Below are 230,686 nucleotides of genomic sequence, written 5' to 3'. Positions count from 1 at the left end.
CAAGAGGTACCGCCACTGCCCGTCAACCAGTTTCACACGATTACGAAGTCAACCTAAGGTAAACGCTTCGAGCTATGCAGTTATCATGGAAGCTACTCCTGAGCGTCGGAGCCGCTCTTTTGGTGCTTGTTGCTTTGGTCTTCCTCAATTGGAGGACGGCAAAAATAGAACAAGAAACAACGCAGCTGCGGGAACTGCTAAGTGCTAAGAACGTCGCACTTGGCTATCTAGAAGCGGATCAGCCGGACAAGACTTTCACGGCTTGGAGCCAGCTGGCAGAAGCATTTCCAGACGAGCCCCTGGGCCCGCAAAATCAGGTCGTGGCTTATCTCATGGCGATCCAAAATGCTGGGGGCCCGCCGAGTACGGAGGCACTGCAACAACTTTCGCTGGCGATAGAACGTCTTAAGGAAATCGCACCCAATTCCGCGACTACCTATAGCCTTTTAGCCCGCGCAGATAAGGCCCACGGCGAGACTCCGGCAGCGCTGAAAGCCTGGCAAAGGGCAGGCGAATTAGATCCCACCAATGCCGCAATCTGGTTCGAGGCCTACTTAACGGCCAAGGAAGCTGGGCCTGAACAGACAAACGCAAGTGAAGAGCTGCTTGCCAAGGCGGCGCAGCTGGCACCTGACAACCTGGCCGTGCTGCTCGAACAGCTACCAAGCTTGGCTCAACAGCAATCGCCGCAGATTGTCGCCGTACTAGACCGAGCCGAAAAAGTGTTTGCCCCGCTCGAAGCTTCGGTTCAACGCTTGGTGAATGTTTCGTTAGCAGACATGATCGCCAAAACCCGTGAGGCGGCCCAACAAGGTGATTGGCCGTCGGTGCGGCGGTCGGTTCAGATGATGCGAAACGCAACTCGAGCTGAAGAAGCGGTTCAGAGTGATCGCTTAATTGTGGAGCGGAGCCCGCTGGAATTTGTCGTGACCGATTTTTCGCCACAGTTTTATCTTGCCCATGCCGGCGAACTAACCACACCTGAGCCCCCCATCGACGTGAAGTTTGCTGCTGGCCAACAAACCAAGCTGGGCGAAGCCACAAACACCCGCGACTTGGTCCTGGTCGACGTCGATCGCAACGACACGCTAGACCTTGTTGTCTTAACGAACGATGCGTTGCTGGTCTTCTTGCAGGAGAAAAACAGCGAGGGGTATTCACCACCGATTCGGATTCCAATCGCCGGAGATTTCACGAACATTCTGGCTGCCGATCTAGATGGCGATTCGGAAATAACCGACGGAGAAGTTCGTCAGACGGCAGACATCGATTTTATCTTGTACGGCCCGAGCGGTATCGCGGTTGTAGAGAACCAACAGGCAAACCCGCTGACATTGGCAATTGTCGAACAAGAATCAGCGGTGCCAGAGGTTCAAACGGCAGTTCTGGCTGATCTCGATCACGACGGTGACCTCGATCTCTTCCTCGGCACGCCGGGAAAGCCGATGGTTTGGAGCAACGTTGATGGACTGCACTTTAAGCCTTGGGCAGACGACGCGATTTCAGGAATGGAAAATAGTGGACCGATGGTCCAAGCAATCGCGGTCGATTGGGATCGTGATACCGATATCGATATCTTGGTTGCTTATGAAGGGGCCCCCGGCTTTGGTATATTCGAGAACCTCCGGCATCGTCGAATGCGGTGGTGTTCGTTGAATGAAGACTTCCCCGGAATCGACCGAGCAACCGTTTTTGATATCGTCGATATCGATTCGAACGCCAGTTGGGATATCTTGTTTGCCGATTCAAATTCCTTAAATCTGGCACGCACCCGGACAGTGGAAGCAGGGAAGGTAGTTCCACTGGATACAACGCGGATCGCCGCTGGAAAGTTTCCCAAACATTGGCGAATACTCGACTACGATAACGATGGCCGGGAAGATTTGTTAGCGTATGAAGATGCACAACTTCAACTGCTACGAGGGACCGCCGACGGAAAGCTTGTCCCAACAAAAGGCGTGCTTTCTGCACAGGAAGCAAATATCGTAGCCGCTCGAACAGCCGATCTCGATCAGGATGGTGATCTTGATCTTGTCTTGTTGTTGCCAGAGGCAATCTTGCCCGTATTCAACGAAGGCGGAAATCAAAACAACTGGATCAACGTTCGCTTGTTGGCAGCCCAAGTTAAGGGAGGCGCAGCGAGTCCGAGTGGACGCGTCAATCAATACGGGCTCGGTTCGTTGTTAGAACTGCGTAGCGACATCAGCTACCAGGCACAAGTCGTTCGTGCGGAGACCACGCATTTCGGCCTTGGTAAACGGACGCAAGCCGACGCCCTCCGCGTGATCTGGACCAACGGCATTCCCCAAAGCATCCTTCAGCCAAAGGTCAACACGCTGATAACCGAACGGCAGACGCTGAAAGGCTCTTGTCCCTATTTGTACGCTTGGAACGGTGATCGATTCGAGTTTGTGACCGACTTGCTCTGGGCGGCACCCATTGGTTTGCAAACGGCAGAAGGCCAGATCGCGCCTGATCGCCCGTGGGAATACATTAAAGTGCCCGGCCATCTGTTGGCAGAAGCGAATGGCCAATACAAACTGCGGATTACGGAAGAGCTATGGGAAGCCGCTTATTTCGACCAGGTCGAACTGTTCGCGGTCGATCATCCGGCGGAAGTCGAGGTCTATACGAACGAGAAAGTCGGTCCCCCCAGCATCGCCGAACCAAAGCTGCACGTTGTCGGCCAAAAGATTGCGCCAACGATTGCCCTCGACTCGCAGGGACGGGATGTTCTCGACTTGTTGGCGAAGCAAGACGATCAGTACGTGAAGGGATTCGAACGAAAGTTCTTACAAGGTGTTACCGAACCACACTACATCGAACTTCTTTTCGATCTTCCGCAAGATGCTTCCCAAATCACGCTCTTTCTGACCGGTTGGATCTATCCCGCAGATACTTCGATTAACGTTGGCTTGGCCGAGAATCAGGCCATGCCAGGGCCGCGTCCTCCTTTTCTCGAAACACTGGATAACGAAGGGAAGTGGGTTGAAACGATTCCGTTTACCGGTTTTCCTGGCGGCAAGACCAAGACAATTGCGATAGACATCTCGCACGCTTTCGCGGGTGACTCGCGGCGGCTACGAGTGGTAACCAGCAATGAGATCTATTGGGACGAAGCGTTTGTTACTGTGGTTACGCCAGCGGTTGAGGTGCGGGAAACTCTATTGAACTTACGCACAGCGGAACTCGCTTACCGAGGTTTCTCAGAACCGATCGTCCATCCTGGCTTCGGCCCTGAACGTTACGACTACGAAAATGTCTCGACCTTACCTAAGTGGTCGGCCATGAGTGGTCAGTTTACTCGCTACGGAGATGTGCTCCCTCTCTTGCAAAAGGTTGACGATCAGTTGGTTGTCATGGGATCGGGTGATGAAATGGCCCTGACCTTCGACATTCCTGCCCAACCCCTTCCGCCTGGTTGGAAGCGAGATTTTGTGCTTCATTCCGTCGGATGGGATAAAGATGCCGATCTCAACACAATCTACGGAACTTCCTCCGAGCCGCTCCCCTATCAAAATATGGGAAGCTATCCTGCGCAATCGTACCGGGACGATTCAGCGTATCGCGACTATCTCGAAGCGTACCAAACACGGCAACAGCAAAGTGCCCGTTTTCGAAATCAATGGCTTGCACCCTAGCGTTGTGGGCTCGCCATTATGATTTATCAACGGCTGTGTAACGGTAGAGGTTATTCACCGTGGTGTCGCAAAGCCCAGCGATGTTAAAGGGGGCGATTGCCTCGGCCACCACTTGAAAGAATCGACCGTATCGTTGGCCGTCGGGTGGCGTTTGCAACGCTTGTATTAGTTGTTGGTGAACCTTTGATACCATCGTACGAAACGCAGGGTCGGCAGCGCAAAGCATTGCCTGGTTGGGTTGGAACCCTGTCGCAAGACGCTCTGTTTCGTAATTGGTCGCCGCAGCAAAGTAAAGCATCGAATAGGGAACGAAGAGGTCGAAACGGCTCATGGCTGCGTAACTTCCCGAGATCAACTCGTCTAGCAAATCGAGTTCCGCTTCCATTGCTTGAGAATACTGCTGAAGTCTTGCGGGCATGTCTTCGCGCTGCCAGCTTCTTTCCAGCAGGGAACAGAGCCGCTCGACACCGCACACCGTTTGGGCGATTCCGCTGCTGTAGAGAGGATCGACGAAACCTGCTGTGTGGGGCAATAGGGCCCAGTTGTCTCCGCAGAATCGAGACCATTGCCGTTGCAGGCGTGATGTTTGACAAACCTCGTTCCCCGGAGCAACAACACGAGCCGTGGCGAACTGCTGGGCCAGGGAAGGGTAACGCTGCAGAGTTGTTTCCCACTGCTGCTGGGCAGAGGAGGTTCGCTTGTTGCCATGGGGCGGTATGCTGGAGGCAATACCGACACTGGTCACGCCGTTGTCGAAACGTAATTGCCACATCCAGGCATCTTGCAGCAAATGATGGAGCGCTGCAGCATCGCAAGGAAAAGGATAGTCATCGAGCGAACCGTGCTGCTGATTGAGTAGGGTCTCCCAAGGAGTCACTCCTTCCATGTGTGCAAAAATGGCCTGCGAGTGCGTTCGCATACGATCGCCAATTGGGGTTAAGCCAAGCGTCTGGGGAAGGAAAGCCGCCTTGCCGGTGGCATCGATTAAAAACTCGGCGGCAATCGTTATCGACGAAGCGCCTTCACGCAGGCCGGTTAGCTGCCAACTTGGCTTGTCGCTTTGAATGGTGACTTGCGTATGATCAAAGTAAGGAATTCCCGCCGACTCGACTTGGCGAACAAATAGCGTATCGACATCGCTACGGAGCCAGTGCGTATCGGCATGAACTTCATCCTGACTTGCTGCAACGTACAGTTCGTTGCGATGGTCAGCATACGAAACGAACTCCTCCTCTGGCCGATGATAGAAGTAAGAGAAACCTCGCTTCGGACCACGCACTACGTCAGGAAACGCTTGTTGCCACTCGCCATAACGCGAAATCGTGCCGAGAAAGGGCAAGTCGTATTGTCGGGCCAAATCACGCAGGACAAGATCGGCCGTGGGGGTCGATGATTCCCCCAAAGCAAACCGTGGGTGACTTCCTCGTTCGAGCAGTACCACGCGAAAGCCGATACGATGGAGCAACAGGGCTGCTAAGCTGCCACCAAAACCTGCCCCAATCACCGCGATGTCTACCGAAAGTTTCTCACTCACAAAATCAACTCTCGGCACGAACACGAAACCTGCGGAAGTATACGCTGATTCAGGTTCATCTGACTAAGTCGGTCTCGTCGGCTTCTTACACAGAGGGGACAAACCGCAAACTGTTCGAGATCCCACAGGTCGACAAAGACTCGCCCGCGGCCTTCTGCCAGCTTCAATCCCTCGTCCATTACGATTTCTAAGGAAGACAACGTTGGTTGAGAGAAGTAGCCGTCGGCTTGCAGTTTCTCCATGATTCCGTTTCCTGCTCGCGTGGGAATCACGGCACAGCAACCAGCCCCTAGCCCCAGAGCGTATTCGATGGACCGGATCGCCCACTCCACGCCTTGCGTTTCATTTTGAAAGGGGGCTTTCAGCAAAATAAAAGTACGCACGACAATATCTGCCGCAAGTAACGTTTCGACTCCCCTGGCGAAATCGTCGAGCGTCATCTGTTTGTTCAGCAACGGCAACACGGCTGGATCGATGGTCTCGAGTCCGAGAGCGATTTCCAAGGTGGTATTGCCAAGTTGTTCGCGAAACTGGCTACAAACGCGATTACAAAGACGAGGATGATTTTCGACGATCACGTGATCGAACGCTTGAGCCCGCTGGGCAATGTGCGTGAAATCGTCCCGAGCAATCGCCTGGGCATCGAAGAAGTTGCCGCTGTTGTACAGCTTGAGATGCTTCGCTGGCGGCAGTTCGCTTAGGGCGAAATCGATTTGCTGGGGGATAGACCCAACGGGAATGCTTGTGTCGGTGGTGTTCTTCCATAAATCGCACATCAAACAACGAAAGGGGCATTCTCGATTGGTGAGAAAAAGCGTCGCCACGTCTACAATCTGCCCATTTGCCGCGCGCTCTTGCTCAACAAGGTGGGCGTAAGGTCGATCTGGCGTAACGTTATTCTTCGGCGGACGATGCTTTACGATCTCAACGTCGTTCAGGCGATAAGGGGGCTTACTCATATCGTTGAGCGAACGCACGCCGGTATTCGATTTCATGGGTGGGGAAGAGTTCGGCGAATTGTTCGCTGGAAACCGTTCCATGTTGGAAGCGTTGTTTCTCGAAGATCGGCATGGTCAGCCCGGTAATCTGCTGCACACCACGGCGTACGATCTCGCCCTTTAGTTGATAAAGCGCGTCATGATTCCAATCGGTCAACTCAATGAAAGGAATTCCTTCGGCGGCCTCGATCACATTGGGCAATGCGTACGGGCTAAAGCCATGGAAGCCGAGCGACTTGGCAGGCGCGTGGGAGCGAACGTGCCCGCGGCTTTGTCCGCCAGAATAGGTGAGCGAATGCTTAACGGCGTTCACCCCCCAACCTTCCTGGTATAGCATCTGGTTGTTCAGCACACTGCGAATCGTAAGTTCCGGGTTTTCTTCAATGGGATAGTCTTTGAGGTTCTCGTCTCCTCCATCGCCATCGATCAAATACTTCCAATCCGGATATCGGCGGCGAATACCACGACAAAGCGCCAGTCCCATGGTGGCGGCTTGGACATCGAGTGGTTTGTAGTCTTCGATGATGCGAATCGCTTCACGGAAGTCGAGATCAGACCGGGGGGCAGAAATTGGCTCCCAAAATAGACCTAAATCAAGCTCTGCTAAAAACTGTTCGGCCTGGGCCGCATCGGTTCCCCCATCCTCGACGGTCAGTGTGAACGCTTTTAGACGAGCCGGTGATTGGCCACGCTTGAGCAGTAGATCGTATAAAACCAGAAAAACCGACCCACTATCGATCCCCCCAGAAAACATCACTCCGAGCGGTTCTTCGCTGGGGATTGTATCGAGCCAGTGATTGATTTCGGCAGCAAGTTTGCTGATGTACCTGTGGCCAATTTCATCTAAATCGGTGCTGAACTGATTCGGTTGCGGATCGAAATAACGCGTGGTTGTGGGATTCGGGTCAGGGCAACCGACAAGGGCCAATTCCAGAATATGATGCGCAGGCACCATGCGTGTGTAGGAAGGGTGAAACTGCCCATGCAGTCCTTCGCTTTTCAGAAAGGTGTAGATCTCGTCGATCCGCTCGGCCACAACCAGGCAAGGCCCTTCGGAACGCTTCGCCAGGAAGTATCGCATCGGTCGTCCCAGCGAACGCGCCATGCGAATGATGGTGCCGTTTTTCGAGAGTAACGCGAAATGACCATCGATCTCTCGCACCTGGTTCGGATCGCCAGACGCAACGCGGGCAACGGCTTCTTCCACCGTCATATTGAAAATGGAGTTGCCCTGAGGATCGAGCAGATTTACTAGGCGTTCAATCGGAACAACGTTAGACATTGGCATCTCGGATTTGGCATGAAGAGGTCGAGCAGTTCAACCTCAAATTATGCCAAACCGAATATGCTTCAACAACAGATGTCACGCTCGGAAACAGCCGTGCGTCCTAGTTGGACTGACTTAGTTGGTTAGCTCCTCGAAAGTTTCGTTACCGATACGATACTTGTTCCAGTCTTGATAATCGAAGTGCCACCACTCTAAGGGGTAGATCGTGAACTTCTCTGCTTCCATCGTTTCGCGTAGAAACTGACGATACCAACGTTGGCGGGTTGTTCCCCCTGGGTAGAGTGGGAATGAACGAGGAGAGAATTCGTCGTAGGTTGCGACCATTTCAACCGGCTCGCCGGTAGCCAAGTCGTACAGGGTAAGATCGACCGCACAACCTCGATTATGCCGCGATCCATTTGCTGGATTGGCGACAAAGTCTTGCATGGAAGCAGGGGTGGCATCCCAGAACATCTTGGTAACGAACCAGGGGCGATAGGCGTCGTGGATCAGCAATCCGAGGCCACGTTCTTTCAAGCGATGATGTGCCCGCACTAAAGCTTCGGCGGCAGGGCGCTGCATGAACGCTTTCGGTTGCTTGTACATCACCGCGCCCATGAAGTTGTTCGTGGTGGCGTAGCGAATGTCTAGCTTGATCGTCGGATCGAGCGACGTTAGCTCTACGAGATCGGACTCGACGAAGTCGCCTGACTCAGCCGGAGGCGTTGCCGCCATGGCTTCAGGACGGATCTCTTCAATCGGCCTTACAGGCTTGATTTTGAAGGTATCGCCATGCGGTGTGCCGACCGGACGCCGTTTGAACAACACCTCAGCAGCCGTAACTTCCGTGGCGGAATCCCTTTCGTCGCGAGCAAAGAACAGTTTCTCGCCGTGGTACAGACCATAATCTGGAAACGCAAACTCGTTGGGGCCAAGCTCGGTTAAAGGATAGTCGTAAAACCATTCGATCAATGCATGCAGTTGGCCATCTTTTTCCAAGATATAGAGCGTATTGTGATCCCAGCCATATTCGCCGATTAACCCTTGCCAGCGTTCCGGAATGCCAGCAGGAGGCTCGTGCGGAAGGCGTTCGTAAATTGCATCAGCAAATTTAATTCCCTGGGAACCGCTAGGCGCAACTGGGGTACCAAATCCAAAGGGATCGTCGGTCACTATGGCTCCCTGTTTAGACGTGGCTCGCAATTGTCGACGGAAAACACCTTGAGCGAGAAAGACATCGCCGTTGAGTTCCGAGATCTTGAGGATGTCGGTTCCACCTTGTTTCTGGTACGTGCCGATCAATGCTTTGGCCCGCTCGGTTGCCAGCGTAGCGGTTGTGGGGTATTCCGGCAGCGGCTGCCCATCTTGCGTAGCGATCATCAAGCGTAACGCGTAGTTGGTCAGCTGGCGTACAATATCGTTGGTGCCATCTAAAGAAGCCGCCGCCGCTACGCCCAGTTTTCGTTCTGGCAACGCTTCAAACTGAGTCGAGAACCCATAGATTGCTCCACCATGTCCAACCTTGGTGTGGTTGTCTAGCTTCTGAATGTGGAAACCAATTCCAAAGTCACGATTTTCGGCCCCATGTTCATCCTTGGTCGGGGTGATCATCTGCTGCAACGTTTCGGACTTTAAGATCGGTCCATTGGGTGTGGCACCCTCTTGAAACAAGCAAATCAACAACTGCGAAAGATCTGCGACGCTGGAATAGAAGTTGCCAGCGGGCCCAGTGCCAAGCGGAAATGTGGGGGCTTCGAAACGACGCTCGTCGTAAGTCCACATCCAACCCGTGGCCAGTAGCTCGGTTTTGTCACTAGGACGATCGAAACTGCTATTGGGCATCTGCAGAGGTTGGAGCAGCGTTTGTTCGATCTGTTGTTCGAAAGGCATGCCTGTTTTGGCAGCAAGGGCCTCGCCTACGACCGAAACCGCCGCATTGGAATATTTGGTCTTGGTGTTGGGGGGATAGACGAGCTTGGTTTGATTCAAGCTGGCGATGGTCTCGGCCAGCGTTGGTTCAGTGGGATCAAAGTAGTTGCCGACCGGAGGTTCACGGACCAGGCCAGATCGATGCGACATCAACTGGTGTAAAGTGATCGGGGTATCGTAAGGATTCTCAGGGGTGAAGTCGGGAAGAATCTCTTGGACTGGGGCGTCGATGTCGAGCTTGCCTTGTTCAACCAACTGCATCACGGCGATGTCTGTGAATAACTTCGAGACCGAGCCTACGCGATAAATGGTTTGGGATGTGGCAGGCACCTTCTTGTCGGCATCTTGATAACCAAACCCATCCGCCCAAACGATCTGCTTATTGTCGACCAACGAAATCGAAAACGCAGGCAAGTCGTGCTGAGAGACCTCGTACTGGACAGCCGCTTTTAGCTTAGCGATCGCTGGGCCGTAATCGACCGCCGCATGGTTGGAGGTGCTGTCTGGCGCTTGTGCTTTACTGGACGAGTTGGTCATGATTGCGAACCCCAGCAGTGTGAAAGTCAGCAAGCTTAACAACAAACAAACATGCTTCGACATAGGGAGAATTCCTTGGCCGTTCTATGGAATCAGCTGGAAGAACGAACTGGTTGGGTGGGGCTGCGGTGGTGGTTACGGAGCGGACTCAAACAGGTTGGTATCAGGCCACGCTTGAATCGAATCGATGGCGGCTTTTACTCGATTGTTGACAATGCCGATCAATTGATTGTTCTTGCCAGAAGTGCGTGCGTTAAGCAGGATCACTATGTTCGTACCATCTGATCGGCGAGCCAGCAACGTATTTGTGCCGGGCAACGATCCGTTGTGCCCGATGCTCTTCAGGCCGTTGTTATCGGTGCTTACGCTCCAGCCGGCAACATAGTGACGTGCGGTAGCGTTTTTCTCGTTCGGGGCTGGCGTGTGCATTAACTCGATCGAAGCGGCACTCAAGATCGGGCAGTTCTCAGGCTCGTCGAATGCTGCCCCGAACTTGGCGAGATCAATCGCCGAAGAAATCCAGGCACCATGCGCATCCATCGATTCCAAGTACCAGGCGCCGTAAGCATTCGGAACTTTCTGGCCAAGGGTTTCCGCGAATACCGAGCGGCCGAAACCAGGATCGTAGTAGCGAACTTCGCCTTCGGCTCGACCCGACAAATGGGTCGCCCCGAGCCGCATTCCCTCAGCGCCAATCGGACGCAAGACATGGTCCAAGACGTACTGCTCGTATGGTTCGCCGGTCAGCTTCTCAATGACGCGTCCTAAAATGCAATAGCCAAGGTTCGAATACGCATATCGCTCACCTGGACTAAAATCGAGTGGTTTGCCAAGCATCACCCGAATGATCGCATCGCAATCCGCCGGAGGAGGCATTTGAGCTAGATTGGCGAAGTCGACCGAACGGAACATGGCATCGAACGACTTATCACGATCCCAGCCGCCACGATGCTGCAGCAAATGCCGGATAGTAATCTCATTCAACCGCAGATCAAATTTGGCTTCGCCTTCTAAGATCGGTTCGTATTCGAGAATCTCAAACACTTTGTCGTCCAGCGAAAGTTTACCTTGCTCGATCAACTGCATAATCGCCACGGCGGTAATTGGCTTCGAGATGCTGGCCAGACGAAACAAGCTATCTGGTTCTACCGGTTGCCGGGCACCAATATCGGCGTAACCGAATCCACGAGCGTACACCAGCCGCCCCTGATGGGTAATTGCGATGGCGGCACCGGGGATGGCGAACTCTTGCATGGCCGATTGAACGGCGGCGTCGATGGCTTTCGTTTCTTCGAAGCCTTTGCCGGTGACGATCGCGTAGGGCGCTTTCGCTTTTTGGTAGCCAGGGCCACGCAATACGCGACCAGGCCGCGCACCGGTGAACTTGCCGTCGTCGAGCACGACCTCGCCGTTGACGATCACGAATTTCATGCCGGTCGATAGCTCGTGCGGCTGCGCAAAGGTCGCGTTTTCGGTCAGGTTCTCGAAGTCGAACACAATGATGTCGGCTGCCAGACCTTCTGAAATGCGGCCTCGGTCGTAGGCCATGACATGGTTGGCTGCCGCAGCACTGGCTTTGGCAACGGCTTGTTCCAGCGAGATCACCCCCAGGTCACGCACGTATCGAGAAAGCATCCGCGGAAAGGCACCAAAGCCACGTGGGTGAGAAGCCCCACCACGATCATGCACAGGGCCGACATCGGTGCAGAACGAGATAAAGTCTTGCTGCATTTTGACGATAAGGTTGGCATCGGTCATGCTTTGTGGCATCACGAACGCGCCGCTATCGACCAGATTAAAGAACGTATCCCAAGGATCTTCCCCTTGCTGCTGGGCAATTGCCGCGATGCTGCTACCGGCGAACTCGGAATAGGCTCCTTTACCGGGAGTACCTACAATTACTTTGGTCCAATCGTGACCAACATGCCGAAACCAGTTTTCCCAACCGTCGGTAGTGAGCATCTCTTGCTTGATCTCTTCGCGCAATGCCTGATCGGTTTTTAGTTTTTGATAAAGCGTTTCTCGCCCCATGGCAAAGTGGCGAGGGTGAATCAGTGCGGCGATACCTAAGCCGTTGTTGATGTAGGGATAGATATCAGCGGTGACCTCTTTTCCTGCGGCACGAGCCGCTTGGATGCGGGCGATCGCCAATTGCATTTTGCCCCAGTTCTGACGTCCAGCTGCTTTCAGATGGAAAATATGAACCGGTACATTCCCTTCGTCGCCGATGGCAATCGCCTCGTCGATCGCTTCGAGCAGCATGTCTCCTTCGTTTCGCATGTGGGTGTAATAGCGGCCGCCATGTTTGCCTGCGACGGCAGCCAACGCGGCGATCTCTTTGGTTGGGGCGTACGTTGCAGGCGGATAGATCAACGCCGTGGAAAGCCCAATCGCACCGGCATCCATGGCCTCGTCGACGTAGGCTTTCATCTGCGCGAGTTCTTCCTCGTTCGGGCGACGATCGACTTCACCCAAGACAAGCCTGCGAATTTGGGTGTGCCCAACGGTTTGGACGACATTGACTGGCAAGCCTTTCATGTCCAACAGTTGAAAATACTCGGCCATTGTCGTCCAGCCACGAGTTTCAAGCGATTCTTCCCCTAAGGGGGCCTCCGACGCGCCTTCGCCGCAGTTGATGGTCGTGATTCCTTGGGTTAGCAGATTGATTCCGGAATTCGGATTTTCCAACAGAGGTGTTGCCGATTGTCCCATCATGTCGATGAAGCCAGGGGCCACCACCAGCCCTTCGGCTTCGATGACTCGCTTGGCCGCCTCTGGTTGGATATGACCAATCTCAATGATTTTGCCGTCGTCGATTAGAATATCGGCTTGGTACCAGGGCGCCCCGGTACCATCGACAACGCGCCCACCACGTAGCAACAGGTCTGCTGGCTCGGCGGCAAGTTGCGAACTAATAGAAGTGAGAAGCATCAGACTGAAGGATGCGAAAGATGTCGCGCGGAAAAGATTGCCGTTCATGATGTTTCTCAGAAAGGGGCTTTGCTCAAAGCGTGGTGGGGGAGGGAGTCACGACATCCGTTTTCCAACTGCTGCCAGAGCCCGGCCCAGCCGCAAGTTGAATCTGGCCTTGCTCGATGCGGACACCTGTGGCTGGCTCTTCTCGCAGCAGCACGGCGCCATCGAGATCGGCATAGTCCAACAGCGGAGCCAAATGGGCGGCCGCGCTGATACCGATAGAACTTTCAATCATGCAACCAAGCATCGTTTTCAGACCGAGCTGTTTGGCGTGCGTGAGCATTTGTTTGGCCGGGGTAAGTCCGCCACATTTGCAGATCTTGACGTTCACCCCATGAAACTGGCCGTGGCATTTATCCACGTCTGCTGTGACTTGGCAGTTCTCGTCGGCAATGATCGGTAATGCGGAATTCGTGAAAACCTTTCGTCGGTCCGCATCGGAGGCGTTGGGCGAGAGAGGTTGTTCGATGAATTCGACCCCTAACTCGGCCATTTCGTACGAGTTTTTGATCGTCTGCTCAACCGTCCAAGCACAGTTGGCGTCGACCCGGAAGCGCGCCTGGGTATGCTTCCGCAATTCGGTTACGATTTCAAGATCGTGGGGCGTGCCCAGCTTGATCTTGTAAATGTCCCAGCCAGGCATCTCTTGGAGTTTCGCCACCATCGTATCGATGCTATCGATGCCAATCGTGTAGCTCGATCGAGGAATGTCTTGCCAAGCCAGCCCCCAGGCTTCAAAAAGTCGCTGGCCCTTGCGGCGAGCCCACAAATCGTGGGCGGCCATATCGAGGGCAGAAAGGGCGAAACGCTCGTTTAAAGCCTCGTTGGCAGCTGGCCAAACTGTTTCCGGGCACTCCGCGACGTATCGCGACAGCCAGGGCTTGGCCGAGAGCAACGCCGCTTCCATCGCATCGAGCGTGTGTCCGTAGTAGGCATTTTCAGTGACTTCGCCCAATCCAAGGAAGCCGTCGTGCTCTAGCACAACGACCAAGCTAGGCTGCACATCCAGTGATTCACGAGAGATGGTAAAGGTACGTTTGAGCGGTAGCTCGATTCGATGCAGGCTTAATTTCATGTGTTGACTTGGGCCTCTCGTAACTTATGCACGGCAGCGACCAATGGTTGGGCACCGGTTCGATAGACATCGCAGACCGGCAGTTCAAACTCGTCACGCATCCGCGCCAATTCAGCCTCTGCTTCTTGGGCTGATAAATTGCGTGTGTTTGCCGCGATTCCAATGATCTGACAAGGGGCACGGAGATTGCCTGCGACTTCATACGCTTGAAGTAGTTTTCGATGCGATGGGATCGGAATTCCCGAGAGCCCTTTCACTTCGTGGCGACCGGCTTCGTAGCAGTAGATTAAGCCTTGCGGTGCTGCCCCATGAAGCAGACCCAAAGTGACCGCCGAGAAGGATGGATGCGACAAGCTTCCTTGCCCTTCAATCAACTGGATATCGTGCTGCTCGTTTTCTCGGACAAATGTTTCTACGGCCCCGTTCACAAAATCGGAGACAACACAGTCGACCGGAATACCATGGCCAGAAATCATAATGCCTGTTTGCCCAGTAGCCAGAAAAGCTGCATCAAGGCCTTCTTCCCGCAGAGCCCGTTCGACTTCTAACGAGACGACCATCTTGCCGACGCTGCAATCGTGACCGACCGTCAGAATACGAAGGCATTCGTGCCGGAACGGTTGCCCCGTGGCCACCGATTTAAAGCGGTTCTTCCGGACATCCCACAAACTGGCGCCGCTGGTGGCAGCCGCAGTGCGGTACTCGGAATCTTCGGTCACAAAATCGTGCAGACCAGAGATGATGTCGATGCCTCGCCCAATCGCTTCGAGCAAAAGGGGCCGCCAAGCCTCTGGTAGCTTTCCGCCTGGAGGGGCAATACCGACATAAATGGCATCTGGTTCATTAACTTCTTGTAAGCTCGCCACCACAGGGATGTCACCGCCAGCCCCAAGTAGCTCTTGTGCGGTTTTCTCGGCGGTCTTGCCCCCGAGAACCGCGACAATATCGGCAGTGCGGTACCGGAGCAAGCTGATTGCGGTTTTGGCTACAAACGGATTGGAATAGCCATCGGTCAATACAACAATTCGCCGATGTTTTTCATAGCTGGTGGTGGTTGTCTCCGACGGAGCATGCGCGACGTCAGAAGGGGCCGATTGCGAGCTAAGGGGAGAGGACATGCAAGATCCGCGGAAAGGATGAAGGGCTATTGCTGAATACATGTTCGATCTTAAGGCCTTTAGGTCGCTAGGCCAATGCGCAGATGCGCATAATTGTTTAGGATATGCGCACGACCGGTTTACAATGGAATTTAAGCCCACGGATCAAAGCTGCGGGGGCGACTTTATCAGCAAGCAAAGCAGTTCAGAGCCATGTCGAGCCAAGCAATACGGCGCGTCGCCGTCCTGATCGAAACGGATGATACCTGGGGCCGAACCGTCGTCCGGGCCATTGGCAAGTACGCAGCGGAGAATCATTGGCGGCTGCTGATTGCTCCTCGCGATGCCCAGCAGCGACTTCGCTTGCCGCGCAACTGGCAAGGCGATGGCGTGATCGCCCATATGCGCACGCGAACGCTGGTTAACCATTTGCGCCGCGCAGGGCTTCCAACGGTTGATGTTTCGATTATGTACCCTGACGAGCAGTGGGTTGGGCGAGTGATTACCGACGACACCGTCCGTTCCGAGATGGCATTGAATCATTTTCGTGAGCGAGGGATCGAACACTTTGCTTGTTATGCTCCGCAAATGGGACGCTATTCGCCGCAACGAGAAATGCTCTTTGTGCAGGCCGTGCGCGAAGCTGGCTATGCGTGTGAAACCTTTCGTGCCAAGGGAGTGCGTGAAGGGTGGTCGATCGATCCAGGGCCTGTTTTAAACTGGTTATCCCAGTTGAAGCGGCCGCTGGGGCTGTTCGCTTCCGACCCGTATCCGGCGCGACAGATCGCCGATATTTGTGAATCGGCGGGACTACGCATACCCGATGAAATTGCAATCCTGGCTGGCGACGATGACGACTTGATCTGCAATCTGGGCTTTCCGAGTTTGTCAGCCGTGCAGTTGGCCTGCGGCGCGTTGGGTAGATCGGCGGCGGCTTTGTTGTCAAAGCTGATGGAGGGCGAACCAATCCCCAAACAGCCCACGAAGATTAGCCCCCTGCAAGTCTGTGCGCGACATTCGACCGACCTGCTGGCAATTAACGATTCCGAGCTTCAAGCCATCTTGCGTTACATTCACGAGAACATCGCTCAGGGGATTCAGGTCAAACAAGTTCTGCGCGAGTTTGCCATATCACGACGTCATTTAGAACAGCGTTTTCGCTCTGAGCTAGGACGTTCTCCGGCAGAGTTGATTCGAGGTCTGCGACTGGACATGGCCAAGCGAGTTCTTATCGAAACCGATCTTTCGATCGCGGAAGCTAGTCATCTGTGTGGCTTTACATCCACGGCGCATTTCTCCGTTGCTTTCCAACAACAGTTTGGCGCGCCGCCCAGTGTCTGGCGATCACGTTTCGCTCAAAGATAGGGGAACCTGGGCCTGGGGCGAGAAAGGCAAGTTTGGCTTTAAGCCCGCTTACAGAGCATACGCTGGCCGTCTTCGGTGGTTTGTTTCGGCCAAGGCAGACGTTGGTGCGTGTGGCTAGGCTTATTCACCGGTCAGCAGATTTCGCTTCTTGGGGTTGTGTTTGCATTTGCTGCACGTGTTGTGAAAGCTCGGCGAATCGCGCGTCTGGGGGAGGAGGCCGTTTGACGATTGTTTGGTACGCTTCCCGGTACCAAATGTACATCTCTACAAAGTCAAACCAAGGATAGTCAGGCGATTCCGGCGAGGTTTTCATCGAAGACAGCCAACGATCGATCGATTTTTCCGCCACGGCGAGTTCCTGAATCGCATCTTCGGTTCGGCCTTGTTGATGATAGGCCAACGCAAGCAGAGGGGAGGCCATGTGACCAAAGGGTGATCGCTCGTCCCCCCGGCGGACACCGGTTAGCAGTTCAATGGTCCGTTGCGAGTCCCCGGCACGGTAGTTCGCGACGCCGGTTGCATATTGCATATTATCTCGACGGATATCAGGACCAACGGAGGGAGGTGGTCTTCGATGGCCCGGTAATTCGAGCCGAACACGATCTGGCTGACCATCTAGCCTGCCTGGGCCACGTTCAGGACGAAGTTGCCCGAATCTCCTGTGTTCGAATTCTTCAAACAGGTAAGCTTCCATCCGAAATGCTAGAGCTTTCATGTTTTCGATCTCACGCGATTGGACACAAAGGCCCCGGGTGATCATCGAAACCTGGGCCGGATCATCGGTCGTGGCCAGTTGTTCTTCCATCCGCTGGCAGACTTGCGCGTAGGCAGTTGTCTGATTGGCATAGAAGCAAAGCTGTGGCACTCCCCACCAAGCCGGATTGTTGGCGGGCGCGCCGAGTTGAATGGCCGTGGCATAGTCGGCGGCCGCTTGGGGCCAGTCGCCTAATCTCGCCAGCAATGCGCCGCGACCTGACCAAGCCAAGTAATGATTCGGTTGCAGTTTGGTGGCTTCCGTGTATTGCTGTAAGGCGGTCTGCCAGTGCCACTCGTCGGCATTGGCACGAGCACTATCAAGTAGAACGTTCGCGCGTTTTAAATTCTCTACGGAATCGACTGCCTCTTGCCGCAAGAGTTCGGTTTCTTCTTGCGCCAGCGTAGCCCGAACTGCTTGCCAGGTGCTGAAGATCGTCCCTGAAACCAACGCCAGCAGCACGATCACAGTCGAAATGAACACCGTCCGATTACGGCGGGCAAAACGGGTGAAGCGATACCAATTCGACGGGGGCCGGGCGACAACCGGTTGCTGATCGAGAAAACGTTGGACGTCGCGAGCCAAATCGGCAGCCGTTTCGTAACGCCGCCGCCGATCCTTTTCGAGGGCCTTCATCACGATCCAATCCAGGTCTCCCTTCAGTTCACTGGCGAGGCTCCGTTCACCCACCGCACGGTTGGCTTCACAGGTGGTGATCAAATGGGTAGTCGAGGTTAAACGAGCACTGGGACGAGGAGGGTCTTCTTCTCGAATCATTCGCCGCATTTCGTCAAACGAAGCCGTTTGCAGGCGATGTTGATCGAACGGCGTTTGCTCGGTTAGCAGTTCGTACAACAGCACGCCCAGCGAATAAATATCGCTCCGCGTGTCGACATCCAAGGAATTCATTTCCGCTTGTTCAGGACTCATGTACATCGGCGTCCCAATCATCTGGGCGAACCGCGTATAGATCGTCTGGTCGGTTAATGGTTCGTTCAAGGCCTTGGCCACGCCAAAGTCGATTACTTTGACCACGGCGTCGGCATCGTGCAGCGTGATCAGCACGTTCGATGGTTTCAAATCGCGGTGGATAATCCCTTTCTGATGGGCGTGCTGCACGGCGTGGCAGACATCGAGAAATAGTTTCAGACGCCGCGTTACGGGCAACTGGTGGTTGCGACAAAACGCAGTGATATGAACACCACGGACAAGTTCCATCACAAAATAGGGCTGCCCGGTCGCGGTTGTGCCAGCGTCGAAGATCTGGGCGATGTTTGGGTGATCCATCATGGCCAACGCTTGACGTTCCGCTTCAAAACGGGCCACCGCATCCGGAGTGCTCGCGGTCGCTTTCAAGAGTTTAATGGCCACACGACGCCGGACCGGCTGTCGCTGGTCGGCAACGTATACCTGGCCGAAACCTCCCTCACCCAGTTTTTCTAGCAGAACATAGTTGCCAATAAACGCGTCCCCTTCGCCGATCGGCGGTGTGACAACCCCATCGCTTCCATGCGCCCAGGTGGCATTCATGGCAATCGCCTCGGCTGCGGATTTCACTTGACCTTGTAGCGCAACTCTTTGTGAGGTGGGTCGGTCAAGCACGTTAAGCGATCGATCGTGCGCCGCAAGCAATTCTGCTACGGCCGCCCGCAATTCCGTATTTTCGCCGCACTGCTGCTCGACGTAGGCATCGCGTTCGGCTCCGTAAGGCAATTCGAGCGCGGAGAGAAAAATCGATTTTTCACGATCAAACGACATACAAGCAGCAAGGGAAGAGGTTAAAAGGGGACCGAATCCGTGTGGGGGGAACACGTTTCACCCCACACGGAGAAGCGCGACGGTCCTCATTCTAAAGATATGCGAAATTAGAGCGGCGAATGTGCCAAAAATTTCGATGAGCTTATTGTCGTTCGATTTCTCGTTGTAGCCAGGCTCGGGCGAAGCTCCAATATCGTTTGGCGGTACGCGAGGAGATTCCTAGCGATTGGGCTGCCTCGTCGACCGTTAAGCCGCTGAAGTAACGTAACATCACGAGTTTGTAAGAATCGGAATCTTGTTTCTCAAGCCGAGTGAGTGCTTCGTCGAGCGCTAAGAGCGATTCGTTTTCGTCTTTCGACTTCGTTATCAATTCGTCTGGCAGCGCGACGATGGTGTGATTGCCACCCCGTTTAAGGCTAGCTCGGCGACGTGCTTCTTCGATCAGTATCCGCCGCATGGCTTCCGCCGCCGCAGCAAAAAAGTGGCCTCGGTTCTCCCAGCCGCCTCCATTTCCCACCAAACGCATATAAGCTTCGTGGACAAGGGCCGTCGGTTGCAGGGTATGCTCGACTTTCTCGTGGGCCAGTTTGGCAGTGGCCAGTTTACGCAGCTCTTCGTAAACCAGCGGCAGAAGGTGCTCGGTCGCATGTTCTTCGCCCCGCTGCAGAGCACCCAAGATTTGCGTTACGTCCGAATTGGTCACAACGAATTCACTTCGCTAAATGATGGGGATAAGTGCTTTGCCAGCAGGAAGAGACGATTGCAGGCAATTCCTTAATTCTAGCAGAAGTCACTTCGCTTGGCCGGTTTCCAGGGAACGGTATCTCGTTATCGCCCCAATTCCAAAGCGGCGTGCTTTCTCGTTAGAACGTCGATTTTCATCGATCCGAAAATTCGTGGCACCATCTGCGAGCTGACCTCGCAGGGAAGACAAGTAACATCGTTTCACACGCTGTTCACGCGTTCGTCACTAGCAGGCTGGCCAGACTCGCTGGTTTTTACCGAGCCGACTTTCGCGGTATCCCGCAATAGCAATCCAAAGGCAAATTAAACCAGGTTGACATCTCGTGATGTCACGATATAAATGAATAGAGGTAAGGAGAGGCAAGCTTTCCTAGGCCCATAACGCTGAGTAGCGGTGCGTTCACTCGGTTAACCTGGTCTGAAAGAAGCGCGCAGTTTTTTTTACCATAAAGGCTCGTCACCTTGTGAGGTAACGAGCATAAAGGCTCAGGCGAACCTCGCCACCCAGTAGGGGAGAGAAGGGCTGCATCATGGAAGCTTCCTTGGCAATCTTGTTTGGCTGCATTGTGGGATTTGCCTTGGGGTTAACCGGAGGTGGTGGAGGGGTGTTTGCGGTGCCACTGTTGGTTTACGGGCTGGGGATCGCACCGCGTGAAGCGGTCGGTATTTCGTTAGCAGCAGTCGGTGGCACAGCCATCTCAGGCGCATTGCCCCGTCTGCTGCGAAACGAAGTCGAGCTTCGCACGGGACTCTTTTTTGCCATCGCAGGCATGCTGGGCGCTCCGGTTGGATCGTATCTGTCGAAGTTTTTGCCAGGGAACGTGCTGCTGGCCTGTTTTGCTGTGCTGATGTTCATCGTGGCCTATCGCATGTGGCAGAAGTCGAAAGGGACAGCGCCTGCGCAAGTGGCGTGCCAACCTGCTATCGAGCAAGACCATTCTTCTTGTCAGCGCGATGAGAATGGCGAGTTGATTCTGACCTCGAAGTGTGCCCGGTTGTTACTGTTAACTGGCTTGGCAACCGGTGTGCTTTCTGGCTTGTTTGGCGTGGGTGGTGGATTCGTGATTGTGCCGGCGCTGGTCCTTTTCAGTGGCATGCATATTCACCGTGCCATTGCGACGTCGCTGTTTGTGATTGTGTTGATCAGTGCTAGTGGTGTGGCCTCTCACTTTGTCGGTGGGAAAGAGTTTCCTCTGGCACTGACACTCGAATTCCTAGTTGGCGGCTTTACCGGTATGTGGCTGGGAGGCCTTCTGGCGAAACGTCTCAACGGGCCCACGCTGCAAAAAATATTCGCAACCGCCGTGGTATTGGTGGCTGCGTTCGTCATTGTGAAATCAACGCTGCTGTAAAGATAAGGAGCTTGGCGATGTTGCTGAAATACTTTTACGACAAGACACTCTCTCACGCGTCGTACCTGGTGGGCTGCCAACGGGCAAAGGTGGCGGTCGTGATTGACCCAGGCCGCGATATTCAACCTTATTTGGATGTTGCCAAGCAGGAAGGCTTACAGCTAACCGACATCGCAGAAACGCACATTCATGCTGACTATGTTTCCGGCGCACGCGAACTGGCGGAACGCGTTGGAGCAACGCTGCATGTTTCCGATGAAGGGCCTGCCGAGTGGAAGTATGAGTACGCCACTGCTTACCCGCATCAGCTGCTGCACGATGGCGACCACTTTCTGGTGGGCAACATTCGTTTCGAGGTAATCCATACCCCTGGGCACACGCCGGAAAGCCTTTCGTTTGTCCTGACCGACCAGGGAGGCGGAGCCAACAAGCCGATGGGCATTTTTACCGGCGACTTCGTCTTTGTGAATGCCGTCGGTAGGCCTGATTTGTTAGAGCAAGCCGCCGGAATTATGAACACGGCGGAAGCAGGGGCCAAGGACTTGTTCCACTCGCTGGAAAAGTTTAAGCGGTTGCCCGATTACCTCCAAGTTTGGCCGGCCCATGGTGCCGGTAGTGCCTGTGGCAAGGGACTCGGTGCCGTTCCTTCGTCGACCGTTGGCTACGAAAAGCTCTTTAATCCTGGCCTGCAATATTCCGACGAAGCAGAATTTGTGGCTTATGTGTTAGCCGATCAGCCGGAAGTGCCTCCCTATTTCGCCGTGATGAAACGGGTGAATAAAGAGGGACCACGTATCTTGGGTGAAGACGCGTTGGTTTCTCGCGAGGAAGTAAAGAATCTGGCAAGCCGTGTTGAAACAGGAACCGTGATCGATTTGGCCCCCGCCAACATCTTTGCTCAAGGGCACCTGCCTGGGACGATCAACATTCCTGCCAACATGCTAGGGGCGTGGGCCGGTTGGCTGGTCGATTACGATCGGCCAGCTTATCTCATCGGCGAGCAAGCTCAGATCGATCAAGCGGCCATGATGTTGGCCAAGATCGGGGTCGAGGACATTCGCGCCTACTACCTGCGAGACGAAGCCAAAGCGAACGGCCTGCTCACCGAGACCTACGAGACGATCACTGCGGCGGAGCTTGCCGAAGCCTTAGCAGGCGAGAGCGTCGAGTTAATCGATGTTCGCACCGACGCCGAATGGAACGCGGGACATATCGCCAAGGCAACGCATCACTTTCTGGGGCGGCTGAATAAGACCTCCGAGTTGGTCCCGCACGATCGTAAGGTGGTTGTCCAGTGCCGCAGTGGTGCTCGATCGGCGATTGGGGTCAGTGTGCTGCAGGCGGCCGGGGTTAAGCAGGCAATCAACTTGCACGGGGGCTACCTAGCATGGACGTCCGCCGGCTTGCCAACTGAGCAAGCCGACACCGTCAAGGCATAGAGATCGAGGGTTACCAATGAACGTCGATGAAAGTGAGGACTCTATGAGCGGTGGGCAAACAAGCGAACATGCTTTGACGGTCGCCGAGCGATTGAACCAACCAGAGACGCAGGAGATGTTACATCGCCTGCTCGACCGCGCGGAAAGTCTTGACAAAATGCTGGAAATGGCCAGCGAAGTTCCGAACTTAGTAGCAATCGCCACCGATGTGTTCGACAGCTTTGCTCGCCAAGCAGCCGCTGAAGGGATCGACTTGCAGCAGCGAGCCGCTGATTTGCTTTCGATCGTCAAGCAGGTGACCGAACCACGCAACATGCAGGCCCTAAAAGTCCTGGCCGATCATCTGCCTCAAATTCAGCAAGCTGCTGAAATGGCCGATGAACTGCCGAATTTGGTGGCAATTGCGACCGACGTAATTGACGAGTGGGCCAAGAATTTGAAGAAGGATGGCGTCGATTTAGAGCAAAGCCTAAAGAATGGCTTGCATGCGGCACTTTACCTGGGGGGGCAAATTCAACGGGACGAACTTGATCGGCTGGGCTATCTGTTGCGGTCGGATGTGCTTAGTGAATTCTCTGTCGAAACGGTTGGGCTGGCAGGCAGCGCCCTTTCAAGTTGTCGTCAGGGAAGTTGCGAACATCCGGTGCCCGAACGGATGGGGCTGTTGGGCCTGCTAAGTGCTTCGCGCGATCCCAGCACCCAGCGAGCGTTGGCGTTCGCGGTTCAATTCAGCAAGTGCTTTGGCACACTTCTCGAACAGCGCCATCCTGGCAGTAGTCCGACAACCACTCCCTCGAACTCGTAAGGAGCGAAACTCATGAGCCATCATCAAATTCTAATCGTGGGTGGGGGAACCGCCGGAATTACCGTTGCCGCTCGGCTGCATAATGCCGATCCCAAGCTCGATATCGCCGTGATCGAGCCTTCCGATAAACATTACTACCAACCGCTGTGGACCCTGGTTGGTGGTGGCATCTTCCGCCCTGAGGAATCGGCGAGAGAGGAAGCAGACGTGATTCCTTACGGTGTGAAGTGGATTAAAGATGCCGTCGCTACCTTTCAGCCCAACGAGAACCAACTCACGACCCGCGATGGCACCACGATCTCCTACGAGTATCTCGTCGTCGCACCGGGGATTCAAATCAATTGGGACAAGGTGAAAGGGCTTAAGGAAGCTGTGGGAAAGGAGGGCGTCTGTAGCAATTACTCGATTAACACCGTGGGCAGCACTTGGAAGTTTATCCAGGAACTCAAAGAAGGAACGGCCCTGTTCACACAGCCTGCCGGTGCAGTTAAGTGTGGCGGCGCCCCGCAAAAGATCTGTTACCTTGCTGAAGACCATTTCCGACGGGCTGGAGTGCGAGACAAGATTCACGTCATGTTCACATCGGCGAGCCCGCGTCTGTTTGCCGTGGATAAGTACCGTGAAGTGCTGGAAAAGGTTGCGGCGCGAAAAGGAGTAGAGACTCGCTTTCGGCATAATTTAACCGAAGTTCGAGCTGCCACGAAGGAAGCCATCTATCGTCATATGGATACTGACGAAGAGATCGTCATCAAGTACGACATGATTCACGTGACGCCGCCGATGGGCGCCCCTGATTTTGTCGCCAACAGCGAGTTGAAAAGTGAGGCAGGCTGGGTGGATGTCGATAAGTACACGCTGCAGCATACCCGCTTTGCCAATGTATTTGGTTTAGGAGATGCCTCAAGCTTGCCAACCTCGAAGACCGGAGCGGCAATTCGTAAGCAAGCACCTGTGGTGGTTAAAAACCTGCTTGCCGCGATGCAGCACGAACCACTTGCGGCAACCTACGACGGGTATACCTCATGCCCGGTCGTGACCGGATATGATAGTTTGGTCTTAGCTGAGTTCGACTACGACGGTCAACCGGCTGAAACGTTTCCGTTCAACCAGGCTCAAGAACGCTTTAGCATGCTGATGTTAAAGAAGTTTGGCCTGCCTGCTTTGTATTGGCACGGCATGCTGAAAGGGCGAGCTTAAGCCTGGCGCTTGCGGAAACGTCCAACAACACCACAAATTGTAAGGAGAATCAATCATGTCAAAGTCCAAATCAATCGAGAACCTGCAACAGGCCCTTTCGATGGAACTTACTGCTTGCCATCAATATCAGCTTCATGCCGCTGTGATGGACGATTGGGGGCTCGATTTGTTGGCCAGCCGGATGCGGGAAGAAATGACCGAGGAACTTGGCCATTCCGAGAAGTACCTGGAACGCATCTTGTTCCTCAAAGGGGAACCGAAGATGGTCCTGCAAAAGACGCCAGTCCGGGCCGAATCGCTAACAGCGGTCTTCGAGTCCGATTTAGCAGACGAAAAAGAAGCGATTGAGTTCTATACTAAAGCCTCGCAGCAAGCTGCTACCGATTCCGACATCGGAACGCGGTCGCTTTTTGAAGGCATTGTCATGGATGAAGAAGGGCACATGGCTTGGCTAGAACTACAGCTTGACCTGATCAAACGAATGGGAGAATCGGCCTATATCGCGAAGCACATGTCTTCGCCCACCTCAGGCTGATACGAACGACAACCACAAAGGTTTTGAGGCGGCACACCAAGGTTAATCTGGTCAGACTTTCTAACCCTCCGTGCCGAGGCTGCCATGGGTTGCCTCGGCTAGATTGGCAGTGCTTTCCTCATCAAGAAAGGGCTAGGACAATGTTTCGGCTATTGATCGCTGCAATCGTGATAGGTTCGGTCGGTTGGTCTTCTTCTGTGGAAGCGCAAGGCTTCCGAGGAGGACGCGGAGGTGGCCCAGGCAGAGGTCAAGGGCCTGGCCCAGATTCTCGCCAGGCAGCTGACATGGAAGTGTTTCACTATCTCCTAGAGAACCACACGAAGATCGAGCGGACGGTGAAAGACTTACCCAACGGGGTCGAAACATTGACCGAGTCGGACGACCCAGAGGTCGCAGCGAAGATCCAAGAGCACGTGCATTGGATGGAGGTTCGAATCGAAAAGACGAACCCCATCCGGCGCCGTGACCCTTTGTTCAACGAACTCTTCCGTCATACCGATAAGATCAAGATGAACGTTGTGAAAACGGACAAGGGGGTTCAGGTGACCGAGACTTCCGACGATCCGTACGTGGCTAAGCTACTCCAGGCCCACGCGATGGTTGTTTCCAAATTCGTGGAGCACGGCTTTCAAGAGGCGATGAAGAACCATCCGGTTCCAGGCAAAGATGTCGCGGTGAAAACCGAGGTTATTTATCCTGCCATTCAAGGGCATGGGGGCGTTTATCAACTGCCTGAGGCTCCTCAACAGCCACGTCCGAATACTAAGATTCTGATCGATATTACCGCAGCGAGTGAGCCCGATAAGTTAAATCCCGCAATCGAGAAGGTCGCACGCTATGTTAATATCTACGCTGGCGCCGGCAAAGAAAAAGTCGATGCGGAGATCGCGCTGGTGTTTCATGGCGGGGCCACATTGGCTGTGCTGAACGAAGCCGCTTACCAGTCTGAATTCAAAACCGATAGCAATCCGAATTTAGAATTGCTTCGTGATTTGCACCATGCTGGGGTTGCGATGTTTGTTTGCGGGCAAACATTAAGGGCTAAAGGAAAAAGCCCAGAGGATGTCGTAGTATTTGTGGACACGGCAGTCTCGGCTTTTACGACAAGTGTCAATTTGCAAGCGGACGGTTTCGCTTATGTCCCGCTGGCGAAATAAAGAGTGGATTGCTGATTCAACTTTGAATTGCACCGTGTGAGTGTGACCAATCAGGATGAAATAAGGGGGAACATCATGAAGATCGTGATCATTGGTGGCGTTGCCGGCGGGGCTTCTGCGGCTGCAAGGGCACGGCGGCTGGGCGAAGATGCCGAGATTGTCGTGCTGGAAAAAGGGGACTATCCTTCGTTCGCCAATTGTGGCTTACCCTACTATGTCGGTGGAGAGATTGAGAAGCGGGATAGCCTGTTGGTTGCCCCCATCAAGATGCTCAAAGAGCGACATCGTCTCGACGTGCGTGTGCGTGCCGAAGCGACCAAGATTGATCGGGACGCCAAAGCGGTAACCGTGAAAAATCTGGAAACCGGCGAGCAGTATGTCGAGTCGTACGACAAGCTCATCATCGCCACCGGGGCATCTCCCTTTCGCCCTCCCATTCCAGGCATCAACAGCGATCGGATTGTTGCTCTGCGAGATTTAAATGATGCCGACCGAATGCGCAAGCTGGCGACTTCGGACGCGAAGCGGGCTGTGATTGTGGGAGCTGGGTTTATTGGCATTGAAGTCGCCGAAAACCTCGTTCGTCGCGGCCTGAAAGTTACGCTGGTCGAACTAGCCGAGCAAATTCTGCCCCCCTGGGACCACGAAATGGTCTTACCGCTGGAAAAGCATGTTCAGGCAGACGGAGTCGAACTGCGGTTGGGAAGTTCGGCCACAAAGTTCGATTCCGATGAAAACGGATTGCATGTCACACTCAGCGATGGCGAAGTCGTCGAAGCCGATTTCGGCGTCGTTTGCATTGGCGTTCGTCCCGATAGCAAACTGGCCACCGAGGCTGGCATCGAATGTGGAGCACGGGGAGGCATCCTGACCAGCAGTCACATGCAAACCAACGACCCAGATATCTACGCCGTAGGGGACGTGGTCGAAACCGTTTGTGCCGTGACCGGCGACCCGACGCAAATTCCTTTGGCAGGGCCTGCCAACCGCCAGGGACGCATTGCTGCCGATCACATCTTCGGACGCGATTCCCAATATCGTGGCACGCAGGGAACCGCCGTCGTGGGCGTATTTGGCAAAACAGCAGCGATGACCGGGCTAAGTGAAAAGGTCTTGCGGGCGAAGAAGATCAGCTATCAAAAGGTCTATCTGCACCCAACCGATCATGCGGGATACTATCCTGGTGCTCAGCAAATGCTGATGAAGTTGTTGTTTGCGCCTGATACCGGAAAGATTTTGGGGGCGGAAGCGGTAGGTACCGACGGCATCGACAAGCGAATTGATGTGATCGCCATGGCCATCCAAGCCAATCTGACCGTCTTCGATTTGGAAGAGGCCGAATTGTGCTACGCTCCGCAGTACGGACACGCCAAGGATCCGGTTAACATGGCTGGCTTTATTGCCTCCGGCGTGTTGCGTGGCGATCAGCCGATTGTCTACACCGAGACTCTGGCCCAAGACAAGGACTTGTTTGTCCTCGATGTTCGTACGGAAGGGGAGTTCGCCAAAGGACATATCCCTGGGGCAACGAACATTCCGGTCGAACAGCTTCGCGAACGCTTGGCCGAGCTCCCGCGCGATCGAAAGATCGCCGCCTATTGCCAAGTCGGCCAACGTGGCTATCTGGCCACCCGGATCTTGCTGCAAAACGATTACAATGCTGCCAATGTCAGTGGAGGCTATCGGTTGTGGGCAATTGAAAACGGTAACCTCTAATCGCCTTCTAAACCACCGTTTGCGGCATGCTTGGTTCGCTCTTTTGTTTTTCTGCGAACCAAGCTGGTGGGGAAACACTTCTTGTCTCACGGCGTTTTGCGTGAGAGAATCGGGCGGCTTGCCTTGTAAGACTAAGGCTGGCCGTAACCATAACGCCAGGAAAGCGAACCAAGATGGTGGCCGACTCGCCGAAAAACCCCCCAGGCAACGACCGCTTAGAAGATGTTAAACAGCCAGCCATTTTGTCGCTGATCGCTTTAGGGGTCGTCTATGGCGATATCGGGACCAGCCCACTTTATGCCCTGCGGGAATGCTTTCACGCACAGCATGGGTTGGATGTTTCGACTGCCAATATTCTGGGGCTGTTATCTCTTGTCTTCTGGGCGTTAATCTTGATCATCTCGATCAAGTATCTGATCTTCATCCTACAAGCGGACAACGACGGGGAAGGGGGGATCCTGGCGTTAACTTCCCTGGTAACTTCGCTCAAGCGGACCGATGGGAAGGGGAACGGGCTCATCCTGGCGATGGGACTGTTAGGGGCCGCGTTGTTGTACGCAGACGGCATGATTACCCCTTCGATCTCAGTGCTTAGCGCAATCGAAGGGATCGAGGTCGCGACGCCCGCCTTCAAGCCCTATATACAAGTGATCACGATTGGAATCTTGGTCGGGCTGTTCTTCTTTCAATCACGTGGGACGGCCGGGGTAGGCTTAATTTTTGGACCGATCATGTTGGTTTGGTTCGGCACCTTGGCCGGGTTAGGGATTGCGCATATTGTTCAAACTCCGGAAGTGCTTCAAGCCTTGAATCCGATGCACGGGATGCGTTTTCTGTTGGGTAACGGCTTTGGCGGTTTCCTGGCCCTCGGAACCGTGTTTTTGGTGGTGACCGGTGGCGAGGCACTGTATGCCGATATCGGGCACTTCGGCACACTCCCGATTCGGCTGGGCTGGTACTCGCTTGTGCTACCTTCGCTACTGTTGAACTATTTTGGCCAAGGAGCGTTGCTGCTTGAGCATCCCGCCGACGTTATCAATCCGTTCTACCGCATGGCTCCAAGTTGGGCGCTTTATCCGTTAGTGATCTTGGCGGCCGCTGCCACTGTGATCGCTTCTCAGGCGGTGATAACCGGAGCGTTTTCTTTAACTCTGCAAGCGATGCAGTTTGGACTTTGTCCCCGTTTAACTATTCGTCATACATCCCACGAACAAGCAGGCCAGGTTTATCTTCCGGCCGTGAATTGGGTGTTGATGCTGGCTTGCATTGGCCTGGTCTTAGGTTTTCAGACATCAAGTAACCTTGCTGCCGCGTATGGTGTGGCGATAACCATCACGATGGTGATTACGTCGATCCTGTTTTTCTTTCTGGTTCGCCAACGCTGGAATTGGTCGCTACCGTTGGCTTTGCTAGTCTCAGGGCTGTTTCTCTTGGTCGATCTTTCGTTCCTGGGAGCAAACTTGCCGAAGATCACCCACGGTGGTTGGTTTCCGCTGGTTGTGGCAGGGGTGACTTATGTGCTGATGTCGACCTGGATGGCCGGCCGCCGTTTGCTAGAGGATCGCATGAATGAAAACAGCATCCCCATCAAAAAGTTCCTGGCTGAGTTGATGGATGCTACTCCGATTCGTGTTCCCGGTATGGCCATCTTTTTAACGGGGAATCCGTGGGGAACACCTCCCGCTTTGCGGCATAATGTGGTCCACAATAAAGTTCTGCACGAAACGGTCGTCTTGCTGACGGTGACCACCGCCGACAAGCCACACGTGCGGGTTGCCCATCGCAGTGAGATCGAAGAAATTGGGGACGGCGTGTACCGTATATGCTTGACCTATGGCTTTATGGACACCCCCAACATTCCTTTGGCGCTGCTGACGATCCATGATGATCGTTTGGATTTCTCGCGGCTCGATGTTAGCTACTTCGTCGGGCGAGAAGATTTGCTGGCGACCGATCGCCCTGGCATCGGCATCTGGCGCGAACGCTTATTTGCTTTGATGACCAGAAACTCGCAGCGGGCGACCGACTATTTTCATCTTCCGCCTGGCCAAGTGGTGGAGGTCGGCGGTCAGATCGAATTGTAGTGGCGGTGTGATGGCCAGAAGAACTTTCCTCTGGCCAGAAATCGCTGGCGCCTTTATCTTGCTGAAGGTGATCGCCAACAAATGAATATTTGGTGAAACCTGGTTGGCAGTCGAAAGGTACCACTAGGAACGATGTCCCTAGCATGGAATACGGAGGAAATAGGATGAGCGAGGTAACTTCCCCCATTCAGCCAGAAGCAACAACCGCTGCTCCGCGAGCTAAAAAAGGGAAGCGAGGGCTCATCGTTCCCTTTCTGCAAACGATTTTGCCGTGGTTTGCGGGAATCGTCGCGATTTGTGGCCTGGTAGCTGCCGTAGATTGGGTGCTTGATTTGCAGTTGATGATTGTCAAGCGAGGCCCGGCGATCTTTGGCGTGGTCTATGTCACGAACTTGATCCGCTATCTTCTGTTCGCTGGCGGGACTTTTTTAGCTTTCTATGTCGTGCTGCGTCGCACGGGCTGGTTCGCCCAAATTCAGAAGTCTTTAGCTAGTTGGGCGGACATTCGTCGGGAAGTAACGTACAGCCTGGCTTCCCTGGCAATCTTTGCGATGGTGGGGGTCTTAGTCTACTTGGGCGAACTGGCCGGAGTGATTCACTTCTACTACGACGGCATTCCCACGGCTCAGCCCTTCTTTTGGTTTTCGGTAGTGACGATGATTTTGGTCCACGATGCCTGGTTCTATTGGACGCATCGGCTATTGCATACCAAGTATCTATACGCCAAGGTGCACCGCATTCATCACCAAAGCCACAACCCAACGCCTTGGGCTGCGTTTGCCTTTCATCCGGTCGAGGCCTTCGTACAGGCAATCATTTTGCCAATCGTTGGCCTGTTCATGCCGCTCCATCCCATCATGATCGTGATTTGGATGCTGTACATGACCGGCATGAACGTGTTTGGGCATCTGGGGTTCGAGTTGTTCCCTCGTAATTTTCTGCGGTATTGGCCCTTCTATTGGCACAACACCGGGGTTCACCACAATATGCACCATCGCTGCGTCAACTACAACTTTGGGCTCTATTTCAACTACTGGGATTTGTTGTTCAAAACAAACCATCCCGAATATCAGGCGGAGTTCGAGCGTGTCACCTCGCGCGAGGACAAAGCAATGACCGACACGCACGACGACTAACCGGCAAGATTATTTTCGGGTGAAGCGGAGGAAGTAGTTTTCCTGAAACTCCGAGAGTTTGACTTCTTCCACGAACTCGAAACCGGCATCTTCGATCTCTTGGCGGAAGACCTCTTTCCCGGCACGGACGTGACTGAGGGTCCAATCACGCGACTTGCCGGGAATACGGTTGAAGTCGATCACGACCAACTGCCCGCCAGGAACTAAGGCCTTGTGAATTGAGGCCAAAGAAGCTTGCGGGTATTCAAAGTGGTGGTAGACATCGCAGATAAAAGCGACGTCAATCGACTGCGGTGCCAAACGAATGTCGTCCTCGCCACCGACAACCGGGGTGACATTGTCTAAGTGCAGCTCTTTGGCCAGCTTGCCAACCCGCTCGACAAATTTCGGAGCGATATCAATCGCGTAAACCCAACCCTCTTTGCCGACCGCTTTCGCAAACGGTTCAACGAAGAGACCGGTGCCTGTGCCGATATCGGCGATGCGATCACCCGGTTTAAGTTTCAACTGCTTCACGATCTCGTCACGGGCATGGAAGATCTCGCGGCTTTCGACTTCAAAACGTTGGACCCATTCTTCCACCTTCAAATCAGGATCGAGAAATTTATCGTTGATGCCTGGTTTAACGCTTTGCGGCGAACTGGGAGCCGCTGTTTCTTGAGCAAAAGCCGGGGCAGAAAGTGCGGCGACAACAAAAAGGATGGCGGAAGCAAAAAGACGCATGGTGGGATTCCTAACGAGGACAGCCAAAGTTTTAAGAAGATCAACGATAGGGGGCGCAACAACGCAAGTCAATTCGGTCGCGGCCCACGAAAGAATGTTTTAAAGGATCCAACACCGGCATCAGTGAGAAGCTTCACACAACCGGGGTCGTGTCGAAAGATTCGCAGTCTATGTCGAATGGAGCGACATAGACATGCTGGCGAACGATGCCTCCCAAAGAGGGCCCGATAAAGCGTAGTATTTGCTGGAAGGTACAAGTCTGTTTCTTTGCGGGCTGTTTTCAGGGGATTCAATTCTCTTTGTGTCTTTTTTAAGCCCTAGATCACGCAGGCTGAAAAGACTGTCTCTGAAACTGGTATCTAAAATGCATAGGGTTGATGGTTTCAGCACGCCGAGTGGGTTGGGGAATAGAATTTCTGCAGCGTTCAAGATTCCGCAGTAAGCCAGCCAGCCTCGAATCCTCTCAAGAAATTTCATCCCATCCATGGGAAGTCGCGTTGTCTTGAATGCCTCTTAGAATGAATCGACAGCATCGTATTTCGTCACAGGGAAACCACGGTTTTATATCAGCGACAACGGTAGGGATGAGGCGTAAAGCCAGTTTGGGCTTTACATTCTCAATGATGGGGCCGGCATCTGGCGTTCTATTGTCGATTTGCACCAGTACGACAACATCTTGTTCCGCCAAATGCACGCCCATGAGATATTCTTCCCAATGGGAGGGCATGGCCCAGCGATTGAAATGGGAGACGACGAACTGCCTGAGAAGGTAGACGCTAAGTTAGAAGCGATCGCGACCGATCGCTCTGGAAATCAGGAGCTGCTGCCCCATCAATTTGGGGATCGTACAACTGTGCACATGCATCACCCGGCAACCCCGCATGCACCTGGTGCGGCAGCCGCCAAGATGCACGCCCATTGATAGTGGTCGAACGACTTGCGTGAAAACGGCCCTCGGCAGGGCGAACCTTGTCAATGCAACAACGTCTGGCTTGGTATGATTTCAATCCGTCTCGCCAACAACTCGGATGCGCCTAAGTTGCAGGAACTGTTTCGACAATTTATCGTCGAAGCGGATTGGCTGCCCGAGTCTTCCAAGCAGGCAACCGATTTCGCGGCTGTCTCGCAAGGAGAGCAAGTTTTCGTGGCCGAAACCAGATCTGGGGAGATTGCCGGGCTGATAAGCGTTTGGGAGCCCGAGAGTTTTGTGCATACGCTTTACGTTGTCCCCAACCACCAACGAAAGGGGGTTGGGAGCATGTTGCTTGACTCGCTCGAAGATTGGCTTCCTCGGCCCTGGCGTTTGAAGTGCGTGGCCGCCAATCGGCAAGCCGTTTCTTTCTATCAAGGGCGAGGCTGGAAGCTAATTGAAACCAGCACCAGTCAGGATGGGCCCTACTTCTTATTGGAAAAATAATCGGAGCGAACCAAGTGTCCAATGCCGTGGCAAATTAACGCTCAAGAAGTGTTACGAATCCGGAGTCGCGTGGGAACGAGTATCTCTGTCGTTTCTTCCGGCGTATCAGATTGAATCGCGTTGATCGCTGCTTTCAGAATGCCTGGCAAATCATGCTCGACGGTAGTCAGCGGCGGGTCTAGCAGCGAAGAAAACTGCAGATCTCCCCAGCCCACCACGGCAACTTGCTCGCCAATCGCAATATTCAAGCGACGAAGCGAACGGCAGATCGCCACAGCGTTGAAATCGGTATCGCAGATGATCGCGTCCGCCTTGATCTCTTCCAAAAAATATCGGCAGATCTTGTCAAACTTAGGGAAGGTCGTGGGATCGTTGACAAGCCACCCTTTGGTATCGACCACGATCTTGTCGTTGCCAAAGTCGATACCATGTTTGGCCAATTCCTGACGATACACCTCAATGCGCCGCTGGATCGCAATGGTGTCACTTTCTTCCGTAATCAGGCAAATTTGCTTGCGACCGGTTGAAATCAGGTGTTCGATCGTTTCTGCTGCCCCAGTTGTCACGTCGCTGCTGACATGCCCCGTGCCCGGGATACCGGGATCGTTTAGTACCGTCAGAACGCGTTTCCGCGTTTGAAACTGGCGACCAACTTCGCTCCATTGCTCTTCGTTTTCGTAGGCCAGATAGATCACCCCATCGACCCAGCCGGCGTCGAGGTCTTGCATAGAGCGATTGAACCCATCCAGTTTGGGATAGGAACCCACCGATAAAAGCCGCAGGCCATGCTCTTCGGCTTCACGCTGCAACTCGGCGGTTACTTTCTGGGTGAGGAAGTTCCGCGTATCTCGAACCACTAAGGCAACCACGTTGCTTCGCTTGCCGGCAAGCTGTTGGGCTGCAATGTTGGGACGATACCCCAAATCAGAGGCAGCTTTGCGAATGGCCTCGGCTGTTTCCTCTGAAACACGGATACGACCGTTGCCTGTTCCCATCAAGACGGCAGAAGCAGCCATGCGAGAAACGCCGGCGACATCGGCGACATCTTTCATGCGAACGGCTGTTCGTCCAGTTTTTTTTGTCATGGCAATAATTGCTTGTTATACTGACGCGTGATATAAAAATAATGCAGTATCTGCCGGTACTATCCCGCGATATTTGGTATTATTATCCGGATTTAACTCGCTCGGCAAGGAAATAACACAAAAAAGTTCTTCATCCCTTTAGGGCAGGGGAGAAAAGCGAAAGTGGTTGCCGGCCCAAGAGCGACACCGACGTAGATCCGCAGAGCTTTATTCCGGAATTTCATGCGATGTTCCCAACAATCGATTGAGGGCTTATTGCTAAGCTTAACTTGGCCGAACATGGCGAGGCACACCGCCAGTGGAATCCGCTTGGTTACCCTTCTTAAGTAACGATTGACTATTCCACTCTCTGGCTAGAATTGCCCTCAAGGCTTTTCCCGGGCATGTGGTGCTTGGGCACAGCCAGAAAACGGGGCAACTTACTTGGCCAGCCAACACCAGAACCAAGTGCCGGTATCGTATCACTTTTTATCATTGAACTTAGCTTTTTGAGCAAAATCGTTCGAACCGGTAGTTTTGAAATAGACGATTAGGTTGGCACGTTGTACGCTAATGCGTTTTTATTGCGGAAGAATTCTTAATTGATGGTTTCTGCAATCTCGAAACTAAAGTAGGTCCCACGTTTTCATCAATCAGTGGTCAGGCTCCCCGAGTAAGGATGCGGGGTACCCAAAGATGAATCCCTCCATGGCAGTTTCTGGCAGGACCTCGCAGCTCCTTCCGAGCAGGTTATCGCACATCCCACTTTCGGCAGGAACAGACCGATTGTCGGCGCATCGCGAACGCTTCCTCCATTCTCGGAAATCTGTTCCTTGCTGGGCTTGCATGTCCCTTCCATCCCTGACTTCCCCTGGGAAAATCGCTTAAGCTATTAAGTATTAGAGGCATCACGTAGAAAATGATCTCAGATAGCACCCCAAGGTCCGCGCCAGCCGCTCCGGCGGAAGATATCGACCTGGCATGTTACAATGCCACGTACGTTGAGCGGTTGTTGCAAAAATACCTCGACGACCGAAACGCAGTTCCCGAGAACTGGCGGGCGTTCTTCGATCGAGAGGCGGAGGAAAATGGAGTTTCTGCCGCAGAACTCGGCTCCCGCCCACCCTCGTTTCAGCCACGTAGCATTTTCGGTGAATCGGGGGGATCTGCTGGACCTGCTTCATCGGGGGGCGGAACTGTCGGAAACGTCAAGCTGCAAAAAGTGCAGTACGCGTCCGACCAGCTGGTCAACGGCTATCGCACCCGAGGGCATTACAACGCGAAGCTCGATCCCCTCAAGATTAAGAACAAGAAACAGACCAATCTTTCGCTGGAAGCATTCGGCCTGTCTCGCTCCGACCTGGATCAGCAGGTTTATTACAGCAGTGGCGAAAAGATCGAACAGATCATTCTCGAAGACCTAATCAAACGGCTCGACGATCTGTACTGCAAACATATCGGCTACCAGTTTACGCACATCGACGAAATCGAAGTGCAGCAGTGGCTTATCGATCGGATCGAGCACCAGTCCCATATCAAGGAACTGCCCAACTCGGTCCAACGTCAGATCCTGCAACGTTTGACCGAAGCGACCGTCTTTGAAGAATTCGTGCGAAAAAAGTACGTCGGGGCCAAGACGTTCTCGTTGTTCGGATCTGAGATGCTGATTGCCATGCTCGATCTGCTGATCGACCGGGCGGCCAGCCATCATGTGCGGGAAGTCGTGCTCGGCATGCCTCACCGTGGCCGGTTGAACGTGTTGACCAACATCATCGGACAGCCTGCTCGCGAACTGTTCGCCCAATTTAATGACGTCGACTTCCATCAGTTCATTGGTGGTGGCGACGTGAAGTATCACCTCGGTAACAGCGTCGACAAGATGACTACCTCGGGTAACGAGGTTCACCTTTCGTTGTGCTTCAACCCAAGCCACTTGGAATTCATCAACCCGGTTGCTTTAGGCCGTTTGCGTGCCAAGCAAGACCGGACCGGCGACGTCCAGCGACGCCGGGGCATGGCTGTGTTGATCCATGGCGATGCGGCGTTTATCGGGGAAGGCGTCGTGCAAGAGACGCTGAACCTGAGCCAGTTGGAAGGATATAAAGTCGGTGGAACGGTTCACATTATTGTGAACAACCAGATCGGCTTTACCACTTCTTACGACGATTCTCGCAGCACGCGGTATTGCACCGACATTGCTCGCATGCTGCAAATTCCGGTTTTCCACGTGAACGGCGACGACCCTGAAGCGGTGGCCGACGTGGTTTCGATGGCGATGGACTTCCGCGAGACGTTCCAACGCGACGTGATTATCGACTTGGTTTGCTATCGTCGTCTGGGGCATAACGAAGCAGACGAGCCGAGCTTCACCCAGCCGATGATGTACAAGGCAATCGACAAGCAGATGCCGATTCGCGACAGCTACTTGAATCGCTTGGTCGAGCAAGGGCGGATTTCCAGCGAAGAAGCGAACGCGATGTCGGACGAGTATCAGGAATTCCTCAAGAAGGAATACGATATCGCCCAAGAGATGAAGGAACGTTCGCTCCGTCGTCCGGAAGGCGTTTGGGAAGAATTCGCTGGCGGTTTGGAGCCAACCAACGAAGACCCCCAACACGATCCAGCGGACGAATGTCCTGAAACTCGGATTCCGATCGATCGTTCGGCCGAGATCTTACGGATGTTGGCGACGGTGCCGGAAGATTTTCATCGCAACCGTAAGCTAACCCGGATCGCCGATCAACGCTGCGAGATGGCGGACGGTCATCGTTCGCTAGACTGGGCCGCTGCCGAAGCTCTGGCTTTTGCGACCCTTTCGATGGAAGGGCACCGCATTCGGCTTTCTGGTCAGGACAGCCAACGTGGTACGTTCAACCAGCGTCATTCCGTGCTGCACGATATTAACGACGGGCACGAACATAGCATCTTTACGAGTCTGTCTCAGAAGCAGGCCCCCGTCGAGATCGTCAACAGCCCCTTGAGCGAAGCGGGCGTGTTGGGATTTGATTACGGCTATAGTCTCGACTATCCCAATGCTTTGGTTGCTTGGGAGGCTCAGTTTGGTGACTTCAGCAACGCCGCTCAGGTGATCATCGATCAGTTCATGGCCAGTGCCGAAGACAAATGGCGCCGGTTGAGTGGGCTCGTTTTGATGTTGCCCCATGGCTACGAAGGGCAAGGGCCTGAGCACTCCAGTGCTCGCTTGGAACGCTTCTTGTGGCTGGCGGCGGAAGACAACATTCAAGTCGCTATTCCCACGACCCCAGCGCAATATTTCCACATTCTGCGTCGTCAGATGAAGCGAACTTGGAAGAAGCCGCTGATTCTGTTCACGCCGAAAAGCTTGCTTCGCCATCCGGCGGCGGTTTCCACTTTGGAAGAACTCGCGAACAACAAGTTCGAGCGAATCATTCACGATACTCGCGAAAACCCGGAACAGACTTCGCGGGTGATCATGTGTAGCGGTAAGGTTTACTACGATTTGGCTCACTATCGCGACGAACATCAACGCAACGATGTAGCGATTATTCGGGTTGAACAGCCTTACCCACTAAAGAACCACACCGTGCAAGCGGTTCTGGACCAGTATCAAGACGGCGTCCCCTTGTACTGGGTCCAGGAAGAACCTGACAATATGGGTGTCTGGCCCTATTGGAAATTACGTTACGGGCATCGAATGTTCGAGCGATTCCCGCTTTCAGTTATCGCCCGGGAGACATCTTCCAGCCCGGCAACCGGATCCAAAGCGGCTCACGAGTACGAGCAGCAACAACTACTCGAACGAGCCTTCAACACCTAGAAAGGACAGCTGCGGAAGATGACCATCGAATTGAAAGTCCCAGAGTCTGGCGAGTCTATTCAGGAAGTGCAAATCCTGAAGTGGCTGAAGAGCGAAGGGGATAACGTCCAAGAAGACGAGGACGTGGTGGAACTGGAGACAGATAAAGCCTCCATGGACTTGGCCGCTCCGGCGAACTGCACCTTGCATAAAATCTTGAAGCAAGAAGGCGAGATTGTTGCGGTTGGAGAAGTCATTGCCTTGTTTGAAGAAGGAGGCGGCAAAGCGAAAGCTGCCACCAAGAGCACCAAGGCAGCGAAAAAAGCTGAAGAGCCCAAAGCAGCCGCCAAAACAACCGAAGCGAAAAGCGACGGCAATGCCTCTTCGGGTGACGTGCAAGCGACCCCCTCGGGCCGCCGCGAACTGCTCAAGCATGGCCTAAACGCCTCTGACGTCTCTCCTTCGGGCAAGACGGTTCGTCGTGAAGACGTCGAAAAGTACGTCGAATCGATCGCTAATCGCAAGACGGGCGCTGGCTCCTCTAGCAAGAACGAATCGGAACTGGAAGAAGTCATCCCGATGAGCCTGATTCGCCGGCGCATTGCCCAGCGACTGGTTCAAGCTCAGCAGCAAGCTGCTTTGCTCACCACGTTTAATCAGGTCGACATGTCGTATGTCATGGACCTGCGTAAACGTCACGGCGAGTCGTTCCAGAAGCGATACGGCGTGAAACTCGGTTTCATGTCCTTCTTTACCAAGGCATTGATCGACGCCCTGAAGGCCCATCCCGAGCTGAACGCTGAAATTCGCGATGGAACGAATATCGTCTATCGCAATTACTTCCACATTGGTATCGCGGTCGGTTCCGGTAAGGGCTTGGTCGTGCCGGTGCTGAAGTTCGCCGAACGGATGAGCTTTGCCGAGATCGAACAAGCGATTCAGGAATTCGCTGGTCGGGCCAAGAGCAACCAACTAAAGCCGGAAGAGCTTTCCGGCGGTACATTCACCGTCAGCAACGGCGGTGTGTATGGTTCGATGCTCTCGACACCGATCGTCAACCCGCCGCAAAGTGGTGTGTTGGGAATGCATGCGATCGAAGAACGACCGATTGCCTTGAACGGCCAGGTTGTGATTCGCCCGATGATGTACCTGGCGTTGACTTACGATCATCGAATTGTCGATGGACGGGAAGCCGTTACGTTCCTCCGTCGTGTGAAAGAAGCGATCGAAGAACCATCGCGTATGCTGATCGAGGCCTAATCAGTAGGTTTCGGAAAACAAACTCAAAAAGAGCCAAGCCTCAAAGTGGCTTGGCTCTTTGTTTGCGCATAAGGAGGAATCTGACCAGCAGTGCCGGGCATAACTAAGGATTCACTTCGTCGGCACTCTCATGCGCGTAGAGCGATACTTTTTTCGCTTCGGTCTTATCCAGGATCTGCTTGGCGTAATCGACTTCGTAAGGATCGCCATTGGCCACAACGATACAGGCCCCTTTTTTGACTTCTTCTTCGTAGTCTTTGACGTGGTTCTCGTGAACCCCCCAGCCGTTGAGGGCCCCGAGAAAGCCCCCCACAATCGCCCCTGCGAGTCCAGCAGAAACAGGACCGGCAATCAGCAATAGGCCAATCCCCGGAATGGTGAGCAGTGGAGCGGCGGCGAAGAAACCTAACAGCCCGCCGACCCCAGCACCAAACGCGGCATCGTGGCCAGCTTCGTCCCCATATTGGATCGGAGTGGTTGATTTTAGATCTTGGTGGACACTATTTGCCACCAACGAAACCTGATCCGACGGAAACTTGCTCTCGTCGAGGGTATGCACCGCTTTTCGGGCGGCTTCCACTGATTCGTAAACGGCCACAACACACTGACGAGACATAACATTGCTCCTTTTTCATCCATTCTATCGAAGTTGCGATCCGAGCGACAAGAAGTCTCTTGGATATTCCTAACCGCTGCAACCACCGTGCCTTACGGCTGCAAAGGGTTGAACCAAGAGACCAAATTACGAAAATATAGCACTGGAAAAAAGAAATCCCTGGCGAATTGGCATATCAGTTGCGAACACGATCGAGCAACAAACGCAACCATCATCACCGAGATAAAATGGAGTTACCATGAGCTCGATCGCATGCCCAGAAGCCCCGGTTCAAGTTTCAGAAACTTCGATCTCTCGCCGAGATATCTCCGCCGCTTGCAAGGCCATTCGCCAAGGTTGGTCTGACCAAGATCGTGAGTGTCGCAAGGCGCTTGCAGACATGAAGCAAATCAGTTTGTTGTTGAACACAATGGATCTATCAGGTTTTTTCCAAAAGAACGCGGCTTAATCGCCCCGCCCAAATAATTAAGAGCCGCCTTTGGGCGGCTCTCTTTGTTTACGTTGCCGGGAATCGTAAACGCTTAGATTTCATCTTCTCGCGACTGCGCGACCGAGCATTGGCGCGAGAATGAATCTTCCATTTCGGTCAAACTTCGGAAGAAGTCTCGGATCTTCTCGCTGGAAACCTGATCGGAAATCGTTTCTAGCAGTTGCGTTACCGTTTGATGAAACTCAAGCAGCAAGTGCGGTTTTTCTTCGCCATCGGCGTTTTCCAGTTTCTTTAACGCCTCGTCGATCGGTTCCATCGGCACATACTGAATCCAGGCTTCTAAGATCTCGATCGGAGTCGATTCGTAATCTTGTTCCAGCTGTAGGAAGGCATTCGCTTCAAACGCTTCGTAGTGGTCTAACAGCATCTTCGTACGCGGAGAGGGTTCCACGATGCCCTGTTTTCCCCGACATGCTTCGCTGGCAGCCAAGTGCTTTCGTGATAGATCGTGGATGATTGTTCTTACTTGTTCGTAAGCCATGGCCAGGCTCCTTCTCTGTATTAAGTCGAATTTCTAACTCTTGAAACGTGGGGCCTTCAATCGAGAGGACCAAACGTGTGAGGCGGCGGAAGTTTGATTGGGGACGATTGAAAGCAGCAGAAGTAATAGCCCCGTCATCATGATGTTTTCGCCTGCTGGTGGAACGTGTGGCGTCAGCGCAATGCCTGGCCCAAAGATCATGACGGCGGAGAGCAATAAAGTGCCAACGTGGGAAAATCGAGGCCATTGCCGGAACGAAAGCGAGGCAAACCCGATAACTAGCAATCCGATAACGAAATCCCCAATCGCAGGCATATCGCCCCGGTCGGCACCCCGGAAAATAAAGGGGCTACCTAATAACCAGCAGCCAAGCATGATCTCTGTCACCCGTGCCCACATCAGCGAGGCTCCTTCTGTTTGGTTTGGTGTTCAATTCCAAACCAACGAAGACGCAACACGTATGCCGAGAAGGCAACGAAAACAGAAAAAGGTTTTCGCCACCGGCGTTCGCAGCGTGAATTTTGCTTGCAGGATAAAGAATTTGGTTCTTAAAGGCGGATTGCCGTTCTGGCAAAGCTTTACCAAACCCCCACTTTGATGGACCTGAATGGGGGAGGTGAACTGCTTACGGCCTGTTTGACCACTCTGATTCCACCTTGAATGGGCCGTATCTCCCGCAAAAAAGGCTGTTAAATCGCTTGGCAGCAACAAACCGCTTCTAAAGAGACATGGTTTGTAAAGACAATTGTTAAGATTCCCTGCGAGTAGGCGCTATTGGGTTGTGGACGATCCCTCTTCCCCGTAGATTTTGTGACTAAGCGGCCATCATGCTGCCAGCTTGGGGGATCTGCCAGCACTTGGTGCCGATTCCCAGAGTTTAGAGCATGTTTTACCGACAGGCTGATCTTCTCATTAGAGGGGGTTTTTCTGTGGGGTAACGAAGATGATGCGACCTGAACACCACCTCTTGCTTACAAATATCGTAGGGAATTGAACGAGTTATGAAAAACACTCTCTTCAAGCTAGGCACCTATGTCGCGCTCGCGGCGGTTATCGTAGCGACGACCGGTTGCGGTAGTGGTTCTGGCACCAAACTGCAAGGTGCAGGCGCTAGTTTCCCTGCTCCGCTTTATACCTCCTGGTTCAAAGAATTCTCGAAGTCCCACAAGGGCGTTCAAATCGACTATCAATCGGTGGGCAGCGGTACTGGTGTCTCCTCAGTCATCGACGGCACGGTCGATTTCGGTGCCAGCGATGCGGCCATGAAAGAAGACGAAATGGCCAAGGTGGAACGGGGCGTTCAACTTCTGCCCATGACTGCCGGTGCCATCGTGCTGGCCTATAACCTGGATGGGGTCGACCAGCTAAAGCTCTCGCGAGAGGCTTACGTTGATATCTTCCTCGGTAAGATCGAGAAGTGGAACGATCCTAAGATTGCCGCCACCAACGAAGGGGTAAATCTGCCTGACCTCGATATCAACGTGGTTGTGCGTTCCGATTCGAGTGGAACCACGTACGTCTTCACGCAGCATCTAAGCACGATTAGCAAAGAATTTGCCGAGAGCCCTGGCACCAACAAAGCCCCCAACTGGCCTGTCGGGACTAAGTCAAAGGGGAACGAAGGGGTGACGACTTCGTTGGCCCAAAACCCGGGCTCGATTGGCTATGTTGAATTTGGCTATGCCATGAAAGCCAAGTTGGCGATGGTTACGCTGGAAAACAAGTCTGGCGAGTTCATCAAGCCATCGATTGCTTCCGCCCAAGCGGCCTTGGCGGGTGTGGAAATGCCAGCCGACTTGATTGCCTGGCTGCCTGATCCAGAAGGCAAGGAATCGTACCCGATTGTCACTTACACCTGGATCATCGCTTACAAGAAGTACGAAAGCGAAGAAAAATTGAAGGTGTTCAAAGAGCTCATTCAATACTGCCTGACTGAAGGCCAGAAATCGAGCGAATCGCTGGGATACATTCCGCTGCCGGAAACGGTGGTCGAAAAAGTCTCGGCGGCTCTCGACAATATCACGGTAGGTAAATAGCACAGCCTGTGCCGGGCTTGGTGAAATCAAGCACCAGGCCTGGTGCCCAATTGGGTGCTTTGGCGCTATATCATGGATCAATACAAGAAGTCGCCGATCTCGAGGCCTCCGACACTACGAGAGATCGTCACCGATTTGGTATTTCGCTACACCTGTTTGGCGTTTGCCTGGCTGACCATCGCCGTGATGTGTTACATCGTCTTCGAGATTACTTGGAAGGCTGGCCCGGCGATTCAAGAGTATGGGTTTGGCTTTCTGACCAGCCAAACCTGGGATCCCAATACCAAAGAGTTTGGGATTTTGCCCGAGATCTGGGGCACACTATATAGTTCTACGTTAGCCCTGCTGATCGGTTCTTTGTTTGGCGTTTCGGTTGCTGTCTTCCTTAGCGAAGGGTATCTCGGCAACTTTGTTTTTCAGGTGTTAAAGCTGTTCGGTGTTCAATTTCACCGCTTCTGGGGAAAAATGCCTGCCGCTGCGGAAACGGCCCTGAAAAACCTGGTTGAGTTGCTCGCTGCAATTCCGAGCGTGGTTTACGGATTGTGGGGGATCTTTGTCGTCATTCCCTTGATGCGAGATTCGTGCAATTGGCTGTACGAGAACATGGGCTGGTTTCCTCTGTTTGGAACTCGCTTTGAAGGCACTGGGATGCTGCCAGCCTCGTTTGTCTTGGCCATTATGATCCTGCCCACGATTTCGGCGATCAGCCGAGATGCCTTAGTCGCTGTCCCCCCGAAACTGCGCGAAGCATCGTACGGGCTCGGGGCGACTCGCTGGGAAACGATTCTCTCGGTGATTTTACCTACGGCTTCTGGTGGCATCTTCGGCGGGGTGGTTCTGGCTTTCGGGCGAGCCCTCGGAGAAACAATGGCCCTGGCCATGCTGGTAGGAAATGTGAACACCATCAAAGTTTCGCTATTTTCCCCTGCGAATACCTTGGCTGCTTTGCTGGCGAATAACTTTCAAGAGGCTGGCAGCGACGAGATGAAAGTCGGCGTGCTAATGTACGCCGGGTTGGTTCTGATGGCGATTACGCTGGGCGTGAACGTTATCGGAGCGTTGATCCTGCAACGGGCTACGGCAGGCCTGAAAGGATTGAACTGATGGCCACCTCACCGAACCAACCCCCTCAGCTTCCTGAAGTCGATATTAGCCGTTTAGAACGATCGCTAAGAAAACCCCGCGCCCTGCTAAGCATTCTTCTTAGCGGTACCGTGACGATTATGACGTTCATGGCCTTGGTACCGTTGATCTCGGTGATCTTTATGCTTTTCTATCGAGGAGCATCCAAGCTGACCTGGGAAAACTTCACCGCACTCCCTCCGACGGTTTCCGAGGATGGGGGGGGCTTTGGAAATGCCTTGATCGGTACGATCGTCATGGTGGGCATCGCCGGGTTGATTAGTGTCCCCTTTGGAATCATGTCCGCAATCTTTTTGTCCGAATTGGGCCCTACCAGCAAGATAGCAAAAGTAGTGCGGTTTTGTGCAAAAGTTTTAAGTGGGTTCCCCTCGATCTTGGCGGGGGTCTTTACTTATGGGGCCGTGGTGCTCGTTACAGGCGGTTTCTCGGCTTATGCCGGGGGAGTAGCTCTTTCCATTTTGATGCTTCCTGTGGTCATGCTGACGGCGGAGGAGGCCATTCGGATGGTGCCTCGCAAAATGAAGGAGGCATCCATCGGAATGGGGGCAACCCAAACCCAGACCTTGTGGCATGTGACGCTGCCTACTGCATTGCCGGGGATCCTAACGGGCGTTATGCTATCAGTGGCTCGCGCTGCCGGAGAGACGGCTCCCTTGTTGTTTACCGCCTTGTTCAGCAATTACTGGCTGTACAGCGAATTTAACGGTTTACAACTCAACGACGCGACGGCGTCGATGGCAGTTTTGATTTACAACTTCTCCAGCTCTCCCATAGATAACCAGAAGGAAATGGCTTGGTCCGCTTCTCTGGTTTTAGTGCTGGGGGTTTTAGTGACGAACTTGATTGGTAAAAGCCTCTCGCGGGGCGGGCCCACACGTTAGAAGCATTGCATAAGGCTTTAGCAAAGCATGATTGCCAACGACGAAGCCGGTAAGACTGTTATCGACTGCGATGTGAAAGAGCTCTATTACGGCAATTTCAAGGCCGTACGAGACACACGCATCCCGATTCAACAGGGTGAAATTACCGCTTTTATTGGTCCTTCCGGTTGCGGTAAAAGCACCGTTCTTCGCTGCTTGAATCGCATGAACGACCTGATTCGAGGCTTTCGCTTCGAGGGGCACGTTCAGTTCCGTGGGCAGAACATCTACAGCCCAACAATCGACCCGGTTGCCGTTCGCCGCCACATTGGCATGGTGTTTCAGCAACCAAACCCGTTCGCGATGAGTATCTATAAGAACATCACCTACGGGCTACGCATCAACGGCTATCGGGGCAACTACGACGAAGTTGTCGAACGAGCCTTACGGGGCGCTGCCCTGTGGGACGAAGTCAAAGACAAGCTGAAGCAAAGCGGCTTGTCGCTTTCAGGTGGTCAGCAGCAGCGTTTGTGCATTGCCCGGGCAATTGCGGTTGAACCAGAAGTGTTGTTGATGGACGAGCCTTGCTCGGCTCTCGATCCGATCGCTACGCGTAAGATCGAAGAGCTCATGAAAGAGCTCAAGAAGAAGTACACCATCGCCATCGTCACGCACAACATGCAGCAAGCTCAGCGTGTGGCGGACAAGACGGCGTTCCTGTACGTCGATACGACCCAAGGTGGGCGGACCGGTTACTTGGTCGAGCATAACGAGACCAAGGAACTGTTCGAGCAGCCCAAGCAAGAGTACACGCGGCAATACATCCGCGGCGAGTTCAGCTAGTTCGATTCTCGCCAGCCAGTAATCGTTATCGAATCGTTTCGATAACGAACGCGTTGGCGTTTTCTCCCGTGTGCAGCGGAAGTTCGGAAACAACAATCATCCGGTCGCCTGGGGCTACCAGCCCGATCTGTTTGGCGATCGAAGTTGTGGAAGAAAGCATCTCAGCCGTGTTCGACGGCGCTTTCATTTGCCGAGACACCACACCGTGGTAGATGCCCATCTTGCGGACCGTCTCAGGCACATCTGATAAAGCCAGAATAGGACAGTCGATCCAGTTCTTGGCGATCACGCCGGCGGTGGAAGTCGTATGAGAATAAACCCCAACCGCAGCAATCTCTTGCATTTTCAAGATATGCCGAATCGAGTACGCCAGCGCTGCGGTGTTCGGGGGTTGTCCAAAGCCAACCTTGATCGGGCGGTCGGTGATTTCCATCAGGCTTTCCGTCGCGATTACCGTCTTGGAAACAACTTCCACCGCTTCGGTCGGATGATTGCCGGTCGCTGTTTCATCCCCGAGGAGAATTGCGTCGGCATGATCGAAGACAATGTTCGCGATATCAAAGACTTCGCCATCGGTCGGTTCCAGGGCATGCTGCATCGAGCTTAAAACACCTCGCTGCACCACGCACGGCTTGGCCCCAATCTGGCACTGCCGGGCTACCATTTTCTGCATGACCGGGATCGACCATTTTTCAAGTTCCGATAGCCCGGTCGAAGTTACAATCACCCCATCGGACGATTGAATGATGCTGTCGATGTCGCGGTAGTTGCTGCCATGATCGAGCCGGGCCAAGATGGCGGCCTTGCTGCCTGCGTGGTCGAGTGCTTCGCGCACTTGTTGAATCGACCGCGATCCTTCGGCGACCGACGTGGTGACGTACTCGATCTCTTGTTGAGCGAGCCAGGCAATCACGCCAGAGCTGATTGCATTGGCAAGCGAGAACTGGCCATCTGCACTGTTAATGCGGGCCAAAATTGCTACCGGCTGTTTGGCTAACCCTTCCACTTCGCGGACGACATCGTAACTTGCTTGCCAGTCCGTACGTTTACCCTGGGTCAGATCAAGCAAACAGGCATCCGCCCCAGCGCGCACCACGTTCTCGAGCGTATCGGTCTCGCTGCAACTCGGACCGATGGTGGCGGCGACTTTGGTACGCTTCAACATGCCGGTTACGGCAAAACCTGGGGTGGGAAATGGTTCAACCACGTAACTTTCTTCCTCCTTGGTGAAAGCCTCATCGTAACATGAATGGGGGGCGGCGAATATCGTATATGCCGCTACCGAATCTTAGCATCCGGTAATTCCTGGCCAATTCCCTCGTCCAGTGGCATTTTATCGGTTGCCTCCGTAAGCCCTACGTTGGCCATCACCTCGGTAAGTTCCTTGCGGAGTTGGCTTACCCGTGAGGCATGTTCTGGCTTCTCGGCCAAGTTAATCGTTTCGCCGGGGTCGTTCTTCAAGTCGTACAGTTCGGCCATGTGTCGATCTGGCGAGCCGTCGCCATGGGGATAACGAATATATTTCCAACGATCGGTTCGCAAAGCGCGGACATTGGGCGTGTAAGGGAACTGTTTTTCGTAATTGTAGTAATACATCCAGGCCGTCCGCCAATCGTCGTCCCCGGTTTTCGCCAGCTTTGCCCAAGACTTGCCGTGGATATCTTCCATTGGCTTGGCCCCGGCCAGTTCGATCAAGGTGGGGGCCATGTCGACGGTAAGAATCTGCTGGTCCACCGACTTGCCTTTACCCAACTGCGGATAACGAACCACCAGCGGCACACGGATACTCATCTCGTGCGCCGTCCGCTTGTCAACCATTCCATCTTCCCCTTCCAGCAAGCCGTTATCCCCCATGAAAACGATGACCGTGTTATCGAGCTGGCCACTCTTTTCCAGGTAGTCATAAAGCTGGCCCATGCTGTCATCGACACTCAAGATGGTTCCCCAATAGGCATGAACCATATCTTCAAAGGCCTGAACCCCTTCCGGGCTATCGTCCGGAAAATCTTTCCGCCAGTCGAACAGCGGTCCATAGATTCCGTGCCAAGTGTAAAGCCGTTCCTTAATCCATTTCGGCTTGTCATCGAGTTGAAATGCCGTTGCCGGGTACTTCACTTCGACCTCGTCGAACGCATGCTCGTACTTGGGCTCCGGAAAATAAAAGCTGTGGGGCGCCTTCTGGCCGATCATCAAACACCACGGCTTATCGCCGTGATCTTTCTTCAGCCAGTCTAACGCCATGTCGGTGACGACGTGCGTATAGTATCCCTTCATCAACTGGCTTCCTTGGCCATTGATGTTGAACTCGGTATCGAAATACTTGCCTTGTCCTTTGTGGGTAACAAACCAATCGAAACCAGCCCGAGGCTGATCGTTGTCTTCACCCATGTGATACTTCCCGATGTAAGCCGTTTCGTACCCGGCATCTTGCAAACGCTTCGGGAACGTCGCCGTCTCGTCCGGAAACTCGGTAAAGTTATTCGTGACGCCATGCGTGTGAGCATAAAGCCCCGTCAAAATCGAAGCCCGGCTCGGTGAACAAAGAGAAGTCGTGCAGAACGAATTGTGGAACAGAATCCCTTCCTCCGCCAAACGATCGATGTTCGGCGTTTTCACATGCTCGCTCCCCAGGCAGCCCACCGCATCAGGACGCAGGTCATCGCACAACACAAACAAGATATTCGGCCGCTGCGAGTCACCAGCTTTTTCGGCCGCCCATACCATTTGGCCAGATAAGATCAACAGAGTGGTCAGCAACCCAAGCAGATGTGTTCGGCAATAAAAACTCATATCGACTAGTCCTATGGGGCAGGGCAGTGATGGGGATGGCGATCTGTTACTAATTTGCGTCAAATCGTTAGAAAATTCCAGACGCACATGGCCAAAGCGTAGTAAAACGAACAGAAATCGGTCCCAAGACAGAAAAGCTCGACGAATTCAGGGTTCTGCTACCGCAGCGAGAACCAGCGTAACAGACGAACCAGTTAGGAACAGAAACTTGGAACGGGCGGGCGAATAAACAATAACGGCCAACCGACCAGAAAGAAAAGTCGCCAGATGATCGTAAGAGACTAAAACCCGCAGAAGTTAGGAGGGGTGTTCGAATGCAATCACCGTGGCGGTGAAACCAGGATGCCACTGGCAACTCGACGTAACGTTCGGCGCAGAACAACGCCGTATCCGCAAAGGACACGCCACCGTCCACTTCACGGACTCTGTCACCACCGACTTTCGGTAAGTTTCTTCCGAACTTTTTCGCTCCCCGATTGTCTTTCGGTGAACAAGTACAACTAAGGCAATTGGCTTTTAGAGAATTAATCATGCAGCTACCAATCGATAATTTGGGCGAACAGCGGGGCCATTTCTGATGGCGTGAACTGAGATTATCGGATTTGGTGACTGCAATTTCCCAAGGCCCGCTCGGTTCAAAGACCATTGAGCGGGCCTTTTTCGTTGGAATCGAGGGTAATAGAGCAATGGAAGCGATTCTGTTCATCGGCCTGCCGGGTTCGGGGAAGTCCTCGTTCTACAAAGAACGGTTCTTCAACTCGCACGTCCGAATCAGCCTCGATCTCCTCAAGACCCGACATCGAGAGAATCGGCTGCTTGAGACGTGTCTCGACACAGAGCAACGGTTTGTGATCGACAACACCAATCCGACCAAGGCAGAAAGGTCTCGGTTCATCGAGCGACTTGCATCCGTTCAAGTTCGATACAAGCTGATTGGGTACTACTTTGAGTCAAAGGTTGAAGATTGTCTGAATCGGAATGCCCAACGAAGTGAACGAGTTCCCGACGTCGCAATTTTATCCGCCGCTAAAAAGCTAGAGCTTCCGTCGATGAATGAAGGATTCGACGAGCTATTTTATGTCCGACTTACCGAAACTGGGTTTGTAGTCGAGGAATGGAAGAATGAAATTTGACGAACTCGACACGAAGATGCGGGTCTTTGAAACCTCCGCTGACTTTTGCGTACTACCGGGCATTTACATGGTTGCCCGACTAGATGGCCGCAACTTCACTCGGCTGACGAAGGAACACCGCCAATTTCAAGTTCCATTCGACGAGCGATTCCGAGATTTGATGGTGGCGACAGTGAAGTCTTTGATGACTTGCGGTTTTCGAGTCGTTTATGCCTATACCGAGAGTGAAGAGATTTCGCTCCTATTCCATCCTGAAGAACCGTCGTTCGGCAGAAAACTAAGGAAGTACAACTCGACGCTCGCCGGTGAAGCCAGTTCTCAATTCTCACTGAAATTGGGACAGGCAGCTACGTTTGATTGCCGCATCTCACAGTTGCCCAACCGTGAGCTTGTGGTGGATTATTTTCGTTGGCGAAACGAAGATGCTGCCCGGAATGCCTTGAATGCGTGGTGCTATTGGACGCTTCGCGAAGACGGCCAGAGTGAACAAGAGGCCACGAAGCGTCTGCTGGGCTTATCCGTGAGCCAAAAGAGCGAACTGTTACTTCAGTACGGAATCCACTTCAACGATCTACCGAACTGGCAGAAGCGAGGCATCGGCCTCTATTGGGAAGAGTTTGACAAGCCAGCGGTTAACCCAATGACCAGGCAGGAAGTGACCGCACGGCGGCGACGGGTTAAGGCAGAATACAATTTGCCGATGAAAGAAGCGTATAGTCAGTTCCTATACGAGATCGTCGAAAGAACATCCACCAAGCAATAGAGACAAGGATGAGTACGACAGAAAAACCTTTGTTGATTCTCGACGTCGATGAGACCTTGTTGTTTGCAACGGAAGAACCGCTCGCATGGCAACACGATTTCAGAGTTGGGCCGTACTACGTCTACCTGAGACCCTACCTAACTCAGTTCTGGGAAAAAAGTCGGCACGAATTTGAGTTGGCAGTCTGGTCGTCGTCTGGTGAAGATTACTTGTCCGCAGTCCTTGAGGTAATCGTTCCCGCTTACATCGAACTGTTGTTTGCTTGGAGTCGAGACCATTGTGTCCAACGTCTTGACCCTGAGACCAAGCAGCGATACTTCGTGAAGGATTTGAAAAAGGTTAAACGGAAGGGCTTCAATTTGGACCGAGTACTCATTGTCGATGATACGCCAAGAAAGGTGGAGCGAAATTTCGGAAATGCTGTGTATGTCAATTCGTTCTTTGGAGACCGAAACGACGATGAGTTAGTTAAACTCGCAGCCTACTTAACTTCGCTTCGTAGGCATTCCAACTTTCGGAACATTGAGAAACGACGTTGGCAAAATCAGGTTTGAGGTAAATCAATGACCACACTATTAATGTCTTCTCGCCCCACAGAAGACAACCAAGCTCTTTGGCGAGCCGCAATCAGCCGAGACTGGACGGTCGCCCGTGCCAAGGGAATTCGACTCCCTGAAATAGATGACGACGAAATCGTGCTCTATATCGAGTCGTTGTATGCACCGGCAATCGCTCAGGCAGTAGGTCGGCACTTGCTCAATGTCCCGGAGGATTGGCTGACGCAACTTCCTGAAGAACACCGAAAGCGAAACGTCTCTTTGACGACGTTAGGCGATGCTCGCACTGTTAAAAGACCTGTTTTTGTTAAGCCGCCCAACGATAAATCGTTTGCCGCTGAAATTTATGACTCAGGGCGATCACTTCCGAAAGAGTTCGATGACGACATGGCCGTGCTTGTGGCTGACCCTGTAACCTGGAAAGACGAATTTCGCTGTTTTTGTCTCGAAGAAAGAGTAAGAACGCTTTCCCCTTATCTACGGTCAGGGCAACATGCCAAGCTTTCCCAATACAAGGCAACCGAAGCCGAACGAACAGAAGTGACAGTACTTGTCGAGAACGTTTTGAAAATCACTAGTGAGCGAACACCTCGCTCGGTTGTCATCGATGTAGGGCAGATCCAAGGCAAAGGTTGGGCTGTCGTTGAGGCGAATGCCGCTTGGGGTTCAGGCATTTATGGTTGTGATCCTAACATCGTGTTGGATGTGCTACGTTGCGCTACGATTCAGCCTGAAATGGGAAACTGACTTCCTTTCGGTACAACACTTGTATCAGAAAGAATTACCTTATGCTTCTGTCGATTACCACAAACCATCAGCCTGCTACCGATCTTGGATTCCTCCTGCACAAGCACCCCGATCGGCTGCAAACGTTTGATCTCAGCTTTGGCAAGGCGCATGTGTTTTATCCCGAAGCTGCGGAAGATCAATGCACGGCCTGCTTGCTGCTGGATGTCGATCCTGTAGGAATGGCCCGAAGTAAAAACCGGAGCCGGGGGGACTTGCTCGGACATTACGTCAATGACCGTCCCTATGTCGCGTCCTCCTTCATGAGCGTAGCGATCTCGCAAGTTCTGGGAACGGCACTCGCAGGTCGCTGTAAGGATCGACCAGATATGGCGAATACGCCGCTACCCTTGGAGACCCGAATCGATGTCCTTCCGGTACGTGGAGGCGAGCGGTTTCTGCATCAATTGTTTGAGCCTCTGGGATACACCGTGGAAGCCGAGCCGTATCCGCTCGACGAGCAATTTCCTGAGTGGGGAAGCAGCCCTTACTATTCCGTGACCATTCGAGGCACAGTCACGCTCTCGAACCTGCTGACCCACCTGTACGTTCTAATCCCGGTGTTCGACAACGAAAAGCACTACTTCGTGGGCGAAGACGAATTAGAGAAACTTCTCGCCAAGGGAGACGGGTGGCTGGCTTCGCATCCCGAGAAGGAGCAGATCACTCGGCGATATCTGAAACATCGCTTCGGGCTTTATCGTCAAGCATTGTCTCGCTTGATTGATGTGGAGGAAGTCGAAACAACCGCTGAAGAACATGATGCTCCAGCCAAGGAAGAGTTGCTGGAACGCACGATGAGCCTGAACGATCAGCGCCACGGTGCGGTACTGGCTGCCCTCAAGGCGAGTGGCGCTCGAACAGTGCTCGACCTTGGCTGCGGGGAGGGAAAGCTGCTGCGAGATTTGCTCAATGAGCAGCAATTTGAGCAAATTGTCGGGATGGACGTGTCGATCCGTTCGCTGGAAATTGCACAGAAACGTCTGAAGTTGGACCGCCTGCCAGAGCGACAAGCGGATCGGTTGAAGCTCATGCATGGATCGTTGATCTATCGAGATCGGCGACTGGAAGGATTCGATGCGGCAGCCCTGGTCGAAGTGATCGAACATCTCGATCCGCCTCGGCTTTCCGCCTTGGAACGTGTCGTGTTTGAATTCGCCCGGCCCAAGACGATTGTACTGACGACTCCCAACCAAGAATACAACGCAATGTGGGAGACGTTGCCAGCAGGTCAGTTTCGCCACTCCGATCATCGTTTCGAATGGACGCGGCCAGAGTTCCAAAACTGGGCGAACCGGGTCGCTGAAGAACACGGCTACGCAGTGCGGTTTCTGCCCATTGGACCAGAAGACGAGAAGGTGGGGTCGCCGACACAGATGGGCGTGTTCGCGAGGAAGAGCGAGTGATCGTTTCTTACGAACGCTTCACTACCGTGTTTCCGGCAGACAACCAATTGGTAACCTAACATCTCAACACTCGCTATTCAGTCGCTCGCCAGATGAAAATCAAGATCCCCAAATTATCCCTCGTCGTTCTCATTGGCCCTAGCGGTTCCGGTAAGAGCACATTTGCGCGCAAGCATTTCTTACCTACCGAGGTGCTTTCGTCCGACTACTGCCGTGGACTTGTCAGCGATGACGAAAACAATCAAGAGGCAACCACCGATGCGTTTGAGGTGTTACATTACGTCGCCGCCAAGCGCCTCGCTCGTGGGATGCTGACGGTGGTGGATGCCACCAATGTGCAGCCCGAGGCTCGTCGTCCGTTGGTGCAGCTTGCCCGGCAATTTCATGTTCTCCCCGTTGCCGTTGTATTGAACATGCCGGAGCAGGTCTGCCATGAGCGGAACCGAGATCGAGACGACCGTACCTTCGGCCCGCACGTCATTCGGCAGCAGCGATCCCAACTGCGCCGCAGCGTGAAAGCTCTCAAGCGGGAAGGATTTCGCCACATCTTTGTGATGGACTCCGCCGAGCAGGTTGAAGCGGCATCCATCGAGCGTGTCCCGCTTTGGAATGATCGCAAGGATGAGCATGGCCCGTTCGATATTGTCGGCGACATTCACGGCTGCTGCGATGAACTGGAAGCCTTGCTACAGGAACTCGGCTACCGTGAAAGCTGCGTAGTTCCCGGTGGCTCGTCTCTGGTCAGCGGTACGGTTCTCGCACATCCAGAGGGCCGTAAGGCTGTCTTCGTTGGTGATTTGGTGGATCGAGGGCCTCGAGTTTTGGACACGGTGCGACTCGTCGCAAGAATGGTTGCATTTGGCAGCGGAATCTGCGTTCCGGGCAACCACGACATGAAGCTGCTACGGAAACTGAATGGTAAAAACGTTCAGATCACCCACGGGCTGGCGGAAACTATGTCCGAGATCGAGGCGTTGCCCGAAGATGTCCAGCAGCCGTTTCGTAAAGAGCTGGCTCAGTTCCTCGACGGCCTGGTCAGTCATTATGTTCTCGATGATGGCAAACTGGTGGTGGCCCACGCTGGAATGAAGGAGGAGTACCAAGGCCGAGGTTCCGGCAAGGTGCGGGAGTTTGCCCTTTATGGAGAAACGACCGGTGAAACGGACGAATTCGGTTTGCCGGTTCGATCCAACTGGGCCGCCGAATATCGAGGTTCGGCGATGGTAGTCTACGGGCATACGCCGGTACCGGAACCGGAGTGGTTGAACCGTACTGTCAACGTCGATACGGGTTGCGTCTTCGGTGGCAAGCTGACGGCGCTGCGTTATCCCGAACAGGAGTTCGTTTCCATCCCGGCGAAGCAAACCTACTGCGAACCGGCCCGCCCCTTTTTGCCGCAAGATCAATCCCCATCTGCCTTGTCCGCACAGCAAATCCACGATGACATTCTGGATGCCGAGGACCTATTGGGAAAGCGGATTGTCTCGACCCGGCTTCAACACAATGTCACCATCCGAGAGGAGAATTCCACAGCCGCCTTGGAAGTAATGAGCCGCTTTGCTGCCAATCCCAAATGGCTGATTTACTTGCCGCCTACCATGTCCCCTTGTGAAACATCGCAGGAACCGGGGCTCTTGGAACATCCGGCGGAAGCATTTACCTATTTCCGTAGTCAGGGTGTTCCGCAAGTTGTGTGCGAAGAGAAGCACATGGGTTCCCGAGCCGTTGTTGTGATTTGCCGGGATGAAGAGGCTGCTCAACAACGATTCGGTGTCACCGATGGCGAGACAGGTATTGTCTATACTCGAACGGGACGCCGATTTTTCAACGATACCGAGTTGGAATCACGACTGATCGACCGACTGCGCTCGGCGATGACTTCCGCTGGATTCTGGGAAGAATTCGATACCTCGTGGGCATGTTTCGATTGTGAATTGATGCCGTGGTCAGCGAAGGCTCAGGAATTGCTGCGTTCGCAGTATGCAGCCGTAGGAGCGGCGGGTAGCGCCGCTTTGCCCCGAGCTATATCCGCCTTGGAAACGACATTCCAGCGACTTGGGAACGAAGACGGGAAGCAGAATCACCCCGAGTTGGCCCAATACAAGGATCGGCTCGATAATGCTACCGCCTTCGTTGCTGCCTATCGCCAATACTGCTGGCCAGTGCAATCCCTTGACGACCTCAAGTTGGCACCTTTTCATTTGCTGGCAACCGAAGGACGTGTTCATATCAATCAAAATCACGTTTGGCATATGCAGACGCTGGCCAAGATTTGCCAAGAAGACAATAAAATGCTCCTTGCGACCAACTTCAAGGTGGTTGATGTGACCGATCCTCTTGAGGTGAACGAGGGCGTAACTTGGTGGGAATCTCGTACCCGTCAAGGAGGTGAAGGCATGGTCGTGAAACCACTTGACTGGATCGTTCGAGGCAAAAAAGGGTTGGTCCAGCCTGCTGTGAAATGTCGTGGCAAGGAGTACCTGCGAATCATTTATAGCCCTGACTACGATTCAGACGTCAACCTCGCTCGTCTGCGAAGTCGCAGTTTGGGACGCAAGCGTTCTTTGGCCCTTCGTGAATTTGCACTGGGCATTGAATCGCTGGAACGTTTTGTACGTAGGGAACCGCTTCGACGAGTTCACGAGTGTGTATTCGGCGTGCTCGCATTGGAAAGCGAACCTGTCGATCCGAGATTGTAAACGGGCTTGTTGAAAGTGAATGTATAAAAAGGAAACACGGGGCATGGATATCCATACCTTTGCGACTGACGGCAACCAAGAAGGTGTTCTCGCAGAACTCGAAAAGGGTATCTTTGTCGATAGCCGTAACGAGAAGGGATACACGCCGTTGGCCTGTGCCGCCAAAAGCCCACATGCCAGCGTGGACTTGCTTCGTTTACTGATCGACGCAGGAGCAAACATCCATGCGAAGGTTGGAGAATCCCAACGGCAACCACTTGCCCTAGCTGCATGTTCTGGAAGTCTAGAAAAAGTTCAGGTTCTTCTCGATGCTGGGGCCGACATCAACGCTGAGTCTCCCAGTGGGTACACGGCTCTCCTCCATATCATGTTCCGTCTTCATGATAACGAAATGCTGCTCCCAATGGCCGAGTTCTTGGTGCAGCATGGAGCCGTCATGGACTGTGAATCCCAATATCGGGAGTCGCCCCTTAGCGCCGCTTACCTACGACGACGTTGGGATGTAGTCCGATTTCTGCTGGATGCCGGTGCTGATCCTAGCCCACTTCGCTGGTCGAAATTATTGGAAGCGGTCGCTCTGGGAAGTTGCCATGACGTCAAAGAACTCTTGCGAGTCCCTGGTGCACTCCAGCAGCGAGATCGGTTTTCTCGAACACCTTGGTTATTGGCTGCGTTTGTTGGCCACCTCGACAAGGCTCGCCTAATTCATGCAGCGGGGATCGATGTGAACGAGATTGGCCAATGCGGAGAGACAGCGTTGATGACATCTGCCTCCATTGGCAATCCCGAAATGATCAAGTGGCTCATCGGTGTTAAAGTCGATTTGGAATTGGCTGACGAATTTGGCCAAACAGCTTTGACGCAAGCGGTACAGTTCGGCCACGCCGATTGCGTCGAGATATTGCTGGCGGCAGGGGCCGACCCGTCTATCACGAACGAGTACGGAGACAAGCCTATTACATTAACGACGAGTGAGGAAGTTGTCCGTGTACTCGTGGAAGCAGGTGAAGACATTGGCGACGTAAGCACGGAAATGCGGCGAATTCTGATCGGACTTGAGGGGAGTTCCACGCTAAGAGTCAGCAAGTCTGAGTATCAGGAAGGCTGCCAACGAAGGTTCGGAAGCTCAAACCCCGAAACAATGGATGTTCCCTTTTGGCAGGAAATGATACGAACTGGTATCCCCGCCTATGAGAGTAAGTCCCAATTCGGTGATCTCTATGAAATGACCTGCGTGTGGTGCTTCAACCGCTTTGGCGCATCCTTCACTGCCTTGCCTGATGGTCGCTATGTGCAGATCGGAGGAGAACACGAAGATTACTACGACCCCGACTTCTGTATCTACAACGACGTGGTGGTCTTTCAGGGAGATGGAAACTTCACCATTTATGGATATCCGCAGGAAGTGTTTCCTCCCACCGATTTCCATTCGGCCACACTTGTTGGAAGCGACATCTACATTATTGGCGGATTGGGGTATCACGGATCACGCCGATTCGGGACTACGCCCGTCTATCGACTGAACTGCCACACATGGCATATGGAACCTGTTACCTCAACCGGTGCGTGTCCGGGGTGGATTTACAAGCACAAGGCAACTCTTTCAGAGGCAGGGAACATCACAATCCGAGGAGGGACAATCGCCATTGCACAAGATGGCGTCGAAGACCATGTAGAGAATAATGAGGTGTTCCAGCTAGACCTAACCTGCATGACTTGGACTCGGTTTGCAGCAGAACCATAGCTCTTATTGATGTCTCCGCAGGTAATCCAACATGGCTACGGACCGATTGGCCACGAATCTGGGGCTTCCGTTGGTCGCCCCTGTTGGATTGATGGCGCAGACCTCAATAATTGCCCGCAGACAGACGGCATATTGCCGCCCCTGCGATTTCCGGGTGCGCAAAGTCCCACTAGGGCAAATCGATGTGCATGAAGCGCGTTTGGCGTATGGTGACTTGAAGGTCGATACCAAGCTCGGGCCGATGAAGAAAATTGCGCGGACGATTCAATCGTGCTTAACAAACGTGGTCCACTACTGCCCGCACAGCATCACCCCTGCGGTGGGTTGAAATTGCCTCCATGAAAATGCCGGATGGACGTTAACTTTACCATGGAACCGTCCTCCCCCTTTTCTCGATTGCTATTCGACCGTTGTGTTCGGTATCGCTTTCTTAAGTTCCTCGATGCCCTCGGGGGTTATTTTCGTGTCGCTAATCATTAGACGCTGCAATTGAGGCATTTTTGACAAGTGAGTGATGGCCTTGTCTGAGATAGGACAGTCGCATACCGATAATGATTTAAGACTCCTTATGTCGATGAGATGCTGCAAAGCCTCATCCGAAACCGTTGTTGCGGTGAGCGAGAGATGTTGCAACGGAGAAGATTGTCCAAGGTATTTGAGTCCATCCCCTTGAATTGGAGTTCCATTGAGGTGCAGGCGACGTAGGCGTCTCAAACGGCCAATCTCTTGCAAGCCAGTGTCGCTGACCTCGCTATCCAATACCAGTAGCGATTCAATCGGTAGTTTCCTTAGATGCTTGAATCCGTCACCTTCAATCCGGGTAGAGCACAACGTTAACAAATGCAGTTTCTTCAGATTTTGAAGATGACGCAAACCTTCGTCGGTAACGCGTGAATAATCCAATCGCAATATCTCGAGCGCCGTGTTGGTTGAAAGGCACTTAAGCGCCTCGTCGCTTACCTCAATCGGCTGGTCCGGCACCAAAGATAATCGGCGAAGATTCTTAAATTGCGCCAGCTGACAGACCTGTGTATCGGTAATGCTCGACGAAATACCAATATCCAAGTGTGATAAACGCCTCAATAAGTCGATTCGCCGAGTGAGCTCATTGATTAATTCCGAATCGAAACCGTCGAGTGCAAGAGATACTTCCCCCTTTTCCAATGCCTTCGGCAAGACATTCAAAAGTGCCTTTAAATCATCCTCCGTCTGGTCATAACATTTAATGTCAATGGTGCCATCTTTTTCCATCACCGCTAAAGCACCCGCATTGGCTAATGCATTCTGCAAGATCGGAGAAATACCTTCTTGAGCGTATGAGATGTTCGCCAACGCACCTTCAAGAAGGAATGCAATGACACAAAGTCGATAAGCAGTAGGGGGCATGGCATCGATCCTTTTATTGATGTCTGCGCTCGTAATCCAACATACAACAGGCCGATTTGCCGCGAATTCGGGGCTTACGCTGGTCGCCCCTATTGGATTGATGTCGCAGACCTCAATAGTATCGGGGGTAAAACGCAACCGCTTATGCGAAGATAAAATTCCTACGTAACAATTCAACGTTACTTGCGGCACTCGTCAACGCGCATCTTATTCCGCTCTGCCGCAAATGTGGCGAATCCTCTGGAAGCCAGCGAACCAGCACTCAGACTCGCCTGTATTTATGGTTTGCCCCAGATAATTCGTAATAGGGTCGCCGTCGGAAGCTTTGCCTGATGATTTCGACCGCTGATTGGCGCGAATGGCTCCTTTGAACGAAAGTCCACAGGGCGAAGTTGGGACAAATGGCTCACCCGCCTTACTGTACTCTAATTATTCCACTGCTTGCAATTTGTGATTTCATGAGAGCCTCCCAAGAAGTTGGAGTTCTGTTGTCCTTAATAATGCCTAGCCACAGCTTTTTCTGAAGTGTCCCCCATTTGTCGGTGCGATTGCCGTGAGTGTCACCAGTCGTCCATCGTCAATCTGCCCTGGTCAGGGTAAAGTGCAAAATGACCATGCCGACGAGCATGGAGGAGTGTGTTTCTGGGAAAAAAGCTCCGCTATCTCGTTAGTCATCCGTGGCAAACGGCAAGGGAGATCGGCCAAATCAACTCGGCTAGAACATCCATACAAATGAGCGGAGGCGACAAGACACCGTTAGAACGTTTTTGCACAGGTCTTTCCGACCGGCTAACATCAGATCCCGCGGTTTTTGCGGGCTACCGACCCTGCTCGGACTGAATCGTAAACAGCTGAAGTGATTCGCTAGCCGACTTTCATGGCAAGGCGGAAAGCGGTTCACACAACAGGTTTCAAAGCCCTCGCCAAACGAAGTTTGATTAGCGGTTCCGTCGCTGGCACAATCACGCATAGTCGCTATCAGAGGCTATCGGTTTGATCGCCCTGTTGTGTTTCTGGCTGCCCTTACACAAAGGCGTTTCGGCGTGGCTTTCTCAAGCGTTTCAGTTGGAGACCCAAGCCCATGACTACTTCACTTATTCCATGAGATGGCCCGAAGGAAAAAAAAGGAGAAGTTGAAGACCAACTCGATACAAGCGAGCAGCAACTCTTGATGATCTAATTAAGCAACAACAGCATCGCCAGGAATACCTACGTCAGTTCCGGCTCCGGTCGTGTCCCGGTTGTGGTGAGACCGATCCATTCTAGCCTGTCGGCTGAGCGAACCCCATTTTCCATCAGCGACGAACAATGATATGCGATGCCATCGGTCGGTCAGCCTTGCCGTTCGTTTGCCCACCGACTCGGCGGTCGAAATCGGAAGAGTTTGTTCGGTCCCGGCGCCGCTTCGACACGCAAGGGGTGCGTTCGGAGCCTCGTGCTGAAACGCAGGCTGTCATTCACAACCTGACCAAGGACACGCCCGCGAATGGCACGTAGTTCTGATGTAACGTGCTGCTCTGAATCGACATAGATCAAAAAAGCCTCGCTTGCGTAGACGGAGTTGTCACACACCCATCTTTGGCAAGGAGGTCTCAGAACGTCATTTTATAGCGATGGACGGTTTCGTCAGCAAGTGCGGTTTCCGCGTCAACAGTTTGCGCAAGACGGTAAGTTGCCTTCCACCGATGTGCTGTCTGAGGCAACGATATCACATGCTTTGGAAGCACTGGAATTTGCTTGGCTGGATCGGATCTACACTCCGCTTGTGATTCTTTGGGGTTTTCTCGGCCAGGCATTGAGCCATGATCATTATTGTCGGGCGGCCGTCGCTCGGAAGACAGGCCAAAGTTGGATGACCATGCCGATCAGGGTTGGCTTTGGAAGGATCGCCGCGTCCTGGCCTACTATGCATCGACCGTCTCGATGCCTAATACGGTCGACAATCAACAGCCTATCCACAACCTCATTCGAACCATCATCGCTCAGGCGGCATCAAGAAAGAAGATCGAGCTACGCACGATCAGCTTCAAAAGAACCGTCCAAACCCTGGAAGCATTTAAGCAGGTAATGGCTACGAAATGCCAGCAAAGCATTCATCCATCTCACTTTTTCGAACAGTTGCTCGAAGCGGTCGCTACGCACCGTGTGGCCGACCGTCCCGGTCGCTTCGAGCCCAGGCAAAGACTATGACGACAGAAGAAATACGACTGTGCGACGAAGCCAAGACACGAAGTCAAACGTGAAATCCTGAAACGACTTGTGTAGAACTTCGTGCCATTCGACACGCCCACCTTACGCACTTTCGGTCCGCCGGAACTAGGCCTCGAACGCAAGGGACGTTCAGTAGTCGGTTTGATCGCGCGAGTTCAGTTCTAGGCTTCAACGCTCGCGGTTTGTTCCTAGGAAGGCGAATCGCAGCGATCTCGAGCGGTTCTAGCGGAATCTACTCGAGCAGTAGCCGCACAGCGGTCAGTCAACTCGTAAATTAGGGTCGACGAGAAACAACCACTCAGCCGTCTTTCTTCTCGTGACGGTACCGGCTGAGGTCGGACGACTTCCGACGAACTTCGTGATTGCGGCCCGTGCAGATCAATCTGGCAGACTCCGGGACATCGCCGTAGCGAGTTGAGATTCTCCTCGATGGCGACCAGCGAATCCGCGTGGGACCGAGCTTAAGGAACAGTCTTTGAGGGACGTAGTGGTGGCGTGAATCAGCATCATTGCTGGGGCGGAGCCTTCCGTTCCAACCGTCTTCTGCGTACTGCCCACGGGCAAGCGGCACGAGTTCGACGGGGTGATGCGAATGGCCCAAAATCATGTCTCGCAGAATATACCGAGAGTTCTTGTTGCACGAGCATGCTAGCCGCCATATCATATGTCATCCCTTTAGGGGGATGCGTGGTGTCCGTACGGGGTGCATGCAACAGTTGATAGGGATAGCGAAGTGGGTGTAGAAAATCAAATTAGAGCGGAATCGGAATGCCTGTCATCCAGCGAAATCGATGAACTGTGGAAACTATTCAGTGCGATCCACACCATCTGGGGCAACGACACGGCTTGCCGAGTGGAAGACATGGCAAGTCGATGGCGAGAATTCATTGAGCTAAAGGTTTCTGAAACGCCGTCGTACCTCAAGCGATATACAGCAGCCTGCGATCTACTCTCGGATTTGCGAGCTTCGCATGGGGATGGACTCTATCAGTACTTGCTCGTCGATGGCGAGCTACATCGCCAATCCGATCCCGGCTTGGTCAATCTCAAACGGAATGTAATTGATGAGTTCATTCTTGTTTATGTGAGTTCCGGCGGTTTCCGCAGCTTTGGCGGCAAAAACTACACCGGGTTCGTTTCCGGTTCGCGCTTCCGTTCCCAGCGTACTTATCGAACTTACGAGGACGCATGATGACCAAGAACGGGAATGAGTTTGACTACGTCATCATTGGCTCCGGTGTTGCAGGCGCGATTGTCGCCATGCGTTTGCTTGAGGCTAATCCCAAAGCGTCCGTTGCGGTCGTCGAGGCCGGCAAACGCGTTCCTTTGAAAGACCGTCGCAAATGGTGGGACTTCGTGTCAACGGGCGTGAACCCATACGACGACTACCACGATCTGCCGATTGAATCTGAGAACCAGTCTGTCGGCAAAGAACCGTGGACGTTTCAAGAATCACGGCTGATGGGGCGTGGCGGATCGACCGTACACTGGGGCGGTTGGGCGTTGCGGTTCAAAGAAGAAGACTTCGAAACTTGCTCGCGCACCGGACGCGGTGCAGATTGGCCGATCGCTTATCAAGACCTGGAATCCTATTATGACAAAGCCGAGCACCTGCTTGGCGTCTCGGGACAGGCGAGCGATTCCCGTGGCAACGTAGTGCCTCCGAGAAAGAGTGACTACCCGCTCGATCCGTTCCCTTTTGTTGAAGCCGACCGTCCATTGATTCATGCGATGGAACGTTTAGAAATCGGCTACGGACATATGCCGATGGCACGCTTTCGCATGTGCATGACTACCGGCACCTGTCGTTACTGTCCGTTCGGAGCCAGATTCACCGCAGCCTACCTGTTAGACGAAATCGAATCGAATCCTCAATACACAAACTTCAGGTACTTCGATCAATCGCCGTGCGAACGACTTCTAACCGAGAAGAAAAACCGCGTTCACGCGGCCGAGGTTTTCTCCACCAAATCCGGTAAACGCATAACGCTCGAAGGTAGCCATTTCATCGTCGCCTCGGGAGCCTACGAATCCCCCAAACTTCTTCAGCGATCAATCGCAGATAATTGGCCTAAAGGAATCGGTAACGATCGAGACCTCGTTGGCCGCTTCCTCATTTCGCATCCGTTTCTACACGTCCGAGCCGAACTGCCATCGAACGCGAACCGTTGGAATCAGGAACTCGACTTTCCAACTTTGATGTCACGGCACTTCGACACGCCCGAGCAACAAGCCTATGGCAAGCTTTTTTTATTCAAGGACCGCAGTCGCCCCAAAGTCGATCTTGCTGGCATGATGATCACGGGAAAAACAAGAGCCCAGATCGAACGTGCAACCATGGGCCCAATGGAAATTGAATTGCAAGGATTCATGGAGGAGTTTTCGATCCTTGATAACCGCGTCAGTCTTGGTGCCAACTGTAATCGAATCGGCCTGCCGCAGACGAAAGTCGACTTTTCTCGTGAATTTGACTTTACCGATCGAGCCGCAACACGCCTAGATATTATGCAGCGCATCGTCCGCGAGACCGGCGCAAAGATTACGAAAGCCGCCGTGCGAGCCCAGCGTGGCGACCATTCTGCGAGTACCTGTCGCATGGGCGATAGCCCCGCGACCAGCGTTGTCGACCGCGACCTGCGAGTCCACGATGTCGAGAACTTGTGGGTCTGTTCCAATGCCGTCTTCCCAAGCGGCGCCGCCGTCAACCCGACGCTCACGCTATCCGCACTCTCGCTGCGTCTTGCCGACAAACTGATTCACGACGGAGACGTAGCATGAGCGATAATCGCATCACAGAGCTTGCCCAAACGAATATAGGTGACTGTGACCTTGAGTGGCTCAAGCAGGCCTTGCAGTCCGCCATCGAACTCGAATTCTTCACCATCCCGCCATACCTGATGGCGTTTTGGTCTGTGAAGGATCATCGCCATCCGGTCGCCGTCGCCATTCGCGAAGTGCTTGTCGAAGAGATGCTGCACATGTCGTTAGCGTGCAACATGCTGGCGTCAATCGGCGGCACTCCCCGCATTTTCGATTCCAAGGTGATTCCTCGATATCCATCCCCGATGCCTGGCGGCGTGAAGCCGTTGTTGAGTGTTTCGCTACAGGGACTTTCAAAACAAGCGCTCGGCGTGTTCATGAAGATCGAAGAGCCTGAAACAGATATCGCTCACCTTGAAACTGTCCGACAAAAAGAAAACTTTGCTCGGATTGGAGAGTTTTACGACAAAATCAAGCTAGTCTTCGAGAACGTTGATCCCCCGTTCAATCGCGAGGGGCAAATCGAAGCCTACTTTGGCGAGTCGCAACAGCCTAACGGCAAGTACATTCCCAAGAACATTGGCTCCATCGAAGATGTCGAAGCCGCCATCGACCTGATCAAGGATCAAGGCGAAGGCACATCTGAATCCGTCAAGGATGACGAGACCGATGAACTGGCTCACTACTATCGCTTCAAGGAAGTCGCAGTCGGTCGCAAACTGATCCAAGCCGACGACGGAAGATGGGTTCATCAAGGTCCCGAAGTCCACCTGCCCGACTGCTGGCCCGTCGCAGAAATCCCGCCTGGCGGCTATCAGCAAGATGAGGTTCCCGCCGAAATTTGGGACAAGATGCTCCAATTTGATCTTGCGTACACTCGAATGCTCAAGCATCTGGCGCTAGCTTGGTCGACAAGCAGCCACGCCTCACTCAACCAAGCAATCGCCACCATGATGGCCGACCTGCCTCGATTGGCAATCGAGATTATGCAGGTCCCAATCCACAATCAACCGTTCAACTATGGCCCGTGTTTCCGCTTAGTCGACGAGGAGTCAGACTGATGGGCTTCCATGTCGAAATCAACTCCATCCTTCGCAGCGACGAATACACTGGCCTCGCTATTGGTGAAATCCGTGCGTTTCGCAAGTCCGGCAGTCGTGTGTTCTTTGACGATATTCCAATCTGGCTAACAAAATCCGATTGGACAGCATTGGCTGAAATCCAAGTCATCAGTCAATCGCGAACTCCCACCGAAGTAAAAGGCGAGTTTCAAGTCCTACACGTTTACGGCGGTAAAGAACAAGTGCGAGTCACCGAGATGTTTCGCCGTATGTACGCTGACGGAGGTGATCCGTTCATCTACGTCCTGATGTCGCCCGAAGTCCTGAAGAAATCGGCAGTCCAGGGAGTCTACGCACCAAAATCACTGGATACCGAGGATTTCATACACGCATCACCGATAGGTCAGATCACGCGACTTGCCAATAAATACTACTGCGACAACGACACCATCCACGTCGCGGTCGTCCGCAAAAGTCGTGTCACCGCACCTATCAAATGGGAACCAGCCACCGGAGGTTTGTACCCACACATTTACGGCAAACTCAACATGGACGCCGTCGAACAAACCTTCACATTCTTTAAAAACGAAGAAGGTAAGTACCAAGTCGACATTTGAAATGCAGCTATTTTCAAAACTATCCGTTCACCACAAAGGCACGCTATCTCATGGAGAAAACCATCACGCCCGACGAGCATGCAAAACGTTTGCTCCAGTACGTGAATTCCATCGCCGGCGATACGCCGATGGAGGAATTTGTCGACTTCATCGCTGACGACGATGGTCTTGAAGGAGTGAGTACGAAGCGAATCAAGAAGGCAGAAGAAGCGGCCATGCGCGCCGTACAGGGCAAGTCGGTCTCCGCCGAAGGCCTTTACCACCTCGAAGCCATCGTGCATCGCAAGAACCGCCCCTCGCACCGAATTTATGGCAAAAAGTTTGATCCGTTTCCTGGCGAATTCAATTTCATTACCAAGGATCCCAGGACGCTGAAGCGAATCCGGAACACGTTTCCGGCCGTTGGGCGAATCGACATCACCGATCTTTCGACTTACGCCGGCACCGGATTCGTTGTCGGCCAAAACCTCGTGATGACAAACCGTCATGTCGCGATGGAATTCACGATGGGGGTTGGCAGAGGCAAACGAGTCAAGATCTTTGACCTTCGAGCGGAAGTCGATTTTGACGACGAGCCAAGCTTTGAACAGGAAGATGGATTCGTTCTACACGAGTGCGTCATGGTCCATCCATATTGGGACATGGCGTTGTTCAAGGCCGACCTGCCCGACATCGAACCGCTTCGGTTGTCAACGACCACTTATCCAACGCTCCGCAAACGCAAACAAGCAATCGTCGCGGTCGGTTACCCCGCCTTTGATGATCGAAACGGGGTAAAAGCCCAAAAAGAAATCTTTGGCGACCAGTACGAAGTCAAACGAATCGCTCCTGGACGCGTATCGAATCAGAAACGCCAAGTAAGCTCGAAATGGCTCTCAAGCCCTGTCGCGGCGCTCACGCACGACGCATCAACACTCGGCGGCAACTCGGGCTCTGCCATCATCGATGTCGAAAGCGGGACCGTCGCCGCTCTCCACTTTGGCGGCAAATATCTTATCGAAAACTATGGCGTTCCCGGATACGAACTCGCTCGTGATCCCCGCGTCGTTGACGCCGGAGTCTTGTTCGCGCCCGGGGTCCCTGACCCGAATCTGGACCTCGAACCCTATTGGGAAAACACCGAATCGCCATCCGACGACCAAAGCGAATCCGACTACCGACAGTATCAACGCAACCCTGCCCGGAGCCACCAGATGAAAACCAACCCGAAAGACGTAACCTTCGAGGTTCCCTTACACATCACCATTTCGCTCGGCCGCCCCGGAACCGGCAATGTCTATCACATTGGGCCAGTTCATGACCCTGGCGACGGAAATGGAGCGACAGACGTTGTCGGCCAAGGTGGCGACGACGAATTCGATATCGGCGAAAGCAAGGGGGGCGGATACGACCATAAATTTCTCTCCGAAACCGTTCCAACGCCCAAGCTGTCAAAGAAGTTCGCCAAGGACGCATTTAAGCACAATGGCTCGCATCTGATTCACTACACACATTTCTCGGTTTGCCAAAGCAAGTCGCGATCCTTGCCACGTTTTGTCGCTTGGAATATCGATGGCAGCAATATGAAACAGCTTTCACGCAAAGGCATCCGATTTATCCGTGATTCCCGCGTACCTGCGGAATATCAGGCGGGCAATGAACTCTACAAAAACAACGCATACGATCGAGGCCACGTCGCCCGCCGCGCCGATCTCAACTGGGGACCACTCAAAGAAGCCAAGGCTGCCAACCGCGACTCATTCTTTTTTACCAATATGACCCCGCAACACGAAGCGTTCAATCAGTCCGCCAAAGGCGGTCTTTGGGGTGAACTCGAAAACGCCGTCTTCGAGGACTTGAATGTTGACAAGCTAAAAGTCTCCGTCATGGCCGGGCCCATTTTTCGAGACACCGACAAAACTTACCGAGATGTCAAAATTCCCGATGACTTTTGGAAGCTAATCGCCTTCCACGACGAAGACGATGACGAATTCAAAGTCGCCGCCTACATTATCAGCCAGGGGGACTTGGTTTTTACTGAAGGTCGAGTTGATGACGAATTCCATCTTTATCAAGTGTCGCTTAGCAAGCTTGCCGAAGAGACTGGCCTCGACTTCGACGAACTTACGCAACACGATTCGTTTGATTCTTCGACTGAAGCGGTCTTTGGGAGCGGATTGCGAGAGGTGGGATCCCGAAGTCAATTAGTCTCGCAAACCGAAAAATAGTTGAGTTCGCGTACTAGAACCGGCGGAGGAATACCAAAATGGAAATTCACGTTGTCCTAGCAATCGCAGATTCTGACCTGCGTTCCAAATGGAAAGAACTTTGCAAGTCACGAGTTACGACGCCACACTATGACATTACACTACTTCAAGCATTCAGTTCGCTAGCTGACGCCGTTAATGCTGTGCAACAACAAGTGTCCGGCTTTACGACAGTAGGAGTCATCATCGTTTCAGATCAACTTACGCCATCGGACGCAGCAAATCAAAGTGAAGTCAACGAAGTGATCTCAGAACATCTCGATGACCTTCCTGTAGCAACATTGGGACTTGGCGAAAGGGAACTTTGGATCACGGACATTGACCAGGTAATTTCACGAACAGCCACTTATAGTGTCTGCGTAGAAACCTTGAAGCGACTTTTCCAAAAACTCGAGTATCTCCTTCCGCCAACAAATCGCAAAACCGATACGCTTAGTCACTACGAAGTTCGTCCACTACAGACGTTAGATGAGTTTCGCAAGGCGCTTAAACTTCGCCATGAAGTATATGACATCATGGGCTACCTCAGCGAAGCGTACTACAGAACGGGATCGAAGCTCGAACTCAATTGGTGTGACAGTTTCTCACAACACTACGGAGTTTTTACGGAAAGCAAGGCTGGAGGTTCGGAATTAATCGCGACTGGCCGGGTCGTACTCACGGACGACAACCCCGAGCTATCTGTCGGTTGGGTGAACTCACTAATAAAAACCAACCGCTTGCTCCGCAGATATATTGAGAGCCAGCAAGATGCTCTTGCGCGGTTTCGGTTGCCAGCGTTTGAGGCGTTTTCATTACAAGAAGAACTCGGGAAGGCATTTGACACCCAAGTGTGGGGCGAACTCAGTCGCATCATCGTAAGAAGAGAATGGCGAGGTTATGGCGTGTCTAAGAATCTTATCAGATTCATTATGGATGACATGGCTTCGAGGAAAGTAAATGGCTGCTTACTTGAATGTCTCGGTCTGCACATGCCACTTTACAAACAACATGGGTATCGATCCATCGGGCAACGAGGTGAGAGCTTTGGAATTGGAAAAACGATGGTTGGAATGCGGGCGGATGCACCTTTCCAATCCGCGTGCAAGAAAGGAATATTGAGGGCGCAGTAAAATGACCGAGTTAAAAAAACCGACCATGTTTATTGGCTCCACTGTCGAAGCATTGGCGATCGCTCGAGAGATACAGGAAGGGCTTGATTATGTGTGCAGGGGTCGATGCTGGGATCAAGGCATTTTTGGTCCATCCGAGTTTTCGCTTCAGGCTCTTACAGAACATGCAGAAGAATTTGACTTCGCAGTATTGGTATTGTCAGCCGACGATGTCGTTAACAGCCGGGGTGAGAACCAGCGTGCCCCCCGTGACAACATTGTTTTCGAGCTTGGCCTATTTACTGGAGTGCTTGGGCGAGAACGAACCTTCATGCTCTGTGAGAGAGGAGATAAAGTAAAGATACCCAGTGATCTTGCTGGCGTAACTCCGATTACGTTTGAAAAAGATGAGGACAATCTGACGGCATCGCTAGGGGCTGCATGCCATCAGTTGATTAAGGCGATAAAAAAGCACGGGAGCCGAGATGCCAAATATCAGATTGCGAATGCGGACGCTCCCACGTCGTCAAGTGAAACAGACATAGATAGATTAGTCGAAGAGCATTATGAAATCACCGGCATGAATGCTCCTAAGGCAGGATTGGACAGTTGGCATAAAACTATTGTTCCGGTTCTTCGACAAAGTACATATTATACAACGCCGACATATTACCTGAACGGAGACTTGAATATCGTCGGTTGGAATATTGCGTTTGAACTATTATTCGAGGAGATCGCGCACCATATTTTGTATCGCCATGTAAACTATTTTATTGCTCGACTTGCAAATCAAGATGATGTATTTGCACATGCAAAACAATTTTCGGAGCGTGTACGGGCAGGCGACCTGCCATTTAATGACGATGAACTCCTTGTCTATCGTTCAAACCGATATGGAATCGCCCATTTTCACAAAGTCGCAACTCAGCTCCACGGTATAGATGGAGAGCGTCGGGGCTGGGCTGCAGCCCTTTTCGTTAAATCCCTAAACTGGGATGTATTTCAATCGGATCTACGGGAACGCATTTGGCAGGACAAATTATGGGGAGTGTACGCTACAGCCTATGATAAAGTACTCAAAGGCTATCCTCCCTACCAAAAACTTCTTGCCGATGTTACGTCTATTGTAGGCGACAATTGCTCTAGTGTCGTCGATATTGGTGCTGGCACGGGAAACTCCACCGAAGTTCTCTTGGAAAGAAACATTCGAGTAACGTCTGTCGAATCGAGCGCGGAAATGATTGATCGGATGCGTTCAAAGGGCTTTGATCCAAACATGCATCGAATCGTCAAAGCGCGTGCAGAATATCTCGCTGACGTTTTTCAAGAAGAAAAATTTGACGCCGCGGTGCTCGTTAATGTGCTGTATAGCAGTCAAGACCCGTTTAAATGCCTCTGCAACGTGCGGGATATTCTGCGTCCGGGTGGCGTGATTGGCTTGTCGACGACACATGCAGATATATCTCTCACTCCGTTACTTGATGGTATTGAATCGCATCTCAAGGATACGGGACAGATGGACGCCGTGGCTTCTGAGTATTCTCTCATAAGGGAAATCAACGAGGACATAGAGCGCAGAATCGCGAAGCGAACGTCTTCGAGCGAGTATCTTGAGATGGTTAGTGAAGCTGGATTCGTTGTCGTTAAATCTGACGAGTTTACCTATGACGGGGCTGTAATGCTAATTCATGCGCGGCTTCGGAATTGAGGGGCGGTCATTGGTTTCGCACGCTTCTTTGCCAATGGCAGATGTATGCAGTTTTGTGGTTAGCGATTCTGAAGAGCGAAAAGTGAGGCGTTACGGTGGGAATGCGACAACACGGAGAAAGGTGCAATTCAGACGAAGAAGATAGAACTTCAATTCGGTGTATCTACATTCACGGCATCGGTTCGCATTCGCCTGCGGACGTGTGGAAGTCGCAGTGGGACTTGGCGTTGTTTGGTCGACCAATGGGTGAGCAGACCTGCGGTGCGTACTGGGCGGATATCCTGCATGGTGATCATGAAGAAAACGTGTTGTCACAAGCAACGACTATTGGGGATCGCGATGTGACGTCGGTGCTTGAACATGCTGGACTCGATCCCGATAACGAGCGTGCTGCGGCATTCGTCAGACGCCTTTCGGCTCAGTTGGATTTGGAAAGAGATGATGATACTGAGTCGATTTCCTCTCGCGCCATACCAGCATCGAGAAGTTGGCACGGCCGTATTGCCGATGCTTTTTTGCGGCGGTTCATTAAGGATACGGCGGCGTATTTTTTTGACCCTGATGTTCGTCGTCGGATCAAGAAGCGATTGCAGCGGCAAATTACCAAGGCTAAACAGTCTTTCGTCTTGGTCTCCCACTGCATGGGCACGATCATCGCCTATGAAGTGCTTTGCGAAATGACCCGCGAACAGCGAAAGCTTGTTTCGTTGTTTGTCACTCTTGGCGCGCCACTGGGGATTCGCGAAATCCAAGATCAACTCACTGAAGACGGTTTGCCGATTGAAGTTCCGAGCGGAATTGGATTTTGGCACAATTTTTCGGACCGGCTGGATCCCGTCTCGTTGGATACTCAACTGGCAAATGATTTTGCTGTCTCTGCTTCAGCATTCGGTGAGATTCAGGATCATCGAATCATCAAACGAAGTCTTTGGAGCGTTGCCAATGCCAATCCCCACGACTCGGCTGGCTATCTTTCGCACGCGGAGGTCCGCGCTGTCGTCCATCAAGTGATGCGGTTCGACTCCACCAGGCGTTTCGTGATTGCGCGTGACGTGGCTCACGGCTTTGCCGCCCGCGAAATGCGCCAGCCCGTTCTGATCGAGGTATTGGCGTGGAAGTTCCCCGCCGTCGACGAGACGTACGATGAGATGGAAAATCGAGAAAAAAGACAGCGAGAACAGAACAAGCGATTAAAAAGCCTGGCCGGACGAATCAAGCATTTGGCCCAACATGTTGAGGCAGTCGTAAAAGCCTACTGCGGCGAGAACGATCCTGATGAGGCGCTAATAGCGGCTCGTGTCCAGCGATTACGAAAGTACGTTGCTGCGCATTTAACGCCAACGGAAATTCATGCACTCGCTATGGACCACGCCAATTTGAACATTTACGCGGTGTGGCGAAGTTCGGCCAAGAAGAAACTTACTTTCCGCTCTCATCGCGCGATCGGCGGTGACGCCGCTCGCGCGAGTTTCAAATCAAGTGGACAGGGGATTACCTGGGCGGTGCTTGATACTGGGTGTCGATTTGATCATCCCCATTTTCTGAGACGAAGGAACAGTGATAAAACGGGCTACGACAACTCCCTCATCATCGAGGTCCTTGACTGTACGACTGCGTCTCACGAACCAATATTGATTGAAGACCCGTTAATGGGTGATCCCGATGGCCACGGTACGCATGTCTGCGGCATCATTGCTGGTCGAGGAAAAGAAAGATCGTTGAAGCACAGCGGCATCGCTCCCAGGACGAAACTGTTGGTGTACAAGGTTCTAGACGATCATGGCTTTGGTGAGGATGCCTCGATTATTAAGGCGATCGACGATATCTTCCGACGTAATGAAAACAATTCGGAATTGGCCGTTCATGGTGTGAATCTAAGTCTTGGAGGTTCCTTTGACCCAACTGTCTACGGATGTGGATTCTCGCCAATTTGCAAAGAGCTTCGTGACCTCTGGCGTCAGGGAACGTTGGTTTGTGTTGCCGCGGGCAACGATGGTCAAATCCAGGTCTCCACACAGGACGGGCCATTTGATCTCAACACGTCACTGTCGATTGGCGATCCAGCGAATCTCGAGGACTGTATCGCGGTGGGGTCGGTCAATACAGACAAACCGTACCTATACGGCGTCTCGCACTTCTCTTCACGTGGCCCAACGATGGATGGACGAATCAAGCCCGATGTCGTTGCTCCAGGCGAACGAATCAGCTCGTGTAGCAACGATTTCAATGGCCGCCTATATCGCGAGTCCAGCGGGACCAGCATGGCGTGCCCTCACGTCTCTGGGCTGCTTGCAGCGTTTCTCTCAGTCCGCCGCGAATTCATCGGCCGGCCCGACGAAGTAAAGAAGATTCTTTTAAGCAACTGCAACGACGTCGGACGCGACCGCAACCATCAAGGAAACGGAATTCCCAACCTACTCAAAATGTTGACTGAGACCTGATTCGAGAAGTCAAATCAAGACCAAGGCAGAATGTGAACACTGTCATTTGCGTAGCGATCCAAGCCGCGATTCCCGTCGACCTAGATTCCGCCTGCATGTCGACGCAGTGACAGCGAAAGGGCCTGAGTGAGTTTCTATTGATTTTGTCCCGCTTTTTCCGAACTTGCGGTGGAAGTATCACCGTTGGATTACCTCGGTGCCGCTCGATAACGTTATGAATAGTGCGCACAATTTGAGAGCCAGCCGTGGCTCTGGTATGGAATTGATTTCCAACATCAACGACCCGGAACCGAGGACTGACGATGACGAATTTACCAGAAGATCGCTGCAGCGAAGAGATCCGGGTTGCGATTCAGATTAACGGAGAGGCCGTGCGGGGCGAAGCGTTACGAGCGGTAGCGTGATCGCTTCGACTCCAGAGCTGACTCGTATTTTCGCAAGCTGCAGACCAAGGCGGGCGAAGTCGAATTGAAGGTGCCCCGGCTGCGGAGCCTGCCGTTCGAGACGCAGATCATCGAACGCTTCAAGCGGCGTGAATCGAGCGTCGAAGAAGCATTAGTCGAGATGTACCTGGCAGGCGTTTCGGTACGTCGTATCGAAGATATCACCGAAGCCCTGTGGGAGCATGCCGATGCGTCGTCGGCGACCACTTATTTCAAAAACTGGTATCGCCGCGTGATCCACATCAAGCTCGCTCCGACGAAGAAGGCAACTCGAACGATCAAGGAGCGATTGACCAACGTAGTCTGCTACTGTACGCACGGAATCACCAACGCGGTAGCGGAAGGCATGAACAGCAACATCATGACCAGAAAACGCCGAGTCGGTGGCTGCCGTAACCGAGAAAACTTCAAAACGGCCATCATCTTCCACTGCGGAGGGTTGAAATCGCATCTATGAAGAAAGACGGATGGACCACTCGGGGTATATCGTTGGATCGGCCACTGTCGGAAAGTCTTGGGCTATCGCAGAATTAGCCTCGCGAAATTCTCAAACGGCAAGGGAGATCGGCCAATTCAACTCGGCTAGAACATCCATACAAATGAGCGGAAGGCATGGGATTTGAACCCACATGCCCCAAAAAGGACGCACGGTTTAGCAAACCGGCCCGACAAACCGTATTCGGCTACCTTCCGTAAATTTTGTGGTCAGTGATCAGGATGGGAGTCGAACCCACAAAGTCACCACGCCCTCAACGTGGCCGCTTTTCCAAGTTTGCGTACCTGATCGCAGGATGAAGCAACCTCCACCAAGTGGCCCAGGCGGGATTCGAACCCGCAGCGTCCTCGAAGTTTAAGTTCGAGCGGTCAACCAGTTGCCACTGAGCCTTTTCATTTCCCCGTGAAGAGGAATAGCTCGGGTGGGATTCGAACCCACAGCATCCCTGTGTCTGAAACAAGGTGGTCTGCCAGTTGCCTACCGAGCCGTTCAAAAATCGAAAGCGGAAGCCGTGGGACTCGAACCCACAAGCGGCGTTTAGCCGCCAGCTGTTTTCAAGACAGTTTCCTCATCCAGCCGGATGACTTCCGAAATAGTGACCCGTGTGGGATTCGAACCCTACCTGCTCGGCTTGAAAGACCGATGACCTCACCAGAAGTCGAACGGGCCAAATGGCGATTGGCTGGCGTGCTTACTGAAGGCGCGCAAGTGGACCGGGAGGCGCTCGAATCCTCGTCTGCGGTTCTTCAAACCGCCGCTATGCCGTCTCAGCTACCAGTCCAGGGTGATATCAGGGCATGAAAAAAGCCCGATGTCTGGGGGACGTCGGGCCTGGGTAGATGTTTAAGATCTGACCAGGGAAACGTCACCAGAGAACACGTTCGAGGAATAGGGATAGAAACCGCGATTCCTGCCGCGCTTGTTCCTCGCGTGAACTTAAAAGCAGGTTGAGACTGTGGCGCGACATGGAAATCAACTCCTCAATAGATAGATCAAGCGATTACCTTAACCGCCAGTGAAAGGTAATTCGTCCTTCACGAGATAAGAGGAACAGAGGGCGGATAGGTTCGCTTGATTCAGCAAAAATTGAGGAAGTTGAACACAACCAGACAGAGACACGAAGCTCCAAAGAACAAGCGCGTTTGCAGCCGCATATCTCATTGCTCGGTTGTTGGCCCCACCGCAAAACGTTGGGAAAACTTACATGACTTGTCTGCCTGAATACCCTGGTCTGGCGAGAAATCGCTGCGAAAAAATTCTCAATATGGTTACGCGGCAACTCATTCGCTTTTCGTCCGTTCTGTGAGACAATATAGGGAGATACCCCCGGCAAGAGATTATTGCCTGATCATGCAATTGGAGATGGAAAGATGAACTACTTGGATGTGTGCCGCCCGAAGGTCGCTTGGGCGTTGTTGCTGGCTTTCGTAGCCGTTCCGCTGACGGCGCTTGCAGAAGACGCTGATCCAGATGCGTTTGATGGGCCTTGGAAATACACCTTTCAACAGCCCAGCGAAGGCTGGCAGAAGGTTGATTTCGACGATCAAGCGTGGGCAGAAGGGTACGGTGGATTTGGAACACGGGGGACACCAGGATCGCGCATTGGAACTGAGTGGAACACGTCCGATATCTGGCTGCGTCGCACGATCGAGCTCGAAGCGATTCCCGAAAAGGCGGCTTTGCTGATTCATCACGACGACGAGACCGAGGTGTTTCTCAACGGTATTGAAGTCGCGAAGTTTACCAAGTGGAAAAATAAATACGATGTCGTCCCACTTTCCAAAGAAGGCCGCGAGGCATTAAAGGTGGGAAGCAACGTGCTGGCCGTTCACACGCATCAAGATGCTGGCGGCCAGTACATCGATGTGCATGTGGTCGATGCGGATAACGTTCCTAAGCTTCCTCCGGCCCGAATTCCGTTGCGTCCGTATGATTCCCCTTTGATTACCCAATGGGGCGAACAGGTTACCGAAGACAACGTCTGGCAAGAGTATCCACGTCCGCAGATGACGCGTGAAAATTGGCAGAACCTGAACGGACTATGGAACTACGCGATTACTTCAGAAAACCAAAACGATATTCCCGCAAAGTGGGATGGTCAGATTTTGGTGCCCTTTGCCCTCGAATCGAAGTTATCTGGCGTCGAGCGTAATCTGCGCCCAACCGAAGCCCTGTGGTATCAGAGCAGTATCGAGATCAATCCGAGCGAAGGGAAACGGACGCTATTGAACTTTGAAGCGGTGGACTATGCTTGCCGCGTTTTTGTCAACGGCGAAGAAGCAGGCAGCCATATCGGCGGCAACGTACCATTTTCAATCGATATCACAAAGAACGCCAAGCAAGGGCTGAACGATATCGTGGTACGGGTCGAAGACAATACCGGCGATGCACAACTACGCGGTAAGCAAACGCTCGATCCGCATGGTATCTGGTACACGCAGGTTTCCGGGATTTGGCAAACGGTGTGGCTCGAGCAAGTTCCGGAAACGTACATTGCCGATCTGAAGATTTCGACCGACCCGAAAACAGGCAGCATTCAAATCACGCCAGAAGTTGTCGGAGACGGAGCTGCCCAGTTTGCCCTCACGGCGACCGTCTTTGAAGAAGGGGAGCCGATCGCCGATATGACCTCAGAAGCTAAGGACATCGTTCTGGAAATTGCGGATGCCAAATTATGGTCGCCAAGCAATCCGAACCTGTACGACGTCCGTGTGGCCGTTTTGGATGAAGAGGGGAACATTCTCGACTCAGTCGGAACCTACGCTGGAATCCGCTCGGTGGGAACGGTTCGTGACGACGCTGGCCATCTGCGATTCACGCTCAACGGGGAAGTGATTTTTCACTGGGGGCCGCTCGATCAAGGGTGGTGGCCAGATGGACTGTTAACACCACCTTCCGACGAAGCGATGAAGTTCGACATCGAATACCTAAAGGCGGCCGGGTTTAACATGATTCGGAAGCACATCAAAGTCGAACCGCGTCGTTACTACTACTATTGCGACCAAATGGGGATGATGGTTTGGCAAGACCAGGTCAGCGGCGGTCAGGGGCCTGCTTGGACACGGATGCGTCCGAATCCGTCGGATGCCGAGTGGTCGGATGAAGATCATGCTCAGTTCATGCAAGAGTTCGAAGAGATGGTCGATACGCTGGAAAACCATCCCTGTATCGTGGTCTGGGTTCCGTTTAACGAAGCCTGGGGGCAGCATCGTACGGTTGAAACCGGCAAATGGATCTTGCAACGCGATCCCTCTCGCTTGGTTAACATCGCCAGCGGTGGCAATTACTGGGACGTCGGTCACATTGCCGATCATCACAGTTATCCTCATCCCTCCTTCCCGCTGCAGCAAGAGCGGTTGGACAGCAAGGTGAAAGTCGTGGGCGAGTTTGGCGGGCACGGCTGGCCGGTCGAAGACCACCTCTGGAAAAAGACTCAAGCCAACTGGGGCTACGGTGGTTTGCCAAAATCCGAAAAGGAATACGTCGCCCGCTACCAGGAATCGATCGATATCCTGCATGATTTAATCGGTAAAGGTATCGCAGGTGCCGTTTATACGCAGACGACCGACGTAGAAAGTGAGATCAACGGGCTAATGACCTACGATCGTAAGGTGATTAAGATCCCGGCGAAAACGTTGCAAGAGATCCACGCCCCACTAACCAAATAGTGGGCAAGGATTCATACGACAAGCAAACATGAAAGGTTCCGGCGCTCGATCGTCGGAATCTTTTTTACGTTACGAGCCTTCATCGTGCGAAGTGTTGGTGCGGCCAGTTTTCTCTAAGACCTCGCTAAGCATAAGCGACGCACCGGCGATAAAGATGGCCACGATAATCACAATGGTCGCATCTTCGATTCCGCCTGGCGTTTCCATCTGATCGTAAACATAAAGAGGCATCGTTTGGGTTTTGCCTGGGATGTTGCCAGAGATCATGATCGTAGCGCCGAACTCGCCAAAACCACGCGCGAACGACAGCACGCAGCCCGCGATAATCCCCGGGCGGGCCAGGGGAACGGTGACCGTCCAGAAGGCATCCCACGGAGTAGCACCAAGCGTTTGGGCTGCCATTTCCAAAGTGGGGTCAACGCTGGAGATGCCTAGTCGAATCGAGCGGACCATCAGCGGAAATGAAACGACCGCAGCCGCCACCGCAGCACCTTTCCAATCGAACAACAGCGAAACGCCGGAAATCGATTCCAACAAGATGCCGAGTGTTCCTTGGTGACCGAAGGCAACCAGCAAGAGATAGCCTGTAACCACCGGAGGAAGCACCAACGGCAAGTAGACGATCGTCTCTAGGATGGTTTTGCCCCAAAAGTTCTTCCGAGCCAACAACCAACCACATGCCAAACCTGGCGGCAGACCAAGAAGCACGCCAATCGTGGAAACCTGCAAGCTAAGCAGGATCGCTGAGGTTTGCGCGGCATCCACTTACTTGGTATCTCCTAGAGGTTTTTCAAGCGACACAAAGCCATACTTTTCCCCAATCTGAAGGGCTTCAGCCGATTGCAGGAACTTAAAAACATGGTCGGCTGCTGGATTAGGTGAGAGCGACTTGATGCGAACTAAAGGGTACACAATTGGTTCATGCGAAGCAGTGTCAAAGCGGGCCACCACGCGGACCTTATCAGTCAACAAGGCATCGGTCGCATAGACAACGGCCGCATCCACTTCCCCGCGCTCGGCATAGGTCAACGTGCTGCGGACGTCATGACCTCGAACTAGGAGGTCTTGGGTCGAGAGGGTAGTCCACAGCTTGTAATGTTTCAGTGCTTCTTCCGCATAAATACCTGCCGGAACATTCTGGCCGGCGACGGCAATGCGTTTTACTTCCGGCGACGTCAGATCTTCCAGGCCATTTATGGTTATGGGCGAGTTTGTGGGGACTACTAAAACCAGGGAATTGCCTAGCCAATCGACGGTTTGCTCGGCCAAGCCCGCCTCAGCGATTTTATCTGCCCAACGCCGATTCGCAGAAATATAGATATCGGCAGGAGCGCCAGAAAGGATCTGCTGCGCCAAAGCGTGGGATGGACCTGTGCTGATTTCAATCTGCAACTCCCCAGGCTTCGACTTCTGTAGGACGTTGGCCATCTCTTGCAAAGCATCTTTGGTGCTCGCCGCACCTAAGATAAGCACTTGGGCAGAAGGCTTGGCATCGGTTGACTTGCCACAACCCAAGATGACCCCAAGGCCGCACAAAAGCAGCCAGGGATAGCACCACAAGTTTGATTGGAGTTGAAGGTTCATCGTTCGAGTCTCGGAGGGGAGGACTCGAACCATTGTAGGTCAAACGCTTCAACGCAGGAAAGGTGTGCTTAGTTGTTCGGTAGCACGTGCAGCAGCACCGGAGGCGTCGCGTGCCCACCATCGGCCCCGGTTTGCAGATGAAACAACCGCGAAGTTGGCTGGGCGACTTCGTCCACCGTGATAAAGAACTCACGCTCGTCCTGACCTTCCATAATCATTAGGCCGCTTAGCCCCAAGTCTGCCACATTCACAGCAAATGGGAGGTTTCGGCCTGCTCCTTCTTTGCCAAAGTCGATATTCCCTGCCAGGTCGTTCCGCTGGGCAACCACCTTCAGCATGATCGTTTCGCCAGGATGCACGTCGAATTCCCAGGGGGCTTCCCCGCTACGTGACCGTGGCTGCGCCCCTGTCGAGGTGGGTTCGATGTGGATGGCCAGCTTGGGGGCTTGGCGAACTTCGATCTTGTTAAATCCGGCCACGTCGTGACTTGTTTCTTTGCCTTCGGGGGTTGCGGTGGCACGAATGGTGATTTGCTTGATCGCTTCTTCGCTCAAGGTAGCGGCTTCGTTGCTGGCTTGAATCACGCCGGTCGCTTCGATTTGGCCTGGCTCAATCGTAATCGGGGTGGTCGCGGTGAACCCAGCCGGCAGGCCGCTAATTTCAATCCGGATTTCTCCGTCGAAGTTGTCGAGCCGCGTGCCGCGAAAAAGAATCTCCCGCGCGCTGCCAGCGGCGATATTTAGATCTCTGGTGGCTAAATCGACACGAAAATCTTCCTGACGAGGCCGGGCGGTCAGTTCGTAGGTGAAGTTATCCCCTTCAAAGTCACGAACATCGCGAAGCTTCACCAAGTAGTCGCCGTCGGCTGGGGCGGTAAAGAACAGCCGCGAGTCGTCTCCTAAAGTCCGTCGCGACTCGTCGTCGTTCTCGTAATACAGCGTAAAAATCGGCAGCCCATTCGGCAAAGCTTCCTGACCGACAGCGAGCGGCTCGACAATGTAACAAGGTTCGCCTAGGGCGTGCGCTAATGGGGTGGTATCGAAGTAGCCCCAACGCTTGCCCTGACCAGGATAAACGCGGAAACCGCTGTCAGGCCCGCGTGGATGCAGCCATAGCCGGGCGACCTCACCGTTTGAGTAAAGATACTCGTTTAGCTTCATCTCTTCCCAAATGAAAACTCGAAAGTCGTCCGGGATCGAATCGTCTTTGCCGCGAAAAGTAAAATACGATTCACGTGTCGCTTGCAGCTTAACCCGCTCAACCGGGCTACCATCAGCATGGTAGATCGAAAGGTGGGAATCGAGCGGGCTCTTTGCCCGGGCCGCGTTGATTTCTAAGACCCAGACTTGGCCAGCTTGGGCATGAAATCGATAGAAATCGACATCGGGCCCCGGCGTATCACCAAAGATCTTTCCGCTGATCTTAGCGGGAAATGAAACATCCTGAGCGTCTACGACGGTATCGTTGGGCTCTTGCTCTGCAAGTGAAGTCACCTCGCTTGCGGCAATCGGTACCGGCTTGGTATTGGTCGATGCCGCCAAGTTTTCTTGGGTTAAATCATCAGTGGACCAAGTTAACCGATCGACCTTGCCATCGAGACGTCCTAAATAGAGCGAACGTGTCGCTGGCGAATAGCCCGCAGCCATCGCAATTTCAGGGCGGTCGGCCCATAGCTTGAGTTCGGTATAGTTGGCTGTATCCCACAGTTTCACCGTAAGGTCGTTTCCTACGGTAAACAGCTTGGTGCCATCTTCATTAAAGACAATCCGCTGCACCGGGCCTTCGTGGGCGAAGCGGGCATAGAGCATTGGATTGATCTGCGGACCATCTTGCGCCACGAACTGCCAGACACGCAGGTTATTGTCGGCCCCACCGCAGACAATCGTTTTGCCATCGGGTGAAAACGCACAGGAGTACACTTCTTTGAGAGGCTGGGGAAGCGTGTCTAAACGCATCGCATCGGCAACCCGCCACACCTTACAAGTATCGTCCGCACTGGCCGAAACCAGGAAACGGCTATCGGGACTAAACCCGACATCGTACACCGCGCCGTTGTGCCCTTTTAGTTCGTGCAGCTTGTGCCCCGAGGCAAGATCCCACAAGATGATCAGCCGGTCGTAACCGCAAGTCGCTAGTAATTTGCCATCCGGAGAGATTTCGGCGTCGTAAAGAATATCGGCGTGTCCTTGGAACGAGCCCATCACTTTGCCCGTTGCTCGCGAGACAATCACGGCATCCCCTACCAATCCGGTTACGCCAGAGGCAATCGCGATTTGTTTCCCATCGGCAGAGTAGTGAATGGCCGTGACCTTGCCAGGCAAGTCGGAAATCACTTGCAACGGCTGGGCCCGATCGAACGATCCATCTTCTGCCAAAGCTAGGAGTTCGACTTGGCCGTACGTGCCCAGGGCGAGTTCGTTGCCGTGGGGAGAAATCGCCAAAGCGGAAACCGGTCGCACTTCCGATTGCGATTCAATCGGTGGAATGTCGAGCTTCCAGGGCGATTCTGGTTGCTCGGCGCGTTTCATCCCCGTGGTCAGCCAGGCTTGGAGGATGGCCACTTCTTTTTCGCTGGGGGCCGGTTCGTCTTCCGGCGGCATGCGGGGCTCGGTTTGGCCTTGGATGACCGTTAAAAGACGACTCTTCTCAGGGTGCTGCTTATCGATGAGCGGCACTTCGCTGGTGCGCTGCTGTAAGGCTTCGAAACTATGCAGCGATTGCTCTGCTTCGGGTTCGACTTCGCCGTGACAACCCACACAGTATTTTCGCAGAATTGGTGCGACATCGTGTTCGTAAGTCGGTGCTTCTGCCGCAGGCGAATCGGGGGCAATACTCAGCAGGCACAGCAGTGAAAGGAGAATTGTCAGGCGAGGTGTGTTCATGGGGATTTCAATGATTGAAAAGAAACTCGCGGGTACTCATCAGTCCCCAGAAAAGATCTTCGAGCGAAGCACGTTCGTCAGCCGACCCTACCGGTGTAAGGAATTGGAGCAACTCTTTCCGCTTTTCTGCCGTAGGGTAACGCGAGAAACAACTCAAGTAGATCTCGTCCACGATTGCTTCATCCGATTGTCCGTTATGCCGTAGCTGCAAAAGCGTCTCCACGCGGCTCTCAGGGGATTCCAGCTTTTCGTTGATCGTGTTGCCGTTGGAAATGTGCAGTACCTGAACCATGGTTGGCTCGGCAGAGCGTTCACACTCGCACACGATGTTACGGGGATTTCGCCCAAACGCGTCGAGGAAATAATTTTCGACCGCAGAGTCGTATAATTGAATGGCCTTGGTTCCGATCGGGTAGTTATCGGTCTTTTGCTTGTCGTTGCCAGGAAACGCAACCGTATCGAACGTCGTGGGGACGGCGGTGACTTGAACGACAGCATCGTGCAGCACTTCGGCCATTAGACGTCGAGGATAATAGCGGCTGTAAAACCGGTTCTCGGCTTGATTGCCTGCCAACGTCTTGCTGGTGCGCTGATAGGCGTTCGATTGCAAAATAGCACGCATCAGTGTCTTCAGGTCGAACTTGTTGTCGATCACATGCTGCGTCGCGGCATCGAATAGCGTTCCGTTACTGGCCGGATTCGAGATACGCAGGTCGTCGACTTGTTCTACCAGCCCAACACCAAAGAAGTTCGCCCAGACTCGGTTGGTGATCGCCTTCGCAAAGTAAGGGTTCTCGGGCGAGGTCAGCCAGTAGGCGAACTGCACGCGGCGATCTTCCGGGGCGTCGAAGGCCATCGCTTCACCATCAAGCGGTGTGGGAGGCTGCGGCTTGCCGGTACGTGGTTGAACCAACTCGCCAGACGTTGTCACGTACAACGTTCGCGCCCCATCGCCGTTGCGGCTTTCCCCGCCCCAGCCTTTCGCTTTCACGCGGGAGAAAATATTCGCCATGGCGTAATACTGATCGTTGGTCCATTTTTCGAGCGGGTGGTTGTGGCACTTGGCACATCCAATCGACAAGCCCATGAACGATTGCGACGCGTTCTCGGTCATTTCTTCCGGGGTTTGATGGAGCGCGAAGAAGTTGGTCGCCCCGTTCTGCGTGCTTTCGCCGGTGGCGGTCACGATCTCGCGAACCATCACATCCCAGGGGGTGTTCTGCGCGACGTGGCCGTGAATCCACTCGTAATACGCTTTAATCGGTGCTGGCCGGAGCAACGTTCCGTTGAGCATCAGTACATCCGACCATTTGTACGTCCAATAGTCGACGAATTCCTCGCTGGCCAACAGACGTTCGATGAGCTGGTCCCGTTTGTCGAGGCTGGTATCGGCCAGAAATTGTCGTGTCTCTTCCACCGTCGGCAGCCGCCCAATCGTGTCGAGGGTAGCCCTGCGGAGGAATTCGGCGTCGGTACAATTGGGAGAAGCAATCAGGTTCAAACGCTTCAACTGGGTATCGATTTGCTCGTCAATGAAGTTGCGTGGTTTCCGCTGGTCGGCTTGAGCAAGTTCTTTGGCGGTTGCTTCGTTTACGTAGGGTACCGTCGTGCGGGCAATCGCCAGTTTGCTGGCAAACCAAGCCACGATTGCCCCTTCGCCAGGCCCCATAATCGTTGCTTGGCCTTCCCCATTGACCTGCGAAACGGCATCGTTGGTCGAGGACCAGATCGTCCAACGAGTGACATCGCGCGAAGTGCCGTCGCTGTAAAAGGCCTGGACGACAAAGTTCTGCTGGGCACCAACCTTTTGTAGCGAAGCAGCCGGATAAACTTCAATCCGCTCGACTACCGCATCGGATGGCTCTGGCGGGGCGGCGCCTCGCGAAATCCAATCGGCCACGATCTGAAAGTCTTCGCTCTCGCTGGGAAGTTTTAGGCCTCCTTTATGCGGAATAACCGTTGAAGGTTTCGTCAGCAGCAAACTCCTCTCAGGAGCGGCCAGCTCGATTCGGCGGCCTTGATCTTGCTTCACGAGATTGAAATAGTCCGATTCCGGATCATAGCCTCGCAAAGAAAGCCGAAAGCCACCTTTGCCTGCCAAAGCACCATGGCAACCGCCAGAGTTGCATTCTCGCTTGGCAAAGATAGGTAAGACATCGTTGCGAAAGCTACGGTGGTGTGGTTGATCGATGCCACTCACGACGACGTTTGCTGTGGCTAGAGATTCGTTCCACTTGGCCGAGACACTCGCCGTGCCGTTAGAAACCGGGACGAGCATGCCGTCTTCGACCTGTACCACCTCGGGGTTGCTAGAAGACCAGGCAACACCTTCCCGTAATTGTTCTCCCAGTTCGTCCCCCATAGCCCGTTGGACAACGAATGCCTGGCGGGCATAGGGAGCATTCAGTTCGACCTGACTGGGCAAGATGGTGATGGCCCCTTCTTCCGCAGCAAATCCAACCGTAGGAAGCAGCGCGCATAACGCGAGCACAAGCACGGAAAAACGGCCGCTTTGCCAAATAGTCATGCCAAGATTACCGAGATGAAAACTAGAACAGTTCATGGATGGGGTTGTGGCCAGAATCGACAATGGGGAAGGGACGGCCACCGGGGCCAGGCAGGGTCGCGTGTACATCGAAGCCGAGACTATGGAAGATGGTGGCGGCGACATCGGCTGGTTGCACAGGACGATCAGCAGGCACAGCTCCGATGGGGTCGCTCGCCCCGACGATTCTTCCCCCTTGGACGCCTCCCCCGGCAAAGCCACACGTGAAACATTGCGGCCAATGATCGCGCCCGCCGGCTGGGTTCACACGCGGTGTCCGGCCAAATTCTGCCAGGTTGCAAACCAGGGTTGAATCGAGCAGCCCACGTTGGTCGAGATCTTCGATCAACGCCGAGTACCCTTGATCGTACAGGGGACAAACAATGTCACGCATGCCGGTAATCGAGGTAAACGGCTTCGAGCCGTGAATGTCCCACGTGATCTCGTCAAACACGGTGAGAAAGGTGTTGATCGTGACGAAGCGAACACCGTTTTCAATCAAACGGCGAGACAACAAGCAGCATTGCCCGAAGCGGTTCATGCCGTAACGCTCGCGAACTTTGGTAGGTTCTTTCGTCAGGTCGAACGCTTCCCGGGCCTTGGGACTGGTCATCAAGCGGAACGCAGACTCGAAGTTGCTCCCGAGCAAGTCGGCGTTTTCGCTCGCTTCGAAATTTGCCGCAGCCTGGTCAACTAAGTCGCGAATTCGTCGGCGCCGCGCAAGACGACTGGAATCGATTTCGATGGGGGGAAGCAAATCAGGAACTTTAAAGTTCTCTTGTGATGGATCGGCGTTCAAAGCAAACGGATCGTGGGCTTTGCCCAGGAAACCGCCTGCCTGGCCGTTGGGCATGTTGCCACCTCCACGCCCCATCAATTGCGGCAGCACCGCGAAGGCAGGCAGATCGGTCTTGCGTCCCCGCTCGAAGCTTACCACCGAGCCAATATGAGGCGTGTTCACACCGCCCGTAAAAAGACGCCCCGTCTGCATCATCTGCCATCCGGCATCATGCACGGCGGCCCCGGTATGATGTACCGAGCGCACCAGCGAGAACTTATCGGCAATCTTGGCATGCTGCGGCAGGATCTCCGAAATTTGCAGATCTGGGTTCACCGTCGAAATGGGTTTAAATGGGCCACGAACCTCTGCCGGAGCATCTGGTTTCATATCCCACAGATCGAGCTGGCTGGGAGCACCAAGATTAAAAATCATGATGCAGTTTCGGTCGTCAGAATCAGGCGGAACGGCGCCTTGGGCTTTCGCGGCAAACCAATGCGGCAGGCTCAACCCCAGCGCCCCCAGCGTGCCGACTTGCAGGAAGTCGCGCCGCGTCTGTCCGTTGCAGGTAACCGATTTTCCGCGTCCTTGAAACGTAAACATAGCGCGAACTCGATCGTAGGGTTGCCGAGAAGATGAAGTTTCGGCAAAGGGCGGGATATTGTCAGGAAAAAAATGAAGTGTGGCCTCAATTTACTTCGCCCAATACGAGTCACGCTAGGGAATTTTCCGCAATGTGTGGTATTATCTGCGCATGAGCAATTCAACTTCAGCCACATCTTGCCCAGCCGTCATTGGGGCGGAACTCGCCCTTGGTGGCCTATTTGAATACCTTCCGGACGTTTACTTGTACGTTAAGGATCTAGACGGACGTTTCGTTAAGGTAAGCGAAAGTTTGTGGCGAATGCGCGGATTCGATTCGGAAGAACAAATGCTCGGTAAGACCGATCTCGATTTGCATCCGCGCTATTTAGCCGAGCGTTACGTCGCGGAAGATCTTCTGGTGATGCAAGCGAAAACGCCACTACCCAATCAAATTTGGCTGGTTCCAGCGGAACAGCCTGGGGAATTGAAGTGGTTTGTTTCTAGCAAGATTCCTTTGCTCAGTGCCGAGGGAAACGTAATAGGCGTGGCCGGCGTGATGCGTGATTTGGAAAAAGCCAAGTCGGTCGCCATTCAGTTCAACGAGTTCGAGCAGATCGTTAGTTTTGTCCTGCGAAACTACGATAAACCGATTCGCGTGACACAGTTGGCCGAGATGATCCATCTGTCGGTTAGCCAGTTCGATCGTCGCTTCAAGGCCATCTATCAGATGACACCGCAGCAGTATATTTTGCGCGTGCGGCTACACGCTTCGTCCCACGAATTGTTAGCTTCGTCCGCCTCGATTGCCCAAATTGCGACCGCCTGTGGGTTTTACGATCAGAGCTATTTCACGAAACAATTCCGCAAACACCTAGGCGTTTCCCCCAGCGAGTACCGGCTAAGATATCAAGCCTCCCCGACACAGCTTTCTGAGTCGTTGGGGCTTCCTTCACCCCTGCAATCCTCTTAAATCGTGACCACGCCGATGAGCAAAACTGCGGGAGAACTCCGTCGAGAATTAGGGATTCCCGGGGCTGTTGTCACAGGGCTAGGTTCCATTTTGGGGACAGGTGTCTTTGTTAGTATTGGCATTGCCGCAGGCGTCGCGGGAAACGGAGTGGTGGCCGCTGTTGTCGCGGCGGCGGTCGTGGCAATTTGCAATGGGCTAAGCAGTGCGCAACTGGCTGCCAACCATCCCGTTAGTGGTGGTACGTATGAGTACGGCTATCGTTGGCTCTCTCCTACGTGGGGGTTTTTGGCGGGATGGATGTTTCTGTGGGCTAAATCGTCTTCCGCAGCGACGGCCGCTTTGGGGTTTGCCGGCTATTTGCTCTTGCTAGGTGGAAGTGAGCAACGTTACCTGTTGGTTCCCTGGGCCTTAATAGGAATCGGCCTGTTGACGGTTGTCACGTTGCTAGGCATTCGGCGCACAGCCCAGGTCAACGCGACAATTGTGGTGATGACCTGTCTATCCCTGATCGTTTTCATTGGCTTGGGGGTAGGAGCCCAAGGGAAAGCTGGAAGCCCATTTTCATTCATCCCCCGTGATGTCGGCTGGGCTTCGTTTGCTCAAGCGACCGGCCTCATGTTTGTGGCTTACACCGGCTATGGGCGAATTGCCACGCTCGGCGAAGAAGTCAAAGACCCTCGCCGGACAATCCCCGTGGCGGTGATTGTTACCCTGTTGATTTCGATGATGCTGTACGCAGGCGTGGCGTTTGTGGGGGTACGCGTAGTCGGGGCCGAACGTTTCTCGGAATTAACTCAGCAGAAGGTCGCTCCCTTGGAATCGATCGCCGCGCAAATGGAGATATCCGGCTTACCGCTCCTAATGTCCGTCGGAGCGATCACCGCGATGCTTGGTGTCTTGTTGAATCTGCTGCTGGGCCTTTCGCGTGTCGTGCTGGCGATGGGGCGGCGAGGCGATATGCCAGCTGGGTTGGCGATCGTGCAGACAACAACCGGGGTTCCTTGGGCCGCGACGCTGTTGGTGGCAGCAATCATCGCGGGAATCGCGGCAGTCGGCAGCGTACGGCTAGCCTGGTCGTTCAGCGCGTTTACGGTGTTGATTTACTATGCGATCACCAACGCCTGCGCACTTCGGCTTCGCCCCGACGAACGCCTTTATCCGGTATGGATTCCGGTGTTGGGATTGATCTCTTGCTTGCTACTAGCCTTCTGGGTGGAACGCGAGATTTGGCTTGCTGGCATCTCGCTGCTGTTGTTGGGGCTTGCTTGGCACTGGGCAGCAGGCCAACTCAGTCGGCCAAAGTTAGAACCCAACGATACACATTAGCTTGCTTGAGTCGACAAGCGATCTCTGCTGAAAGAGTGGCAGGGGAGGGAACTGCTCGCTTTTTTTGCCTGGCTAGCTTTGGGCGTGGTACGGACTTTGCTTTTTGCAGAGGCGAGGCGAACGGGGAGGTCCCTCAGGTTGCGGTCTTGCTGGTGCGATTTCTAGTTGGCTCTTGCACTGGCAGCGATCGTGGGCAGCATTTCACCCCTCGACAACGGAGTATCGTTATGAAAAGTTTGCGAACATTGGCGGTTGGTTTGCTTAGTGTGGCAATTATTGGCATGTCCGCTCATCTGGCGACAGCGCAGAACAAGGACAAACCGAAGGGAAAAGATCCCGCAAGCGGAAACGAGGCGAAAGCAACCAAACACGACGACCATGCTAAGAAAGGAAAGGATCAGAGCGAAACGAAACAGACTACCTATCTCGGCGTAACGGTCAGCCCGCTACATGAAGGTATCTTCGCGCATTTCCGCGACGATATAGAACATCGCCAAGGTCTGATGGTTCAAGACGTTGCGGCTGGTTCTCCTGCCGAGAAAGCAGGGCTCAAGCCGAAAGATATCTTAATGACGTACGGCGATCAAAAACTGTATTCCACCAGCCAACTGTTCGCGCTCGTCCGCGAAGCGAAGCCTGATAGCAAGGTAATGCTTGGCTACAAACGCGATTCCAAAATGCAAGATACCACGGCAACCCTGGCCCAACATGCCATGCCGGTGGCCCGAATGTCTGATAAATCGAGCAAGGGAAAGGGAGACTCAACGGCAGCGAAGAAAGATCAATCGCAGTGGGAATCGTTCGATTCGCTCACAATCAACTCGCTAGGCGATAATCGTTACCAGGCACAGGTAAGCTATTTAGATAAATTAGGCAAAGTCGAGTCGCTCAAATTCGAGGGAACACGTGATGAGATTCGCCAGGATATCACAAGCCGGAGCGATCTTCCCCAAAATGAACGCGGGCATTTGCTACGAGCCTTGAATATGTCGAGCGAACGGATCGAATTCGACGCTCCACGCGTCTTCCGAACGGACGACGGTCGTGTCATTTGGGAATTCTCGGAGCCCGTGTTTCCCTTTTAGAAATTAGTGTGGAACGAGTCGTAAGCCGGTGGTTATCAGCCACGTTCGATGACTTGCAGAAGATCAACAAAACGAGCCTGACCGCGAGCACTTTGCGGTCAGGCTCTTTGCTTGGGTACGGATGAGAAAGAGTGGCCAAAGTTTGGCAGGTCTGGGCAGTAACTGGCCGGGCCGATGTGTTGAAACAACCCCTTTGTTTATCTGCGCGAACATCGCACAAAAAATTTCGGCGTCGGATCAAGACGCAACGATGACTGCTACCGGCATCGTAAACAGATCGATCCGTTCCTGCTTATCGGGCTTGAAGCCTGCTTTCTGGACAAACTTTTCCAGCGGAATCGGCTGGCAATCGACAATGTGCGGAAAATGCGTGTGCATCCAGACATAGGTCTTTTCGAGGCTGCTCGACTTGTCCCCCTCTTCGACGGTGGCCATGCTGACCACGCCTAGGCGTCCGCCTGGTTTCAGGACGCGGCGGCACTCGGCCAGCACGGTGGGAATGGTATCTAATGGAAACAGTTCCAAGGTGAAACTCATGGTCACGACATCAAACGAGTCGTCCTCGAACGGCAGAGGGGGGACCGCCCCGATTAGCAAAGAAACGGTATCTTTGAAGCCAGCTTCCTTGACTTTCTTACGAGCAACGTTCTGCATCCCCTTTGAGATATCGATACCAAGCACCTGACCGGAAGGACCGACGCTTTTGGCAAGTTCCAGCACCGAGTTACCGGTACCGTAGCCAATTTCCAGCACCGTTTCCCCTTCTTGGACAGCGAGCCTGCTCAGTCCTAGTTCCCGGGCTTTGTGTTCACCACCATCGGCGATCAAGTCGTAGACATGACTGATGCGATCGTAAAACTTCTTGGCTGGGTTGGTCGACATCAGGTGCTTTCCTTACCTTTTTGTTATTCCCTAAGCAGCAAAAATTGGCGACGATAGTATGTTTGTAAAATGACAATCCACGTATCGTGCGAAGAGATTCACACGATACCATATTCGCACCACAAGATGCCACGACGGTGAAGAAATGATCATCCTTTCAATAGACGTGGGGGGAAGTAACGTCAAATTTCTCCTCTCCAATTCTGAAGAGAAACGCAAGTTCGCCTCAGGCCCGGAATTAACTGGGCAGCAAATGGTTGACCAAGTCAAACAGAACACCGCCGATTGGAAATTCGATGCCATCTCGATTGGTATTCCTGCCCCGGTGATCCATGGCAAAGTCATTCACGATCCCCATAACCTCGGCAGCGGCTGGTCCGGCTTCGATTTCTCGGATGCTTTCGGCCTGCCGACAAAGGTGGTCAACGATGCCGCCATGCAGGCCCTAGGCGACTACAAAGGAGGCCGAATGTTGTTTCTGGGCCTCGGCACGGGGCTTGGTTCGGCCATGATCGTGGAAGGCGTTTTGCAGCCGATGGAGCTTGCTCACCTGCCGTTCAAAAAGGGAAAGACCTTCGAGGAATATGTCGGCCAACAAGGGCGGGAACGGCTGGGCAAGAAACGGTGGCGTCTGGAAGTCATCGAAGCCATCACCATGCTGACGGCTGCACTCGAACCAGAGTACGTTGTTTTGGGGGGCGGCAATGCCAAGTTGATGGACGAACTGCCCGAAAACGTCACCGTTTGCGCGAACGGTAACGCTTTCTTAGGTGGTTTCCGCATGTGGGACGAAGCGTCGCCAATCAAGATTTAGCGATCGCTTGTCGGTAACACTAACGGCAGGCTTTACGAAACCGTCAGGTGGAAGTCGGTTCCTTCCCACTCATCGTTGTCGGTCCATAGCAGCGTGAAAACGATGTTGGTGCCGGCGCGATGATTTTCCAGCGGCAGATCGACGTAGTACAGATCCAGGGCATTCTGGTTCGTTTGTATGTCCTGACGAGTTTGCCAGTCGTCTTGGCTCCAATGAACCATCGCTGGCCGCTCGGTAATGATCCGCAGTTTTTTACCTGCGGTCAGTTTCTGAATCTGATGGGCAAACGTCCAAATGTCGTATTCGCTGGGTGTCTTATTGATGGTGTACCGCTGATAAACGGGCTCGATCCGGTCGAAGCAAACGCCATCGTGGGCACTACGCACCAAGCAGATGTATTCGGCATGAGCCCAGCAAAGGGGCATGGCCGAACCACTTGGTTTGCCAAACTTCATGCTGCCGTCTGGCAGGTCGTCGGCATCCCACAGTTGTTCCGTAAGCATGCCTCCTTCGTTGGCGAAACCTTCGATGGCTTGGATCAACGGAACCGGGTCGCGCCCGGCAGCCAGTTCATAGTGCCCCCGTTCTCCGGTCAATAGCGGCCACGAACGACCTTCTCCTGAGCCATCAAACGCTCTGCCGTCGGGATATTGCCCATAGCCGTCGTGGTTGTATCGCCGCCAACAGGGGCCTTGAGGCAAGTCTCGCTTGAGGATCGCATCGACAACGGCCACCGAATCGACAATCAACGGATCGTCTGCGGCACAAATGCCCAAGCGAACCAGGTCAAGGAACCCAGCATCCACCACATTGCGGGCCGGATGCGTTCCCCCTCCATTCTTGAGATCTACCATTGCTGTATTCGGATCGGCATCGACCGAGCCAGGACACGTGTCTTCAGGCGTGATGCGGACGAAATGGCGTGGTTTGTCTGGGACCAGTTCGCCACACGTGGTCACCGTCCATGCTTCCAAGTTCGCGACCAACCAGTCGGCATACTCTCGCAGGAACGAGGCCGAATTGTCATGGTCGCAGGCTTCCGAGAAATCCGCCGCGCAAATCACGGCGGCGATTGTCGCGGCCAGGGTGGAAGGAGAGTAGCCACCGTTTTCCTCCCAACGTTCCTGGGCGGTAACCGGTCCATTGAGAATCAGGAAACGAACCGCTCGGCGGATCACAATCCAAGGATCAAACTCTTGCAACGCATCGGCCTGTTTCAAACGCCAGGCCAACAAAATCGGCGCGGCAATTTCGTCAAGCTGCACGCCGTGCCAGTACGGTTCGCCGTCGATCTCGCTGTTTTGGGGCATCCCTCCATCTTCAGCTTGGACACACGAGAGCCAAATTAGCGCTCGCAGTGGCGACTCTTCTTCATGACAAGCCAGTAGCGCGGTCGCCGTATGAACCATGTCCCGCGCCCAAACCAGGTGATAACCACCTCGGTTGTCATCGTCTTGGGTTTCTCCCCACGGAATACTCATCGAAGCCACACTGGCACCAAGGAACGTCTTGTCCTCGTGAGCTTGCAGGATGCACTTGCTCAGGCGAAACAGATTCTTGGTGGCGGGATTATCGAGGCTCACTCCGTTGGGCTTAATCGTCCGTTTCCACTGATCGATAAACTTTTGTCGTGAAACATCGAAGGGTAAGACGAATGATTGCAGCAACTGCGTCGCGGCGCTTTGGCAACTGAAGCCCATACCGACGCCCAGTGTGAATTCGTTCCCTTTCGACAAATCGACTTCTCCCATCAACGCGACGTTGCCATCGCGGGCGATGTGATATTGCCAATCCATTTGGAAGTTATCCATCAGGTCGCGCCAACCGTCGCTCGTGCCGACGTAACCAACCGAGCGTTTGGTGAAATCGCAATCACAACCCAGCGCCAAGTGAATGTTATCCCGCTCGGCACACAGCAGATGGTAACCGCCGATGTGTTTACAGCCGGCAAAATTATGTTCGCCGGTGTTCTTAATATGCGGGGCCAGCAACGCGTACAGCTTTAGCTTGTCGGTCAGCGATTCGTCGAGTATCTCTAGCCGAACGTGCATAAGCACGACCGACGAGTGAGGTTCGCCCAGCACTTCCTTGACCAGGCGGTAACGTCCATCCCGATCGGTATTGGTGAGCCGGAACAGCAACGCATCGGGCTCGGGGCGTTCGACCGTATGATGAAGATCACGTCGCTCTTCATGACAAAACGTTTCGCCGTCGGTGATTAGAAACTGCAAGTCTCGCGTGTTCGGCGAGTCGACATGGGGAAAATAGATTTCGTTGATAATCCCGTGACTCACCGTGTACCAAACTTGTGAACTGGTGTGGTAGGCGGTTCCGATGCCTTCTTTGGCACTGGTTGTCCAACGGGGCTCGATTCCAGGGGCGCCGGGCGCGATCTTGTTACTCAAGGTGATGTTCCCAATCGGAAGGTGATGCGGGGCAAATTGGCAGAGTATAAGGTTCTCAAACGATCTAATAGCTGGTAGCTACACTTTTGCTGTCCTCTGGCAGACGAATTTTCCTGAGTCGGCGGTGCCTGAGGAAAGTTGACCCGCAACACGAGTTGGCCGATACTAGGACCACTGTTGCGTCTCACTGGCGTAATGCCTCTCCTTAAGCACCCCCCTCCTAGAGAATTACGTATGCTCCTGTCTCGTTGTCGGCCTCACTTGGGCACTTGGGATACCCTGTGCCGTACCTACTGCCGCTTTGGATGTGTCGGACTGATTGTTTTATTGTTCGTTCTGGCCGGATTATTTCCACTAGAAGCTTACGCCGAAGATGGTAAACGTGCGCCGAATGTTGTTTTCATTTTGATCGACGACATGCGGTACGATGCTGCAGCTTGCTTGGGGCATCCATTTCTGAAGACGCCTCACATCGATGCCATGGCGAAAAATGGCACCAATTTTACCAATGCTTTTGTGACCACATCGTTGTGCTCTCCGAGCCGGGCTTCGATTTTAACCGGTCAATACATGCACAAGCATCACGTGGTCGACAATAACAATACCGATCTTTCGAAGTTGGTGTTCTTCCCCCAGTATTTGCAAAAGGCTGGCTACAAGACGGGGTTCTTTGGTAAGTGGCACATGGGGGGCGGAACCGATGATCCTCGACCTGGGTGCGATCAGTGGGTTAGCTTCCGAGGTCAAGGACATTACTATCCGCCAGGGCCAAAGTGGACACTTAACGTCAACGGCAAATCGGTTCCGCAAAAAGGTTACATCACCGACGAACTTACCGACTACGCGATTGATTGGTTAGATTCCCTAAACAAAGATGATCCGTTCTTTCTCTATCTTTCGCACAAAGCGGTCCACGCTCAGTTTCACCCTGCCGAGCGCCATAAGGACTTGTATACCGACACCAAAATCGAACCCCCAGCTTCCCAAGCAAACACGAAGGAAAACTACGAAGGGAAGCCAATGTGGGTAAAAAACCAACGCAACAGCTGGCATGGGGTCGATTTCCCTTATCACTCGTCGCTTGACATTGCCGAGTACTATCGCGATTACTGCCGCTGCATTAACGCCGTCGACGACAGTGTCGGGCGGGTTCGTCAGTACCTGAAAGACCACGACCTCGATGACAACACCGTTGTCATGCTGATGGGGGACAATGGTTTTCTGTTTGGCGAACATGGACTGATCGATAAGCGGAACGCCTATGAAGAGTCGATGCGTGTGCCGTTAGTCATCGAGGGGCCGGGCTACTTTCCGCAAGACAAGACCGAAACCGCCGTAGTGGCCAATGTCGACATCGGACCCACTGTTCTCGACTTAGCTGGCTTAGACACGCCAGAGCAAATGGACGGGATGAGCTTTGTGAAGGTTGCCAACGGTCAGACCCCCAAAGATAAGTGGCGCAAGAATCTGCTGTACGAGTATTACTGGGAATGGAATTTCCCCCACACGCCCACCATGTTTGCTTTGCGAGGCGACCGGTACAAGTTCATTCAGTATCACGGCATCTGGGACACGGACGAACTTTACGACCTGGAAAACGATCCGCACGAGATGCACAACTTGATCAACGAGCCAGGCTTGCAAAGCACGGTGCGAGATATGCGAAACGCTTTAAACAAAGAATTAGCCGAGCGAAACGCGATGCAAGTTCCCTTTGGTCCCAAGCGGGGCAACGGAGCAAACCTCCGCCGCGAATCAGGCTCTGAGGCTGCCGAATTTCCAGAAAGCGTGATCCGTCAGCGAGACGCCAAGAACTAACTTGCTACCCACCAGAAACGAATAGTGTTCGCCCCTCGGCGTCCATTTCAAATCACACTTCCCATTCCTCTGCAGGGACAATTTATGATACGTAATCTGATGATCGCTTTGGCCGTGATTTGCGGCATCGTGGCCGCCGATCGCCCGCTGTTAGCCGCCGATCAACCAAATGTTGTGATCTTACTTTCCGACGATCAACGCTGGGATGATTACTCGTTCCAAGGGCACGAAGCGATCAAAACCCCTAACATCGATCGCCTGGCATCGCAGTCGTTGGTTTACCAGCGTGGCTACGTGCCGACATCGCTGTGCCGGCCATCGTTGGCGAGTTTGTTCACGGGGCTTTATCCGCACCAAAACGGCATCACCGGTAACGACCCTCGCGAAGATAAACGGACCAACAAAGGCCGCTCCGTGTTGGTCAAGCGATTCCGGCAAAACCCCCGCCTGGCGGAAATCTTAGGACAACATGGTTATGTCAGTTTTCAATCGGGCAAGTGGTGGGAAGGCAATCCCAAAAGTGGTGGTTTCACCCAGGGCATGACCCACGGCGATGTCACCAAGGGAGGTCGGCATGGCGATGTTGGCTTGAACATCGGTCGCAAGACGATGGAACCGGTGATGAAATTCATCGACGAAAGCGTAGCAGCCGACAAGCCGTTCTTTCTGTGGTATGCCCCTATGATGCCGCACTTGCCGCACAATCCACCGGAACGCTTGTTGGAAAAGTACCAAGCGGAAGGACGCCCTCTGGCGGTGGCCAAATACTTTGCCATGTGCGATTGGTGGGATGAAACTTGTGGGCAAGTGCTCGACCATTTGGCAGAGAAGGGGGTTGCCGACAATACGATCGTGATTTACTTGTGCGATAACGGTTGGACGCAACTTGCGGACATGGGAGGGGGCGCCGTCGGCGGACCGCGTGGCAAGCGTTCGGTCTACGATGGAGGAACGCGAACACCGATCATGATTCGCTACCCAGGCCACGTTACCCCTGCCGAGAACACCACTGCCCTAGCAAGCAGCATCGACGTGGTCCCAACCATCCTAGCGGCTGCGGGAATAAAAACCGACGAGAAATTCCCCGGGATCAATCTGCTCGATCCTGAAGCGGTTGGTAAGCGGCAAGCGATCTTCGGGGAGATCTTTGCCCACGATATTCCGGACTATAACCATCCGGAACAAGGGCTCTTCTATCGCTGGGTAATTGATGGCGAATGGAAGCTGATTGTGCCCACCGGCAAGGATGAAGAAGAGTTCGGTCCGAAGGAGCCAGTGCTCTTCAATCTGAAGTCAGACCCCGAGGAACAGCACAACGTGATCGAGCAGCATCCGGAAATCGCCAAGCAGCTTCATGAAAAGCTCGATGCTTGGTGGTCGCCCAAAGTTTAACGTTCGGCTTTGGATGACGAGGTAGTTGTCTTTATCAGGCGGACGGTAATCGCGTCCGCTTGATCGTGGTCGACGCTCAGTTTCCACTGGCCGTTGACGTCGAAGGTCCACGTTTGCTCGTTGTCTTCGCGCGGTCCCGCTGTCAACTTGTCTCCGATCACCAGCTTGGCATCGGCCAGGGGGGCAAGATGGGTCACTTCCGCCACATGCCCTTTACGCAGCAAACTGGCATGGATTTCTTCCCCTGGCACCAAGTGCAAGAAGTCTTCCGGAATTTCTTGCCCATGCGGATCGGTAATCGGGTGTCCGAGCCTATCGTCCAGGTAATCGACGGCTGCTTCGTCGTTGACGTGTTCTAACAGGTCCGCTTTGTCGTGGATCTCGTCGCTCGGCGTTCCGAGACGAGCCAGATAGGCTTCCCAAATACGATGGGCACGCATCAAACGTCGCGCTTCCAGTTGCCCCGCTTCGGTCAGCAGAAAGTTGTCGTTCTCTAGCGGTTGAATCCAACCGTTGGCGATCATCCGCTGTAAACTTCGCCGCAAGCTTTGTCCATCTGTCCGGACATTCGCAATCATGGTTGCCAGCGAAGTCGCATGCTCGGGATCGCGACGCATGCAACCTAAGATGTCTTCCGATAAGGTATGCGGAATCGCAGCCCGGCGACGAAGCCAATTGGAAAGCAGCCCAAACTTCGGCGAGAAGATCAATACCATCATGAACTGAAACGTGCTGAACAGCACAATCGGTGAGCTCGTCGCCACATTGAACCACACCGAAATGTAAACCCCGCAAACCACGCTGCTAATTCCAAACAGGACAGCCAAGATCATCATGTGGCTGAGTCGATTGGTCAGCAAATAGGCCGTAGCTGCTGGCGTAATCAACAAGCCAACCACCAAGATCACACCGACAATCTGCACTGCACTGACAACAACCAACGAGGTACACGTGGTCATCAGAATGTGTATCAAGAGCACCGGTAGACCAATTGAGGCGGCCATGATCGGATCGAACGCGGTAAGCAGCAATTGCCGATACCAAAGGATGATCACAAACAAGACAATCGCCGTAACACCGGCCATCATCCATAAACGCTCGGCATCGACGGCCAAGACGTCCCCCATCACGAAGTGAAACAAATCGAGATGGATATAGTGCGAAAACAAACTGGCCAAGGCTCCGCCGAAAGCGAAGATACCGGTATACATAATCCCGATGGCCGTATCTTCTTTGATGCGGGAGACACGCGAAACAAAGCTCACGAGCATCACCGTCGTAAACCCAGCGATCAGGGCTCCCAAGATCATCGCGGCAAAATGCGCTTCGCGGCCGTACAGCACTTTCATCAACAAGTAGCCACCGGTCACGCCTGCCAGCATCGAATGCGAGATCGCGTCCCCGAGAAAAGCCATCCGCCGAAGGATGATCAAACAGCCAATCACGCCGGAAGAGACCGCCACCAAACAGCCAGCGAAAATCGCTCGCAGCAGGTAGCTATTTCCTACAAAGGGTTCCACGAACAAGTGATAAAGGGTGTCCACTACTTCGCCTTCTCCCGAACCACACGGTTCAAATGTTCGAAGGCGCGGACATGGCCGTCATACACTTCGCTTAACAGTTCCGGCAACAATACTTGGGCCGGAGTACCAAACGCGAACAGCCGTTGCTTCAAGAGAATCAGCGAATCGAAGAACTCTGCCGCCGTGGCCAGGTCGTGATGCACCACCACCAAGGTTCGTCCCGATTGCTTGGCACTTTCCAGCACATTCAAAATGGCTCGCTCGGTTGCCGCATCGACCCCGGCAAACGGTTCGTCCAGCAGGACCACCCGGGCCCCTTGAGCCAAAGCACGCGCCATGAAGACACGTTGTTGTTGCCCACCAGAGAGTTCCCCAATTTGCCGTTTACGAAAGTCCGACATGCGAACGATCGAGAGGGCTTCTTCGACGATCTCGCGATCTTGCTTCGAGGCACCCCATTGCCACCAGGGGATGTTTCCGTAACGCCCCATCATCGCGACTTCTTCGACCGTCACCGGAAAGTCCCAATCAATGCTGCCCCGCTGGGGGACGTACGCAACCAGACGACGGGTTCGTTCCGCCGGGATGCCAAAGATGCGGACGTTGCCGATATCAGGACGAAGGAAGCCAAGTATCGCTTTCACCAACGTCGACTTGCCCGAACCGTTCGGTCCGATGATGCCGACCAGTTGCCCCTGGGGAATGGTGAACGATACGTCAAGCAAAGCAGGGACCGCGCCGTAACTTACCGTCAGATGCTCGACTTCAATCGCAGGGGTCGTCGGCGTGATTGATTCGGGAAGTTGTTGTGTGGTTATCATGAAGGATCGTGGGGTTACTCGGGAACGGCCGATTCGGGAACCTCAAAGGGAACGCGTCCCACGACCAAGCTATCATTCGCACCGGCCCAAATCGTGCGGCTTTCGAGCGGTTGGTCGAACCCGCGGCGAAACAGTTCGACTTGAACGGCTTTAGGGATGGCCTCGGCTGCGTTGGCGGGGCTCATCTGGACGAGGAACTCATTCTTGCCCGGCGGGATTTCTAGTTCCAGGTCGCACTCGATCACCTTGCCGGCCGGAATGGCTTGGTTCTCGGTAAAGATCGCTTTTCCTTCGTAGGAAATGGAAAGCGAGGCTGCCTCGGATACGTCTTCGGCAAACGGATCGAGCCCAGCGTCAAAGGTGGCCGTAATCCGCAGATGGTAGCTCTCGGCGATAAGTTCGCTTACCGAATCGCGTTCGGGAAGTTGGTTTTCGGCCAGCGTTTGCTGATACAGCCACGTGAAGCCCAAGATAAACAAGGCACAGAAAGTGGCAACGACGATTCGCATGTTCAGACCGCTTGGGCATCCTTTCTATTGAAGTGCTTGGACAATGATGATCACGTTTTCTCGCATCATTCCAATATAAGTTTCTCCCGCTGTTCCTTCAGCCCCCATCGAATCGGAGTAGAGTTCGCCGCCAATCTCGACGTGGGCCTCGCGGGCAATTTCACGAACCTTGGTCGGGTTAACCGAGGTTTCGACGAAGATTGCTTTAACGTGATGCTGACGAATCGAATCGATCGTCTCTTGCTGCCGCTCGGGAGTGATGCCGGCACCGATTTCGTTGCCGGTGGACCATCCTACCGGAGTGGCCGCTGTCATTCCGTAGGCCTGACAAAAATAGTTGAATGCGTCGTGGCTGGTGACCAGAACCCGCTGCTCGACCGGTATCTTGTTGATCTCACGCAAAATCCAATTGTGCAGTGCCCGTAATTGATCGAGATAGAGTGCGGCCCGGCTCTTATATTCTTCCGCATGTTCCGGATCGATTTTTATGACGGCGTCGCGTATATTCCGCACGTAGGTTGCTGCGTTGGTGCAAGAGAACCAAGCATGCGGGTCGTGCATCGCTTGCTTGCCCCCTGGGACTTCCAGCGACTTACATCCCTCGGTACACGTGACCAGCGGCCGGCCCGACTGCTCGGCCAGCTTTCGCATCCAGTCGTTCCCTTCCAAGTGCCAACCATTTTCAAGGCACAAGTCCGCATTCGCCACCAACTGGGCATCGCCAGGCTTCTTCTCGTAAAGATGGGGATCTTGTCCCGCAGCGAGAACCGACTTTACCACCATTCGGTCGCCAACCACCTGACGGGCAAAATCGGCAATCTGGGTCGTCGAGCAGACAATAACCGGCTTTCGGTCCTCAGCAAAAAGTGCCCCGCCGAGGGTTAGGCTAAGAAAAAGAGCGAAAATTGATCGGGGAAACATAACTGTTTTGCGTATTCAAATATCGGGTTTTGGATTGCCAAAACAATCATAGGAGTTCAAGTATTAAAAGACAAGGGGAATTAATCTTACCATAATGAACTTCACGAACTTGCGCAAGCTGTGAAATCGACGAAACTTCGCCCCGTCTGGCGGGTTTCATTGGGTACGTTCCTCGATTCACTTTGTCTCGCTCCAACAAGGAAGAAACCGCTTATGAAATCTTCGTCCCTGATCGCCATCGGCGGGCTGCTCTCTCTAGCGTTTTGTTTCCAACCCGTTGTGGCGGCAGACACTTCTCCCGAAAACTGGGCGAATTGGCGGGGGCCGAACGTGAACGGAACCTCACTCAGCGCCAAGCCACCTACCAACTGGAGCGAAGAAGAAAACATTCGCTGGAAAGTCCCCGTCCCTGGCAGCGGCAGTTCGTCTCCGATTATCTGGGGAGAGAAGTTGTTTCTGTTAACGGCTGTTCCGGTCGCTGGGGAAGAGAAGCCAGCCGAAGCTACGCCTGAGCAACCCCCGCAACCAGCCGCCGCGCCTCGTCGCGGGCCAGGGGGAAGAGGAGGCCGCGGAGGTGGCGGTTTCGGGCGGGGGGAAGCACCTACGACACCGGTCGATTTCACCGTGGTTTGCTTGAACAAAACAACCGGCGAAAAAATCTGGTCGAAGGTCGCCACCCAGCAAGTGCCTCACGAAGCAGGCCATGGAACCAATACGTTTGCTTCGTCTTCGGTCGTGACCGATGGCAACCTCTTGATCGCGTTCTTCGGCTCGCGGGGGATTTTCTGCTACGACTTGGATGGCAACTTGCTCTGGGAGCGTGATCTCGGCAAACAGCAAACGCGTAATGCATTCGGCGAAGGCAGTACCCCAGCGCTTTACCAAGATACGGTGATTGTGCCGTGGGATCACGAAGGGGATTCGTTCGTGCTGGCACTCGATGCGAAAACGGGCAAAGACCTCTGGAAGAAGGACCGAGACGAAGTGACCGGCTGGGCAACTCCGGTAGTCACCCAGTACAACGGCCAAACCCAGGTTATCTTGAACGGGACAACGCGGGTGCGAAGTTACGATCTGAAATCGGGCGAACTCCTGTGGGAATGCGGCGGACAAGCCACCAATCCAATTCCCACCCCCATCATCTACAACGATATGGCGATCTGCATGACCGGGTATCGTGGTTACGCTATCTATGCGATCAAGCTGAGTGCCCAAGGAGACGTGACCAAAAGCGACGACGCAATCGTTTGGAGCCGCAACGACGTCGGCCCCTACATTGCCTCGGCGACTCTTTACAATGACAAGCTTTATGTCACAAAGGACCGTAACGGGATCGTCTATTGTTTAGATGCCAAGACCGGCGAAACCATTTACGGACCACAACGGTTGCCGGAAGCATCGACGCTTTATTCTTCGCTGGTTGCCGCCGACGGCAAGGTTTACGTCTCGGATCGAGATGGAACCACCATCGTGCTAGATGCCGGGCCGGAATTCAAAGTATTGGCCACCAATCAAATCGACGAAGGAATCGATGCCTCTCTGGCCTTCAGTGGCGATCAGCTTTTCCTGCGCGGCGCGAAGCACCTGTACTGCATCGAGCAAAAATACGCCAAATAAAGCCTCTGCTAATAACGAGCACGCCTCAAGGAAGCCCATGTCCTTGAGGCGTTTTTCGTGGATGCTTTAAGCCAATCGCTTTAGTTTGGTGATGCGACCAGTGGAAACCCATTCAGCCACAAAGATGTCGCCTGCTGGGGTAAAGCAAGCGTCGTGCGGATGAACAAACTTGCCTTCGTGCCACTGTTTTGGTTGGGCCCGTAATTGTTGAATGCTGCTCAGCCGGGCGACATCATCACCCAACTGCGCAACGACGTTGTAATCTTGGTCAACAATCGACAAGCGGGCCTTCAGTTCCGGCACCAGCATCAAGTCGTTCCAAGTATCCAGATTAGCCGGCAGCCCGAAGCCGCTGATTGTCTTCTGGTAGTTCCAATCCTTATCGAAGACCTGCAGCGTATCGTGGGCTCGGTCGCAGACAACATGCTTAGGGTTGGCCGAATCGCGGCGATCGATCCATAGCCCGTGCGGCGTATTGAAAGTGCCTTGCCCATCGCCCGGACCGCCGAACTTCGCTTTCCAGTTGGCATCGGCATCGTACTGATGAATGAAGAACGATCCATAGCCGTCCGCCAGTAGGAAGCCACCGTCGTCGAGAAAAGCGAAGTTGGTCGGCATGAAACGATCTCGTCCCCAAACTTTTTTCGGGTCGGTCGCTTCGCCTTCCGCATAAATGCCTGATTCCATGGGGGCATACTTCTGCCAGACGGTTTCCCCCGTTTTGGTGAGCTTGGCGAACGATTTGACCTGTTGGTAGGCGCACACGTAAAGAAACTCGTCGTTGCCTTCCTGGCGAACTTCGATTCCGTGTCCTCCGCCTTGAAATTGTTGGCCGAACGCGCGGATGAACTTGCCGTCGCTATCGAAAACGAAGATCGAGGGGTGGTCTTTTTGTGTCGGATCTCCTTCGTGAATCACGTATAAATTGTGGTCGCGGTCGACGGCAACGTTGTGGGTTGTTTGCCAGGTATACTTACTTGGCAGTTGGGGAAAGTCGTGGGTCACCTCGAACTGATAGCCTTCCGGGCCTATCTGTTTTCGGTTGCCCGATTTGTCAGAGGCATGGACCGCAGGGGAAGGAAAAAGCCCAGCAGTGGCAGCCAAGGCAAGCGACGAGCCCGCCAAAATTACTTCGCGTCTTGTAGGCATTGGGGTAAACTCGATAAGAGAAGGGTAGGAAGTGCCTTGCCCCAGGGGGCAAAGATGGGGGCCGTCCGGACGATTCCGAAGACGGGAAATGACGATATTTCAAGTTCTATGCCCAATTTGCGCCTCAAGCAAACACTTTCCTCCGATCTCATTGCGCGGAATGATTGCATTCAGCGGTCTTCCCAATTATCCTAAACTCCTCAAACGGGAATCTAGGAAAACTTGTCATGCAAGACTTGCTGCTACTTCTACTCTCGATGGTCGCTTTCGCCGGTGGGTTCCCCGGTGCTTGGTGGGTTGCGGAAAAGCAACGACCAGATAACGCCATTCCCATTTTCTTCGGCACGCTTGGCATGCTGATTGTGGGGGGAGCTGGCCTATTTGGCGTCGTGATCCTGGCTGCCAAACAATTCTAAGCGGGCCATTGCACGCCAATCTGGGGGGCCAAGCTCGCGATTTGCTTGAATCGGCGAGAGAAGGATGCTAGGCTGATGCTTCCTGCCCGATTTGCCATTTGTTTAATGGTAGATCCCTTCTATTCTCCTTCCGCGGCAAACGATGCTCAGCCAACGATTTCCTTCGCGAACGCTTTTGGTGCTGGTCTTGATGACACTTCTGACGCATGGTCTTCGTGCGGAAGAACCCATCGATTTCGCCACGCAAATTCGCCCTTTGCTATCCGATCGCTGTTTTCATTGCCACGGCCCCGATGCCGATGGACGTGAGGCCGATTTGCGGCTTGATGAGGAAGAGAGCGCACACGAAGCTTCGATTGTGCCCGGTGATCCTGCCAACAGCGAACTGTTTGCCCGCATCAGTTCGACCGATCCCAGTGATCGAATGCCCCCTGCCGACTCGAATCGAAGTCTTTCTGCGGAAGAGATCGAGTTAATTCGGCAGTGGATTGCCCAAGGGGCGAAGTACGATCAACATTGGGCGTTCCGCCCCATCACCAAGCCAGCGGTTCCTCAGCTCGAGGATGACGACTGGTCGCGAAACGAGATCGATAAGTTCGTTCTCGCCAAGTTGCGGCAAGAGGGGGTCAGCCCGAGCCCGCCTGCCCAGCCGTGGCGTCAATTACGCCGGCTCTCCTTCGATCTCAATGGGCTGCCTCCCACGTTGGAAGAACTCGATGCCTTTCTGGCCGATCCCAGCGAAGAAAACTACCAGGCCAACGTGACCCGTTTGTTGGCTTCGCCTCGCTATGGCGAACGGCTGGCCGCCGAGTGGTTAGACGCGGCCCGCTACAGTGATACCTATGGCTACCAGGTCGATCGGGGCCGGTTTGTATGGCCGTGGCGCGACTGGGTGATTCGCTCGCTCAATGCGAACATGCCGTACGACCAGTTTCTCACGCAGCAGATCGCCGGTGATTTGCTGCCCGACGCCAACCAAGATTCCATCCTCGCCACAACCTTCTGTCGACTTCATCCGCAGAAAGTCGAAGGGGGAAGCGTCCCGGAAGAGTTCCGGGTGGAATACGTTGCCGACCGGGCACAAACCGTGGCTACCGCGTTTCTCGGCCTGACCATGGAGTGTGCTCGTTGCCACGACCATAAGTACGACCCGCTCAGCCAGCGGGAATATTATCAATTGTTTGCTTACTTCAACAACGTCGACGAGGCGGGGCTTTACTCGTATTTCACTTCCTCGATTCCCACGCCAACGCTCCTGCTGACCGACGAAGAGCAACAAGCGAATCTCGACGAGCTTGATGCAGAAGTCGCCTCCCTAGAGGCCGAGCAAGCGGCGTTGTACAAACATCTGGTCGCCACGACCCATGCCGCTGGCATGACCATTCCGCACCCTAAGCCGGCCGAGGCGTTATCGTTCGACGAAGGAAACGTCGGGGGAAATCGAGCAACGCTCGGCCCGAAAGGGCAAGCGATTGAGTTGACCGGCGACGATGCAATCAACTTGAAGTCAGGCAACTTCCTGCGAAATCAACCGTTCTCGGTCGATCTGTGGATTAAGACCCCGGACGTCAAAGAGCGGGCCGTCATTTTCCACCGCTCGCGGGCCTGGACCGATGCGGCCAGCCGGGGCTATGAACTGCTGCTGGAAGATGGGCGATTGAAATGGTCGCTTATTCACTTCTGGCCTGGCAATGCGATCAGCATCAAAGCGACCGATCAAGTCCCGCTTAATAAGTGGCAGCATGTGACGGTCACCTACGATGGTTCCAGCCGAGCCGATGGCCTGCGGATTTTTGTCGATGGCAAGCCTGCCAAAGTCGGGATCATTCGCGACAAGCTCACCAAGCAAATCACCGGAGGTGGGCAAGATAATATTGCGATTGGCGAACGATTCCGCGACCGTGGCTTTACCGATGGCCAAGTTGATGAGTTCGCGGTTTACGATTACGAACTGACCCCCGCCGAAATTGCTTTGCTCAATAACAAGCAGTCGAGCCCAGAGGTACGGCAAGACTATTGGATACGCCGCGTGCGGAACGAATGGACCCAGGCAGCAGCCAACTTGGCAGAAGCTCGTAAAGAACGAAACGACGCCTACGACCGGGCTCAGGAAATCATGGTCATGCGGGAACTCGACCAACCGCGGCCAACCTACTTGCTGGCGCGCGGCGCGTACGATGCCCCGACCGACGAGGTCTTACCGAAAACCCCAGAGGCATTGCCCGGTTTTGCCCAGCAGTGGCCCAACAATCGGCTGGGGCTGGCCAAATGGATGGTGGACGCCAAAAATCCCCTAACCGCGCGGGTGGCCGTAAATCGCTATTGGCAATTGCTCATGGGCGAAGGGCTGGTTCGTACGCCGGAAGATTTCGGAAACCAAGGATCACCGCCAACTCACCCCCAATTATTGGATTGGCTGGCTGCCGACTTTATCGAACATGGCTGGGATGTGAAGCGTTTGATGAGGCAGATTGTCACTTCGTCCACCTATCGCCAGGCATCGGAGGTCAGTTCCGAGATGCTCAACCGCGATCCCGAGAACAAGCTGCTTGCGCGGGCGGGCAAGTTCCGCATGTCTGCCGAGATGGTACGCGATAACACTCTTTTCGCCAGCGGGTTGCTGGTTGAAAAAATCGGCGGCCCGCCAGCGAAGCCGTACGAAGTTGCCAGCAGCTTTAAACCGATTCCGCACGATCACGGCAAAGGCCTGTATCGTCGCTCGTTGTACACCTACTGGCAGCGAACCAGCCCGGCGCCAGCGCTGATGACTTTCGATGCCTCGAAGCGGGACGTCTGTCAGTTGAAACGCGAACGAACGTCGTCTCCACTTCAAGCGTTGGTACTGCTGAATGGTCCCCAGTATGTGGAAGCCGCCAAAATGCTGGCCGCTCGGCTTCTGGAGCAGGCGGAAGAAGGGGATACCGACGAAACACGCGTGAAGCGGCTCTTTAGGATGCTGACCAGTCGCCAGCCAACCGAACAGGAACTGGCCATCTTGCTTCAGCTTCATCAAGAGCAGTTGGCCCACTTTCAAGAAATGCCTGACGATGCTGGTAAGCTGCTGACGGTTGGCGAGGCTAAAGTGCCAGAGAAGCTTCCCTCGGCCGAGTTGGCGGCGTTAACCGTGGTGGCCAATATGGTGATGAATTTCGACGGCTGTGTGACGCGTCGGTAACAAGGAATGAAGTCATGATGGTAACACGTCGGCAATTGCTGCAATCGTCTGCTTGGGGATTAGGTGGCTTAGCGCTGGGACAACTGCTTTCCGCCGAAAGCGAAGCAGCTTCCGGGGTGCTGACTAATCTGCACCATACGCCCAAGGCGAAACGGGTGATCTTCCTGTTTCAAGCTGGCGGTCCGTCGCAGCTTGATTTGTTTGACTACAAGCCGGTTCTCAATCAAAAGCATGGCCAGCAATTGCCGCCCTCGGTCCGAGGCGAGCAGCGCCTGACCGGGATGAGTGGTAATCAATCGAGCTTGCCGCTGGTCGGCTCGCCGTTTAAGTTCGCTCGGCATGGTCAAGCTGGTACCTGGATGAGCGAACTGTTACCGCACACCGCCAAGGTTGCCGACGAAATCAGCGTGATTCGCTCGGTCAATACCGAGGCCATCAATCATGGGCCAGGCGTAACCTACGTGCAAACCGGCTCGCAAATCCCTGGCCGACCTTGCATTGGTTCGTGGTTGAGCTACGGGCTCGGCACCGAGAACGACAATCTCCCGGCGTTTGTGGTACTGGTCACCGCCAACAAGGGAGGCCAACCTTTGGCTGCGCGGTTGTGGGGCAACGGTTTTCTACCTTCCCACCATCAAGGTGTCCAATTCCGTAGCGGCGACGACCCGGTGTTGTATTTAAATAGCCCCGCCGGGGTCGATCGGGCCAGCCGCGAGAAAGCCTTGGCTAGATTAGATGCGCTGCATCGGCTACAACCGGCCGATGCGCTGGTCGATACCCGCATTCGCCAATACGAGTTGGCCTTCCGGATGCAGGCCTCGATTCCTGAAGTGACCGATTTAACTACCGAGCCAGAGCATGTACTGGAAATGTACGGGCCCGATTCCCGCAAGCCAGGATCGTTCGCCGCGAACTGTCTGCTGGCGCGGCGTCTGGCGGAAAAGAACGTCCGCTTCATCCAACTCTATCATCAAGGTTGGGATCATCACGGTGGCTTGCCCAGCAGCATAAAAACACAGTGCAGCGAGACCGATCAACCAGCCGCAGCATTGATTCAAGACCTGAAGCAACGCGGCCTCTTAGACGAAACGTTGGTGGTTTGGGGAGGCGAATTTGGACGCACCAACTACTGCCAAGGCAAACTCGGCCCCAACAATTTCGGTCGTGATCACCACGGCCGCTGCTTCAGCGTATGGATGGCTGGCGGCGGAATTAAGGGGGGAGTCACACTGGGAACAACCGACGAATACGGCTTCAATATTGTCGACCAGCCGGTGCATATTCATGATCTGCAAGCTACCATAATGCATGTAATGGGGATCGATCACGAACGACTCACCTTCCGCCACCAAGGCCGGGCCTTCCGCCTGACCGATGTCCACGGGAAGGTCGTCCAGCCGATTCTGGCTTGAACAACGAGATCGTTTCGGTAGTGATTGCGAACGGGAACACGACGCCTAGAAAGTCTCTTGTTCAGAACCTAGGTATTGAAAGTTCGAGAGAATGAAAATCGGCATTCTTCAAGCAGGCTATGTGCCAGAGCCGCTTGTGGAAAAGTATGGGCAATACCCAGAGATGTTCCAGCGACTATTGGCCGGACATGGTTTCGAGTTTCAAACTTATGTGGTGGCCGCCGGAGAGTTCCCTGAAAGTGTTCAGGCGTGCGATGGTTGGTTAATCACCGGTTCCGCCGACGGCGCTTATGAATCGCACGCCTATATTCCACCGCTGGAAAATCTGATCCGTGAAATCTACGCGGCAGAGATCCCTTTGGCCGGCATTTGTTTCGGCCATCAGATCATGGCCCAAGCCCTCGGCGGAAAAGTGGCCAAGCACGCAGCCGGCTGGAGCATCGGCCAAACTCGATACCAACTCGGAACGGACAAGATCGATTGTCTCGCCATGCACCAAGACCAAGTCGTTACCAAGCCTGCCGCAGCGGAAGTGATCGCTTCCTCTGCTTTCTGCGCCAACGCAGGCTTTGCGTACCCAGGTAGTCACGGGGTAAAAGCGATGAGCTTTCAGTTTCACCCAGAGTTTTCCCCGGAGTATACTCGCGATTCGATCGCCATTAAGGCTGGCAACGCGCTTACGGAGGAGCAAGCCGCAGCAGCAATTACAACGGTCCGCGAGCAAAACGATTCCGCTCGAATCGGGCAGCAATTAGCCGAGTTCTTTCTTACGGCCAAGCCGGCGGAACATTAATCGCCGTTTGGGCGATCCGTGTAGAAACGCAACGGCCACACGATAGCGGCTTCAATAATAGGAAACCGCCTGTTTACCTTGCCGTGTGACGATTCAAGAACGGCTGCCGATCTTGTAGAAATCGATAGGCAGCAAGAGACGAACAAGGACGATTACTCGTCGTCAGCACGCATCCAAGGAGTCAGCGTTGGCTTGTAATCCAGCACTTCTTCAGGCTGGAAGTAGAGCTCGATTTCACGCTTGGCGGCTTCAGGCCCATCGGAAGCATGAACCAGATTCATCTGGCGGCTGCTGCTGAAATCGCCACGGATGGTACCCGCTTCGGCCTTCAACCCGCTGGTCGCACCCAAAATGCCGCGAACAACGCTGATCGCTTCCAAACCTTCCAGCACCAAAGCCACGACAGGGGCGGCAGTGATGAACGATTCTAGGCCTGGGTAGAACGGCTTGCTGACGTGTTCGGCGTAGTGCTGCTTGGCCAGATCCGGTGTAATGCGGATCAGCTTCATAGCGATGATATTCAGCCCTTTGTCCTCGAAACGGCCCAAGATGCGGCCAATCAAGCGACGTTCAACACAATCAGGCTTCAGAAGAACTAGCGTACGTTCCATTGCGATAACTCCAAGGGTCAGGTTGAGAAGGCGGATTCTAGCGAATTCGCCGTATCCCCTCAACCAGGAGTCGCCTGGTACCGTGTGAATTAACGGTGACTACTTGCTGGGTACGCCACGAATTACCGGTGGGTACTCGATAATGGGAGTCGAAATGGTTTCTTCCATCGGCATCCCCGGCGCGGGCAATGCCTGGGTTGGTTGCGGCATCACCGGATAATACGGCTGATAGGCAGGAACTCGAGGAGGGTGGTGGGGGGGCTGATTCCAGTAATCCCCTGGGGAATGGTACCCGTCACTCCAGAATTCGCCGAAGAATCGCATGGCACGATTCCAGCCACTCCCGGCCTCAGCGGCAGCCGGAGCCAAGATCAAACATAGCAATAAGACGACCGCTGTCAGTTGAATGGTACGCAACACCGTCGACACTCCCTTTCATCCATGACACCTCAACAACATCCTTCATCGACCGCTTGCCGTCACTGACAGCACGCAATTCGGTCAATCTAGGCTGAAGCAAAGAAAGGAGGCATCGGTTTGGTTGGGCCGTAATGGCCAAACCAACTAGGGAATCTGTAGCGACGTCAGCGGACCGACCGCCGTGGTCGACGTCTGGCGAAGATCGTACTTTTGCAGCAATTGGCCAATATCGTCCAGGTTGACGCGGCGATACGCATCGACTGTTTCCTTCACGGTGCGCAAACTGCGACGCTGGGTCCAGCTCGAGCCGACCGAGAATAGCCGACTGGAAGGGCGTTCGCTGCGTAATACGACGTGGGAACAAGCTTTATTTTTGGCTAGTTCCAGTTCGTGGGCAGTCACGCCTTCGGCCATTAGTTTCTCGATCTCGTGCGAAACGACATCAAGCACTCGCTGCGTGTCTTGCGGGGCACAGCACAGGTAATTCATCATCACACCGCAGCCTTGAAACTCATACGATTCCATGGCCGCAAACTCGGCCAGGCCTGGATCGACAAGTTCCCAGAAGAAGCGACTACCGACGTCGTCTCCCATGATCGTACCCAACAAGCGAGCGGCGTGACGATCATCATCTTCCGAAGCAGGCGACTCGGCCAGTTGTATCACGTACTCTTGAATCGAGTTCTCTTTGGTGAAGAACTGAAAATTACTTTGCCCCCGTGGTCGGGCCGTGTTGCGGGTAACTTCGTATTTTTGCCAGCTACCACAAAGCTGATTGGCTTGTTCGACCAGGGCATCGAAGTCGACATTGCCGGTGGCTACTAGGGCAATGTTGCTAGGACTGTAATGCTGCTCGAAGTAGGCCATCATTTGGTCGCGCGTTAGTGCGCCAACCGACTCTTGCGTGCCGAGTACGCTGTTGCCCAGCGGATGCTCGCCGAAATAGGCCGCCATGCTCTTTTCGTGACCACCGTAAGGAGGCTGGTCGTCGTACTTCATGATCTCTTCGAGGATCACTTTTTTCTCGGTGTCGAAATCCTCTTGCCGCAGCGTAGGCCGCATGATATCGGCCAACAGATCGACGACCTGGTTTTGCAGTTCTGGCAGCACAACCGCGTAGTAGACCGTTTTTTCTTCGCTGGTGAACGCATTGGACTGCGCGCCGAGTTCGTCTAACTGGCGGTTGACATCTTCAGCCGAACGGCGGGCCGTCCCTTTGAAGACCATGTGTTCCAGGAAGTGGCTCACCCCGGCAACTTCGGCCGTTTCGTCGCGCGAACCGGTCTTCACAAAGAAGGCCGTCGCCAAGGAATAGGCGTTAGGATTGACTTCCGCGACAATATCCAAGCCGTTATCAAGCGTCGCTTGACGAAATTCCACGCGGAACCTCCAATTTCTTTGCACCGATGGTCGTAACTCGATAGTGACTGGGGGGGCTTTTCTGCAGATAAGCGTTGATCGTATCGACAGTAATTTCATCGACCGTCTTGGCAAGTTCGTCCATCGTACGAATGCGTCCTAAGTGGTACCAATCGCCCGCCATGGACGAAGCCCGCGAAGAACTCGATTCTTGTTGCATGACGATGCCGCTTTTGAACCGCGCCTTGAGCCGTGTGAGCTCGTCTTGCTGAACTCCCTGCGGTAGCTCGTTGAATTGTTCGAGCATGACATCAAGCGTTTCTTGAGCACGCTCGGTGCTGGTCCCAGCGTAGGCAAGTACCGAGCCCTGGGTTCGCAGCGAATGGCAAGAAGCATACACCGTGTAGCACAGCCCTCGCTTTTCGCGGACTTCGCTAAACAAACGCGAACTCATGCCATCGCTCATGATGCCGATGGCGGCCCGCGCCTGGTAAAAATCAGGATCGGAAACCGGCACGCTGTCGAAACCGAGGGCGACGTGCGTTTGGCTTGAATCGAACGGAATGTGAACGTAATCAGGCAGCTTCGAGCCCAGATAGCTCTTCTGGCCTGGCTTTGCTTTCCAGCCGCCGTACAACGCTTCGACGTGGTCGCGCAACTGATTCCAATCGAAGTTGCCAGCGACCGAAATGATCGTTTCGTCTGGGCGCATCCAGTTATCGTAAAACTGATGGGCCATCTCGGGCGTTAACGCTTCGACGGTCGCCGGAGAGCCTGTCGGATGCCAGCCCCAAGGATCTGGGTATATTTGCCGACGTAGCGTGATCATTGTTTGCTGATGGAGGTCGTCTTCCAGGGCGCGAAGCTCTTGAAAACAAACCTGCTTGGCGTCGTCGAACTCGTCGGCCAGAAAGTGGGGCCGTTGAACGAGATCGGCATAGATTCCCAGCGTAGGGCCCAGGTGTTCGGCCAGCAGGGCACCACTAAACGTAATGTGACTGGAAGAAACGCCCCCGCCGCGAGCCACCCCTAAATTATCAAGGGCCTCGACGAATTGGCGACTATCATACGGGCCGCAGCCTCGCTGGACCCAGTCGCAGAGGAGGTTGGCGACGCCACGATTCGACTCTTCTTCGCGCTGAACGCCAGCCGGAATGACGACCGCAAAGGCCGCCGATTGCAGCCAAGGCATCGACTCCGCAAGGAGGGTCAATCCGTTGTCAAAGCTCTCGGAGTGGATTGTCGAACGCACGTTCTTGCCGTCGCTTCCCGTCGCAAACAAAGGATAAATGGTTGTACCGTAGCGTTGGTTCAACCCGAAGTTAACGCAAGCTTGTTCCGCTTTGTTAATTCACGCGGAGGTGAACTCTAGCCCAGATTAAAACGGGAGAAAGATTTCCCTACAAGCCCCAGTCCTGGCCAGCTTAGGCTTGAGTCGTTGTCTGCACGGCTCCCATCTCGACCGCCTTGTAGACGGTTGAGGCGATCCGGAAGCCGAGCCGCTCGTACAAGCGAATCGCTCCGATATTTTGCGAGGTCACCTCTAACGAGGCCCGTGGGAGCCCATTCTCTTGGAATCCGTGCAATGCTTTCAATAGCAGCAGCGAGCCAATGCCAACGCCTCGGAAGCCTGGGACGACGCCCAAGTTCTGAATCGAGCCGTTCCCGTCTCGGTCCCGAACTCCTTGAATGGTAGCCACCGCCTGCCAAGTGCCGGTGACTTGCTCTTCGTGTTCAATCAACCAGGTTGCGGCGGGAATAAATCCGTCTCGCATCGAAATTTCTCGCATCAGCCGAAAACAACCTTCGGCATCTCCCAGGCAGGGAAAGACATTCGCGTCGACCTCGAAGCGGAAACTTTGGTATTTCACTTCCGCATGCCGCTTCAAGATTTCTGCATTCCAAGGACGAAAGCGAAACCCAGCAGGCAGGGGGGGCACCTCGGGTAAGGTGCTCAGAGGAATCTCCATGCGGAATCGTTTAAAGTAGGTCAACGCCACCGGTCGTCATCCCAGAAAGGCAAGCGCGAGCATCATCGCTATCATGCTTCAGTGTAGCTCTTTACGACAAATAATGCGACTCAATTCTTGCCGTATCTTGTGGCTCGTATCGACCGATCAAGGCTCAGGAAGTCGCTTTAACTGGCTCGGTTTGCGAGAAAACCTGCGCTGCGTTATCTCTTTCCCAATCATTCCGATCGTAACTAATAACCGAGGTGTCAGTTTCCTGGACATCTAGTCGCACAAGCTCGAACCCCATTTGGGTGATCTCGGTAAAAAGCTGGTGGGCCAGGTTCTCGACCGAAGTCGGCCCTTGAAACTCGCGGAGTTTCAGGTCTTCGCCGTGAACCTCCATGTGGTTCTTGAGTGTGGCATAAAGCGGATCGCTGACGTTGATCAGCATTCCATGGTCGTAATATTCTTTGAGGAAAGGCCCAATTTTGTCGTCGAAATCAGAAAACAAGGTCGAATACGAGCCGGTCCGCTGTACCTGGAAGTGACAGACGATCCCATACCGATGGCCATGCAGATTCCGGCACTTGTCCTGCAGCTCTTCATTGCGATGGGCCGCGTAAAACTTGTACTGTTTCTGAATGATCATCCTGAACTCCGGCTGCAGTAACGTGGTCTCTTAACTGGCTGCTAAGCACGATTGTTTCCCTTCGACGGCGAAAGTACAAGCAAGCCACCCAAAACAATCTCGCACCCAAAAAATCGACCGTAGTCGTTGCCAGTCGTTAACTTCGGATACCACCATCGTTGACAATCGCCCAGTGCTACCCCTAATATACGAAGCAATCCCGTCCCCGTAGCTCAACTGGATAGAGCGTTGGCCTCCGAAGCCAGAGGTTGCTGGTTCGACCCCAGCCGGGGACGCTGAAGGAAAGTCGTTTGCCAGTAATGGTTTACGGCTTTTTTTGTGCGCTGGCGTGACCGCCTGGATGACCCACTAAAACCCGTAGAATGGTCTAATTTAGGCTGGGTTTGTGCACACCATGTGCGCAAGATTTCTAGGCAGTTCCTTTTCGGGCTTCCTCGATGCTGATAACGTCCCGCTTCTCGGGGGTGGTTACCGTGGCGAAGGGCAGGGCGCCGACTGCAGTACGCTTCGATTCGCTGCGAGCCCGGTTGTAGACCTTCATGGTCATATCGAGCGTGGAGTGTCCGAGGATCTCTTGCACTGCCTTTGGGGTTCCCCCTGACTCAAGGGCCAGCGTTGCGAACGAAACTCGCATACCGTGTATATCCACTGCCGCGCCAGGGACCGCGTCGGCTATATCCGCTTTTTTGCAAACGGTATAGAACCGGTTGAGAAGATTGTTCTTCATCGGCGTGTTGGCCCGGGTCGCAAAGACGTGATCCTTGCTGAAGTTCTCGTGTTGGCGGCGTGTTTGCTCTGGCCAGTAGCCGTCGACCGGATGTCGAAACGAGGCTTCCTGGTGCTTTTGGCAGATGATGGCCATGACTTCGTCACACAATGGAACCTCACGTTCCTTGCCCGTCTTCCAGGTTCTCCAAGGGAGATAAGCCGGCGATCGGATTGAAACCGATTCGCCCCCACTTCACCCCTTTGTTGAGCATCGATCGCAAGGTGGAGACGTTGCTGTTAATGGTCCGCACGCTCACATTCTGCTGAGACTTCGGCGTCTTCTTCTGGCTGCTCGCCAGTCACGGAAACCAAACACGAAATCGTGAATAATAGCCCGGATTCTCTTGACCGGTCGGTAGGTCTCGAAGTAACCCAGCGTCCGCTTGTAGTCGTCGTCCATGGTTTTTTCCTGGCGAGCCCATCGCAGGAATTCGGCTTTCAGGTCGTCCCATGGGTAATCGTTATCGATGATGCCGGCGCCGGCCTTGTCGGCTCGTGCGCGAAGATCGTTTAACATCTCGCAAGCGGCTTTGAAGTTCGTCGAAAGCTTCTTTCGAATCAAGCGGCCATTCGTACGAAAACGGGCATAGTAGGCCGTTCCGCGCTGGTGCATTCCGGCAGGCAGTTTTCGGGGGCGTCCCATTGTGTCGTGTCCTGCATCTTTTAAGCCTGCCATCCTGGCGAAACAATGCTCGGCATCATACCGGACAATTTAATACATTACACTGAGTTACACTCGATCACGTGATTGCCCACGGTACCGGTCCTGTCGCATCCCACACTGTCGTCGCATCCGTGTTTCGATTAACGATCTTTCCCTGATAACCGAGCGAGGCAAGAATTGCTTGCTGCAAAACCGTTTGAGCCAATTTCCAAATGTCCATGATTTCTTCGCTCGATCTTTCACGCGAAAATAGGGCAAGGCTCCTACTTGGTTCGGCATGAACTAGAATGTTGCGAATGCTGACCATCGCTGCCGGGATATCGGCAGCGTATGTTGGGTCCGAATTTTTCTTTTCCTGTGCGAAGTTCGCGATTGCATCAAACTTACTCGGAATATCTATGCCGATATTCCAACTGGTCAGCAATTCCCGAATCTTGTCCGCAGCAGGAATGTCTTTGAACCTCGATTTTGAGTGACGATTTTGCACCTCAATAAGCTCGTGCCAGGACAGGCACTCCAGGGCTGCTTGTTGGAGTATCAGAGAACCCTCGACGCCACCAGCGCACAAGCTGCTTTCAACCGACCAGTGCTGGGCAGTGAGAAGTGCTTGATATCTTCCTTCGTCGGAGCGAGTTGCGTGAATCATCGGAGCAAGCTGCGAGAGCGCGTCTCTGATATCTTCGTAAAACCAAGACACTGAATCCCCGTAGTGGCTTACCTTTGTGTTTCGATAGGCGATGTCAACTAACTGGTCGTTCTCATCAAAACACCAAGGGCCTACTAGCCCAACCCAGCGTCCCTTCATGAAGCTTAGCGACCGGAAGATGGTGTCCAGAATATCAGTAACGTCACTTCCTAATTGGTCGGGCATTAATTCGACCAAATGGGTGAACCGATATGCAGCATTGTCCTTATCCTTAGACTTGTTCTTCAGGGAAGGGATTTGGTCAATTGTTATCGAACAATCCGCTACTCTAGCCCTGACTCTCCCAGCCGTGGAGACGTCACCGAAGTCGATAGGATCTCCATGGAACCGTGGTCCGTTGATCACCAGCAGTCGCATTCTTGATGAAGATAGCGGAACCGATTCACCGCTAACGGTTCCGGAAATTGTGGTACCTACGCGTAAAGGCGTGACTTCTATTGTCTTTGAATTGGGGCACAAAAGTTCCAGGTCTGTGTTATCCCATGGCGAATCCCTGTGAAGATCTAATAATCCATAAGGCGATTGAGGTGAGAACTCGAACCGGGTTTTGGGACGGGGAAAGAAGTCCAAGGTAATGGTCACTTCCCCTTCGCGCCCACCGTAGTTCGCCGGACCGGCGTACAGCACGGATGAGTCAGTTTGAGCAAAAATATCAATCGGTGCGACGATCGCTTTGGGGCACTCGAATTTTTCTGCAGCCATGATATGAGCCTTGTGGTTATTTGGTTTCATCAGCGCCCAGCCAATGCGGGGCGCTCTGATTGTCGCTTCGGTTAGTTTAGACTCACCGCCCGCCCCATACGAAGCAATTTCTCTTCCTAGATGGTCGGGGAGATGAAATGGAACGCTGCGCCGATCATGGCCTCAAGGGTTCCGCCCTCGCCCTGCAACCAGACGGCTTTAATGCTAGGTACCGAAGACGAATGCAACTCCGCTTTGATGCCGACACTTATCGAAAACGAAGCGAAGTCGAAACGGCAATGAGCATGATCAAACGTCGCCAAGGCAACGTCTTCCGAGGCAAAACTGACCCAAGCCGCCACAAAGAATCACACCTGATGTTGCTGACGCACAATGTTATGATTCTCTGGTGAACTTGAGTTTTCTACAGAGCCTCCCCGTCCCCTTTTATTCCCGCTACCCGATCCAGAGGTACGCCGAATGTCAACAGAATCCGATTTTTACTGCGACCCTAACAAAACCATTTGGGAACCGCTCCCGCGCAGCCAATGTCCCAAACTTGCATCGGCCGTGGCGATGTTCGCAGGCTTCTTGATGGTTGGTCTGCTCTTCGGCGGGCTGTTTTTGTCGATAGTCCTCTGCGCGATGGTGCTGGACCGCCCAGCCCCCTTGTTCAAAGATCCGGTTTGGTGGGTCATGGCCCCCATGATGACCTTGGGGCCGCCGATTCTCTTGGAGTGGTACTTGAGGAACCGACACCGCGGCAAGCGACTGTCGATTGATCAAGACGAGGTTTGTTTCGGTAGCTCCAGCGTCAGACTGACCGATTTAAAGAGTATTTCAAAGGGACAGTTTCAAGGTTTCATGGAACGCAACTTTTCGACCTTAGAAAAGGCGGCCGTCATCGCTTCAAACCCGTTAACGGCCTCGCATACAATCAAAGGGGCCCAAGCTGGCAGACAGAAACTACGAGACTACAGCCTGACCCTGACCAAACAGGACGGCAAGCAGATCCACTGGATCGGCGTACTGGCCTACTTCAAGGAAGAAGACATCAAAGCCTTCTTTCAAACGCTGGTGGAGCGAAAGCCTGATCTCGAACTGCAGGCAAAACCAAGCGACGCTTGATGACCTCAGTCTCCATTTCTTTCCGACGGCTGTCCTCAGCTTGTTGCGGGTGAGACGGCCAAAGGCCTAGTGAAAGCCTTGTCCATTGAACCCGCTCGCGAGATCGAACCGCTAGGATCGACCTCCCTATGCAGGCTTTGCCCTATGAGATAAACAGGACATCGAGTTTTACGTTTACAGGCTAAAAATCGTCGCCACACACGGCTCAATGCATTGTTCTGCGGCGATTCCTATTATTTTTGTCTCGGAAGTGATACGCGTACCCCCAGAAATAGAAATGAGTTGCAGAATTCACTTTGAAAGTCGAATCCAACCTGGTTGTATCTAGCTTGGTTACTGCCTTGCCTGGAAGTAGCGATCAGGATCGGAGCGGCTACTTGCTCTTTCTGGCTTGTTCGATTCCGCGGTTGCTGCTGATCAGAAAAGAGAGCAGCTCCTGGACTTCTGGGCAGGGGTGGTTTTGCAAGCGAGCCGTGATTTCTTGGCGCGAGAGGGCTTCGCGAAAGATGACTCGATAGGCGCTCTTGAGTTCCGAAATCGTGAATTGCGAAAAGCCACGTCTGGCTAGACCGATCTTGTTCAAGCCTACGATGCCTCCGCTACGTCCATCCACGAGTACGAAGGGGACTATATCGCGCGAGACATAGGCCGTTGCGCCGACCATGGCCAGGCGGCCAATTCGGCAGTGTTGGTGGATGGTAGCTCCGAGGCCAAGAACCACTTCATCTTCGATCGTAACGTGTCCGCACAGCGAGGCCTTATTGGTCAGCGTTACTTTGTTTCCGACGCGAGAGTCATGTCCGATCTGGACGTTCGGCATGATGTAGTTGGTATTACCAATGCAAGTAACGCCATCTTCGTCTGTGCCAACTTGGATGGTAGCGAACTCTCGAATCACATTTCTATCGCCAATGCATAATCTGCCCGGCAATGCAATTCGCCCCGAAATCAACGGAGGACCGCCTAGAACGCAATATTCAGCAATCTGGTTCCCGCTTCCCAGTTGGGTACCCGATTTGATGACCGTCCCGACACCAATCACGTTGTTCTCGCCTAAACTCACCTCTGGTTCAAGTTTCACGCCATCAGCCAGCTGCGTGCCTGCGCCAATAACGACTCCCGACTCAATGCGACATCCTTCGCCGATGACTACGTCGTCTGCAATCTGAGCATAGGGGCTAATCAAGGTAGTTTCGGAAAAGGGCATCTCGTGTTGTCCGGATCAAAAAGCTATAAGAGTTATGCATCTTCCTCTTATCCCTTAAAGTGTTTATAAACGTCAACCTGAGTTTAAGCCGGCAAGGTATTCGGTGGGTGCGAGGTCAAAGGCAGAGAAAGCATGGATAGCGAAAGCGTGCTAGCGGAAACTGGTCGCCCCACGGGGATGGTTTTCGCCCATCCGGCTCACGAATGGTTTGCTTTTGCGGCTCTGCTGCGGCTTCAACCGAATTTGTACTACCTTTCGCCTGGCATCTATGCTACGGAGGGATTTGAAAACGCATTTCGGGAAAAGCTGGCGGCAATTGGCTTTCAAGGGACTGTTACCTTTGGGGCCATTTCGGAATCAGAAATCTATGAACGTTATCTTGCCCACGATAACGACTGGTTCGTGACACAGCGCAATGCGATTGCCGCTTGGCTAAAGCAGTTTCAACCTGGCCTCGTGTGTACGGACCCTTTCGAGTGGTACAACTCGGCTCACGATCTTGTGCCTCTGCTGGTGGCCTCAGCGGTGCAGTGTCAGTCTTCCCAAACGCAACGCATTTCGTTAGCAGAGCATGGCCTTGGACTTCAAACGATCGCCTGGCAGCAGCGTAAAACCGACGATTGGCCGTCTGTGCAACTCACCGCTGACGAGGTCGATTGTAAGCGTCAGTTTCTTAGGGACATGCAAGGTTTTGTCAGCGGCATTCTCCAAGGTGTTAACGATGAACTGCAAGATGTCACGAAAGACTGGCGCGAGAGAGAATTTTATACCGAATATTATCGCTGGGCTCCTGCAACACGAGTCTTTACGGTCCCACCCGACGTAGGTGGTTGGCCGACATACGATCAGCGTGGGTATTGGCGAGTGGCGTCTGGCAGGGCGCAGCAAGCAATCACATTTCAGGAGCATTTTGTTCCCCTCGCTGAAAAACTGCTAAGGCAAAGTTCCATGCCAGCAATCGGTTGAGTTAGGATTGCTGTGGGCGTGAAGGTGAGAATGAACGGACTCAAAGTACTCATTACTAATATTCGAATGAGTAGGCGGTCGGGGACGGAAATGTACGTCCACGATCTGGCGCGCGCGTTAATCCGCAGGGGCCACTCTCCGGTTGTGTATAGTCCCGATCAAGGTCCGCTAGCGAAAGAGCTGGCTGAGAATTCTGTTCCCATAGTGGCCCGGCTCGATAAGATTCGTGAAACGCCGGACATCATTCACGGCCATCACACGCTTCAAACGTTAGCGGCCATGCTCCATTTTCCCACGACGCCAGGCGTTTTTCTTTGCCACGATTTTGAAGCCTGGCACGATACGCCTCCGAAACTGCCCCGGATTGGACGTTACGTGGCAGTCGATCAAACTTGCGCAGAGCGATTGGTTTTGGCGGAAGGAGTTGATCGTAGTCAAGTCAACATTTTGACGAACCCGGTCGACCTGCAGCTTTTTCAGAGCCGCCCTCGTTTGCCTGAAAAGCCGCGAAAAGCGATCATTTTTAGTAGCTATGGCAATCACGAATCAATCCAACCTATCCAACATGCGTGCGATCAGCTAGGAATCGAATTAGATGCCGTTGGCGAACGTTTGGGGTCTGTATGTCATGAACCGCAAAAGCTACTACCGGAATACGACCTGGTTTTTGCCAAAGGTCGGTGTGCCCGAGAAGCGATGGCCGTAGGATGCGCCGTGATTTACTGTGATGTATTTGGAATGAGTTATCTCGTTACCTCGGACAACGTCGCCCACATGAACCAATGGGGCCGGCGTGCCCTTTCGTTTACTGTCACTGAAGAACGTTTGGTTCAAGAAATCGAACGCTATGACGCCGAGGATGCCGCGAAGGTCTCTTCCTATATCCGAACGTACAACAACACCGATGTCATTTACGATCAGTTGCTGCAGATTTACGAAGAAGTCATTCAGCAACACCGCACAAGCGATCGTAACGACTACCACGAAGAACTTCGTGCCGTGGCGAAAATGACAGAGTGGTGGAACGTGATGCACCACGTCGCCCAGACTCCGCCAGCAAACGCAACTTCTCCCTCCATTCAGAATGCCAAGTTGTGGTTGGCCAGTAAGTTCACTTGGTTGCAACGCAAGGGAAACAACTCGGACATTGCCAAAGCGGCCTAATTTTTCGCGGCTTATGAACGCGCTGCAGATTTCTTTGAGTGAGCGACAAAAAAAGAAGTGCGGTGAATGCTGACTAGGCGTTTTTTGCGATCGGGTATCTGTCGGCAGGGGGCTACTTCGATTCAATCCGATAGAGGGCTTTTTCGGTTCGCAAAAGAATGGCGTTGCCGGTGATTCCAAAGCTGGCCAGGCTACGCTCTTGCAGGTCGTTCTGAGCGACTTCTTCGAATGGTTCGCCAGACTTGAAGACCGTCGTAAGCCCTTTTTCATCCAACAGGTAGACCAATCCGTTGGCATACAACGGCGAGGCTGAAAAATTTCCGCCGATGCGTTCTTTCCAGCGAAGTTCGCCCATTTGGCCGTCGAGGCAAGAGAGGACGCCGTTATCCGAGATCATATAAACGGCGTCGTCAACTGCCAGCAGCGAAGGGTTATAGGGAACACCCTTGTCAACGGTGAAAACGACATGCGTGTCGGTCAGGTCGCCTTGTCCGTTAGGGCGAATAGCGATCATCGTCGCACGGTCGTAGCCAGTGCAGATATAGAGCAGACCGTGGGCATAAACCGGGCGAGGTACCACGGAGTAGCCTTTGCCGTAGCGAACCCGCCAGATTTCTTTGCCGCTCGCAGGCTCAAGAGCCATGACCACACCGCTGCCTGGCGAGATGAGTTGCTGCTGACCATCCACTTCGATCACAAGCGGCGTACAGAACGAGAAACGTTTGCTTAGATCAGCGATACCCCGCTCGGTCTCCCAGGCGATCTTGCCACTGGCCTTATCAAGGGCAACCACTTCCTGCTTGTCGCTGCCGTCGATGCTGAAGATTAGTTTGTCACCCACGATCACCGGAGACCCGCCGTTGCCGTGGGTGGGTTTGTATGGCAACGCTTGCGTTGCCCATACCTGAGAGCCATCGCTGGTGTTTAAACAAGCGGTCCCTAGATGCCCAAAGTGGACATACACCTTGTCGTCTTCGACAATCGGCGTTGGGCTGGCATGGCTATTCTTCGGATGGATTCGCGGCGCCGTCTGGCCATTCTCTGGAAAGACTTCGACGTTCCACAAAATCTCGCCTGAGTTCACGTCGAGACAGAGTGCCCGCAGTGATTGATCTGGCTTGGCGTCATCGCTCAAGGGAACGGCGGTGGTAAGGTAGACGCGTCCGCCCACGATCACCGGCGAAGACCAACCAACCCCAGGAATTTCGGTCCGCCAGGTAATGTTCTTTTCCGAGTCCCACTCTGTCGGCAAAACGGCTTGATCCGCATGTCCTTGACCCGTCGGGCCGCGAAACTCGGGCCAATCTCCCTCACGTGCCGGACTTTGTCCGAATGCCACTTCAGTGGAACAGGTCAAAGCAACGGACAAAACGAACAGACCCACGCTGAAAAGTCGCGACATAGATGCGGAATCCTGGCGAGGTAGAACGGAGCCAATGGAAAAGTAAGTAGCCGTTGGCCGAAATGGAGAACGATTGCGAGCGGCGCGAAAGTCAATCGTCGTATGAACGTCGACCAGAAGCAAGAGTTATTGTTTATCCAATCGCATAATGCCCCAGAGACTACGATTCGTGTGACAAGGATCAGAATCAAAACGGTACTGGCGTTGATCTCCACTTACGCCAGATTTTTTAGCGGTTCGGTACTATCGCCGAACGCTTCGATTTCGACGCCCATTCGGTCGAGCATCGCGTGATAGAGATTGCAGAGCGGAACCTGGCCTTCGGCGGCCAGGTGACGGCCGGTGTTCAGCGTGCGGCAACCGCGGCCCCCTAGCAAAATTGGCAGGTTGTCTGGATCGTGGCGGTTGCCGTCCGACATGCTGGAACCGAACAAGATCATGCAGTTGTCAAGCAGGGTTCCGTCTCCTTCTTTCACGGCTTGCAGCTTGCCCAGCATCTGGGCGAACTGCTCAACGTGCCAGCGATTGATGCGTTGGTACTGCTCGATTTTTTCCTGCTTGTTTTCGTGGTGCGACATCTCGTGGTGACCACCTCGGACACCGTCGAGGAACGAGAAGTTACGGCCAGACACGTCGTTGGCGAACATCAGTGAGGCCACCCGCGTCGAATCGGTTTGGAAGGACAACACGACCAAGTCGAGCATGATGCCGATATGCTCGCGGAAGTCACCGGGGATGCCTGGCTTGGCGATTGCCAACGCGTGCTCGTCGATCTCTGGCTGCCAGTCTCGCTGCCCCTTGGTGGCGAATTCGATGCGTTTCTCCACGGCGCGGACCGAATCGAGGTACTCGTCCATCTTGAACTGGTCGTCACGCCCCAAGCGAGGCCGCAAACGCCGGGCATCTTCCAGCACGAAGTCGAGCAAGTTCTGGTACGATTCCGCTTTTTCGGATGCAGAAGAAAGGGCTTTGCCGAACAAGCGTTCGTAGACCAAGCGCGGATTAATTTCTTTGGCAACGGGGCGCGTGGGGGATTGCCACGAAATGTGCGAGCCATACAAGCGAGTGTAACCGACGTTGCTATCGATGCCGCTGATCACCGGCTCGGTGCCAAGTTCCAGCGAAGGCAACGGCGTGTTACCGCCGACATGCTGGGCCATCAGCTGGTCGACCGAAATCCCGCCACTGCTGATATCTTTACCGGTGGTCTTGGTGACCGGCATCCCGGTGAGGAAGTTGGCCGTCTTGGCGTAGTGCCCGTCGCCACCGTGGCTGTTCTTCTTGTCGAGTCCGGTCAGCACCAAGACCTCGCTTTTCAGATCGCCGAGCGGTTCCAAAGAAGGGGTCAACTGGTAATCGCTGCCGGTGGTTGCCGGGATCCAATCCTTTTCCCACACCCCATTGGGAAAATAAAGAAACGCCGAGCGAACCGGAGGCTTCCCCGTTTCCGCAGCGCGAGCAACCTGAGGGGCAAGTGATGCCATCCAAGGCAGGCTGAGCGTAACCCCACATCCTTGTAGAAAGCGGCGGCGAGAAACCATCGGGCTATTTGCTTTGCGATTAGCCATGAAACGAAGTCCTTCGAGCGAGAACGCTTGGGTTACTTGTCTGACTTGAAGTAGCGATGCTGGAACGGGTAGGAAAGGGCAATCTCTTCAATCAAAATCGCTGCCTTGAGATCTCTGGCTTGCAATTGCTTCAAGCAATGATCCACAACGCAGTTGTCGAACTTGTTCAGTTCGCGCCCCAGGGCAAAGCCGAGTAGCTTGCGGACGAAATGTTTTTGGAATTCAGCGCTGCGTTTCAGCAAGATGACTTTCAATTCTTCGGGCCCGCTGAAGGTGTCGCCCGAGGGTAGCTTACCGGCGGAATCGATCGGCTGACCATTGTCGCTTTCGCGCCAGCGACCAATGCCGTCGAAGTTCTCTAGCCCAAAGCCGAGTGGGTCCATTCGGTTGTGGCAACTGGCACACTCTGCCTTTTGCCGGTGAAGTTCTAATCGTTCGCGTAGTGTCTGGGCTTTCCCTGCGCCGTGCTCTTCTTCCAAGGCAGGCACATTCGGCGGAGGGGGAGGGACACGTGCCCCCAAAACCTCTTCCAAGATCCATCGTCCCCGCAGCACCGGACTGGTGCGGCGAGGATACGAGGCCGATGTCAGCACACTGGCCATCGTCAGCACACCACCACGCTGGCGACTATCGAGCTTGACTTGCTGCCACGACGTACCTTCCGGGAGGTCGAGACCATAATGCTTGGCTAGGTCTGTGTTGGCGTAAATGTAATCGGCGGCGATCAAATCGGTCAAAGGAGCATCTTCACGAAACACGCCTGCCACGGTGCGAATCGCTTCTTCCCGCATCGCCGAGGCCAGTTGATCGTTGAACTCGGGAAAGACTTCCGCATCCGGCTTCGGCCCGTTGCCAAACTCTTTCAGCCCCAACCACTGCAAGCCAAAATTCTCGCCTAACGCTTGTGCCTTGGGGTCGGCCAGCATGCGTTGGACTTCGCTGCGGAGGACATCTTCTTCGTACAAAGCCCCGCTATCGGCCAGTTGCAGCAGGCGATCGTCGGGGATAGAGGACCAAATGAACAGGGCGACTCGCGTAGCTAATTGATGCGGTGTAATCCGCTGCACGCCTCCAGCCTCTGGCTCCGACTCGACCACGAATAAAAAGTGGGGCGAAACGAGCACGGCTTTAAGAGGCTGCCGCAAAGCGGCGACAAACGAGCCGTTCTGAGCCAAGGTCGTATCGAACAGAACCAGCAACCGTGCGATTTCTTCCTCGCTTGCCGGACGTCGCCAGGCACGTTTGGCAAAAGCTTCGATATTGGCCCGTGCTGCTGCCCGCTCGTCGAGCTCCGAGGCAGGATCGAGTGACTTGGGAAGCCTGCCCAAAAGTTGCTGGCGGTAGGCCACTGCGGTGGCGGACGCTTCAACTTGTTGATCGGGCAGAGCTTCCTCGATCAAACGATCGGCAGCCATTAAATAGGCTTCTAGATGAATTGGCGAAGTAAAGAGCGAATCGCCGACCGTGTCGAAACCTTCGCCGCCTGCTCCGTCGGAAGGAGGCAACTCGCCGGGCTGCAGTTCGATGCCGACCAAGTCGCGGATCGCGTTGCGGTATTCGGTGCGTGTCAAACGTCGACTCATGACGTGGCCACGATACCAGCTTTGCGTTTCGTCAGAAGCCAATTGCCTACACAGATCTTGGCCTGGCCGCGAATCTAGCCAGTGGTAAAAAGCCGCTTTCTGCGGGTCGTTTAAACCGGGGCTACCTTGCGGAGGCATCTCGTTTTGGCGAACGCGACGAGCGACGCGTTCCCAAATATCGCCAGCATCGGCGGCTGCTTCCCCGCTGGTGTATTTCGATAGATCGAACTCCCCGTCGGCATCGGCGCCGTTGTGACAATCGAGACAACGTGTTTGCACAATCGGCAAGATGTCACGCGTGTAATGTTCGCCCCATTTTTTCATTTCGGGTGAAAGATCGGCGGCGTCTGCGGTTGAGGAAATAAGGAGCCCCAAACCTAACCAGCCGACAAACAAACGACCGATCACGGTGGCAGAAAGGTGACGCATTCGCATGTGAAGACAGCGTAGCGAACTGGAGCGGTAACTTACAGTTACAAATCGCATCGTGAGTGGGCCTGGCGGGAAGGATGGAAGGCGGGGGGAGCAACTAATACTACTCGAAACGCCCGACCTGGACCAGTCGAATGGGATTGATTCCTGGCTGGCCCATGCAGGGGGCCGTTAAACGTGTTTAAAGGGTGACCCTTCCCACAATTAAGAGACCAAAGGTCAGCCACGAATACCGTTGGAAAAGATTTGACCTAAGGCTTGCCTTTTTAGGGGGAAATAGATATCAACTGCTTAGCTAGTAGATGGCGAGATACGAGGACGCTGGAATTTTGACGAAATCGATGGCAATTCCAAGAATTGCACCGTAATGAAGGCCGCTTTTAAACGGATTGAAGAGCAACTGGGAAAGCGAATCGATCATGGCATCAAAAGCGGTCTTCAAAAAAAGAGGCGTGCGAGGCGTATTACCTCGCACGCCTTTTTCTCGTTTGGCTTAAAAAAAACGGTGGGGCTAATCCCAGTTGTCTTTGGTCAACTCGTCGCCGGGCTCGATCTGGGTCGGATCGATAACAACGTGTTTGATTCGCTGGCGTTTCCAGGTGTAAGTGATATGCACCAAGCCATCTTCGGTTTGAATGATAGCCGGGTAACTAAACTCGCCCCCTTCTTCTCGTTCTAAAACAGCCACCTTACGCCAGTTAAGACCATCGTCGGAAATGGCCAAGTTCAACAGGCCACGACGCCCCCAACCTGTTTTGCCGCTGCCCAGATGGTTGTAGATCATCAGCTGGCGGCCATCGCTTAAGGTAACGGCATCGATTCCCGAGTTCGGGTTGGGCAGGTTAATCGGTTCCAGCTTCGACCAAGTGTCTCCTTGGTCTTGCGAGAAGCTGCTCACAATCACGCTCTCTTGGGTGCGGCAGAGGACTTGTAAGTGTCCACCTTGGTGCTGGAGGATGGTGGGCTGAATTGCGTGATATTCTTCCTTGGTGTTGATGGGGCCAATGCGTTGCCAAACGCCGCTGGGCTGGCCATTTTCCAGAACGGTTTTCTCGAAATGAATTCGCCAGCCGTCGTCCTCGGTGGAAGAACCGCACAGCAGCGTCTTGCCATCGGCAAGCAAAATTGGCTTACAACGAACCGGGCCATCGATTCCTTCCGGCAAACGTTTTCGCTCGCGGAACGTCTTGCCGCCGTCGTAGCTGACCATCATTTCGCCCCACCACGAATGCGGTTTGGGGCCCACTTTAAAGAACAGCAGCAGCGGTCCATCCCCCGGCGATTGGTAGAGGACTGGGTTCCAGCAAGGATAACGCAGCCCGTTATGCTGAATACCATTGGCAACTTCCTGAGGGGCCGACCAACGACTGCCGTCGTGGTAGCTCACCCAAATGCCAACGTCCTCTTTCCCTTCTTTCGTCCCGCCAAACCAAGACGCGACCAAGCCACGATTGGTTTCGCAAATCGTCGAGGCATGGCACTCCGGGAAGCTCGCCTTGGTGTAAATAAACTCTTCGCTCACAAAGCCAGGAAACTTGGGCTTGGCAGGCTCTTGGGCAGGGGCAGCCGCGAGTTGCTCTTCCGTGAACGTGAGACAATCGTCGTGGGCCGCATAGTAAAGGCGACCATTCTCGGCACCGACTAACAGATCGGGCTTGCCATCTTTATCGAAATCACACGCGGCCGGGCTAGAAGTGTGCCCTGCGACGTTTCGCTTGGCTAGATTGCCGATGCGTTTCAAAACAATCTTCCCGTCTCGGTCTTCGCAGTTGCGATACCAAGTGGCGTTCTCTGAATTCACCAGCAAATCGAGACGCCCGTCGGCATCCCAGTCGACGACTTCCAACTTAACGCGTCCCGAACCGCCGCACGACTTGGCATTCAGTTGCAGCGGTTGATTGTTCTCGTCAACAAACAATCGCTCAGCCGGACCTGCTGCTGGGCGAAAGGTCAGATAGCCTTCTTGGTCTAACATCACCAAATCGAGCATGCCATCGCCGCTGAAATCGACCACAACCGGCGTGGTCCTCCACTGGGTGATCGACGATTCCGATTGGGTTTTCCACCAGTACCATTTCGGCGGCGCTTCGCTTAAACCGGTGGGCAGGGGAACATCGATCAGGTTGCCTTGATCGTTTCGCAAGAGACCCACCTGGGCGAGGATCGAGTTGTAGATGATATCGGGATCGGAATCGCCATCCCAATCGGCGACACTTAACGTGGTGTAGCCCCACTTCGCTTCCGCAGGCCCTTGGATCGATCCGCTCGGCCCTGCCAAAATACGAAACGGAGTAGGTTCTTCGGTTCCCTTCGTGGCGGTCAAAAGCTGTGGGGCGTTCCATTTAGGCAGCCCGTTGTCGGCCATGCCCAGGTTCTCGAAAAAGCCAATGTAACCGGCCGTGTTCCCGCAAAGAATATCTTGGTCGCCGTCTCCATCCCAGTCGTAAGCGTAAGGGGTAGCCAGGGCGCCGAACTTAAGGGTGTCGGCTTCCTGCTGGAAATACTTCGGCGCCAAAAATACCGGTTGCTGATCACGTAGCTCGCCGGTGTTCTCGATCAAGGCAACGCGGCCATCTTCATCACCCACAATTAAATCAAAGTCACCATCTCTGTCCCAATCGAAAGCTGTGGGGGTGATCATCTGCAAGTCCATCACCAGCGGCTGATCGTCGGCATCGTTCAGCTTGCGACCAGCGGCATAGATGGGCTTTTCGCGGGTACCGATGTTTTGGAAATAGGTGAAACCATCGAGGAACTCACCGCACAACAAATCGAGATCGCCGTCGCTATCGAAGTCGACGAAATTTGGTGAAGGCCAACCATACACGTCAATATCGCCGCCGCCAGCTTGTAGCTTTTCTGGTGAGTCCGAGTACTTTGGCTCGCTGTTGGTTCCTGCATTGCGAATCCAATAAACGTAGCCGTGCAGTCGCCCGTTTCTCCAGCGTCCGAAGTTATCGAACGCATTGTCCCAGGCATAGTCGGTCCAGTCGCCTACGCCCACTACGATATCTTGGTTGCCGTCCCCGTCGTAGTCGACGTACCGCCACATATTGGCCCGCACGCGGTTCTCGTGAATATTGTTCTTGGGGTAAATCCGCTGCGCGTGGTCGAGATCGAACTTGCCACTTGCTGCATCGCGAGGATACTCCCAGCATTCGTGCAAGATGCGTGGCTTACCGTCGACATAGCTTACCTGCACATTGTGCGACGTTTTCCCCAGTTTCACTGCCGGCTTGAAAACAGGCATCTTTTGGGAAGGATCTTGCGTGGTATTCTCGAAATAATAAACCCCGTTCGAAGGTTTATCGGGGCAAGAGACCAACAGGTCCATGTCGCCATCGCCGTCGTAGTCCATCGGCAACGGCCAAGCCCAGAGGCCAACACCCAGGTCGACCGCCAGGCCAGGATTGTTGTACGGTAGTTCTTTCAGTTTCCACTCGTCTTGAGCGAAGAGAGGCGTTGCCAGCAGAAGCAGCAACCACGTGGTACAGGTTCGGTAAAGGGTCATGAAATCACTCAGGGGGAAGGAGGGTCAGTGGGATTAGTCTCTGGTGTGATGGGAGTGTGCCTGCGATCGCCGGTCAGCCCCGAGAAAAGAATGCCGGTCAACACGATGGCAAGCGTGCCCAAGACGGTCGTCATGAGGCTATTGAGCGGATTACGGAACCAAGTGGGCAGTCCTTCAAGCGAAGGCGAAAAGGTAAGCCAAGCGATAAGGACGATTCCTACCACCACGCTTACCAAGGCGGAAAGGGTACCGGCCCGTTTGCTGAAGAAGCCCAGCAGAAACAGCCCCAGCATGGCCCCGGTGATGACGCCTGACATTTCCCACCAGGCATCCATCACGCTCTTCACGTCAATCATGGCAATCGCCAGACCGGTTCCTGCAGCACCCCAAATCACCGTGCTTAGGTAAAGGACGAGCATCGATTGTTTTTCGGTGGGGTGCGGATGGATCAGCCGCTGATAAATATCACTCAAGGTCAACGCGGCCGAGCTATTGAGGCTGCTACTGATCGTGCTCATGGCGGCAGCCAAGATGGCCGCGACCATCACCCCGCGCACGCCGGTGGGGAAGGTATTCATGATGAAGTAGGGGAAGATGTTGTCACCTTTCCCCTCTTTCCAAGCAGTCATCAGGTCGCTCGGCAACAAGTCGGGCTGGGCCGTGTAGTAACAGTACAGGCCGGTCCCAATGAAGAAGAAGCCAGCGCTGACCGGTAGATATAACAAGCTCCCAAACCAAACCGACTTCTTCGCTTCAGCCTCAGTCGTCGCCGAAAGATAACGCTGGGTGTAGCTTTGATTGATGGCGACGTTTTGTAGATTGGTCACCAGCGCATAAAGCATCACTACCCAGACGGTTGAATCGGTCCAGTCCAACGGGTTCCAACTGCCGAGGCTGAACTTATCGTTCTGCACGGCGATCTCAAACATCTGGCCGGGACCTTCTGGCATGGCGAACGGCAACCACACAACGCTTAGTACCGCACCAACAATCAAAACCAGCGATTGCAAGGCATCGGTCAGTACCACACCTTCCAGCCCGCCGATGCATGTGTACAGCGTGGTGAGCCCGCCGATGATGATAATCATCGTGACCATGTCCCAGGCCAGCAATTGCTGCATCACTAAGGCAATCAAGTACATCACCGAGCCAACCCGGGCGACTTGCAGCAGCATGAAGCCGATCGACATGAAAATCCGCGCCCAGCTACCAAAGCGGGCTTCCATGTGTTCGTAAGCGGAGACTTGCCCCAGTTTGCGATAGAACGGCACAAACAAGTTGGCCCCGATCCAAGCTGCAAAGGGGAGCGAGAGCGAGAAGACGAAGAAGTTCCAGTTACCTACGACCGCTTTGCCTGGTAAGGCCAAAAAACTGATGCTGCTGACGTAGGTACCAAAGATCGACAAACCGACGATCCAACCACCGATCTTCCCCCGCGCGACCATAAACGAGTCGGCGTCGCGGCTATCTTTCATGCACCAGAAACCTAGTCCTAAGGTTCCGGCCATGTAAACAACGATGATGATATAGTCGAGTGTCGACATTAGGCTCCGCCGATCCTATTGCTGTCTGCACAGAGAAGCTAAGCTTGCTCAGACGTTTTTCTCATGGGTGTCAGGGCTGCTGTTGGTCGTCCCTGGTTGATGGGTCGCGTAGTCTTCAATCGTGGTGTCTATCTCAAACTTCGGACGCTGGCAGCAGAAAGCGGTTCTGCTCGGTAAATGATTTCAGCCACCGGTCGACGTGGGCCCGTTCAGGGGCTTTGAAAACGTCGAAAGGGGCCGCTAACAAGCCAGAGCAAATGCCGCTTAGTTCCAGCGCACACTTCAAACCTTTCAGGTAAGACGACCCATACTTGCCGAAGCCGTACAGGGTTTGCAGTTCCACCACAACCGGTTGCAGACGCTCGATCGTGGCTTGGTCGCTTTCTTTGGCTGCGGTGTAGAGCTCGGTAAACAAGCGTGGGAAAAGGTTGGCTCCACCGGTTACACCGCCAGCGCCGCCCAGCTTCATCGCTTCGACTAGCAATGCCTCTGGCCCCATCAGCACCGGCCAATCGGGCCTCTGCTGCGCAATTTGCAAGGCCTGGGCGAAGTAGTCGAGATCGCCTGAACTGTCTTTGAGCCCGACAATATTTTCATGCTGCAGCAGCACGGTCAGCGTTTCTGGTTCGATCGAGATATTGACGCAGCTAGGCATGTTGTACAGCAGCAGCGGCAACGGTAACGCTTCGGCCAGTTCCAGGAACCAGTGCTGCAGTTCTGTTTGCCCGGCTGGAAAATAAAACGGTGGGGCGGCAACCACGGCTGCGGCGTCATGTTCCAGCGCGAACTGAGCCAGGTGAATCGCATCGACGAGCGAGGTATCGGTAATGCCGACAAAAATGGGGACTTTGTCTTCCACTTGTTGGGCGGTCTCGCTGATCATTGCTCGGCGAAGATGCTCGCTCAAACTGGGGCCTTCGCCTGTGGTGCCGAGCACAAACAGCCCGTCAACTTGCCCGGCCAGTTGCTGCGCGATCAAACGGGTCAGACCTGGTTTGTCTAACAGATCGCGATCGGCCAGTGGGGTTACCAGGGGGGGGATGATGCCTTGAATCTTCATGGAAGTTCAATCGCTGAGGATAGTGAAGGAGGAGGGGGGAGTTGGAAGGCTAATTCGTCAGAGGAAAAATGGGACGCTCCGTTCCCGACATTTGACTGAGGGTGATTTGGCGGCTGTTGCGAATGTGCGTCACCATCGCCTTGCTAGCCGCTTCGGCATCGCGGAGCTTCAAGCCATCGAGAATCAACGTATGATCTTCAATCGTCATCTCTAAAATATCGGCGTCGTACGTATGCCGCGCGATGCCGATAATCTCGGTTAATAGGTGCAAATCACCAACGGCTTTGAGCATCCGCCGATTGTCGACCGATTCGAGGATGGTCAGATGAAACCGCAGGTCCGCCTGATCGAACGGGCTGGCGTTTTGTGTGCCGGTGGTCTCGCCTGAGGTGACCTGCTTCAAGATCGTTTGCATGGCGTCGATGGTGGCTTGCATCGTTTTAAGCTGCCGCACGCCAATCAGCTGCGAGGCCTTCGCGACGGCGAACGGTTCAATCGCTTCCCGTAGCTCGAACACCTCCAAAGCGTCCGAGCGGGTTGGCTGTTTGACGATGGCCCCGGACTGAGGCACTAGCTCAACCAAGCCTTCGCTGGCCAGCCGACCAATCGCTTCGCGCACTGGCGTGGCGCTCATGCCAATCTCGGTCCCAAGGGGGCCATAACGAACCCGCGTACCAGGGAGAAGCTCTCGGTTGAGAAGTTTCTGGCGAAGGAACTCGTATGCAATGTCCGATTGATTTTTGCTCATGCTATTGAGTTTATTGAAAATCTATAGACTTTCAAGCTGCAAAAAAGATCCCCACAATTTTTCTTTCTAACTCACTAGAAACGAAACAGTGTGGGGATAGGAAGCGGGGAAGTGAAAACGAGGATCAACCGCTAGTTAGCAGGCTGTTAAACCTTAAACCCAAGCCGGTTCCCAACCTTTGACGTACTCTTTGGTGAGCCACGGTTGGGCTTCGGTGAAATTGGGGATTTCCATTTTCTGCGCGTCCCATTTCAGTGTTTGGCCTGGGAAGCGAATGCCGACCGTGCCGAGCAAGACCGTTTCGGTCAGTGGGCCGGCGTAATCGAAGTGAGATGTGGTTTCCGCTTCGCCACGGCAGGCATCTGCCCATTGCACATAGTGGTCGACACTGGGGACCGGTTCGACCTTGGTCTCTTCCGTGCTGCCGTTGAGGAACAACTTGGGCATCGCCACGTGCGGGATGATGAGCGAACCTTTCTCGCCAATCAAAACCGAGCCAGCGCCTGGCAGATCGACGTTGGCCGGAATCGCGCTCATGTTCTCACGCGAGGGCCGCACGCCAGCGCCGTCGTACCAGGTCACCGCAATGGTATCTCCGGCGGTGTATTGGGTTTGTGGGAAAAGGTAGCGAACGGTTGCTTTGTCGGTCCAGGTTTCCGGCTTCAATTCAGGCGCTTCGGCGGTTAACTCAAGGGGAGATGTCAGCAGCAGCGACTTGAACACCGGGTCGAGAATGTGACAGCCAAAGTCACCCAATTGACCGGTGCCGTAAGCTTGCCAGCCGCGCCAGTTGAAGGGGTGATAGATTCCCTTCTTGTAAGGCCGCCGCGGGGCCACCCCCTGCCACAGATCCCAGGCCACCGTATCGGGCACCGGGTCCGAGCCTGGCGGACGATCGATATTGCATGGCCAGCTAGGCGTGCCTCCTTGCCAGGAATGAACTTCCTTGACCTTGCCAATCATCCCGTCATGCACAATTTTAACCGCCGTGCGGTAAGCAGTGTGGGATTGAATTTGATTGCACATCTGCGTAACCAGATCGTGCTTCTTGGCCGCCAATTGCATCTGACGGGCTTCAAAAACGGTGTGCGTGAGCGGTTTTTGGCAGAAGACATGCTTGTCTAACTGCATTGCCGCCAGCGAGACCGGAGCGTGCATAAAGTCGGGCGTTGAAACGATCACGCCGTCGACTTCAGCTTGGTTATCGAGCAGCTTGCGCCAGTCGGCATACGTTTTCGCAGAAGAATACTTCGTGGCGGCCCGGCCCAGGTGGGCTGCAGAGCTATCGATATCGCAGAGCGCCGTCACTTCGACGGCAGGGCTCGCAGCGACGCCGTTCAAGTCGCTCCAACCTTTGCCACCGGTACCGATACTACCGACACGTAGCTTTTCGTTGGCCCCTAAAACGCGGGAATACTGTGCCGCAGGCAAGGCCAACGCCGCCGTGGCGACACTTAGCCCTTTGATGAATTGACGACGGGTCGCAGTTCGTTTCATACGATGCTCGCTGGAAGGTGGGAAGGGAGGGAGGTGGAATTGGGTGGAGCCTCCAAGTCTCGCCGATCAGACGTGCGGCGTCAACCATTTTCATGGATCGTGATATCAAGCAAAAATACTTATCGCATCTTATGTGTTCTTTGCCGTCTTAAACCAAGCGGGAACGGTTCATAGCATTGCTCCACAAGAGAAGGACGATAGAATTCTCCTATCGAGAACCTCTATTTACAGAGAAAGATCATGGCTGTTTCAATCCCACTGCTTATCAATCAACTTTGGGACGTCTATCGTCGCATCAACCCTCAGGCTGACCAAATCGTCAAGCTGCTGACCGAACGAGGAGAGGCGATTCAGAACGATCACATTGCGTTCCGCACTTTCCAAGACCCTCGGATCGGTATCGATCGCTTAGCCAAACCGTTTCTAGAGGCTGGCTACGAGGTTGGCGGGGAATATCACTTCGAAGAAAAAAAGCTCTACGCCAAGCATTTTCAGCATCAAGATCCAACGTTGCCGAAAATCTTTATCAGCGAACTTCTGCTCGATAAGCTCTCGGCACCCATCCGCGCCGCCATCGATCGGCTGCTCGACCAATTGCCTCAAGACGGAGAGTTCCACGGTCCGCTCTGTTCAGAAGGCCGCGTCTGGCAAACCTCCTTCGCCGACTACGAATTGCTTAAAAAAGAGAGCGAGTACGCCGCTTGGATGGCTGCGCATGGATTCTGTGCAAACCACTTCACCGTCTATGTAAACGAACTATCGACGGTTGCTTCGCTGCAGGAATTGAACGACCTGTTGATTAGCAACGGATTTGCCCTGAACCAAGAAGGAGGAGCCATCAAAGGCTCGCCAGAGGTCTATCTCGAACAATCCTCGACGGTTGCCTCGGTGGTCGAAGTGCCATTTACCGATGGCCCTCAGAAGGTGCCCGGCTGTTACTACGAGTTCGCCCGCCGCTACAAGCTGCCCGATGGTAAGCTGTTTGAAGGATTCGTCGCCAAGAGCGCCGACAAGATCTTTGAAAGCACAGACGAGAAGCTGCAACGCTAACTCGTCTGTGCCATGGAAAACAGGTGGTTTGTTCCCGTAAGCTTTATGGGAACAAACCTCGTTTGAGTTTGGCTTCTGCGACGCGCTCGATTCCTTCAATCAAAGCCGCCGTGCGGAAGTCAAGATTCGAGCTTTCGGCTCGGCTTGAAGTCCGCTGGAAAGCATCGACCAGAATCTTCTTCAACCGCGAGTTGATTTCTTCCAACGTCCACATGTAGTTTTGTGTTCCTTGGACCCACTCGAAGTACGAAACCGTCACGCCGCCTGCGTTGCCAAGCACGTCCGGAATGACGAAGATCCCACGTTCTTTCAGGATCTCGTCCGCTTCCAGGCTTGTCGGGCCATTGGCACCTTCGGCCACCAGCTTGCAATTCAGCTTCTCGGCATTCCGCTCGGTAATCTGATTTTGCAATGCACACGGTGCCAAAATATCGCACGGCAACTCAAGCAACTCTTGGTTCGTGACTTCGTCGGCATGAGGATACCCTTTCAGCACGCGGTGGTCATGGGCGTACTGCAACAAGTCGGTCACCGAAAGCCCTTTGGGGTTGTATAAGCCGGTTGAAACGTCGCTGACGCCCACCACTTTCACTCCCAGTTCTTCCAGCAACCGAGCCGTATTGCTACCGACATTACCAAAACCTTGCACGACGGCGGTGGCCCCTTGGATAGGAAGCCCCATCACCTTGGCCGCTTCTTCGATCACATAAACCAGCCCTCGCCCGGTGGCTTCTCGCCGTCCGAGTGAACCTCCCAGAGAGACCGGCTTGCCGGTAACAATGGTCGGAACCGAGTGACCCATTTGCTGGCTGTAGGTATCCATCAGCCACGCCATGACTTGTTCGTCCGTCCCCATGTCTGGGGCCGGAATGTCTTTGTCGGGCCCGATCATGTCGATGATTTCCATCGTGTAACGTCGGGTCAGGCGTTGCAGTTCGTGCCCGGTCAGTTCGGTCGGATCGATTCGGACGCCACCTTTGGCGCCACCGAAAGGAAGACGCATCAACGCACATTTCCAGCTCATCCACATCGCCAGCGCGGACACTTCGCCCAGGCCAACATCTTCGTGATAGCGAATACCCCCTTTGGTCGGCCCCATGGTCAGCAAGTGCTGCACGCGATAACCGAACACGGTTTCGACCTGGGTGTAGTTATCTCGGCGGAAGGGGAGGGTGACGACAAGCGTTCGTTGAGGAAACAGCAGCCGTTCGCGCAGGTTCTCGTCGAGCCCCATGATCTGGGCCGCTTTTAAGAATTGCTGCTGCGCCAGGTGCAGCATCGGCGAATTCCATTCCTGCTGCTCGGCATGCGTTCGTTTGACCGCCAGACGCAAAGCCCTGGCCAGCCGATTACCGTCGATCTTGCCTTTAATCAGATAGTCTTGGGCGCCTGCTTCCACCGCCTTGGCGGCCAGCGACCAATCGTCGTTTCCGGTCAAAACCACCACCGGCACGCCGGTAGCAGCCTCGTGCATCCGAATAAAGGTGGTAAGTCCTTCGCTATCGGGAAGTGTCAAGTCGAGCAATATCGCGTCAAACTTCTTCTTACTGAGACAATTGAGGGCCGTCTCTAGGTTTTCAAAGAGGTCGAGCTCGAAGCGGGTATCAACACTTTGGGCCAACAATTCCTGAATGAGCGCTGCTTGAAGTGGGTTATCTTCCACCACTAGAACGCGAATTTCCGACATTGCTCGCTCCTGTCTGCAATGGGATGGGGGAACGTGACAGGTGAAACAAGAAAAACATCCATCTGTATTGTACGGCATACAATGAAGTAGGGCGCTTACAATCTCATGCAACTTCTCTTCGGCAGGTTCGCCATGTCACTGGAACCAGATACAAAATCAATTCTATCCTGGTTGGCTAAACAGCAAGATCAGATGGTGACCCAACTAGCCGATTGGGCTGCTATCAATACTGGCACCGCCAATCTGGCAGGTTTAAGACAGTTGGCCGAACTGGTCGAAGCCGAGTTCACCTCGATCACCGACCACATCGACTACTTGGCGGTCGATCCGCAAACAGAAGTGAGCTCTCGCGGCGAGGTGACCGAACGCCTATTGGCGGGCGTTCTGGTAGGGCGGCGACGCGAGAAAGCTACGCGTCAGGCGGTCCTTTCCATTCACATGGACACGGTCTATCCGGCTGATTCCCCGTTTCAAACATTAAAGCTGGCCGGAAACGTCCTCCATGGCCCAGGCGTGGCCGATGCCAAAGGAGGCTTGGTGGTCATGCTGTATGCCTTGCGCGCCCTGGAACGGTATGTCGAGGCCACCGGCAACAGGCAACTTGGTTGGACAATTTTGTTGAACAGCGACGAGGAAATTGGCTCACTTGGCTCGCGCAACATCTTCGCTCAGTATGGAAGCGATGCCAATTTCGGTTTGCTCTTCGAACCTTGTCTGCCAAGTGGACATCTTATCGGACAGCGGAAAGGTTCTGGCAATTTCGAGATTGTCGTGCGGGGGCAAGCGGCTCACGCGGGACGAGAGTTTTACAAAGGACGCAATGCCGTCGTGGCCGCCGCCAACGTGGCTCGGCAACTGCACGAACTGAATGGCCGCTGGCCTGATACAACCGTTAACGTCGCTAAAATCGATGGCGGCGGCCCGAATAATGTCGTCCCTGATGTAGCGGTCGTTCGTTTCAATATTCGTTATCCGAGCCAGCAACACGAAGCCGAACTGTCCCACGACTTAGAACGAATCGTGCAAGACGTGCCGGAAGGAATGGTCATGTCGCTGCATGGCGGTTTCTTTGCGCCACCGAAACCGTTGAATGAACCTTACCAACAGCTCTTAGAAACGGTCCAAAAATGTGGCGAAACGATCGGCTTAGACTTGGCCTGGGAGTCGACGGGGGGCGTCTGCGACGGCAATCGATTAGCCGCATTGGGCGTGCCGAACGTCGATACGATGGGCGTTCAAGGGGGTAACATTCATTCGCCCCAAGAGTACATGCTGATCGATAGTTTGGTCCCTCGCGCGCAACTCGCTTTCCTGACGTTGATAAGTCAGGTCCCTTGAATTTCGGAGGCCGAAAGGGGGAAACAAGCGTAGAATTGAAATGAGCTTCGATTTTCCGTCAGCTCGAACACCCCCCAAAGAAACGGAGGCAACCGTGGATGCTCGTAAGTTAATTGCCCAACAATTGCTGGACGACCCGCGCGTCGCCGAGGCAACACGGCTCTTGCAGGCGGCTGTACAGGAACACACTGCCGATCTCAAAGCTCAGCCAGCCAGCCCTCAGCAGACGCAGCAGCTTCAGAATCTGCTGAATGAATATGCCAACCTCCGCGGCAACCCGCTGTTTTTCCCCTACCTGGGAAGTGGCACTGGGCGAAGTTCTTTGGTGGAATTGGTCGACGGGAGCGTCAAGTACGACATGATTACCGGGATTGGCGTCCACGCGATGGGGCACGCTAACACCGATCTGCTGGCTGAGTTGGTCCCGGCGATCCTGGCCGATACCGTAATGCAAGGAAACTTGCAGCAGAATGTCGAGTCGCTCAAACTCAGCCGGGAACTTGTCGCGTTGGCCAAACGCAATGGCGCGAAGCTTAACCATTGCTTTCTTTCCAGCAGTGGTGCCATGGCCAACGAGAATGCGCTGAAGATTTTGTTTCAGCATCGCCCAGGCGCCCAGCGTGTTCTGGCGTTTGAAAATGCCTTCGCCGGACGCTCGATGGTGCTAAACCAAGTCACCGATCGCCCGAAGAACCGCGTCGGCCAACCACAGACAATCGCGGTCGACTACGTTCCGTTTTACGACGCCCACGCCGACGCGGCCAGTTTGCATCATTCGCTCCGCGTGCTGGAACGGCATTTGGAACGCTTCCCCGAGGCGCACTGCGGTTTCATCATGGAGCTGGTGCAAGGAGAAGGAGGCTACTACGGCGCCCCGCGCGAGTACTTTGTCGCCCTTTGTTCGCTCTTGAAAAAGCACCACGTACCCATCTTGTTCGACGAGATTCAAACCTTCGGACGCACGCTGCAACCGTTTGCCTTTCAAATGCTCGAACTGGACGACTACGCCGACGTGGTGACGATTGGCAAGATGACGCAAGTATGTGCCACGCTGTTTAGTGAAGAGGTCAATCCGAAGCCTGGGCTGCTGAGCCAAACGTTTACCTCTTCGACCACCGCGATCATTGCGGCTCGTTGGGTCTTGCGGCAGCTAACCGAGGGGGATTTCTACGGACCCGAGGGGCGCAACGCCGCGATTCAGCAGCGTTTTGCTGCTCGTTTCGAAGCCCTACGACAAAAGGCCCCTGATAAAATCTCTGGCCCTTGGGGCGTTGGCGGCATGGTGGCTTTTACGCCCTTCAACGGTTCGGCAGAAGCGGCCAAACGGGTGTTACATGGGCTGTACGACGCCGGCGTGATCGCTTTCGTTGCCGGTCAGAACCCGGCGCGCGTGCGGTTTCTGCCTCCGTTTCTCTCGGTTACCGACGAAGAAATCGAGGCAGCGTGCGACATCGTCGATCAGGTGATGCTCTCGCTTTCCTGGGAAGAGTGATCGGAACTTATTGGCAAGGGGGCACGATGATTATCCGCCCGGTGGAACTACGCGACTTAGACCAGCTACATCAGTTGGCACAGCTAACCCAATACGGGCTCACGACGCTGCCGAAAGATCGGGCTATCTTCGAGAAGCGGGTGAAGCAAAGTCTGCGCTCGTTTGAAGACTTAAGCGACGCCGATCCTCAAGGGCAGCTCTACTTGTTCGTGATGGAAGAACCAACTTCTGGCAAAATCGTCGGCACGTGTGGTATCGTGTCGAAGGTTGGCGGCTTCAAACCGTTTTACGCCTTCGATGTGGTTCAAGAAATTCAAGAATCAACTGTTCTGGGGAGTAGACACGAGCACCAAGTTCTCACGCTGCTGAAAAACCACGATGGCCCAACCGAGATTGGGAGTTTGTTTTTGCACCCCGATTATCGCGGCGGAGGCAACGGGCGTGTCCTTTCCCTTTCTCGTTTCCTCTTCATCGCCCAGTGGCCCAAACTGTTCGAGAAAGAAGTCATCGCCGAGATGCGTGGTGTCGTCGACGAGCAAGGGAACAGCCCGTTTTGGGAAGCCTTGGGGGTTCACTTCTTTGGGATCGACTTCCCACATGCCGACATGCTGAGTTTGATCAACAAAGATTTCATCGAAGAGTTGAATCCCCGTCATCCCGTCTATGTCGACCTTCTGCCCGACGAAGCCAAAGCTTCCATCGCGCAGGTCCACGCCAACACGGTTCCTGCCCGCCGACTGTTAGAAAGTGAAGGTTTTCGCTACGAATGCTTAGTCGATATCTTTGAAGCAGGCCCGGTATTGCACTGCCAACGCGATGAAATTCGCCTCGTGCGAGAAAGCCGCGTATTGCCGATCAAAGAGGTCCGTGACGGGTTGCCGGAAGAGACACCCATCTATGTGGTCGCAGCGATCGAGCCGACCTTCCGCCTCAGTAGTGGACGTTTGCTTGCCAGCGAAGATCATGTCATCATCGACCCTACGTTAGCGAATGAATTATCACTTGAGCCAGGCCAGCAGGTTCGCTTCGCTCGGCTCAAACCTCCTGCACAACCAAAAAACATTGGGGCATAAAACATTGGGGAGGGACGCTATGCTTTATATCAACGGACAATGGCGCGAAGCGACCGGAGAGCCGTTCGCATCGACGAACCCTGCCACTGAGCAGACCGTCTGGCAAGGCAACGCGGCTTCGTCCGACGATGTCAAAACCGCTTTCCAATCTGCTGCCGCTGCCCAACCAGCTTGGCAAGCGAAGCCTGAGCAAGATCGTGCTGCGCTGCTCCGGCGTTTCGCAGAGCTGGTCCAAGCGAACAAAGAAGAACTCGCCAAGGCGATCTCGGACGAAGTCGGCAAACCGCTCTGGGACGCACTAACGGAAGTCGGGGCAACAGCCGCCAAGGCGAATGTCACCATCGATGCCTACGACCGGCGGCGTGATCGTGAAGAAGTTTCCCTTCCAGGGCGTACCGGGCGGACTGCTTATCGTCCGCTGGGTGTGGTTTCGGTATTTGGTCCCTTCAATTTTCCGCTGCACATCGCAAACGGACAGATCATGCCGGCGTTGTTGGCGGGGAATGCGGTGGTTTTCAAACCCAGCGAACTCACTCCGCACGTGGCCCAGCGCACGGTAGAGCTGTGGGAAGAGGCCGGATTGCCCCCTGGCGTGCTGAACTTTCTTCCCGGCGGCGTTTCCACCGGACAAGCCATTTTGCAGCAACCAGAACTACGTGGCTTGTTCTTTACCGGAAGTCGCAGCACCGGAATCAAGCTGCGGCATGCCTTGGCCGAGCAGCTGGAAGTGTTGCTGGCCTTGGAACTGGGAGGCAATAACCCGCTGGTTGTGCATCAGCCGCAAGACATTCCGAAAGCCGTGGAAACAATTATTCAATCGGCCTACCTCACTTCGGGGCAGCGCTGTACGTGTGTCCGGCGGCTGATCGTGACGGGCGATTCTCAAGAATTACTCGAAAGCCTCGTGGCGAGTGCCGCACAGCTTTCGGTCGGATTGCCGAGCGATATCCCCGAGCCTTTCTTGGGGCCGCTAGTTCACGCTACGGCGGTTAATCGCGTACGAGACGAGCAGCGGCGGCTTGTCAAATTCGGAGCCGTGACACTGCTAGAAGCCAAACGTCAATCATCTTCTCGGGCACTGGTCAGTCCTGGGATTGTCGACGTAACGAACTGCTCGCAGCGAACCGACGACGAGATATTCGGGCCACTGTTGCAGGTGATTCGCGTCTCTGATTTAGCAGCCGCTATCCAAGAGGCCAATGCCACCCAGTTTGGCTTGGCGGCTGGTATTCTGTGCGATCGTCGGGAAGACTTCGAACGCTTCCGCTGCCAAGTCAACGCCGGGCTGATCAATTGGAACCTCCCCACAACCGGAGCCAGCGGACGGTTGCCATTCGGAGGCATCGGGCAGAGTGGTAACTATCGCCCCGCCGGTTATCATGCGATTGATTTCTGCCAGAGCGCCATTGCCGAACTGGAAGCGGCCCCGCATGCGGAGGACCAAGCGTGATTGCCTGGGAAGTCAACTTCGACGGCTTGATCGGCCCCACGCATCATTACGGCGGCCTCTCGGCAGGCAATCTGGCTTCGCAGCAACATCGCCACCAAGTATCTTCCCCCCGCAAAGCCGCTTTGCAGGGACTTGCCAAAATGAAGCAGGTGGCTGACTTGGGATTGGTGCAAGGATTTCTGCCGCCGCAACGTCGGCCTGATCTCGCGTTTCTGCGGCGGCATGGTTTTACTGGTAGCCCGCCCGAAGTGTTGGCTAACGCTTACCGCACACGGCCTGATTTGCTGAGTAACGCTTACAGCGCCTCGGCCATGTGGACCGCCAACGCGGCGACCGTTTCGCCCAGTCGCGATTGCCTCGATGGCCGTGTTCACTTCACCCCAGCCAATTTGCAATCGATGCCGCATCGCCAGTTAGAAGCAGAGCAAACCACGGCCATGCTACGTCAAGTATTTCGCAGTCGAGCCCACTTCGTCGTTCATAACCCCTTGCCCGCTGAAGTTCAGCAAAGCGATGAAGGAGCGGCGAATCATACTCGTTTTTGTACCTCGTACGGAGACCCAGGAACCGAGTTGTTTGTTTACGGGCGTGATAACCAGACACTCCCGGGGGAAACCAGATTTGTCGCGCGCCAAGCGAAGTTGGCCAGCCAGACCGTGGCCCGGCAGCACCTGCTTCGCCCCGATTACTGCCTCTTCGCCCAGCAACGTCCACGGGCAATCGATGCTGGCGTGTTCCATAACGATGTCATCGCGGTCGGCAATCAGAACGTTCACTTGGTACACGAAGCGGCTTTTGTTCATCAAACCGAAGTCCTCGACCAACTGCAAACCATGATGGAGGGGGAGCTATGCACGATTGTTGTCTCTGCCAATGAACTGACGCTGGAAGAAGCGGTGGCTACTTACTTCTTCAACAGCCAGCTCCTCACCGTGGCCCCAGGCCAAATGCTGCTAGTCTGTCCGATCGAATGCCAAGAATCGCCGCGTGCTGCCGCATTAATCGAGAAGATCATCGCTGCCGACAACCCAATTGCTTCGTGTTTGTATGTCGACCTACGAGAAAGCATGCAAAATGGGGGAGGCCCGGCCTGTTTGCGTCTGCGGGTGGTGCTAACTGAAGAAGAACTTGCCGCCGTGCCCAAGCCGTTTCTGCTCACCGAACAACGCCATCAACAGTTGTGCGCTTGGGTCGAACGGCATTATCGCGAACAGCTCACCCTCGCCGACCTGGCCGATCCAGCGTTTTACGAAGAAGTGAACAAAGCCATGGACGAGTTAGCGGCCATGCTCGAACTGACTTCTTATTGAGCCCTTTAATACGGCTAGAAACACTTGGTTTGGTTGCCTCGCAGCTGTCATCTCTGGCGAGGCACCTCTTGCAACTATTGAGGAGGTACGTAATCGGTTAGTCAGACATCGTTTCCCGTTAGGAAGAGTTGATGCCCAGCGTCCCACATCTGCTAGGCATCGATTTTCAGCAAGAACGGCCTGCCATGTCTCATGCTGATCTGAAGCATGGTTTCTTGGTCGATCGAAAGGTGGGCATGTTGCCGTCCTCCCTTTGTCCGTCTCTATGCCGGAGTGCATTGAATTTTGTACTGTGACACATAGACGCCAGGAGCTATTCTCCAACACCGATTCAGAACGTAACTCCAGGTGACCGTTTCATCTGCGCTGCTGTTGGTCTCGGTGAACTCCATTGAAGTGGGCTGACAATCACTTCGGCAGAGTTCCACAGCAAATTCGGTACGAAGCGATAACCCCACTAAGACGCGATTTTCAACAATGGCTCCGATCGGGCCGAATTGCTCTCGCCAATCATACTTCATTTGCGATCGCTTCAGCATGAAAGTCGTTGGAATTGCTTGGCGCGAAAACCTGGCTGTGTAGCTCGTGCTCTTGCCCCGGATGGAAACGGATCCGCTTCGATCAGAACTCCGTATTTGCTCTAAGACTTCCTTTGCAGCCATTGCCTCTCGCCGGACGCGAAACAGCGTACATGCCTCGAAGTATGCAGGCAGAAACGCGCACCATATTCCAGATATGGCATATAGCAGACAACTCAGCATTGCGAATCCGAAAAAAGTATGGGTGAGCAAGTACGCCACCATCGGAATCGCAATAAAGAAATGGTACGTGCCCAAAAGGAGTGCGATCCATGCTCGCCAGCGAATGTCCGGAATACGCATCCCTGCGACAAAATGTCTAACATTCCTCTCGCGCCATACGCCAACCAGAATGTCATGCACTGTCCATGCCGATGCGTCAATCGCAAACCATGCCAACGAAATCACTGGACCGATTAGTATTGCCATGGATACTAAATAAATGTCAATTTGCATCCAATCCTAAATACTTATTGAGGTCTGTGGCAGCGACCAAACAAGGGAGACCAACGGAAGCCACCGATTGGTTTCCAATCGCCCCGTTCCCTTTGCGTCAATCATCGATCGTCCGTAAACGAGAGCGATGGTTGGCTTCGACGAAAGGGGCAAACGCCCCTATTGTCCCCGGGAATCCGAGTACCAATGAAATTGCCGTTGCACTTGTGAGCCACGCAAAGCCAGCGATAGATTGAAGTCAAATTGGCAAAAAGTGTTCACTTCACCGACTTACAAAAAACGAATGGAAGGCTAATCTTCGACTGGAAGAGATTGGAACGCACGAGGTGATCGTCGGCGTTTGGATATCGGATGTGGAAAGCCAAAATCCCGCCGGTCGCCATTCAACCTATTTTCTTTATCACTGAATATAGGTGATTATAACCGGATCGTCCTTTCGACATAATAAGACATAAAAGAAATGCCCATGCGCCATTAGTCACTCCAATGAATGTTTCCTTCATTGCAATTCCGAATACCGTAGCAAGCACGAAGAGAGAAATGCCAGCGACGACAAATAGCACGGGAAGCCTGCGTTGCGCTGAAAGATCTGTGTTTCGTATTGCTTCAAGTGTTTTGCTCTCTCTTTCAGTAAGCGAGTTGTCCATTCTGCACCTTTCTAATGGATCACTATTTCTTCGAGCTCTTTTATTCTGGCCCTAAGTTCATTCACGTGCTGTTTCAATTGCATTACGCTCGGCCGGGCTTGTGGGATGGATCAGGGCAAGCTGCGGCTGCGCAACACACGTTCGGCAAAACCACACAGGCAGCCTATTGCGGCCCCAGCTAGGATGCTGAACAGCAATCTCTCAAGCCATGCCCCATCTTGCACCAAAGGCTCAATCGCGATCCCCAACACAAGCGAGAGTGTTCCACTGGCGGCACATAACATAACTATTCGCCATATGCCCTGCATCTGTCTGATTGCAATAATACTGCAAGTTAAAGCTGCCATTGAAAAAGAGTCTCCGCGCATTGGCGATCCCAGGATGATTCCAAAAAAGGCCTGCAAGGCACCCGTTGCGCCTCCAAGGTATATCAGATTCATCACACTCACGATGTTGACCCAAGGTTCTATGTTGGTGTGCAGGATGAGATCCAGCGTTAGAAACAATTCTACAGCAACCATTTCGCCAAAGCGATGTCCTTGGCGTTGGCGTCATCTACTCTTGGTGCACGGCAACTAAGAGGTTCTTTTCTTCTCGGATAGTTTCGATGTTGCTTGCTCGTGTGGCGGTTTGTTTCGTCCGCTTTTAGCATGTCGTGAATACGAAAGGAAGCTGCGTTTGGCCGTTCCCTTCGTACCGCATGTTTTGTTGGGAACAGCGAACGACTATCCTTACCCTTCCAGGCACTTTCTTTGCGTTAACTCCCTTTGTTTGGTCCATCCGGCTTTGTCATGGGGCTGCTAGAATTCTCCGAGAAGGAGAGCATTCATGCAAGACAAAGAACTTTACCAGCATCCTTTGGGCCTGAAGTCGCCGTGGTTTGTGTCACAGGTGGGGTTGGATGTCGACCAACAACAGATTGATGTTCACGTCGAGCACCCGCCAGGCAGCATCGCTGGATAGAGCGAGGCGGTGTTGGTGAATAGGATGTGCTGGGTCTGAGAAGCTCAGAAAGAATGGGCACTCTGGTCGGCGAAGCGTGGATCTTCGTTCCCAGCTTTTATTTTGGGTGAAAGATCATGGAGAAGGACTCGAAGGTTATTCTGCTATGGTGAACTTTGAGGCATCCAGGTCTTTACGGACTACCTAGGTTCATTCGGCAAGAGGCTCAATGCATTCACTGGATTCATTCTTAGGAGAGTTTACCAAAGTGCTGACGGGGTAGGTCTCCATCTCCTCGTCAGGATAAGGATCAAGCATTGGAAGTAACGTCTTCGAATCTTCGACCTTCTGATCCAACCATAAATCAATATCGTTTCCCGAAAGGATCACCGGCATTCGGTCATGCAACTCCGACATAAGTTTGTTGGCACTGGTTGTGATGATCGTACAAGACTCGATGGTGAGCCCATTTTTGCGCCAATGCTCCCATAGTCCGGCAAAGGCAATTGGACCGTCATCCTTCATCCGAATGAAGTGTGGCTGTTTGGCTTTGCCTTCTTTTTTCCATTCATAAAATCCATCCGCCAAGACGAGGCAGCGGCGACGTTTCAAAGCCGTTCGGAAAGAGGGCTTTTCCGCTACGGTTTCACCACGGGCATTAATCATGTGATTTCCGATTTTGGGATCATCGGCCCATGAGGGAATCAGACCCCAATGAAGAAGTGCCAATTCTCTTGTGGCGGAATCAGCAGTCGATCGCACGGTAGCAACGTCTTGCGTAGGAGCAATGTTGTACCGTGGCTCCAACTCCACATCAGACTCCGCTGCATAGATTTGCAAAAGCTGGTTCAGACGGGCTCGTAAGGTGTATCGACCGCACATGGCTTTTCGTGATTTCACGTATGGGAACTGCTTCTTACCCTAGAATTGCCCAAATTTCAGCCGCTTGACAAATGGTGTACATGTGTATACACTCCGTGCGAGGTGCTGAAATGGGAAAACTCAACTACCACGATACCCGGAAACAAACAATTGTTGAACTTCAGAACCAGATATGGGCTCGGGAGAGGGGAGTTTCCGAGAAGGCAAATAGGGTGTACTCCACCGGCTGCGAGGATTTAGATGCTTTGCTTCCTCATCAGGGAATAAGGCGAGGAAGCCTTGTTGAGTGGGTGGGAAGCACTTCGGCCAGCCGTGCTGGAACGCTCTCGCTGATTGCTGGCAAGCAAATCTGTCCCCAAGTACTTCCTACGGTAATTATCGATGTTCAACATGAACTTTTTCCGTTGTCCCTTTCACTTTTGGGATTCGACCTATCCCGAGTGGTTCTCATTCGTCCCAATTCCGAAAAGGAAGCTCTTTGGGCTTGTGAAGAAGCTTTGAGATCGGAAGCGATTGGAGTGGTTTGGGCCAACATCGAGCGGATGAATAGCACCAGCTTTCGGCGACTCCAATTGGCCGTAGAGGCTTCTGCTGGAATTGGCTTCTTGGTTCGCTCTGCCCAGGCATTGAAGCAACCTTCATGGGCGGAGGCTCGATTACTGGTGCATCCACTTCGTTCACTGCATGGTTCCCCTTGTGTTCGGGTTGAGTTGGCTTCCAGCTATCGCAAGCTAAAGCACTCACAAGCAGACATCGTGATCGACAGCGTGAAGGGAACGCTTTATGGGACGAATACCACAGCGAATCCTTTGCCTTTGGTTTCCCAACTGGGCGTTACAGCAACGTATCAACACTCAGCCTGAGCTTCAGCAGGCAGTGCTGTTGCTAACCGAGTCGAGGAAACAAGGAGACTTTGTTCGCTACTGTAATCGATTTGCCCAACGACGTGGTGTACAAGTCGGAATGCCTATTTCGGAAGGTCGAACCTTTGCACAGCCTCATGATCGCCTTGTCGTGGAACAGGTTCAGCCGGAACAGGCTTGGCAGGCATTGGTGGAGATCGCCCTGCGTTGCGAACGTTTCAGCTTTCGGATTGGCTTGGAAGAGTCCAGTGATCCTGAAAGCATCCTCATGGATGTGACAGGAATCGCTCATTTCTTTTCAGGGGAACAAGCCCTTGCGGCTGAATTGGATCGAGCAGTCACCAAGAGACAATTCGATGGTCGGATTGCTATCGGCAATAGCATTGGAGCCGCATGGGCTGCGGCCCACTACATGGCAAAGCCAAACTGCCCGGTGGTTATTCCCATTGAAAATATTCGGCAATGTTATTCGTTGCCCTTGCCGGCGCTGCGATTGAGTGAACCCATTTTGCAGAAGCTATATCGACTCGGAATAACTACCATCCAGCAGGTAATGACGCTGGATCGTCGTTCTTTGGCACGTCGGTTGGGGAATGATATCCTAACTCGATTGGACCAGTTCACAGGGCAGGTTCCCGAATACATCGATCCATGTCATCCGCTACCTCTGTATCGAGTCAAGCAAACGCTTGAGGAAGGCATTTCCCATCCAGAAGCGATTGAACACTTCTTGTTGTTGCTATTGCGACAACTGTTGGCTTTGCTCGCTCCGTGTTGGCTCGGAACTCGGCATCTGGAATGCCTGTTCCTTCTCGAAGACCGTACATCTAAAATGCTCGATCTTCGCCTTTGCGAAACGACGAGCGAAGAAAAGCATATTTGTGAATTATTGCGAATCCATTTGGAAAAGTTGCGACTTCATTCGCCGGTTGTGGGCCTGCATTTAGAAGCAAAAGAGGTTGCTCCTCTGGGGGCGTCCCAAGAAGAATTTTTTGAGGGGGTGACACGGAATAGTTCCCGTCAATTTTCCATCTTATTGAATCGATTCAGCAGTCGCCTTGGTGAACAGGCCGTTATTGCTCCGTACTTGCTTCCCGATCCAATCCCCGAGCGATCTGTCGAATTAGCCTCGGTAGCTGGCCCGTCCCTTCCTAGTGCCACGACCTTCAACAGCAGATATCACGGACTGGATCGACCTACGGCACTCTTTTTAAAGCCAAGGCCAATTGAGGTTATCGCTTCCATCCCAGATGGTCCGCCGGTGGTTTTATTCTGGAAGAGAAAGCGAATCGAGATTGGCGAATGCTCTGAGCCAGAAAGGATTGAATCAGGCTGGTGGCAAGGAGAGCATGTTTGCCGTGATTATTACCGAGTCGAGACCACTTCAGGGGAATGGCTCTGGGTCTTTCGGAGACTTCATGATGGTCGCTGGTTTTGGCATGGAGAGTGGTTTTAACCATGCGCTATGCTGAACTTCATTGCCGAACCAACTTCTCGTTTCTGGAAGCAGCTTCTCATCCTGAAGAACTGGTTGTGCGAGCAGCCGAACTTGGATACTCCGCACTGGCCGCCACTGACATCAACACGTTGGCGGGCATTGTTCGTGCCAACACGGCTACTAAGGATCATTCGCTGAAGCTGATCGTCGGTTCGGAAATTTGTCCACTGGATGCTCCGCCAGTCGTAGTTTGGGTAAAGAATCGAGAAGGGTATGCCAATCTCTGCCGCTTGATAACCATTGGCAGAAGAAGAGCCCCCAAGGGAGAATGTCATCTTACGCTGGACGACATTGCCAAGCACACAACCGGACTAATTGCTGGAGTCCTACCTCCTGCGTGCAGCGAAGACTTCTCAACTCGCGAGGCGGAACTGTATCGAGGGATGTTTGATGATTTGTATTTATTAGCAGAACTCCATCGCGGACCGCATGACCGAGAACGTCGCCATTGGCTGAAAGAGCTGTCACAACAAATTCGGCTGCCACTGGTCGCTGCCGGCGGAGTTCTTTTTCATACGCCAGAGCGGAAACCTCTTCATGATGTGCTGACGGCAATTCGGCTACGCACATCGGTTTCCAAAGTCGGCGAAGAATTGCAGGCCAATGCTCAAAGGCATCTCCGTTCCATGGAGGCGATTCATGCGATTCACTCCGATCTTCCCGGGGCCTTAGAGCGGACAATAGAGATTGCCGACAAGTGTACGTTTTCGCTTGATGAACTTCGGTATGAATACCCAGAGGAACTTGCTCCAAAAGGCTTTACACCGATTCAGTACCTGCGACACCTGACGTGGAAGGGAGCCGCAACAAGATATCCAGATGGTGTCCCTGATAAAGTTTATCGGCTGGTCGAACACGAATTGAATCTAATCGAAGAACTTCGCTACGAATCGTACTTCCTGACCGTCTGGGATATTGTTCGATTTGCTCGTTCCCGCAAGATTTTATGTCAGGGGCGAGGATCAGCTGCAAACTCAGCCGTATGCTATTGCTTGGGCGTTACTGCGGTTGATCCAGAACGGGTTGACGTTCTATTTGAAAGATTTATCAGCAGAGAACGAGATGAGGCTCCTGATATCGACGTGGACTTTGAACACGAACGACGAGAGGAAGTCCTCCAATACCTTTATGAGAAATACGGACGTGAACGAGCGGGAATTGCAGCCGTCACGATTACTTATCGACCTCGTTCGGCCATTCGAGATGTCGGCAAAGCCTTCGGGTTCTCGTTGGAGTTGGTAGATCGCTTGGCTAAGAACGCCGATCACTACCAGGCCTCGGATGATTTTCGAGGGCGTTGTCAGGAAGCGGGACTCGACGTTTGTTCTGGCACTGGCAAGCAATTCATCTATCTGGTGGGTCAACTCCTTGGTTTCCCCCGTCATCTATCGCAGCACGTCGGTGGGATGGTCATCACACGAGGTCCACTTCATGAACTCGTTCCTATCGAGAACGCCTCGATGGAAGGTAGAACCGTCGTCCAATGGAACAAGGATGATCTCGACGACTTGGGTATTCTCAAAGTCGATTGCCTAGCTTTGGGAATGCTGACGGCAATTCGCAAGTGCTTTGATCTGATCAAGGAAACTACCGGCAAGTCATTGACGTTGGCGAATATCCCCGAAGGAGATTCACAGGTCTACGACATGATCTGTCGGGCAGACACGATTGGTGTGTTTCAGATCGAGTCTCGGGCCCAGATGTCCATGCTCCCTCGCCTCAGGCCAAGATGTTATTACGATCTTGTCATTGAAGTTGCCATCGTTCGTCCCGGTCCAATTCAGGGAGACATGGTTCATCCCTATCTGCGGAGACGATTCGGGGAGGAAGAAGAGATTTATCCCAACGATGCCATTCGGAACGTGTTGAGAAAAACGCTTGGTGTGCCGCTTTTCCAAGAGCAATGTATGCAGTTGGCTATCGTGGCTGCTGGATTCTCGCCCGGCGAAGCTGACCAGTTACGAAGAGCGATGGGGGCGTGGAGAAGACCGGGGATCATCGACCAATTTCGTCAAAAGTTGCTCGATGGCATGAAGCAGCATGGTTTGGAGGGAGAATTTGCGGAACAAGTCTTTCGACAGATCAGAGGCTTTGGGGAATATGGCTTCCCAGAAAGTCATGCCGCCAGTTTTGCCCTGCTGGTCTATGTTTCTGCTTGGCTCAAGCATTATTATCCCGCTCACTTCACGGCGGCTGTTATTAACAGTCAGCCAATGGGTTTCTATGCCCCTTCGCAATTGATACAGGATGCCAGAAAACACAAGGTTGAAGTTCGCCCCGTGGACGTGAATCGAAGTGAATGGGACTGTTGTATCGAACGTGGAGCGATCCGTCTTGGGCTTCGACTTATTACCGGATTACAGAGGACAACGGCTGACATTATCACCCATTGCCGAAAAGATGTTTATTTTCAATCGATGGATGATTTCCAGCGGCGAACAAGACTTTCGCAAGCCCAAGTGGAACTATTAGCCGAGGCAGATGCATTGGCGAGCCTTAGTCCGGGACGACGTGAGGCAATGTGGAGTGCGTTAACGATTTCCCAAAAGCCTCGACAGAAAACTCTCTTTGACGATCTCGAACCGGAGGAAGAACCATCGGCGATATTACCAACGATGCCTCCAGAAGAAGAGGTTTATACCGATTACCGTACTACAGGGTTGTCGCTGCGTTCTCATCCAATGGCTTTTCAGCGTGAACGATTAAAGAGTCTGGGCGTAATTCAAACGGAAAAGCTTGCTCAGGTTTCGAATGATACACCCATCAAAGTTGCTGGGATCATACTCCTACGTCAACGGCCTAGCACTTCCAAGGGAATTACCTTCGTAACCATCGAAGATGAAACGGGAACTGCCAACCTCGTAGTTCATGCCAAGACATGGGAACGGTTTCGTAAGATTACCCGTCATTCACAAGCTTGGATCGTTCATGGCAAAGTCGAGTGTAAAGATACAGTGATCCACGTTGTTGTACGACGAGTCGAAGATCTTTCGACTCGTCTTTCTGCATTGGCGATGAAGTCACGAGACTTTCGTTGACGTACATCATCATTCAGGGATAATTGCACCCTCGGGGAGAAAGTCGTTTTGAATGTCAACGAGCAACAGGGCGATCATGAGGGCTCCTTTAATAGGGAGGAAGTAACCTCCTGAATCCGACCGTCAACACGGCCGTGGTAAACGCAATATTGCTTACGAATGTCAGCGGCCAGTGCATTCGTGGAGGGGAAGCTTCGCCGGAAGCGACTGCATGGGAAAGTTGTTCCATCCAACGCACATTTCTGGGCCATTCGGTCAGCCTATCGATCCATTGACTGGGCAATGCATTGGCCGTTAGGTTCGCTCCTGAAATGGCCCCTGCGATCGCTCCGACGCTATCCGCGTCGCCACCGATGTCGCAGGATGTAACTCAGCCGCTTGCTAATTTGTTTTAAGCTTTTAATGTCCATTTGGGGTTTCTTTGCCTGGTTGTTTTCGATTAAGTTATTTTTGCTTCGCGTAGTTCGGTGCGAATTTCCATAAGGATTTTGCCTAGCCAGTTCTGGCCTGATCCGTCCTTGCCGGCGCCCCAAAAGTAATCCCTTCCCGCCGCTTCGACGATCGTTTCGTCCCCGGTTTCTAGGAGCAGTTTCTGCAGATCCTCGTGAGCGAATATCTTGGCTCGCACGGCTGTACGCATGATGTCAACTTTGACCTCTTCCCAGTCGTCGCGGATCTTAACCTTGCGACTGCGACCAAGACGGGCAGCGATCATCGGGCTTTTCGTTTCGCGGATTCTCTCTTGATACTGCGCGTCCGAGAACTTCATCGCCTGGAAATAGTGTTCGCTAGTCGGGTAGACGAGACCGTCGATCTCGAACGGAAATGGAGCGAAGTTGGAGAACTCGCCGTAAGTGTCCTTCGTTGAATAAAATTCGATGGTCATCGTTTTCCTTTCGTTGAATTCGGATTCCTGCTTTTGCCATCGTTGTGATCGCTGCCGCACAATCCCCTGGCTGAAGTTCAACACCGCGAACCCCTTCTAGGATCACTGTGGTTTTAAAACCAAGCTCCACCGCATCTAGCGCGGTGAACTTCACGCAATAGTCGGTGGCTAGGCCCACGATGTGGACTTCGTTGACGCCTGCGCTGTGTAAATAATCTTCTAGCCCGGTCTTCTTCAGCCGGGCGTTATCAAAAAAGCCGCTGTAGCTATCGATTTGCGGATCGGTTCCTTTGGTCACAACATGATCGATGCCGCCAACATTCAGCCCTGGGGCGAATTCGGCTCCGCTGGTTCCTTGAATGCAATGATCAGGCCACAAGACTTGCGTTAGCCCTTCCAATTCGATCACGTCGCCAATCTTCTTGCCCAGGTGTTGACTGGCAAACGACTTGTGATGGGCTGGGTGCCAATCTTTCGTGGCCACCACCAGCGGATAGCCTGGCATCAAGCGGTTGGCGACCGAAATCACCTGATCTCCTTCGCTCACCGCCAGCGCTCCTCCAGGGAGAAAATCATTTTGAATATCGACTAACAACAAGGCGATCATTGCTGCCACCTTTCATAGGGAGGACTCATTCAAATCTCGAAGTGAAATCCTTGCTTGGTTAATTTGTCGTAGGTCTTTTTATCGAAGCGAAACAGACGAGCCGCGCGGTGGGCGACATCTTTTTCGATCTCGTTGGTTTCTTTGACAATCTCCATGCTGAGCACTTTTTTGCGGAAATTGCGTTTGTCGAGTTCTCGGTCGAGGATCACTTCGTACAAGTGTTGTAGTTGCCGTAAGGTAAACTTTTCAGGCAAAAGTTCGAACCCAATCGGCTGGTAGCGAACCTTGCCCCGTAGCCGCTCGTGGGCTGTTTGTAAAATCATGGCATGGTCAAACGCCAGTTCGGGCAGTTCGCTCATGGCGAACCAGGCCGCGTTACGTGCGTCGGTGTTTGCTTGGACGTTGTGCCCTGCTAAATTCACCAGGGCATAGTAAGCCACCGTCACCACACGTTCGCGCGGGTCTCGCTGCAAGCCACCGAAGGTGTAAAGCTGTTCGAGGTAGATATCCTTCAAACCGGTTTCTTCCTGCAACTCGCGCCGGGCGGCATCTTCCAGGGTTTCGTCGATATGCACAAAACCGCCTGGCAGGGCCCATTGTCCCTCGAAAGGATCCAGGTCGCGCTGAATCAGCATCACCATCAAATCATTTTCATCGAGCGCGAACACCACGATATCGACCGTCAGCGCCGGACGCGCGTACTCGTATTGATGTGTCTTTTTCATGAGGTGCGTTCTTTCCCTTGCCACTGAGACTGGCGAGCCTCTTGAATCATGTGATCGCGTCGTTCGTGCAGCCCAATATCGAGCCCCACGGGATATTCGTGCGGGTTCATGAAGCGGCGGATGGTTGGGTGCAGCGAAGCCAACTGCTGCCGAGCTCGCTGGCGGATGGCCGTCAACGCTTCCTCAGGCTGAACACGCTGACCGGCTTGCATCACGTTTTCAAGCAAATCGGTCGCGGTGAAGTGGGTTAAACGTTTGCGGCGGGTTGGATCTTTGCTATCGACGATCATGGCCCGAGGATCGACGCCGTGTAGCTCGTCGAAGATCATGTCGCCAAGCATCTGGCCGTCGCTGTGGTAACGTCGCACCTGCAGCGAACCAGGGATCGAAGTTTTGATGGCTTGTTCCGAGAGTTTAATCTTCGGCTGCCAGGTGCCGTCGGCTTGCTGAGTAGCGGCCAACTTATAAACGCCCCCCAGCGCCGGTTGATCGAACGCGGTGACCAGCTTCGTACCAATTCCCCAAATCGTGATCTGGCTGCCTTGCGACTTGAGACTGGCGATAATGTTCTCGTCGATGTCGTTCGACGCCACGATTGCTGCCTGCGGAAAGCCTGCTTCGTCTAAGATTTGTCGGGCTTCGATGCTCAAGTAAGCTAAATCGCCTGAGTCTAACCGGATGCCAACCATCTCGTGCCCTTGACGGCGAAGCTGCTTACCCACCTCGCAGGCCTGACGGACGCCGTCCAAGGTGTCGTATGTGTCGACCAGGAACACGCAATTGTTAGGCATCGCTGCGGCATACTGCGCGAATGCTTCCGCTTCGGTATCGAACGACATCACCCAGCTATGGGCGTGCGTCCCTTTGACGGGAATGCCTAGCAGCTTTCCGGCCAGCACATTCGAGGTCGCCGCGCTGCCGCCGATGTAAGCTGCTCGACTTGCGGAAAGTGCTCCATCGATTCCTTGAGCCCGGCGAAGTCCGAATTCCAAGACCGGGTCGTCCCCAGCCGCCGTCGTGATGCGCGCCGATTTGGTGGCAATCAACGTTTGAAAGTTTATCAGATTCAGCAGCGGCGTTTCTAGCAGTTGGCACTGTAGGATCGGCCCACGTACTTTCAACAGCGGCTCTTGCCCGAAAACAACCGTTCCTTCGGGTACGGCGTCGATATCGACCGATAACCTCAATTGACCGAGATAGTCGAGGAATTGCTGGTCGAATAGCGGAGCATCGTCATTGCCGGTGAGGCTGGCCAGGTATTCGAGATCGGACGAATCGAAGCGGAATTGCTGCAAGTATTGCAACGCTTGCTCTAACCCAGCCGCAACCGCATAGCCCCCTTGGAACGGAGGCTTGCGAAAAAAGAGATGAAACACTGCCTGCTGATCGGCCCGACCTAGCTTCCAGTAACCATAAGCCATGGTTAATTGATACAGATCGGTTAGCAGGGCCAGTGGAGGTTTGTAGAGTTCATCGATCATTGTTCGCTCCTTGTTAGTGTAAGTTAGACACTAACGATGTCGTTGTCAACGTTACTTTCTTTCCACCCGCTTATTGAAGAGAGAAGTGGGGTATGCTTCCTGGCCACGGGCTGGCAAGCTGTGCCGGTTAGCTGGAAAAACTCGCACCAACTCCTCAGATTTCTACGAATCGCGCACCAAACGGTATCCCCGATGGGAATTTGTGATTTGGTCCGTATGATGGAAGGGTATCGCCCATCGCCAAACTTCCCTCCTCGCGTTAAAGCCCCTATGGATACCGCCGCCGCTACGACTCCTGCTGATCTCACCGCCCAGTTCGATGCCCTTCGCCAGAAGCTTGCCGGAGAACTGCATACCGGCCACTTGATGCGGACGCTTTACTCGACCGACGCGTCTGCCTATCAGCAGATGCCGCTGGCGGTGGCGATTCCGCAAACGACGGAAGACATTCGCGAACTGATCTTGTTCGCCGGAAAGCATGGCGTCGGCTTGATTCCGCGAACCGCCGGAACTTCGCTGGCTGGGCAAGTGGTTGGTGGGGGGATCGTGGTCGATGTTTCGCGGAACTTCACCAAGGTTCTCGAAATCGATCCGCAGCAGCGAACCGTGTGGGTGGAACCAGGGGTGATTCGTAACGAGCTCAATCTGGCGCTCAAGCCGCACGGCATGTTGTTTGGTCCAGAGACGTCTACCCAAAATCGGGCGATGCTCGGTGGGATGGTCGGTAACAATTCGTGCGGCTCGAACTCGATTAAGTATGGCAGTACCCGCGATCACCTCATTGAAATCGAAGGGTTTCTTTCCGACGGTTCGCTGGTGACCTTCAAAGCGTTATCGCAAGAGGAATTCGAGGCCAAGTGCAACGGACCAGACTCGCTGGAAACCAAACTCTATCAGCACATTCGCACGATGCTTTCCGACGCAGAGAACCGCGCCGAGATTGAACGTCAGTTTCCGAAACCATCGATCCCGCGCCGCAACACCGGCTACGCGTTAGATCTGCTGATGGACGCCGATGTCTTGGCTGAAAGCAGCGACAAACCGTTCAACTTCTGCAAGTTGATCGCTGGCAGCGAAGGAACGTTGTTCTTTGCTACGCGCATCAAGCTGAACTGCTTACCACTGCCGCCGCCGGTCAATGGTTTGATTTGCGGCCATTTTGAAACGGTCGACGCTTCGCTGCGCGCCACGCAAATCGCCGTGAAGCACGACTGCTACGGCTGCGAACTGATCGATAGTTACATTCTGGCTTGCACCGAGCGCAGTATCGAACATCGTGCGAATCGCTTCTTCGTGCAAGGAAACCCAGGGGCAATCTTGGTGATCGATATTCGCGGCGATTCACAGCATGAAGTGCAAGCGGTTTGCGACCGGATCATTGCCGAAATACAAGCCGCCGGTTACGGCTATGCCTTTCCGGTGCTGTTCGGGGAAGACACCGAAAAAATTTGGGACCTCCGCAAAGCTGGCCTCGGTTTGCTCGGCAATACGCCCGGCGACGCGAAACCTGCCCCGGTGGTCGAAGACACGTGTGTCGATGTCGATGACTTGCCGGAATACATCGCCGAGTTCAATAAACGCTTGCAGGAACGATTTGGCCTCGAGTGTGTGCACTATGCTCATGCCGGAAGTGGTGAAATTCATCTGCGCCCAGTGATTAACCTGAAGACTCCGGAAGGGAATCGTCAGTTCCGCGAGGTCGCCCAAACCATTGCTGAATTGGTCAAACAGTATCGAGGTTCACTCAGTGGCGAGCATGGCGATGGTCGTTTACGGGGCGAGTTTCTTGAGTACATGATCGGAGCCCACAACTACGAACTAGTTCGTCAGGTGAAACAAACGTGGGATCCTCGTGGCGTGTTCAATCCGAACAAGATTGTCGACACGCCCCCCATGAATAGCTCGCTGCGTGTCACGCCGGGGCAGAAGCCGCGGCAACCAGAAACGTTGTTCGACTTCTCTGCCAACTTTGGCATTTTGGGGGCGGTCGAAATGTGCAACGGGTCGGGCGATTGCCGCAAGACGCACCTTTCTGGCGGAACGATGTGCCCAAGTTATATGGCCACCCGCAACGAGAAGCACACCACTCGCGCCCGGGCCAATACCCTGCGGCATGTCATCACCCAGTCAGACGCCAACAACCCGTTCGACAACGAAGAACTGAAGGAAGTGCTTGATCTTTGCTTGTCGTGCAAAGGGTGCAAGAAGGAATGTCCTTCGACGGTTGATATGGCCAAGCTCAAAGGGGAGTTTCAGCAGCATTACTACGACGCCCACGGTGTGCCGCGGCGGGCGAAGTTGATTGCCGACTTCACCAGCAAACAGAACCTGGCCGCGAAGTTCCCTTGGCTGTGGAACCTGCTGTTCGGAACGCCGTTTATTCGCAAGATCTTGAACCGTTTAACTGGGTTTCACCCCGACCGCACGATACCGCTGTTGCCTAAGCAAACGTTGGCAGATTGGTTCGCCCAGCATCAGCCGCATGAAAACGCCGGGAAGGTGGGACGCGTTCTCCTGTTTAACGACGAGTTCACCAACTTCCACGATCCGCACGTCGGTATCGCGGCGATCGAGTTGTTGGAACGGCTCGGCTATTCCGTCAAGATTCCTCAGCATGGCGAAAGTGGGCGGACCTGGCTTTCCAAAGGGTTGCTGCGGGAAGCCAAAAAACGGATCGATCAAAACCTGCGCCTGCTAAAAGATCAACTGAGCGATGGGGTCATGATGATAGGTCTGGAACCTTCCACGATTCTGACGTTTCGGGACGAGACGCTGGAGTTGGCCGATCCCGAGCTACGCCCGATCGCTCACCAAATTGCCCCTCAATGCGTGCTACTGGAAGAGTTCATCCAACAGGAAGTCAGGGCAGGGCGGATCACGCCAGATTCGTTTACCGATCAGGCAAAATCGATTTCGCTGCATGGCCATTGCTTTCAAAAGGCGTTGGTCGGTCAATCGGCCAGCATTGCCGCGTTGAGCCTGCCCCGGAACTACACGGTGAAAACCATTCCCAGCGGTTGCTGCGGCATGGCAGGTTCATTTGGTTACGAAGCGGAACACTACCCCATATCGATGCAAATAGGCGAGCTAGTCCTGTTCCCTCGTGTGCGTGAACTGGCGAAAGAGACCTTGATTGCCGCCCCGGGAACTTCCTGCCGCCATCAAATACACGATGGCACTTCGCGAGGGGCTTTACACCCTGCCCAGATCCTCAGAGATGCGCTGATTATTTCCTGATGAATGTCCAGTAAAGAAGCTCAATCTGGCCTGTTCGATTCCTTTTTTGTAATTCGGGTTTTTCTATTTTGTTACAGAAAACGCCCTTGGCCGATAGATTGCCCGCGATATGTGAGGGTTATAAGCAATAGTGGGTAACTGCGGATACGAGCTTGACTATTGCAAGGGAGTGGTCTTTGCCTAAGATGTAGGTGTTGCTGCTGTTTCTTTAACAGTAACACCCTCTCCTGACCTCCCCCCTGACCATTGTGTGTCGCTATGAAACGCGGCGAAAATTGTCTCAACTCTCTGATGTCTATCTGTATGAACTTTCGCAGCCTTGTTGCTCTATCGGTCTGTCTGCTTCCAGGAACGCTTGCGGCGGCAGAAGTCGATTTCGTCAAAGAGATCGCTCCTATCTTGGAAATGAATTGCGTGTCGTGCCATTCCGGCGACGAACCTGATGGTGATTACACGCTTAGCACCAAGGAAATGGCCTTCGATTCCGGCAGTGGTGGGGCGATCGATCCGGGTAATCCTGACGATAGCATGCTGTACACGATGACCATTGTCGAGCGAACCGACGACGAGCTCATGCCACCCCTACGAGCTGGCGGTCCATTAAGCAAAAACGAAACAGAGCTTCTGAAGAAATGGATTGAAGAAGGCGCCAACTGGCCAGACGAGGTCAAGCTGACCGCCAAGGTGAAGAAAGCGACCCACATCTCGCCCGACGACTTCGAGTTGGTCAAAAAGCTTCACGCTAAGATCGTCGCCCAAGCAGAAAAAGAAAAAGGGGACGCCGCAAACTACAAGAACACGATTCCGGTCACCGAAGTTGATTACCAAATGATCGCCGTCCCTGGGGGCGAATTCCTGATGGGCAGTCCCGAAACGGAAGAGTTCCGTAAACCGGAAGAAGGCCCGCAAACCAAAGTCACCCTCGATCCGTTCTGGATCGGCAAGTACGAGGTTACCTGGGACGAGTACGAACCGTTCATGATCACGCAGGTCGATCGCTACAAAGATGGTTCGCGGAAGGATTATAAAAGTGACGAACACACCATCGTCGACGCCGTCAGCCAGCCGACTCCCCCTTATACGGAAATGAGCTTCGGCATGGGCCAGCATGGCTATCCGGCGATTAGCATGACCCAGCATGCCGCCAACAAGTACTGCCAATGGCTTAGCGCCCAAACCGGCCACTTTTATCGCTTGCCAACCGAAGCCGAATGGGAATATGCTTGCCGCGCCGGAACCAACACCGCATACTCGTTTGGCGACGACCCTGACAAGCTCACCGAGTACGGTTGGTTCTACGACAACGCCAACGAAAAGTACCAGAAGGTTGGCTTGAAAAAGCCGAATCCTTGGGGCCTCTACGATATGCACGGCAACGTGATGGAATGGACCGCCGATCAGTACGTGCCAGACTATTTCAAGCAGATCGCAGGCGACCCGAACAACCCCTATATCAAACCGATCACGCTTTATCCACGCAGCGTTCGCGGCGGCGGTTGGGACGACGATCCCGATCGACTGCGTAGTGCCGCCCGCCGTGGTAGCGACGCCCTCTGGAAACAGCAGGATCCTCAGCTTCCCAAGAGCGTTTGGTACCATACCAATGCTCAACAACTCGGCTTTCGCATTGTCCGCCCCAAGAAGATTCCCTCGCCTGAGGAAATGTACTTCTACTGGAACAGCGCAAAAGACGTGTACTAGCCCCACTATCATTCCTCAGTTCTCTTATCCACGTTTACAGGATCGACTATGAGCGAACGACTTGCCCCTCAGAACAATCGCCGCGACTTTATCAAAATTGCTGGCGCTGCTTCCGCACTTTCTGCCTTTGCGGTGCCTCATGTGCACGCAGAAGAAAAAGAGATTGACACGATCCAAGTCGCCCTGGTTGGGTGTGGTGGTCGTGGTTCCGGTGCCGCCGCCGACGCGTTGAATGTGCCAGACGCACGCACCAAGTTGGTCGCCATGGCCGACGTGTTCGAACATCGTTTGACGGGCAGTCATCAATCGCTCGACCGCAACTTCCAAGGCAACAAAGACAAGGTCGATGTCCCGAAGGAACGTCAGTTCGTCGGTTTCGAGGCCTACAAGCAAGCGATGGACGCCCTCAACCCTGGCGACGTCGTCATCCTGGCCACCCCGCTCGCTTTTCGCTGGGTCCATTACACCTACGCGATCGATCGCGGTTTGAACGTCTTCATGGAGAAGCCGCTCATCGCCGACGGCCCGAGCGCCAAACGAATGATCGCCCTGGCAGAACTGGCCGACGAAAAGAACATCAAGTCGGCGGTGGGGCTGATGGTTCGCCATTGCCGTGGTCGTCAGGAATTGCACGAACGAATTCAGAACGGCGAAATCGGCGATATCGTTTGCATGCGGGCCTACCGAATGCACGGCCCGGTTGCCTCGGCGTTCTCGACCCGCAAGCCAGAAGACAAGTCGGAAGTGATGTACCAGATCGAACGCTTCCACAGCTTCCTGTGGGCCAGCGGCGGCTGCTTCAGCGACTTCTACATTCACCAGATCGACGAGACCTCGTGGATGAAAAACTCGTGGCCGGTGAAAGCCCAAGCGTTGGGTGGTCGCCACTATCGTGGTGATTTTGTCGATCAGAACTTCGACACCTACGCCGTGGAATACACCTACGACGACGGCTCGAAGCTGTTCTTCGACGGTCGCACGATGCTTGGTTGCCGCAACGATATGTCCAGCATCGTCCACGGCAGCAAGGGTTCAGCGATTGTGAGCACTTCGGGGCATACGCCCGGTAAGGTTCGTACCTTCAAGGGGCAAAAGCAAAGCCGCCGCGACGTAATGTGGGCCTTCCCACAGCCGGAAGAAAACCCATACCAATTGGAATGGAATGACTTCATCGAGGCGATCGTCAAAGATATTCCGTACAACGAAGTCCATCGCGGCGTCCAAGCCAGCTTGGTGACGAGCATGGGCCGTATGGCAGCTCATACCGGTCAGGAAATCACCTACGAAGAAATGCTCAACTGCGAGCAAGAGCTCGCTCCGAACGTCGACAAGATGACCGCAGACGGTCCTGCCCCGGTCATGTCGGACGAAAACGGCCGGTACCCTGTGCCCGAGCCAGGCAAGAACCGCGACGTCGAATACGCCGTCTAAGCGTTCCTCGCCAAGTCGTTCCAAACAAAAAGCCTTCCGGTCCATGCAACCGGAAGGCTTTTTTTGTAGCGAAAATCTTTGAAATATGCTTATATGAACAAAGCATCGTGGCTTGATCTTATTAAGAGAGACAAGTTTCCCAAAGAAACGTAGAGTGCGTCTCGACGCACCAAGCATTGCTAGCCAGGTTCGCAAGCAATCAACCGCGAGGTGTTCCATGGAACCTTTTGAACAAGTGCTTGAAGAGCCTGCCGATGATGGTGGCTCGAATTGGCAGCGAATGCCGGTAGCGGAAGATACATCAGGCGGTTATCACACCGCCTTGACGATTATCCTTGCTGGCTGGGGGTGTGCTTTCTTTGGGCCATTAAGTTTGTTTTTTCCGCTGATCGTGATCGGAGGCTTTCTCAAACTATTTAGCGAAAGAAAACTACGGGCTGCTGCGGTTGTTGTCTTGGTAACACCTTTCACGCTATTTGCTGTGTTAGGAATCGCCGACTATGCCCGAGGGGTTGCCCATATACGCGGGTATGGCTACCCAGCTAACGAGTTTTTCAATCTCGATCGCCAAGCACGCTGCCCCAAGGTAAATTACGGATGCTGCGTGATGGGGCATGAATGGGTTTCTCTGCTTCCTTATAACATGGCAGTAAAGAGTCTGGGCGCGATTATCGGTCCGATGCCAGGTTCCTATCGAGGCTCATACCCTACGAAAGCTGAAGCAAACTTAGCCCTGGCCCAAGCCAAGGAGGTTTCACGAAACGACTTTGAGAACGACTTGGTCATCCTTGGCAACAAGTCGATTCGTTTGGACAACGGAGTGGGCAAGGAAATGCTCGAACGATTGCATTTCGGTTTATTGGAGTGGAGCGACCAGGCACCTGCCAAAATAACGGCAATCCTGTACGAAGAGGACTGCCTGATCGTACGAGTACCGGTTCTAGAAGAGACAACACCTTCGGCAGCGATTGCTTTGTTCGATGTTCAAAAAGGTCGCCCCTTCGCTTTTTATTCCGAAGGAGCATGGCATCACCCTTTGCCGCCAGTGAGTTATCAACGGCCTGACTAGCGATAACTTATGATCGATTCGTTCTTATTCCACCGCAGCTTTGCTTTGCTGTGATTTCAAAAACTTGACCAGCCCCACCATTTCTTCCTGCGGGATCTGTTCGACGAAGTTCGACGGCATCAGCGAGAGGGGGGAACTCTTTTGCAGGTCGATGTCTTCCTTGGCGATGCGAATCTCTTTTCCTTCGGAGTTGGCCAGGACCAAGATCTCGCCTTCTTCTCGCCGTGGCAGCCCAGAGATTATCTGCCCGTCGAACGTCTGAATCAGCACAGTGCGGAACGCAGCATCAACGTTGCGGCTCGGATCGAGGACATCTTCCACGATCCGCGCGACAGGACGATTGCCAACGCCATCTAACTGCGGTCCGATCAGTTGCCCTTGGCCAGCCAATTGGTGACAAGTCGCACATCGTTTTTCGAACGACTTGGCCCCAGTTGCGGGCGAAGTGTCACTGGCCTCGACGGCAGCAATCAACTGATCGATTTGTTTTTGCACTTGCTCTTCGCGAGCAGGCAAATCTTGTTTCAGCTGGCCAATCTTGGCAAGTGCTTCGTCTGTTAATTTAAGTTGTTCAATCTGCTGCTGCACGCGAGGGTCTTGCAGCACGTAGGCGGACGCTTTCCCGGTTTCAATTCCTGCGAGCAGGGCATTCACCCCTTCGGTTTGCTGCGTTAGGGCCAGTGCTAATTCCGCTTGTCGGTTCGCGGCAGCAGACTGCATGGCGGCAATTAAGGCGGTGCGGGCCTCGTCTGATGAGATACTTCCTAACAGTTGGGCCGTTTCCACTCGCACATTGTCAGGCAGCGCATCACTTTGTACCCAGGCGGTTAGTTGGGGAATAACCACTTCGTCTTGGTCGAAACCAAGCAGCAACCGGGCCGCACCCAGCCGAGTGGTAATCGCCAAATCTTGGTTGTCGATCGCTCGCTTCAAATCGTCGGTGGCTTCTTGCAGGTGGTAAACGGCGATCGTCTTGCCCAGGTCTTCTTTCGTGCCGCGCTGGTCATCACTCGGAAAAGCAGGCACCTCAGGCGAAAACCCTTGCACGGCCAGCCAGGCCCACGAATCACTCGCATTACCGTCCACAACTTCAATTACACCCCGTTGGCCAGCGTACCGGCTGGTATCGAACGTGAACCGCTGGGCCACATCGTTACGCGGACCAAAGTGCTTGCCAATCACCTGGCCACTATCGGCGAGTTTTAATTGCACGTAGTTTTGCTTGGCATCGGGCTGATTGGGATAGCCATCTTGGCCACACATCCAAAAGCTGACCTCAGCAGCAAGCGTAAAGGGACGGCTGCGAAGCATACCGGTGTTCTTCTCGCCATGCACAATGCTATCGAGAAACTCGACCGTCTCGCCGTTCGACTTGGTACGTGTGCGAGGGGCCCAAGGGTTCGTTCCGTTTGATGCCACATCCGACAGCGGCAAGTAAGTCCAAGCTTCAGGCTGAGCAAATTCTGCCGAAAGCTGGCTAACTAGTTGGCTGGCCCACTGCTGGGCGGTTTGGTTGTCTTGCGGACGACGGCCAGCTTCTTGTTCGGCCAGGGTGAACTCGCGAAGCACGGCCAGTTGTTGCCAAGGATCTTTCTCGGCGACAAGGTCCACAATCCGCTGCAGCATCGCTGGCTTCGCTTGTTGGGCCGCTTGCCTTGCCACACGTCGTAGCACTTCCCAGTCGAGCGAGTCTGGCTTCGCGTTCAGAATTAGCCACTCGGCCGCTTCGCCACTTTCAGCGATTTTGGCGATCTCGACCAGGCGGGCAATCTGTTTCTTGGACCACTGATATCGCTGGATCTCTGCCGCAAAGCCGGGAGTGCGGAAATGTTCTCGCAGGGCCAGTTGAATCGTATAAAACAGGTGCGTGTCTTCTGGCAGGGCTTTGTTCCAAGCTTTCAGCAATGGAGAGACATTGCCGACGTCGACATGACGTCCCAAGGCATCGGCGGCAGTGCGAACGACAAACGCGTTGTCGTCACTCAACGCTTCTCGGACGATGCCAAACTCCAGTTCGTTCCACTCTGCCCGTTCCGCTAAGGCCCGCATGGTGTGAACCCGGACGATCGCCTCGTTATGAGCCGCCAGGAATTCGAGTTCCTGCGGGGCGAGACCTGCTAGACGCTCGACGACCCACAATCCATGCGCGATTTGCCACGGCGACAAGGTGGCTACGCGTGCCCGTAAAGCATTCGAAGCGGTCCCGGCAAAGTTCTCGACTAACAAGTTTGTCGCTTGCGTACGAACCAAAAGATTCGGGTCGTCCAATTTATCAATCAGCCCATCGACATCCAGCTTGGTGATATCGGTCGAAGCAGGCAGCGGTTGAGCACCCTCGCCGGTGTAAACAACCCGCCAGACGCGGCCACGCGTGCGATCGCGATCAGGGTGTTCGAGTGGTGATTCGTAATGGCCGATGATTGGGTTGTAGAAATCGGCGATGTATAGCGCCCCGTCCGGGCCAACCATCACATCGACCGGGCGAAACCAGGTATCGTCGCACGTCACCATGTCAGGCTGCGAATCGACCAGGTACGTCGAACCAAACCGTTTCAATTTGTCGCGATGCACAACCTGAGAAACAGGATTGCAGATGAAAATGTTATCGTGAAAATCGGCGGGAAACTGATCGGCGGCGTAGTAAGCGGGTCCGCAAATGCCGGTCGATCCGTGGTTATGATCGATCATGGTCGGCCCAAAACCAAGGGCATCGGGCTGGCTACCGAAGTGAGGGTATCGGGCCCCCCGCAGCAATAGGTATACCGGCATCGAGTGACAGTCGGCATCGTACAAATTGCCTAACGGGTCGAAGGTCATACCAAATGGGTTAACCTGGCCGTAAGTGAACTGTTCGAAGCGACTCCCATCGGCACGAAAGCGATACGTGTTGCCGGACTGCATCCGTGTTACGTTTCCTTCGCCGTCGGTGATTTCCGACGTATTCGAGAAACCATGGCAACCGTAAATCCAACCATCGATCCACGGTGTGTATCCGTTCGACATGCCGTGCGTATCGACATTGCCAATGCTGCCGTACAACTTGGTCCGCTCGTCGGCGACTCCATCGCCGTTGGTGTCGACAACTTTGTCGATGTTGGGAATGCTGTAAATGATTGCCTCGTCACCGGCACCCAGTGGCGTTTCGCCGATCGGAATGTTCAGCCCGCTGACAAACCGAGTAACCTTCTTCGCCTTGCCGTTTTTCTCGAACCCATCCACCACGACAACCCAATCGCGCGGCGGCTGGTTGTCGCCGCCTTGGAATTGCTTAGGCCGTGGCTGAACACCAGGGCCGTTGGCAGGGTAGGGGTATTCGACACTACTGGTGACCCACAATCGGCCACGAGCATCGAAGTTCAAGTTCATCGGCTGACCGATATCGGGATCGCTCAACACTAATTGAATCTCGAAACCAGGGGGCAGATGAAACAGCTTCTGCTGCTCTTCTGGCGTTTTGGCTGGTTCCGCTGCGAAGGCTATGGGGCTGAACGGGAGCACGAGCATGGCGCACCCGAACACAAGCGAGACAAGTCGGAAGGCGTTCATAAGAAATCTAGGGGGTGGGAACTACAGAAAGAGGGGGATAGGCGTGCTATCGCTTGAGTATATCTCAGCCAATTGGCAAATACCATCAACCTGGGTGGCAATGCTGGCCAGGCGACTTTTTCGGATAGGCAAGGGGCAGCGATCACTCCGGTTTTGCAAGAGACGCCCAGTGGTAACGTCGATGGAAACCAGATACGACGCGCGCGGCAAATCGGTGCTAGCCCGGTAAGAGGCCTGCCGTCGAACGTGTCTGCTGGAACGAGGAAGTGGAGTGCAAGTCTCCCACCGCCCCGCGACTGTAACGAGGACGAGCGCCACAATCCACTGGAAACCCAATGCGTTTCTGGGAAGGGTGGCGCAAGGTTGAATCGAAGTCAGGATATTCGCCCAGCCAGATTTTGCCCCGTAGCTACGTTTCCACGAGGGATGGAAAGGTTAACGAGTGAGATTTCGCTATCGATGGAGCCCTTTTTGGCGGGGCTCACTTTGTCTCTTAGTGACCTGTTGCCCGCCTGTGCTGCTGGCCCAAGACCTGGTTCCGACCAAGCCAGTGGTACTGCAAGAAGAAGAAACGACGACCAACGAAGAAACCGTTTCTGAGGTGCCAAGCTTAGAAGTCGATCGTTTGCCGGCGGTCGTGGTGGAAGGGAATTCGACCAGCGGCGATACCCAGCGCGACTACGACGCGACTTTTTCCAATGCGGAAGTGATGACGCCGAATAATATGCCATCGGAAGAACGCAAGTTCGGTGGCACGGTCCAAGTGATTTCCAACGAGCAGATCGTCGAATCAGACGCGTTCACCGTTGGGCAGCTACTCGCTCGTCAGCCGGGTGTCGACGTGGTGAACTCTGGCGGCCCAGGCGGAACGAGTTCGATCTTTTTGCGCGGTGCCAACTCGCAGCATACCAAAGTGCTGATCGACGGCTCGCCGGTCAACGATCCGAGCAGTCCGAGCCGTGGTTTTGATGCCGCGAACTTGACGCTCGATAACGTCGAACGAATCGAAATCTTACAGGGGCCGCAAAGCTTGTTGTACGGTTCCGAAGCGATCGGTGGTGTCGTCAATATCTTGACCAAACGGGGGCAAGGGCCCATGTCTGGCTCGCTTTCCGCCCAAGGGGGTGTTTTCGGAACGCATCGTGAAGGGGGCTACATTCAGGGGCAAAGTGGCGCGGTCGATTACTCGTTTTCTGGTTCGTGGCTCGATACCCAGTCCTACTCCGCCGCACTTACGGGAACCGAGCGCGATCCTTTTTCCGTCGGCGCGCTGGCTGGGGCCTTTGGGGTTCAACTAACCGAAAATACCGAGTTCGTTTATCGCCTACGTTACACCGATGCCCGGGCGCATATTGACGACGCGGGATTAACCATCGGACAGCCGCCGACCGACGACCCGACGCGGTTGAACCTGACGAGCAACCTGGTTCAGCGATTCGAGATTAACAACACGCTGCTCGATGGCAATATCATCAATATGTTTGCCTACGACGACGTCGACTACACCCGCGCGGATACCGACGATTTCTTCCCGAGTAACTTTGCCGGTAAGACGCGTCAGTTTACTTACATGGGAACGGCTATCTTGTGGCCTGATCACGAGTTTTCAGTCGGTGTGCAGCATTGGAACGAATCGGCGACGACCGAGTACATCCCTTCGCCGCCGAGCCAAGCCAGCCAATATCAAACCGGGGTTTTCTTCCAAGATCGAATTTCGTTCTGGGATCGCTTGCACCTCACCGGTGGTGTCCGTTGGGACGATCATAGCGTGGCTGGCGGGCACAGCACTTATCGGACGACGGCGGCTTACGAACTGCGTGAAACGAATACCCGGCTGCGAGCTAGTCTCGGCACCGGCTATCGGGCCCCGTCTCTTTCAGAAAACGTCTTACCGTACGGCAACCCGGCTCTGCGTCCCGAGCGGAGTACTGGCTGGGAATACGGCTTCGATCAATCGTTGTTTAACAACCAAGTCGTTCTCGGAGCAACCTATTTCCGCAACGACTATTTCGATTTGATCTTGTACGATCCCAACACCTTCACGCTGCTGAATATCGGCCAGGCACGTTCGCACGGGGTTGAGTTGACGGCCGATTGGTATGCCAACGAAGTCTGGACGGTGTGGGGTTCGTACACGCATACCGATACGTACGATGACGAAACTGGTTTGCAGTTGGTACGACGGCCACGCGATAAAGGGACGTTTGGGGTGACCCGCAAGCTAGGTGAAAGCGGGTCGATTACCTTGGCCGCACGAATGATCGGGCGACGTCTCGATGCCCGCAACGGTTCGGTTGTCCTGGCCCAGTACAACGTGATTGATATTTATGGTGACTACTGGATTCGTCAGAACATGCGGTGGTTCTACCGCATCGATAACCTGTTGAACGAGCAGTACCAGGAGATCACCGGCTACGCAACCTCCGACGCTGCGATCTACAGCGGCCTGGAATGGCGGTTCTAGCACGCCTTAAGAAACAATCCGGCAAGCGATCATGTTTTGCCGCAATCGTTTCAGCCCGCCGGCGGTTATGTTGGTGCCGGTCAGAGTCAGCAGCTTTAAGCTTTCGTGCCCCAGCAAGTCGTCGATCGAGGCATCGGTGATCGGGGCATCGTGGCAATTAAGAACTTCTAAGCTCTGCAAGCTGCTAAGCGACGCAATTTGCTGATCGTCGGGCAGTGGTTGGCTGGCAGAGAAGTCGAGCGTATGTACCTGGCCACTCTTGCGGAGGCGAATCTGCGCGCCGAGCGATTTCAGTTGGTCGATCAGTTCGGCGGAATCAGGTTGCTTCGGCATAGTTTGCGGGGCGAAGGGAGTTAGCTTTTAGAAGCGTTCGACGTTGCGATCGATCGGCTCGACTTGGCCATCTAGTTGCATGGGCAGCATGTTGAATTTCAGCCCGGCAATGGTGGCTCCGCCGTTATGGAAATTGACACCGCGAAACACGTATTCGTTCATCGGCACATGGGTATGGCCAAAGTAAATGTTGCGCACGGCGTGATCGAGATCGACATGTTCGTTGGAAAGGTAATCCCAAATCCGGCCAGCGATCATCCGGCGAGGATTGGCCAGCTTGCCAACCACCGCATGCAGCTTCGAGCGAATCGCCAATTGATATATTCCGTGGCGATAAGCTGGCTGTTTGTTATGCAGCTTCTGGCTGCGGGCCATCGCTAAGGCAACGTTCGTGCGATCCTTCAAGTGGACCGCATCACCATGCAGCATCACGGCCGAACCGATTCGCAGGAAATACGGTTCCCAGTGCAGGTTCTCGTTTTCCTCGGTAAGTTCACCCAACTGGTCGACAAAGTCAGCATGGCAGTCGTGATTGCCGAGCAGATAATGAAACTGGCAATTTCGGTTCGAAGCGACCAGCTTGGCTAACCACTCGATCGATGCATCGATGGTAGCTGCGACCGTTGGAAGGGTGGTCCACGAGAAATCAACAATGTCACCACCCAAGACAAAGACCCGTGCCTCTTGGGCCCGCGCCATGATTTCTTCTTCGTGCTCGTGATAAATCGAGCGTCGCGAGAACATATGTAAATCAGAGACAAACCAATCCATCGTGGCCTCATTTTTGGCGGACGGAAGAACGATTCGAAGTTTGAGGTCTCGCCATTGTACCGCGCCCGGCGGCAAGGTCAGCCTGAGAAGCGGGCGTTCCTGCTGCCAACAGTAGCGCTGTAATTGATGTAATCGACACGATCACGCCAAAAAACAGGAGTTCGATAGTTCCGTGAGATCGGACCCAAAGAAAAAAAGGGGCGGGGCAAACTCGACAGTTTTTCTCGCCCAGCAGCCGTTTTAACCGCTGCCTGGGTAGTGGTGCCCTTTGACGTTAATCGATTGGAAGAAGGCCTTCACTTCGGAAGAGGCATAGCTGCCCGACCAAAGAAAAACAAAAATCCGCTGCTGCGTGTACAGGAAAGCCACGCGGCTTTTGCCGGCTTGGCCGCGAAGGATATCGGCGTTGAAGTGATACTCGATCAAGGGATAATCATCGAGCATCAGGTGATCGGTTTTCGTGAGGTGGTCGTTCCCGCCGAAGAAATCTTGCAGTCCGAAGACTTCCAATTGCTCTTTGGTAGGCATCTGCTTCGGCCCCGGTGTTTTGCCGGGAATCGACGAACTATACATCATCACAAACGTATCGTTCTTGCGTACCAGCCGCTCGCCGTTGACCTTGGTATCGAGCCAAGGACGTTCGATCGTGGGGATCTCGTCGAAGTTAGTGGGGAACTTCACCGTCACCAATCCGGCCGGGCCGCGAGCTTCCACCGGAAAATCAGACGTGGTCTGGGTAACGTAGCCGTAAGGATTTCCGCCCCCGCCCAAACCACCACCCAGCATGCTGCTGACGGTACTGATGGCCACAACGAAGATAATCAGGAAGACGACGCCAGAGACCACACCGACCACGGTCATGACGGTCTTATTGGGCAGCCCTTGAAAAGAAAACGAGCTTCCGCTGCTTTTTCCGAAGTCTTCTTCGTCCGACAGAATTCGCCGTATCTGGGAGACATATTTCGAGCCCTCGACCATCTCCATTTCGTCAATCGACGCCGTACGTCCCAGGGCAGCTTGGGCACCGGCCAACGCTTTTTCTAGCGTCTTCGGATCATGATCGTAAATGTCTTCGTGTTGACCAGGCAGAGCAGGGCGGTAGAAACCTCCGTCGTTGTCGGAAGTGACGGTCTCTTCGCCAAAAGTGCCCTTGATGACAGGCTCAGCGGCTGAACGGTGAAAGCCAACATCTTGCTTCTTCGAGGAAGGCGTATTCGACTCTTCCATCACGCCGGCCAGCAGCGAATCGTCGTCGTCACCTGCTGCTGGCTTCTCAGGCGAACGTGGTCCTTCCACGATTACCGAATCGACCAGCGGGGCATCTTCTGCAGGGCCCGAAGGTTCGATCCGGATCTCTTTTTCTTCCGGCGCAAGAAGAGGCATGTGTTCGGTTTGCGGTGGAACCGTGGCCTCAGCCCGAGTCATGGTGCCAGCTTGTTCCTTCAGGAAGTCTTTCGGCGGATTGCAGGGAGCCCCCCAAGGGACTTCCAAAGCAGGCACATGCCGATCTCCTGGTAAGATCACAGAAGCAAGTTTGCGTCGACTGCGTAAGATGGGGCTCTCTTTGCCCGGGGGGATCTTATGCAGGACTTCGATCCTGGCCGGATCAGGACCTTTCGGAGCTGAGCTGACGGGTTCGCCGGCCCATTTCGGACGTTCCGCTGGGGGAGCGGACTTTGGCGGGGCTCCCTTATTTGAAGTTCGACTTCCCTTGCCACTCGACTTCTTCCCCGGCTTCTCGGGCGAAGGAGTCGGTAGTACCTTCGATTTTGATAAGCCGGCCTGAGACAAACTTGCTCGGGATGCATCTTCAGGCTTTTTCTTTTCGGCCGCAGTCTCTTGCTTCAACGAGACCTCGAAAACCTTTTTGCACTTGGGGCAACGAACAGATTTTCCCTGCAGTTCAGGTTTCGCCTTGAACTTAGTTTGGCAGTGGACACATTGAGCGAATGTGGACATCCTGGGCCTGAATTAGGAACGGTAAACTGGCAGGGAAAAGTCAACCCATTTCGTTGGTTATCAATCCATTCTCTCTGGGGGGCCGTTCCATTTCAACCTTGTTGACCTACCAGCAAGGATGAAAATCAGCCCTTTTGTGGAATAATAACTCTCATAACGACCTCTCGTTTCGTCTTGCCCAACGAAAACGGCATCGTTTTATACGTTTCTGCGTAAGAACGGCGAAAGCGTAGCGAGTAGTCATCGCTTGGTTTCACTTGAACCGGAACGCTGAAGCTTCCATCGGCCCGAGTCAAGCATTCGTTCATGCTTGGGGTGGGGCCGATCAAATCAACCGGCAAGTAAGCGACCGGTCGGTTGTGTTGGTCGACCGCAACGCCTCGCACCACGGCGTAGTCCCCCTCCAGGCGGTCCGCTTGCGTCATTTCAGCAACCAGTTTTTTGAGATCGTCCGATTGATCGGTACGGATAATTACCTGATCGTTCGCAAAGTCGGCCTGCAATCCCCCTGAAAGGGCGACTCGATTCTCGGCTCGGGTGAAAAGCCAGCGAACGTCGCGATAGTTGGCTGTAAACTTCGCAGTGGAAAGTCCTTCCTCTTCCACCAACACCGGCAAAGCGAGCAGAGCAGTTGCCTCGACCGATTGCGGATCGAGAAAACTTGTGACAAGGCGATCGCGGTATTGCCACTTGGTGGCTAACACAATGAGCACCGAGACAACCACGACCAAGCCCATTAAGGTCTTCAAACTGAATCGAATACCGAACATTCGTGATGCGGCTCTGCAGAGAAACGGAAATACGACGACGTATGCGTCTTACCCATGATTTACCGTTTCCTAGGGGAAGAATCAACTTCTTCCCCCGTAATCATCCGGCTAAGCGGCAGCGGTCTCGGCGGTCGAATCTTCAGGCTCTTCGCTGGCCAAGCTAATGCCCATTACCTCGCGCGCCAGGTTCGCGTAGTCTTCCGCCCCATTGGAATGGGGATCGTACTCGAAGATCGATTGGCCAAAACTAGGGGCCTCGGCCAGGCGAATATTGCGGCGAATGCGGGTCTGAAAGACTTCCGCTTCCGACCAGGTATTGCCTGCGGAAGTTCCCTTACTGAAGAATTCGTGTACGTCTCCGGCCACTTCCCCCGCCAAACGCGTGCCCGACTCGAACAGGCACAGCACCACGCCGGTGAGACGGAGCGTAGGATTAATCCGTTTCGAGACAATATCGACCGTCCGCAACAGCTTACTCAGCCCATGCAACGCCAGAAAGTGTGGTTGCAGCGGAAGGAAAACTTCTCCGACACACGCCAACGCGTTCAACGTGAGCACGCCCAAGCTAGGCGGGCAGTCGATGATCAGAAAGTCGTACTCTTGTTCGTGGGCTTCCAGGGCGTCGCGCAGGATCATCTCGCGACCCACTTCCCCGGCCAGTTCCATTTCGGCGGCGGCCAAATCGAGGTGAGCCGGGACACACCAAAGATTTTCCCCAGCGGGCTGACAAACCTCGGCCAGCGTGGCTTCTCCCATTAAAACCTGGTAAATCGATTCCGAGCCGGTGGCGACTCCAATTCCCAAGTGCAGCGAAGCGTGGGCCTGGGGATCGAGATCCAGCAGACAAACACGGTGCCCCATGCGGGCTATCGCGGAGGCCAAGTTGACAGCGGTGGTCGTTTTTCCAACGCCCCCTTTTTGATTCAAAATGGCAATCGACCGCATGACAACCTCCTTGTTGTAAAGCGAATTTCAACGGTGCGGCCTCTGCGAGATGCAGTGCCAGCACATGCAGGGCGGATTGTAAACAGGACCAGCGAGACATTTCCAGACCGTTTTCACCGAATTCCGCCTGAGGTTTCATAAGTCGTTGCCTTTTCGCGACCCGAGTGGTGGTCTATCATGCGAGAGCTTAAACGTAGAAGTCGACTATTGTTGCCTGAATAAGAAATGAGGAACGCCCGGTGCGTGTCATTATTGAGCCTACAGCCGACCAAGGTAGCCAGCGAGCCGCAGCTATGGTTGCCCAGTTGATTCGCAAGAAACCCCGTGCAGTACTCGGGTTAGCGACGGGGGGAACCCCGCTGAGGTTGTATCAAGAGCTCATCCGGATGCACCAAACCGAAGGGCTCGATTTTTCGCGTGTGGTTTCGTTCAACTTGGACGAATATGTCGGTCTGCCTCCGACGCATCCTCAAAGCTACCGCCACTTTATGACGGAAAGTCTGTTCCGCCATATCAATATCGATATCCGCAATACGCACGTTCCTGACGGCAGAGCCCTCGATTACGACACTTACGGCGCGCAGTACGAAGCCTCGATCGCCGAAGCTGGCGGAATCGATATGCAAATTCTGGGGATAGGTCGCGACGGACATATCGCGTTCAATGAACCTGGCTCTTCGCTGGGCAGCCGGACCCGGCTGAAAACGCTTGCCCCTGAGACCATTCGCGATAACGCACGTTTCTTTGGCGGCGAAGAGGAAGTCCCACGCCTGGCGATCACGATGGGTGTCGGTACCATCTTAGAGTCAAAAAAGTGCATAATGTTGGCATTCGGTAAAGAAAAGGCCGAAGCCATTGCTGCCATGATCGAAGGACCGGTAACGGCCCAAGTCACCGGCAGTGCCCTCCAATTCCATCAGGATGTGGTGGTTATCCTCGACGAAGAATCGGCTTCGCAGCTAACCCGCCGCGAATATTACGACGAGGTCGAAGAAGCCCATCGCCGACTCCAATCGGAAAAAACGAACTAAGAAGGTTCCATGCGCCAGATCGGTAAACTCGCGTCAGATCAACTTGCCAGTCGTTTCAGCGATTATCTGCTAACGCTGGGGATCCATTCGAAAACCGACCGAGCTTCGGACGGTGAGTATCTCCTCTGGATTCACGAAGAGAATCAGGTCGATCAAGCGCGAAGTGAACTAGAAGCATTTCGTTCCAACCCGGACGATGCCCGCTACCGCAGCGCTGCGGACGAAGCCGCTGGCATTCGAAAGATGGAACAGCTCAAAGAGCGCGAACGACGCAAGAACATTCACGATGTCAAACCGCGTGGCGGTGTACCTGGGGCCGGCCTGAGCGGCGCCCCGGTGACCAAGGCCATTATAGTTATCTGTGTCGTGATTGCCCTGCTGGGGATGTTTGCTTCGACCCATGACCTAAAAGATCCTGGTATTGGAGACGAAATTTACGGGGCGTTTAGCTTTCTTTCGCCAGAAGACCTACAAGCTTACTACATCTCGCCCGATAAAGATCCGCTTCGTTCAATCAAGAAAGGTCAAGTCTGGCGGCTCATCACGCCAGCCCTGCTGCATCAAAATGTCGGGCGAATGGCCCTTTTGCATGTCGGTTTCAATATGTACATGCTGTACATGTTGGGCCCAATCTTGGAACGTCGGCTCGGTAGTCTGCAGTTTTTATTCTTGAACGTGGTTCTAGCGTTGGCCTCGAATCTAGCCCAAGGTGTGTTGCCTTCGATTTTGGATGAAACCGCGCTCGTACGATTTAGCAACGCCTACGGAGGCGTCCAGTTCTTGGGATACTCTGGCGTAATCTATGGCCTGTTCGGTTTCCTCTGGATACGTTCCAGCCTCGATCCCACCTTCGGCATCATGCTGGTTCAATCGTCTATCATGATTTTGATGGTCTGGTTCTTCCTGTGCTGGTTCGGAGTGATTCAGAATGTCGCCAACTTGGCGCATACCGGCGGTTTAGTGGCTGGCCTGCTGCTGGGATATTTAACGGCCATCATGCGGCGTTGACGTTGCGGTTGCGACGCCCAGTTCGGCAAAGAATTTTCGTAGACCGTCAGCAATTGGCTTCGCTTTAAGCACTTCGTCCCGATCGGGCAGCCCGACCAGGCCTTTTTCGAGGTCGAACAGCACCGAGGTCGAGGTCTGCGTCCCTTCGTCTACAAAAATCACTTCCCCTTGCCATAACGGTTCCGCTTCGGCAAGGGGCACCGTACCAGCAAAGCTGGCGTCTTCGATCAGCGCCTGGCGAAAGTGGACCAGGCCTTTGGCGCCCGAGATGTCTTGATTTTCGGCTTCTTTGGCCAGATCAACCAACTGCACGACCTCTGCCGCCCGGATTCTGGTGGCGTTGTCTCCACCCCAATAACCAACGGCAAACCGGCTTTGCGACCAATGCCAAGAGATGGTGATGGTCGCCGCAATGATTGCGATGGCAATCATTCCTCCTACCAACCACGTGCCCGAGGCATATCCAGAGGGGAAGTTACAGCGTAAGGAGCGAAATTTAGCACGCATGGCAGTCAAAGTCAGCGGTTCGGGAATGTTCGGCGAACGGTCCCTCTTTTATACTCGAAAGGGTATCCCTTGTGACATCGAAACCCTAGAGAGCCGATACCTCTCTCGAAGGAATAAATGTGCCTGACAAATTCGATCCCTACCGCGAAGCGTTGGTGGTGGAAGAAAAAACGATTTGGTCCGATATTCCGGACGAGCTTTCCGACCCGCAGCGGACCGAATTAGCCCGCAAACTGCACGCGGATCCGGCTGCTTGCGGAAATCTGGAGTACGTCCGCGTGTATACCGGTTTCTGCCGCCAGATTACCGTCACGCCAGACGATTTGGCTCGGCTGAATGCCGGAGTCTGACAACCGCCACCACCCCAACCCCCAAATAAATATGTCTGCTGCTAACCCTGGTGCTACGTCTCCGCAAACGGTTCACGTTCCTTTAGGGGATCGCTCGTACGATATTTCCATCGGCAACGGCAATCTTGCGGAAGTAGGACGCTGGGTCACTTCGTTGCGCAAAGTAACGCATGTCGTGCTGATCAGCGATGGAAATGTCGCCAAGTATTATCAGCAGCCTGTGGAAGATGCCATCGCCGCAGAAGGCATTCGCGTTACTAGCTTAGGCGTTCCTGCTGGCGAGCAAAGTAAATCGGTTCCTACCGCCCAGTCGTTATGGGAAGCGGCCCTGGCCGATCGTGTTGATCGCAAGTCGACGGTGGTTGCCCTGGGCGGGGGCGTCGTAGGAGACCTGGCCGGTTTCGTCGCCGCCACCATGACGCGCGGGCTCGACTTCTTCCAAATCCCAACTTCCTTGTTGGCTCAGGTCGACAGCAGTGTCGGAGGGAAAGTGGGCATCAACTTGCCCTCGGCCAAAAACATCGTCGGCGCTTTCTGGCAGCCGAAAGGGGTGCTGATCGACACGGCTGTCTTGAAAACATTGCCCCGCCGCGAATACCTTTCCGGCTTGGCCGAGGTGATCAAATACGGGGTGATTCTCGACGCCGATTTTTTCGCTTACTTGGAAGCGAACGTGCAGCCGATGCTTAATCGCGATCCGGCAGTGCTGCAGAAGATCATTGCCAGAAGTTGTGAACTGAAAGCCCAGGTTGTGGCCGAGGACGAAACGGAAACGACCGGCCTGCGAGCAATCCTCAACTATGGTCATACGTTCTGTCACGCCTTGGAAACGGTCTCGGGCTACGGCGAGTATCTCCACGGCGAGGCTGTTTCGGTCGGCATGCTGTGCGCTTCCCGCTTGGGGGAAAAGCTGGGCGTCTTCGATGCCGAGTCGACCCAGCGTCAAGCCAAGCTACTTTCTGCCCTAGAACTGCCCGTCGCCACACCCAAGCTGAGCGAGACCGCAATCTTGTCGGCCATGCAGCGCGATAAGAAAGTCGAACACGGCAAGCTCCGGTTTATTGTGCCTCATGCGATCGGCAAGGTGGTTTTAACGCCCGACGTTCCCAGCGAGATGGCTTTGGCCGCGTGGCGTGAAGGAATCGAAGACGAGTCCGCTTAGCTAGTCGGCTTCGTTCAGGGAACTGGCTTGCCGAAATTAGACATGCCAGCCGTGTTCGCGCAGAAATTTCACGACGCCACCCCGATAGAAGAACGACGGGGTAATGTTGAAGCGTCGTTCGGACGTTTCGATGCGCAAGGCGCCCCACCATGGATAGTGCGTGGACACGATCACGCTGCGCGGAATGATGATGACTCGTCCATCTAATTGTATTTGAGGCCAGTCCGGGTCGCTCGTAATTTCGATTGGTAGATCACACAGATCGATTTCCATGGTACTTCGTTTACCTGGAATGAATTTGCTCGCGGTGTTAACCAGTACGCTACCAAGCACACCACCTAAGGACCCCGCTAACGCCGCAGCCTCGGACATCCTGATCACGAGAAAGAACGCATCCGACGAGGCGATCACCGGGCCGAAATACTCTTTGAGGCCGAGCTTTCCCAACGAAAACTTATTGGCAATCAATTTGTACTTAGGCATTCGAATGACCTTTTGGCTGAGAGCCTGCGAAGGAGCCTTACGCGATTGCTTGGGTATCGCTTCGACAAGCTTATCGTTTGGTTCGTACCGCTTGGGAAATGGGCGAGGGCTTTTTTCTGCAAACACTTCATTCAAAGATTGAAGTACCTATAATAGCTGGATTGATTTCCCGTTGTAGAGGTATTCGCCGCGATGAGTCTTGCTGAAGAGGAAAGAACGTCCGATCCTGAATTCTTGGCCGCATTTCGTTTGGCCCTCACCTCGGGGATTGGTCCAGCCAAGATTCAAGCTTTGCGGGCCTATTTCGGCAGCCTGGCTGCTGCGTTAGAAGCCCCCTCCGATCAGCTTCGCAGTGTCTCGGGCATTGGGCCGAAGATGGCCCAAACGATTCTCAAATCGCGTGAACTCGATATCGAGCGCGAGCTAGACCATTGCCGCGATTTCGGAATCACCATTCTTACGGCAGAGGACGAGGCGTTTCCGCAGTTGTTGCGCGAGATCGTCGATCCCCCGACGCTGCTCTTCGTGCGTGGCGAAATCTTGCCATGCGACGAACTGTCCGTAGCGATCGTGGGGACACGGCACGCCACTCATTACGGGACACGCCAAGCCGAGCGGTTTGGCTTCGAGTTAGCCAAGGCAGGCTTCACCATCGTCAGCGGCCTGGCACGCGGCATCGACGCCGCCGCGCATCGTGGGGCTTTAAAAGCCAAGGGACGCACGATTGCTTTTTTAGGCGGTGGTGTCTCGAAGATCTATCCGCCCGAACACCTCGACCTAGCAGACGAAGTCGCCGCGAGTGGCGCCGTCGTGAGCGAGGCCGCCCCGCTGGTTAGCCCGATTGCCGGTGCCTTCCCGCAGCGTAATCGCCTGATCACCGGGATGAGCCTTGGCGTGATCATCATCGAAGCGGCCCAGCGCAGCGGCGCACTGATTTCGGCTCGAATGGCGATGGAACAAAACCGCGAAGTGTTCGCCTTGCCGGGGCAGATCGACAACCCAGTGGCCCGCGGCGTGAACAGTTTAATCAAAGATGGGGCAGCGCTCGTTCAATCGGTCGACGATGTGATCGAGCAGCTCGGCCCGCTCCGGAAACCGCTGGCCCTCTCTGCCGAGCAAACCGTTTTGAAGCCAGCCGAACTCAATCTCAACGAGCAGGAACAGCAAGTCTTGCAGCATATCCCGCTCGAGCCAACCTCGCTCGACGCTCTCGTCGCCAACGCGAAGCTCCCTGTTCACCGCGTGCTGGCCACGCTTAGCATTCTAGAAATGAAGCATTTGATCCGCCGCCCGAGTGGGACGACCGTGCAGCGGATTGCTTGATCTGTGGCTAGTCATCCGGAAAAAAGTGGTGTGCGTCGGATTGTTTGAAGTTTTCAGTGCACAGTTTTCAGTGAAGAGTAGCTAATTGAAGCCTCCACCCGCCGCGCGCTCTTCTCCGGTCCCCTCGCCACTCCGGGGAGAGGGCTAGGGTGAGGGGCAGAAGCACACAAGACCAACCAACAGCAACACCGCATAGCACGTGAAAATTCACGATGAAAACTAACGCACTATTAGCCAAACAAGGCTGAAATCGGCTTACCATTATCGGTAATCGGCACCGGGCGGTCGCCGTCGTACAGGGACTTGGCGTAGTCGATACCGAGGGCGGCATGGATGGTGGCGAAGAAGTCGGGGACGGAAACCGGGTCGCGGACGATCTTTTTGGAAAGCTCGTCAGTTTCACCATACGCACCGTTATGTTTCAGGCCACCACCGGCCAACACACAGGTAAACGCCGAACCTTGATGGCCACGACCGCCGCCACTGTCGAATTCAGGCGGTCGGCCGAACTCGGTGGTGATGACAATCAGCGTCTTGTCGAGCATCTTCCGCGCTTCCAAATCGAGAATGAGCGAGGAAACGGCGGTGTCTAATTCTTGGATCAACTTGTGCTGCTGGAGGATGCCTCCATTATGAACGTCCCAGCCGGCACCATTGAGGAAGTTCAAGTTGTGCGAAACTTCGATGAAACGGACACCCCGTTCCACCAACCGCCGAGCCAAGAGACAACGCTGGCCGAATTCGCCACCGTAACCTTCGCGGAGATCGGCAGCTTCTTTGTCGAGCTCGAAGCTGCTCATAAACTCTGGCCCACTCAGCTTCATGCTCAAATCGATGATCGACTCGTAATCGCGCAGCCGCCCGTCACGAGCTTCCGGTTGCAAGCTGCGGAGACGAGAGAGAAACTGCTCGCGGCGAAGCTTGCGATTGGCGTCGACACCCACCGGCGGAGAAAGCCCGGCGGGGCCACGACCTGTTTCGGTTAAATACAAATAGCTGTGCTGGGCCCCCAAAAAACCAGGGCCACGCGTGGCGTTAGGGTAGCCGATCAGGACATAAGCCGGCACATCGTCGGAAGCCGCGCCACGCTCGTGGGCGATGATCGAACCGAGTGAGGGATAAACGACCGTCCCACTAACCGGGCGACCGACGTGCATCCAGTTGGTGGCGGCGGCGTGCTCGTCGATCACGGCATGATTCACCGTGCGAACGGCCGATACGCGATCCATCAGCGGAGCCATCTTCGCCAGATGCTCGCATACCTGAACTCCTTCCACGCAAGTCGGAATCGATTCGTAATACGCACCAGGCTTTTTCGTCGCCGGATCTCCCTTGCGTTTCGGATCGAACGTATCGATTTGCCCCATGCCACCACCCAGCCAAATCGAGATGACATGCTCGGCCTGACCTCGAATCGGTTCAGCTTGGGGCGACCCTTGTGCCACCGAAGCAGCCATCGCGGTGGCTGCCGATGCGGCCAGAAACTGGCGTCGATTGACCCCAAGGTTCGATTTCGATGTGCGATTGTCCATGAGCCACTCAATCGGGAAAGCAGGAATTAAAGGGGTGATATTCGCTGAAATTAAACCCAGCTTACGGCATCCAAACGAATTCTCTCAGGTTGACCACGCTCCACACGAAGTCTTCGTAAACTTCTCGCCACTCGGTTCGCAAGCGCGGATCGGCTGGCGGGCCCAAGCGGGCACGTTCGGCGTGTTCCAATTGAATCGAGTTTGCTTCAGAGCGAAGATGGTTCGACCACGTCACCAAGGGGAGCCGCTCAGGCGGGGTGGGCAATTTGATTTCGTCCTGCGGAACAAGGCGATCTGCAAACCCTTCGTCCAAAATCTCGGTAAACAGTTGCCGTTCTTCTGCGGTCGGCAGGCGGCTAAGGAACCGCAGGAAAACGGAATCGACCAACGCTTCGGGCGACTTTGCTTCGACGGCCAAGTCAGCCAAGGGGCTTTCGTGCGAGGCACGCGTCATCCACACGGTGAGTGTACCGTTGGCGATCACGGCGGGTTGCAAGACGTTGGGGGCGGTCTCGCGATCGGTACGCGGAATCTGGCGTTCTGCCGACCAGCCAAATGCCGAGAGCACATCATCCAGTACGGCAGCTCGTGGTAGGGTCAAGCTCGGACGATCACGCTCGTTCGAGGTGCTAACCATCATCCAGGCCCGTTCAACGCAGCCTAAGTTATTGCGATTGCTCGCCGGTCGGCGACCATCCGGGTCGAGGGTCATCACATCAATGTCGATCTCTTTACCTGCCGCTGCGTAGAACGAATCGACAATCTGCTCGGCGGTCATGCGTCTACGCTCCGGAGCGTTGAACAAACGTCGCGCTGGCTCAGCGGTTCGTTGCTTGCCGATCGCTTTACGCTGGTACAGGTTTGAATTCATAATCACCCGCGTCGTATGCTTCACGTCGTACCCATGGGCTACAAAGTCGTGGGCCAGCCAAGCAAGCAGTTCAGGGTGGCTAGGATCGCTCCCTTCCCAATCGTGCGGCGGCTCGACAATCCCGGCCCCAGTCAGCCGTCGCCAAATTCGATTGACGACAATCTTAGCGAACCGGTTATTCTGCGGAGCGGTTACAAACGTGGCCAGCTTCTCCCGGGTATCTGTTTCGTTCTCCATATAAGCTGCCAGGTCGGTGTCTGCTGCAAGGCCCGTTTCTTCGGCGAACGGCCACTGCGGTTCGACACTTACCCCAGGTTTAAGCGTCACTTGAATCAGCGGCTCGCGCGTTTGGTTCTCGAAGAAGGCATCGGGAACGGAGCTTGTCTTGGGAACCGACAACGGCTTGCGGGCGAACATAGCCGCCAGCGAGTACAGATCTTTCTGCGTGGTCTTGTGGTAGGGGGAATCATGGCAACGCGCACATTGTAGTTCGATGCCTAAAAACGCGTTGGCGATGATGTTCCCTTTGGCAGCGAAAGGAGAATCGTTTTGGGCGGCCATGCCGAACCCGGCACTCCCTCCTTCATGCTGCCCCCCCCGCATCATCATTAGCTCGGTCACCATCTGGTCGAGCGGTTTGTCGTCGGCTAACGAGTCGTGCAGGAACCAGCGGAACGGTCCACTGGCGTTCAGGGTGGCGTTGATTAGCGTCGGGTTCTCTGCCAAAACGTCTTGCCAATAGCTAACCCAATGATCGGCCCAGCGCTCGTCTTTCAGCAGGCGATCGATTAGTTGAGCCCGCTTCGTTGGTGATTGATCCTGCAGAAACGCACGAACTTCCGTTTCCGTGGGCACAACCCCGACCGTATCGAGATAGGCGCGACGAATGAACTTGGCATCGCTAACAATCGGGGCCCACTCGGTTTCCTCGGCGGTCAGCGGTAAGGTTGGCCACGACGCGCCGTCGTTGATCCATTGTTCAAGTGTTGCCACTTGAGCCGAGCTGAGCGGTTTACCGGTCGGAGGCATGCGGAGGTCTTCTTCTTCGCTGCGAATGCGGGCAATCAGTTCGCTGGCCTCGGCATCTCCTGGCTCGATAGCGGCCCCGGAATAACCTCCGTCAATGGCCAGGTCGCGGTCGTTCAGCCGCAGTCCGCCCGATTCCTTCTCGCCATGGCAGCGGAAGCACTCGTTGCGGAGGATTGGCAAGACATCGCGATGGAACTTCTGGGCCTCTGCCAAGGTGGTTCCCTGCGAGGCAGCTTGTGCGGCCTGCATTCGACGGGTCAAAAAGGCGTCGATTGGGTTAGCTGCCGGGTCGTTGCCAGGAACGGCCGGAGCTGGGTTTTCTTCTGCCCATTGGCGAGCCAATTGGTGACGCTTTTGCCAGAACGCCTGACGACTTTCCGCCGCTTCGTGACGATGGTCGTCGTCGAGCTTTGTCAAGGAAGCTTCGATGCGGGCCAAGGCCCCTTCCACAGCTTCGTCGGTCAAAGGAAGCGGAGCGTCGGCTGTTTCGGCTGGGCCCAGCACGTGATACTGGGTACCGTCTTCGTTCAGGATAGCCACGGTAAATTCGCCGGGCTCTGGGCGGAATTTCTTTCCCCCGGCCATCGATTCGACCACAACCCGGGCAATGCCTGACTGAGGAATATCGATTTCCGTAAGCGTTTCATGAATTCGATGTTCCGCAATCCGATGCCCTGGCAAAGGAGGTTTGGCCAGCGGTGTGATCGGTTCTTCGCCGCTAGGCGAGCCTTGCAGGGCGTTGGTCCGGGCAACCAACTTCCCCTCGATCCACATTCGGCTTAGTCCCCGCGAGCGGAGCAGTAGTTTGGTAGTGCCTGCCGAAAAGTGGACATCGGCAGCCATCCGAACGAGAACAGGGGCTTTCCAGCTATCGCGAATGCCCCAGCTATCGTAACGAACCGGCAGACGGGGCGCGAGGAACTCGCTGGTTTCCCACCGCATGGTTTCGGCTGGATATTGTTCGTCGAAGTCGAGCCAACGCGTGTGGGTTGGCATTCCTTCATGAAACGTAACCGTCACCCGATCAGCAGGCAGCTTGCCCAACTCTGGCATCGTTTCTGGATGGGGCTCCGGCTGTGGGGCTTCGCCAATGCGGCGAAAGCGATTTTTGAGTGTGCCTTCATCGAGGATAACTCGATGCAGCGCGATGGCGTCGAGATAGCCGCGAAATGAATTTCCGGCGCTGCCCCCCAGGGCCGAGCCAATCCAAACGCTATCGTCATCCACCACCGGTGCGACCTCAGTCGGGCCCCCCATATCCCAGGCCCCAGGCACCGCTTTGCCATCAATCCAACCTCGGACACTTTCCGGCTTGCCAAATTCATACGTCACTGCCACATGGTGCCAACCGGTGCGGGGCAAAAAACCTTCGGTGGTCGTCCAGCGGTGCCAAGGCGATGCCGTCGTGCCACGTGGGGTTGCAAACAGAAAGCTGACGCAAGCTTTGCCCTGAGAGCCTCGTAGCCGCAAGGCCCAGTTTTGATTGTCAGGGGCGAAATCTCGATTGCCAGTTCGTCCTTTGCCAATGATGTAAACGTTTTCGTTGTCTCGCATATCGCGAACGTTGACCCATGCTTCAATCGTAATTGAATCGCCGTTGGTGAAATCAAAGGGGCTTAACGGGCCGGGGTCTTCGTAAGAAAAATAGGCACCTCGTCCATCGAATTTAGCCGCCGTGTTCGTGGAATCGAAGTCAGGATAAACGGGCGGACGGGGCCCCGGGACATCGCGATGAACGCCACCATGAGGCAAAAGAGGCGATTCTTCTTCGGCCCCAAAATCCCACATCACCACTGGTTCGGACGCTTGCAGAGCAACGGGCAGGCAAGAGAAGCCAACCAAAGCAAGCCACACAAGACAACGAGGACAGCGCATGGGCGTTTCCTATCGAAGACAACTGACGCTGAGCAGGCCAGGAGGTTTGGGGATTAGCGGAAGTAGGGCGGGGGGAACTGAATACGCCTAACGGCAGTGGAAGGACAATTAAATATCCCTAATAAATAGTCTTGCGTCAAGCTTTCTTGGTATTCGGGGGCGACGGCAGTGCCCGCAATTTACAGACGAAAGGGAGCCCCGGCTATGACGAATGGAACGCCGCTGTCTAAGTAAAACAGACGATCGTTGTGCATTTATGCGTCGTGCCTATAATATCCCGATGAACTTAGTGGAACTGGCAGAAAGAATTCGTGCGCTTCGAATTGATCAGCGGCTAACGCTGGAAGAGGTGGCCTCGCGCACCGGGCTAACGCGAAGTTGGCTTTCCAAGGTCGAGAACTTTCGTGTCACGCCGTCGCTGCCTGCGTTGGCAGAGATCGCGCGAGCCCTGGGCATCACGACTTCCAAGCTGGTCGAAGGTCTTGACGAAAAGCCTGCCTTGACCATCGTCCGTAGTCACGAACGAAAAGTGGTCGAGCGAGACCAATCGCCAGAGAACACGTCCGTTTACCAGTCGCTCGCCCATCGGCGCAAGTCGCGTTCGATGGATCCGTTTCTGATTACTATTCCCCCAGGCATCGCCCGCGAAGAGTCGCTTGCGCATGTGGGCGAGGAGTTTCTCTTGGTCCAATCGGGGCAAGTCGACTTTGAATACGACAACGATCGGATCGAACTGCAAGCTGGGGATAGTCTCTACTTCGATGCCAGCGTTCCTCATCGCTTAATCAACGCCTACAAAACCGCAGCCGTGGTGCTGTGCGTTTTTCAATCGCCTCAGGCATAATCGCATTTGATTGCTCGGCTTTGCTTCACGCAAATCTCTTCTTGATTGTCGCGTTTGCCCTTTTGCCAGGTGCCGTGCGATATCTGCTGGCGTTTCAACCTATACCGCCAGTGAAGTCAGGAGCCATCGCTCCCGGCATTCATCTGTTGGTGATTAAATCTTCACGTTGACTTAACGTCAATTGTGTTGACTTCTAGGAAACACTGCTTGAGAATACGGCTCACTTAAGTTTCCGTCCTCTTGCAAGCGATACGATTCGCACCAAGCGTCTGCCAAGTTGCACGCCGAGTGGAGGAAACTTGATGTGCGAGATCACGCTTTGAGAAGATGCGTTGCCGACCAGCGAAAGCCCCAAGGAAACCGAATTGAATTCGTCCGCTGAAGAACAATCTGTGATCATGGAAGAAGGTGCCTTGGCCAAGTTGGGCCAAATCTTGCGCGAGGCAAGGGCACGCCAGATTTTTCTCGTGGTCGATGAGATCGCCTGGGAACATTCCGGCGCAGGCACCGTGCTCAAAAACGACTTGCAGTCGGTTCATGTCACACGATTCAGCAACTTTGAACCCAATCCGAAAATCGAAGACGTCGAGCGTGGTGTGGCCCTTTGTCGAGTGGCCAAGCCCGATCTAATCGTTGCCTTCGGCGGAGGAACGGCGCTCGACGTGGCAAAGATGATCGGCGCGATGCAGCGGCATCCATCGTCGCCTCGGCAGATTGCCCTGAAAGGACTCCCATTTCCGGAAGGGAGCATTCCGGTCGTCGCGATTCCGACCACTGCCGGTACGGGAAGCGAGGCCACCCACTTTGCCGTGGTGTATGTGGATGGGCAAAAGTATTCGATCGCTGCGTCTTGTTTGCTTCCACGCTGGGCAATGATCGACTCGCAACTTACCTACAGCGTTCCCGCTCCACTGACGGCTGCCACCGGGTTAGATGCCTTTTGCCAGGCGATCGAATCAATCTGGGCTGTCGGAGCGACCGACGAGTCGATTGGCTATGCCGTCGAAGCCGCGCGTTTGGCGAAAAACAACCTAGCCGAAGCAACCCACCGGGCAACGCCACGGTCGCGCGGCGCGATGTGTCAGGCCGCTCACCTGGCCGGTAAAGCGATCAACGTTAGCAAAACGACCTTACCCCACGCGATTTCCTACGCCCTGACCTCGGACTATGGAATTCCGCACGGGTTAGCCGTTGCCACCACGCTCAGCAGTGTGCTGGCATTCAATTACGAAATCACGGAAGAAGATTGCACCGATCCACGCGGCGTGCAACACGTGCGAAACCGGCTCGCTCTCGTTCTGCAACTTCTCGACGCAACGGATGTCGAAACGGCTTGTGAAAACGTGGAACGATGGATCCAAAACATCAACGGTTACCCAACGTTGGCGGCGGCAGGCATCACCAACGACGATCAGATTCGCGCGATCACCCGTCGTGTGAATCTAGAACGCCTCGCCAATAACCCCCGCCGTGCTCATCAAGAGCAACTGGTCGCCTTGTTACGGGGCCGCCAGACTAAGACGGCTTCGCTCAATCGGGCGGCCACTAGTTCGTAACGCATTGTCTATGGTTCGCTGTCCCTGAAATCGGTTTCAAGTTTCTTATGTCTTATTCCCCAGCTTCTGTCCAATTGGTTGTTTTCGACTGGGCCGGTACCACGATCGACTTCGGTTCACGCGCGCCCGCAGCAGCCTTCAAACAGGTGTTTGCAGGGCAAGGAGTCACCGTGACCGATGCGGAAGCGCGAGCACCCATGGGGTTACACAAACGAGACCACCTGATCACGATGCTGCAAATGCCCGGCGTGGCCGAGCGTTGGCTAGCGGCGAAGGGGCAGCCATGGACCGAACAAGATGTCGACACGATGTATCACGAGTTCATGCCGTTTCAAATGCAGGCTCTCGAACAACATTGCGACTTGATTCCCAACGTCCTAACGGTTGCCACTGAGTTGCGTTCGCGACAAATCAAACTGGGGGGCACCACCGGCTACTTTCAAGCCGCGCTCGATTTGGTCTCTGCGGCGGCGAAGAACGCTGGCTTCGAACTGGATGCCAACGTCGGCGCCGACGATGTCCCTCAAGGGCGTCCGGCACCATGGATGATTTATGAAGTCATGCGTCGCGTGGGGGTCTATCCACCGGCGGCTGTGGTGAAGATCGGGGATACCCTCGCCGACATTGCCGCTGGACGAAACGCCCCTTGCTGGACGGTTGGTGTCTGCAACAGCAGCAGCATTACCGGCCTCTCGCGGGAAGAACTCGCAGCCCTTTCCGCGAGCGAGCGGGAAGCGACCTTGCAAAACACGAAACAAGCCTTCGAAGAGGCTGGCAGCCACTTCACGATCATGGCCATCGACGAGCTTCCCGGCGTGATCGATCAAATCAATCTTCGTCTGGCCTCTGGCGAAAAGCCGTAGGCCTTTTTTCTCGGTACGGAACCTAAGAGTGTTCCCAATTGATCGGTTAGCAATTGGTTGGTGTTCTGCTGCGCTGAACCAGCGTTGACGGGGGCCGATTCGGCTGCGCGAAGTGCCTACCGGCGTGGCAACCGATCTGTGGGGCTCGCTCGAACAAACGCTAGGGTGAAGCGATTTCCCATGACTACCGATTCCATTGCACCGACGACAAGCCGAAAGACCGAGCCCTATTGGGCTTTCATTGCTGTCTTAGCAGCGTTTGGCACTTACTTCTGCATGTACGGCTTTCGTAAGCCGTTTACTGTAGCCACGTATGAAGGAAGTGAGTTTAACGGCATCGGCTTCAAGACGATGATCGTCTCGATCCAGGTCATCGGCTACATGATCTCGAAGTTTATCGGCATCAAGGTCATCTCCGAGATGCCAGCCAATCGACGAGCAGTGGCTCTGCTAGGGCTGATCGGGGTTGCGGAACTTGGTTTAGCTGTGTTTGGGATTTTACCTCGTCCCTATAACGCGGTTGGCCTGTTTGTGAACGGCTTGGCCTTGGGCATGGTGTTTGGGTTGGTGCTCGGCTTCTTAGAAGGCAGACGCCTGACCGAGGCCCTGGTCGCCGGGCTGTGTGCCAGTTTTATTTTGGCCGATGGGGTGACCAAGTCGGTCGGTAAGTGGGTGCTCGATCAAGGCGTACCAGAAGACTGGATGCCGTTTGTTTCGGGGCTGATCTTTCTGGTGCCGCTTGTGATTTCAGTAGCCGTACTGGCGAAAGTTCCCCCACCGGATGAAGATGACATCGCCGCTCGTTCTGCCCGTCACGAAATGACCAGTCAAGAGCGTTGGGCCTTGTTTCAAAAGTACGGGCTGGGCTTGTCGATGGTGGTTGCCATCTTCTTGTTGGTTACCATCATTCGAAGCGTAAGGGCCGACTTTGCGGTGGAACTGTGGAATGGTTTGGGAACCAAGCCCGATGCCCAAATCTTCACCCGTTCCGAAATGATCGTCGCCTTAGGAATCACGCTCGTCAACGGACTGGCCGTGCTGATCCGCAATAATCGTCTGGCCTTTTTCGTGTCGCTCGGTATCTGTGGGCTTGGCTTATTGGTGATTACCATGACCTTGTTCACTCAGCAGCAAGGCGCCATGGATCCGTTTACCTTCATGGTGTTGATTGGTTTCGGCCTTTATTTACCCTACGTGGCTGTGCATACCACGGTGTTTGAACGGTTGCTGGCAATGACACGCGAGCGAGGCAACTTGGGCTACTTGATGTACGTGGCCGATGCGATTGGGTACCTGGGATATGTCGGGGTAATGTTCGCTAAAGATCTGGTTTCGACGACCGATAGCTTTCTGCAGTTCTTTCTTATGTTTTGCTGGTTTACGGTGGGGGTCTCGGTGGTTTGCTTGGGGATCGCTTGGCGTTACTTCCAAGTGCTCGAGACCCGCTCGGCCGTCACTCCAGCCGTTGAGGGTGCCACTTAACGAGTGGTAAAACACCAACCAGCCGACAAAGCACTTGGCTCGGTCGGCTGGTCAGGGGAATTCACTGGGCGGCAACTTAGCGCCAAGTCAACACGCGAAAGAGTCCCTGCCGATTGCGTACTCGTTCTGGCAGCGCCAACAGGGTGTCGCGGTAGATGCTTAGCAGCAACGCGACACCAAAGAAAACCCCTCCGCCAATCATCATATAGACGGCCATGTGTTGCAGTTGATCGGGCAAGCGGACGAATACCAACAGCGTTGCCACATAAGTCAGCGTGGCGACGCCGCCTACTAGGGTGGTCGCACGCAAGCGGCAGAGGATGCCAGAACCTAACAGCAGCAACGCAATCGTCAGGGCACCGATCTCGTGTACGGCTTGCCAAGCGGAAGCCGCTTCGTAATAACCAAAACGCTGAGCCAGCATACCAATTGCCACCGGGCCGACAGAAAGCAAGCTGCCCAGCACAAGGCCCAAGGTGACCCCATCGGTAGGCTGATCTTGCTCTTTCGCCCAGCCAACATGGGCCGCTGCCAACATGACCAAGCCCAGCGTGGTGAGGAAGATCTCGGTCTTTTGCCAAGCTTCTAAGTCGAGGCCAAACGTGATCAGCAGGAACATGATGAACCCTTGGCCGATGGCCAACACACGATACCAGTGACGTGTCTCGTGTTTCTGCGGCAACAAGGCAGCCAATAACGCGGCAACGATGAAACCGGCTTGCAGCAAGACCGTTCTTCCTAATAGCCCGCCGCTAACCAATTGGTTTAAACTCATCAGCAAGCAGCCAACGCCTGAGATGCTTAGCAGCAGGTGCCCAGTCCCTTCAATCGCCTTACTCACCTTAGAACGTTCCGACTCTTCCACCAGAAAAACGCGCTGCCCCAGCAAAATGGCCAGCCCCAAGCCTCCGAAACAGAGCAGATAGAGACGGGCAGAAAACTGGCAGAAATACATCGTCTGCCACAATGCAGCTACGCCCGTAACGGCAGCCAGATAGGTTGTCACCCCTGATTGGGTTCGTAGGGTCATCAAATGGAAGAAGAGGCATGCTTGCAAGAGCACCAACGACAACACGAGCGGGCTCGAAGCACCGGTGATCGGAAGCTCACGAATTCCGATGCCCACGGTACTTGCGTAAGCGGCTAGCGGAATCAGCAAAGTCACCATTGCAAACGCCACAAATTGCCATGCCCTGGCGAGTGGCCGTTGACTTACGACGAGCATCACGGCGATGCCCAACGGGGCAAGCAGCATGATGGGGAGCGAAACATCCCAGGCCGTCAGACCCACGCACGACAACAAACCAAACACCAGCAGCAAGGCCGACACCCCGGTGCCGATCGCGTAAGCGCTGCTGGTGATCCCTGTATCCCGCCGGCGAACTTGTGCGCCGAACCAAGCGGCGATGGTGGTGAGTGCCGTTGCCAGCACATAAAGTCCGCCAATTTCCTGCAGGGCAAAAACACTGAATGTGGCTTGCACAAACCCGGCCAGGCCTACCAGAATCGGCAATGCCACCAAGATCGCGCTCAAGCCACTCGCCAGACCGAGTAGGATCGATGTATCTTCGTTCGTTGACTTCTGGTCATCATGCTTGGTCCTCACGATGTACCACTGTAAACCGTTTAAGAGAATCGCCGTCGCTGCGAACATGGTCATGACCAAATTGGCCGACATCGGCAGCGGCAACAGATCGACGAGAATCAGTTCGCTCCACAAGAAGGTCACCGTTCCCCCGACGATCCAGCCCCAATGCCGGCGCACCATTGCATAGGAATATCCGTACAGATAGGTTGCTCCCAGCGTCAGCCCTAGGGCGAGCAGCTTGATCGATCCGCTGGTGGCTAACGTAGGCTCGGCAAAAGGAATGGGGCTGCGCGTCCACTCGAACCACAGATCGGAAAGGCCGTAGCGATACGTCCAAGCACAAACGATCCAGTTCAACAACACCACCAAACCGGCCAGCAGCACGCAGTGACCGGCGCGAAAGAATGCCAGGCCGAACTTATGCCGCGAGAACGCACCTTCCCCAGTCGCGAAAGCCCGCTCGGCGTGGATCGCAGCCGCTCCTAAGGCCACCAACAACGTCGAGGCCGCCGCACCTTCCCAAAAGCGCGCAACGGTTTGGTCACCTAAAATCATCAGCCCGGTCAGCGTCACGCCCCCGACCACGGCATAGACGAATAAGGTGTCACGAATCAGCAGGGCACAAACCGTGTACAGCAGCGCGATGGCCAACGCGGGTATCCAGAGATGCCCTCCTTCATCCAGCACAATCAGCCCCTGGGCATCGTAGAACCACAAATGGAACGGCATCAGCATGCACGCCACAAGAGCCAGCCCGCGACCGGCAAGCTGAAATCGCGTGCGAGTCAAGACAAACGCCCCTAACCCAAGCACCGCCAAGTTGCCCCCTGCCAGCAGCGAGGCGACCACCACCGGGTTGTCGAAGAAGCCCTGTGTGGCCAACCAAATGACCAAGCCCAATACCAACAAGCATCCCCCCAGCATCATCAGGTATTGCAAACTTCGCGGGTCCAAAATGGCTTCAAGCAGCGAAATTAAACGAACGCCAGAAGGTGTCTCTGGGGGCCCATCTTTTTCAGTCGCCGCTTCGCTGGGGGCTTCCGCGAGTTCGACCTGAGGCGTGCTCAAACGAATCAATGGCCGCAGCTGGCGACCCCGCAGGCGATTCTCTTCCAGCAGCCGGGCTGTTTGTTTTTCGTTGAGGCGTCTGGCCGCGATGTGTTGTTCCAACTCTTGTTCGAGAAACGCCCGATAACGCCATTCTTGCGTTGGGCCGCGCGGTGTTTCATCTGGCACTGGCGGCTTGAGGTGCTGACACGATTCGTCCGTTTCTTCCAGACGCGTGAGCCAGGCTTGGTAATAGGATTGGACAGCTTCGTCCAGCAGCCAGTACCGGAGATTCTTCAGAACAAAGTCAATCGCGGCACGTAGATCTTCTCGACGATCTATGGGTGACATTCGCGAGCCTCTTGAGAGATGGGTTAATAGGCGGGATCACCCATCGATCGCTTCCTGCGGCAGCCAGGCCGTGGAAGGATCGAATGGGCCTACCTACTTCGCGAAAGTTTGGCCAAAGAAAGGGGGAAGAAATCCCAGAATCGTTAAAATTGTCCCTTGTCGGAACTTTTTACGCGACTACTCGGTGAGCAGTTTTTTGCGGAAGTTACGCGGCGTGGTGCCAAACTTCTTCCGAAACGCAATTCCAAAGCGGGTTGCGTTGCTAAACCCAGACGACAACGCGACCTCGGTGATCGACATATCGCGATTCAAAAGCAGTTCGCGGGCTCGTTCCAATTGCACACGCCGAATCTCTTCAGCAGGAGTTCGCCCGAGGTAGGCTTTGAACTGGATCTCTAAACTACGACGCGACAACGGAACTTCGCGCAGCACATCATCGACGCCAATTCCATGTTGGGTGTGATTTTGGATGAACCGTAAGGCCCGCACGATCAGGGGGTCGTCAATTGCCAGAAAGTCGGTCGATTGGCGGCTGACGACACCATGCGGAGCGATTAAAACGGGACGCTTCGGGGCTGGCTTCCCTTCAATCATTTGGTGCAGCATCGCGGCCGCTTCGTAACCAATCCGTTCGCAGGCCAGCGACACGGCCGAAAGAGGCGGCGTCGAAACCTCGCACAACAATTCATCGGAGTCCCCCGCCAAAATCGCGAATTCGTCTGGAACCCGAATCGAGGAAAAATGGCACACTTCGGCTAACTGCCGGGCATGATGTGCGTCGACAGCTAAGATCGCGACGGGTCTTGGTAGCGACATCAGCCAACGATTCACCCGTCGCTGCTGTTCGGCCCAAGACATTTTGCGACCGGCCCGATAGCCAGGGCGATAGGCATTGCAAACGTATCCCCGGGAAGTGACCGCCTGCTGAAATGCTTCGCCTCGGTGCGATGAATAACGGTGGCTAGGCGGGGCGAAATAGGCAAACTCCGAGAACCCGCGGGCCAGCAAGTGCTCGACGGCCAGTTCGGCTCGGGCTGATTCGTCGGTGATCACGCGCCCCACGCCAGGCAAGGTTTCGCACACGTCGTCGACATCGACCGCTGGCACCTTTTTCTGCAAGATTTGCTCGATCTGCAAGCGCGAAGAGAAGCGGGCAATCACCCCGTGCCCCTTCCAGCCGTCTGGTAAAGCAGAACGTTGATCGTGATCGCGAGGATCGATCAGAAGATGCCACGAAGCATGTTTCTCGGCATAATGCGCGATCCCCCGGATCACACGTCGTCCCCAGCTCGTTTCGGTTTCAACCAAAACGGCAACGACTTGCACTTGGCGCCGCTGTTCGAGTTGGGTTGGATCGAGGGTCATCGTTTCGCGTTAATTTTTGAGGTGGCAAATCTTACGATCAACTCTTTCTATTCTAACGTGTATCGGCCAAGGGTTTGCGCAGAAACGAGATTTTATAGTTCTTTTCCATGCGCTAGGGGGGTGATGGGCTGTCAAGTTAAATTTGGTGCGGTAAGCTTGATTAACGAGTGGAATAGACGTGCGTTGCTATACGCCCGTCGGGTGCCGCAATTTACGGATTAGTCGTCAGAAGAGAGTTGGAACGTGAATACGCCAGAGCGTCGAACGGTGATCGGGTTGATGAGTGGAACCTCAGCCGACGGTGTGGACGCAGCCCTGATTACGACAGACGGCGAAGACTTCGTCGAGTTTCATGGTGGGCTGACGTTGCCCTATTCCGAAGAAATCCGTTCGCGCGTCCTCGAAGCTTCGCAACATAACGTGCGGCTCGACGAATTGTTGCGGCTAGAACGCGATTTGACGTTGCATCACGCTCAGGCTATTTTCGCGTTGGAAAAACAATTGGGCGACCTGGCCAAGTCAGCCAAACTGGTCGGCTTTCATGGTCATACCGTGCGGCATATCCCCGCCGAAGGGGTCACCATGCAGTTAGGCAACCCGTGGCTACTGGCCGAGAAAACGGGCAAGCAAGTCGTTTCCGACTTCCGCCGCCGCGACATGGCCCGCGGCGGTCAGGGGGCTCCGTTGGCGACATTCTTTCATCAAGCTCTGTTCCACGATAAAACCCAGGCGATTGCCGTGTTGAATCTGGGTGGGGTGGCGAATCTTACCTGGCTCGGGGCAGACGGTTCCATCGTTGCCGGCGACACCGGTCCTGGCTGCGGTTTGCTCGACGAATGGGCCCAAGAGATGGCCGGTCTCAGCCACGATATCGACGGCCAACTGGCCCTGCGGGGGACCGTGCAGCAACAACTGGTTAAAGACGCGTTATCCGCTGAATATTTCCAGCGCCCTTTGCCGAAATCTGCCGATCGCTTCGAGTTCGACCACATCGATGTTTCCGGCCTAAGTGTCGAAGACGGTGCCGCGACGCTGTGTGCGGTTACCGTGGGGGCGATTGCCATGTCGGCCCAAACCATGGCCGAGCCGCCAGCCATTTTGTGGGCAACCGGCGGCGGCGTGCATCACCCGGTGATCATGTCGATGCTGGCCGAACACTTTCAAACCGTGCAAACCATCGACCAACTTGGCCTTAGCCCCGATACGCTCGAAGCCGAATGCTTCGCCTGGCTAGCCGTCCGCAGCCTAAGAAACCTGCCCCTGACCATCCCCGAAACCACCGGCTGCTCGCAACCAACCACCGGCGGTTTTGTTACGCCGTAAGACGAGAAGAAGTCTTAACCCAGGTTCTTAACGCTGGGCGGCAGATCGTTCCAGCCTGGTTTACTGATTGCGTGTTATGTTGCCACACGATTGGTTTCGGGAAGCCGTTTTAGCAAACGATGGTGCGTCGAGACGCGTTCTACGGGACTCTCTTTGTGTGGCACGGGCACCCGAGGAAAGCTAATTCTGCAGGCTGGGCCATGTTAAGGCCCCGTGTTCCTGCCTGAAATGTAGGCTGGAATAAGCGACAGCCCATTCCAGTATTCTCTATAAGGTCCGCACAGCGGACCCTACGAGGAGGACAAATGCCGCGATGTTTACTCGTAAAGCAAGAACGGTTCGCGGCGGTTGGCGAAATCGGCTAGGTCTTTTTGGTAGGTCGCTTTGATTTCTGCCGGGGTCTTGCCGTCGTTGATCATGTCGAGCACTTGTTGGCTGCCCAGTAACGTGGGCAGGCGTTTGGTTTCCCAGTCGTTGGGGTATAACTTCTTCAAGCTCGCCGCAACAGCCCAGCCGAGGTCGAGCGTCTCGAACTTGCTCCAATCGGTGATGATGAAGTTGACACCTCCACATAATTCCCCTTCGTACTTGCTGGAAGTCGGGGTGAACTCGATGCCAATTGCTTTCACCCCGGGAATCTCGTAGGCGTTGATGGCGTTGGCTAGTTGGGGACCGTTAATCCAAGGTGCGCCTAAGATCTCGAACGGGGTATCGGTGCCGCGACCGACCGAAACGTTGGTTGTTTCCAACAGGCCGACGCCTGGGTAGATCAGCGCTTGGGCCAGGTTACGCATGTTCGGCGACGTGTTGCGCCACGGGAGGCCAGTTTCGTACAGCAGGTCGTCGCGTTGCCAGTCTTCCATGGGGATGATCGTTAGCTTGGTTTCCAGACCTCGCTCCGCCTTCAGCATTTTGGCCAGTTCGCCAATGGTCATGCCGTGACGAACCGGGATTTCATGAAACCGGACGAACGTACGCGAGTCGTCATCGAGCATCGGCCCATCGATCACGACGCCGCCTAGCGGGTTGGGACGATCGAGGACGATGAATTCGATGTCTTGTTCTGCGGCGGCTTCCATGGCCAAGCCCATCGTCGCGATGTAGGTGTAAAAACGGCAGCCGATGTCTTGAATGTCGAATACCAGCGTATCGATCCCGGCAAGTTGCTCCTTGGTCGGCTTACGCGTTTTGCCATACAAACTTTTCACTGGCACACCGGTCTTTGGTTCGACCGAGTCGCCAATGTGCGATTGATCGAGCAGGCCTGCAAAACCATGTTCTGGGCTAAAGATGGTTACCAGGTCGACATCGGGCGATTCGTGTAGCAGCAGATGCGTTCCTTGGCCTGCTTTGTCGCGACTGGTGTGGTTGGCAATCAAGCCGACTTTCTTTCCTTTGAGTGCCGCGAACTTGCTATTGGCCAGAACGTCGATACCGAGTTTGGTGCCAGCGTTGTCGGTTGACTTTTCAGCAGCCAAGCAAGCATCGGCGGCAATGGTGCCAATGCGACCGGCGAGTTGATTGACTGAGCCTTTGCCGTCCGGGTGAACGCGATTGGAAAGAAAGATCACCACCAGGTCTAAGCCTGGATCGATCCACATGGCCGTGCCGGTGAACCCGCCGTGCCCGTAAGCAGCGTCGGTCATCGAGGCACCACGGTTGCTGGAATAGCCGCTCTTCTTGTCCCAGCCGAGGCCGCGCAAATTGCCGACTGCATCGTAGCTAGTCGTCATCTTCTTCAGCGTTTCTGGCTGCAGAACGTGCCCCTCGCCTTCGTGTTGGGCGGCCAACATTCCCAGGCCGTATCGCACCAAATCGTGCGAGGTGCTAAACAACCCAGCGTGACCAGCAACCCCGCCACAAAGGCGAGCCCGTGGATCGTGGACAGTCCCTTTCAGCCACACGCCATCTTCCTCTTGCGTGGTGACGGCTCGCTGTTGCAAAGCTTCTGGCGGGTTATAACCACTTTCGGTCATGCCCAGCGGTAGGAAGACGTTTTCTTTGGCATATTGATCGAGCGGTTTCCCAGACACGCGAGCGACCATTTCGCCCAGCAGCAAAAAGCCGACGTCTGAGTAACGGAATTTGTCACCCGGCGGCGAAAGCAACTTCAAGTCGCAGATCTTTTCGTAAGCGGTGTCCCACCCTTCCAAGTAATCGTTCACATGGTTATCAGGCGTCAGCCCGCTGACATGAATCATCAGCTGACGAACGGTGATCTCTTCCTTGCCGTTTCCTTTGAACTCGGGTAGGTACTTGGAAACCGGCTGGTCCAGATCGATTTTGCCTTGCTCGACCAACTGCATGATGCTGGTCGCCGTCGAGATTGGCTTGGTGAGCGAAGCCATATCGAACACGGTGTCGACCGTCATCGGCTCGACATCGGGCACAATGCGGCGATTGCCGTGGGCTTTTTCGTAAACGATCTTACCGTGCCGCACGACGGTGACCACGCAGCCAGGCATTTTCTTCTCGGCCAACGCTTGTTCGATTTCCTTATCGATCGCCGGAGCAATCGGCCCGACCATGCCCACTTCTTCTGGCGTGGCAGTCGGAATTTCAGCCCAGACTGCCGTCGGTAACAGCAGGAACGGTAGCACTAAAAGAGATCGTAATATCATGTTTCATCCTCGGCAGAGGCAATCGGCGATGGCTTGTAAAGAACGTTCATCACGGCCCAAAGGGTCGCGGTAATCGTAAACACACTTACACTGCAAATCAAAGAATTCCAATAGCCGCTTATGCCGTAGTATTGCGAGACACAAACGACAATCACGGCCCCGGTCAGCAAGCCGATGTTGGCGAACAAACTCGAAACACGACCAATCGTCAGGGCGATCAGGAATAGCCCCAACAAAAGGCCTGCAGAAAAACCGGCGATCGCCAGGGCTTGGTGGACAACGTTGTTGGCAAAATCTAGATAGTAAGCCACCAAGGCGACCATCGCTTGAAGCGCCGTGAACGAAACCGTAAACACACGGGCCATTAGCAGCCGTTGTGAGTCAGGTAGTTTTTGCATTGCCTCGCCACCGATGTCATCCAGTAACGAACTCGACGAGGAGTTGACCGAGCTGGAAAGCGTAGACATCGCAGCGGCAAACACGGCGGCCAAGATAATCCCGCGAATGCCGATCGGCAAATCGTTAACAATGAACGAGGCAAACGCTTGATCACCCGCCAAACTTTCGCGGGCCGGATCGAACTGAGCATAATAGCAAGCCAGGCCAGCACCAATCGCCAGAAAGAGGGCAAACTGAGCGAACACGATGGGACCGCTCCAAAACAGCGCCAGCCCGGCCGAACGTTGGTTCTTGGCACACAAATATCGCTGCACGATTAACTGGTCGGCCCCATGCGTCGCCAAGCTCAGCACGGCCCCGCCAAAAATACCTGACCAGAGCGTCAACTGACCATCCGCAGGCATAAAGCTGGTGTTAAACAATTGCAAACGGCCGGTTTCTGATGCGAAGTTGAAATACTCTTCCGCGCCGCCTGGCAAACGATAGAGGATCACGCCGATGGCAATGAAAGCTCCGGTCATGTAAACGGCGAACTGCAGGCAGTCGTTCCACACCACCGAGCGCACCCCGCCAAACAAAGCGTAAATGGCCGTCGCAATCGCAATCACGGCAACGCTCACATCAAAGTTAATGTGAATCACTTGTTGCAAGGTGAATGCGGTTAAAAACAAACGTAGGCCATCGCCAAGCGTACGGGCACCTAAGAAGAAGACCGAAGCCAGTTTGCGGGTCGAGGTGCCGAAGTTGCGCTGGAAAACTTCATAAGCCGTGGTGTTCTTACCTTTGAAGTAGATCGGCAATAGAAACGTCAGCACCAAGACGCGGCCAATGATATAGCCGATCGCCAGCTGCAAGAATCCAAAATTGCCTCCCTGCTTAAAAGCCAAGCCAGGCACGCTCAAAAACGTGACGGTGCTGGTCTCGGTTGCCACAATCGAAAGCAGCAACGCCCAAGAGGGTAAATTGCCAGACCCCAAAAAAAAGTCGCTTGTCGAGTCTTCCCCTCTACCGATCCAAACCCCTAGCAACGTCGTTCCGAGGATGTACAACGCGATAATCGCGGCATCGACAGGGGGAATCGCAAGGGAATCGAGAAAGCTCATGCCGGGGTGGTCGCCGCAAAGTGAGGTTGGGTCAATCGTGGGCTATCGAATGCCATTCTGACAGCATCCAGTCTACCTCTCCAGAACTTAGTCGCTAGTCGAGCAGGCGCATTATTCTCTCGCTTTTGCGCACAGAAGCTAGGCGGAGGGAATCCCTTCGCCTAAACTAACCATAAGAGAAAGCAAGGAAGCAAGTGTCGCACGGATGTTATGACTTAGTCAGAGGTTAGTTGAAATACCTATGCTCGACCACCTAACAACCGAGGCCAGCAACCCGGCATCGGAACAACTTGACGAACTCTCGACGCTCGAGATCGTCAAACTCATTAACGATCAAGACGCTGGTATTGCCGAGGCGGTCGCGCGTCAGTCGCAACAAATTGCCACAGCAGTCGACGTGATCTCCGACCGCTTGCATAACGGTGGCCGCCTGATTTATTTCGGCGCTGGCACCTCCGGCCGCCTAGGTATCCTCGACGCAGCCGAATGCCCGCCCACGTTCCGTTCCGATCCTCGCCAGGTTGTCGGCTTAATTGCCGGAGGGCCGTCGGCGATTACCACCGCTGTGGAAGGGGCCGAAGACAATCCTTCGCTCGGCATGCAAGACTTAGAACGAATTCAGCTTTCGCCTAACGATGTTGTGGTGGGTATCGCCACCAGTGGTCGCACGCCGTATGTGATTGGTGGTTTGGAATATGCCCGAGAGTTAGGTGCTTACGCGATTGGTTTGACCTGCAACGACAACTCGGAAATGAAGCCGTACTGCGATCTGGTTATCGCTCCGGTTGTCGGGCCAGAGATCCTCAGCGGATCGACTCGTATGAAAGCAGGTACCGCAACCAAGATGGTGTTGAACATGCTCAGCACGGGGGCGATGATTCGACAAGGCAAGACCTTCGGCAACTTGATGGTCGACCTGCGGGCCACCAATACCAAGTTAAACGCCCGGGCTCGTCGCATCGTGAAAGCAGCGACCGAACTAAGCGATGCCGAAGCGGTCGATTTGCTTGCTCGTTGCAATGGCGAAGTGAAAACGGCCATCGTTGTCCATCATACCGAGCAATCGCCCGAAGCGGCTCGTACGCTGTTGGATCGTGCGAGCGGACATTTGCGCCGCGCCATTCACGACGGCACCAACGGGGCTGTCCGACTTTAAGCTTAGCCGAGGCCACAACCTATGTCTGTCGTGCCTCTCGTTCTGCCTGATCAACTTGTATTGGCAGTTGATGGTGGCGGAACTAAAACGGCCTGCTGTCTTGCACGTGTTCTCGCGGACGGCCAATGGCAAATCTTGGCCAACGGACAAGCTGGGCCGAGTAATCCTCGGGCGGTTGGCCTCGAGCAAGCCGCCGAGGCCATTCAATCAGCCGTCAACACGGCGCTCTCTGCCGCCAACTGTCAGGCCAGCGATTGTCGGCAGGCCTTGTTTTCGATTGCCGGAACGCTCGATACAACCGTTCGCGCGGCTTTGACCGAACAGCTTTACGCTCGCAAACTGGCCGCGCAACTGGCGGTTGTGCCCGATCTTTACCCATTGCTCGATAACGCCACCGCCAAGGCGTCGTTCGGCTTGATTGCCGGGACTGGCTCGGTGGGAATTGGCCGCAATGCGAAAAACCAATTAGCGATCACCGGCGGCTGGGGACATATTCTGGGCGACGACGGCAGCGGCTTTGCCATTGGAAGAGAAGCACTCCGCTACACGCTTAACACCTTGGAAACCACCGGCCAGCCTCATGGCTTGGCGACGGTCATTTGCGAGTTGTGGAACGTAACAACGGCGTACCAACTGAAGACCTGCCTCGCCAAATTTAACGATCTGAAAGCAGAAGTCGCCCAGCTCTCGAAAGTGGTTGTCGAACAAGCGAAGCAATTGGACATGACCGCTGTAGGCATCTTGCTCAAAGCGGCCGACGACCTGACCAGCTTGGTGCAGCAGCTTCGCATCCGTTTAGAAGTCCCTGAAAACGAAATTAGCATTCGCGTCAGTGGCGGGCTATTTCAAAGCGACGGCTTCTTTCTGGAGGTACTGCACCAATCGCTCACAACCAGCGGACTACAGCCAACTCTGCAAGTGTTGACCAATCCGACGCACGGCGTCCTCGAATTGTTGGTCAGCGGATTTCAGCCAGAACAGTACGAGCTGTTGCCGTAGCTGTCGCCTCCGCTTCTCACTTGCGGTCAAGAAACAAACCACGAAAGGCAAAAATCAAGCCTAATCAATCGATTCCCCTTCTGTGTGGCACGGGCATCCTGCCCGTGGGAAGTGGGTACCGAGTTAGCAGGACAACCCGGGCAAGATGCCCGGGGCACACAAGGAGAGTCCTGTAGAACGGCGGGTGGCCCTGGTCAATAAAACCTCTTCGTGTGCCACGGTGCCTCTGGCCCGTGTCTTTGCGCCAGTAGCAGCGACACGGTTTACCCGCATCCTACGAATTCTCGTGTGGGCATCCTTGAAGAAGAGGCTGCATCCTCCCGGGACACACAGAGTGAACTTGGTTCGTTTAGCCAGGATTCAACCACCTATTAGTCACAGATCGACAGGGTGCCGAAATAAAAAAAAGGGACGCATGACACGTCCCTCTTAGGCAGTTACGAACAAGAGATTCCTATTCGATCTCGATCACGAAATCGGTTTTGCCATCGTCGGGAACCTCGACCGTGATGCCAGACTTTTCTGGGTCCGAGAACTTCTCGGGCACTTTGAACTTGGGTGGTGGAGTAGGGCTGAAATCGGTCACGCCCCATTCCGGCGGCTTGGGCGGTCCCACGTAGCTCACCGCCACGCGGTGTTTGCCGGTTGGTGCCCCGTCTCCCACGTCATTTGTGCCGAGCGTAAAGTTGCCTTTTTCGTCGGTCACACCTGCCGCCGGGCGACCCTCTTCCGGGACAAAACGAATCTGGTAGAACTCCAGCGGTTTGCCTTGGTAGGTTGCCATTCCGGCTGCCGGTGAAGTCGGAACGATATCACCGGTTGGCTGACTGTTGCATCCCAGAGCAACGCTAAATAGCGCCAACGATCCCACCAAGAGGGCACGGTGGGAAAGTTGGCGACTAAAATGGGACAGAATGATTTGCGGAATCATTACGATCCTGTGGTCCTATGCTTGAGAAAGAAGCTTGTTTTCGGCTCGGGATAGACGAGTTTAGTCGCGATTAACGACTTCGCCACCTTGCATGGTGCCCATGGCACGCCAAGCCACCTGGTTGATGGTGTCTTGCATGAAGCTGACCGAACCGTCACCGAAGCAAACCTGTGCCCCGCCCGGATGGTAGCTACGTGCTGCCAAGTGACCACGCGATCCATAAGAACCGTCCAAGCAGTCACGACGTCGAGCATTGGGGGTTAGCGTGTGCGTGTAAAAAGTAGTCACGAGCGATGCTCGGTAATACTGTAAACCGCGGTAAGTCCAGGCACTGTTGCTGCGGGTTTCACAATCCGATGGAGGTGTCTCGGCATCGGCATTAAAGAAGCCAGAGGAAACGTGCGTTGCTACGCGGAAGTCACGTGGGTCACCAGCAGGAACAACCATTAGCGAGGAGGAACCGCTTGGTCCCTTCTTGATTTCAGCGAAGAGAGCCGTATTCGTGGTTCCGTCAGTCATATCCGCGAAGCGAGTTGCCGAGTTTCGGTAAAACGGACCAATCAGGGCCGAATTCTTTTCGCCGGTGACTAAAGTTCCCTTCGCTCCCAGGTTCTGAACATAGCTGGTTCCACCATAGATCGTGGATGAACCGCCGATGGAATTGCCCGCCGGTTGAATGTCGGAAGGACACTGGAACGCAGTAATTTGCTGAACGATGACTTTCGCGTTGGCGGAACTACCGTTAATCGAGTAGCGGAAGTCAAACAATTCGTGAACATTGCCCTGTTCTAGAAAGGGCAGAATGAACGCATGGGTCGAAGCACCGTTGGCCGAGCATTCGCCCGGAGGAAACTTCAAGTGCGTGCTTTCATAGTTGTGCAGTGCCAACCCAATCTGCTTCAGGTTATTGCTGCACTGCATCCGGCGAGCCGCTTCACGGGCTTGCTGTACGGCAGGTAAAAGGAGCGAGATCAACACACCGATGATCGCAATAACCACTAACAATTCCACGAGCGTAAAACCCGTGCGATTATGAGAACGCTTCATACCAAAATCCCTATCACGTAGAAGAGCGAGTTTTTTTCTTGGGGGCACCCGACCTCGCGACACGCTGGTCCAGGCTGCATGATGAAAAGATTAAAACTACGTGATCGATTCTAGCTTGATATCACCTCCATTTCTCTTCGGTTTTTAACATAAATATATTCGATTTGCGCAGAACATCGCTCGTCAAGCATTTTCAAATAAAAAAACTACTTAGATTGGTTGCGATCTGGTAGCAATGGGGTAACGGCAATCTCCACTAGGAAGGGGCAATGGTCCGAGGCAATCTCTTCCGGGATGACTGTTGCGGAAATTATGTGAAAAACGTTAGCGGGACGAACAATTACATAATCTATTTGGCTGGTGGGTTTTTCTGCCGGGAATGTGAATAGCGACTTTCCAGCTCCTGAGATTTTCCACACCTGAGAGATGCTTTTCAGCGCTTCGCTCTTGGGGGACGCATTGAAGTCGCCACAGACGATTGCCGGACGTTCTGGCGAGGATAGCTTGTCGAACAATTGGTTCAACGCATCGACCTGTTCTTCCCGAATCGCACGGTCAGCGTGATGAAGATGCGTGGTCGCAAACCACAGCTCGGTTCCTCCGACTTGAAACAACCCTCGCGCCAACAAACGTTGTTCTCGTTCAGGTTCGCCAGGCAACATTTCCTGGGCCCGCTCGATTAGTTCGGACTTCGCCAGAATGGCCTGACCATACTCACCGCCGTCGTAGTCGATTTGCTGAAAGAAGTAGCCGTTCATCTCGGTCAGGCGAGCGAGTTCGGCCGTTTGATCGACGTTGCCGCTGCGCTGGGTGTTTCGATCGACTTCCTGTAACGCCACGAAATCGGGATTCGCTTCTCGAATCACCTTCGCCAGCCGAGGCAAATCGATCTTCCCGTCGGTTCCTTCGCCATGATGAATGTTGTAGGTCAGCACACGAATCGAGCGTTCGCGCGGCTGGTCAGCAGCAAGAAACACCGAGTTAAGTGCTACAAGCGAAAGCGAAAAGAGCAACTTGTAAATCACGGCGGTCCTATCAGGGGGCAAGTGGACGTTACGGCAAAACTTCATCAAATTCGATCTAGTGGATACTAATCCCCACTTTTAAACTGGGTAAACTTAAATCGCTCAAGTAGCCATAACGGCCAGGAAAACATTGACGTGACGAGCGAATCGTTCTAAAACGTGTAGATATAAAGATTTGAAATCCTGCCAGATCGCCTACCTGCGATCGAAATTGTTCCTACCTTAACCCAAGGATTACTCCAGGCCCCTGGATGAATCCTCCTGCCTGCCATCCTTTAAGCAACCGTTGCCTAGCAATCGGTATCGCTTGAAGCGTTGTTCCAGGTGGCAACATTAACCGACCCACCCTTTCGCAACCTGCGAAGCCACCATGGGGGTCGGGCATTTTGCCCGGCAAAAAACATGCACCGCGCTTCCTTCGTTTTTCCAAGTCCTCAATGGATTTCATCGCACCTATTGGCTTGGTGCTTGATCTTCATCGGCATCGTCCCTGCGGCGATTGCTCAAGAAACGGCAAACGCTACCGATGCGCCTCTGGCAGCGGAGCCAGCCACGAGCGAGGCCGAAGAAGAGAAGTCTTCCGCCACCTCGACTTCGACGCCGCAAAACGACCGCTTACGTTTTTCGTTTGCCGGGGCATCGTGGCGCGATGTCTTTGAATGGATCGCTGAGGCTGGCGATCTTTCGCTGTATGTCGACGAAGTGCCGACCGGCAGCTTCAGCTATTCCGATAGCGACTACTTCACCGTCAATCAGGCCATTACGCGGCTGAACCTGTTTTTGCTGCCGCGTGGATTCACCTTGGTTCGTCGTGGGCAACTCCTATCGGTAATCAACCTGGGCGACCCACGCGGGCTCCAGCAGCTCGACGCCATGTCGACCGTGGTGACTCTCGATCAGCTCTCCCAGATCGACGATCACGAAGTGGTCAAATGCTTCGTCCCGCTCGGCGAACTGGTTCCCACGGAAGTGATCAACGAATTGCAACCGTTGTCGCTGATCACCACGCCCGTGGTGCTGCCGAAATCGAACCAATTAATCATTACCGATAGCGCGAAAAACCTGCGTAGTGCTCTGCAAGTGATCGAAACGATGCAGCAGCCCGAGGAAGACGACGCCGTGGTCAAGCGGTTCGACTTGAAACATGTCGACGCAGACACGGTTTTGATGGTCGCTGGCACCCACCTGGGAATTCCGACCGGTGAAACCAACGGGCTCGATATCACCATCACGACCGATGTGTCGGGCAAGCGAATGTTCGCGGTTGGTTCTGTCGAGAAGCTAAACCGGCTCGAATCGCTGCTGAAAGTGGTGGACGTCCCCGACGAAGCCGCCGTCGCCGAGAAAGCGAAAACACTGATCGCTCACCGGATCACCGGCGATAACCTGCAAATTGTTTACGATGTCTTGCAAACGGTCCTAGCCGATAAGTCGCTGCGGTTGACGATGCAGCCTGAAAGCAACTCGATTGTCGCCCTGGCCGACGCCGACGTGCATCAACTGATTCGCGAAACGATTGAAGAGCTACAAGCCCCTTCGGTCGAGTTCGCGGTGGTCGAACTAAAATCGGTCGATCCTTACTTCGCGGTTTCGCTTATCGGAGAAATGTTCGAGTTGCCCACGACGGAAGATCTTCGTCGCAAAGGGAAAGAAGAGGAACCGCGCGTTAAGCCGCCAAAGGTCGATGCCGATCCGGGCGAACGCCGCCTGTTTGTACGAGGCACCGGCGAACAGATCAAGCAAATCGAAGCGTTGATTGCTCAGCTCGATGCGCGGGGCCAATCCAAAAGCAATAGTGACCTGCGTTTCGTGCCGCTGACCGGCCCCACGCGTGAAAACGTGTTGCAAACCGCGAAACAGAATTGGCAAGGGGATAACTGCCTGCAGATCTTGCCTCCTGCCGAAGCCAACCCCACAACCGTCATCGAACGAACGGTATTCCCTGAAGGGGAGCAAAATACAGACAGCGAGCCCACCGTTTCCCCCACGACCGATCAGCTCGAGCCTGCCGATCAAGCCCCTTCGCTGAAGAATCAGGATGACTTTGTGGCGACTTCAGCCCCCTACGGCGATGCGATCAGCAGCACGACGACCACCGAAAAGGCAATGGCTCCGATCCGCAGCCAGGTTGTCCCTAACGGAATTTTGCTGCAATCGGAAGATACCGAGGCCCTCGATCGCTTCGAGGAACACCTCCGCAGCATCACCACGCAAGATAAGAAAACCATCTCGCCGACGATTGTTTACTACTTGAAGTACGTCACCGCCGAAGAAGCGGTCAAGATGCTGGCCGACCTTCTCGATGGCGGGAACGCCCTGGCCGAACCTGCTTCCGAAACGTTGATCAACGGCAGCAGCAACTACACCAGTTCCAGCGGGTTCTTTGGCAGCTTTCTTTTCGAACGTGACGGCGTGACGACCGTTACGGCGGGGACAGCCACCGTGGTTTCCGATGCCCGGCTCAATCGCTTGATTGTGCAAGGGACCAAGGAAGACATTGCGATGATCGAAGACTACATGAAAATCATCGACAAAGACTCCAGCATCACTGCCATCGAAACCTCAGGCCGTTCGCACATCATCGAGCTTAAGCATGCCCGAGCCACCGAAGTGGCCGAGGTCATTCGCGAAGCATTTCCGACCCGCATCGACACCACCAACCAGCGTGCCGCCCAGCGAGCCGCCGAGCCCCCACGGCCAGACGACCGCCGAGGTTCTGGCAATGGTCGCAGTGTCGACGACAACCCGACTCGCGGCAGCGAACCGAAGATGGCCGTTGCCGTGCATGAGTCGAGTAACTCGCTGGTCATTACCGCCCCTGATTCGCTGTTTAGCGAAGTTCAAAAGCTTGTTGACACGGTCGATCGACGCAGCGAACGTTCGGTCCAGGTTATCTCCGCTTCTGGGGCGATCAATAAAGAGACGATCACGCAGATCTTGGCCGAACAATTCGGCGGGCAGTCCAATTCGTCTTCGTCACGCGATCGCCGCGATCCTCGTTCCTATTCGCGAGGTCGTTAAATGCAACGCCTGACCACCACACGCCACCCGCAAACATGGGCCTGCCTCTTGGCTGGCGCCGCTTGGCTGCTGCTGTTGCCCAGCTTGGCTCATGCCCAAGGGGAATGGATTCGTCGCTTCGACGACGACCGCAACGGCTATGTCGAACCGGATGAAATTTCGGAACGTGGTCGCCGATACCTGGAAGAGATTGCGGTTCCCTACGGAATTAGTCTCTCACGCCCGAATTCGGTGGAAAAGCTAGAACAAGCGGCCCGCTTGCATGCCCAGCGACGAAATGGAAGTTCGTCGGCAACGGCTCGCACTTCTTCTGGCGACGAACCGACCATGAAAGGGTTTGGTATCGACCCCGACCAAAAGCTGATTCCTGCGTTCGGAATTGGCGAAGTGAAGTACGACTACATCCAGGCCGATGTCGACGAGGCCGAAGCGACCATGCGTCGGTGGGACCGAGATCGTGATGGCAAGCTTAATGCCGGAGAAATCGAACAGGCTAAATGGGACGGGGAAGATCCCAAAACATCCGACTTAAACAATGACCGAGAGCTAAGCATTGGCGAACTGACCCAACGTTATGCCCGCCGCCGCACGATCGCCCAGCGTGCCGTGATGAGTTTAGGTTCGATCGGCGATGCCGGATCGCGTGCCATCGACCAACGCAACGATTGGCGGGCCCTGAGCGGGGCAGGGGCGTCCAGCAACGGCGACCGAGGCAGCGACTCGCTGGCCAAAAGCATCGTCGAACGTTACGACTTCAATCGCAACGATCAGCTCGAACCGCAAGAAATGACGGCGGTCGGTATTTCGGTGGCCAAGGTCGACTACAACCGCGATGGAGCGGTCGATGCCCAAGAGCTCTCGCAGTACCTATTCAATACCATGGAACGTTCTGCCAACGCTCGCCAGGAAGCCATTCCAACTTGGTTCTTCGAGCGCGATAGTGACGGCGACCAGCAAGTTCTCATGTCGGAGTTTACTGACCAGTGGGATGAAACAGCGCTCAGCCAGTTTGCTTCGTACGACCACAACCAAGACGGGATCATCACCATCGAAGAGGTGCTGGCCTTAGATACCGTTGCCGGCGGGGCCTACGCAAACAATCAAGCCGAAGTCTTGTTGCCTCGTTCGACGATCGTCTCGGAAATCGAAGTCGGCGAAGATTACTTGATCGGCGATTTAAACGTCCAGCTATCGATCACGCACACGTATACCGAGCAGTTGGATGGCTATTTAATTGGCCCCAACGGGCAGCGCATTGAACTGTTCACAGGCGTGGGGGGAAGTGACGATCACTTCGACAAAACCATCTTCGACGACGACACCGGCGAGCGAATCACCCGCTCTCGAGCCCCTTTTCGTGGAACCTATCAGCCCGAGGCCCTTGAAAAACGTCAGCCCGGTTTGAACTACTTCCGTGGAAAGAACCTCAAGGGAACGTGGCAGTTGATGATTCGGGCCAGTCGAAGCGAACGTTCCGGCGTGCTGCATGGTTGGTCGCTGATCGTCAAACCCAGCCAAGAAGCAATCGACGATCCCAATGCTGCCCAAGAGCAACTTAAAGAGGCAGACGCTGCCGCAGCAGCCAACGCCCAGCAGCAACCTCCAGCGGACGCTCGCAACGACCAGCAACGGTCGGAAGAACGTCCTGCTCGCGATGGCTCTCCTCCTCGCGACTTCCGTCGTCGCTTCGGGGCACGCCCGTAAACTCTACGTACGCCACCTTTTTCAACAAGCACGCCACGAAACCGTGGAGTGCTGCGTTCGATTGGGTGTGCCGTTCGCGGTAAGTTTTTCGGAACAGCACGCCCGTCTAAGAAAATTCCACCTCATGTGTTCAATTTTTGTCGCATAGGCAACTTCAGATTGTTATCTTTGAGCTTTCGATTATTCCCCCCTCTAGCAAAGGGTTCTCCTCGTGAGCTCCTCTGACTTACTCCCAAAGATTCACACCCCACCCGATTTTGCTAAGGCGTCCGCGTCGTATCGTCGCCGCGTTTGGTTGGCACTGCTCGGTTTATTGACGTTTCTGGTGTTGTACGTCGGGATGGCGAGTTGGTTTACCTACACCACCTACCGCATGGTCTTAGGAGTAATCGCTGGCGGGCCTGGGGCAGTTCCGGCGTTCTTTACCGCGATTCCGTTTGCTTTTCTGGCGATCTTCCTGTGGAAGGCGTTGTTGTTCGTTCGTCACGGCGACGAAGACCCCGGTCGCGAGATCACGCCTGCCGATCAGCCAGAGTTGTTCGAGTTTCTTTATCAGCTGGCCGATCGAGTCGGCGCCCCCCGACCTCATCGCGTGTTTCTTTGCCCTGGCGTGAACGCGAGTGTGTTTTACGATCTATCGATTTTAAACCTCATCATTCCCTCGAAAAAGAATCTGACGATCGGCTTAGGCTTGGTGAACTCCTTGAACCGCACTGAGCTGACGGCGGTCTTGGCGCACGAGTTTGGTCACTTTGCGCAGCGCTCGATGGCCGTTGGTAGCTGGGTTTATGTGGGGGAACAAATCGCGGCGGCGATCATTGCCAAACGCGATTTTCTCGACCGAACGCTCGATTTCATTTCACGAATCGACCTGCGTCTGGCTTGGATTGGCTGGATCATGCGTTTGGTGGTGTGGTCGATTCGAGCCGTGATGGAGGCCGTCTTTCGCTGGGTGGTCCTGGCCCACCGAGCGCTCTCGCGCGAGATGGAATTCCAGGCCGATCTCGTCGCGGTTTCGGTCACCGGGAGCGATGCCCTGATCCATGCCCTTTATCGCCTGCAAGCGGCGGACGACGATTGGGGTAGAAGTTGCCAATTCGCGGCCACGCAAATCCAGAAAGGCCGCGCCGTCGAAGACTTATTCGCCGTGCAAACCCGTATTGGGGAACACCTGCGTCGAATTCTCGACGACCCTGCTCACCAAGGGTTGCCTTTGAATTACGAAACGCTAGGGGCGCAATCGCGCGTCTTCAGCGAGAAACTGGCCCAGCCGCCACAGATGTGGTCGACCCATCCCCCCAATACCGAACGGGAAGCCAACACCAAACGCACCTATCTTTCGGTCGATATCGATGAAGAATCGGCCTGGTCGTACTTTCGTGATCCGGCAGAGCTCCAAAAATCGGTCACGAAGTTCTTGATCGATAAGGTCGAGCTGAAAGAAGAGCCCACGTTGCTACCTACTGAGGAAGCCCTTCAGCTAGTCGATCAAGAGTTCTCGCGAGAGTCGTTTGCCCAAAACTACCGTGGCGCTTACTTGGGCCGTTCGGTTACGCTGGCCGTGGCGGAAGCCAACCAACTTTACGGCGATCACCCCACCGGCGAGGAAATCAAGCACGCATTAACCGAACTTTACCCAGAGCATCTGCAAGGCAAGCTGGCCGAGCTGCGCAGCTTGGAAGAAGAGATCAACTTGCTGGAAGGGGTTCAGCAGGGGCACTACGACGCGACCGGCAACGTGGTTCGTTATCGGGGTAATGTCGTTCGTCGGCAAAAATTGCCGCAGCTAATCACCGAGGTCAAACAGGAACGGGACCACTGTTTGGCCGAGATCGAACGACACGACGCGCATTGTCGTTCGGTACACGAAGCCGCTGCCCACGCGGTTGGAAACGGCTGGCCGCAATATCTGCGCAGCTTGACGATGCTGCTTCATTACGCCGACCATAGTCACGCCGACCTGGAAGATGCCCATGGTTTTCTGGCGAATGTCACCATGATGGCCACCGCCGCTGGGCAAGTCAGCGCGAAGAATCTCCGCAAGATCATCAACGCGGCCAACGAAGTTCAGGTGATTGCGGCGAAACTGGACTCCCAAGCCAGCACGGTTCGCTTACCGGCCCCGATTTTGGAACGTCTGGAAATCGAAGATTGGCGTGCCGCCTTTGAAAAATTCGATCTTCCTTCGGCCGACGAGCAGAACATTGGCAAATGGATGGAAGTCGTCGATAGCTGGATTTTGCCAATACAGTACCGTTTCGACGAACTGCGCGATGCCGTCTTGGAAGAACTGCTGCGAGCCGAACGCAAAGTAGCGAGCATCTACCTGGGAAAGCAGGAAACCGAGGTTGCCCCTGACTCGGCGACTGCTCCTCCACAGTATGAAACGCTTGTCCGGGGAACCCAGCGCGAGCGGCAGACGAAGCTCGATTGGTGGAGCCAGTTTATGCTGGCCAGCGGCACCGGTCCCAGCATTCTTCGTTTCATGGTCGCGGCCTCGTTGGTGGTCACGGTCATTGCCTTGGGAATTTTCGTCGGCACTGCAGACGTGACAATCTACAACGGTTTGAACACGCCGGTCGCAATCCAGATGAACAACCGCGAGCTGACCCTTGTCCCTCGGCAACATCATCGCCTAACCGTGGGAACATTCCAGACGCTTCACTTCACGACGAAAACGACCGATGGACGCGAGATCGAATCAATAAGCGAACGCCCCAGTGCAGCCTTCGGGCACTATGTTTACAACGTCGCTGGGGCTGCGCCGCTGATCGAGTGGGACGAAGTTTACGGCAACGCCACCCCCAAGCCGGCACGAATCGTCGGGGCTCCGCGTTGGGTCGAAACTTCAGCCCAGCATGTTTTCGAGAATCCTCCTAACCAGGTCAAAACGAAAAGCGAAGGGGCAACGCGGTCGGTGCTTAGCAATCCGCTGGAAGACTCCCCCTTCGAGATGCTCGCGGTCCTGGGCGAAAACGGTCCTCAGCGAGAGCAAGTCATAAGGGCTCATGCGCGGTTCGACTCGCCCGAGAGCCCATCCCTTTTCTTTTGGCTTTCCCAAGCCGAAACGCTGCCCGACTTTTCCGATATCCTGACGCAACGCCTCGCTGCCCATCCTAACGATGTCGCTGTGCTGCGGCTGCTGTACGATAAGGCGGAACCTGCCGAGCAGGTCAAGATAAAACAGCAGCAATTGAAACAAGCGGCCGAGCATCCTCAAGATCCCAACTGGCAGTACATCGCCGCCCGTTTAATGCCCCACGGGCCCGAGCAAGACGAACGATTTATCGCTCTGCTCGATCAATGGCCAGACAACCCTTGGCTAAACAATGCCGTAGCGTACATTTTCGCTCGACAAGGAAACTGGCAAAAGGCACTCAGCTATTACCAGGCTTGCCTTCAGAAACCTTGTGCCCTGCAAAGTGAGGCGGCTGTCGTAATGGCCCGCCTACGCCGCGCGGATGCGAACGGAGCCGAGGTGCAATATAACGACCTGACGTTCCATTCGAACAACCTGAAAATGATTCTCGAAATGGAGTCCGGCAACCGGTTCCAAGGCACTCCGATGTCGATGTTTCAGTTCCTCAGTAAGGGACAGCTCGAACAGGCCTATCAAGTAGGCGGCGGTGAAAATATGGAGCCGTTCATGCTTGATCTGTTCGCCGCCTCTAGCGGGGCGCCGCAGGCGGCCCAAGATAAAGCCCTGGCCCGGCCAGTCGCCGAAATTGAAGAAGGAAGAACGCTTCCTTACCTGGCTGCCCTGGCGGCGCGGAACGGCAAAGACCCAGAACCCTACCTGCAGCGGCTACAAGATTTGGCCGCGAAACCAGGCGAAAGCGACAACCTCGCCGACGTAATTCGCCAAGCGATCGCCGCAGGCAAGCCCAGCGACGACCTTGCCGAGCGGCTGCAAACACTCGATCCCATCGAACGTGGCATGGCCTTAGCCGCGATAGCAATGTTGTATCCCGACCAACTCGCCGAAAAGTGGAAGCAGCAAGCACGGGGGCTGTTGTTCGTGATGGAACGGCCTTACATCAAGTGATCGTTTCGTGTTACGCCAAGATCGGCTGAATCACTTCGCCATGCACGTCGGTCAGGCGAAAGTCGCGGCCTTGAAAACGGAACGTGAACTTTTCGTGATCGATGCCCAGCAAATGGAAGATCGTCGCTTGCAGGTCATGCACGTGAACTTTATCGACCACCGCGTTATGGCCGAATTCGTCCGATTCGCCATACGAGACGCCAGGCTTGATTCCCCCGCCAGCCATCCACAAGGTGAACGCGTACGGGTGATGGTCGCGTCCCCAGGTTTTCGTTTCGCTGATCGCGCCTTGCAAAAACGGTGTCCGACCAAACTCGCCCCCCCAAATCACCAGGGTATCGTCCAGTAGCCCGCGCTGTTCCAGGTCTTTCACCAGGGCGGCGCTGGGGGCGTCGGTGTCGGTACACTGAATCTTAAGCTGGGTGTTCAAGTTGCGGTGCTGGTCCCAACCGGCGTGCATCACTTGCACAAAGCGAACGCCCCGTTCAGCCAGGCGGCGGGCCATCAAGCAGTTGTAAGCATACGATCCCTTACGCTGCACGTCGGGGCCGTACATATCCAAGATGTGTTGCGGCTCTTGTGTGAAATCGGTTAGCTCTGGAACGGAAGCCTGCATCTTGTAGGCCATCTCGTACTGGGCCACCCGCGTGGCAATTTCGGGATCGCCCGTCTTCTCTTGCTCCATGGCATTCAGCCGAGAAAGGTCGTCCAGCAACCCTCGCCGCATCTCGCGGCTGATGCCGTTGGGGTTGGAAAGGTATAGCACCGGATCGCCAGAACCGCGGAACTTGACCCCTTGATACTTGCTCGGCAGAAATCCGCTGCCCCAATAGAAGTCGTAGAAAATCTGCCCGCACGAGGCTTCTTTGTCGCGGCTGGTCATCACCACGTACGAAGGCAACTCTTCTGTTTCGGCCCCCAAGCCGTACGTCAGCCAGGCTCCCATGCTGGGGCGGCCTGCCATCTCGGCCCCGGTCAGAAAAAAGGTAATCGCCGGGGCATGATTCACCTGCGTGGTGTGCATCGACTTTACAAAGCACAACTTGTCGACAATTCCCGCCGTGTGCGGTAAAAAGTCCTCGGCAATCCAAGCTCCAGATTTTCCCCGCTGGGCGAATTGCGTGATCGGAGCCAAGCAGGGACGCGCCGTCTGCCCCCCGGTCATGGTGCTGAAACGTGCCCCGCCCACGACTTCATCCGGAATTTGCACGCCGTGCATTTCCTGCAATTTCGGCTTGTAGTCGAACAAATCGGTGTGGGAAGGGGCCCCGTTTTGAAACAGGTAGATCACCCGCTTCGCCTTCGGAGCAAAGTGAGGCAAGACCGGCAAGCCTAACGAAGTCGCGCCGGTAGCTGCTGAGGCCTGGCCGCCACCCAGCAGCGAACCGAGCGCTAAGCTTCCCAGACCTACGCCGCATCGTCCTAACAACTGGCGGCGGGTCATTTGACGGGCATATTCGGCTTGTAGAGCAGATGCAGTTGGTCGTGTCATGGTCGACTCAGGGCCTCGTCCAGGTTCATCAAGGTATTACACAGCGCGGTCATCGTCGCCAACTTGACGAGATCAAGCGATTCGTCCCGGGGCGCTTCGCCAATGGAAAGCAACTGCTGGGCGTCTTCTTGGTGTGCGGCAAAGTCGGTTTGAAGCCGCTGGTACCGTTCTAACAAGATCGACAGCTCACGCTCGTCCGCTTCGCGTGAAGTGAGCGTGACAAAAACCTGTCGCAGTTGCTCGGCAGGCTCGTCGGCAGCGTGCATCACCTTGGTCGCCAAACCACGGGCCGCTTCGATGTAGGTGATATCGTTAAGGGTGGTTAACGCATGCAAGGGCGTGTTCGTGATGGCCGTTTTCACGCTGCAAGTCTGCCGATTGGCGACGTCAAAAAACATTGTCGGGCCGACAATTCTGCGCCAGAAAACATACAAACTGCGGCGGTAAAGGGCTTCGCCGTTGTCGCGTTGGTACTTTTTCTTCCCGAAGGTCGCTTCCGCCCAAATGCCGTCGGGCTGGTACGGTTTGACCGACGGGCCTCCCATTTTCAGTGAAGCCAAACCACCGACGAATAACGCCTGATCGCGTAGCATCCAGGAAGGAAGCCGATGCCGCGTCTGGCGGGCCAGCCACCGATTCGCCGGGTCGGCCTCGCGCAGCGCATCGCTGGCCTGCGACGACTGCCGATAGGTCGCACTGGTCACAATCAAGCGGTGCATTTGCTTCACATCCCAGCCACTTTCCACAAACTCGACCGCGAGCCAGTCGAGCAGTTCGGGATGGGTGGGCAGTTTTCCCTGGGTGCCAAAGTCTTCCGGTGTTTCGACAATGCCATGCCCGAAGAACAACTGCCAATAGCGATTCACGGTAACCCGCGCGGTCAATGGATTCTCGGGGGAGACCAGCCACTTGGCCAAGGTCAGGCGATCGCGCGGGGCATCTGCCGGTAACGCAGGCAAAACACCAGGAACGCCCGCAGAGACCACCTCGCCCACGGGTTTGTTGTACAAGCCTTTTTCTAAAATGTGCGTCTCGCGCGGCTTGTCGAGCGTGTCCATGACCATCACCTTTAAGCTGCTTAGCGAGTCACGCAGCTTCTTCGCTTGCGACTCAAGCTTCGCAATCTTCCCTGCGACGATGGCGTACGGTTCTTCCGTGGTGGCTGCCTGGGGGTAATGCTTGGCGCGGAACTCGTGACGGAGTCGCGTTTTCTCAGACGGCGATTGCTGCTCGGGACGCTTCATCAAGGCGTTTTGAACATCCGTAGGAAGGACCACGTCGTTTTCGCCCGTACCCACCGCAAGTCGCATGCGCGCCAACGTGTGGGCGACGTGGTGCGACTCGCATCGCAGGACAAAACGGATTTCGGTGCCTCCTTCGAAACCAAACGGCTGATCGAGAAAGAAGAGGGCCGTATTGCTGTCTTTGCGATTGAAGCCTTCCATCGCCCAGCCACCTCCACCGCCGTTCACGCCATCGAACGCCTGTTCGACACCGAGCCCCGATTGGGCATGCTCGGCGGTCGCTTTCACGATTTTTACCTGTTGGAATTCCGCCGTGGGATTCGCTTCTGGCCGAATAAAGACTTCAAACTCACTGAGCACGGCGTTGCCGTTATCGGCGCGGCCGGTGCTGCCGGTCGGAGAGGAAACCTGATCGGGTAACACTTCCAGGCGAATCGCTTGATTGTTTAATCGCTGTGTTCGAGCAACGATCGTGTAAACGTCTTGCGCGGGTCGGGCTCCTTCCGCCCGGAGCGAACCATCTTCGAGCGTCGTCAACTTGGAAGGGCCACTTGTGTGGAATTCGACAATTGCCGGAAAGTCCCACGCGCGTTCGGTACGGGCTTGTTGTTCCCAAGCGGCCTGAGCGGCATCGGCTGCCTGATCTTCTTTTAGCAACACGCTCCGTAACGTGGCGAGTTCCTGAGAATAGGTGTCCAGTTTCTGTTGATTTTCTGGCGAAATATAGGCAACAAAGGGGGCGACTGCGCCTCCCTGAATACTCCCCGATTCCGAGGTTTGATTGAAGAAATCGTACAGCGCGTAATATTCGGTATGCGAGATCGGGTCGAACTTGTGGGTGTGGCAGCGACAACACGTATAGGTCAGCCCCAACCAGACGGTGGCGGTTGTTTCGGTGCGGTCGAAGACGTTCTCGACACGGGTTTCTTCCGGAATACGTCCACCTTCGCCGTTGTGCATGTGGTTACGGTTGAAGCCAGAGGCAATCATCTGGGCGTGCGTGGCGGCGGGAATTTGATCGCCAGCAAGCTGCTCGATGGTGAATTGATCGAACGGCATGTTGTTGTTCAACGCGTTGATTACCCAGTCACGCCAAGGCCACATGGTCCGTTCAGGGTCCCCCTGATAGCCATTGGTGTCGGCGTAACGAGCCGCATCGAGCCACGGCCAGGCCATGCGTTCTCCGTAGTGGGGAGATGCCAGCAGCCGATCGACTAACTGTTCGTAAGCAGTGGGGCTTTCATCTGCCAGAAACTGGTCGACTTCGGCTGGGGTAGGGGGGAGCCCGGTCAGGTCCAACGTGACGCGGCGGATCAATGTCCGCTTGTCGGCTTCCGCCGCCGGGGTGAGATTTTGTTGTTCGATCTGGGCCAACACAAACCGGTCGATCGGGTTGCGAACCCAGTCGGCTTGTTTCACGGGCGGAAGTTCAGGCCGCGTGGGAGGAACAAACGACCAGTGCCGCTGGAAGTCGGCTCCTTGGTCGATCCAGCGGCGGAGCAAATCGACTTCGTCGGCAGTCAGCGGCGGCTTGTGGGAAGAAGCCGGTGGCATCTGTAGCGACGCTTCCGTCGTGGCGACACGCTGAATCAGTTCACTCTCGGCCGAGTTGCCTGGCACAATCGGCAAGCTCCCTGAATCGGCCTCGGCGATCGCGCTTTCCCGCTGGTCGAGCCGAAACCCGGCCTCCCTGTGATCGTCGTCCGGGCCATGACAATGAAAGCAGCGGTCCGAAAGAATAGGCCGAATCTGGCGATTGAAATCGATGGGCTCGTCTGCTTGGCAAACGGCAGAAAAATACGCCATCCAAGGCAGCAGCAATAGCACAGCACGACGCCGCATGGTTTGCTCGGGGAAGGGGAGGGAGGAATTAGGTAGGCAAATGAAGAGTTGGCCAAGTCTGGCTTCTGTTATTCTAACCAATTCAAGCCAGATTTAGCCAATAAGTTAGCATTTTCCGTTGGATTTCAGCGGAGAAAACTCAAGCCAGCCGGTCGGGCTGGGGCAAACTGGGGCGGCACGACTATTAGGACAAAAAATGATGGCCAAGAACTGTTCGTTTCGGCCAGTTCTCATAAGCTAACAACCCATTGATGGGCCGTAAAAGCCGCTTAAATCCGTATTCTTAGCCACAAATCGATTTGGCACGCATTGTGCTTTATGGGAATCAACAGACACCGGGACCCCTTAAGCAGAGATGAATTTGCAGGGCCCCAAACCATTTGTCGGAGCCCCACTCTGACCCTGATATTTAGGAGCAATTTCCATGAAGAAGACACTGATTGCCATCATGTTGCTGTTCGCTATGGCTTCGACCGCTTCCCTGGCCCAGGCATCGACGTTTCATTTTGGTCGCTTGGCCTTCTTGAAACATCAATCCCCATCGTATTACCACCATCACCATTCCTCGCGGTGATACCGTTCGCTCCACTTCCCAACCTCGACGGCTCAAGAGTCCGGCTAGCCGCTAGCCTGGCTCTTGAGCCTCGGCGGTGTGTTCCAGCGAGATCTTGAGCGTTCGCAGTTTGGTTCTTAAAGTCGTGCGGCTAATACCGAGTCGCCGGGCAGCCGTTGTCAGGTTGCATTCTGTTTCTTGCAACACTTCGACGATAGCTTCGCGTTCGGCGCGGTTTACGACCTCGGCCAAAATGTTGTAAGAGTCGGCCTGTAAAAGTTTGCGAGCTAAGCGAGCATTCCCGTCACTTTCCTGCGGGGCGTGTTCGAGTACTTCTTCGCTCTGGTCGTCCTCGTTGCCTGGTGCCTCGCGAATGGAAGCGGGGAGAAACGCCGGAACCAATACAGGGCCGGTCGCTTCTAGCAGCGCGTGCTGAATCGCACTTTGCAACTCGCGCACATTGCCGGGCCAAGAATAACGGGACAACACCTCCATCGTCTCGGGCGCAACTGCCGTCATCGGTCGATCGAGCTGGGTGCCGTATTTCTTCAGAAAGTGATCGACCAGCAGCGGGATATCTTCAATCCGCTCGCGCAGCGGAGGCAGGTGAATCGTGTAGACGTTTAATCGATAGTAAAGGTCGCTCCGAAAACTTCCCTCGCGGATCGCCTCTTGCAGGTCGCGATTGGTCGCCGCGATGATGCGAGCATTGGTGCGGATGGTTTCATCGCCACCGACCCGCTCAAACGTTTGATCTTGCAGCACACGCAAGATCTTCGTCTGCATCAGAGGCGTCATGTCGCCGATTTCGTCGAGAAAGAGCGTGCCGTTGCTGGCCAGCTCGAACTTACCAATCTTGCGATGATCGGCCCCGGTGAACGCTCCCTTTTCGTGCCCGAACAGTTCGCTTTCGAGCAGTTGCTCAGGAATTGCGGCGCAGTTGATTGCCAGGAAACGTTGCTGCGAACGTTTGCTGTAATGGTAAATGGCCCGCGCTACGACTTCTTTGCCGGTACCACTTTCTCCCAAAATTAGGGCCGTCACATTTTGTCGAGCGACACGCCCAATCGAGCGATAAACCTCTTGCATGGCATCGCATTGGCCCACCAGCAAGTCGGTATCCATCTCGATCGGACCATCGCTGGCCAGCCGCGCCGGGGTACGCATCATGCGGCTGGTCTCGGCAGCCGAGTCAATCAGCACCGCCAATTGGTCGACATCGAGGGGCTTTAAAATGTAGTCGTATGCTCCGGAACGCATCGCCTCAATCGCGGTTGCGGCGGTGCCGTGCCCGGTCATCAAGATGATGGGGGTCCGACTATCGGCGGCGTTCAGCTTCTCGAATAAATCGAGCCCCGACATATCTGGCAAGCGGACATCCAATAGCACGACATCGGGCCGTTCATCAGGGAAGAGCGCGAGCGCCTCTTGGGCGGTTTTGGCGACGATAATCTGGTAGTCCGGCTGGGTAAATCCGAACAGAAAACAATCAAGGATAAGTTGTTCGTCGTCGACGACCAGAAGCTTGATCATGAAAGGCGGTCTCGTTGGCAAAGAAAGTGTGAATCGTGGTGCTATTATTGCCAACTTTTGATGAGAAGTCGATCTGTAACATGCCGTCTATTTTTACATCAAGTATCGGTTGGCGGATCATTACTGTTCCGACTGGCTAAGACTTGACCGGAACGTTGGGGGGGTGGGAAAGGTAGCTGCGTCTTAGGAATCTCGGCTTTTTTCCGCTTCGCTTTGTAGAAAATCTCGCAGCGGAGCCCAAACGAGTTCTTGATGGTATTTTGCTTCCAGTTCGCAAGCTTCGTTAATCGAAGCCAAGGCTCCCGGCAAGTCGCCAGCAACGTATTGTCTCGTCGCTCGATACGCCGCGTCTTCTGCCAGATAGGCATCCTTTTCGACTTGCTGGAGCCATGACTCCGCTTCCGCCCAATTCTGCGACTCTTGGCCAGCTGTCGCAGAAACGAGCAAATGCAATTGAACACTTCGCAAATTCGCCAAATTTAAGCGAGCAGGACCGAACTCTGTTTCCCAATCACAGCCTCGCCATCGATTTGCGGCAGCCGCATACAGGTTCGTCAATTGAATCGGAATTTCACAAAGGTATGTCAAAGTAGTTGCTCACCGACATGGTTCGTCCTTGGGGGCTTCTTGATTCCAGCCAAGTGTTATGCACCCCGTGTGCCAGTTCACGCCGTTTTCGGGGAAACCGCGAACAATTCCCCAAGAGGACGAAGCAAGCTACAATTCGAGCGATTAAAGAAGTCCGCGCCGGCAGCCTTCGAAATGGCAGGCAGATCGAATGAAGCTTGCCAGTGGGCCACCTCAATAATCTCTGCCGTCTCCACCTCAAAGTCGGCCAGAAACTATCTCTTAGACGACGCAGCGAGTAGACCAGCATGAATGTCTTTAACTCGACAACTTGGCTTAATGTGGCCATGTTTGTCGCCCTCGGAGTGGTGCTCTTCATGGGGGCGACCACCTACATCAATACCATCGAAGTCGAACGTGCCGCTGATTTCATCGTCGACGCCTATGCCATCCGCGAGGCAACCCGCGACGTGGTGAAGTCGGCCAACGAGATGGAAACTGGCCAACGCGGATTCTTATTGACCGGTGACGAAACCTTTCTCGAACCGTACCACGCCGCCGAAGATCGTGCCGATGCCGAAATCGAACACCTGAGGTACCTGGTAGAAGATCTTCCCGAGCAGCGAACCCGAGTTGAAAAGCTGCATACCCTGCTCGCCGATCTTGAAACGGAATTGAAAGGGGCAATCGAACTCAACCGCAAAAACGCTTCGCTGGAAAAGTCGCATCAGCATGAAAAAGAAATCATGGACGATATCCGTGAAGAAGTTCGTGCCGTTCTCGATTTCGAGGCGGCAGCAATCACCTGGCGGGAAAGGGAATCTCGGGCGCGGTTGGTGAACTCACAGAGTTTCCTTCTGCTGGGCAACGGCGTGGCTGTGGTGCTGCTGCTGACTAGTATGTTGGTTGCCAGGTCGCATCGTTTAAGCCGCGATCGAGCAGAAACGCAATTGCGAATCGATCAAGCGGAACTGGCCAGCGTGATCGATTCGGCCCGCGACGGCATCATTGCCGTCAATCATGACTTGACGATTCGCTTGATCAATCCTTCCGCCGCGAAAAGCATGGGGACCACTTCCGAGGAAGCGCAAGGACGCTCGTTTCTCGACTGGGTGCCTCCCAATCAAAGAGCGATTGTGGCAACCGGCATGCAAGAGTTCCTAAATCACAACGATTCCGCCCAGGCCGTCCAAGGGGGAAGTTGTGTTCGCAGCGATGGGACCGAGTTCCCCTATCAAGGGACCTTGGCCAAATCCTCGGCAGGGGGCGACAACTTCATGACGCTCATCTTCCGCGATCTCAGCGAGACCCGCGCGCGCGAAGAGAAAATCCGTGAGCAGCGCGAGATCCTTAATCAGGTTCGCGATACGATCATCGTGTGCGACATGCAAGATGTCATCACTTTCTGGAGCGCTGGGGCGGAGACTTCGTACGGGATTCCGCAAGAAGACGCGATCGGGCGAAAGTTCGACGAGGTGATGACCATTCGCCACGCCGAAGAGAACGATGTCTGGAAGATTGGACGTCAGGAACTTTTAGAGCGAGGTGTCTTCACCACCCAAATCGCCGAACGCAACCGCCAAGGGCAACAAGTCCAAGTCGAACATCGCCGCTCGCTCATTCGGGACGAAGGTGGTGCGCCCTTCGCCCAGTTGATTATCCAGTTCGACGTCACCGATCGCGTAGCCGAAGAAGAACGCCTGCGCCGCAGCCAACGCTTGCAAAGCATCGGGACCTTGGCCGGAGGCATTGCCCACGATTTAAACAACGTGCTGACCCCCATTATGATGTCGGCACGGCTGATTAAGCGGAGCAAAGATAATGTGGATCGCCTGGCCGAAACAATCGACGCCGCAGCCCAGCGCGGCAGTCAGATGATTCAAAAGCTGTTGGCATTTGCTGGCGGTCAGCACCCAGAACGCAAGCAGGTCAGCATTCACGATATCATTCAAGAAGCGGCAGGCATCTTAGAGCATACCTTGCCGAAATCGATTGAAGTTCAAGTCGCTTTAAACGACGACCTGGCCCTGGTAAGTGGCGATGCCACCGAACTTTCGCAGGTGCTGATGAACCTGGCGATTAACTCGCGCGATGCCATGCCCGATGGTGGGCGTTTAACGTTGGCTGCCGATAATTTTCCCGTTCGCAGCGAAACGATCTCTGGCGATCAAAGCCTTTCTCCGGGAGACTACGTCCGCGTGATGGTTACGGACACCGGCAGTGGGATTCCGCCGGTGATTCTCGATCGTATCTTCGACCCGTTTTTCACCACCAAAGAACAAGGCCGAGGAACAGGGCTTGGCTTGGCAACCACGTTGGGAATTGTCCGCAGCCACGGAGGAGACATTCAAGTCTTCAGCCGGGAAGGGGAGGGAACTACATTTCAGATCTTCCTGCCGGTCGCCGTCTCGCCGACCATTCCTGTCGAGATACCGACCGATGTGGACGTGCCGGAAGGGCATGGCGAATCGATCTTGATGGTCGACGACGAAGCGCTAATGTTGCAAACGGCGGAGATCATCCTGACCAACGCAAACTACGTGGTGACAACCGCCCCAAGCGGAACCGACGCGATCGAGCTTTGCCGCGCTGCCCAGCAGCCATTCGACTTGGTGGTGGTCGACATGATGATGCCTGGTATCAATGGACAAGAAACGGCCAAAGGGATTCGGGCGATCTTCCCTAAAATTCCCGTGATCGCCAGCAGTGGTCTGTGGCGACCAGAAAACGTCCCCCGCGAGGAACTGGAAATGGACCAGTTTCTCCCCAAACCGTATACCGACGAGCAACTACTACGCATCGTCCGAGAAACACTCGACCGAATTAAGCCCATCTAGCGGCGGCAAATCGGTGGCGATCCAGGCCCGGAATGTAAACTGGGATGGTCGTTCTTAATAAGAACGACTTTTTTTAGTAAATTGGTCTTGGTACGAAGGGAAATAACATTCTACGATTATGGATAGGCTGTTAAAGGAGTGTGGATGTCTATCTCCTTCGATGCGAACGGGCAAAGGCAGACATCCAAAGATCATTTCCACCGGATGTTGGTTTACTAGGCTTCACGTATGTTACGCTCGATTTTACTAATCGGCTGTTTGGCAGCGGCTACAACCGCTTCCGCTGCTGAGTTGGAATCGCTTGAAAAATACGCCGAGGAGCATCCAGAGTTTGCCTGGTCGATCAAGATCGAAGAGGCAAACCAGTCGGTATCGCTTTACGGCGAGCCCGGCCAAAACCATTTCCGCCGATTCTACCAGGCCGACTCCGCCAACCAGAAGAAACAAACCTGGACCCAATATGAAGGCTGGATCAAGACGTTCTACTCTGGCAACTTGCTCGTTTCTGGTTGGAAGACTGCCGCCGAGAACTTTTGCCAAGATATCTCCGCCGCAGACAAACGCAAAGAAGCCATCTATCATTTAAACATCCTTGGCCGGGTGATTGCCGCCGAATGGGCCAAAGACGCCAAGCACAGCCGAATCACCAGCACCGATGTCCAAAAATGGGCAACGGAACTCAATGCACTTCAGGGCAAAGGGCAAGATGCAAAGCGATTGGAAGCCCTCAAAAAACTAGCCCTCAAAGTCTCTTCCGCCCTGGGTGCCGACAAGCAAGTATCGCGTAACTAGGATTCCAACCGTCGATTGCCCGGCTAGGCTAACAATCTTCGACGAAGCGAAGATTCGCACGAGGGAACGAATTTTACTCGTATCTTTTGGATCAGGGTTCTGACGAGCGGGCTTATCCCTGTAAATGGCGGGCACGATCAAAAGCTTGGCCGCCCTTAATTTAAGGAACGGATGAGTTCTCGGGCAATTTGACCAAGCGGTCTTATCATAACAGCCCCTCCTGCCGCAATCGCTTCTTTCGGCATGCCAAACACGACGCAGGTCTCTTCGTTCTGGGCGATGGTGTGAGCACCATTGTCGCGCATCGCCAGCATCCCTTGTGCGCCATCTCTCCCCATGCCGGTCAAAATGGCAGCCGAAACGTGAGGTCCAAGATGATGGGCGCATGAATGGAACAAGACATCGACCGAAGGGCGAAACCCATTCACCAGAGGTTGATGGTTTAGTCTGACGTAATAGGCCGCGCCTTGCCGCACGACTTCCATGTGCTGATCTCCTGGCGCGAGAAGGACTCTTCCGCGAAGAATGCGATCTCCATCTTCCGCTTCCTTCACTCTCATGCGGCACAGACCATCCAGGCGTTTCGCGAAGGCAGTCGTAAAGCTCTTGGGCATGTGCTGCACAACCACCGTTCCCGGGGCGTCGCTAGGCAGTGCCGGCAAAAGCTGAGCTAATGCTTCTGTTCCCCCGGTGGAAGCGCCAATCGCGATAACTTTGTCGGTCGCCTCTTTGAGGCTGGAACTGCTCCTTAGTATGGGCGATTCCTCGACGTGAACCACTGGATTGCTTCTGCCACGCACTTTCGACGCTGCCGCTATCAGCACTTTATCGACGATCTCCTCACTGACCCGAGCCGTCCCATTGGCAATATCAATCGAGGGCTTTTCTACGAAATCAATCGCTCCCAGCTCCAATGCTTTCAAGGTGGTTTCCGCACCGCGCAGGGTCAAGGACGAAACCATCACCACCGGCATCGGTCGTCTGGCCATCAGTTTCGAAAGAAATGTGAGCCCATCCATCTTGGGCATTTCGACATCGAGTGTGAGGACATCGGGGTGGCACTCTTGAATTTTCTTCCAAGCAATCATGGGGTCAGCCGCCGTTCCGACGACTTCAATATTCGCTTGAGACCCGAGTATTTTCGTTAGCAGTTGGCGTATTAACGCCGAGTCGTCGACTACTAACACTTTGATTTTACGCATTTGCCTGCTCTTGGGTTAATCAAACAGGGTGACAGCGCCTGCTGCCTGGGCCGCCGTTTGTTTAGGCTCTCGTAGTGATTGCACTTCCTGCCGAATCATGTCGTTCATCTGGCGATTCGCCACCGGCTTAAGCAGCACTTTTCCTGTGGCGGTGAAGAAGCAGATCTTAACTCCTTGATTGCCACCAACGCGTTCCGCCACAAGTTCAATTCCTTCGTCGGCCAGAAACTGATGGACAAAGGCCACGTTCCGTGTTCCGACTTGGAACCCTTCGGCACGCAAATCGAGAACGTTTCCGCCGCCGAATACCTTCGCGCGAAATCGACGCCGATCACCACCGAGCGACATGATGTTGTTGATCAATAACTCCATCGCATGAATACCGTATGCGGCGCTTGTCGACGCACGTTTCGCCTGAGGGAGCATAAAGTGATTCATGCCACCAATTTTTGCTATCGGGTCATACAGACACGCTGCCACACACGAACCAAGCACAGTGGACACAATGGAAGGGTGATCGCTAGCAAACACTTCCCCAACAATGATTGATCTGTGTTGAATGTGATTATGCATCTACGGAACTTTCAATGGCTAAGGTCACCATTCAGCTAAGCTGAAATATGGTGTGACCTAACGATCGCAGGGGGCATGGCGTCCATTGGATACTCTCGGAATGTCCGAGCATTAAGAATCCACCTGGCTTTAAGTAGCGAATTAAATGCTCGACCACCTTCCGCTGCGTAGGTAGATCGAAGTAGATCATCACATTACGGCAGAAGATAACATCGAATTTCGTTTGAATGGGCCACGAGCTCTCGATGAGATTGATTTGTCGAAAGGTGATTAAATCGCGTAGCGTCCGCTTAGCGCGAACTTTACCCGATAGCGAGCCGGTACCGCGATCGAAATAACGATGCAATTGAGTTTTCTCGAGAACCAACAGTTCATCGGCCGGGTAGACGCCCTCGCTGGCTTTCGCGAGTACCCGCGTATCGATATCAGAAGCCAGAATTCGGATATCCCAGGATGGATCAAAAGCGGGGAAATCGCGCACGGTCAGCGCCAACGAATAAGGTTCGTGCCCGTTTGAGGAAGCGGCACACCAGATTCGCAGCTTGCGTGGTTCCCCTTTAAGGGAAAGGTTGACCGCCGCCGGAAAACAATGTTCGGTTAAAAAACGGAAGTGATGCGGCTCTCGCATGAAGTCCGTTTTATTGGTGGTGATGCAATTGATTAACTCTTGCATCTCGTCCCCTTCGCTTCCTTCTCGCATCACCAGCTTGAAGTACTCGGCAGGGTCGTCGATTCCGAGGGCACGTAATCGCTTGGAAAGCCGTGTCGACAGAAGGCAACGCTTCGATTCATTCAGCGAAATTCCGACCTTCTCGTAAATGAGTCTCTTAAAGTCTCCGAAACATCGGTCGGATAACAACTCAGTGGCCAGAGCCATAATGGAAATGCTCCTAAAGTAAAAGCCCGCGAGCGATCAGAGAACGCTCGCGGGCTGTCGACTATTCCGACAATACTTCTTTAAAACTCTTCAAATCCATCGTGGCCCATTCCGGCACCGACGAGATCCATTTCTTCTCGGCGAGGAACTGCCGACTTCACGACACCGTATTGCTTCTTAGCCGTACCATTCGACCGGCTTGTGTAAGACGGTTCGTGGGATGGCAAGTTGCGAGGCTTCGACTTAGGTGCCTGGTTGATGGTTTCTCGATTCAAGTTGAACTGAGAAACGACAACCTTCAATTGCTCGGCTTGCTCCGAGAGAGAGACAGCGGTTCCGCTCATCTCTTCCGTTTGAGAAGCATTCGACTGCGTGACCTGGTCCATTTGAGCAACTGCCTTGTTGATCTGTTCGATACCAGACGTTTGCTCGCGAGAAGCGGCAGCAATTTCTGCCACGATGTCGGTCACGCGCTTGACGCTCGTAACGATTTCTTCGAGCGTTTCGCCTGACTTGTTGACCAGATTCGATCCGACTTCAACTTTGTCGACCGAATCTTCGATCAACGTTTTAATCTCACGAGCAGCCGAGGCACTGCGTTGTGCCAGGTTGCGGACTTCGCCAGCCACCACCGCAAAGCCTCGACCTTGCTCACCCGCTCGAGCGGCTTCGACCGCAGCGTTGAGGGCCAGCAAGTTCGTTTGGAAGGCGATCTCATCGATTGTGGTAATGATGTCAGCAATCTTGCGCGAAGCTTGGTTGATTTCACCCATAGCGGTAACCGCATTGGCAACCACAGCCCCACCTTTTTCAGCCGTCTCACGCGAATTATTGGCCAACTGGTTTGCCTGATCGGCGTTGTCGGCATTTTGTCGCACGGTTGCGGTGATTTCTTCAAGACTCGAAGCGGTTTCTTCCAAGCTGGAAGCAGACTGCTGTGCACCCGAGCTAAGTTGTTCGGAAGCGGCAGCCAACTGCTGCGATGCGGAAGCGACCGACGCCGAAATATCATCGACTTCGACAATGGCTCGGGTAAACCAGCGGCTGATCCAAGTGGCAATACCAATTCCCAGCACCACGTTGATGCCGAGAATAATCAAGGTGACATTACGACCGGTTTGATAGGCAGAGATGGCCTGTTCAACTTCTTTGTCGGCCCCTTCCGCATTGAGGGTCACTTCTTTGCGGGCGAGGTCACGGAAGGTCTCCGATAACTCTCGAGAGCTCGTTTTGAGCACTTCTTCCGCTTCATCGTTCTTGTTCGCTTTGGAAAGGGGCATCCATTTATCGGTTTCCGCAAAATACCCGGCCATCGCTTGGCCCATTGATTCTAGCAATTCGGTCTCTTTTGCGCCCGACGTTGCTGCTTTTGCCGCTTGCAGTTTCTCTTCCATGTTGGCCTTTAAGTCGGCTAACATCTTTTCTGCTTCCGCCATCTCTTTGGGATCTTCGGAAGTGAGGTGGGTATATTCCCACGCACGATAGTTATTCAAGTCGCGATTGATTTCCGATGCGGCAATCACGCCTGGCAGCCAGCTTTTCGCAATTTGGTCAGCATTCTCATTGAGAGATGCCATCTTCCAGATTGCAACGCTTCCCATGACGAGCATCAACACCAACAGGAAAGAGAAGGAACAGAAGAGCTTTTTTCCAACACTCATACGATTAAACCAAGACATTGCAAATATTCCTGAGTTGGGCAGTTTGTAATTTCAAACAGAGATTTGTGAAATGGGTGAAATAATTGAGTTGGGTTAAGCCGCCGTGTCGACACCGGCAATAGCAGCCATGTTGACAAGCCGAGAGGTGTCCAACAGCATGACGATACGTTCATCAAGCTTGCCCATCCCGGTAATAAATGCGTTGTCGCCGCCGGTGGCCAAATCTGGCGGATCTGCAATGGCGTCGTGCGGAATGTTAAGAACATCGGACACCGTATCGACAATCAGGCCGACAACCCGGGTTCCGATGTTCACAACGATGATGCAAGTGAACTGGTCGTATTCTTTTTCCGTCATCGAAAAGCGGCAACGCAAATCGATAATCGGAACCACCGTTCCCCGTAGGTTCATCACGCCGCGAACATAGGCAGGTGCATTGGGAATAGGCGTGATCTTCGAGAAGCCTTTGATTTCCTGAACTTTCAGGATTTCGATACCATATTCTTCGCTCTGCAAGGTGAACGTGAGAAATTGGCCATTGTCTGCTTCGGACGTCATGCCGGCGCCCGCTCGTTCTTCATTCACTTGAAAGTCTCCAAAAACTACTGAAAAACATGTAAAGTGAGCTAGCCAGCCGTACAATGCCAGCCAGGTCAATAATCATCGCAACTCGGCCATCTCCGAGGATGGTCGCACCAGCAATTCCATTCACACGCCCATAGTTGGCTTCCAAGCTTTTCATGACGACCTGCAATTGACCAATCAGTTCGTCAACAACGAGTCCAAACTTCCTACCGTTGTATTCAAC

General features: G+C 54.3%; 171 protein-coding genes, 8 tRNA genes, 1 pseudogene and 1 riboswitch (2 of these 181 only partly in view). Of the genes and pseudogenes, 91 read left to right on the top strand and 89 right to left on the bottom strand.

Features of this window, described 5'->3' with window-relative positions:
* Together DTL42_RS02530 and DTL42_RS02525 are read left to right on the top strand one after the other, a co-directional pair.
* On the top strand, positions 1–57 hold the end of the coding sequence (locus DTL42_RS02530; protein ID WP_114367117.1) for a CRTAC1 family protein. Its footprint begins 1,803 nt before the window's first position; the window shows 57 of its 1,860 coding nt (coding positions 1,804–1,860); its start codon lies off the left edge, out of view; the stop codon is at positions 55–57.
* A 17-nt stretch (positions 58–74) separates the two neighbouring features.
* Positions 75–3,641, top strand: a complete 3,567-nt coding sequence (locus DTL42_RS02525; RefSeq protein WP_114367116.1) for an FG-GAP-like repeat-containing protein — start codon at positions 75–77, stop codon at positions 3,639–3,641.
* Between the two features lie 16 nt (positions 3,642–3,657).
* On the opposite strand, the gene DTL42_RS02520 is transcribed toward DTL42_RS02525, so the two are convergent.
* The 7 genes from DTL42_RS02520 to DTL42_RS02490 all read right to left on the bottom strand — a co-directional run bounded on the left by DTL42_RS02520 (position 3,658) and on the right by DTL42_RS02490 (position 15,075).
* Entirely contained in the window at positions 3,658–5,175 is a 1,518-nt protein-coding gene (locus DTL42_RS02520; protein WP_158545200.1) for an NAD(P)/FAD-dependent oxidoreductase, read from the bottom strand.
* A complete protein-coding gene (locus DTL42_RS02515) occupies positions 5,172–6,170 on the bottom strand; it encodes a radical SAM protein (protein WP_234824046.1) in 999 nt (332 codons plus the stop codon). The genes DTL42_RS02520 and DTL42_RS02515 overlap by 4 nt, the downstream gene beginning before the upstream one ends.
* Complete coding sequence (locus tag DTL42_RS02510; RefSeq protein ID WP_114367113.1) at positions 6,127–7,455, bottom strand: asparagine synthase C-terminal domain-containing protein; 1,329 nt, start codon at positions 7,453–7,455, stop codon at positions 6,127–6,129. Before DTL42_RS02510 ends, DTL42_RS02515 begins: the two co-directional genes overlap by 44 nt.
* Before the next feature lie 120 nt (positions 7,456–7,575).
* Positions 7,576–9,969 carry a serine hydrolase gene (locus tag DTL42_RS02505; protein WP_114367112.1) on the bottom strand — a complete coding sequence of 798 codons (2,394 nt, stop codon included), beginning with the start codon at positions 9,967–9,969 and terminating at the stop codon, positions 7,576–7,578.
* 72 nt (positions 9,970–10,041) lie between these two features.
* On the bottom strand, positions 10,042–12,885 hold the full coding sequence (locus DTL42_RS02500) for a serine hydrolase (protein ID WP_114367111.1): 2,844 nt from the start codon (positions 12,883–12,885) through the stop codon (positions 10,042–10,044).
* Between the two features lie 25 nt (positions 12,886–12,910).
* Positions 12,911–13,957 (bottom strand): dipeptide epimerase, encoded by a 1,047-nt coding sequence (locus DTL42_RS02495; RefSeq protein ID WP_114367110.1) that lies wholly within the window; start codon positions 13,955–13,957, stop codon positions 12,911–12,913.
* Positions 13,954–15,075 (bottom strand): DUF1611 domain-containing protein, encoded by a 1,122-nt coding sequence (locus tag DTL42_RS02490; RefSeq protein WP_114367109.1) that lies wholly within the window; start codon positions 15,073–15,075, stop codon positions 13,954–13,956. Before DTL42_RS02490 ends, DTL42_RS02495 begins: the two co-directional genes overlap by 4 nt.
* A gap of 192 nt (positions 15,076–15,267) precedes the next feature.
* Here DTL42_RS02490 and DTL42_RS02485 point away from each other — a divergent pair, with 192 nt between their 5' ends.
* Complete coding sequence (locus tag DTL42_RS02485; RefSeq protein WP_114367108.1) at positions 15,268–16,419, top strand: xylose operon transcription regulator XylR; 1,152 nt, start codon at positions 15,268–15,270, stop codon at positions 16,417–16,419.
* A gap of 124 nt (positions 16,420–16,543) precedes the next feature.
* Here the strand turns inward: DTL42_RS02485 and DTL42_RS02480 are convergent, their stop codons facing one another.
* Together DTL42_RS02480 and DTL42_RS02475 are read right to left on the bottom strand one after the other, a co-directional pair.
* Entirely contained in the window at positions 16,544–18,931 is a 2,388-nt protein-coding gene (locus tag DTL42_RS02480) for a serine/threonine protein kinase (RefSeq protein WP_114367107.1), read from the bottom strand.
* 142 nt (positions 18,932–19,073) lie between these two features.
* Positions 19,074–19,634 (bottom strand): ECF-type sigma factor, encoded by a 561-nt coding sequence (locus DTL42_RS02475; protein WP_114367106.1) that lies wholly within the window; start codon positions 19,632–19,634, stop codon positions 19,074–19,076.
* A gap of 571 nt (positions 19,635–20,205) precedes the next feature.
* On the opposite strand from DTL42_RS02475, the gene DTL42_RS02470 reads away from it, so the two are divergent.
* The 9 genes from DTL42_RS02470 to DTL42_RS02430 all read left to right on the top strand — a co-directional run bounded on the left by DTL42_RS02470 (position 20,206) and on the right by DTL42_RS02430 (position 31,096).
* Positions 20,206–21,027: a sulfite exporter TauE/SafE family protein gene (locus tag DTL42_RS02470; protein WP_114367105.1), complete on the top strand. Its 822-nt coding sequence runs from the start codon at positions 20,206–20,208 to the stop codon at positions 21,025–21,027.
* Positions 21,028–21,044: 17 nt separating this feature from the next.
* A complete protein-coding gene (locus tag DTL42_RS02465) occupies positions 21,045–22,466 on the top strand; it encodes an MBL fold metallo-hydrolase (RefSeq protein ID WP_114367104.1) in 1,422 nt (473 codons plus the stop codon).
* 16 nt (positions 22,467–22,482) lie between these two features.
* A complete protein-coding gene (locus DTL42_RS02460; RefSeq protein ID WP_234824045.1) occupies positions 22,483–23,271 on the top strand; it encodes a DUF1641 domain-containing protein in 789 nt (262 codons plus the stop codon).
* A gap of 12 nt (positions 23,272–23,283) precedes the next feature.
* Complete coding sequence (locus tag DTL42_RS02455; protein ID WP_114367103.1) at positions 23,284–24,468, top strand: NAD(P)/FAD-dependent oxidoreductase; 1,185 nt, start codon at positions 23,284–23,286, stop codon at positions 24,466–24,468.
* A 55-nt stretch (positions 24,469–24,523) separates the two neighbouring features.
* Positions 24,524–25,003, top strand: coding sequence for a bacterioferritin (locus tag DTL42_RS02450; RefSeq protein ID WP_114367102.1), 480 nt, complete (start codon positions 24,524–24,526; stop codon positions 25,001–25,003).
* A gap of 140 nt (positions 25,004–25,143) precedes the next feature.
* Positions 25,144–26,160, top strand: a complete 1,017-nt coding sequence (locus DTL42_RS02445; protein ID WP_114367101.1) for a DsrE family protein — start codon at positions 25,144–25,146, stop codon at positions 26,158–26,160.
* Between the two features lie 75 nt (positions 26,161–26,235).
* Positions 26,236–27,876 (top strand): FAD-dependent oxidoreductase, encoded by a 1,641-nt coding sequence (locus tag DTL42_RS02440; RefSeq protein WP_114367100.1) that lies wholly within the window; start codon positions 26,236–26,238, stop codon positions 27,874–27,876.
* Between the two features lie 173 nt (positions 27,877–28,049).
* Positions 28,050–29,960, top strand: coding sequence for a potassium transporter Kup (locus DTL42_RS02435; protein ID WP_114367099.1), 1,911 nt, complete (start codon positions 28,050–28,052; stop codon positions 29,958–29,960).
* Positions 29,961–30,124: 164 nt separating this feature from the next.
* The gene (locus tag DTL42_RS02430) at positions 30,125–31,096 is read left to right on the top strand and encodes a sterol desaturase family protein (RefSeq protein ID WP_158545199.1); all 972 of its coding nucleotides are present in this window, start codon (positions 30,125–30,127) and stop codon (positions 31,094–31,096) included.
* Positions 31,097–31,105: 9 nt separating this feature from the next.
* Here DTL42_RS02430 and DTL42_RS02425 read toward each other — a convergent pair whose 3' ends face one another.
* The gene (locus DTL42_RS02425; RefSeq protein ID WP_114367097.1) at positions 31,106–31,819 is read right to left on the bottom strand and encodes a class I SAM-dependent methyltransferase; all 714 of its coding nucleotides are present in this window, start codon (positions 31,817–31,819) and stop codon (positions 31,106–31,108) included.
* A gap of 715 nt (positions 31,820–32,534) precedes the next feature.
* Between DTL42_RS02425 and DTL42_RS02415 the strand changes: the two genes are divergently transcribed.
* Both DTL42_RS02415 and DTL42_RS02410 read left to right on the top strand, forming a co-directional pair.
* Positions 32,535–32,741 (top strand): hypothetical protein, encoded by a 207-nt coding sequence (locus DTL42_RS02415; protein ID WP_114367095.1) that lies wholly within the window; start codon positions 32,535–32,537, stop codon positions 32,739–32,741.
* A 75-nt stretch (positions 32,742–32,816) separates the two neighbouring features.
* Entirely contained in the window at positions 32,817–33,236 is a 420-nt protein-coding gene (locus tag DTL42_RS02410; protein ID WP_114367094.1) for a GNAT family N-acetyltransferase, read from the top strand.
* Positions 33,237–33,277: 41 nt separating this feature from the next.
* Here DTL42_RS02410 and DTL42_RS02405 read toward each other — a convergent pair whose 3' ends face one another.
* Entirely contained in the window at positions 33,278–34,321 is a 1,044-nt protein-coding gene (locus DTL42_RS02405) for a LacI family DNA-binding transcriptional regulator (RefSeq protein WP_114367093.1), read from the bottom strand.
* An 898-nt stretch (positions 34,322–35,219) separates the two neighbouring features.
* Here DTL42_RS02405 and DTL42_RS02395 point away from each other — a divergent pair.
* Positions 35,220–38,099 (top strand): 2-oxoglutarate dehydrogenase E1 component, encoded by a 2,880-nt coding sequence (locus tag DTL42_RS02395; RefSeq protein ID WP_234824044.1) that lies wholly within the window; start codon positions 35,220–35,222, stop codon positions 38,097–38,099.
* Between the two features lie 18 nt (positions 38,100–38,117).
* Positions 38,118–39,338: a 2-oxoglutarate dehydrogenase complex dihydrolipoyllysine-residue succinyltransferase gene (gene odhB / locus DTL42_RS02390; RefSeq protein ID WP_114367091.1), complete on the top strand. Its 1,221-nt coding sequence runs from the start codon at positions 38,118–38,120 to the stop codon at positions 39,336–39,338.
* 103 nt (positions 39,339–39,441) lie between these two features.
* Here the strand turns inward: odhB and DTL42_RS02385 are convergent, their stop codons facing one another.
* The gene (locus DTL42_RS02385) at positions 39,442–39,954 is read right to left on the bottom strand and encodes a general stress protein (protein WP_114367090.1); all 513 of its coding nucleotides are present in this window, start codon (positions 39,952–39,954) and stop codon (positions 39,442–39,444) included.
* 238 nt (positions 39,955–40,192) lie between these two features.
* Here DTL42_RS02385 and DTL42_RS02380 point away from each other — a divergent pair, with 238 nt between their 5' ends.
* Entirely contained in the window at positions 40,193–40,402 is a 210-nt protein-coding gene (locus DTL42_RS02380) for a hypothetical protein (RefSeq protein ID WP_114367089.1), read from the top strand.
* 73 nt (positions 40,403–40,475) lie between these two features.
* Here DTL42_RS02380 and DTL42_RS02375 read toward each other — a convergent pair whose 3' ends face one another.
* Positions 40,476–40,925, bottom strand: a complete 450-nt coding sequence (locus DTL42_RS02375) for a hypothetical protein (RefSeq protein ID WP_114367088.1) — start codon at positions 40,923–40,925, stop codon at positions 40,476–40,478.
* A gap of 33 nt (positions 40,926–40,958) precedes the next feature.
* Positions 40,959–41,300 carry a hypothetical protein gene (locus tag DTL42_RS27060; protein ID WP_425305511.1) on the bottom strand — a complete coding sequence of 114 codons (342 nt, stop codon included), beginning with the start codon at positions 41,298–41,300 and terminating at the stop codon, positions 40,959–40,961.
* On the opposite strand from DTL42_RS27060, the gene DTL42_RS25945 reads away from it, so the two are divergent.
* The 5 genes from DTL42_RS25945 (at position 41,299) to pstB (ending at position 45,807) form a co-directional block, all read left to right on the top strand.
* Positions 41,299–41,523 carry a hypothetical protein gene (locus DTL42_RS25945; protein ID WP_147274136.1) on the top strand — a complete coding sequence of 75 codons (225 nt, stop codon included), beginning with the start codon at positions 41,299–41,301 and terminating at the stop codon, positions 41,521–41,523. The two genes, DTL42_RS27060 and DTL42_RS25945, sit on opposite strands and share 2 nt — an antisense overlap.
* A 403-nt stretch (positions 41,524–41,926) precedes the next feature.
* Positions 41,927–42,961, top strand: a complete 1,035-nt coding sequence (gene pstS, locus DTL42_RS02365; protein ID WP_114367086.1) for a phosphate ABC transporter substrate-binding protein PstS — start codon at positions 41,927–41,929, stop codon at positions 42,959–42,961.
* 72 nt (positions 42,962–43,033) lie between these two features.
* A complete protein-coding gene (pstC, locus tag DTL42_RS02360; RefSeq protein WP_114367968.1) occupies positions 43,034–44,065 on the top strand; it encodes a phosphate ABC transporter permease subunit PstC in 1,032 nt (343 codons plus the stop codon).
* Positions 44,065–44,985, top strand: coding sequence for a phosphate ABC transporter permease PstA (pstA, locus tag DTL42_RS02355; protein WP_114367085.1), 921 nt, complete (start codon positions 44,065–44,067; stop codon positions 44,983–44,985). The genes pstC and pstA overlap by 1 nt, the downstream gene beginning before the upstream one ends.
* A gap of 27 nt (positions 44,986–45,012) precedes the next feature.
* Positions 45,013–45,807, top strand: a complete 795-nt coding sequence (pstB, locus tag DTL42_RS02350; protein ID WP_114367084.1) for a phosphate ABC transporter ATP-binding protein PstB — start codon at positions 45,013–45,015, stop codon at positions 45,805–45,807.
* A gap of 25 nt (positions 45,808–45,832) precedes the next feature.
* On the opposite strand, the gene DTL42_RS02345 is transcribed toward pstB, so the two are convergent.
* Together DTL42_RS02345 and DTL42_RS02340 are read right to left on the bottom strand one after the other, a co-directional pair.
* Positions 45,833–47,014 carry a pyruvate kinase gene (locus DTL42_RS02345; RefSeq protein ID WP_114367083.1) on the bottom strand — a complete coding sequence of 394 codons (1,182 nt, stop codon included), beginning with the start codon at positions 47,012–47,014 and terminating at the stop codon, positions 45,833–45,835.
* Positions 47,015–47,085: 71 nt separating this feature from the next.
* Entirely contained in the window at positions 47,086–48,597 is a 1,512-nt protein-coding gene (locus DTL42_RS02340) for a sulfatase family protein (RefSeq protein ID WP_234824043.1), read from the bottom strand.
* Positions 48,598–49,283: 686 nt separating this feature from the next.
* On the opposite strand from DTL42_RS02340, the gene DTL42_RS02335 reads away from it, so the two are divergent.
* The 8 genes from DTL42_RS02335 (at position 49,284) to DTL42_RS26170 (ending at position 58,013) form a co-directional block, all read left to right on the top strand.
* Positions 49,284–49,730 (top strand): AAA family ATPase, encoded by a 447-nt coding sequence (locus DTL42_RS02335; protein ID WP_114367082.1) that lies wholly within the window; start codon positions 49,284–49,286, stop codon positions 49,728–49,730.
* Positions 49,720–50,493, top strand: a complete 774-nt coding sequence (locus DTL42_RS02330; RefSeq protein WP_114367081.1) for a tRNA(His) guanylyltransferase Thg1 family protein — start codon at positions 49,720–49,722, stop codon at positions 50,491–50,493. The genes DTL42_RS02335 and DTL42_RS02330 overlap by 11 nt, the downstream gene beginning before the upstream one ends.
* A gap of 8 nt (positions 50,494–50,501) precedes the next feature.
* Positions 50,502–51,047, top strand: a complete 546-nt coding sequence (locus DTL42_RS27055) for an HAD family hydrolase (protein ID WP_114367080.1) — start codon at positions 50,502–50,504, stop codon at positions 51,045–51,047.
* Between the two features lie 9 nt (positions 51,048–51,056).
* Positions 51,057–51,797, top strand: a complete 741-nt coding sequence (locus DTL42_RS02320; RefSeq protein ID WP_114367079.1) for an ATP-grasp domain-containing protein — start codon at positions 51,057–51,059, stop codon at positions 51,795–51,797.
* A 41-nt stretch (positions 51,798–51,838) separates the two neighbouring features.
* Positions 51,839–53,242, top strand: coding sequence for a 3' terminal RNA ribose 2'-O-methyltransferase Hen1 (locus DTL42_RS02315; protein ID WP_114367078.1), 1,404 nt, complete (start codon positions 51,839–51,841; stop codon positions 53,240–53,242).
* A 92-nt stretch (positions 53,243–53,334) separates the two neighbouring features.
* The gene (locus DTL42_RS02310) at positions 53,335–55,941 is read left to right on the top strand and encodes a polynucleotide kinase-phosphatase (protein WP_114367077.1); all 2,607 of its coding nucleotides are present in this window, start codon (positions 53,335–53,337) and stop codon (positions 55,939–55,941) included.
* Between the two features lie 43 nt (positions 55,942–55,984).
* Positions 55,985–57,685, top strand: coding sequence for an ankyrin repeat domain-containing protein (locus DTL42_RS02305; protein WP_158545198.1), 1,701 nt, complete (start codon positions 55,985–55,987; stop codon positions 57,683–57,685).
* Positions 57,686–57,839: 154 nt separating this feature from the next.
* Positions 57,840–58,013, top strand: coding sequence for a hypothetical protein (locus DTL42_RS26170; protein ID WP_158545197.1), 174 nt, complete (start codon positions 57,840–57,842; stop codon positions 58,011–58,013).
* Between the two features lie 71 nt (positions 58,014–58,084).
* On the opposite strand, the gene DTL42_RS02295 is transcribed toward DTL42_RS26170, so the two are convergent.
* Positions 58,085–59,071, bottom strand: coding sequence for a hypothetical protein (locus tag DTL42_RS02295; protein ID WP_114367074.1), 987 nt, complete (start codon positions 59,069–59,071; stop codon positions 58,085–58,087).
* A 1,848-nt stretch (positions 59,072–60,919) separates the two neighbouring features.
* Between DTL42_RS02295 and DTL42_RS02290 the strand changes: the two genes are divergently transcribed.
* The 11 genes and pseudogenes from DTL42_RS02290 (at position 60,920) to DTL42_RS02245 (ending at position 74,106) form a co-directional block, all read left to right on the top strand.
* Complete coding sequence (locus tag DTL42_RS02290; protein WP_114367073.1) at positions 60,920–61,261, top strand: hypothetical protein; 342 nt, start codon at positions 60,920–60,922, stop codon at positions 61,259–61,261.
* Positions 61,262–62,015: 754 nt separating this feature from the next.
* Positions 62,016–62,474: a hypothetical protein gene (locus DTL42_RS02285; RefSeq protein WP_114367072.1), complete on the top strand. Its 459-nt coding sequence runs from the start codon at positions 62,016–62,018 to the stop codon at positions 62,472–62,474.
* Positions 62,471–64,060, top strand: coding sequence for a GMC oxidoreductase (locus DTL42_RS02280; RefSeq protein WP_114367071.1), 1,590 nt, complete (start codon positions 62,471–62,473; stop codon positions 64,058–64,060). Before DTL42_RS02285 ends, DTL42_RS02280 begins: the two co-directional genes overlap by 4 nt.
* Entirely contained in the window at positions 64,057–65,103 is a 1,047-nt protein-coding gene (locus DTL42_RS02275; protein WP_114367070.1) for a ferritin-like domain-containing protein, read from the top strand. Before DTL42_RS02280 ends, DTL42_RS02275 begins: the two co-directional genes overlap by 4 nt.
* Positions 65,103–65,720, top strand: a complete 618-nt coding sequence (locus DTL42_RS02270; protein WP_114367069.1) for a DUF952 domain-containing protein — start codon at positions 65,103–65,105, stop codon at positions 65,718–65,720. The genes DTL42_RS02275 and DTL42_RS02270 overlap by 1 nt, the downstream gene beginning before the upstream one ends.
* A gap of 50 nt (positions 65,721–65,770) precedes the next feature.
* Positions 65,771–67,927, top strand: coding sequence for a DNA/RNA non-specific endonuclease (locus tag DTL42_RS02265; RefSeq protein ID WP_147274135.1), 2,157 nt, complete (start codon positions 65,771–65,773; stop codon positions 67,925–67,927).
* Positions 67,928–67,965: 38 nt separating this feature from the next.
* Positions 67,966–69,078, top strand: a complete 1,113-nt coding sequence (locus DTL42_RS02260) for a GNAT family N-acetyltransferase (protein WP_114367067.1) — start codon at positions 67,966–67,968, stop codon at positions 69,076–69,078.
* A gap of 1 nt (position 69,079) precedes the next feature.
* Positions 69,080–70,765 carry a TIR domain-containing protein gene (locus DTL42_RS02255; RefSeq protein ID WP_114367066.1) on the top strand — a complete coding sequence of 562 codons (1,686 nt, stop codon included), beginning with the start codon at positions 69,080–69,082 and terminating at the stop codon, positions 70,763–70,765.
* 242 nt (positions 70,766–71,007) lie between these two features.
* A complete protein-coding gene (locus DTL42_RS02250) occupies positions 71,008–73,206 on the top strand; it encodes a S8 family peptidase (RefSeq protein ID WP_158545196.1) in 2,199 nt (732 codons plus the stop codon).
* A gap of 429 nt (positions 73,207–73,635) precedes the next feature.
* Positions 73,636–73,827, top strand: a pseudogene (locus DTL42_RS26480) (transposase); the annotation flags it as partial.
* Positions 73,801–74,106 carry a transposase gene (locus DTL42_RS02245; RefSeq protein ID WP_234824100.1) on the top strand — a complete coding sequence of 102 codons (306 nt, stop codon included), beginning with the start codon at positions 73,801–73,803 and terminating at the stop codon, positions 74,104–74,106. The pseudogene DTL42_RS26480 and the gene DTL42_RS02245, both read left to right, overlap by 27 nt.
* A gap of 147 nt (positions 74,107–74,253) precedes the next feature.
* On the opposite strand, the gene DTL42_RS26165 is transcribed toward DTL42_RS02245, so the two are convergent.
* From DTL42_RS26165 to DTL42_RS02230, 7 genes are all read right to left on the bottom strand, one after another.
* Positions 74,254–74,341: transfer RNA gene (locus DTL42_RS26165), tRNA-Ser, on the bottom strand.
* 17 nt (positions 74,342–74,358) lie between these two features.
* Positions 74,359–74,435: transfer RNA gene (locus DTL42_RS26160), tRNA-Leu, on the bottom strand.
* Between the two features lie 25 nt (positions 74,436–74,460).
* Positions 74,461–74,534, bottom strand: a tRNA-Leu gene (locus DTL42_RS02240).
* A 24-nt stretch (positions 74,535–74,558) separates the two neighbouring features.
* A tRNA-Leu gene (locus DTL42_RS02235) sits at positions 74,559–74,632 on the bottom strand.
* Positions 74,633–74,648: 16 nt separating this feature from the next.
* Positions 74,649–74,734, bottom strand: a tRNA-Ser gene (locus DTL42_RS26155).
* 7 nt (positions 74,735–74,741) lie between these two features.
* A tRNA-Glu gene (locus DTL42_RS26150) sits at positions 74,742–74,814 on the bottom strand.
* A gap of 40 nt (positions 74,815–74,854) precedes the next feature.
* Positions 74,855–74,926: transfer RNA gene (locus DTL42_RS02230), tRNA-Phe, on the bottom strand.
* Between the two features lie 589 nt (positions 74,927–75,515).
* Between DTL42_RS02230 and DTL42_RS02225 the strand changes: the two genes are divergently transcribed.
* Positions 75,516–77,813, top strand: a complete 2,298-nt coding sequence (locus DTL42_RS02225; protein WP_114367064.1) for a glycoside hydrolase family 2 protein — start codon at positions 75,516–75,518, stop codon at positions 77,811–77,813.
* Positions 77,814–77,882: 69 nt separating this feature from the next.
* Here the strand turns inward: DTL42_RS02225 and modB are convergent, their stop codons facing one another.
* The 5 genes from modB to DTL42_RS02200 form a co-directional block, all read right to left on the bottom strand.
* Positions 77,883–78,578: a molybdate ABC transporter permease subunit gene (gene modB, locus DTL42_RS02220; protein ID WP_114367063.1), complete on the bottom strand. Its 696-nt coding sequence runs from the start codon at positions 78,576–78,578 to the stop codon at positions 77,883–77,885.
* Complete coding sequence (modA, locus tag DTL42_RS02215) at positions 78,579–79,397, bottom strand: molybdate ABC transporter substrate-binding protein (RefSeq protein WP_158545195.1); 819 nt, start codon at positions 79,395–79,397, stop codon at positions 78,579–78,581.
* Positions 79,398–79,465: 68 nt separating this feature from the next.
* Positions 79,466–82,279, bottom strand: a complete 2,814-nt coding sequence (locus DTL42_RS02210) for a c-type cytochrome domain-containing protein (protein WP_114367061.1) — start codon at positions 82,277–82,279, stop codon at positions 79,466–79,468.
* A 7-nt stretch (positions 82,280–82,286) separates the two neighbouring features.
* Complete coding sequence (locus DTL42_RS02205) at positions 82,287–84,806, bottom strand: DUF1549 and DUF1553 domain-containing protein (protein WP_114367060.1); 2,520 nt, start codon at positions 84,804–84,806, stop codon at positions 82,287–82,289.
* A gap of 22 nt (positions 84,807–84,828) precedes the next feature.
* Complete coding sequence (locus tag DTL42_RS02200; protein WP_114367059.1) at positions 84,829–86,205, bottom strand: DUF1501 domain-containing protein; 1,377 nt, start codon at positions 86,203–86,205, stop codon at positions 84,829–84,831.
* Positions 86,206–86,356: 151 nt separating this feature from the next.
* Here DTL42_RS02200 and DTL42_RS02195 point away from each other — a divergent pair, with 151 nt between their 5' ends.
* The 3 genes from DTL42_RS02195 (at position 86,357) to DTL42_RS02185 (ending at position 89,568) form a co-directional block, all read left to right on the top strand.
* The gene (locus DTL42_RS02195; protein WP_114367058.1) at positions 86,357–87,157 is read left to right on the top strand and encodes an AraC family transcriptional regulator; all 801 of its coding nucleotides are present in this window, start codon (positions 86,357–86,359) and stop codon (positions 87,155–87,157) included.
* A gap of 15 nt (positions 87,158–87,172) precedes the next feature.
* Complete coding sequence (locus tag DTL42_RS02190; protein ID WP_114367057.1) at positions 87,173–88,483, top strand: APC family permease; 1,311 nt, start codon at positions 87,173–87,175, stop codon at positions 88,481–88,483.
* 227 nt (positions 88,484–88,710) lie between these two features.
* Positions 88,711–89,568 carry a PDZ domain-containing protein gene (locus DTL42_RS02185; RefSeq protein ID WP_114367056.1) on the top strand — a complete coding sequence of 286 codons (858 nt, stop codon included), beginning with the start codon at positions 88,711–88,713 and terminating at the stop codon, positions 89,566–89,568.
* A 237-nt stretch (positions 89,569–89,805) separates the two neighbouring features.
* Here DTL42_RS02185 and DTL42_RS02180 read toward each other — a convergent pair whose 3' ends face one another.
* Positions 89,806–90,450: a class I SAM-dependent methyltransferase gene (locus tag DTL42_RS02180; RefSeq protein WP_114367055.1), complete on the bottom strand. Its 645-nt coding sequence runs from the start codon at positions 90,448–90,450 to the stop codon at positions 89,806–89,808.
* A gap of 145 nt (positions 90,451–90,595) precedes the next feature.
* Between DTL42_RS02180 and DTL42_RS02175 the strand changes: the two genes are divergently transcribed.
* Complete coding sequence (locus DTL42_RS02175; RefSeq protein WP_114367054.1) at positions 90,596–91,264, top strand: ROK family protein; 669 nt, start codon at positions 90,596–90,598, stop codon at positions 91,262–91,264.
* A gap of 32 nt (positions 91,265–91,296) precedes the next feature.
* Here the strand turns inward: DTL42_RS02175 and DTL42_RS02170 are convergent, their stop codons facing one another.
* Entirely contained in the window at positions 91,297–93,669 is a 2,373-nt protein-coding gene (locus DTL42_RS02170) for a glycoside hydrolase family 15 protein (RefSeq protein WP_114367053.1), read from the bottom strand.
* 234 nt (positions 93,670–93,903) lie between these two features.
* On the opposite strand from DTL42_RS02170, the gene DTL42_RS02165 reads away from it, so the two are divergent.
* Together DTL42_RS02165 and DTL42_RS02160 are read left to right on the top strand one after the other, a co-directional pair.
* Complete coding sequence (locus DTL42_RS02165) at positions 93,904–95,487, top strand: sulfatase family protein (RefSeq protein WP_114367052.1); 1,584 nt, start codon at positions 93,904–93,906, stop codon at positions 95,485–95,487.
* An 84-nt stretch (positions 95,488–95,571) separates the two neighbouring features.
* Positions 95,572–96,879 carry a sulfatase family protein gene (locus DTL42_RS02160; protein ID WP_114367051.1) on the top strand — a complete coding sequence of 436 codons (1,308 nt, stop codon included), beginning with the start codon at positions 95,572–95,574 and terminating at the stop codon, positions 96,877–96,879.
* Here the strand turns inward: DTL42_RS02160 and DTL42_RS02155 are convergent.
* From DTL42_RS02155 to DTL42_RS02140, 4 genes are read right to left on the bottom strand one after another with little or no spacing between them, the layout of a single operon-like run.
* Positions 96,876–98,423, bottom strand: a complete 1,548-nt coding sequence (locus DTL42_RS02155) for an iron chelate uptake ABC transporter family permease subunit (protein WP_114367050.1) — start codon at positions 98,421–98,423, stop codon at positions 96,876–96,878. The genes DTL42_RS02160 and DTL42_RS02155 overlap by 4 nt on opposite strands.
* Positions 98,423–99,223 (bottom strand): metal ABC transporter ATP-binding protein, encoded by an 801-nt coding sequence (locus DTL42_RS02150; protein WP_114367049.1) that lies wholly within the window; start codon positions 99,221–99,223, stop codon positions 98,423–98,425. Before DTL42_RS02150 ends, DTL42_RS02155 begins: the two co-directional genes overlap by 1 nt.
* A gap of 14 nt (positions 99,224–99,237) precedes the next feature.
* Positions 99,238–99,732: a hypothetical protein gene (locus tag DTL42_RS02145; RefSeq protein WP_114367048.1), complete on the bottom strand. Its 495-nt coding sequence runs from the start codon at positions 99,730–99,732 to the stop codon at positions 99,238–99,240.
* Positions 99,733–99,756: 24 nt separating this feature from the next.
* Positions 99,757–100,653, bottom strand: coding sequence for a metal ABC transporter solute-binding protein, Zn/Mn family (locus tag DTL42_RS02140; RefSeq protein WP_114367047.1), 897 nt, complete (start codon positions 100,651–100,653; stop codon positions 99,757–99,759).
* A gap of 213 nt (positions 100,654–100,866) precedes the next feature.
* Here DTL42_RS02140 and DTL42_RS02135 point away from each other — a divergent pair, with 213 nt between their 5' ends.
* Positions 100,867–102,270 carry a PQQ-binding-like beta-propeller repeat protein gene (locus DTL42_RS02135; protein ID WP_114367046.1) on the top strand — a complete coding sequence of 468 codons (1,404 nt, stop codon included), beginning with the start codon at positions 100,867–100,869 and terminating at the stop codon, positions 102,268–102,270.
* A gap of 66 nt (positions 102,271–102,336) precedes the next feature.
* Here DTL42_RS02135 and DTL42_RS02130 read toward each other — a convergent pair whose 3' ends face one another.
* Positions 102,337–103,419 carry a hypothetical protein gene (locus DTL42_RS02130; RefSeq protein WP_114367045.1) on the bottom strand — a complete coding sequence of 361 codons (1,083 nt, stop codon included), beginning with the start codon at positions 103,417–103,419 and terminating at the stop codon, positions 102,337–102,339.
* 227 nt (positions 103,420–103,646) lie between these two features.
* On the opposite strand from DTL42_RS02130, the gene DTL42_RS02125 reads away from it, so the two are divergent.
* The 4 genes from DTL42_RS02125 to DTL42_RS02110 all read left to right on the top strand — a co-directional run bounded on the left by DTL42_RS02125 (position 103,647) and on the right by DTL42_RS02110 (position 109,215).
* A complete protein-coding gene (locus tag DTL42_RS02125) occupies positions 103,647–103,835 on the top strand; it encodes a hypothetical protein (protein ID WP_114367044.1) in 189 nt (62 codons plus the stop codon).
* 142 nt (positions 103,836–103,977) lie between these two features.
* On the top strand, positions 103,978–107,010 hold the full coding sequence (locus DTL42_RS02120) for a DUF1553 domain-containing protein (protein ID WP_114367043.1): 3,033 nt from the start codon (positions 103,978–103,980) through the stop codon (positions 107,008–107,010).
* A gap of 17 nt (positions 107,011–107,027) precedes the next feature.
* Complete coding sequence (locus tag DTL42_RS02115; RefSeq protein ID WP_114367966.1) at positions 107,028–108,422, top strand: DUF1501 domain-containing protein; 1,395 nt, start codon at positions 107,028–107,030, stop codon at positions 108,420–108,422.
* 91 nt (positions 108,423–108,513) lie between these two features.
* Entirely contained in the window at positions 108,514–109,215 is a 702-nt protein-coding gene (locus DTL42_RS02110) for a type 1 glutamine amidotransferase (RefSeq protein ID WP_114367042.1), read from the top strand.
* 152 nt (positions 109,216–109,367) lie between these two features.
* On the opposite strand, the gene ndk is transcribed toward DTL42_RS02110, so the two are convergent.
* The 6 genes from ndk to DTL42_RS02080 all read right to left on the bottom strand — a co-directional run bounded on the left by ndk (position 109,368) and on the right by DTL42_RS02080 (position 114,206).
* The gene (gene ndk, locus DTL42_RS02105) at positions 109,368–109,826 is read right to left on the bottom strand and encodes a nucleoside-diphosphate kinase (RefSeq protein WP_114367041.1); all 459 of its coding nucleotides are present in this window, start codon (positions 109,824–109,826) and stop codon (positions 109,368–109,370) included.
* A gap of 99 nt (positions 109,827–109,925) precedes the next feature.
* On the bottom strand, positions 109,926–110,246 hold the full coding sequence (locus DTL42_RS02100; protein WP_147274133.1) for a hypothetical protein: 321 nt from the start codon (positions 110,244–110,246) through the stop codon (positions 109,926–109,928).
* 144 nt (positions 110,247–110,390) lie between these two features.
* Positions 110,391–111,626, bottom strand: a complete 1,236-nt coding sequence (locus DTL42_RS02095; RefSeq protein ID WP_114367039.1) for a M16 family metallopeptidase — start codon at positions 111,624–111,626, stop codon at positions 110,391–110,393.
* A complete protein-coding gene (locus DTL42_RS02090) occupies positions 111,601–112,920 on the bottom strand; it encodes a M16 family metallopeptidase (protein ID WP_234824042.1) in 1,320 nt (439 codons plus the stop codon). Before DTL42_RS02090 ends, DTL42_RS02095 begins: the two co-directional genes overlap by 26 nt.
* Positions 112,921–113,029: 109 nt before the next feature.
* Positions 113,030–113,575, bottom strand: coding sequence for a GNAT family N-acetyltransferase (locus DTL42_RS02085; RefSeq protein ID WP_234824041.1), 546 nt, complete (start codon positions 113,573–113,575; stop codon positions 113,030–113,032).
* Positions 113,576–113,729: 154 nt separating this feature from the next.
* Positions 113,730–114,206 (bottom strand): 6-pyruvoyl trahydropterin synthase family protein, encoded by a 477-nt coding sequence (locus tag DTL42_RS02080; RefSeq protein WP_114367037.1) that lies wholly within the window; start codon positions 114,204–114,206, stop codon positions 113,730–113,732.
* A gap of 201 nt (positions 114,207–114,407) precedes the next feature.
* Here DTL42_RS02080 and DTL42_RS02075 point away from each other — a divergent pair.
* A tRNA-Arg gene (locus DTL42_RS02075) sits at positions 114,408–114,481 on the top strand.
* A gap of 134 nt (positions 114,482–114,615) precedes the next feature.
* Here DTL42_RS02075 and DTL42_RS02070 read toward each other — a convergent pair.
* The 4 genes from DTL42_RS02070 to DTL42_RS02060 form a co-directional block, all read right to left on the bottom strand.
* Entirely contained in the window at positions 114,616–115,083 is a 468-nt protein-coding gene (locus tag DTL42_RS02070) for a tyrosine-type recombinase/integrase (protein ID WP_158545194.1), read from the bottom strand.
* 7 nt (positions 115,084–115,090) lie between these two features.
* Positions 115,091–115,225 carry a hypothetical protein gene (locus DTL42_RS26920; protein WP_261341589.1) on the bottom strand — a complete coding sequence of 45 codons (135 nt, stop codon included), beginning with the start codon at positions 115,223–115,225 and terminating at the stop codon, positions 115,091–115,093.
* Between the two features lie 2 nt (positions 115,226–115,227).
* Positions 115,228–115,617: a hypothetical protein gene (locus DTL42_RS02065; RefSeq protein WP_114367035.1), complete on the bottom strand. Its 390-nt coding sequence runs from the start codon at positions 115,615–115,617 to the stop codon at positions 115,228–115,230.
* A 97-nt stretch (positions 115,618–115,714) separates the two neighbouring features.
* The gene (locus tag DTL42_RS02060) at positions 115,715–117,046 is read right to left on the bottom strand and encodes a hypothetical protein (RefSeq protein WP_114367034.1); all 1,332 of its coding nucleotides are present in this window, start codon (positions 117,044–117,046) and stop codon (positions 115,715–115,717) included.
* A gap of 137 nt (positions 117,047–117,183) precedes the next feature.
* On the opposite strand from DTL42_RS02060, the gene DTL42_RS25940 reads away from it, so the two are divergent.
* Positions 117,184–117,438: a hypothetical protein gene (locus DTL42_RS25940; RefSeq protein WP_147274132.1), complete on the top strand. Its 255-nt coding sequence runs from the start codon at positions 117,184–117,186 to the stop codon at positions 117,436–117,438.
* Positions 117,439–117,505: 67 nt separating this feature from the next.
* Positions 117,506–118,153 carry a hypothetical protein gene (locus tag DTL42_RS02055; protein ID WP_114367033.1) on the top strand — a complete coding sequence of 216 codons (648 nt, stop codon included), beginning with the start codon at positions 117,506–117,508 and terminating at the stop codon, positions 118,151–118,153.
* 373 nt (positions 118,154–118,526) lie between these two features.
* On the opposite strand, the gene lpxA is transcribed toward DTL42_RS02055, so the two are convergent.
* Positions 118,527–119,360, bottom strand: coding sequence for an acyl-ACP--UDP-N-acetylglucosamine O-acyltransferase (gene lpxA / locus DTL42_RS02050; RefSeq protein ID WP_114367964.1), 834 nt, complete (start codon positions 119,358–119,360; stop codon positions 118,527–118,529).
* Positions 119,361–119,492: 132 nt separating this feature from the next.
* Between lpxA and DTL42_RS02045 the strand changes: the two genes are divergently transcribed.
* Both DTL42_RS02045 and DTL42_RS02040 read left to right on the top strand, forming a co-directional pair.
* Entirely contained in the window at positions 119,493–120,326 is an 834-nt protein-coding gene (locus DTL42_RS02045; RefSeq protein WP_114367032.1) for a hypothetical protein, read from the top strand.
* A 30-nt stretch (positions 120,327–120,356) separates the two neighbouring features.
* The gene (locus DTL42_RS02040; protein WP_114367031.1) at positions 120,357–121,490 is read left to right on the top strand and encodes a glycosyltransferase; all 1,134 of its coding nucleotides are present in this window, start codon (positions 120,357–120,359) and stop codon (positions 121,488–121,490) included.
* A 112-nt stretch (positions 121,491–121,602) separates the two neighbouring features.
* On the opposite strand, the gene DTL42_RS02035 is transcribed toward DTL42_RS02040, so the two are convergent.
* The 8 genes from DTL42_RS02035 to DTL42_RS01995 form a co-directional block, all read right to left on the bottom strand.
* Positions 121,603–122,892: a PQQ-binding-like beta-propeller repeat protein gene (locus tag DTL42_RS02035; protein WP_114367030.1), complete on the bottom strand. Its 1,290-nt coding sequence runs from the start codon at positions 122,890–122,892 to the stop codon at positions 121,603–121,605.
* 215 nt (positions 122,893–123,107) lie between these two features.
* A complete protein-coding gene (locus tag DTL42_RS02030; protein ID WP_234824040.1) occupies positions 123,108–124,460 on the bottom strand; it encodes a DUF1552 domain-containing protein in 1,353 nt (450 codons plus the stop codon).
* 32 nt (positions 124,461–124,492) lie between these two features.
* Complete coding sequence (locus DTL42_RS02025) at positions 124,493–126,478, bottom strand: DUF1592 domain-containing protein (RefSeq protein ID WP_114367029.1); 1,986 nt, start codon at positions 126,476–126,478, stop codon at positions 124,493–124,495.
* Between the two features lie 508 nt (positions 126,479–126,986).
* Complete coding sequence (locus DTL42_RS02015) at positions 126,987–129,986, bottom strand: exo-alpha-sialidase (RefSeq protein ID WP_114367027.1); 3,000 nt, start codon at positions 129,984–129,986, stop codon at positions 126,987–126,989.
* A gap of 8 nt (positions 129,987–129,994) precedes the next feature.
* Complete coding sequence (locus tag DTL42_RS02010) at positions 129,995–131,530, bottom strand: sodium:solute symporter (RefSeq protein ID WP_114367026.1); 1,536 nt, start codon at positions 131,528–131,530, stop codon at positions 129,995–129,997.
* Positions 131,531–131,663: 133 nt separating this feature from the next.
* Positions 131,664–132,590 (bottom strand): dihydrodipicolinate synthase family protein, encoded by a 927-nt coding sequence (locus DTL42_RS02005; protein ID WP_114367025.1) that lies wholly within the window; start codon positions 132,588–132,590, stop codon positions 131,664–131,666.
* Between the two features lie 49 nt (positions 132,591–132,639).
* Entirely contained in the window at positions 132,640–133,338 is a 699-nt protein-coding gene (locus DTL42_RS02000) for a GntR family transcriptional regulator (RefSeq protein ID WP_114367024.1), read from the bottom strand.
* 153 nt (positions 133,339–133,491) lie between these two features.
* A complete protein-coding gene (locus tag DTL42_RS01995) occupies positions 133,492–134,835 on the bottom strand; it encodes a Gfo/Idh/MocA family protein (RefSeq protein ID WP_114367023.1) in 1,344 nt (447 codons plus the stop codon).
* Positions 134,836–135,075: 240 nt separating this feature from the next.
* On the opposite strand from DTL42_RS01995, the gene DTL42_RS01990 reads away from it, so the two are divergent.
* On the top strand, positions 135,076–135,885 hold the full coding sequence (locus DTL42_RS01990; RefSeq protein WP_114367022.1) for a DUF1338 domain-containing protein: 810 nt from the start codon (positions 135,076–135,078) through the stop codon (positions 135,883–135,885).
* A 43-nt stretch (positions 135,886–135,928) separates the two neighbouring features.
* On the opposite strand, the gene DTL42_RS01985 is transcribed toward DTL42_RS01990, so the two are convergent.
* Positions 135,929–137,572, bottom strand: coding sequence for a Glu/Leu/Phe/Val dehydrogenase dimerization domain-containing protein (locus DTL42_RS01985; RefSeq protein ID WP_114367021.1), 1,644 nt, complete (start codon positions 137,570–137,572; stop codon positions 135,929–135,931).
* Between the two features lie 132 nt (positions 137,573–137,704).
* Here DTL42_RS01985 and DTL42_RS01980 point away from each other — a divergent pair, with 132 nt between their 5' ends.
* The 5 genes from DTL42_RS01980 to astB all read left to right on the top strand — a co-directional run bounded on the left by DTL42_RS01980 (position 137,705) and on the right by astB (position 144,235).
* Positions 137,705–138,910, top strand: a complete 1,206-nt coding sequence (locus DTL42_RS01980; protein WP_158545192.1) for a hydrolase — start codon at positions 137,705–137,707, stop codon at positions 138,908–138,910.
* Positions 138,911–139,004: 94 nt separating this feature from the next.
* Complete coding sequence (locus tag DTL42_RS01975) at positions 139,005–140,402, top strand: aminotransferase class III-fold pyridoxal phosphate-dependent enzyme (protein ID WP_114367962.1); 1,398 nt, start codon at positions 139,005–139,007, stop codon at positions 140,400–140,402.
* Positions 140,354–141,475 (top strand): arginine N-succinyltransferase, encoded by a 1,122-nt coding sequence (locus DTL42_RS01970; RefSeq protein ID WP_234824039.1) that lies wholly within the window; start codon positions 140,354–140,356, stop codon positions 141,473–141,475. Before DTL42_RS01975 ends, DTL42_RS01970 begins: the two co-directional genes overlap by 49 nt.
* A 19-nt stretch (positions 141,476–141,494) precedes the next feature.
* Entirely contained in the window at positions 141,495–142,925 is a 1,431-nt protein-coding gene (locus tag DTL42_RS01965) for a succinylglutamate-semialdehyde dehydrogenase (protein WP_114367019.1), read from the top strand.
* Positions 142,922–144,235 (top strand): N-succinylarginine dihydrolase, encoded by a 1,314-nt coding sequence (astB, locus tag DTL42_RS01960; RefSeq protein ID WP_114367018.1) that lies wholly within the window; start codon positions 142,922–142,924, stop codon positions 144,233–144,235. The genes DTL42_RS01965 and astB overlap by 4 nt, the downstream gene beginning before the upstream one ends.
* Before the next feature lie 1,791 nt (positions 144,236–146,026).
* Here the strand turns inward: astB and DTL42_RS01945 are convergent.
* A complete protein-coding gene (locus DTL42_RS01945) occupies positions 146,027–146,437 on the bottom strand; it encodes a hypothetical protein (protein ID WP_114367015.1) in 411 nt (136 codons plus the stop codon).
* A 307-nt stretch (positions 146,438–146,744) separates the two neighbouring features.
* On the opposite strand from DTL42_RS01945, the gene DTL42_RS26915 reads away from it, so the two are divergent.
* Positions 146,745–146,879, top strand: coding sequence for a hypothetical protein (locus DTL42_RS26915; protein ID WP_261341588.1), 135 nt, complete (start codon positions 146,745–146,747; stop codon positions 146,877–146,879).
* A gap of 189 nt (positions 146,880–147,068) precedes the next feature.
* On the opposite strand, the gene DTL42_RS01940 is transcribed toward DTL42_RS26915, so the two are convergent.
* Positions 147,069–147,758, bottom strand: a complete 690-nt coding sequence (locus DTL42_RS01940; protein ID WP_234824038.1) for an SOS response-associated peptidase — start codon at positions 147,756–147,758, stop codon at positions 147,069–147,071.
* 53 nt (positions 147,759–147,811) lie between these two features.
* On the opposite strand from DTL42_RS01940, the gene DTL42_RS01935 reads away from it, so the two are divergent.
* From DTL42_RS01935 to DTL42_RS01925, 3 genes are read left to right on the top strand one after another with little or no spacing between them, the layout of a single operon-like run.
* The gene (locus DTL42_RS01935; RefSeq protein ID WP_114367013.1) at positions 147,812–148,603 is read left to right on the top strand and encodes an ImuA family protein; all 792 of its coding nucleotides are present in this window, start codon (positions 147,812–147,814) and stop codon (positions 148,601–148,603) included.
* Complete coding sequence (locus tag DTL42_RS01930) at positions 148,524–150,059, top strand: Y-family DNA polymerase (protein WP_114367012.1); 1,536 nt, start codon at positions 148,524–148,526, stop codon at positions 150,057–150,059. The genes DTL42_RS01935 and DTL42_RS01930 overlap by 80 nt, the downstream gene beginning before the upstream one ends.
* A gap of 2 nt (positions 150,060–150,061) precedes the next feature.
* Positions 150,062–153,139 carry an error-prone DNA polymerase gene (locus tag DTL42_RS01925; RefSeq protein WP_114367011.1) on the top strand — a complete coding sequence of 1,026 codons (3,078 nt, stop codon included), beginning with the start codon at positions 150,062–150,064 and terminating at the stop codon, positions 153,137–153,139.
* 439 nt (positions 153,140–153,578) lie between these two features.
* On the opposite strand, the gene DTL42_RS01920 is transcribed toward DTL42_RS01925, so the two are convergent.
* Genes DTL42_RS01920 through DTL42_RS01905 form a run of 4 tightly spaced genes read right to left on the bottom strand, consistent with a single transcriptional unit; the run spans position 153,579 to position 156,838 of the window.
* A complete protein-coding gene (locus tag DTL42_RS01920; RefSeq protein WP_114367010.1) occupies positions 153,579–154,025 on the bottom strand; it encodes an NADAR family protein in 447 nt (148 codons plus the stop codon).
* Positions 153,928–154,632, bottom strand: a complete 705-nt coding sequence (gene pncA, locus DTL42_RS01915; protein ID WP_114367009.1) for a bifunctional nicotinamidase/pyrazinamidase — start codon at positions 154,630–154,632, stop codon at positions 153,928–153,930. Before pncA ends, DTL42_RS01920 begins: the two co-directional genes overlap by 98 nt.
* Before the next feature lie 29 nt (positions 154,633–154,661).
* Positions 154,662–155,357 (bottom strand): NUDIX hydrolase, encoded by a 696-nt coding sequence (locus DTL42_RS01910; RefSeq protein ID WP_114367008.1) that lies wholly within the window; start codon positions 155,355–155,357, stop codon positions 154,662–154,664.
* Positions 155,354–156,838, bottom strand: a complete 1,485-nt coding sequence (locus tag DTL42_RS01905; RefSeq protein ID WP_114367007.1) for a nicotinate phosphoribosyltransferase — start codon at positions 156,836–156,838, stop codon at positions 155,354–155,356. Before DTL42_RS01905 ends, DTL42_RS01910 begins: the two co-directional genes overlap by 4 nt.
* A gap of 192 nt (positions 156,839–157,030) precedes the next feature.
* Between DTL42_RS01905 and DTL42_RS01900 the strand changes: the two genes are divergently transcribed.
* From DTL42_RS01900 to DTL42_RS01885, 4 genes are all read left to right on the top strand, one after another.
* Positions 157,031–160,075: an FAD-binding and (Fe-S)-binding domain-containing protein gene (locus DTL42_RS01900; protein WP_234824036.1), complete on the top strand. Its 3,045-nt coding sequence runs from the start codon at positions 157,031–157,033 to the stop codon at positions 160,073–160,075.
* Positions 160,076–160,378: 303 nt separating this feature from the next.
* Positions 160,379–161,776 carry an SUMF1/EgtB/PvdO family nonheme iron enzyme gene (locus DTL42_RS01895; protein WP_234824035.1) on the top strand — a complete coding sequence of 466 codons (1,398 nt, stop codon included), beginning with the start codon at positions 160,379–160,381 and terminating at the stop codon, positions 161,774–161,776.
* A 48-nt stretch (positions 161,777–161,824) separates the two neighbouring features.
* Positions 161,825–163,207, top strand: coding sequence for a Gfo/Idh/MocA family protein (locus DTL42_RS01890; RefSeq protein WP_114367006.1), 1,383 nt, complete (start codon positions 161,825–161,827; stop codon positions 163,205–163,207).
* A 217-nt stretch (positions 163,208–163,424) separates the two neighbouring features.
* Positions 163,425–164,276, top strand: coding sequence for a hypothetical protein (locus tag DTL42_RS01885; protein ID WP_114367005.1), 852 nt, complete (start codon positions 163,425–163,427; stop codon positions 164,274–164,276).
* A 24-nt stretch (positions 164,277–164,300) separates the two neighbouring features.
* On the opposite strand, the gene DTL42_RS01880 is transcribed toward DTL42_RS01885, so the two are convergent.
* Complete coding sequence (locus DTL42_RS01880; RefSeq protein ID WP_158545190.1) at positions 164,301–167,780, bottom strand: DUF7133 domain-containing protein; 3,480 nt, start codon at positions 167,778–167,780, stop codon at positions 164,301–164,303.
* A 248-nt stretch (positions 167,781–168,028) separates the two neighbouring features.
* Positions 168,029–168,227: riboswitch (cobalamin riboswitch) on the top strand.
* Positions 168,228–168,264: 37 nt separating this feature from the next.
* Here DTL42_RS01880 and DTL42_RS01875 point away from each other — a divergent pair.
* Positions 168,265–170,286, top strand: coding sequence for a TonB-dependent receptor plug domain-containing protein (locus tag DTL42_RS01875; RefSeq protein WP_147274131.1), 2,022 nt, complete (start codon positions 168,265–168,267; stop codon positions 170,284–170,286).
* A 6-nt stretch (positions 170,287–170,292) separates the two neighbouring features.
* Here DTL42_RS01875 and DTL42_RS01870 read toward each other — a convergent pair whose 3' ends face one another.
* The 5 genes from DTL42_RS01870 to DTL42_RS01850 form a co-directional block, all read right to left on the bottom strand.
* Positions 170,293–170,619 (bottom strand): hypothetical protein, encoded by a 327-nt coding sequence (locus tag DTL42_RS01870; RefSeq protein ID WP_114367002.1) that lies wholly within the window; start codon positions 170,617–170,619, stop codon positions 170,293–170,295.
* A 27-nt stretch (positions 170,620–170,646) separates the two neighbouring features.
* Positions 170,647–171,390: a metallophosphoesterase gene (locus DTL42_RS01865; protein ID WP_114367001.1), complete on the bottom strand. Its 744-nt coding sequence runs from the start codon at positions 171,388–171,390 to the stop codon at positions 170,647–170,649.
* 240 nt (positions 171,391–171,630) lie between these two features.
* Complete coding sequence (locus DTL42_RS01860) at positions 171,631–173,238, bottom strand: hypothetical protein (protein ID WP_147274130.1); 1,608 nt, start codon at positions 173,236–173,238, stop codon at positions 171,631–171,633.
* 236 nt (positions 173,239–173,474) lie between these two features.
* Positions 173,475–174,119, bottom strand: a complete 645-nt coding sequence (locus DTL42_RS01855) for a hypothetical protein (RefSeq protein WP_147274129.1) — start codon at positions 174,117–174,119, stop codon at positions 173,475–173,477.
* 108 nt (positions 174,120–174,227) lie between these two features.
* Positions 174,228–175,064 (bottom strand): ParA family protein, encoded by an 837-nt coding sequence (locus tag DTL42_RS01850; RefSeq protein ID WP_114366998.1) that lies wholly within the window; start codon positions 175,062–175,064, stop codon positions 174,228–174,230.
* Positions 175,065–175,303: 239 nt separating this feature from the next.
* On the opposite strand from DTL42_RS01850, the gene nagB reads away from it, so the two are divergent.
* Both nagB and DTL42_RS01840 read left to right on the top strand, forming a co-directional pair.
* Positions 175,304–176,095, top strand: a complete 792-nt coding sequence (nagB, locus tag DTL42_RS01845) for a glucosamine-6-phosphate deaminase (RefSeq protein ID WP_114366997.1) — start codon at positions 175,304–175,306, stop codon at positions 176,093–176,095.
* 9 nt (positions 176,096–176,104) lie between these two features.
* Positions 176,105–177,103, top strand: a complete 999-nt coding sequence (locus tag DTL42_RS01840) for a rhomboid family intramembrane serine protease (protein ID WP_114366996.1) — start codon at positions 176,105–176,107, stop codon at positions 177,101–177,103.
* On the opposite strand, the gene DTL42_RS01835 is transcribed toward DTL42_RS01840, so the two are convergent.
* A complete protein-coding gene (locus DTL42_RS01835) occupies positions 177,080–177,535 on the bottom strand; it encodes a hypothetical protein (protein WP_114366995.1) in 456 nt (151 codons plus the stop codon). The two genes, DTL42_RS01840 and DTL42_RS01835, sit on opposite strands and share 24 nt — an antisense overlap.
* A gap of 194 nt (positions 177,536–177,729) precedes the next feature.
* Here DTL42_RS01835 and DTL42_RS01830 point away from each other — a divergent pair, with 194 nt between their 5' ends.
* Both DTL42_RS01830 and aroB read left to right on the top strand, forming a co-directional pair.
* Entirely contained in the window at positions 177,730–177,960 is a 231-nt protein-coding gene (locus DTL42_RS01830; protein WP_114366994.1) for a hypothetical protein, read from the top strand.
* 31 nt (positions 177,961–177,991) lie between these two features.
* A complete protein-coding gene (gene aroB, locus DTL42_RS01825; protein WP_114366993.1) occupies positions 177,992–179,122 on the top strand; it encodes a 3-dehydroquinate synthase in 1,131 nt (376 codons plus the stop codon).
* Between the two features lie 36 nt (positions 179,123–179,158).
* Here aroB and DTL42_RS01820 read toward each other — a convergent pair whose 3' ends face one another.
* Positions 179,159–179,605 carry a hypothetical protein gene (locus tag DTL42_RS01820; RefSeq protein ID WP_147274128.1) on the bottom strand — a complete coding sequence of 149 codons (447 nt, stop codon included), beginning with the start codon at positions 179,603–179,605 and terminating at the stop codon, positions 179,159–179,161.
* A gap of 192 nt (positions 179,606–179,797) precedes the next feature.
* Between DTL42_RS01820 and dprA the strand changes: the two genes are divergently transcribed.
* Positions 179,798–180,928, top strand: a complete 1,131-nt coding sequence (gene dprA, locus DTL42_RS01815) for a DNA-processing protein DprA (RefSeq protein WP_114366991.1) — start codon at positions 179,798–179,800, stop codon at positions 180,926–180,928.
* 230 nt (positions 180,929–181,158) lie between these two features.
* Here dprA and DTL42_RS01810 read toward each other — a convergent pair whose 3' ends face one another.
* Both DTL42_RS01810 and DTL42_RS01805 read right to left on the bottom strand, forming a co-directional pair.
* Positions 181,159–182,460: a DUF1501 domain-containing protein gene (locus DTL42_RS01810; protein ID WP_114366990.1), complete on the bottom strand. Its 1,302-nt coding sequence runs from the start codon at positions 182,458–182,460 to the stop codon at positions 181,159–181,161.
* Between the two features lie 61 nt (positions 182,461–182,521).
* Entirely contained in the window at positions 182,522–186,235 is a 3,714-nt protein-coding gene (locus DTL42_RS01805; RefSeq protein WP_234824034.1) for a DUF1553 domain-containing protein, read from the bottom strand.
* Positions 186,236–186,491: 256 nt separating this feature from the next.
* Here DTL42_RS01805 and DTL42_RS01800 point away from each other — a divergent pair, with 256 nt between their 5' ends.
* The 4 genes from DTL42_RS01800 to DTL42_RS01785 all read left to right on the top strand — a co-directional run bounded on the left by DTL42_RS01800 (position 186,492) and on the right by DTL42_RS01785 (position 190,980).
* On the top strand, positions 186,492–187,079 hold the full coding sequence (locus DTL42_RS01800) for a helix-turn-helix domain-containing protein (RefSeq protein ID WP_234824033.1): 588 nt from the start codon (positions 186,492–186,494) through the stop codon (positions 187,077–187,079).
* Positions 187,080–187,444: 365 nt separating this feature from the next.
* Positions 187,445–188,635 carry a phosphonoacetaldehyde reductase gene (locus tag DTL42_RS01795; protein ID WP_234824032.1) on the top strand — a complete coding sequence of 397 codons (1,191 nt, stop codon included), beginning with the start codon at positions 187,445–187,447 and terminating at the stop codon, positions 188,633–188,635.
* Between the two features lie 47 nt (positions 188,636–188,682).
* A complete protein-coding gene (phnX, locus tag DTL42_RS01790; protein ID WP_114366989.1) occupies positions 188,683–189,498 on the top strand; it encodes a phosphonoacetaldehyde hydrolase in 816 nt (271 codons plus the stop codon).
* Between the two features lie 180 nt (positions 189,499–189,678).
* Positions 189,679–190,980: a DUF5690 family protein gene (locus DTL42_RS01785; protein ID WP_199590013.1), complete on the top strand. Its 1,302-nt coding sequence runs from the start codon at positions 189,679–189,681 to the stop codon at positions 190,978–190,980.
* 76 nt (positions 190,981–191,056) lie between these two features.
* Here DTL42_RS01785 and DTL42_RS01780 read toward each other — a convergent pair whose 3' ends face one another.
* Together DTL42_RS01780 and DTL42_RS01775 are read right to left on the bottom strand one after the other, a co-directional pair.
* The gene (locus tag DTL42_RS01780) at positions 191,057–193,966 is read right to left on the bottom strand and encodes a hypothetical protein (protein WP_114366988.1); all 2,910 of its coding nucleotides are present in this window, start codon (positions 193,964–193,966) and stop codon (positions 191,057–191,059) included.
* A gap of 177 nt (positions 193,967–194,143) precedes the next feature.
* Positions 194,144–195,331, bottom strand: a complete 1,188-nt coding sequence (locus tag DTL42_RS01775) for a xylose operon transcription regulator XylR (RefSeq protein ID WP_114366987.1) — start codon at positions 195,329–195,331, stop codon at positions 194,144–194,146.
* 243 nt (positions 195,332–195,574) lie between these two features.
* On the opposite strand from DTL42_RS01775, the gene DTL42_RS01770 reads away from it, so the two are divergent.
* Entirely contained in the window at positions 195,575–196,654 is a 1,080-nt protein-coding gene (locus DTL42_RS01770) for an anhydro-N-acetylmuramic acid kinase (RefSeq protein ID WP_114366986.1), read from the top strand.
* 317 nt (positions 196,655–196,971) lie between these two features.
* On the opposite strand, the gene DTL42_RS26655 is transcribed toward DTL42_RS01770, so the two are convergent.
* Positions 196,972–199,275, bottom strand: a complete 2,304-nt coding sequence (locus DTL42_RS26655) for an exo-beta-N-acetylmuramidase NamZ domain-containing protein (protein WP_158545189.1) — start codon at positions 199,273–199,275, stop codon at positions 196,972–196,974.
* Complete coding sequence (locus DTL42_RS01760; protein WP_114366985.1) at positions 199,272–200,777, bottom strand: sodium:solute symporter family transporter; 1,506 nt, start codon at positions 200,775–200,777, stop codon at positions 199,272–199,274. The genes DTL42_RS26655 and DTL42_RS01760 overlap by 4 nt, the downstream gene beginning before the upstream one ends.
* 241 nt (positions 200,778–201,018) lie before the next feature.
* Here DTL42_RS01760 and murQ point away from each other — a divergent pair, with 241 nt between their 5' ends.
* The gene (gene murQ / locus DTL42_RS01755) at positions 201,019–201,933 is read left to right on the top strand and encodes an N-acetylmuramic acid 6-phosphate etherase (RefSeq protein ID WP_114366984.1); all 915 of its coding nucleotides are present in this window, start codon (positions 201,019–201,021) and stop codon (positions 201,931–201,933) included.
* Positions 201,934–201,954: 21 nt separating this feature from the next.
* The gene (locus DTL42_RS01750; protein WP_114366983.1) at positions 201,955–202,932 is read left to right on the top strand and encodes a BadF/BadG/BcrA/BcrD ATPase family protein; all 978 of its coding nucleotides are present in this window, start codon (positions 201,955–201,957) and stop codon (positions 202,930–202,932) included.
* A gap of 454 nt (positions 202,933–203,386) precedes the next feature.
* On the opposite strand, the gene DTL42_RS01745 is transcribed toward DTL42_RS01750, so the two are convergent.
* From DTL42_RS01745 to DTL42_RS01735, 3 genes are all read right to left on the bottom strand, one after another.
* Complete coding sequence (locus tag DTL42_RS01745) at positions 203,387–203,863, bottom strand: hypothetical protein (protein WP_114366982.1); 477 nt, start codon at positions 203,861–203,863, stop codon at positions 203,387–203,389.
* A 60-nt stretch (positions 203,864–203,923) separates the two neighbouring features.
* Positions 203,924–204,910, bottom strand: a complete 987-nt coding sequence (locus DTL42_RS01740) for a DUF1559 domain-containing protein (protein ID WP_114366981.1) — start codon at positions 204,908–204,910, stop codon at positions 203,924–203,926.
* Between the two features lie 206 nt (positions 204,911–205,116).
* On the bottom strand, positions 205,117–205,980 hold the full coding sequence (locus DTL42_RS01735) for an endonuclease/exonuclease/phosphatase family protein (protein ID WP_114366980.1): 864 nt from the start codon (positions 205,978–205,980) through the stop codon (positions 205,117–205,119).
* A gap of 357 nt (positions 205,981–206,337) precedes the next feature.
* On the opposite strand from DTL42_RS01735, the gene DTL42_RS01730 reads away from it, so the two are divergent.
* From DTL42_RS01730 to DTL42_RS01720, 3 genes are all read left to right on the top strand, one after another.
* On the top strand, positions 206,338–208,956 hold the full coding sequence (locus DTL42_RS01730; RefSeq protein ID WP_114366979.1) for a secretin N-terminal domain-containing protein: 2,619 nt from the start codon (positions 206,338–206,340) through the stop codon (positions 208,954–208,956).
* On the top strand, positions 208,957–210,660 hold the full coding sequence (locus DTL42_RS01725) for a proprotein convertase P-domain-containing protein (RefSeq protein WP_114366978.1): 1,704 nt from the start codon (positions 208,957–208,959) through the stop codon (positions 210,658–210,660). It abuts the gene before it with no gap.
* A gap of 211 nt (positions 210,661–210,871) precedes the next feature.
* Positions 210,872–214,705 (top strand): M48 family metalloprotease, encoded by a 3,834-nt coding sequence (locus DTL42_RS01720; RefSeq protein WP_114366977.1) that lies wholly within the window; start codon positions 210,872–210,874, stop codon positions 214,703–214,705.
* A gap of 10 nt (positions 214,706–214,715) precedes the next feature.
* On the opposite strand, the gene DTL42_RS01715 is transcribed toward DTL42_RS01720, so the two are convergent.
* Both DTL42_RS01715 and DTL42_RS01710 read right to left on the bottom strand, forming a co-directional pair.
* The gene (locus tag DTL42_RS01715) at positions 214,716–216,197 is read right to left on the bottom strand and encodes a DUF1501 domain-containing protein (protein WP_234824031.1); all 1,482 of its coding nucleotides are present in this window, start codon (positions 216,195–216,197) and stop codon (positions 214,716–214,718) included.
* On the bottom strand, positions 216,194–219,283 hold the full coding sequence (locus DTL42_RS01710; RefSeq protein ID WP_114366976.1) for a PSD1 and planctomycete cytochrome C domain-containing protein: 3,090 nt from the start codon (positions 219,281–219,283) through the stop codon (positions 216,194–216,196). Before DTL42_RS01710 ends, DTL42_RS01715 begins: the two co-directional genes overlap by 4 nt.
* 424 nt (positions 219,284–219,707) lie before the next feature.
* Here DTL42_RS01710 and DTL42_RS26140 point away from each other — a divergent pair, with 424 nt between their 5' ends.
* Positions 219,708–219,857 carry a hypothetical protein gene (locus DTL42_RS26140; RefSeq protein ID WP_158545188.1) on the top strand — a complete coding sequence of 50 codons (150 nt, stop codon included), beginning with the start codon at positions 219,708–219,710 and terminating at the stop codon, positions 219,855–219,857.
* Positions 219,858–219,908: 51 nt separating this feature from the next.
* Here DTL42_RS26140 and DTL42_RS01705 read toward each other — a convergent pair whose 3' ends face one another.
* Positions 219,909–221,369 carry a sigma-54-dependent transcriptional regulator gene (locus DTL42_RS01705; protein ID WP_114366975.1) on the bottom strand — a complete coding sequence of 487 codons (1,461 nt, stop codon included), beginning with the start codon at positions 221,367–221,369 and terminating at the stop codon, positions 219,909–219,911.
* Positions 221,370–221,552: 183 nt separating this feature from the next.
* Entirely contained in the window at positions 221,553–221,957 is a 405-nt protein-coding gene (locus DTL42_RS01700) for a hypothetical protein (RefSeq protein WP_114366974.1), read from the bottom strand.
* Positions 221,958–222,244: 287 nt separating this feature from the next.
* On the opposite strand from DTL42_RS01700, the gene DTL42_RS01695 reads away from it, so the two are divergent.
* Both DTL42_RS01695 and DTL42_RS01690 read left to right on the top strand, forming a co-directional pair.
* Positions 222,245–224,773, top strand: a complete 2,529-nt coding sequence (locus DTL42_RS01695) for a PAS domain S-box protein (protein ID WP_114366973.1) — start codon at positions 222,245–222,247, stop codon at positions 224,771–224,773.
* 228 nt (positions 224,774–225,001) lie between these two features.
* Positions 225,002–225,565: a hypothetical protein gene (locus tag DTL42_RS01690; RefSeq protein ID WP_114366972.1), complete on the top strand. Its 564-nt coding sequence runs from the start codon at positions 225,002–225,004 to the stop codon at positions 225,563–225,565.
* Between the two features lie 155 nt (positions 225,566–225,720).
* Here the strand turns inward: DTL42_RS01690 and DTL42_RS01685 are convergent, their stop codons facing one another.
* The 6 genes from DTL42_RS01685 to DTL42_RS01660 all read right to left on the bottom strand — a co-directional run.
* On the bottom strand, positions 225,721–226,767 hold the full coding sequence (locus DTL42_RS01685; protein ID WP_114366971.1) for a protein-glutamate methylesterase/protein-glutamine glutaminase: 1,047 nt from the start codon (positions 226,765–226,767) through the stop codon (positions 225,721–225,723).
* Positions 226,768–226,782: 15 nt separating this feature from the next.
* Positions 226,783–227,205: a chemotaxis protein CheD gene (locus DTL42_RS01680; protein WP_158545187.1), complete on the bottom strand. Its 423-nt coding sequence runs from the start codon at positions 227,203–227,205 to the stop codon at positions 226,783–226,785.
* Positions 227,206–227,371: 166 nt separating this feature from the next.
* A complete protein-coding gene (locus DTL42_RS01675; protein WP_114366969.1) occupies positions 227,372–228,217 on the bottom strand; it encodes a CheR family methyltransferase in 846 nt (281 codons plus the stop codon).
* Positions 228,218–228,297: 80 nt separating this feature from the next.
* Positions 228,298–229,896, bottom strand: coding sequence for a methyl-accepting chemotaxis protein (locus DTL42_RS01670; protein WP_114366968.1), 1,599 nt, complete (start codon positions 229,894–229,896; stop codon positions 228,298–228,300).
* A 75-nt stretch (positions 229,897–229,971) separates the two neighbouring features.
* The gene (locus DTL42_RS01665; protein ID WP_199590012.1) at positions 229,972–230,463 is read right to left on the bottom strand and encodes a chemotaxis protein CheW; all 492 of its coding nucleotides are present in this window, start codon (positions 230,461–230,463) and stop codon (positions 229,972–229,974) included.
* On the bottom strand, positions 230,456–230,686 hold the 3' portion of the coding sequence (locus DTL42_RS01660) for a chemotaxis protein CheW (protein ID WP_261341594.1). Its footprint extends 168 nt past the window's final position; 231 of the gene's 399 nt are visible here — the last part of the coding sequence; its start codon lies beyond the right edge, outside the window — the gene reads right to left on this strand; it ends in the stop codon at positions 230,456–230,458. The genes DTL42_RS01665 and DTL42_RS01660 overlap by 8 nt, the downstream gene beginning before the upstream one ends.

This window comes from Bremerella cremea (assembly GCF_003335505.1).
In the GTDB taxonomy this organism is placed as follows: domain Bacteria; phylum Planctomycetota; class Planctomycetia; order Pirellulales; family Pirellulaceae; genus Bremerella; species Bremerella cremea_A.
The sequence above is the reverse complement of the archived record's forward strand: the minus strand, read 5'-3'. Positions and strand labels throughout refer to the sequence as shown.

Coding starts and splice junctions, on each gene's coding strand:
- DTL42_RS02425 (WP_114367097.1), bottom strand. CDS start 31,819: ATGCGTCTTTTTGCTTCCGCCATCCTTTTTGTTGTCGCCGCACTTTCT.
- DTL42_RS01690 (WP_114366972.1), top strand. CDS start 225,002: ATGTTACGCTCGATTTTACTAATCGGCTGTTTGGCAGCGGCTACAACC.
- DTL42_RS02005 (WP_114367025.1), bottom strand. CDS start 132,590: ATGAAGATTCAAGGCATCATCCCCCCCCTGGTAACCCCACTGGCCGAT.
- DTL42_RS02525 (WP_114367116.1), top strand. CDS start 75: ATGCAGTTATCATGGAAGCTACTCCTGAGCGTCGGAGCCGCTCTTTTG.
- DTL42_RS26655 (WP_158545189.1), bottom strand. CDS start 199,275: ATGATATTACGATCTCTTTTAGTGCTACCGTTCCTGCTGTTACCGACG.
- DTL42_RS02445 (WP_114367101.1), top strand. CDS start 25,144: ATGTTTCGGCTATTGATCGCTGCAATCGTGATAGGTTCGGTCGGTTGG.
- DTL42_RS02115 (WP_114367966.1), top strand. CDS start 107,028: ATGGTAACACGTCGGCAATTGCTGCAATCGTCTGCTTGGGGATTAGGT.
- DTL42_RS01785 (WP_199590013.1), top strand. CDS start 189,679: ATGACTACCGATTCCATTGCACCGACGACAAGCCGAAAGACCGAGCCC.
- DTL42_RS02295 (WP_114367074.1), bottom strand. CDS start 59,071: ATGCCCCCTACTGCTTATCGACTTTGTGTCATTGCATTCCTTCTTGAA.
- DTL42_RS02460 (WP_234824045.1), top strand. CDS start 22,483: ATGAACGTCGATGAAAGTGAGGACTCTATGAGCGGTGGGCAAACAAGC.
- DTL42_RS01985 (WP_114367021.1), bottom strand. CDS start 137,572: ATGTCGGAAATTCGCGTTCTAGTGGTGGAAGATAACCCACTTCAAGCA.
- DTL42_RS02505 (WP_114367112.1), bottom strand. CDS start 9,969: ATGTCGAAGCATGTTTGTTTGTTGTTAAGCTTGCTGACTTTCACACTG.
- DTL42_RS02375 (WP_114367088.1), bottom strand. CDS start 40,925: ATGGCTTACGAACAAGTAAGAACAATCATCCACGATCTATCACGAAAG.
- DTL42_RS02255 (WP_114367066.1), top strand. CDS start 69,080: ATGACCGAGTTAAAAAAACCGACCATGTTTATTGGCTCCACTGTCGAA.
- phnX (WP_114366989.1), top strand. CDS start 188,683: ATGTCTTATTCCCCAGCTTCTGTCCAATTGGTTGTTTTCGACTGGGCC.
- DTL42_RS02275 (WP_114367070.1), top strand. CDS start 64,057: ATGAGCGATAATCGCATCACAGAGCTTGCCCAAACGAATATAGGTGAC.
- aroB (WP_114366993.1), top strand. CDS start 177,992: ATGTCTGCTGCTAACCCTGGTGCTACGTCTCCGCAAACGGTTCACGTT.
- DTL42_RS02040 (WP_114367031.1), top strand. CDS start 120,357: ATGAACGGACTCAAAGTACTCATTACTAATATTCGAATGAGTAGGCGG.
- DTL42_RS02480 (WP_114367107.1), bottom strand. CDS start 18,931: ATGTCGTTTGATCGTGAAAAATCGATTTTTCTCTCCGCGCTCGAATTG.
- DTL42_RS01705 (WP_114366975.1), bottom strand. CDS start 221,369: ATGATCAAGCTTCTGGTCGTCGACGACGAACAACTTATCCTTGATTGT.
- DTL42_RS01800 (WP_234824033.1), top strand. CDS start 186,492: ATGCGTCGTGCCTATAATATCCCGATGAACTTAGTGGAACTGGCAGAA.
- DTL42_RS01750 (WP_114366983.1), top strand. CDS start 201,955: ATGTCTGTCGTGCCTCTCGTTCTGCCTGATCAACTTGTATTGGCAGTT.
- DTL42_RS01710 (WP_114366976.1), bottom strand. CDS start 219,283: ATGCGGCGTCGTGCTGTGCTATTGCTGCTGCCTTGGATGGCGTATTTT.
- DTL42_RS01810 (WP_114366990.1), bottom strand. CDS start 182,460: ATGGACAATCGCACATCGAAATCGAACCTTGGGGTCAATCGACGCCAG.
- DTL42_RS01840 (WP_114366996.1), top strand. CDS start 176,105: ATGCGCCAGATCGGTAAACTCGCGTCAGATCAACTTGCCAGTCGTTTC.
- DTL42_RS02205 (WP_114367060.1), bottom strand. CDS start 84,806: ATGACTATTTGGCAAAGCGGCCGTTTTTCCGTGCTTGTGCTCGCGTTA.
- DTL42_RS02000 (WP_114367024.1), bottom strand. CDS start 133,338: ATGAGCAAAAATCAATCGGACATTGCATACGAGTTCCTTCGCCAGAAA.
- DTL42_RS01685 (WP_114366971.1), bottom strand. CDS start 226,767: ATGCGTAAAATCAAAGTGTTAGTAGTCGACGACTCGGCGTTAATACGC.
- DTL42_RS01695 (WP_114366973.1), top strand. CDS start 222,245: ATGAATGTCTTTAACTCGACAACTTGGCTTAATGTGGCCATGTTTGTC.
- DTL42_RS02510 (WP_114367113.1), bottom strand. CDS start 7,455: ATGTCTAACGTTGTTCCGATTGAACGCCTAGTAAATCTGCTCGATCCT.
- pstC (WP_114367968.1), top strand. CDS start 43,034: ATGGATCAATACAAGAAGTCGCCGATCTCGAGGCCTCCGACACTACGA.
- DTL42_RS02515 (WP_234824046.1), bottom strand. CDS start 6,170: ATGAAATCGAATACCGGCGTGCGTTCGCTCAACGATATGAGTAAGCCC.
- DTL42_RS02305 (WP_158545198.1), top strand. CDS start 55,985: ATGGATATCCATACCTTTGCGACTGACGGCAACCAAGAAGGTGTTCTC.
- DTL42_RS02085 (WP_234824041.1), bottom strand. CDS start 113,575: ATGGAGATTCCTCTGAGCACCTTACCCGAGGTGCCCCCCCTGCCTGCT.
- DTL42_RS01850 (WP_114366998.1), bottom strand. CDS start 175,064: ATGCGGTCGATTGCCATTTTGAATCAAAAAGGGGGCGTTGGAAAAACG.
- DTL42_RS02435 (WP_114367099.1), top strand. CDS start 28,050: ATGGTGGCCGACTCGCCGAAAAACCCCCCAGGCAACGACCGCTTAGAA.
- DTL42_RS01990 (WP_114367022.1), top strand. CDS start 135,076: ATGGCTGTTTCAATCCCACTGCTTATCAATCAACTTTGGGACGTCTAT.
- DTL42_RS01890 (WP_114367006.1), top strand. CDS start 161,825: ATGAGCGAACGACTTGCCCCTCAGAACAATCGCCGCGACTTTATCAAA.
- DTL42_RS02045 (WP_114367032.1), top strand. CDS start 119,493: ATGGATAGCGAAAGCGTGCTAGCGGAAACTGGTCGCCCCACGGGGATG.
- DTL42_RS02270 (WP_114367069.1), top strand. CDS start 65,103: ATGGGCTTCCATGTCGAAATCAACTCCATCCTTCGCAGCGACGAATAC.
- DTL42_RS01945 (WP_114367015.1), bottom strand. CDS start 146,437: ATGGTTGCTGTAGAATTGTTTCTAACGCTGGATCTCATCCTGCACACC.
- DTL42_RS01775 (WP_114366987.1), bottom strand. CDS start 195,331: ATGACCCTCGATCCAACCCAACTCGAACAGCGGCGCCAAGTGCAAGTC.
- DTL42_RS01880 (WP_158545190.1), bottom strand. CDS start 167,780: ATGCTCGTGCTCCCGTTCAGCCCCATAGCCTTCGCAGCGGAACCAGCC.
- DTL42_RS02280 (WP_114367071.1), top strand. CDS start 62,471: ATGATGACCAAGAACGGGAATGAGTTTGACTACGTCATCATTGGCTCC.
- DTL42_RS01995 (WP_114367023.1), bottom strand. CDS start 134,835: ATGAAACGAACTGCGACCCGTCGTCAATTCATCAAAGGGCTAAGTGTC.
- DTL42_RS02190 (WP_114367057.1), top strand. CDS start 87,173: ATGAGCAAAACTGCGGGAGAACTCCGTCGAGAATTAGGGATTCCCGGG.
- DTL42_RS01740 (WP_114366981.1), bottom strand. CDS start 204,910: ATGAAGCGTTCTCATAATCGCACGGGTTTTACGCTCGTGGAATTGTTA.
- DTL42_RS02080 (WP_114367037.1), bottom strand. CDS start 114,206: ATGATCATTCAGAAACAGTACAAGTTTTACGCGGCCCATCGCAATGAA.
- DTL42_RS02110 (WP_114367042.1), top strand. CDS start 108,514: ATGAAAATCGGCATTCTTCAAGCAGGCTATGTGCCAGAGCCGCTTGTG.
- DTL42_RS01980 (WP_158545192.1), top strand. CDS start 137,705: ATGTCACTGGAACCAGATACAAAATCAATTCTATCCTGGTTGGCTAAA.
- DTL42_RS02015 (WP_114367027.1), bottom strand. CDS start 129,986: ATGACCCTTTACCGAACCTGTACCACGTGGTTGCTGCTTCTGCTGGCA.
- DTL42_RS02210 (WP_114367061.1), bottom strand. CDS start 82,279: ATGAACACACCTCGCCTGACAATTCTCCTTTCACTGCTGTGCCTGCTG.
- DTL42_RS01730 (WP_114366979.1), top strand. CDS start 206,338: ATGCACCGCGCTTCCTTCGTTTTTCCAAGTCCTCAATGGATTTCATCG.
- DTL42_RS01900 (WP_234824036.1), top strand. CDS start 157,031: ATGGGAATTTGTGATTTGGTCCGTATGATGGAAGGGTATCGCCCATCG.
- DTL42_RS02185 (WP_114367056.1), top strand. CDS start 88,711: ATGAAAAGTTTGCGAACATTGGCGGTTGGTTTGCTTAGTGTGGCAATT.
- DTL42_RS02310 (WP_114367077.1), top strand. CDS start 53,335: ATGAAAATCAAGATCCCCAAATTATCCCTCGTCGTTCTCATTGGCCCT.
- DTL42_RS01725 (WP_114366978.1), top strand. CDS start 208,957: ATGCAACGCCTGACCACCACACGCCACCCGCAAACATGGGCCTGCCTC.
- DTL42_RS02380 (WP_114367089.1), top strand. CDS start 40,193: ATGAGCTCGATCGCATGCCCAGAAGCCCCGGTTCAAGTTTCAGAAACT.
- odhB (WP_114367091.1), top strand. CDS start 38,118: ATGACCATCGAATTGAAAGTCCCAGAGTCTGGCGAGTCTATTCAGGAA.
- DTL42_RS02485 (WP_114367108.1), top strand. CDS start 15,268: ATGTCGAGCCAAGCAATACGGCGCGTCGCCGTCCTGATCGAAACGGAT.
- DTL42_RS02335 (WP_114367082.1), top strand. CDS start 49,284: ATGGAAGCGATTCTGTTCATCGGCCTGCCGGGTTCGGGGAAGTCCTCG.
- lpxA (WP_114367964.1), bottom strand. CDS start 119,360: ATGCCCTTTTCCGAAACTACCTTGATTAGCCCCTATGCTCAGATTGCA.
- DTL42_RS26140 (WP_158545188.1), top strand. CDS start 219,708: ATGAAGAAGACACTGATTGCCATCATGTTGCTGTTCGCTATGGCTTCG.
- DTL42_RS02405 (WP_114367093.1), bottom strand. CDS start 34,321: ATGACAAAAAAAACTGGACGAACAGCCGTTCGCATGAAAGATGTCGCC.
- DTL42_RS02065 (WP_114367035.1), bottom strand. CDS start 115,617: ATGGGACGCCCCCGAAAACTGCCTGCCGGAATGCACCAGCGCGGAACG.
- pstS (WP_114367086.1), top strand. CDS start 41,927: ATGAAAAACACTCTCTTCAAGCTAGGCACCTATGTCGCGCTCGCGGCG.
- DTL42_RS01870 (WP_114367002.1), bottom strand. CDS start 170,619: ATGCCGAAGCAACCTGATTCCGCCGAACTGATCGACCAACTGAAATCG.
- DTL42_RS01895 (WP_234824035.1), top strand. CDS start 160,379: ATGAACTTTCGCAGCCTTGTTGCTCTATCGGTCTGTCTGCTTCCAGGA.
- DTL42_RS02030 (WP_234824040.1), bottom strand. CDS start 124,460: ATGGCTAATCGCAAAGCAAATAGCCCGATGGTTTCTCGCCGCCGCTTT.
- DTL42_RS01780 (WP_114366988.1), bottom strand. CDS start 193,966: ATGTCACCCATAGATCGTCGAGAAGATCTACGTGCCGCGATTGACTTT.
- murQ (WP_114366984.1), top strand. CDS start 201,019: ATGCTCGACCACCTAACAACCGAGGCCAGCAACCCGGCATCGGAACAA.
- DTL42_RS02340 (WP_234824043.1), bottom strand. CDS start 48,597: ATGAGTTTTTATTGCCGAACACATCTGCTTGGGTTGCTGACCACTCTG.
- DTL42_RS27060 (WP_425305511.1), bottom strand. CDS start 41,300: ATGCTTGGCTGCTGGTTATTAGGTAGCCCCTTTATTTTCCGGGGTGCC.
- DTL42_RS01835 (WP_114366995.1), bottom strand. CDS start 177,535: ATGATTGCCATCGCAATCATTGCGGCGACCATCACCATCTCTTGGCAT.
- DTL42_RS02385 (WP_114367090.1), bottom strand. CDS start 39,954: ATGTCTCGTCAGTGTGTTGTGGCCGTTTACGAATCAGTGGAAGCCGCC.
- DTL42_RS01910 (WP_114367008.1), bottom strand. CDS start 155,357: ATGAAAAAGACACATCAATACGAGTACGCGCGTCCGGCGCTGACGGTC.
- DTL42_RS01715 (WP_234824031.1), bottom strand. CDS start 216,197: ATGACACGACCAACTGCATCTGCTCTACAAGCCGAATATGCCCGTCAA.
- pstA (WP_114367085.1), top strand. CDS start 44,065: ATGGCCACCTCACCGAACCAACCCCCTCAGCTTCCTGAAGTCGATATT.
- DTL42_RS02450 (WP_114367102.1), top strand. CDS start 24,524: ATGTCAAAGTCCAAATCAATCGAGAACCTGCAACAGGCCCTTTCGATG.
- DTL42_RS01965 (WP_114367019.1), top strand. CDS start 141,495: ATGCTTTATATCAACGGACAATGGCGCGAAGCGACCGGAGAGCCGTTC.
- DTL42_RS02035 (WP_114367030.1), bottom strand. CDS start 122,892: ATGTCGCGACTTTTCAGCGTGGGTCTGTTCGTTTTGTCCGTTGCTTTG.
- DTL42_RS01905 (WP_114367007.1), bottom strand. CDS start 156,838: ATGATCGATGAACTCTACAAACCTCCACTGGCCCTGCTAACCGATCTG.
- DTL42_RS02320 (WP_114367079.1), top strand. CDS start 51,057: ATGACCACACTATTAATGTCTTCTCGCCCCACAGAAGACAACCAAGCT.
- DTL42_RS02135 (WP_114367046.1), top strand. CDS start 100,867: ATGAAATCTTCGTCCCTGATCGCCATCGGCGGGCTGCTCTCTCTAGCG.
- ndk (WP_114367041.1), bottom strand. CDS start 109,826: ATGGAACGTACGCTAGTTCTTCTGAAGCCTGATTGTGTTGAACGTCGC.
- DTL42_RS01930 (WP_114367012.1), top strand. CDS start 148,524: ATGGGACGAATACCACAGCGAATCCTTTGCCTTTGGTTTCCCAACTGG.
- DTL42_RS02265 (WP_147274135.1), top strand. CDS start 65,771: ATGGAGAAAACCATCACGCCCGACGAGCATGCAAAACGTTTGCTCCAG.
- DTL42_RS01675 (WP_114366969.1), bottom strand. CDS start 228,217: ATGGCTCTGGCCACTGAGTTGTTATCCGACCGATGTTTCGGAGACTTT.
- DTL42_RS02200 (WP_114367059.1), bottom strand. CDS start 86,205: ATGTTTACGTTTCAAGGACGCGGAAAATCGGTTACCTGCAACGGACAG.
- DTL42_RS02165 (WP_114367052.1), top strand. CDS start 93,904: ATGCTCCTGTCTCGTTGTCGGCCTCACTTGGGCACTTGGGATACCCTG.
- DTL42_RS02145 (WP_114367048.1), bottom strand. CDS start 99,732: ATGCGAATCGTCGTTGCCACTTTCTGTGCCTTGTTTATCTTGGGCTTC.
- DTL42_RS02225 (WP_114367064.1), top strand. CDS start 75,516: ATGAACTACTTGGATGTGTGCCGCCCGAAGGTCGCTTGGGCGTTGTTG.
- DTL42_RS27055 (WP_114367080.1), top strand. CDS start 50,502: ATGAGTACGACAGAAAAACCTTTGTTGATTCTCGACGTCGATGAGACC.
- DTL42_RS02160 (WP_114367051.1), top strand. CDS start 95,572: ATGATACGTAATCTGATGATCGCTTTGGCCGTGATTTGCGGCATCGTG.
- DTL42_RS01935 (WP_114367013.1), top strand. CDS start 147,812: ATGGTGTACATGTGTATACACTCCGTGCGAGGTGCTGAAATGGGAAAA.
- DTL42_RS01920 (WP_114367010.1), bottom strand. CDS start 154,025: ATGACCATCGAATTTTATTCAACGAAGGACACTTACGGCGAGTTCTCC.
- DTL42_RS02490 (WP_114367109.1), bottom strand. CDS start 15,075: ATGTCCTCTCCCCTTAGCTCGCAATCGGCCCCTTCTGACGTCGCGCAT.
- DTL42_RS02120 (WP_114367043.1), top strand. CDS start 103,978: ATGCTCAGCCAACGATTTCCTTCGCGAACGCTTTTGGTGCTGGTCTTG.
- DTL42_RS02455 (WP_114367103.1), top strand. CDS start 23,284: ATGAGCCATCATCAAATTCTAATCGTGGGTGGGGGAACCGCCGGAATT.
- DTL42_RS25945 (WP_147274136.1), top strand. CDS start 41,299: ATGATCTCTGTCACCCGTGCCCACATCAGCGAGGCTCCTTCTGTTTGG.
- DTL42_RS02395 (WP_234824044.1), top strand. CDS start 35,220: ATGATCTCAGATAGCACCCCAAGGTCCGCGCCAGCCGCTCCGGCGGAA.
- DTL42_RS02025 (WP_114367029.1), bottom strand. CDS start 126,478: ATGCGAATGCGTCACCTTTCTGCCACCGTGATCGGTCGTTTGTTTGTC.
- DTL42_RS01865 (WP_114367001.1), bottom strand. CDS start 171,390: ATGGATTGGTTTGTCTCTGATTTACATATGTTCTCGCGACGCTCGATT.
- DTL42_RS01805 (WP_234824034.1), bottom strand. CDS start 186,235: ATGCGCTGTCCTCGTTGTCTTGTGTGGCTTGCTTTGGTTGGCTTCTCT.
- DTL42_RS02060 (WP_114367034.1), bottom strand. CDS start 117,046: ATGGCTGCAGAAAAATTCGAGTGCCCCAAAGCGATCGTCGCACCGATT.
- DTL42_RS02125 (WP_114367044.1), top strand. CDS start 103,647: ATGCAAGACTTGCTGCTACTTCTACTCTCGATGGTCGCTTTCGCCGGT.
- DTL42_RS01670 (WP_114366968.1), bottom strand. CDS start 229,896: ATGTCTTGGTTTAATCGTATGAGTGTTGGAAAAAAGCTCTTCTGTTCC.
- DTL42_RS02465 (WP_114367104.1), top strand. CDS start 21,045: ATGTTGCTGAAATACTTTTACGACAAGACACTCTCTCACGCGTCGTAC.
- DTL42_RS01885 (WP_114367005.1), top strand. CDS start 163,425: ATGGAACCTTTTGAACAAGTGCTTGAAGAGCCTGCCGATGATGGTGGC.
- modA (WP_158545195.1), bottom strand. CDS start 79,397: ATGAACCTTCAACTCCAATCAAACTTGTGGTGCTATCCCTGGCTGCTT.
- DTL42_RS02500 (WP_114367111.1), bottom strand. CDS start 12,885: ATGAACGGCAATCTTTTCCGCGCGACATCTTTCGCATCCTTCAGTCTG.
- dprA (WP_114366991.1), top strand. CDS start 179,798: ATGAGTCTTGCTGAAGAGGAAAGAACGTCCGATCCTGAATTCTTGGCC.
- DTL42_RS02495 (WP_114367110.1), bottom strand. CDS start 13,957: ATGAAATTAAGCCTGCATCGAATCGAGCTACCGCTCAAACGTACCTTT.
- DTL42_RS01745 (WP_114366982.1), bottom strand. CDS start 203,863: ATGATTCCGCAAATCATTCTGTCCCATTTTAGTCGCCAACTTTCCCAC.
- DTL42_RS02130 (WP_114367045.1), bottom strand. CDS start 103,419: ATGCCTACAAGACGCGAAGTAATTTTGGCGGGCTCGTCGCTTGCCTTG.
- DTL42_RS02430 (WP_158545199.1), top strand. CDS start 30,125: ATGAGCGAGGTAACTTCCCCCATTCAGCCAGAAGCAACAACCGCTGCT.
- DTL42_RS02010 (WP_114367026.1), bottom strand. CDS start 131,530: ATGTCGACACTCGACTATATCATCATCGTTGTTTACATGGCCGGAACC.
- pstB (WP_114367084.1), top strand. CDS start 45,013: ATGATTGCCAACGACGAAGCCGGTAAGACTGTTATCGACTGCGATGTG.
- DTL42_RS02410 (WP_114367094.1), top strand. CDS start 32,817: ATGATTTCAATCCGTCTCGCCAACAACTCGGATGCGCCTAAGTTGCAG.
- DTL42_RS26915 (WP_261341588.1), top strand. CDS start 146,745: ATGCAAGACAAAGAACTTTACCAGCATCCTTTGGGCCTGAAGTCGCCG.
- DTL42_RS02055 (WP_114367033.1), top strand. CDS start 117,506: ATGTCAACAGAATCCGATTTTTACTGCGACCCTAACAAAACCATTTGG.
- DTL42_RS02175 (WP_114367054.1), top strand. CDS start 90,596: ATGATCATCCTTTCAATAGACGTGGGGGGAAGTAACGTCAAATTTCTC.
- DTL42_RS25940 (WP_147274132.1), top strand. CDS start 117,184: ATGGAACGCTGCGCCGATCATGGCCTCAAGGGTTCCGCCCTCGCCCTG.
- DTL42_RS02440 (WP_114367100.1), top strand. CDS start 26,236: ATGAAGATCGTGATCATTGGTGGCGTTGCCGGCGGGGCTTCTGCGGCT.
- DTL42_RS02470 (WP_114367105.1), top strand. CDS start 20,206: ATGGAAGCTTCCTTGGCAATCTTGTTTGGCTGCATTGTGGGATTTGCC.
- DTL42_RS02260 (WP_114367067.1), top strand. CDS start 67,966: ATGGAAATTCACGTTGTCCTAGCAATCGCAGATTCTGACCTGCGTTCC.
- DTL42_RS02150 (WP_114367049.1), bottom strand. CDS start 99,223: ATGATAACCACACAACAACTTCCCGAATCAATCACGCCGACGACCCCT.
- DTL42_RS02180 (WP_114367055.1), bottom strand. CDS start 90,450: ATGTCGACCAACCCAGCCAAGAAGTTTTACGATCGCATCAGTCATGTC.
- DTL42_RS02195 (WP_114367058.1), top strand. CDS start 86,357: ATGAGCAATTCAACTTCAGCCACATCTTGCCCAGCCGTCATTGGGGCG.
- DTL42_RS02315 (WP_114367078.1), top strand. CDS start 51,839: ATGCTTCTGTCGATTACCACAAACCATCAGCCTGCTACCGATCTTGGA.
- DTL42_RS01760 (WP_114366985.1), bottom strand. CDS start 200,777: ATGAGCTTTCTCGATTCCCTTGCGATTCCCCCTGTCGATGCCGCGATT.
- DTL42_RS02415 (WP_114367095.1), top strand. CDS start 32,535: ATGGGAGGGCATGGCCCAGCGATTGAAATGGGAGACGACGAACTGCCT.
- pncA (WP_114367009.1), bottom strand. CDS start 154,632: ATGATCGCCTTGTTGTTAGTCGATATTCAAAATGATTTTCTCCCTGGA.
- DTL42_RS01820 (WP_147274128.1), bottom strand. CDS start 179,605: ATGCCTAAGTACAAATTGATTGCCAATAAGTTTTCGTTGGGAAAGCTC.
- DTL42_RS01925 (WP_114367011.1), top strand. CDS start 150,062: ATGCGCTATGCTGAACTTCATTGCCGAACCAACTTCTCGTTTCTGGAA.
- DTL42_RS02140 (WP_114367047.1), bottom strand. CDS start 100,653: ATGTTTCCCCGATCAATTTTCGCTCTTTTTCTTAGCCTAACCCTCGGC.
- DTL42_RS01855 (WP_147274129.1), bottom strand. CDS start 174,119: ATGTTCGGTATTCGATTCAGTTTGAAGACCTTAATGGGCTTGGTCGTG.
- DTL42_RS02330 (WP_114367081.1), top strand. CDS start 49,720: ATGAAATTTGACGAACTCGACACGAAGATGCGGGTCTTTGAAACCTCC.
- DTL42_RS02250 (WP_158545196.1), top strand. CDS start 71,008: ATGGGTGAGCAGACCTGCGGTGCGTACTGGGCGGATATCCTGCATGGT.
- DTL42_RS01735 (WP_114366980.1), bottom strand. CDS start 205,980: ATGAAGTTTTGCCGTAACGTCCACTTGCCCCCTGATAGGACCGCCGTG.
- DTL42_RS01680 (WP_158545187.1), bottom strand. CDS start 227,205: ATGAATCACTTTATGCTCCCTCAGGCGAAACGTGCGTCGACAAGCGCC.